The organism is Fusibacillus kribbianus (assembly GCF_030053595.1).
GTDB classification, from domain to species: Bacteria; Bacillota; Clostridia; order Lachnospirales; family Lachnospiraceae; genus Lientehia; species Lientehia kribbiana.
This window is the reverse complement of the sequence record NZ_JASGBQ010000001.1, coordinates 1-226,381: the sequence shown is the minus strand read 5'-3', so window position 1 is coordinate 226,381 and position 226,381 is coordinate 1. Positions and strand designations below refer to the sequence as shown.

At 49.6% G+C, this 226,381-nt stretch carries 220 protein-coding genes, 3 tRNA genes, 5 pseudogenes and 2 riboswitches; of the genes and pseudogenes, 186 read left to right on the top strand and 42 right to left on the bottom strand.

The annotated features are described in order from the left end of the window. Nucleotides 1–411: transposase (locus QJ036_RS01130; protein WP_283229584.1), on the top strand; the 411-nt coding region annotated here is incomplete at its 5' end. A 219-nt stretch (nt 412–630) separates the two neighbouring features. Here QJ036_RS01130 and QJ036_RS01125 read toward each other — a convergent pair. The 7 genes and pseudogenes from QJ036_RS01125 to QJ036_RS01095 form a co-directional block, all read right to left on the bottom strand. Continuing rightward, nucleotides 631–1,800: pseudogene (locus tag QJ036_RS01125) on the bottom strand (DNA polymerase family A protein); the annotation flags it as partial. A 57-nt stretch (nt 1,801–1,857) separates the two neighbouring features. Beyond that, on the bottom strand, nt 1,858–2,049 hold the full coding sequence (locus QJ036_RS01120; protein ID WP_283229583.1) for a hypothetical protein: 192 nt from the start codon (nt 2,047–2,049) through the stop codon (nt 1,858–1,860). Nucleotides 2,050–2,099: 50 nt separating this feature from the next. Next, on the bottom strand, nt 2,100–2,279 hold the full coding sequence (locus QJ036_RS01115; protein WP_283229582.1) for a hypothetical protein: 180 nt from the start codon (nt 2,277–2,279) through the stop codon (nt 2,100–2,102). 69 nt (nt 2,280–2,348) lie between these two features. Then, nucleotides 2,349–2,912, bottom strand: coding sequence for a DUF2815 family protein (locus QJ036_RS01110; protein ID WP_283229581.1), 564 nt, complete (start codon nt 2,910–2,912; stop codon nt 2,349–2,351). Between the two features lie 16 nt (nt 2,913–2,928). After that, nucleotides 2,929–4,062: a DUF2800 domain-containing protein gene (locus tag QJ036_RS01105; RefSeq protein ID WP_283229580.1), complete on the bottom strand. Its 1,134-nt coding sequence runs from the start codon at nt 4,060–4,062 to the stop codon at nt 2,929–2,931. After that, the gene (locus tag QJ036_RS01100) at nt 4,055–4,426 is read right to left on the bottom strand and encodes a DNA ligase (protein ID WP_283229579.1); all 372 of its coding nucleotides are present in this window, start codon (nt 4,424–4,426) and stop codon (nt 4,055–4,057) included. The genes QJ036_RS01105 and QJ036_RS01100 overlap by 8 nt, the downstream gene beginning before the upstream one ends. Beyond that, a complete protein-coding gene (locus tag QJ036_RS01095; protein ID WP_283229578.1) occupies nt 4,410–4,781 on the bottom strand; it encodes a hypothetical protein in 372 nt (123 codons plus the stop codon). Before QJ036_RS01095 ends, QJ036_RS01100 begins: the two co-directional genes overlap by 17 nt. Nucleotides 4,782–4,842: 61 nt before the next feature. On the opposite strand from QJ036_RS01095, the gene QJ036_RS01090 reads away from it, so the two are divergent. From QJ036_RS01090 to QJ036_RS00885, 42 genes are all read left to right on the top strand, one after another. Then, nucleotides 4,843–7,131 carry a phage/plasmid primase, P4 family gene (locus QJ036_RS01090; RefSeq protein ID WP_283229577.1) on the top strand — a complete coding sequence of 763 codons (2,289 nt, stop codon included), beginning with the start codon at nt 4,843–4,845 and terminating at the stop codon, nt 7,129–7,131. A gap of 204 nt (nt 7,132–7,335) precedes the next feature. Beyond that, a complete protein-coding gene (locus tag QJ036_RS01085; RefSeq protein ID WP_283229576.1) occupies nt 7,336–7,614 on the top strand; it encodes a VRR-NUC domain-containing protein in 279 nt (92 codons plus the stop codon). Then, the gene (locus QJ036_RS01080) at nt 7,595–8,983 is read left to right on the top strand and encodes a DEAD/DEAH box helicase (protein ID WP_283229575.1); all 1,389 of its coding nucleotides are present in this window, start codon (nt 7,595–7,597) and stop codon (nt 8,981–8,983) included. Before QJ036_RS01085 ends, QJ036_RS01080 begins: the two co-directional genes overlap by 20 nt. Before the next feature lie 51 nt (nt 8,984–9,034). After that, a complete protein-coding gene (locus tag QJ036_RS01075) occupies nt 9,035–9,454 on the top strand; it encodes a DUF1492 domain-containing protein (RefSeq protein ID WP_283229574.1) in 420 nt (139 codons plus the stop codon). Nucleotides 9,455–9,655: 201 nt separating this feature from the next. Beyond that, nucleotides 9,656–10,015 (top strand): HNH endonuclease, encoded by a 360-nt coding sequence (locus QJ036_RS01070; protein ID WP_283229573.1) that lies wholly within the window; start codon nt 9,656–9,658, stop codon nt 10,013–10,015. Between the two features lie 235 nt (nt 10,016–10,250). Then, nucleotides 10,251–10,838, top strand: coding sequence for a type IV toxin-antitoxin system AbiEi family antitoxin domain-containing protein (locus tag QJ036_RS01065; RefSeq protein ID WP_178855273.1), 588 nt, complete (start codon nt 10,251–10,253; stop codon nt 10,836–10,838). Then, on the top strand, nt 10,835–11,731 hold the full coding sequence (locus QJ036_RS01060) for a nucleotidyl transferase AbiEii/AbiGii toxin family protein (RefSeq protein WP_235249702.1): 897 nt from the start codon (nt 10,835–10,837) through the stop codon (nt 11,729–11,731). The genes QJ036_RS01065 and QJ036_RS01060 overlap by 4 nt, the downstream gene beginning before the upstream one ends. Before the next feature lie 81 nt (nt 11,732–11,812). Next, nucleotides 11,813–12,283 carry a phage terminase small subunit P27 family gene (locus QJ036_RS01055; protein ID WP_331487453.1) on the top strand — a complete coding sequence of 157 codons (471 nt, stop codon included), beginning with the start codon at nt 11,813–11,815 and terminating at the stop codon, nt 12,281–12,283. Further along, nucleotides 12,283–13,911: a terminase large subunit gene (locus QJ036_RS01050; RefSeq protein ID WP_283229572.1), complete on the top strand. Its 1,629-nt coding sequence runs from the start codon at nt 12,283–12,285 to the stop codon at nt 13,909–13,911. The genes QJ036_RS01055 and QJ036_RS01050 overlap by 1 nt, the downstream gene beginning before the upstream one ends. Before the next feature lie 24 nt (nt 13,912–13,935). Continuing rightward, a complete protein-coding gene (locus QJ036_RS01045) occupies nt 13,936–15,261 on the top strand; it encodes a phage portal protein (protein ID WP_283229571.1) in 1,326 nt (441 codons plus the stop codon). Next, a complete protein-coding gene (locus QJ036_RS01040; protein WP_283229570.1) occupies nt 15,261–16,007 on the top strand; it encodes a head maturation protease, ClpP-related in 747 nt (248 codons plus the stop codon). The genes QJ036_RS01045 and QJ036_RS01040 overlap by 1 nt, the downstream gene beginning before the upstream one ends. Nucleotides 16,008–16,047: 40 nt before the next feature. Then, the gene (locus QJ036_RS01035; RefSeq protein ID WP_283229569.1) at nt 16,048–17,280 is read left to right on the top strand and encodes a phage major capsid protein; all 1,233 of its coding nucleotides are present in this window, start codon (nt 16,048–16,050) and stop codon (nt 17,278–17,280) included. A 60-nt stretch (nt 17,281–17,340) separates the two neighbouring features. Next, nucleotides 17,341–17,616: a head-tail connector protein gene (locus QJ036_RS01030; RefSeq protein WP_283229568.1), complete on the top strand. Its 276-nt coding sequence runs from the start codon at nt 17,341–17,343 to the stop codon at nt 17,614–17,616. Between the two features lie 14 nt (nt 17,617–17,630). Next, complete coding sequence (locus tag QJ036_RS01025; protein ID WP_283229567.1) at nt 17,631–17,972, top strand: phage head closure protein; 342 nt, start codon at nt 17,631–17,633, stop codon at nt 17,970–17,972. 2 nt (nt 17,973–17,974) lie between these two features. Beyond that, nucleotides 17,975–18,355, top strand: a complete 381-nt coding sequence (locus QJ036_RS01020) for an HK97 gp10 family phage protein (protein WP_283229566.1) — start codon at nt 17,975–17,977, stop codon at nt 18,353–18,355. Then, nucleotides 18,352–18,687: a hypothetical protein gene (locus QJ036_RS01015; RefSeq protein WP_331487452.1), complete on the top strand. Its 336-nt coding sequence runs from the start codon at nt 18,352–18,354 to the stop codon at nt 18,685–18,687. Before QJ036_RS01020 ends, QJ036_RS01015 begins: the two co-directional genes overlap by 4 nt. After that, complete coding sequence (locus tag QJ036_RS01010) at nt 18,680–19,264, top strand: major tail protein (protein WP_283229565.1); 585 nt, start codon at nt 18,680–18,682, stop codon at nt 19,262–19,264. Before QJ036_RS01015 ends, QJ036_RS01010 begins: the two co-directional genes overlap by 8 nt. A 67-nt stretch (nt 19,265–19,331) precedes the next feature. Beyond that, nucleotides 19,332–19,709, top strand: coding sequence for a hypothetical protein (locus QJ036_RS01005; protein WP_283229564.1), 378 nt, complete (start codon nt 19,332–19,334; stop codon nt 19,707–19,709). Further along, nucleotides 19,706–19,879 carry a hypothetical protein gene (locus QJ036_RS01000; RefSeq protein WP_283229563.1) on the top strand — a complete coding sequence of 58 codons (174 nt, stop codon included), beginning with the start codon at nt 19,706–19,708 and terminating at the stop codon, nt 19,877–19,879. The genes QJ036_RS01005 and QJ036_RS01000 overlap by 4 nt, the downstream gene beginning before the upstream one ends. A 14-nt stretch (nt 19,880–19,893) precedes the next feature. Continuing rightward, entirely contained in the window at nt 19,894–22,725 is a 2,832-nt protein-coding gene (locus QJ036_RS00995; protein ID WP_283229562.1) for a phage tail tape measure protein, read from the top strand. A 3-nt stretch (nt 22,726–22,728) separates the two neighbouring features. After that, the gene (locus QJ036_RS00990; RefSeq protein ID WP_283229561.1) at nt 22,729–23,091 is read left to right on the top strand and encodes a hypothetical protein; all 363 of its coding nucleotides are present in this window, start codon (nt 22,729–22,731) and stop codon (nt 23,089–23,091) included. Nucleotides 23,092–23,159: 68 nt separating this feature from the next. Further along, nucleotides 23,160–24,200, top strand: coding sequence for a hypothetical protein (locus QJ036_RS00985; protein ID WP_283229560.1), 1,041 nt, complete (start codon nt 23,160–23,162; stop codon nt 24,198–24,200). Nucleotides 24,201–24,252: 52 nt separating this feature from the next. Further along, complete coding sequence (locus QJ036_RS00980; protein ID WP_283229559.1) at nt 24,253–26,199, top strand: hypothetical protein; 1,947 nt, start codon at nt 24,253–24,255, stop codon at nt 26,197–26,199. 6 nt (nt 26,200–26,205) lie between these two features. Continuing rightward, on the top strand, nt 26,206–27,606 hold the full coding sequence (locus tag QJ036_RS00975) for a hypothetical protein (RefSeq protein ID WP_283229558.1): 1,401 nt from the start codon (nt 26,206–26,208) through the stop codon (nt 27,604–27,606). An 84-nt stretch (nt 27,607–27,690) separates the two neighbouring features. Then, the gene (locus QJ036_RS00970; protein WP_283229557.1) at nt 27,691–28,113 is read left to right on the top strand and encodes a phage holin family protein; all 423 of its coding nucleotides are present in this window, start codon (nt 27,691–27,693) and stop codon (nt 28,111–28,113) included. A gap of 2 nt (nt 28,114–28,115) precedes the next feature. Next, nucleotides 28,116–29,621 (top strand): glucosaminidase domain-containing protein, encoded by a 1,506-nt coding sequence (locus tag QJ036_RS00965; RefSeq protein WP_283229556.1) that lies wholly within the window; start codon nt 28,116–28,118, stop codon nt 29,619–29,621. 296 nt (nt 29,622–29,917) lie between these two features. Beyond that, nucleotides 29,918–31,267, top strand: coding sequence for an ankyrin repeat domain-containing protein (locus tag QJ036_RS00960; RefSeq protein WP_283229555.1), 1,350 nt, complete (start codon nt 29,918–29,920; stop codon nt 31,265–31,267). Next, nucleotides 31,158–32,093 carry a radical SAM protein gene (locus QJ036_RS00955; RefSeq protein WP_283229554.1) on the top strand — a complete coding sequence of 312 codons (936 nt, stop codon included), beginning with the start codon at nt 31,158–31,160 and terminating at the stop codon, nt 32,091–32,093. Before QJ036_RS00960 ends, QJ036_RS00955 begins: the two co-directional genes overlap by 110 nt. Next, complete coding sequence (locus QJ036_RS00950) at nt 32,084–33,142, top strand: HAD hydrolase family protein (RefSeq protein ID WP_283229553.1); 1,059 nt, start codon at nt 32,084–32,086, stop codon at nt 33,140–33,142. Before QJ036_RS00955 ends, QJ036_RS00950 begins: the two co-directional genes overlap by 10 nt. Continuing rightward, nucleotides 33,135–33,638, top strand: coding sequence for a phosphoribosyltransferase (locus QJ036_RS00945; RefSeq protein WP_283229552.1), 504 nt, complete (start codon nt 33,135–33,137; stop codon nt 33,636–33,638). Before QJ036_RS00950 ends, QJ036_RS00945 begins: the two co-directional genes overlap by 8 nt. Before the next feature lie 345 nt (nt 33,639–33,983). Next, a complete protein-coding gene (locus QJ036_RS00940) occupies nt 33,984–35,063 on the top strand; it encodes a nuclease-related domain-containing protein (protein ID WP_283229551.1) in 1,080 nt (359 codons plus the stop codon). A gap of 2 nt (nt 35,064–35,065) precedes the next feature. Further along, nucleotides 35,066–35,215: a YkvA family protein gene (locus tag QJ036_RS00935; RefSeq protein ID WP_283229550.1), complete on the top strand. Its 150-nt coding sequence runs from the start codon at nt 35,066–35,068 to the stop codon at nt 35,213–35,215. A gap of 12 nt (nt 35,216–35,227) precedes the next feature. After that, nucleotides 35,228–35,443 (top strand): hypothetical protein, encoded by a 216-nt coding sequence (locus QJ036_RS00930; RefSeq protein WP_283229549.1) that lies wholly within the window; start codon nt 35,228–35,230, stop codon nt 35,441–35,443. A gap of 14 nt (nt 35,444–35,457) precedes the next feature. Then, nucleotides 35,458–35,652: a hypothetical protein gene (locus QJ036_RS00925; RefSeq protein ID WP_283229548.1), complete on the top strand. Its 195-nt coding sequence runs from the start codon at nt 35,458–35,460 to the stop codon at nt 35,650–35,652. A 5-nt stretch (nt 35,653–35,657) separates the two neighbouring features. Then, nucleotides 35,658–35,879 carry an HNH endonuclease gene (locus QJ036_RS00920; RefSeq protein WP_283229547.1) on the top strand — a complete coding sequence of 74 codons (222 nt, stop codon included), beginning with the start codon at nt 35,658–35,660 and terminating at the stop codon, nt 35,877–35,879. Nucleotides 35,880–35,907: 28 nt separating this feature from the next. Next, entirely contained in the window at nt 35,908–36,126 is a 219-nt protein-coding gene (locus QJ036_RS00915; RefSeq protein ID WP_283229546.1) for a hypothetical protein, read from the top strand. Between the two features lie 26 nt (nt 36,127–36,152). Further along, nucleotides 36,153–36,356 carry a hypothetical protein gene (locus QJ036_RS00910; protein ID WP_283229545.1) on the top strand — a complete coding sequence of 68 codons (204 nt, stop codon included), beginning with the start codon at nt 36,153–36,155 and terminating at the stop codon, nt 36,354–36,356. A 130-nt stretch (nt 36,357–36,486) separates the two neighbouring features. Further along, nucleotides 36,487–36,702 carry an excisionase gene (locus QJ036_RS00905; RefSeq protein ID WP_283229544.1) on the top strand — a complete coding sequence of 72 codons (216 nt, stop codon included), beginning with the start codon at nt 36,487–36,489 and terminating at the stop codon, nt 36,700–36,702. Nucleotides 36,703–36,843: 141 nt separating this feature from the next. Beyond that, entirely contained in the window at nt 36,844–38,121 is a 1,278-nt protein-coding gene (locus tag QJ036_RS00900) for a site-specific integrase (protein ID WP_283229543.1), read from the top strand. A 261-nt stretch (nt 38,122–38,382) separates the two neighbouring features. Next, nucleotides 38,383–38,856: a low molecular weight protein-tyrosine-phosphatase gene (locus QJ036_RS00895; protein WP_283229542.1), complete on the top strand. Its 474-nt coding sequence runs from the start codon at nt 38,383–38,385 to the stop codon at nt 38,854–38,856. Between the two features lie 267 nt (nt 38,857–39,123). Then, nucleotides 39,124–40,380, top strand: coding sequence for a glycosyltransferase family 2 protein (locus QJ036_RS00890; protein WP_283229541.1), 1,257 nt, complete (start codon nt 39,124–39,126; stop codon nt 40,378–40,380). Nucleotides 40,381–40,464: 84 nt separating this feature from the next. Further along, a complete protein-coding gene (locus QJ036_RS00885) occupies nt 40,465–41,238 on the top strand; it encodes a DUF134 domain-containing protein (RefSeq protein ID WP_283229540.1) in 774 nt (257 codons plus the stop codon). On the opposite strand, the gene QJ036_RS00880 is transcribed toward QJ036_RS00885, so the two are convergent. Further along, nucleotides 41,235–41,873 carry a flavodoxin family protein gene (locus QJ036_RS00880; protein ID WP_283229539.1) on the bottom strand — a complete coding sequence of 213 codons (639 nt, stop codon included), beginning with the start codon at nt 41,871–41,873 and terminating at the stop codon, nt 41,235–41,237. The genes QJ036_RS00885 and QJ036_RS00880 overlap by 4 nt on opposite strands. Before the next feature lie 309 nt (nt 41,874–42,182). Here QJ036_RS00880 and QJ036_RS00875 point away from each other — a divergent pair, with 309 nt between their 5' ends. The 16 genes from QJ036_RS00875 to QJ036_RS00800 all read left to right on the top strand — a co-directional run bounded on the left by QJ036_RS00875 (nt 42,183) and on the right by QJ036_RS00800 (nt 58,629). Beyond that, nucleotides 42,183–42,743 carry a manganese efflux pump MntP gene (locus QJ036_RS00875; protein WP_283229538.1) on the top strand — a complete coding sequence of 187 codons (561 nt, stop codon included), beginning with the start codon at nt 42,183–42,185 and terminating at the stop codon, nt 42,741–42,743. A 15-nt stretch (nt 42,744–42,758) separates the two neighbouring features. Further along, nucleotides 42,759–43,898 carry a leucine-rich repeat domain-containing protein gene (locus QJ036_RS00870; RefSeq protein ID WP_283229537.1) on the top strand — a complete coding sequence of 380 codons (1,140 nt, stop codon included), beginning with the start codon at nt 42,759–42,761 and terminating at the stop codon, nt 43,896–43,898. Between the two features lie 14 nt (nt 43,899–43,912). Continuing rightward, the gene (locus QJ036_RS00865) at nt 43,913–44,629 is read left to right on the top strand and encodes a DNA alkylation repair protein (RefSeq protein WP_283229536.1); all 717 of its coding nucleotides are present in this window, start codon (nt 43,913–43,915) and stop codon (nt 44,627–44,629) included. Nucleotides 44,630–44,675: 46 nt separating this feature from the next. Next, nucleotides 44,676–46,022, top strand: coding sequence for a vWA domain-containing protein (locus tag QJ036_RS00860; RefSeq protein ID WP_283229535.1), 1,347 nt, complete (start codon nt 44,676–44,678; stop codon nt 46,020–46,022). 43 nt (nt 46,023–46,065) lie between these two features. Beyond that, nucleotides 46,066–47,601, top strand: a complete 1,536-nt coding sequence (locus QJ036_RS00855; RefSeq protein WP_283229709.1) for an ATP-binding protein — start codon at nt 46,066–46,068, stop codon at nt 47,599–47,601. Nucleotides 47,602–47,647: 46 nt separating this feature from the next. Further along, on the top strand, nt 47,648–48,928 hold the full coding sequence (gene larC, locus QJ036_RS00850) for a nickel pincer cofactor biosynthesis protein LarC (protein WP_283229534.1): 1,281 nt from the start codon (nt 47,648–47,650) through the stop codon (nt 48,926–48,928). Nucleotides 48,929–48,962: 34 nt separating this feature from the next. Next, nucleotides 48,963–49,772: an ATP-dependent sacrificial sulfur transferase LarE gene (gene larE / locus QJ036_RS00845; protein WP_283229533.1), complete on the top strand. Its 810-nt coding sequence runs from the start codon at nt 48,963–48,965 to the stop codon at nt 49,770–49,772. A gap of 17 nt (nt 49,773–49,789) precedes the next feature. Then, nucleotides 49,790–50,542 (top strand): nickel pincer cofactor biosynthesis protein LarB, encoded by a 753-nt coding sequence (gene larB / locus QJ036_RS00840; protein ID WP_283229532.1) that lies wholly within the window; start codon nt 49,790–49,792, stop codon nt 50,540–50,542. A 17-nt stretch (nt 50,543–50,559) separates the two neighbouring features. Then, nucleotides 50,560–51,480 carry an AAA family ATPase gene (locus tag QJ036_RS00835; protein WP_283229531.1) on the top strand — a complete coding sequence of 307 codons (921 nt, stop codon included), beginning with the start codon at nt 50,560–50,562 and terminating at the stop codon, nt 51,478–51,480. A gap of 21 nt (nt 51,481–51,501) precedes the next feature. Further along, complete coding sequence (locus tag QJ036_RS00830) at nt 51,502–53,286, top strand: cobaltochelatase CobT-related protein (protein WP_283229530.1); 1,785 nt, start codon at nt 51,502–51,504, stop codon at nt 53,284–53,286. A 120-nt stretch (nt 53,287–53,406) separates the two neighbouring features. After that, entirely contained in the window at nt 53,407–54,003 is a 597-nt protein-coding gene (gene rbr / locus QJ036_RS00825) for a rubrerythrin (RefSeq protein WP_283229529.1), read from the top strand. Between the two features lie 86 nt (nt 54,004–54,089). Further along, entirely contained in the window at nt 54,090–56,018 is a 1,929-nt protein-coding gene (locus tag QJ036_RS00820; RefSeq protein WP_283229528.1) for an NAD(+) synthase, read from the top strand. Beyond that, entirely contained in the window at nt 56,019–56,201 is a 183-nt protein-coding gene (locus QJ036_RS00815) for a DUF6472 family protein (protein ID WP_283229527.1), read from the top strand. Nucleotides 56,202–56,218: 17 nt separating this feature from the next. After that, on the top strand, nt 56,219–56,848 hold the full coding sequence (upp, locus tag QJ036_RS00810; RefSeq protein WP_283229526.1) for a uracil phosphoribosyltransferase: 630 nt from the start codon (nt 56,219–56,221) through the stop codon (nt 56,846–56,848). 15 nt (nt 56,849–56,863) lie between these two features. Next, nucleotides 56,864–57,736 (top strand): amidohydrolase family protein, encoded by an 873-nt coding sequence (locus QJ036_RS00805; protein ID WP_283229525.1) that lies wholly within the window; start codon nt 56,864–56,866, stop codon nt 57,734–57,736. Nucleotides 57,737–57,813: 77 nt separating this feature from the next. Then, nucleotides 57,814–58,629: a sigma-70 domain-containing protein gene (locus QJ036_RS00800; RefSeq protein ID WP_283229524.1), complete on the top strand. Its 816-nt coding sequence runs from the start codon at nt 57,814–57,816 to the stop codon at nt 58,627–58,629. A gap of 30 nt (nt 58,630–58,659) precedes the next feature. Here QJ036_RS00800 and QJ036_RS00795 read toward each other — a convergent pair whose 3' ends face one another. Next, on the bottom strand, nt 58,660–59,463 hold the full coding sequence (locus QJ036_RS00795) for a CPBP family intramembrane glutamic endopeptidase (protein WP_283229523.1): 804 nt from the start codon (nt 59,461–59,463) through the stop codon (nt 58,660–58,662). Nucleotides 59,464–59,679: 216 nt separating this feature from the next. Here QJ036_RS00795 and QJ036_RS00790 point away from each other — a divergent pair, with 216 nt between their 5' ends. Then, the gene (locus QJ036_RS00790) at nt 59,680–60,399 is read left to right on the top strand and encodes an MBL fold metallo-hydrolase (RefSeq protein ID WP_283229522.1); all 720 of its coding nucleotides are present in this window, start codon (nt 59,680–59,682) and stop codon (nt 60,397–60,399) included. Nucleotides 60,400–60,453: 54 nt separating this feature from the next. Next, complete coding sequence (locus tag QJ036_RS00785) at nt 60,454–64,203, top strand: phosphoribosylformylglycinamidine synthase (RefSeq protein WP_283229521.1); 3,750 nt, start codon at nt 60,454–60,456, stop codon at nt 64,201–64,203. A 90-nt stretch (nt 64,204–64,293) separates the two neighbouring features. Here QJ036_RS00785 and QJ036_RS00780 read toward each other — a convergent pair whose 3' ends face one another. Continuing rightward, nucleotides 64,294–65,175 (bottom strand): alpha/beta hydrolase, encoded by an 882-nt coding sequence (locus tag QJ036_RS00780; protein ID WP_283229520.1) that lies wholly within the window; start codon nt 65,173–65,175, stop codon nt 64,294–64,296. Nucleotides 65,176–65,337: 162 nt separating this feature from the next. Here QJ036_RS00780 and QJ036_RS00775 point away from each other — a divergent pair, with 162 nt between their 5' ends. From QJ036_RS00775 to QJ036_RS00765, 3 genes are all read left to right on the top strand, one after another. Then, on the top strand, nt 65,338–67,902 hold the full coding sequence (locus QJ036_RS00775; RefSeq protein WP_331487451.1) for a cation-translocating P-type ATPase: 2,565 nt from the start codon (nt 65,338–65,340) through the stop codon (nt 67,900–67,902). A 112-nt stretch (nt 67,903–68,014) separates the two neighbouring features. Further along, nucleotides 68,015–68,953, top strand: coding sequence for a ketopantoate reductase family protein (locus QJ036_RS00770; protein WP_283229519.1), 939 nt, complete (start codon nt 68,015–68,017; stop codon nt 68,951–68,953). A gap of 16 nt (nt 68,954–68,969) precedes the next feature. Further along, on the top strand, nt 68,970–69,854 hold the full coding sequence (locus tag QJ036_RS00765; protein ID WP_283229518.1) for a 4Fe-4S dicluster domain-containing protein: 885 nt from the start codon (nt 68,970–68,972) through the stop codon (nt 69,852–69,854). A 64-nt stretch (nt 69,855–69,918) separates the two neighbouring features. On the opposite strand, the gene QJ036_RS00760 is transcribed toward QJ036_RS00765, so the two are convergent. Next, a tRNA-Val gene (locus QJ036_RS00760) sits at nt 69,919–69,991 on the bottom strand. Between the two features lie 144 nt (nt 69,992–70,135). On the opposite strand from QJ036_RS00760, the gene QJ036_RS00755 reads away from it, so the two are divergent. The 5 genes from QJ036_RS00755 to QJ036_RS00735 all read left to right on the top strand — a co-directional run bounded on the left by QJ036_RS00755 (nt 70,136) and on the right by QJ036_RS00735 (nt 77,160). Further along, nucleotides 70,136–70,972: a GGDEF domain-containing protein gene (locus QJ036_RS00755; RefSeq protein ID WP_283229517.1), complete on the top strand. Its 837-nt coding sequence runs from the start codon at nt 70,136–70,138 to the stop codon at nt 70,970–70,972. Nucleotides 70,973–71,179: 207 nt separating this feature from the next. Then, nucleotides 71,180–73,606, top strand: coding sequence for a 1,4-alpha-glucan branching protein GlgB (gene glgB, locus QJ036_RS00750; RefSeq protein ID WP_283229516.1), 2,427 nt, complete (start codon nt 71,180–71,182; stop codon nt 73,604–73,606). Nucleotides 73,607–73,609: 3 nt separating this feature from the next. Next, the gene (locus QJ036_RS00745; protein WP_283229515.1) at nt 73,610–74,503 is read left to right on the top strand and encodes a mechanosensitive ion channel family protein; all 894 of its coding nucleotides are present in this window, start codon (nt 73,610–73,612) and stop codon (nt 74,501–74,503) included. A 174-nt stretch (nt 74,504–74,677) separates the two neighbouring features. Then, nucleotides 74,678–76,507 (top strand): translational GTPase TypA, encoded by a 1,830-nt coding sequence (gene typA / locus QJ036_RS00740; RefSeq protein ID WP_283229514.1) that lies wholly within the window; start codon nt 74,678–74,680, stop codon nt 76,505–76,507. Nucleotides 76,508–76,536: 29 nt separating this feature from the next. Next, the gene (locus QJ036_RS00735) at nt 76,537–77,160 is read left to right on the top strand and encodes a flavodoxin family protein (RefSeq protein ID WP_283229513.1); all 624 of its coding nucleotides are present in this window, start codon (nt 76,537–76,539) and stop codon (nt 77,158–77,160) included. Between the two features lie 90 nt (nt 77,161–77,250). On the opposite strand, the gene QJ036_RS00730 is transcribed toward QJ036_RS00735, so the two are convergent. Beyond that, nucleotides 77,251–78,471, bottom strand: coding sequence for an argininosuccinate synthase (locus QJ036_RS00730; protein WP_283229512.1), 1,221 nt, complete (start codon nt 78,469–78,471; stop codon nt 77,251–77,253). Between the two features lie 247 nt (nt 78,472–78,718). On the opposite strand from QJ036_RS00730, the gene argC reads away from it, so the two are divergent. The 29 genes from argC (at nt 78,719) to holA (ending at nt 110,177) form a co-directional block, all read left to right on the top strand. Beyond that, nucleotides 78,719–79,759, top strand: coding sequence for an N-acetyl-gamma-glutamyl-phosphate reductase (argC, locus tag QJ036_RS00725; RefSeq protein ID WP_283229511.1), 1,041 nt, complete (start codon nt 78,719–78,721; stop codon nt 79,757–79,759). A 28-nt stretch (nt 79,760–79,787) separates the two neighbouring features. Further along, on the top strand, nt 79,788–81,011 hold the full coding sequence (gene argJ, locus QJ036_RS00720) for a bifunctional glutamate N-acetyltransferase/amino-acid acetyltransferase ArgJ (RefSeq protein ID WP_283229510.1): 1,224 nt from the start codon (nt 79,788–79,790) through the stop codon (nt 81,009–81,011). 62 nt (nt 81,012–81,073) lie between these two features. After that, nucleotides 81,074–82,444 (top strand): sodium-dependent transporter, encoded by a 1,371-nt coding sequence (locus QJ036_RS00715; RefSeq protein WP_283229509.1) that lies wholly within the window; start codon nt 81,074–81,076, stop codon nt 82,442–82,444. Between the two features lie 71 nt (nt 82,445–82,515). Continuing rightward, on the top strand, nt 82,516–83,412 hold the full coding sequence (gene argB, locus QJ036_RS00710) for an acetylglutamate kinase (protein WP_283229508.1): 897 nt from the start codon (nt 82,516–82,518) through the stop codon (nt 83,410–83,412). Further along, on the top strand, nt 83,402–84,592 hold the full coding sequence (locus tag QJ036_RS00705) for an aspartate aminotransferase family protein (RefSeq protein ID WP_283229507.1): 1,191 nt from the start codon (nt 83,402–83,404) through the stop codon (nt 84,590–84,592). Before argB ends, QJ036_RS00705 begins: the two co-directional genes overlap by 11 nt. A gap of 201 nt (nt 84,593–84,793) precedes the next feature. After that, nucleotides 84,794–85,615 (top strand): MurR/RpiR family transcriptional regulator, encoded by an 822-nt coding sequence (locus QJ036_RS00700; protein WP_283229506.1) that lies wholly within the window; start codon nt 84,794–84,796, stop codon nt 85,613–85,615. Between the two features lie 438 nt (nt 85,616–86,053). Continuing rightward, nucleotides 86,054–86,719, top strand: coding sequence for a MurR/RpiR family transcriptional regulator (locus QJ036_RS00695; protein ID WP_283229505.1), 666 nt, complete (start codon nt 86,054–86,056; stop codon nt 86,717–86,719). Between the two features lie 176 nt (nt 86,720–86,895). Next, nucleotides 86,896–87,864 (top strand): ROK family protein, encoded by a 969-nt coding sequence (locus QJ036_RS00690; protein WP_283229504.1) that lies wholly within the window; start codon nt 86,896–86,898, stop codon nt 87,862–87,864. Nucleotides 87,865–87,887: 23 nt separating this feature from the next. Then, the gene (locus tag QJ036_RS00685) at nt 87,888–89,171 is read left to right on the top strand and encodes a class II D-tagatose-bisphosphate aldolase, non-catalytic subunit (RefSeq protein ID WP_283229503.1); all 1,284 of its coding nucleotides are present in this window, start codon (nt 87,888–87,890) and stop codon (nt 89,169–89,171) included. A gap of 17 nt (nt 89,172–89,188) precedes the next feature. Continuing rightward, nucleotides 89,189–89,764: a phosphoheptose isomerase family protein gene (locus tag QJ036_RS00680; protein WP_283229502.1), complete on the top strand. Its 576-nt coding sequence runs from the start codon at nt 89,189–89,191 to the stop codon at nt 89,762–89,764. A 45-nt stretch (nt 89,765–89,809) separates the two neighbouring features. After that, the gene (locus QJ036_RS00675) at nt 89,810–91,315 is read left to right on the top strand and encodes a sugar ABC transporter ATP-binding protein (RefSeq protein ID WP_283229501.1); all 1,506 of its coding nucleotides are present in this window, start codon (nt 89,810–89,812) and stop codon (nt 91,313–91,315) included. A gap of 15 nt (nt 91,316–91,330) precedes the next feature. Next, nucleotides 91,331–92,308 (top strand): ABC transporter permease, encoded by a 978-nt coding sequence (locus QJ036_RS00670; RefSeq protein ID WP_283229500.1) that lies wholly within the window; start codon nt 91,331–91,333, stop codon nt 92,306–92,308. Between the two features lie 85 nt (nt 92,309–92,393). Beyond that, nucleotides 92,394–93,422, top strand: a complete 1,029-nt coding sequence (locus QJ036_RS00665; RefSeq protein WP_283229499.1) for a substrate-binding domain-containing protein — start codon at nt 92,394–92,396, stop codon at nt 93,420–93,422. A gap of 82 nt (nt 93,423–93,504) precedes the next feature. After that, on the top strand, nt 93,505–94,335 hold the full coding sequence (locus QJ036_RS00660) for a glucose-6-phosphate isomerase family protein (protein WP_283229498.1): 831 nt from the start codon (nt 93,505–93,507) through the stop codon (nt 94,333–94,335). Between the two features lie 24 nt (nt 94,336–94,359). Beyond that, complete coding sequence (gene hxlA / locus QJ036_RS00655) at nt 94,360–94,998, top strand: 3-hexulose-6-phosphate synthase (protein WP_283229497.1); 639 nt, start codon at nt 94,360–94,362, stop codon at nt 94,996–94,998. A 16-nt stretch (nt 94,999–95,014) separates the two neighbouring features. Further along, nucleotides 95,015–95,575, top strand: a complete 561-nt coding sequence (gene hxlB / locus QJ036_RS00650; protein WP_283229496.1) for a 6-phospho-3-hexuloisomerase — start codon at nt 95,015–95,017, stop codon at nt 95,573–95,575. A 24-nt stretch (nt 95,576–95,599) separates the two neighbouring features. Beyond that, entirely contained in the window at nt 95,600–96,466 is an 867-nt protein-coding gene (locus tag QJ036_RS00645; RefSeq protein ID WP_283229495.1) for a D-psicose 3-epimerase, read from the top strand. 10 nt (nt 96,467–96,476) lie between these two features. Next, nucleotides 96,477–97,418 (top strand): PfkB family carbohydrate kinase, encoded by a 942-nt coding sequence (locus QJ036_RS00640; RefSeq protein WP_283229494.1) that lies wholly within the window; start codon nt 96,477–96,479, stop codon nt 97,416–97,418. Then, a complete protein-coding gene (locus tag QJ036_RS00635; RefSeq protein WP_283229493.1) occupies nt 97,419–98,723 on the top strand; it encodes a class II D-tagatose-bisphosphate aldolase, non-catalytic subunit in 1,305 nt (434 codons plus the stop codon). Between the two features lie 124 nt (nt 98,724–98,847). After that, entirely contained in the window at nt 98,848–100,077 is a 1,230-nt protein-coding gene (locus QJ036_RS00630; RefSeq protein WP_283229492.1) for a 6-phosphofructokinase, read from the top strand. A gap of 65 nt (nt 100,078–100,142) precedes the next feature. Beyond that, nucleotides 100,143–100,571 carry a DMT family transporter gene (locus QJ036_RS00625; RefSeq protein ID WP_283229491.1) on the top strand — a complete coding sequence of 143 codons (429 nt, stop codon included), beginning with the start codon at nt 100,143–100,145 and terminating at the stop codon, nt 100,569–100,571. A 169-nt stretch (nt 100,572–100,740) separates the two neighbouring features. Further along, nucleotides 100,741–101,343: a ComEA family DNA-binding protein gene (locus QJ036_RS00620; RefSeq protein ID WP_283229707.1), complete on the top strand. Its 603-nt coding sequence runs from the start codon at nt 100,741–100,743 to the stop codon at nt 101,341–101,343. A gap of 32 nt (nt 101,344–101,375) precedes the next feature. Then, on the top strand, nt 101,376–102,065 hold the full coding sequence (locus tag QJ036_RS00615; RefSeq protein WP_283229490.1) for a response regulator transcription factor: 690 nt from the start codon (nt 101,376–101,378) through the stop codon (nt 102,063–102,065). 1 nt (nt 102,066) lies between these two features. Continuing rightward, nucleotides 102,067–103,494 carry a sensor histidine kinase gene (locus tag QJ036_RS00610; protein WP_283229489.1) on the top strand — a complete coding sequence of 476 codons (1,428 nt, stop codon included), beginning with the start codon at nt 102,067–102,069 and terminating at the stop codon, nt 103,492–103,494. A 14-nt stretch (nt 103,495–103,508) separates the two neighbouring features. Beyond that, complete coding sequence (locus QJ036_RS00605) at nt 103,509–104,474, top strand: GerMN domain-containing protein (protein ID WP_283229488.1); 966 nt, start codon at nt 103,509–103,511, stop codon at nt 104,472–104,474. Between the two features lie 14 nt (nt 104,475–104,488). Beyond that, nucleotides 104,489–107,041 (top strand): DNA internalization-related competence protein ComEC/Rec2, encoded by a 2,553-nt coding sequence (locus QJ036_RS00600; protein ID WP_283229487.1) that lies wholly within the window; start codon nt 104,489–104,491, stop codon nt 107,039–107,041. A gap of 33 nt (nt 107,042–107,074) precedes the next feature. Then, nucleotides 107,075–108,097: a helix-turn-helix domain-containing protein gene (locus QJ036_RS00595; RefSeq protein WP_283229486.1), complete on the top strand. Its 1,023-nt coding sequence runs from the start codon at nt 107,075–107,077 to the stop codon at nt 108,095–108,097. A 134-nt stretch (nt 108,098–108,231) separates the two neighbouring features. Further along, on the top strand, nt 108,232–109,200 hold the full coding sequence (locus QJ036_RS00590; RefSeq protein ID WP_283229485.1) for a carbohydrate kinase family protein: 969 nt from the start codon (nt 108,232–108,234) through the stop codon (nt 109,198–109,200). Then, nucleotides 109,197–110,177, top strand: coding sequence for a DNA polymerase III subunit delta (holA, locus tag QJ036_RS00585; RefSeq protein WP_283229484.1), 981 nt, complete (start codon nt 109,197–109,199; stop codon nt 110,175–110,177). Before QJ036_RS00590 ends, holA begins: the two co-directional genes overlap by 4 nt. Nucleotides 110,178–110,312: 135 nt before the next feature. Here the strand turns inward: holA and nhaC are convergent, their stop codons facing one another. The 5 genes from nhaC to rpsT all read right to left on the bottom strand — a co-directional run bounded on the left by nhaC (nt 110,313) and on the right by rpsT (nt 117,451). Further along, nucleotides 110,313–111,785, bottom strand: a complete 1,473-nt coding sequence (nhaC, locus tag QJ036_RS00580) for a Na+/H+ antiporter NhaC (RefSeq protein ID WP_283229483.1) — start codon at nt 111,783–111,785, stop codon at nt 110,313–110,315. Further along, nucleotides 111,782–113,452: a hydantoinase B/oxoprolinase family protein gene (locus tag QJ036_RS00575; RefSeq protein ID WP_283229482.1), complete on the bottom strand. Its 1,671-nt coding sequence runs from the start codon at nt 113,450–113,452 to the stop codon at nt 111,782–111,784. Before QJ036_RS00575 ends, nhaC begins: the two co-directional genes overlap by 4 nt. Further along, nucleotides 113,445–115,499, bottom strand: a complete 2,055-nt coding sequence (locus QJ036_RS00570; RefSeq protein ID WP_283229481.1) for a hydantoinase/oxoprolinase family protein — start codon at nt 115,497–115,499, stop codon at nt 113,445–113,447. Before QJ036_RS00570 ends, QJ036_RS00575 begins: the two co-directional genes overlap by 8 nt. 136 nt (nt 115,500–115,635) lie before the next feature. Beyond that, nucleotides 115,636–115,794: riboswitch (Lysine riboswitch) on the bottom strand. A gap of 89 nt (nt 115,795–115,883) precedes the next feature. Next, entirely contained in the window at nt 115,884–117,014 is a 1,131-nt protein-coding gene (locus QJ036_RS00565; protein WP_283229480.1) for an aldo/keto reductase, read from the bottom strand. 173 nt (nt 117,015–117,187) lie between these two features. Continuing rightward, nucleotides 117,188–117,451, bottom strand: coding sequence for a 30S ribosomal protein S20 (gene rpsT, locus QJ036_RS00560; RefSeq protein ID WP_283229479.1), 264 nt, complete (start codon nt 117,449–117,451; stop codon nt 117,188–117,190). A 247-nt stretch (nt 117,452–117,698) separates the two neighbouring features. Here rpsT and gpr point away from each other — a divergent pair, with 247 nt between their 5' ends. The 4 genes from gpr to QJ036_RS00540 all read left to right on the top strand — a co-directional run bounded on the left by gpr (nt 117,699) and on the right by QJ036_RS00540 (nt 121,906). Next, complete coding sequence (gpr, locus tag QJ036_RS00555) at nt 117,699–118,688, top strand: GPR endopeptidase (RefSeq protein WP_283229478.1); 990 nt, start codon at nt 117,699–117,701, stop codon at nt 118,686–118,688. A gap of 119 nt (nt 118,689–118,807) precedes the next feature. Next, nucleotides 118,808–120,073 (top strand): stage II sporulation protein P, encoded by a 1,266-nt coding sequence (locus QJ036_RS00550; protein WP_283229477.1) that lies wholly within the window; start codon nt 118,808–118,810, stop codon nt 120,071–120,073. Nucleotides 120,074–120,168: 95 nt separating this feature from the next. Beyond that, the gene (locus tag QJ036_RS00545) at nt 120,169–120,552 is read left to right on the top strand and encodes a BlaI/MecI/CopY family transcriptional regulator (RefSeq protein WP_283229476.1); all 384 of its coding nucleotides are present in this window, start codon (nt 120,169–120,171) and stop codon (nt 120,550–120,552) included. Beyond that, nucleotides 120,539–121,906: a M56 family metallopeptidase gene (locus QJ036_RS00540; protein WP_283229475.1), complete on the top strand. Its 1,368-nt coding sequence runs from the start codon at nt 120,539–120,541 to the stop codon at nt 121,904–121,906. Before QJ036_RS00545 ends, QJ036_RS00540 begins: the two co-directional genes overlap by 14 nt. Nucleotides 121,907–121,989: 83 nt before the next feature. Here QJ036_RS00540 and QJ036_RS00535 read toward each other — a convergent pair whose 3' ends face one another. Continuing rightward, the gene (locus tag QJ036_RS00535; RefSeq protein ID WP_283229474.1) at nt 121,990–123,198 is read right to left on the bottom strand and encodes a DUF4179 domain-containing protein; all 1,209 of its coding nucleotides are present in this window, start codon (nt 123,196–123,198) and stop codon (nt 121,990–121,992) included. Beyond that, on the bottom strand, nt 123,188–123,727 hold the full coding sequence (locus tag QJ036_RS00530; protein WP_283229473.1) for a sigma-70 family RNA polymerase sigma factor: 540 nt from the start codon (nt 123,725–123,727) through the stop codon (nt 123,188–123,190). The genes QJ036_RS00535 and QJ036_RS00530 overlap by 11 nt, the downstream gene beginning before the upstream one ends. A gap of 221 nt (nt 123,728–123,948) precedes the next feature. Here QJ036_RS00530 and QJ036_RS00525 point away from each other — a divergent pair, with 221 nt between their 5' ends. From QJ036_RS00525 to QJ036_RS00395, 27 genes are all read left to right on the top strand, one after another. Continuing rightward, complete coding sequence (locus QJ036_RS00525; protein WP_283229472.1) at nt 123,949–124,767, top strand: hypothetical protein; 819 nt, start codon at nt 123,949–123,951, stop codon at nt 124,765–124,767. A gap of 88 nt (nt 124,768–124,855) precedes the next feature. Then, the gene (lepA, locus tag QJ036_RS00520; RefSeq protein WP_283229471.1) at nt 124,856–126,667 is read left to right on the top strand and encodes a translation elongation factor 4; all 1,812 of its coding nucleotides are present in this window, start codon (nt 124,856–124,858) and stop codon (nt 126,665–126,667) included. Nucleotides 126,668–126,684: 17 nt separating this feature from the next. After that, the gene (gene hemW, locus QJ036_RS00515) at nt 126,685–127,914 is read left to right on the top strand and encodes a radical SAM family heme chaperone HemW (RefSeq protein ID WP_283229470.1); all 1,230 of its coding nucleotides are present in this window, start codon (nt 126,685–126,687) and stop codon (nt 127,912–127,914) included. Nucleotides 127,915–128,134: 220 nt separating this feature from the next. Then, the gene (gene hrcA / locus QJ036_RS00510) at nt 128,135–129,184 is read left to right on the top strand and encodes a heat-inducible transcriptional repressor HrcA (RefSeq protein ID WP_283229469.1); all 1,050 of its coding nucleotides are present in this window, start codon (nt 128,135–128,137) and stop codon (nt 129,182–129,184) included. Nucleotides 129,185–129,232: 48 nt separating this feature from the next. Then, entirely contained in the window at nt 129,233–129,883 is a 651-nt protein-coding gene (gene grpE / locus QJ036_RS00505; protein ID WP_283229706.1) for a nucleotide exchange factor GrpE, read from the top strand. A gap of 43 nt (nt 129,884–129,926) precedes the next feature. Then, on the top strand, nt 129,927–131,804 hold the full coding sequence (dnaK, locus tag QJ036_RS00500) for a molecular chaperone DnaK (protein WP_283229468.1): 1,878 nt from the start codon (nt 129,927–129,929) through the stop codon (nt 131,802–131,804). 105 nt (nt 131,805–131,909) lie between these two features. Next, on the top strand, nt 131,910–133,061 hold the full coding sequence (gene dnaJ / locus QJ036_RS00495; RefSeq protein WP_283229467.1) for a molecular chaperone DnaJ: 1,152 nt from the start codon (nt 131,910–131,912) through the stop codon (nt 133,059–133,061). Nucleotides 133,062–133,102: 41 nt separating this feature from the next. Continuing rightward, entirely contained in the window at nt 133,103–133,285 is a 183-nt protein-coding gene (locus QJ036_RS00490) for a hypothetical protein (RefSeq protein WP_283229466.1), read from the top strand. A gap of 116 nt (nt 133,286–133,401) precedes the next feature. After that, nucleotides 133,402–134,697: a Na+/H+ antiporter NhaC family protein gene (locus QJ036_RS00485; RefSeq protein ID WP_283229465.1), complete on the top strand. Its 1,296-nt coding sequence runs from the start codon at nt 133,402–133,404 to the stop codon at nt 134,695–134,697. Between the two features lie 151 nt (nt 134,698–134,848). Then, nucleotides 134,849–136,135 (top strand): dihydroorotase, encoded by a 1,287-nt coding sequence (locus QJ036_RS00480; protein WP_283229464.1) that lies wholly within the window; start codon nt 134,849–134,851, stop codon nt 136,133–136,135. A gap of 16 nt (nt 136,136–136,151) precedes the next feature. Continuing rightward, nucleotides 136,152–137,081 (top strand): orotidine-5'-phosphate decarboxylase, encoded by a 930-nt coding sequence (gene pyrF / locus QJ036_RS00475; protein WP_283229463.1) that lies wholly within the window; start codon nt 136,152–136,154, stop codon nt 137,079–137,081. 33 nt (nt 137,082–137,114) lie between these two features. Then, nucleotides 137,115–137,882, top strand: coding sequence for a dihydroorotate dehydrogenase electron transfer subunit (locus tag QJ036_RS00470; RefSeq protein ID WP_283229462.1), 768 nt, complete (start codon nt 137,115–137,117; stop codon nt 137,880–137,882). Next, nucleotides 137,882–138,784, top strand: coding sequence for a dihydroorotate dehydrogenase (locus QJ036_RS00465; RefSeq protein WP_283229705.1), 903 nt, complete (start codon nt 137,882–137,884; stop codon nt 138,782–138,784). Before QJ036_RS00470 ends, QJ036_RS00465 begins: the two co-directional genes overlap by 1 nt. Before the next feature lie 50 nt (nt 138,785–138,834). Then, nucleotides 138,835–139,509 (top strand): orotate phosphoribosyltransferase, encoded by a 675-nt coding sequence (gene pyrE / locus QJ036_RS00460; protein WP_283229461.1) that lies wholly within the window; start codon nt 138,835–138,837, stop codon nt 139,507–139,509. A 10-nt stretch (nt 139,510–139,519) separates the two neighbouring features. Further along, nucleotides 139,520–139,669, top strand: coding sequence for a hypothetical protein (locus tag QJ036_RS00455; RefSeq protein WP_283229460.1), 150 nt, complete (start codon nt 139,520–139,522; stop codon nt 139,667–139,669). Nucleotides 139,670–139,720: 51 nt separating this feature from the next. Continuing rightward, nucleotides 139,721–140,155, top strand: coding sequence for a VanZ family protein (locus tag QJ036_RS00450; protein ID WP_283229459.1), 435 nt, complete (start codon nt 139,721–139,723; stop codon nt 140,153–140,155). A gap of 28 nt (nt 140,156–140,183) precedes the next feature. After that, entirely contained in the window at nt 140,184–140,510 is a 327-nt protein-coding gene (locus tag QJ036_RS00445; protein ID WP_283229458.1) for a DUF6142 family protein, read from the top strand. 16 nt (nt 140,511–140,526) lie between these two features. Next, nucleotides 140,527–141,162: an HD domain-containing protein gene (locus tag QJ036_RS00440; RefSeq protein ID WP_283229457.1), complete on the top strand. Its 636-nt coding sequence runs from the start codon at nt 140,527–140,529 to the stop codon at nt 141,160–141,162. 53 nt (nt 141,163–141,215) lie between these two features. Beyond that, complete coding sequence (locus QJ036_RS00435) at nt 141,216–141,494, top strand: hypothetical protein (protein WP_283229456.1); 279 nt, start codon at nt 141,216–141,218, stop codon at nt 141,492–141,494. Between the two features lie 15 nt (nt 141,495–141,509). Then, nucleotides 141,510–143,591, top strand: coding sequence for an aminopeptidase (locus tag QJ036_RS00430; protein WP_283229455.1), 2,082 nt, complete (start codon nt 141,510–141,512; stop codon nt 143,589–143,591). A 110-nt stretch (nt 143,592–143,701) separates the two neighbouring features. Continuing rightward, nucleotides 143,702–144,214 (top strand): 5-(carboxyamino)imidazole ribonucleotide mutase, encoded by a 513-nt coding sequence (purE, locus tag QJ036_RS00425; protein ID WP_283229454.1) that lies wholly within the window; start codon nt 143,702–143,704, stop codon nt 144,212–144,214. Between the two features lie 53 nt (nt 144,215–144,267). Then, a complete protein-coding gene (gene purM, locus QJ036_RS00420) occupies nt 144,268–145,293 on the top strand; it encodes a phosphoribosylformylglycinamidine cyclo-ligase (RefSeq protein ID WP_283229453.1) in 1,026 nt (341 codons plus the stop codon). After that, on the top strand, nt 145,287–145,913 hold the full coding sequence (gene purN, locus QJ036_RS00415; RefSeq protein ID WP_283229452.1) for a phosphoribosylglycinamide formyltransferase: 627 nt from the start codon (nt 145,287–145,289) through the stop codon (nt 145,911–145,913). The genes purM and purN overlap by 7 nt, the downstream gene beginning before the upstream one ends. A 13-nt stretch (nt 145,914–145,926) precedes the next feature. Next, on the top strand, nt 145,927–147,204 hold the full coding sequence (gene purD / locus QJ036_RS00410) for a phosphoribosylamine--glycine ligase (protein ID WP_283229451.1): 1,278 nt from the start codon (nt 145,927–145,929) through the stop codon (nt 147,202–147,204). A gap of 57 nt (nt 147,205–147,261) precedes the next feature. After that, nucleotides 147,262–148,002 (top strand): tRNA pseudouridine(38-40) synthase TruA, encoded by a 741-nt coding sequence (gene truA, locus QJ036_RS00405; RefSeq protein ID WP_283229450.1) that lies wholly within the window; start codon nt 147,262–147,264, stop codon nt 148,000–148,002. 33 nt (nt 148,003–148,035) lie between these two features. Next, nucleotides 148,036–149,214, top strand: coding sequence for a cation diffusion facilitator family transporter (locus QJ036_RS00400; RefSeq protein WP_283229449.1), 1,179 nt, complete (start codon nt 148,036–148,038; stop codon nt 149,212–149,214). 115 nt (nt 149,215–149,329) lie between these two features. Beyond that, nucleotides 149,330–149,401 (top strand) — tRNA-Gln (locus QJ036_RS00395). Between the two features lie 75 nt (nt 149,402–149,476). On the opposite strand, the gene QJ036_RS00390 is transcribed toward QJ036_RS00395, so the two are convergent. Beyond that, the gene (locus tag QJ036_RS00390) at nt 149,477–150,262 is read right to left on the bottom strand and encodes an HAD family hydrolase (protein ID WP_283229448.1); all 786 of its coding nucleotides are present in this window, start codon (nt 150,260–150,262) and stop codon (nt 149,477–149,479) included. 150 nt (nt 150,263–150,412) lie between these two features. On the opposite strand from QJ036_RS00390, the gene QJ036_RS00385 reads away from it, so the two are divergent. The 7 genes from QJ036_RS00385 (at nt 150,413) to QJ036_RS00355 (ending at nt 155,846) form a co-directional block, all read left to right on the top strand. After that, the gene (locus QJ036_RS00385; protein ID WP_283229447.1) at nt 150,413–151,117 is read left to right on the top strand and encodes an acyl-[acyl-carrier-protein] thioesterase; all 705 of its coding nucleotides are present in this window, start codon (nt 150,413–150,415) and stop codon (nt 151,115–151,117) included. A 4-nt stretch (nt 151,118–151,121) separates the two neighbouring features. After that, complete coding sequence (locus tag QJ036_RS00380; protein WP_283229446.1) at nt 151,122–151,961, top strand: CvfB family protein; 840 nt, start codon at nt 151,122–151,124, stop codon at nt 151,959–151,961. Nucleotides 151,962–151,967: 6 nt separating this feature from the next. Then, nucleotides 151,968–152,342, top strand: a complete 375-nt coding sequence (locus tag QJ036_RS00375) for a RidA family protein (protein WP_283229445.1) — start codon at nt 151,968–151,970, stop codon at nt 152,340–152,342. Between the two features lie 108 nt (nt 152,343–152,450). Then, on the top strand, nt 152,451–153,584 hold the full coding sequence (mutY, locus tag QJ036_RS00370; protein ID WP_283229444.1) for an A/G-specific adenine glycosylase: 1,134 nt from the start codon (nt 152,451–152,453) through the stop codon (nt 153,582–153,584). Nucleotides 153,585–153,902: 318 nt separating this feature from the next. Then, nucleotides 153,903–154,718, top strand: coding sequence for a Cof-type HAD-IIB family hydrolase (locus QJ036_RS00365; protein ID WP_283229443.1), 816 nt, complete (start codon nt 153,903–153,905; stop codon nt 154,716–154,718). A gap of 2 nt (nt 154,719–154,720) precedes the next feature. Next, nucleotides 154,721–155,443 carry a phosphatase gene (locus tag QJ036_RS00360; protein ID WP_283229442.1) on the top strand — a complete coding sequence of 241 codons (723 nt, stop codon included), beginning with the start codon at nt 154,721–154,723 and terminating at the stop codon, nt 155,441–155,443. Nucleotides 155,444–155,552: 109 nt separating this feature from the next. After that, entirely contained in the window at nt 155,553–155,846 is a 294-nt protein-coding gene (locus QJ036_RS00355) for a YerC/YecD family TrpR-related protein (RefSeq protein WP_283229441.1), read from the top strand. Between the two features lie 52 nt (nt 155,847–155,898). Here the strand turns inward: QJ036_RS00355 and QJ036_RS00350 are convergent, their stop codons facing one another. Further along, nucleotides 155,899–156,516, bottom strand: coding sequence for a DUF1836 domain-containing protein (locus tag QJ036_RS00350; protein WP_283229440.1), 618 nt, complete (start codon nt 156,514–156,516; stop codon nt 155,899–155,901). A 220-nt stretch (nt 156,517–156,736) separates the two neighbouring features. Here QJ036_RS00350 and QJ036_RS00345 point away from each other — a divergent pair, with 220 nt between their 5' ends. Beyond that, the gene (locus QJ036_RS00345) at nt 156,737–159,076 is read left to right on the top strand and encodes an ATP-dependent helicase (RefSeq protein WP_283229439.1); all 2,340 of its coding nucleotides are present in this window, start codon (nt 156,737–156,739) and stop codon (nt 159,074–159,076) included. A gap of 92 nt (nt 159,077–159,168) precedes the next feature. On the opposite strand, the gene QJ036_RS00340 is transcribed toward QJ036_RS00345, so the two are convergent. Beyond that, a complete protein-coding gene (locus QJ036_RS00340; RefSeq protein ID WP_283229438.1) occupies nt 159,169–159,330 on the bottom strand; it encodes a hypothetical protein in 162 nt (53 codons plus the stop codon). Between the two features lie 351 nt (nt 159,331–159,681). Here QJ036_RS00340 and QJ036_RS00335 point away from each other — a divergent pair, with 351 nt between their 5' ends. From QJ036_RS00335 to QJ036_RS00325, 3 genes are all read left to right on the top strand, one after another. Beyond that, nucleotides 159,682–160,014, top strand: a complete 333-nt coding sequence (locus QJ036_RS00335) for a DUF4366 domain-containing protein (RefSeq protein WP_283229437.1) — start codon at nt 159,682–159,684, stop codon at nt 160,012–160,014. A gap of 92 nt (nt 160,015–160,106) precedes the next feature. Continuing rightward, a complete protein-coding gene (rlmD, locus tag QJ036_RS00330) occupies nt 160,107–161,774 on the top strand; it encodes a 23S rRNA (uracil(1939)-C(5))-methyltransferase RlmD (RefSeq protein WP_283229704.1) in 1,668 nt (555 codons plus the stop codon). Nucleotides 161,775–161,784: 10 nt separating this feature from the next. Further along, nucleotides 161,785–162,030: a DUF6061 family protein gene (locus tag QJ036_RS00325; protein ID WP_283229436.1), complete on the top strand. Its 246-nt coding sequence runs from the start codon at nt 161,785–161,787 to the stop codon at nt 162,028–162,030. Nucleotides 162,031–162,123: 93 nt separating this feature from the next. On the opposite strand, the gene QJ036_RS00320 is transcribed toward QJ036_RS00325, so the two are convergent. From QJ036_RS00320 to QJ036_RS00290, 7 genes are all read right to left on the bottom strand, one after another. Beyond that, entirely contained in the window at nt 162,124–167,370 is a 5,247-nt protein-coding gene (locus tag QJ036_RS00320) for a DEAD/DEAH box helicase (protein WP_283229435.1), read from the bottom strand. Next, the gene (locus QJ036_RS00315; RefSeq protein WP_283229434.1) at nt 167,370–168,380 is read right to left on the bottom strand and encodes a hypothetical protein; all 1,011 of its coding nucleotides are present in this window, start codon (nt 168,378–168,380) and stop codon (nt 167,370–167,372) included. Before QJ036_RS00315 ends, QJ036_RS00320 begins: the two co-directional genes overlap by 1 nt. Next, nucleotides 168,380–171,142 (bottom strand): coiled-coil domain-containing protein, encoded by a 2,763-nt coding sequence (locus QJ036_RS00310; RefSeq protein WP_283229433.1) that lies wholly within the window; start codon nt 171,140–171,142, stop codon nt 168,380–168,382. Before QJ036_RS00310 ends, QJ036_RS00315 begins: the two co-directional genes overlap by 1 nt. An 11-nt stretch (nt 171,143–171,153) precedes the next feature. Next, nucleotides 171,154–172,713: a hypothetical protein gene (locus QJ036_RS00305; RefSeq protein WP_283229432.1), complete on the bottom strand. Its 1,560-nt coding sequence runs from the start codon at nt 172,711–172,713 to the stop codon at nt 171,154–171,156. A gap of 596 nt (nt 172,714–173,309) precedes the next feature. Then, nucleotides 173,310–173,972 (bottom strand): sigma-70 family RNA polymerase sigma factor, encoded by a 663-nt coding sequence (locus QJ036_RS00300; RefSeq protein WP_283229431.1) that lies wholly within the window; start codon nt 173,970–173,972, stop codon nt 173,310–173,312. Beyond that, nucleotides 173,953–174,786 carry an XRE family transcriptional regulator gene (locus QJ036_RS00295; RefSeq protein WP_283229430.1) on the bottom strand — a complete coding sequence of 278 codons (834 nt, stop codon included), beginning with the start codon at nt 174,784–174,786 and terminating at the stop codon, nt 173,953–173,955. The genes QJ036_RS00300 and QJ036_RS00295 overlap by 20 nt, the downstream gene beginning before the upstream one ends. Beyond that, nucleotides 174,728–175,003 carry a helix-turn-helix domain-containing protein gene (locus tag QJ036_RS00290; RefSeq protein ID WP_331487448.1) on the bottom strand — a complete coding sequence of 92 codons (276 nt, stop codon included), beginning with the start codon at nt 175,001–175,003 and terminating at the stop codon, nt 174,728–174,730. Before QJ036_RS00290 ends, QJ036_RS00295 begins: the two co-directional genes overlap by 59 nt. Before the next feature lie 161 nt (nt 175,004–175,164). Between QJ036_RS00290 and QJ036_RS00285 the strand changes: the two genes are divergently transcribed. The 6 genes from QJ036_RS00285 to QJ036_RS00260 all read left to right on the top strand — a co-directional run bounded on the left by QJ036_RS00285 (nt 175,165) and on the right by QJ036_RS00260 (nt 179,156). Further along, nucleotides 175,165–175,794, top strand: a complete 630-nt coding sequence (locus tag QJ036_RS00285) for a CHC2 zinc finger domain-containing protein (RefSeq protein ID WP_283229429.1) — start codon at nt 175,165–175,167, stop codon at nt 175,792–175,794. Then, on the top strand, nt 175,791–176,237 hold the full coding sequence (locus QJ036_RS00280) for a hypothetical protein (protein ID WP_283229428.1): 447 nt from the start codon (nt 175,791–175,793) through the stop codon (nt 176,235–176,237). Before QJ036_RS00285 ends, QJ036_RS00280 begins: the two co-directional genes overlap by 4 nt. Before the next feature lie 31 nt (nt 176,238–176,268). Further along, nucleotides 176,269–176,592: a DNA polymerase beta superfamily protein gene (locus QJ036_RS00275; RefSeq protein WP_283229427.1), complete on the top strand. Its 324-nt coding sequence runs from the start codon at nt 176,269–176,271 to the stop codon at nt 176,590–176,592. A gap of 216 nt (nt 176,593–176,808) precedes the next feature. Next, nucleotides 176,809–177,573, top strand: a complete 765-nt coding sequence (locus QJ036_RS00270; protein WP_283229426.1) for an ABC transporter ATP-binding protein — start codon at nt 176,809–176,811, stop codon at nt 177,571–177,573. Continuing rightward, nucleotides 177,557–178,297 carry an ABC transporter permease gene (locus QJ036_RS00265; RefSeq protein ID WP_283229425.1) on the top strand — a complete coding sequence of 247 codons (741 nt, stop codon included), beginning with the start codon at nt 177,557–177,559 and terminating at the stop codon, nt 178,295–178,297. Before QJ036_RS00270 ends, QJ036_RS00265 begins: the two co-directional genes overlap by 17 nt. A 10-nt stretch (nt 178,298–178,307) precedes the next feature. Further along, nucleotides 178,308–179,156, top strand: coding sequence for a MerR family transcriptional regulator (locus QJ036_RS00260; RefSeq protein WP_283229424.1), 849 nt, complete (start codon nt 178,308–178,310; stop codon nt 179,154–179,156). A 49-nt stretch (nt 179,157–179,205) separates the two neighbouring features. On the opposite strand, the gene hcp is transcribed toward QJ036_RS00260, so the two are convergent. Continuing rightward, nucleotides 179,206–180,795, bottom strand: a complete 1,590-nt coding sequence (hcp, locus tag QJ036_RS00255) for a hydroxylamine reductase (protein WP_283229423.1) — start codon at nt 180,793–180,795, stop codon at nt 179,206–179,208. A gap of 84 nt (nt 180,796–180,879) precedes the next feature. Between hcp and QJ036_RS00250 the strand changes: the two genes are divergently transcribed. The 4 genes and pseudogenes from QJ036_RS00250 (at nt 180,880) to QJ036_RS14105 (ending at nt 182,679) form a co-directional block, all read left to right on the top strand. Beyond that, nucleotides 180,880–181,539: a Crp/Fnr family transcriptional regulator gene (locus QJ036_RS00250; RefSeq protein ID WP_283229422.1), complete on the top strand. Its 660-nt coding sequence runs from the start codon at nt 180,880–180,882 to the stop codon at nt 181,537–181,539. A gap of 61 nt (nt 181,540–181,600) precedes the next feature. Further along, nucleotides 181,601–181,812, top strand: a pseudogene (locus QJ036_RS14200) (GyrI-like domain-containing protein); the annotation flags it as partial. 94 nt (nt 181,813–181,906) lie between these two features. Next, nucleotides 181,907–182,392 (top strand): helix-turn-helix transcriptional regulator, encoded by a 486-nt coding sequence (locus QJ036_RS14110; protein WP_331487446.1) that lies wholly within the window; start codon nt 181,907–181,909, stop codon nt 182,390–182,392. Continuing rightward, complete coding sequence (locus QJ036_RS14105; protein WP_331487457.1) at nt 182,278–182,679, top strand: GyrI-like domain-containing protein; 402 nt, start codon at nt 182,278–182,280, stop codon at nt 182,677–182,679. The genes QJ036_RS14110 and QJ036_RS14105 overlap by 115 nt, the downstream gene beginning before the upstream one ends. 49 nt (nt 182,680–182,728) lie before the next feature. Here QJ036_RS14105 and QJ036_RS00235 read toward each other — a convergent pair whose 3' ends face one another. Then, nucleotides 182,729–182,899, bottom strand: a complete 171-nt coding sequence (locus QJ036_RS00235; RefSeq protein ID WP_283229421.1) for a hypothetical protein — start codon at nt 182,897–182,899, stop codon at nt 182,729–182,731. A gap of 142 nt (nt 182,900–183,041) precedes the next feature. Between QJ036_RS00235 and QJ036_RS00230 the strand changes: the two genes are divergently transcribed. Further along, nucleotides 183,042–183,425: a VOC family protein gene (locus tag QJ036_RS00230; RefSeq protein WP_283229420.1), complete on the top strand. Its 384-nt coding sequence runs from the start codon at nt 183,042–183,044 to the stop codon at nt 183,423–183,425. 152 nt (nt 183,426–183,577) lie between these two features. Here QJ036_RS00230 and QJ036_RS00225 read toward each other — a convergent pair whose 3' ends face one another. Then, nucleotides 183,578–183,751, bottom strand: coding sequence for a hypothetical protein (locus QJ036_RS00225; RefSeq protein WP_283229419.1), 174 nt, complete (start codon nt 183,749–183,751; stop codon nt 183,578–183,580). A gap of 14 nt (nt 183,752–183,765) precedes the next feature. Beyond that, a pseudogene (locus QJ036_RS00220) lies at nt 183,766–183,954 on the bottom strand (transposase); the annotation flags it as partial. Nucleotides 183,955–184,232: 278 nt separating this feature from the next. Between QJ036_RS00220 and QJ036_RS00215 the strand changes: the two are divergent. Together QJ036_RS00215 and QJ036_RS00210 are read left to right on the top strand one after the other, a co-directional pair. After that, nucleotides 184,233–184,508, top strand: a complete 276-nt coding sequence (locus QJ036_RS00215; RefSeq protein ID WP_283229418.1) for a phage holin family protein — start codon at nt 184,233–184,235, stop codon at nt 184,506–184,508. Next, nucleotides 184,501–185,259 (top strand): N-acetylmuramoyl-L-alanine amidase, encoded by a 759-nt coding sequence (locus tag QJ036_RS00210; protein ID WP_283229417.1) that lies wholly within the window; start codon nt 184,501–184,503, stop codon nt 185,257–185,259. The genes QJ036_RS00215 and QJ036_RS00210 overlap by 8 nt, the downstream gene beginning before the upstream one ends. 94 nt (nt 185,260–185,353) lie before the next feature. Here QJ036_RS00210 and QJ036_RS00205 read toward each other — a convergent pair. Further along, a tRNA-Leu gene (locus QJ036_RS00205) sits at nt 185,354–185,434 on the bottom strand. Between the two features lie 138 nt (nt 185,435–185,572). On the opposite strand from QJ036_RS00205, the gene QJ036_RS00200 reads away from it, so the two are divergent. Beyond that, nucleotides 185,573–186,928 carry an MATE family efflux transporter gene (locus tag QJ036_RS00200; RefSeq protein WP_283229702.1) on the top strand — a complete coding sequence of 452 codons (1,356 nt, stop codon included), beginning with the start codon at nt 185,573–185,575 and terminating at the stop codon, nt 186,926–186,928. 92 nt (nt 186,929–187,020) lie between these two features. Here the strand turns inward: QJ036_RS00200 and thiE are convergent, their stop codons facing one another. From thiE to thiC, 5 genes are all read right to left on the bottom strand, one after another. Continuing rightward, nucleotides 187,021–187,644, bottom strand: a complete 624-nt coding sequence (thiE, locus tag QJ036_RS00195; RefSeq protein ID WP_283229416.1) for a thiamine phosphate synthase — start codon at nt 187,642–187,644, stop codon at nt 187,021–187,023. Next, entirely contained in the window at nt 187,641–188,537 is an 897-nt protein-coding gene (locus QJ036_RS00190) for a hydroxyethylthiazole kinase (RefSeq protein WP_283229415.1), read from the bottom strand. The genes thiE and QJ036_RS00190 overlap by 4 nt, the downstream gene beginning before the upstream one ends. A 21-nt stretch (nt 188,538–188,558) precedes the next feature. Then, the gene (gene thiD, locus QJ036_RS00185; RefSeq protein ID WP_283229414.1) at nt 188,559–189,404 is read right to left on the bottom strand and encodes a bifunctional hydroxymethylpyrimidine kinase/phosphomethylpyrimidine kinase; all 846 of its coding nucleotides are present in this window, start codon (nt 189,402–189,404) and stop codon (nt 188,559–188,561) included. Next, nucleotides 189,401–189,916 (bottom strand): energy coupling factor transporter S component ThiW, encoded by a 516-nt coding sequence (gene thiW / locus QJ036_RS00180; RefSeq protein ID WP_283229413.1) that lies wholly within the window; start codon nt 189,914–189,916, stop codon nt 189,401–189,403. The genes thiD and thiW overlap by 4 nt, the downstream gene beginning before the upstream one ends. 91 nt (nt 189,917–190,007) lie before the next feature. Further along, the gene (gene thiC, locus QJ036_RS00175) at nt 190,008–191,315 is read right to left on the bottom strand and encodes a phosphomethylpyrimidine synthase ThiC (RefSeq protein WP_283229412.1); all 1,308 of its coding nucleotides are present in this window, start codon (nt 191,313–191,315) and stop codon (nt 190,008–190,010) included. 77 nt (nt 191,316–191,392) lie between these two features. Beyond that, nucleotides 191,393–191,498, bottom strand: a riboswitch (TPP riboswitch). 341 nt (nt 191,499–191,839) lie between these two features. Between thiC and QJ036_RS00170 the strand changes: the two genes are divergently transcribed. The 21 genes and pseudogenes from QJ036_RS00170 to QJ036_RS00070 all read left to right on the top strand — a co-directional run bounded on the left by QJ036_RS00170 (nt 191,840) and on the right by QJ036_RS00070 (nt 210,644). Continuing rightward, nucleotides 191,840–192,184, top strand: coding sequence for a sensory rhodopsin transducer (locus tag QJ036_RS00170; protein WP_283229411.1), 345 nt, complete (start codon nt 191,840–191,842; stop codon nt 192,182–192,184). A 17-nt stretch (nt 192,185–192,201) separates the two neighbouring features. Further along, on the top strand, nt 192,202–193,428 hold the full coding sequence (locus QJ036_RS00165) for an L-rhamnose isomerase (protein ID WP_283229410.1): 1,227 nt from the start codon (nt 192,202–192,204) through the stop codon (nt 193,426–193,428). A gap of 12 nt (nt 193,429–193,440) precedes the next feature. Next, entirely contained in the window at nt 193,441–194,397 is a 957-nt protein-coding gene (locus QJ036_RS00160) for an aldo/keto reductase (protein ID WP_283229409.1), read from the top strand. A 12-nt stretch (nt 194,398–194,409) separates the two neighbouring features. Then, on the top strand, nt 194,410–194,964 hold the full coding sequence (locus QJ036_RS00155; RefSeq protein ID WP_283229408.1) for a hypothetical protein: 555 nt from the start codon (nt 194,410–194,412) through the stop codon (nt 194,962–194,964). A 22-nt stretch (nt 194,965–194,986) separates the two neighbouring features. After that, complete coding sequence (locus tag QJ036_RS00150) at nt 194,987–196,060, top strand: LacI family DNA-binding transcriptional regulator (RefSeq protein ID WP_283229407.1); 1,074 nt, start codon at nt 194,987–194,989, stop codon at nt 196,058–196,060. 42 nt (nt 196,061–196,102) lie between these two features. Next, complete coding sequence (locus QJ036_RS00145; RefSeq protein WP_283229406.1) at nt 196,103–197,314, top strand: hypothetical protein; 1,212 nt, start codon at nt 196,103–196,105, stop codon at nt 197,312–197,314. A 17-nt stretch (nt 197,315–197,331) separates the two neighbouring features. Next, the gene (locus QJ036_RS00140; protein WP_283229405.1) at nt 197,332–198,864 is read left to right on the top strand and encodes an FGGY-family carbohydrate kinase; all 1,533 of its coding nucleotides are present in this window, start codon (nt 197,332–197,334) and stop codon (nt 198,862–198,864) included. Further along, the gene (locus QJ036_RS00135; protein ID WP_283229404.1) at nt 198,857–199,723 is read left to right on the top strand and encodes an L-ribulose-5-phosphate 3-epimerase; all 867 of its coding nucleotides are present in this window, start codon (nt 198,857–198,859) and stop codon (nt 199,721–199,723) included. Before QJ036_RS00140 ends, QJ036_RS00135 begins: the two co-directional genes overlap by 8 nt. Before the next feature lie 33 nt (nt 199,724–199,756). Further along, nucleotides 199,757–200,905, top strand: coding sequence for a lactaldehyde reductase (gene fucO, locus QJ036_RS00130; protein ID WP_283229403.1), 1,149 nt, complete (start codon nt 199,757–199,759; stop codon nt 200,903–200,905). Nucleotides 200,906–201,110: 205 nt separating this feature from the next. After that, a complete protein-coding gene (locus tag QJ036_RS00125; RefSeq protein ID WP_331487444.1) occupies nt 201,111–201,386 on the top strand; it encodes a response regulator in 276 nt (91 codons plus the stop codon). After that, nucleotides 201,376–201,528 carry a helix-turn-helix transcriptional regulator gene (locus QJ036_RS00120; RefSeq protein ID WP_283229401.1) on the top strand — a complete coding sequence of 51 codons (153 nt, stop codon included), beginning with the start codon at nt 201,376–201,378 and terminating at the stop codon, nt 201,526–201,528. Before QJ036_RS00125 ends, QJ036_RS00120 begins: the two co-directional genes overlap by 11 nt. A 116-nt stretch (nt 201,529–201,644) precedes the next feature. Continuing rightward, a complete protein-coding gene (locus QJ036_RS00115; protein ID WP_283229400.1) occupies nt 201,645–202,730 on the top strand; it encodes a TFIIB-type zinc ribbon-containing protein in 1,086 nt (361 codons plus the stop codon). Nucleotides 202,731–202,742: 12 nt separating this feature from the next. After that, the gene (locus QJ036_RS00110) at nt 202,743–203,528 is read left to right on the top strand and encodes a TPM domain-containing protein (RefSeq protein WP_283229399.1); all 786 of its coding nucleotides are present in this window, start codon (nt 202,743–202,745) and stop codon (nt 203,526–203,528) included. Nucleotides 203,529–203,663: 135 nt separating this feature from the next. After that, nucleotides 203,664–204,085: pseudogene (locus QJ036_RS00105) on the top strand (DUF6935 domain-containing protein). Nucleotides 204,086–204,252: 167 nt separating this feature from the next. Further along, on the top strand, nt 204,253–204,516 hold the full coding sequence (locus QJ036_RS00100) for a hypothetical protein (RefSeq protein ID WP_283229397.1): 264 nt from the start codon (nt 204,253–204,255) through the stop codon (nt 204,514–204,516). Nucleotides 204,517–204,526: 10 nt separating this feature from the next. Continuing rightward, entirely contained in the window at nt 204,527–204,685 is a 159-nt protein-coding gene (locus QJ036_RS00095; protein WP_283229396.1) for a hypothetical protein, read from the top strand. A gap of 114 nt (nt 204,686–204,799) precedes the next feature. Further along, entirely contained in the window at nt 204,800–207,169 is a 2,370-nt protein-coding gene (gene feoB / locus QJ036_RS00090; RefSeq protein ID WP_283229395.1) for a ferrous iron transport protein B, read from the top strand. After that, a complete protein-coding gene (locus tag QJ036_RS00085; protein WP_283229394.1) occupies nt 207,162–207,755 on the top strand; it encodes a 3-dehydroquinate synthase II domain-containing protein in 594 nt (197 codons plus the stop codon). Before feoB ends, QJ036_RS00085 begins: the two co-directional genes overlap by 8 nt. Before the next feature lie 13 nt (nt 207,756–207,768). After that, nucleotides 207,769–208,140, top strand: a complete 372-nt coding sequence (locus QJ036_RS00080; RefSeq protein ID WP_283229393.1) for a VOC family protein — start codon at nt 207,769–207,771, stop codon at nt 208,138–208,140. Between the two features lie 12 nt (nt 208,141–208,152). Next, complete coding sequence (locus QJ036_RS00075) at nt 208,153–209,613, top strand: Mur ligase family protein (RefSeq protein WP_283229392.1); 1,461 nt, start codon at nt 208,153–208,155, stop codon at nt 209,611–209,613. Continuing rightward, on the top strand, nt 209,592–210,644 hold the full coding sequence (locus tag QJ036_RS00070; RefSeq protein WP_283229391.1) for a transglutaminase domain-containing protein: 1,053 nt from the start codon (nt 209,592–209,594) through the stop codon (nt 210,642–210,644). Before QJ036_RS00075 ends, QJ036_RS00070 begins: the two co-directional genes overlap by 22 nt. Before the next feature lie 65 nt (nt 210,645–210,709). On the opposite strand, the gene QJ036_RS00065 is transcribed toward QJ036_RS00070, so the two are convergent. Beyond that, complete coding sequence (locus tag QJ036_RS00065; protein ID WP_283229390.1) at nt 210,710–211,735, bottom strand: glycosyltransferase family 2 protein; 1,026 nt, start codon at nt 211,733–211,735, stop codon at nt 210,710–210,712. Between the two features lie 255 nt (nt 211,736–211,990). On the opposite strand from QJ036_RS00065, the gene QJ036_RS00060 reads away from it, so the two are divergent. The 9 genes from QJ036_RS00060 (at nt 211,991) to QJ036_RS00020 (ending at nt 223,212) form a co-directional block, all read left to right on the top strand. After that, nucleotides 211,991–212,854 carry a DMT family transporter gene (locus QJ036_RS00060; protein ID WP_283229389.1) on the top strand — a complete coding sequence of 288 codons (864 nt, stop codon included), beginning with the start codon at nt 211,991–211,993 and terminating at the stop codon, nt 212,852–212,854. A 149-nt stretch (nt 212,855–213,003) separates the two neighbouring features. After that, nucleotides 213,004–213,840, top strand: coding sequence for a transketolase (locus QJ036_RS00055; RefSeq protein ID WP_283229388.1), 837 nt, complete (start codon nt 213,004–213,006; stop codon nt 213,838–213,840). Next, nucleotides 213,828–214,769, top strand: coding sequence for a transketolase family protein (locus tag QJ036_RS00050; protein WP_283229387.1), 942 nt, complete (start codon nt 213,828–213,830; stop codon nt 214,767–214,769). Before QJ036_RS00055 ends, QJ036_RS00050 begins: the two co-directional genes overlap by 13 nt. Before the next feature lie 125 nt (nt 214,770–214,894). Continuing rightward, nucleotides 214,895–218,440, top strand: coding sequence for a pyruvate:ferredoxin (flavodoxin) oxidoreductase (nifJ, locus tag QJ036_RS00045; protein WP_283229386.1), 3,546 nt, complete (start codon nt 214,895–214,897; stop codon nt 218,438–218,440). A 499-nt stretch (nt 218,441–218,939) separates the two neighbouring features. Next, nucleotides 218,940–220,145 (top strand): ROK family protein, encoded by a 1,206-nt coding sequence (locus QJ036_RS00040; RefSeq protein WP_283229385.1) that lies wholly within the window; start codon nt 218,940–218,942, stop codon nt 220,143–220,145. Between the two features lie 15 nt (nt 220,146–220,160). Continuing rightward, nucleotides 220,161–220,994, top strand: a complete 834-nt coding sequence (locus tag QJ036_RS00035; protein WP_283229384.1) for a glucose-6-phosphate isomerase family protein — start codon at nt 220,161–220,163, stop codon at nt 220,992–220,994. Nucleotides 220,995–221,011: 17 nt separating this feature from the next. Further along, nucleotides 221,012–221,653 carry a 3-hexulose-6-phosphate synthase gene (gene hxlA / locus QJ036_RS00030; protein ID WP_283229383.1) on the top strand — a complete coding sequence of 214 codons (642 nt, stop codon included), beginning with the start codon at nt 221,012–221,014 and terminating at the stop codon, nt 221,651–221,653. Between the two features lie 12 nt (nt 221,654–221,665). Next, nucleotides 221,666–222,226 carry a 6-phospho-3-hexuloisomerase gene (hxlB, locus tag QJ036_RS00025; RefSeq protein ID WP_283229382.1) on the top strand — a complete coding sequence of 187 codons (561 nt, stop codon included), beginning with the start codon at nt 221,666–221,668 and terminating at the stop codon, nt 222,224–222,226. A gap of 29 nt (nt 222,227–222,255) precedes the next feature. Beyond that, the gene (locus QJ036_RS00020) at nt 222,256–223,212 is read left to right on the top strand and encodes a Gfo/Idh/MocA family protein (protein ID WP_283229381.1); all 957 of its coding nucleotides are present in this window, start codon (nt 222,256–222,258) and stop codon (nt 223,210–223,212) included. A 155-nt stretch (nt 223,213–223,367) separates the two neighbouring features. Here QJ036_RS00020 and QJ036_RS14300 read toward each other — a convergent pair whose 3' ends face one another. Continuing rightward, complete coding sequence (locus QJ036_RS14300; RefSeq protein WP_416388532.1) at nt 223,368–223,508, bottom strand: LacI family DNA-binding transcriptional regulator; 141 nt, start codon at nt 223,506–223,508, stop codon at nt 223,368–223,370. Nucleotides 223,509–223,746: 238 nt separating this feature from the next. Between QJ036_RS14300 and QJ036_RS00015 the strand changes: the two genes are divergently transcribed. Then, nucleotides 223,747–225,321: a PTS sugar transporter subunit IIC gene (locus QJ036_RS00015; protein WP_283229380.1), complete on the top strand. Its 1,575-nt coding sequence runs from the start codon at nt 223,747–223,749 to the stop codon at nt 225,319–225,321. A 73-nt stretch (nt 225,322–225,394) separates the two neighbouring features. Here QJ036_RS00015 and QJ036_RS00010 read toward each other — a convergent pair whose 3' ends face one another. Beyond that, nucleotides 225,395–225,964 carry a biotin transporter BioY gene (locus QJ036_RS00010; RefSeq protein WP_283229379.1) on the bottom strand — a complete coding sequence of 190 codons (570 nt, stop codon included), beginning with the start codon at nt 225,962–225,964 and terminating at the stop codon, nt 225,395–225,397. 183 nt (nt 225,965–226,147) lie between these two features. Between QJ036_RS00010 and QJ036_RS00005 the strand changes: the two are divergent. Beyond that, a pseudogene (locus QJ036_RS00005) lies at nt 226,148–226,381 on the top strand (Rpn family recombination-promoting nuclease/putative transposase); the annotation flags it as partial.

Below are 226,381 nucleotides of genomic sequence, written 5' to 3'. Positions count from 1 at the left end.
AAGGATTTAAAAAAACTGATGGCAGATCTTAAACTGGTTTATGCTGCGCCTGATGAACCGGTTGCATTGGAATATCTGGATGAGTTTGCTGCAAAATGGGATTCTAAATATCCCAAGATTTCCAAGTCCTGGAAAGAAAATTGGGCAAATCTGTCGACATATTTCAAGTACCCGGAAGCGGTCCGCCGCATCATTTATACAACCAATACCATCGAAGGTTTCAACCGGCAGCTCCGAAAAGTAACCAAAGCCAAAACGGTGTTCCCTTCAGACGAGAGTCTTCTGAAAATGCTCTATCTGGCCATGATCGATATCACCAAGAAATGGACCGGGCATCGTCAGGACTGGGGGCAGATTCATTCTCAGTTAGAGATTTTCTTTGAAGAACGTCTGGAAGGACATAAATACTAAGACGCACCATATAAATGTTGCTGTTTACAGCTGCATTTATATGGGCGTAACGCAGGGGATCCGGGGGAGCGCAGCCCCCGTTTCAGGATCTCCCTCTTGACATGTAAAAATCCTGGTTTATCATACAGGTAAGGATTCAGTTGCCTGATCAGGCCCTGAATTCATGTTTCTATTATCAAATCTTATGTCAGTTTTTTGAGTTTACACAGACTTTGAAACGGTCTCGATTAGCTGGCTTAAGGTATCAGGGATATCATCATAAAGCATATCCAGGGTATCATAGTCACCGGTGCGAACCAGCTCACGAGCCTCAGCAAGGTCAGACATATGATTTTGAGGAAGATTCTGCAACTGGATCAAACGACCAGCCCATCTTCCTGAGCGGTTGGCTCCATAAAACTGGAACATACCGTGAGCACGACCATCTTTACAGACGGCATTCTGCATTGCCTGATATTTCTTTACAGAGGATTTTGCAAGCTGAAGTCTGAGTTTGAGGGCTTCTGCAATGTTACCATTGGTTTCTTTTATCAGTCCGGCAACATCCTTCTTACCAAGGGATTCTGTCTCCACGCCATTGTCAGAGAGCCATTGTTTCATCTGGACGACACTGTTGGGATTGTCAAGGTTCGTGATATTCTGCATTGCAATCATGAGCTCTGTTTTTGATTTTTCATCAAATGCGATTGCATTCTTCACCACATCCATATCCAGCATAATTCCCCGGTCATTAATTTCCTGATCGATGTGATACTCATTCCATATAGAATCCGGAACCGGGAATTTAGATAATCTCTGTTTGATGGAAAGTTCTACCTCAACATCTCTGCGATTGTAAGATTTGAAGCTTTCCCATTTATCCGGTGCATGTTCCGGCAGATTTCTGGTTCTGCCACCATTCGCCTTGGTAGGTTTGCAAGGGCAGCAGAAGTATTTGATTAAGTCCTTGCCTTCCTTCATTTTCTGATCCTGAAGCTTCAGGACTGTACCAACAGCTTCCAGCGAGAGTGGTAAGCCCATATAGGCAGACCAAATCATAGTGCATTTCCAGGAGGATGGATTCAAATAGTTGTGTACTGGATCATCCTCTGAATTGTAAGATTTGAAATATTTGGGATGATGCTTCCGGAGCCAGTTGGACAAACAGACTCTTTCGAAAGAGGCGTTAAAAGCCCATTTTGTTATTGTTTCATCAGATAGTGCGGCTAAGATTTCTGTCGGAATCTCATCACCGGCAGTAAGGTCATAGACTATTACAGGTCCATTATCAACAGAAACACCGAAGAGCAGTATCTCAAAATGATCAGACTCAGCGTACTTGTATGCTCCGCACTTGGAGATATCAACATCGCTATAGGTCTCTAAATCTATTGACAATTCTTTTATCATAAAATCATTCCTTTACAAAAATGGCAGCGGCACTTTGGAGGTACCGCCGCCTGGTGATTAGTTCTTGTCAGTTTCTTCAGTTTTGGGCTTGAACCATTTTGGATTAAGCCAGTGAAGAAATCGTTTAACGATACCGAGGAACCAACGCCATACCGCTATTACAATCATCATCCAGAAGCAAAAGCAGATGCCGAAAAGAGTTCCATCAATAAGTGCATTCATAAATTCATTCAATAATTCTTTTGTCATAGGTTGTCACCTGGCCCTTTCTTAAATAGTGAGATAGAAATGTTCAAAAGTTAGTCGTTCTGCTTGTCAGGCAAGCTTTTCATGCGTTTCGCATGATATTCCAGGTCGCGCTTTTCACGCTTCTTTTCATAGATTATTCCCTGGATAGTAGAGAGGAGTAAGGATATTCCTGTGCTTCCCCAAATAATAAGAAGTGCGATTGCCAGAATTAGTTCCATAGCTGTTTTCATAGTTTTTCACCATACCTTTCTTTGAATTGGGGGCAGGCTTGTCCTACCGCCTTAATTGTCATTTAGCTCTTAGGCGAGGAAATCTTCTTCATCCTCAGATGCGAAGTCATCTTCGGCACGAGACTTACCGCCGAGAGGTTCACCGTCGCGAATCTTCTGAAGATTGTTGAGTCCGCAGGCAATTCCTTTATTTCCATTGCTGTTGAAGGCATAGAAATTGATGCTGGCTCTGCCATATACGCCGGAATAGACTTCGGATCTTTCCAGAATCGGCTGACGGTCGGCATCTACAATGCCGGGTGCGGAAGCGCTGTTGGCGTTGATGAAGTATGCGTTTGCATAAGCCGGATCATCCGGTCTTTCCAGATCACCGTCGCGAAGGGGTGTCTTAAGAACAGAGAGGGCAGGAACGGTCTTGCCATTGCCTTTGAGTTTACTCTGACCTTCCTCATAGGCTGCTTCGATAGCCGCCTTAATCTTGTTTACAGTTACGGTGTCGGATTTGGGAATGATGAGGGAAACGCTGTACTTCGGTGCACCTCCGTTGATGCTCTTGGCATCCCATACATTCGCATAGCTCCAACGTGTGTTTACTCCTGTGATTACCTTTGTAGGGTTCTGAATTTTTGCCATAATATTGGTCCTCCTTTTACTCATTAAAGTCTTCTATTGCTGTATTCATTGCCGGTCTCTTATCTGATTCCGGTACCAATGCGGGTTTACCGGGTGGCTTGTAGATAAGCCCACCTAAAAGCTCTTCGAATTTCTTCTTTCCGAGCAGTGTACTCATGGCGGTTACGCCAAGAAGCTTCTTTTCATACGGATCAAAACCTGCGTCCTTTACCGCAAAGGCAACAGCGGCTTCATCTGTATATTTTCTGTTGGATCTTCCTTCTACGACCTTCCAGCCTTCGAAGTGAACTCCGGACTGTGCCTGCTGAAGGGCATATTCCTTGATGTCATTTCCCCAGGAAATCATTTCATCCACCTTTTCAAGGATGGCAGCGATTTCTGTATCATCCAGTGTGGCAGGCATTTCGAAATCATATTTTGCAAGCTCCAGATTGTATTCTGCACGCTTGCGGCAGGTTGCCTTTACCTTGCAAAACTGGCAGTGGTCACCGGCTTTGAATTCGCCTTCTCCTACATATGCAAGCTGGGCAGTCGGTGCCAGAACTTCGTTGGCCCATTTCAGAAGGTTGTCTCTGCTGATGGTGTAGGTGCTGATGTTTTCGCGTCTCGGTTGGAAGATGGTCATCTTAATCTGATTGATATCGTAGATGTCTCCGAATACTTCCAAAGCACCTAAGGCGTAGCACATCATCTGGCTGTTGCCACCATGCTCATCATCACCGGCGCTTACGAGAACTCCAAGACCATGCTTGTAATCGATAATCTGTAGTACTTCATCAGCAATGATTACACAGTCACCGGTTCCGAAGCCGTTTTCAACCCAGCGGGAGAAATCCAGTCTCTGTTCAATCATGACCTGCGGATCCTTACAGAATTCCTTTGCTGCTTCAATCTGTTCTAAGACATAGTTCCGATATTCCTCAGCACAGTTCTGCATTTCAGCATCGTAGTAGGTAAGATTATCAGTCGGATCGATTACCTCTCTGCCAAGAGCTTTTTCTATCAGATAGGCACAAAGCTCATGGCAATCGGTTCCCTGCTGTGCATATTCGGATACTTGATCCTGAATGTTGGCACAGAGCTTTGCACTTGGCGGACAGGCTAACCATCTATGGCTGGCAGAGGCGGAAAGGTATGCGTGTTTAGGCATTTCCAATCACCTCTGCTTCCTTAAGAAGAGCTGCATAATCCTTAGGATCAATCTGCTTTAACTGCTGGGCTCCGAATTTCTCCAGAAGCTCTTTGACTTCCTTCTTAAAGCCTGCAGCTGATTTTGAAGCAAGTACTCCGCGAACATCTTCCTTTGTATAGGTAGGAGCGGGTTCGGCTTTTGCTGCTTCAGGTTCTGCGGCATCCTGCTTGGTTGCCTTCTTAGCTGTCTTTATCTCAGTCTTTGCCGGAGCTTCTTCTGTAGAAGAGAAGATGTCTTTTAATGTATTTGCGGCTTTGATCATTCCTTCACCGCAGGCAATCATTTCATCCAGCACCTGAGATAATTCACTCATTTTGCTCATTTTTAGTTCCTCCGTTTTCTTTATTCTGTTGTCTTAGATTGGCTGCCAGTCGTTTGGCTACTACGCTGATTGCGATGAGAGTATCAATGAGCTCTTCCTCAATCTGTGGTGTGGCCTGCTGGCTATTATCAATCGTTTCTGTCTGCATCTGCAGCACCTCACTTTCCGAATGGCTTTGTTGCCTTTCTATCTTCCTAAGCGCATCTGGAAATGGTTTTTCCGGTCGGGGGAGAATTTTTTTGAAAAAAGTTTTGTAAATAGCCAGGGCATTTTTCGCTTTATAAAAGGAAGCGATTCTGCTCTGGCTGATTTTTTGCAAATTATTTTTAGCTTTGACCGGAAAAGTGTAGGTCAAACCCGCTTAGGAAGTTAGGAGAACTTGTAAGTTCTTACTTTATAGAAACGAGGTTTGAAATATGCAGGTAACTATTTGTACAGCAAACTGCGTCGGTCAAGCCGGGAACTGTAGCTATCCCAATAAGGTGACAGTAGTCACGCCGGAGCAGCTGCAGGAAGCGGTGAAGAAGGACCATGTTTGTGCAGAGTTCAAAGGGAATTATCGAAGCATTGAGAATTTCATCAGATCAGATGTGATTGTCATGGATATCGATAATGACCACACAGAAGCACCGGCTGAGTGGATCACGCCTGAAAAGCTGGAAGAGCTGTTTCCAAATGTGGAGTACTTGCTAGCACCGAGCCGCCACCACCTTTTGGATAAGGAAGGTAAGTCGGCGAGACCAAGGTATCACATGTATTTTCCTATATCAGAGGAAACGGATGCTGCTAGATACGCCAATTTGAAGAAAGCAATTCAGGGTGCCTATTCCTTCTTTGATGGAAATGCGTTAGATGCTGCAAGATTCATATTTGGTGCTGAATGTGATGAGGTGATTTTCCATGAAGGCTGGATGACAGTGGACGAAGAGGTAGAGATTTCTGATACCGAAGAGGATGAGTTTGATTCTGATATGTCAGGCGGCAAGAGTACCGGTCCTATTTTGGAAGGAAGCCGTAATAACACCATGAGCCGATTTGCAGGACGCATCTTAAAGAAGTATGGCGATACGGATAAAGCCCATGAAGCTTTTCTGGAGCATGCAAGAAAATGTGATCCGCCGCTTCCTGATTCTGAGCTTAAGACTATCTGGAACAGTGCGGTGAAGTTCTTCAGAAAGAGCATTGTGACACAGGACGGATATGTGCCGCCGGATGAATACAATGCAGATTTCGAATGTGCCTCCTTAAAGCCAGAGGATTATTCAGATATTGGCCAGGCAAAGGTTCTTGTGCGTGAGTATGGCGATGAACTGAAGTACACAAGTGCAACGGATTTCCTTAGATTTGATGGGGATTGCTGGAGAGAGGATAAACAGCTGGCGATTGGTGCAGTTGAGGAATTCTTAGATCTGCAGCTTCAGGATGCTCTGGATGAGGTTGCCAGAGTAGAGAAGGCACTAGAGGATGCTGGTGTTCCAAAGGCTTCTATACAAGCAGGTCCGAAGGAGCTTCTTAAGGAAGTGGACGGTCAGCTGGCACCGCTGGTTTATATGCTCATGGGTGCACAGACATATCTGAAGTTTGTGCAGAAGAGACGTGATTATAAGTACATCGTATCCGCTGCCAATACTGCAAAGCCGATGATTGCGATTTCAGTCAGTGATCTGGATAAGGATGAAAATCTCATCAATACACCTTATGCAACCTTTGATTTGAGGAAAGGGCTTGCGGGAGAACAGCCTCACAATCCTGAGGATTTAATTACGAAGATTACAGCCTGTTCACCGGGCGAAGAAGGAAAGCAGATATGGCTAGATGCATTGAATCTTTTCTTTTGTAAGGATCAGAAGCTCATCGATTATGTGCAGGAGACAGTTGGTATGGCTGCAATCGGTAAGGTGTATCAGGAGCATATGATTATTGCATACGGCGGTGGTGCCAATGGTAAGAGTACTTTCTGGAATACCATTTTCAGAGTCCTTGGTAATTATGCAGGTAAGCTTTCAGCGGAAGCACTCACGATGAACTGTAAGAGAAATGTGAAACCGGAGATGGCTGAGCTTAAAGGAAAAAGGCTCATTATTTCTTCTGAAATGGAAGAGGGTATGCGGCTCAATACGGCTGTGGTGAAGCAGCTTTGCTCTACGGATGAAATCCAGGCTGAAAAGAAGTACAAGGATCCCTTTTCCTTTGTTCCGTCACATACGCTGGTGCTTTATACAAATCATCTTCCGAAGGTGGGAGCTAATGATGATGGTATCTGGCGCAGGCTGATTGTTATTCCATTTAACGCAAAGATTACCGGTAAGAGCGACATCAAGAATTATGCAGATTACCTTTTCGAGCATGCTGGTCCTGCCATTATGAGCTGGATTATCGAAGGTGCGAAGAAGTCTATTGATAAGGATTTTCATACAGACCTTCCGGATGTAGTGGAAGCAGCGATTCAGTCATACCGTGAGGATAATGATTGGCTAGGCCAGTTCTTAGAGGAATGCTGTGAGATTGATCCGTCATATAAAGAAAAATCAGGCGAGCTGTACCAGGCTTATCGAGCCCATTGCATGCAAAACGGCGAATATATCCGCAGCACCACAGATTTCTATTCTGCAATGGACAAGGCTGGCTATAACCGAATTCGCAAGAATACCGGAGTGCAGGTCGTGGGACTTAAGCTTAAGGAAGGTCAGGATTTTCTGGGGTGATTGTGAAGGTCGCTGTGGCTGTATTCGCATTTGTAATCTGGAATATGGCTACACGACATACACTTTTAATCCTTTTTGTGTAGGTCGTTAACCTCTCTACATAAAAGTCTCTATAGAGAGAAATTTAATAAAAATCTGCTAAAGGGAGTTTTACGGAACGAGGTACTCGACCTGCACACCTTTTAAGAATGATGGAGGCGTGCGATGCGTGAGAAATATATGGAACAGAAATTAGTTCGAGAGGTAAAGAAGCGAGGTGGCTTGTGTGAGAAATGGAATTCCGGTTCTTCAGGATGGCCCGACCGAATTGTTTTATTAACTGATGGGAAAATCGGGTTCGTGGAGGTGAAGGCTCCCGGAGAGAAACCAAGAAAGCTTCAGGTTCACAGACATAATCAGCTTCGTGCTCTTGGATATAAAGTATTCGTCCTGGATGACCTGGGACAGATTGGAGGAATTATAGATGCAATACAAACCGCATGATTATCAGCAGTATGCAATCAATTATATATTGGAACATCCGATAGCAGCCGTAATACTTGGAATGGGACTTGGCAAGACCAGTATTACGTTGACAGCCATCGAGCAGCTTATGTATGACAGTTTTGAGGTAAGTAAGGTTCTGGTGGTGGCTCCACTTCGAGTAGCAAGAAATACCTGGAGTGATGAGATCCATAAATGGGAGCATCTGAAGCACTTAAGGTATTCGATCGTTTTAGGAACGGCGGCAGATAGGAAGAAGGCTCTGGCAGCAGATGCAGATATCTATGTGATTAACAGAGAAAATCTGCAATGGCTTGTAGAACAGAGTGGAGTTCCCTTTGATTTCGATATGGTGGTGCTGGATGAGCTTTCATCCTTTAAAAACTGGAATAGTAAACGATTTAAGGCTTTCATGAAGGTAAGACCAAAGGTGAAGAGAGTAATCGGTTTGACCGGTACACCTTCTTCCAATGGTTTGATGGATCTTTTTGCTGAATTCAAATGCCTTGATATGGGAGAGAGGCTTGGAAGATTTATCAGTCAGTATAGGGTGAATTATTTTGTGCCGGATCAGATGAATGGTCAGATTGTTTATTCCTACAGATTGAGAAAAGGTGCAGAGGAACAGATTTATGACAAGATATCGGATATTACGATTTCCATGAAGGCCTTGGATCATTTGAAGATGCCGGAGCTTATCAGTAATGAATATCCGGTTTATATGAGTGAGGCTGAGGAAGAACTGTATTCGAATATGGCAGAGGATTTGTTCTTGCCTTTGAAGGGCGGAGAAGTGACAGCGGCAAATGCGGCGGCACTATCCGGTAAGCTGATGCAGATGGCAAATGGTGCAGTGTATTCCGATGATGGAGATGAGATTCAGATACATGATCAGAAGCTGGATGCTTTGGAGGATTTGATTGAGGCTGCAAATGGGAAACCGGTAATGGTTGCGTATTGGTTCAAACATGATTTGGCCAGAATTATGAGAAGGTTATCTGAGAGGAAGATTCCTTTTGAAAAGCTTGATTCAGAGGAGAGTATCCGCAAATGGAATCGGGGAGAGCTTCCTGTAGCACTTATTCATCCTGCATCTGCAGGTCATGGGCTTAATCTTCAGGCAGGTGGAAATATGCTTATCTGGTTCGGGCTTACCTGGAGTCTTGAGCTATATCAGCAGACGGTAGCGAGATTATGGAGACAGGGACAGTCTGCAGAGACTGTTGTGGTACAGCATATCATTACTGCAGGTACTATTGATGAGCAGGTTATGAAGGTCTTGGAATCAAAGGATCGTACACAGTCAGCTTTGATCAATGCGGTAAAGGCTGAGATCAGGCGTTCGGCAGGTAGAAGAAAATCAGAGTAAATAAACGGTAATCAGAGTCAATCCGAGGGAGTATATTTTTCGGAGGTGCTTATGACAGCAAAAGAATATTTGAGTCAGGCGTACAAGATTGATAACGATATCAACAGTAAGCTGGAGCAGGTAGCTTCTCTTCGTGATTTGGCAACCAAAGCAACAAGTACCATATCAGATATGCCTGGAAGTCCAAACAGAAATATCCATAAGATGGAGGATGCCATTGTGAAGATCATTGCACTGGAGGATGAAATCAATTCCGATATTCATGAACTGATTTCTCTGAAGGCTGATATCACACATATGATAAAGCGGGTAGCAAACAGAGCAGAGAGAACAATTCTTGAGAAGAGATATTTGTGTTTTGATACCTGGGAGCAGATATCCGTGGATATGGGTTACAGTATCCAGCATACCTTTAGGCTTCATGACAAGGCTTTGAAAGAAATTGATGGATTTCTGAAAGTGGAGAGCTGATGTGATAGAATGAGAGTCCATAGATATGATATTGTTATAATGCGGAAAGCATCCAAGGAAGATAGCTTCCTTGGATGAACGTTGGCTTTCAAATGTCTGCTCGTGCAAGCACGGCAGCCGCTTGAAAGCTTATCGCGCAAATAGAGAAGAGCCTTGGGGAAGAAATTCTTCAGGGCTCTGGCTATGCATGGAGGTGTAACAGTGCCAAGCAAACCAAAGAAACCGTGTGCTTATCCAGGCTGCCCTGCATTAGTAACCGGACGGTACTGTGAGGAGCATGCAAGAAAAACAAACAGCGATTATGAAAAATTCAGCAGAGATAAGCAGACCAAACGCCGTTATGGACGTGCGTGGAAAAGAATCCGTGACAAGTACGCTGCAGAGCATCCATTCTGTGAGAAGTGTTATGAGCATGGATTTCTGGTTCCGGTAGAAGAGGTCCACCACAAGCTTCCTTTGAGTGAAGGTGGCACACATAATCGGAGTAATCTGATTGCGTTGTGCAAGTCGTGTCATTCACAGATTCATGCAAAGAGAGGAGACCGTTGGCATAACCACTGATGTGTATAGGGGTAGGGGCGATTCAAATCTCTACAGATCCATCTCCTATAGAACGGCGGGTGGGTGTTGCGTGTGCAGTCGCGAAATGGAATATGGGGGTAGCTCACTGAAAATCCATTGACAAAACGTGAAATGATTATTATAATTTAAATGAAATTCGGCAAAATGATAAAATGCCGAAAAATATTTAAATAATCATCACGAATTTGGATATACTGGAATTGAGGTGAGAAAGATGACAAAGACTGCACAGATTTCCAATGACCAAATGATTTTTTCAGTTCAAGAGCTGAAAGATAAAGGGTTTTCCTATTATAAAATCAATCAGATGGTTGACCAGGGGATCCTGATAAAACTGAATAAAAAGTATTATGAAAATGCAAATTTTGATGGTGAGGGATCGGATTTCTACTATGCCTATGCATTTGTACCAGACGGAGTAGTTTGTCTGCTGAGTGCAGCTGTGTATTATAATCTGTCTACTTATCGCCCGGATGCCATTGATGTAGCAATTCCGAGAAAAGCAAAGGTATCAACTCTACCGGATTGGCCGGAACTGAATGTATGCTATTTTACAGATGACCGATTTGATGTTGGTATCGAGACCGTAGAGGATGGAAATAACAGATTTCGTATATATGATATTGAGAAAACTGTTGTTGATATCGTTTTCTACAGGGAAAAAATCGGAATTGAAGAAACGAAAGAAGTTCTTACAACCTATCTGCATCGGAGTGACCGTAATCTGAATAGGCTAATCAGATATGCCGAGATGCTCAAATGTGGGGATGTAATGAAAATGTATCTGGAGGTGCTGGTATGACAAACGCTATATCCGTAAAGGACAGATTAAAGAAACAGGCGATAGAAGATGGAAAGACTATGCAGGATAAGCTGGTCACATATGGTTTGGAGAGAACAATATATAGATTATCTGTTTCAAATTATGTGGAGAGATTTACACTAAAGGGCGGTATTTTTTTGTATGCATTATTTAATGGAGAGTATGCTCGTGCAACAATGGATATTGATCTTTTGGCACAGCGTATTCCAAATGATGCTGAAGAAATGAAGAAAGTATTTAATGATATTTTTTCTATAGAGTGCGATGATGCGTTGAGATTTGATTTGAATACGCTTGAGGTTATCAATATAACTGAATTCAAGGAGTATCACGGAGTAAATGTATCTATTATGGGATATCTGGATAGAACCAAGGTCCCGGTATCAATAGATATTGGTTTTGGTGATGTGGTGTATCCAGAAAGAGTGAAAATGGAGTTCCCGGTTCTGCTGGATATGGAGGTTCCGCAAGTATATGCCTATTCTATTTACTCCGTCATAGCAGAAAAGTTTGAGGCTTTTGTTTCTCTGGGCCTTGCAAATGGTAGATATAAGGATTTCTATGATATCTATGTTTTGGCTGACAGATATAATCTTAATGGTGTGGAATTAAAGAATGCGATTGTAGAGACCTTTACCCATCGAGGGACCGGTTTTGATGATATTGCAGCTTTTGATGATGATTTTACCAAGGATGAGACAAGGCAGAGAAGATGGAGAGCCTTTATCAAAAAGAAGAAAGCACTGGTGAAAGTAGAATTTGAAGAAACTATGCAACTACTAAAAGAATTATTGCTGCCCATCGTGGATTCAATTCATAACGATAATTCCTTTGAGCATACATGGAGTAAAGAAACAAAAAGCTGGATGTAATTACATAAAATTAGTAATAGGGATCGTGCAGAAATGTATGGTCCTTTTATTATGCAAAAAAAAGAGGAAGGAGGGATTCCGATGGCTGGAAGAAAGCCAAAGCCTACGGCAGTAAAGAAATTGGAAGGCAATCCGGGTAAAAGAAAACTGAATAGCAAAGAACCGGTTCCGGCAAAGGGAATACCTGCTTGTCCTGACTGGTTAATGCCGGAAGCAAAGAAGGAATGGGAACGCTTGGCTGTGCTAATGAATCAGATGGGTATTCTTACAGAAGTGGATATTGCAGCGTTTGCTGCATATTGTCAGTCTTATGCAAGATGGAAGGAAGCACAGGAGCATATTACCTCAGGTGGATCTACTTTTGAGACTGACAAAGGATATCAGCAGCAGACACCCTGGGTTGGAATTGCAAATACCAATCAGAAGCTGATGTTGCAGGCGGCATCAGAGTTTGGTCTTACGCCATCTTCACGAAGCAGAATTATTGCAGGTAATAGTAAAGGGCAGGAGCCAGAAGATGAGATGGAGGCTTTACTTGGGGGTGATTCTTAATGGCAAAGGAAACAAGGCCTAAGGATTACCCAAAGCTGAAGAACTATCAGCCGACTAGATTTATGCTTCCTACATCCCATTATGATAAGGCGAAAGCAGACAGGGCAGTTACTTTCATTGAGAATCTGTGTCATACGAAGGGTAAATGGGCGGGAAAGAGATTCTGGTTGTTACCGTGGCAGGAGCAGTTAATAAGAGATATCTTTGGAATTGTAAAGCATGATGGGAACAGACAGTTCCGTACAGCTTTTGTTGAAATATGTAAGAAGGTAGGCAAGAGCGAACTGGCAGCAGCTATTGCTCTTTATTTATTGTACGCGGATAATGAGCCGAGTGCTGAGGTGTATGGTGCAGCTGCAGACAGGCAGCAGGCATCCATTGTATTTGATGTTGCTCGTCAGATGGTTGAGATGTCACCTGCTCTGATGAAGAGAAGTAAGCTGATGTCTGCGACAAAAAGAATTGTCAATTATGGCAATGCGGGGTTTTATCAGGTGCTTTCAGCTGAGGTTGGAAGTAAGCATGGATTTTCGATTTCGGGACTTGTGTTCGATGAAATTCATACACAGCCGAATCGCCAGTTATATGATGTATTAACCAAGTACAGTTCTGATGCCCGTCAGAATCCGCTTCATTTTATTATCACTACTGCAGGTAATGACAGACATTCGATTGCGTTTGAATTACATACGAAGGCTATTGATATTCTGGAAGGTAGGCGCGTGGATCCGACATTTTATCCGGTGGTCTATGGACTGAAGGATGATGAGGACTGGGAAGATGAAGCAAACTGGTATAAGGTAAATCCGTCACTTGGATATACGGTTGATATTGAAAGACTGAGGGATGCTTACCGTGAGGCAAAGCAGAACCCGGCAGATGAGATAACCTTCAAATGGCTGAGAATGAACATGTGGGTTAGCTCCACAACATCCTGGATACCTGATGCAATCTTTATGAAGGGCAATGAGCCTATTGATATGAGATTGTTGGAGGGAAGAGATTGTTATGCAGGACTTGACCTTTCAAGTACAGGAGATATTACTGCACTGGTTCTTATATTTCCACCGAGAAATACGGATGAGAAATATATTCTGGTGCCGTACTTCTGGGTGCCGGAGGAAACCATTCCGCAGAGGGTAAAGTCGAATTCGGTTCCTTATGATGTGTGGGAGAAGCAGGGTGATCTGTTGGCGACAGAAGGGAATGTGATTCACTATGATTTCATTGAGAAATTTATCTGTGATCTGGCTGAGAAGTATCATATCCTGGAAATTGCAGTGGACAGATGGAATGCGACTCATATGATTCAGAATCTGGAAGATGCCGGATTTACAATGGTGCCGTTTGGACAGGGCTTCGCAAGTATGAGCACGCCAACCAAGGAGTTCTACAGACTTCTGATGGAAGGTCAGATTGTTCATGCAGGACATCCGGTACTTCGATGGATGGCTGGAAATGTGGTGATTGAGACGGATGCTGCGGAAAATATTAAGGTTACCAAGGCAAAGTCAAAAGAGAAGATTGATGGAATTGTTGCTTCCATTATGGCTCTGGACAGATGCCTGAGAAACCAGGGCGAGCCACAGGGAAGTGTTTATGATGAGAGAGGATTATTGGTGTTTTAACATCAGATAAGGAGATAGTGAGATATGGGATTATTCAATAGCATAAGCAGCATATTTCGGGGCAGGGATGCTCCCACTGATAGAACTTCCGGTAGTGCATATTCATTCTTTATGGGTGGAAGCACTTCGGGAAAAAGAGTAAATGAAAGAACGGCTATGCAGATGACGGCGGTGTACTCATGCGTGAGGATATTGTCGGAGGCGGTTGCCGGACTTCCATTACAGTTTTACAGATATACAGCAGATGGTGGTAAAGAAAAGGCGGTGGATCATCCGCTTTATTTTTTGCTCCATGATGAACCAAATCCGGAAATGACTTCGTTTGTGTTTCGTGAGACTTTGATGACGCATTTACTCCTGTGGGGAAATGCATACAGTCAGATTATCCGAAATGCGAGGGGCGAGATTATTGCTTTGTATCCGCTGATGCCGGATAGGATGACGGTGAATCGTGATGGGGATGGACAGCTTTATTATGAGTACAACATGAGTACGGATGATGCACATACTTTGAAGGGGGCTACGGTGAGACTGCAGCCACACGATGTTCTTCATATTCCGGGATTGGGATTTGATGGCTTGGTTGGATATTCACCTATAGCAATGGCAAAGAATGCCATTGGCATGGCGATTGCCTGTGAAGAGTATGGAGCGAAGTTCTTTGCCAATGGTGCTGCACCGTCTGGTGTGCTGGAGCATCCGGGAACTATTAAGGATCCTTCCAGAGTGCGTGAGAGCTGGCAGTCAACCTTTGGAGGCTCTGTCAATGCCAATAAGGTTGCGGTGTTGGAAGAAGGTATGAAGTATACACCAATTTCCATTAGCCCGAATGAAGCACAGTTTTTGGAAACAAGAAAATTTCAGATTGATGAGATAGCTCGAATCTTTAGGGTACCGCCTCACATGGTCGGTGACTTGGAGAAGTCGAGCTTTTCTAATATTGAGCAGCAGTCACTTGAATTTGTGAAATATACTTTGGATCCATGGGTGGCAAGATGGGAGCAAGCTATGGTCAGAGCCCTTCTTACGCCGGAAGAGAAAAAGACTTACTTCTTTAAGTTCAACGTGGACGGACTTTTAAGGGGTGACTACCAGAGCCGAATGAATGGTTATGCGACCGCAAGACAGAACGGCTGGATGTCTGCAAATGATATCCGAGAGCTGGAAAATCTTGACCGCATTCCGGAAGAGGCCGGTGGTGATTTGTATCTCATCAATGGAAATATGACAAAGCTGGAGGATGCGGGGATATTTGCTGCAGGTGCATCTGAATCCACTGCCTCAGAGCCGGAGGATACCGGACAGAGCAGGGATAAGCCACCTGAGCAGAGAAAGAGAGGATACAGTTAATGAAGAGAAAATTTTGGAATTGGATAAAGAATCAGAATGAGAGCGGCTCTGAAATGAGAACGCTCTTTTTGAATGGGGAGATTTCAGATGAAACCTGGTATGGGGATGAAGTTACTCCAAAGACTTTCAAGGATGAGCTGAACATGGGTAAAGGTCCGATTTCAGTCTGGATCAATTCGCCCGGCGGTGATGTATTTGCTGCGGCTCAGATTTACAACATGCTGATGGATTATCCATACGATGTGACAGTCAAGATTGATGGTCTTGCGGCTTCAGCTGCTTCTGTTATCGCAATGGCCGGAACAACGGTTGAGATGAGTCCTGTGGCAATGATGATGATTCACAATCCTGCGACCATCGCAATCGGAGATTCTGAGGAAATGAAGAAAGCGGTGAAGATGCTGGATGAAGTGAAGGAATCCATTATGAATGCTTATGAGATCAAGACAGGTCTTGCAAGAGACAAGATTTCAAAGCTCATGGATGCAGAGAGCTGGTTCAATGCGAAGAAGGCAGTGGAGCTTGGCTTTGCAGATAAAATCCTGTTCGCTGACGGGCAGGGTGATGTAACTGATGATGCTGGCGAGGGGATGGCAGTTAGTGATGAGATGAGTGCTCCTGTGATGTTTTCCAGACAGGCGGTTATGAATTCCATGCTTTCCAAACTGATTCCACCTAAGAAGCCAGTGGAGAAACGTACTCCGGTAGATCAGCTGGAGAAGAGACTTAGCTTGTTATCGCATTGATAGCAGGCTTTTTTAGTACAGAAAATGGAGGATTTTCAAGATGAGCAAGATTTTAGAGCTTAGAGAAAAAAGAGCAAAGGCTTGGGATGCTGCAAAGCAGTTCCTTGATGCCAAGAGAGGTGCAGACGGTATGCTCTCCGAGGAAGACACTGCAACCTACGACAAGATGGAACAGGATGTTATGAATTTAGGTAAGGAAATCGAGAGACTTGAGAGACAGGCTGCGATTGATGCAGAGCTTTCTAAGGCTACAAGTACTCCACTTACCGGAAAGCCGGGTGCAAAGATGGGTAAAGATGAAACTGAAAAGACAGGACGTGCTTCTGATGAGTACAAGGGTTCGTTCTGGAATGCGATGAGAGTTAAGGCTCCTATGCCTTCTGTGCTTAATGCACTTCAGGAAGGTACCGATTCAGAGGGTGGTTATTTAGTGCCTGATGAATTCGAGAGAACACTTGTGGAAGCACTTGAGGAAGAGAACGTATTCCGTACTCTTGCACATGTAATTAAGACTTCCAGCGGTGATCGTAAGATTCCGGTTGTAGCTTCTAAGGGTACTGCAAGCTGGGTTGATGAGGAAGGTGCTTACACCGAATCTGATGATGCATTCAGCCAGGTATCTATCGGTGCTTACAAGCTTGGAACTATGATTAAGGTTTCCGAGGAACTTCTTGCTGATAGCGTGTTTGACCTTGAAGCATATATTTCCAAGGAGTTTGCAAGACGTATCGGTGCAAGAGAGGAAGAGTCCTTCTTCAATGGCGATGGTAAAGGCAAGCCTCTTGGTATTCTTGCTGCAAAGGACGGTGCTGAGGTTGGTGTAACTGCAGCTTCTGCAACAGCAATTACAGCTGATGAGGTGATTGATCTCTTCTACAGTCTTAAGGCTCCTTACCGTAAGAATGCGGTTTGGGTACTTAATGATGCAACTGTAAAGCAGATCCGTAAGCTTAAGGATTCTACCGGTCAGTACTTATGGCAGCCTTCTTTAGTTGCTGGTACACCTGACACTATCCTTGGCAGACCTGTGAAGACTTCTGCATTTATGCCAACTGCAGCTGCAGGAGCAAAGACTATCGCATTCGGTGATTTCAAGTATTACTGGATTGCTGATCGTCAGGGCAGAACCTTCAAGAAGCTTTCCGAGCTTTATGCAGCAAACGGTCAGGTCGGATTCATGGGAACTCAGAGAGTCGATGGTAAGCTTATTCTTCCTGAGGCTATCAAGGTTCTTCAGATGAAGGCCGGTACTTCTTCTGGATCTGCATCTTAAGAGTAACTGAGACTAAGGGCGGTGCTGTAATGGCATCGCCTGATTTTATGAGGTGATGTGATGGTAGTGACATTAGAAGAAATGAAGAATTATCTGAGGGTGGACTTCGATGACGATGATGTACTGCTTGAAGGCATCATTGCACAAAGTCAGCAGATATGTATGGATGTAGCGAGGTTTACAGACCTTGAAGAGTTTGAAAAACAGCCTGTGAGTAAGATTGCGGTTATGTATGCGGTGGCTTATCTGTATGAACACCGTGAGGATGCAGACCATAGAGCACTTACTGTTGGACTTAGGGCGTTGCTGTTTGGAATTAGAACTCCGGGATTTTGATGGGAGGGATTGCTTTGAATGTGTCTTTGATGAATGAAAAAGTAACCTTCCAGAAGAATACTGTGATTACAGATTCTATCGGAAATCATAAGAACGGTTGGGAAGATTTCTATACTTGTCACGCCACGATTGGTGGTGAGGGTATGGCAAGCTCAAAGGAAAAGGAAGAGGCTGGAACTATTGTTGAGGATGTGGGTATGACGGTAACAATCAGATACTGTCAGAAGGCATCTGAGATTAGTTCTACTACTCACAGGGTTATTTTTAAGGATGAGATTTATGATATCACGAATGTGGATCATATGAATTTCAGGAAAAAGTGTCTGAAATTCAGCTGTAGGAAAGTGAGGCGGTAAGCATGGCAACGGATAGATGCAAAGTGGATCAGATGGCTCATGTCATTATGGAAGGTTTGCAGGAATACGCTGACCTTGCAACAGAGGATATGAAGGCCGCTGTGAAGAAAGCAGGCAATAAAGCCAAAAGTGATGTACAGGCAGGAGCTCCTGTAAGAACAGGAAAATATAAAAAGAGTTGGGCGGTTAAGACTACAAAGGAAAATGCAAATGCGATGGAAGTCACAGTGCATTCCAAGAATAGATATCAGCTGGCTCACCTGCTTGAATTTGGACATGCCAAGCGTGGTGGTGGCAGAACGAGAGCCTTTCCGCATATCGCGACCGCAGAAGAGGCTGCAGCTGAGCTTTTGGTAAGAGAAGTGGAGGCGGCATTGAAATGACAATAGAAAACTTAGTGGAGATGTTGCAGGAGTTAAAGATTCCTTTTGCATATGACCACTTTGCAGAGGGAGAAAGTCCTGAACCGCCATTCATTTGTTATCTGATTCCTGGTAGTGATAACTTCGCCGCTGATGGAAGGGTGTATTTCAAATTGAATGAGGTCAGGATTGAGATGTACACCGATTTCAAGGATGTTGCCTTGGAGTCGAGACTGGAGGATGTCTTGGACAGACACGAGATTTTTTATAACAAGTCGGAAACATGGATCCAGAGCGAGAAGCTTTATGAGGTCATGTACAGTTTTGATATGGAGGGTTTGAATAATGGCTAAGAATAAGGTCAAATATAATCTTAAGAATGCACACTACGCAATGCTTAAGGTGGATGAAGAGGGTGTGGTTTCCTTCGATAAGCCTGTGGCATTGCCCGGTGCAGTTTCGATTTCTCTGGATGCCAATGGAGAACCGGAGAATTTCTATGCAGATGGTACTGCGTATTATGTCATCAATAACAACATGGGTTATGATGGCGATTTGGAGCTTGCAATGATTCCGGAGGATTTCAGAGTGTCTGCTTTGAATGAGACCTTGGATGACAACAAGGTTCTGATTGAGGATGCGAATTCTGAATTGAACAGATTTGCACTTCTTTTCGAGTTTGATGGAGATGTGAAGCACATCCGTCATGTGCTTTATAACTGTTCTGCTTCTAGACCCGGTATTGAGGGCAAGACAAATGAAGAAAGCAGAGAGGTACAGACAGAAACTCTTACCATCAAGGCGACACCGCTTGCAAGTGGTGTGGTTAAAGCCAAGACTGGTAATGAGACAGACAGTACCGTTTATGCCGATTGGTACAAGGCAGTGTATATGCCTACTATTACCGGTGTGAATACAGATGCAGAATAAGAAGTGGTGAGCTGGGGCAGAAATGTCCTGGCTCTTTTGCTTAATGTGGAAAGAGAGGACTTATTTTATGAGCATGATTAAGAATATCGAAATTGACGGAAAGCAGGTGCCTTTCAGAGCAAGTGCTGCGATTCCGAGAATATACAGGATGAAGTTCCAACGAGATATCTACAAGGATCTGGCTTCTTTGGAGAAGGCGATTGACAGCAACAGCGAAGAGGTGAGCAACCTGGATTTGTTCTCTCTGGAGATGTTTGAAAACATTGCCTATGTTATGGCGAAGCATGCGGATCCGAATATTCCTGATACACCGGAAGAGTGGCTGGATGCTTTTAATACGTTCAGTATTTATCAGGTGCTTCCAAAGATTATTGAGCTTTGGGGATTAAATGTCAGATCGGATGCTGAGGCTAAAAAAAACTTCGTGCAACAGACCGCCAGATGACAACACCGCTGTTTCTGCTCCGATGCGTTCAGCTGGGAATCTCGATTCGGGATTTGGATCTTTTGACCATCGGAATGGTGAATGACATGTATGTGGAGAGCGGAAATGACCAGGATGCGGACAGGAAGTACAGTGTGATTGCTACACAGGCTGATTTTGACCGGTTTTAGAAGGGAGGTTCGGTATGGCTGCATCGAGAATTAAAGGTATCACCATTGAAATCGGCGGCGATACCACGAAACTTCAAACAGCATTAAAGGGCGTTAATACCGAAATCAGGAATACGCAGGCACAGCTTAAGGATGTGGAAAAGCTTCTTAAGCTGGATCCTGGTAATACGGAACTTTTGGCTCAGAAGCATAAGCTGCTTGGGGATGCGGTTAAGGAAACGAAGGAGAAGCTGGAGACTTTAAAGACTGCAGCGGAGCAGGCAGAAAAGGCTCTGAATGATGGAACGATTTCCAAGGATCAGTATGATGCTCTGCAAAGAGAGATTATTGAAACTGAGAATGAGTTAAAGAGACTGGAGGAGCAGGCGAACCAGTCAGCTACGGCATTACAGAAGATTTCTGCCACTGGTGAGAAGTTAAAGGATGTGGGTAGTAACATTGAAGGGGCGGGAAAGAAACTTCTTCCGGTTACTGCGACAGTAACGGCTCTTGGTACGGCATCGGTTAAGACTGCGGCAGATTTTGAAGCTGCCATGAGTAAGGTGGCGGCGGTATCGGGAGCTACCGGTAGTGATTTGGAGGCTCTTACAAAGAAAGCCAGGGAGATGGGAAGCAAGACGAAGTTCTCTGCATCGGAAGCGGCTGAGGCTATGAACTACATGGCAATGGCTGGCTGGAAGACAGAGGACATGCTTTCCGGTATCGAAGGAGTTATGAACCTGGCGGCTGCTTCGGGAGAAGATTTGGCGACCACTTCTGATATCGTAACGGATGCACTTACCGCCTTTGGCTTGTCAGCTCAGGATTCGGGGCATTTTGCAGATGTATTGGCGGCGGCTTCAAGTAATGCCAATACAAATGTATCGATGATGGGTGAGACCTTTAAGTACTGTGCGCCGATTGCAGGCGCTTTGGGGTTTTCAGTTGAAGATACTGCTGAAGCGATTGGTCTGATGGCGAATGCGGGAATCAAGTCCACTCAGGCAGGTACTTCCCTTCGAACTATTATGACAAATCTTTCCGGAGAGGTTAAGATTTGTGGGGAAAATATTGGTGAGGTAACAGTTGCCACCACCAATGCAGATGGTTCCATGAGGGATTTGTCGGATATTCTGGCTGACTGTAGAACAGCATTTAGTGGTTTGTCAGAATCGGAGAAGGCTGCGGCTGCAGAAAGTCTGGTTGGAAAGAATGCTATGTCAGGTTTCCTTGCACTTATGAATGCAGGAGAAGGGGACATTGCGAAGCTCTCAGGAGCGATAGATAACTGTAACGGTGCTGCACAGAGTATGGCAGACACCATGAATAATAACCTGGAAGGTCAGCTCACTATACTGAAATCTCAGTTGCAGGAGCTGGCCATTTCTTTTGGCGAGATTCTGTTACCGGCGGTGAAAAAGATTGTTGGATGGGTGCAGGGTTTTATTGATGTACTAAACAGTATGCCGGACGGTGTGAAGGAAACCATTGTGACGGTTGCACTGATTGCGGCGGCGCTGGGCCCGGTACTGATTATCATTGGCAAAATCATTACGGCAGTGGGTACGATTATGACCATTGTGCCAAAGGTGGTGGGTGTGATTAAGGCAGTGAAGACTGCATTTCTGGCACTGAATGCCACCATGCTTGCCAATCCGATTGTTCTGATTATTGCTGCTATTGTGGCCTTGGTGGCGGCGTTTATCTATCTTTGGAATAACTGTGATGAGTTCCGGCAGTTCTGGATTGATTTGTGGGAAAGCATCAAGGAGATTGCGGTTGCAGTCTGGGAAGCCTTGAAGGAATTCTTTGCGGCGGCATGGGAGTTTATCAAGACTACAGCGGAAACGGTTTGGAATGGCTTGGCTTCTTTCTTTACCGGGCTTTGGGAAGGAATCAAGAATACCTTTACTACCGTTGTAAATGCAATCAGTAACTTCCTTAGTACGATGTGGAATACAATTAAGTCTGTGGCTGAGACAATCTGGAATGCGATTTCCACCTTCTTTACGACCATCTGGAATGGAATCAAGACCGTGGTGACTACGGTTGTTAAGGCAATCAGTACATTCCTTACTACTGCATGGAATACTATTAAGACAGCAATTATGGCTGTGCTGAATGCCATTAAGACGGTATTTTCTACAGTGTGGAATGCCATCAAAAATGTGGTTACCACAGTGGTTAATGGCATCAAGAATACCATCACGACAGTTTGGAACGGCATTAAGAACACGGTGACTACCGTTGTGAATGCCATTAAGACGGCGGTGTCCACTGCTTTCAGTGCGATGTGGAATGGGATTAAGAATACCATTTCGGGTATCTATAACACCATCAAGAATGGATTTACAAATGCGGTGAATTTCATTAAGAATCTGGCTTCTTCGGCGTTCAGCTGGGGTGCTGATATCATCAATGGCATTGTGAATGGTATCAAGTCCTGCATCGGAAAGGTGAAGGATGCGGTTTGCAGTGTGGCTGACGCAATCAAATCCTTCCTGCATTTCTCCGTACCGGATGAAGGACCTCTGACGGAATACGAGAGCTGGATGCCTGACTTTATGTCTGGACTGGCTAAGGGTATTGAGAAGAGCAAGGGCATGGTAAAGGATGCGGTCAGTGGACTTGCGGCAGATATGGTGGTGAATCCTCAGGTGAATGCAGGTCAGATGGCAATGGCAGGTGGTGGTTCTGTATCAAGTGCAGATATGGGAAGTTTTGTATCAGCAATTAAGGATGCAGTTTCATCTGTTAGTGGTGGCAATGGAGATATAGTCATTCCTGTGTACCTTGGCGGTACGATGCTGGATGAAGTGATTGTGAATGCCCAGCAGAGAGCAAATCTAAGAAGTGGAGGGAGATAAGCGATGGCATTTTTTCAATATTTGAATTTTGATGGCGTGGATCTTCCTCTGCCGGATAGTTATGAAGTGGATATGGCAGATAAGGAAGCAGACAGTGGTGGAGAAACAGAAGCAGGAACCGTGCAGAGGGATGTGGTGAGAACTGGTGTTGTGACTATTTCTGTTTCCTTCTCTGTTACCCAGAAGTGGATGAGATTACTTACCGGGTATAAACAGCAGGAGAAGATTCGGGTTGGGTTCTTTGATCCGGAAACTGCAAGTGTGAGGCAGACGGAAATGTATGTGGAAGGATTCAAGGCAAAGCTTAAGAAGGATACGAGCTATAAGGGACTGTGGATTGTGAGTTTCACGCTGAAAGAGATGTAAAATAAGTTTGAAATCACAACCATATATAGTAATATAGATATAAATTGTATTAAATCGGAGTTGGTATTATGGGATTCAAAGATGAGGTCAATGAACTTAAAAATATAGTTTTGGCTTTACAAAAGAATGAAGAGAAGGAAACAGTATCTGATAAAGATGCTGCGAAATGTTTGGTTCTTTTGAATTATGTACATTATGAAAAGGTTCCGGATGCATTTTTGGGATGCGCCGCGTTGAACTTGTTGAATACATATGTAAAACAAAATGAAGCAAAATTGGGTTACAGATTTAGAAGGCATCTATATAATCTGTTAAAAGGTATAGAGGATATAAATCAGCCCAAAACAATAGATGTATTTTATGATGAGGGTAAATCGAATGGAATATTGATGATTGTATTCTGGGGATTTCAGTTCAGTTTTCATGGAGAGAAGAATACTGTTGAGATAAAGAAACTTCAAAGAAAGAACAATGTTGAATGGGATGGTATTAGAAAGCAGCTTTGCTCAAAAACCATTTTTGATTTTGTTTTTAATTCTTCATGTATCTCAAATAAAACACAAAATGGAAGAGATTTAAGGCTTTTTCTTGACAATGAAATGCTTCAATACGACGCTGGTTCTTACAGATTTCATAAAGGAGAATTAATAAAAACAATAGATGTAGAATATGGAGAACAAAAAGACGACAAGTATCTTAAGAATTACGTCAGAGAAGAATTAGAAAAGTGTCAAGGAAGACCTGTCATCTTGACAGGAAAGTATAAGAAGAGTTGGGATAAGCATGTGACTTTCACGACAATTCGCCCCTATATTCAAGGCTGTCGTACATTAACTATTTGCGATCACATAAATATATATCGTCCGGATATAGAAAAGGTTGTTGATGTCAATAGTTTGGAGAGAAATAAAAAGTACTATATTATTGGATTTTGTGAACCATATAAATATAAAGACCGTATGGGTGTTAAACTTGCAATTGGGTATGATTTCTGTCCTATAATTAAGGCTTCAGACTTTGAAAAAGCACCTCCGGAAGTATTTAGTGTTTGTCATAGATTTAGCATTGAACAGTATCTAAGGTCTAATCAAAAACATTTAATTATGTGATAGTTAAGGCATTTGCAAGTATGCAGATGCCTATTTTATTGGAGGTGGTCTTTTGTATCCGGTTAGTGAAGCGTTCCTGCAAGCGGTGCAGGAGAACACAAGAAGATATTATTGGTCAGGAAGGATTACGACAACGAAGGGTACCATACATGAGTTTGGTGCTGATGATATCGTAAAGGGAAGTGGCTACATTTCAAGTCAGTGCTGCGGCTCTACGGAGATTGAGCTTGGTACGGTGTATGCAGTGGAGATGGGGATTACGTTATTATCTGACATTGATAGATATACTTTGGAAGATGCTCTGGTGGAATTGTTCTATCATCTGAAGTTACCGGATGGCTCTTATGAAGGGGTTCCAATGGGAATCTTTGAGGTGTCGGAGGCTAACCGAAATATCAAGACGTTGGAGCTGAAAGCCTATGATTTTATGCTTCGGTTTGATAAAAGCTTCAATGGCTTTGAAACCATCGGCACGGTGTATGATTTTGTGAGCCTGTGCTGCAAGGCCTGTAAGGTAGAGATGGCACAGAGCCAGGCAGACTATGAAGCGATGCCCAATGGAACAGAGCTGCTTTCCATTTATACGGAGAATGATATTGAGACCTACCGGGATGTGCTCTACTATGTGGGGCAGGTTCTTGGTGGGTTTTTCTGTATCAACAGAGAGGGTAAGCTGGAGCTGAGGAAGTATGGTAATGAGCCGGTGATGGAACTGGAAACAAAGCACCGCTTTACAAGCAGCTTTTCCGATTTTATCACAAGATACACAGCGGTTTCTTCTACCAACATGAAAACGGAAACGGCAGAGTATTATCATCTTGAACCGGATGATGGGCTGACAATGAATCTTGGAGTGAATCCGCTGTTGCAGTTTGGCTTGAAAGAGACCAGAGAGCAGCTGTGCATGAATATCTTAAATGACCTGGCTGTTGTGGATTATGTTCCCTTTGATTCAGACACTATTGGAAATCCCGCTTTAGACTTGGGAGATGTGATCCGGTTTAAGGGTGGACAGGCAGACGAAAACAGGATATCTGCTATCACTTCCATGCAGTGTAAGATTGGTGGGAAGCACACACTGAAGGGTGTGGGTAAGAATCCGAGACTGGCACATGCTAAGTCCAAGAATGATAAGAACATCAGCGGTCTGTTGAATCAGATCATAGATAATAAGGAAGCTGGCAAGATTGGTATTCATACCTTTACCAATGCCAGCTCTTTTACGGTAGGTGAGAGTGATGTGAAGATCATATCCATCGAGTTTGCACCGAATGAAGCGGTTATGGCGCAGTTCTTTGGGTCTGTGATTGTGGTAGTGAATGCAGACCAGGTGGAAAGGTCTGTGGTTGCAAGAGGGGATGTGGTGATTCCTTCGGTGGAAGTTACAGAGAAAGTTGAAGAGGCGCTGCCTGAGGAAGAAAATGGTACAGAAAGTGAGGTTACCGGCTCTGAAGATGGTGGTGTCGCTACGGGGGATGCGTCAGAGGGAGATATATCTGAGGAGCCTAAGGTGATTGGCAAGACAAAAGAGCAGACGCTGTCTGTGGAACTGCCTGTAGTCTGGAAGGAAGACGGTCAGGTGGTGGTTCATTTTACCTTTGAGTTTAATGATAACATCATCGAGATTCATCAGCCGGAAGAAACCTGGCATTCCGGAAAGCATTCCATCATGCTGTATTATCCGATTGAGAATCTGGTGGCGAATTACAGAAATATTTTCAATGTGTATGCAAGGGCAACGGGTGGAACGGTTACGGTGGATACCGGAGACTGTCTTGCCGCGATTATGGGTCAGTCTATGGGTGCCGGGGAAGCCTGGGATGGTGAGATTAAGATAGAGGAAACCATTAAGAAAGTAAAAGTCGGTGGTGTGCTTCAGATGACCGCTGTTGATGAGAATATCACCTGGAAGATTGATGAGCTTGTGAAGAGAACCTACAGGGATGTGGTTCATGGAAGAATTGGAATCGGCGCGTTTGCTATGCCGGTGGAAAGGTAGGTAAGGATGAAGCTGAAAGGAAATATGGTCATCGAGATGATTGACGATGCCACCGGGGAAGTGGTGGAAAGAGTACAGGAAGAGAATATGGTGACGAATGCGGTAAATCATATCCTGGGTTTGAATCCTATGGGTATTTTTTATTCTGTGGCAGGGGAGTATGATACGCATCTGCTCTGGAATAATAATCTGATTCCCATCTGCCCTAACATGATTGGGGGCATACTGCTTTATTCGGAAGCTTTGACAGAGGATGCGGACAATATTTATCCATCCACTGCAAAGCTCCCGGTGGCATATGCCTCCAACGATGTCAATGCCACTGCAGACGTGGCAAGGGGAAGTATGAATCTGACAGAGAGTAAGCCACTTGATAACGGTTACCGGTTTGTGTGGGAGTTTACACCAAGTCAGGGAAATGGAACCATTGCAGCGGTGGCACTGACTTCCAAACAGGGCGGTGTGGCTGCTTATGGCAGTATGGAGAATTCCAAAGCTGCCTTTTATCAGATCATGGAAACAAGACTTGAGACGCAGACCGTGGAGGAGCTTGCAGAGCTGTTCAGTGCGGTGGAGGTGGATTTTGAGAACAATATCCTAATCAGCATGCGGTTCCAGGACAGCTCTGTGATTATCCATAAGAGAAGGCTTCCGGTGTTTACTCTGGGACTGAATGACAGGCTGAATGATACGACCAATGACCTGCTGGAAGAGAAGGTCATTCCCTGCAGTACCTTTAAGTTTATCGGAAGCTATACACCTTATGGAGATTTTCTGGACGGGCATGACGGGTACTGGTATGGGTTTGCCAATCAGGCGAATTCTTCCGGAGATGCCAAGATGTACTGGGTGAAGATTAAAAAGGATGATTACACCATGACAGAAGGTATATGGACCTTATCCAACTGTTATTTGAAGGCGATTGGGTATTTCAAGGTTGATACTTATGCTCAGCGTGGTGTGAGAGGTGTTATCCGTAATGGTTATCTGTATCTGACAGCTTATGACGATGCAGGCATTTATAAAATCAATCTCAGTAATTCCACGGATGTGACATTGATTCCTTTTGGATTTACTTCTGCCGGGAAGTCTCAGACCGGTTCCGGAACCTGTGCGAATTATCTGTTTATGGTAAATGACCTGATTATCGGATGGGATTATCAAATTAAGCCGGATGATACGGTAGTGCAGACGGTTGGAAGTACAAGGCTTCTGAATCTGGGTACGCCGCTTTTTCAGTACAAGGAATTCTGCTTTGGCTGGGGCGGTAATTATGGCTCAGATTACAGGATGTGCTTTTTGCTGACACCGTATCTGGCCAGTATCAACAATCTGAGTACTGCCGTGGTGAAGACTACGGATAAGACGATGAAGATTACCTATGAGCTGACGGAAGAGGACAGCTGATAGGGATGGAATTTTGGGATGAGGCAGTTGCTCTAAGAGGGGCAGCTGCTTCTTCTATATACATTTTAAGGAGGATGAGAGGATATGAAAGAGTTTTGGAGTATGGTGCAGCTTGTGTTTACCGGGATTGGGGGCTGGCTTGGCTATTTCCTGGGAGGATGTGACGGTTTGATTCTGGCATTACTTTTATTTGTGGTGGCGGATTACATCACGGGAATTATGTGTGCGATTTCCGATAAGAAGCTTTCTTCCGAGGTTGGCTTCAAGGGAATCTGCAGGAAGGTGTTAATCTTTATGTTGGTAGGAATTGCAAATGTGTTGGATGTGCAGGTCATCGGAAATGGTTCTATTTTAAGAACGGCGGTGATCTTTTTCTATCTCAGCAATGAGGGGATTTCATTGCTGGAGAATGCGGCACATTTGGGGTTGCCGATTCCGGAGAAACTCAAGAAGGTGCTGGAGCAGCTGCATGATCGCAGTGAAGAGGACAAAAAGGATGGTGAGTGATTATGGGGTATACGAATAGTCCTTTGGTGGCGTTTACGCTGCTTAGTCCGAATCATTCCGGACAGAGAACAAAGAGAATTGACAGAATATCGCCGCACTGTGTTGTAGGACAGTGTACAGCAGAAGGCTTGGGGGATTGGTTTTACAGACCATCCACCCAGGCCTCTTCTAATTATGGTATTGATAAGGATGGCAGGGTTGGACTGTATGTGGAAGAAAAGAATCGTTCCTGGTGTACTTCCAGCAATGAGAATGACCAGAGAGCAGTTACCATTGAGTGCGCTTCCGGCAAGGTGGAACCGTATGCTATGAATGAGGTGGTCTATGACAGGCTGATTGACTTGTGCGTGGATATCTGCCAGAGAAATGAAAAGAAGAAGCTGCTTTGGTTTGGGGATAAGAAGAAGTCTTTGGACTATCAGCCGAAGGAGGATGAAATGCTCATTACCGTGCATCGTTGGTTTGCCAATAAGAGCTGTCCGGGGAACTGGCTTTATGCAAGACTGGGGGATTTGGCTGCGAAGGTTACAGCGAGACTTAGCGGTGGAGAAACAGAAGCGATTCCATCCGGGATGCAGGCAAGAGAGTTTCAGAATCTGACTGAGGGACAGGTGATTGCAAAGGTTGGGCCTTTGTTTACGGCAGATCAGAAGAAGTCAGGGATTTTGGCATCCGTGTCTATGGCGCAGTTTATTCTGGAGAGTGGTTATGGAAAATCAGAACTGGCGCAGGGGGCGAATAACTGTTTTGGAATGAAGAAATCACTTTCGGGCAATACCTGGGGCGGTTCTACTTGGGATGGCAGCTCTGTTTATACCAAGAAGACACAGGAGCAGAAGGCAGATGGAAGCTATGTGACTATTACGGCTGATTTCCGAAGATATGGTTGTGTGGAGGATTCCATTGCAGACCACAGTGCTTATCTGCTTGGAGCCAAGAATGGCAGTAAGCTTAGATATGATGGGCTTAAGGGTTGTCTTGATTACAAGAAGGCGGCACAGATCATCAAGGATGGCGGGTACGCGACTTCGCTGACCTATGTAGAAAAAATTTGCAGCATCATTGAGAAGTGGAAACTGACTCAGTACGATGTTACTGGTGAGGCTTCTGATGTGGTGAAATATTACCGTGTAAGAAAGAGTTGGGAGGATGCTGCTTCTCAGCTTGGGGCATATACAGTGCTTACTAATGCGAAGACTATGGCTGATAAGCATCCGGGGTATAAAGTTTATGACTGGAATAGAAAGCAGGTTTATCCTGAGGTGGATGAAGGTGGATATGGAGATGGCATGGGTAATGTGGATTGTCCGTTTTTGGTGAAGGTAAGTATTCCGGATTTGAATATCAGGAAAGGTGCTGGAACCAATACAGCGAAGACAGGACAGTACACTGGAATAGGTGTATTCACTATCGTTGAAGTTAGAGAGGGTAAAGGATCTGATAAGGGATGGGGTAGATTGAAGTCTGGTGCTGGATGGATTAGCCTGGATTACTGCCAGGGAGTATAAGTGAATACGGAAACAGAGGTGAGCCTGCAGGTGTTGGGATGTATGTTCTGATGCTCGCAGGCTTTTTTGTTGCATTTATCATTGGTAGGTTGCATTTTTTTATCTTATTCGAGTGTTGGTTGCGTAAGTGTATATTTGGTTGCAAAAACACCGAATAAAAGGCGGGATGTTGAAATTATTTAAAAATAGTTGCAATATCGTGAAAAATATTGAAAGAAATGCAACTTAATGCTATTATCAAATCAGGTCCGTAAGGGGCTAGCGAACGATTATTTCCAAACGGAGGGTTTGATTTTATGAACGAACAGGCAAAATGTGATTTCTTAAGGAAAAGAATGATTGAGCTTAGAGAGAAAAACGGAAAATCTCAAGCTGAAATGGCAGAACTTATCGGATGCAATAAATCAACATTATCCAGAGCAGAAAAGATTGGTGGAGACACCGGATACAAGACTGTTCGTGGTTTCGCAGAGGATTATTGTGATAAATTAGGCCTGACTCCCGAACAGAAAGCTTTATTCTTACGCGGAGAGAAAATAGTAGTCATCGACACGTCGGCTCTATTAAAAAATCCTCAGTTAATTGATGAACTTAGTAAAGAATATAGTCGAGTTATCATTCCTAAGATTGTTGTTGATGAATTAGATAATATAAAGGATCATAACACAAATGGCTTGGCTTCAAAGGCATGGCAGTTGCTTAAGAGCATTGGTGGTAATGAAAACGTAATAACAATGGATTATACCGGAGAAGAAACCGACGATAATAATGACTGCAAGATAATTGGTGTTGCGGAACAAGCAGCAGAGGAATTTAGCTGTGAAGCAGATCTTATCACATATGATGCTGGTTTTGCCGCTCGATTAAGTGGTCATGAGACTGTTAGGGCTTTATTCTTGGAAGAATACATGATTACAAAGCAGAATCTTATGGACATCAATAGTCTTAAGAAGCTGAATGATTACTATGCAGATTCATATGACGATGTTGAGCGTATTCTCAAAATCAAGATACCAAATGCTGATGATATAAATGCATACCTTCCAGATGGTAATACACTGATTATCTCCGTAGTAAGAAATAAGAGAATGCCAATGAATCAGCGTCAGGAAAAGATTAAATGGTTAATTGCACATGGAGCTGATGTTAATAGAAGAGATTGCGGAAAGTATTATTTTCCGCCATTGTCACATTCTATTCAGAACTGGGATTTTGAGATGTTTAAATTCCTGTTACATGAGTGTAAAGCAAATCCAAATGTGGGTAGTCGTAATCCTCATGATGCTGGAAAAATCAGACAGAAGAACGACGGTAATATGCCTCTCATGATTGCAGCCTGGGATAATAAGTTGGAGTATGTCAGGGAATTGATTGCTGACGAACGAACAAGTCTTAACCAGCAGGATGGAAATGGATTTACTGCATTGATTAAGGCATGCTATTGGGGGTGGCTTGAGTGCAGAGATTTGTTAATTGAGGCTGGTGCAGATACCAAAATTGTTGATCGTGACGGATATACTGCAGAAGGAAGATATCATGAATTCCTTGAGACAGGAAGACGTAAAGGAGATAACTTCAGAAAAGGCGATAATAATAGAAAGAAATTTAATAACAATGGAGGAGGTAGACGAAGATACAATGGTTGATAGAATTTGTATATCTATAAATAATCGTTGTAATCTTGCCTGCAAATATTGCCATTTTCATGAAAAGAAATCAAGTATCGATGTTCAGAATATGGATGTTTTAAAAATACTGGATAATGTAATGGACAGTATTGAAAAGAACAATATCCCTATATTCAAAATAGGATTTGTAGGCAACGGGGAGCCGTTGCTTGATTTTGAACTTCTAAAAGAATATCTGTTGTATATTGCAGAATATCTTGAAAACGGAAAGATTGCAGCGTATACCATATCGAATGGAATTTTACTTAACGAAGATATGTTGCTTTTTTTCAAGAAATATCATGTGAATGTTGGGTTTTCTATCGATGGAATAAAGTCAATTCACGATAAATACCGTTGTGGAACGCATGACAAGGTCATGGAGAAGATTATGCTGTATAAAGAAGTTTATGGAAAGTACCCGTCCATGAACTGCACAGTTGGTGAGGATGTTTTGCAACATGCTGAAGAGACTATAGAATTCTTCAGGCAGTTTGACAATCGGATTACATTTTCAAGAATGATTGGACAATATGGCATTCCGCTTGATGATTTTAATGTCTTTTTGAAAAAGGCAGCGGAACATCTGAATGTCAGGACCGGTGGATATGATTGTACGATGTATGGAGGAATGTGCGGAGCAGGAATGAACAATTTCTTCTATGCGAATGGAAATGTATACATATGCGGCAATTGTATTGATATGGCACCGCTTGGAAAAAGTGACATGCCATTCTCACAATTGGAAACACTGAATTTTGATTTTGATAGAAATCATTGCTATAAGGAGAGTTTATGCGAATAGGATTATATGGATTACCTACAGCTGGCAAATCTTATATTCTTAGTGCGGTAAGAAACCTGGAGGTTCTTTCTGGAAGTTCCCGGCTAAAGGAACTTGCTCCTAATTTCCACGATCTTACAGATGCTCAGAAAGAAGCAGTAAGACAAGAGCTGGCATTACAGTTAAGACAAAAAGACAGATTCATAATGGACGGCCATTACTCTTTTGGAGACACTGTTGTCTTTACAGCAGCAGACGGGCAGTTGTATGACACGTTTCTCTATCTATATGTGGATCCCAAGATTATTTCTGAAAGAATGTCCGATTCAATAAGAAATAACAAATATCTTCAATATGATATAGAACAATGGCAGAAGTTCGAGGTGGAGTCCTTGCGTGCATATTGCCATGAAAACAATAAAGACTTTTATATTATTGACAATCCAGGGAAAGGATTCTTTCCGGATATTAGTATTATATTAGAGTTTATAGATAGTATTGTTGCTGGGTATAGCTGCGTAAATTTTGCAAAAGAAATTACGGCTGAGATTGTCAAGGCTGATGTTGTTTCTCTAATTGATGGAGATAAGACATTCATAAAAGAAGATACTAGCGCGCTTCTTGGTTATAAAACACATTTGTTTGATGGCAATTTTTATTCGGGTTTCCAGGCATGGAGGCATAACCGTGAATTATCAGATTATCTTAGATTCATTGATTATTCAATTCAGCCAATCGAAACCATGAATATAACGCTAAATGAAAATATACAGGATAAGATAAACGGAAATCCTGTAATTCTCACAACAGGACATTATGGTTCGTGGAAACAGATAGCGGATAAATATAACATTCCGTTATTTTACGGACATAAGATGTGCTCTGATACAAAATATTTCATAGCTAAGTTCTTACAAGAGCGAGGAAGCAAAGTAATAGCCTTTGGCGATAGCATGAACGATTATTTCATGCTTAAGCAGGCTGATGTTTCATATCTTGTATTGAAAAAAGATGGTTCTGTAAGTTCGTCACTTAGTGGAAGAGATCTGGAGGGGTTGGTGCTTGTTTGAAATCGAAAAGAATAGTAGGGTAAATGAACTGATAGCTATAACTAAATCTAATTCTGGTATATCTGGTCCATCTCTGGCCAAAGCACATATGGAATTGGGTGAACTATTAGCAGAAAAATTCCTGGAGTTAGATCCTGAGGATACTACAATAGTTGCAATGCTAAGAGGCGGTTTGTTTTTTGCTGAAGGAATGTATTTTAAGTTAGGGTGTAAGTTTCAAACATATGATCCTAAGAAGGATACTTTTGTAAGACCAAAAACAAAGAATGTTATTTTGGTGGATTCTGTTATAAATACCGGGAAAACCATAATGGCAATACTGGAACCAGATATGATGGTCGCCTCATGTGTGATTAATCAAAAGGCGGTGTCTTTATTTGATAAGCAGTTATACACAATAAGGGTTTCAGAGAACTCATTCGTTGGCGCCGAGGTGTTGCAACAGAAGGGCGATAAGGGTCCTGATACAACGATGCGGTTGTTTAATTTAATATAAATGTTGCAATTAGTTGCAATTTTTCAAGGAGATCAGGTGTAAAAACCTGGTCTTTTTGTTGTTTATGGAGCTTATTTGTGTTCTATGGGATAGAAATCGTTGCAATTAGGGGTGAAAAGTTGCAAAACCGTATCCTTGGTACAGGTGAGTTGCGTTTACATATATGTAGTTGCAATAGATGGGTAAAATACCTTGTTTGGTGCAACATAATGCGATGCGTTGCGATAACTGACAGAACTATTGATTAAAATGCAACGCTCGATATAATGAAATTACAAAGCAACGGAACAGTAAGTTAAGACAAAAACAGAACATAAAAAATAACCAATCAAGGAGGAAGCAAAAATGAAGACACAGAGAATCGAGGAACTTATGACAGCAATGAAATCTTTTGGAAAGGAGAGCTATCACAAGAGTGAACTTCTTAATGAGATGTTTGCACTCCAGCAGGAAATCGTAGAGCTTACTTTTAGTGGTGAGCATGCTGCAACGGCAGAGCTGAAGATCTGGGACGTAGAAAGACATCTGGAACAGCTTAATGCAGACTGTGGCGATATCGCAGATGAAGAACTTGCAAAGTTTAAGGAAGGATGCAAGGTACTCTGCAATCTTATCAAGGCAGAGATTTCAGGAAACAGGGGAGAGTATAAAGCATTCAAGACACTTGAGTATTTGAAATCCCAGAACAGGGTTCTCAGAAATGTAGAACTTAGCGACGGAGAAGTTCACACAGAGTTAGATGCAGTGGTAATCACGCCTAAGTGCGTAACCATCGTAGAGGTAAAGAATACATCAAAGAATATCTTCATTGACGAAGAAGGAAACTACTATAGAACCGGTGAGTTCCTTAAGTGGGATAGCAACATTGCTGAGAAGATGTCCGTAAAGGAAGGTCTCCTTAGAAAGGCTTTGGAAGCTGCAGGTTATGGACATATTCAGATAAGAAGCATTGTTGTTTTTACTAACAACAGAATTGAGGTTCAGAACAAGTATCGTCATATTCGAACCAGCTTTGTAAGCCAGCTTGCATACATTATCGATGGTTATAGATTAGACGACATCATGACAGTTGATGAGATGGATAACCTTCAGATGATCATCAAAGATGCAGAGTATAAAGAAGCGTATCCGTTTGAATTTGATGTAAATCAGTATAAAGCTGATTTCGCCAATCTCATGGCAACTCTTGAATTTGCTAAGAACCAGGAAACTGAAGTTGAAATTGAAGAGGAACCTGTGATTGAAGTTGTGAAGACAACTAAGAAGCAGCCGGTAGAGAACAAGAAGCTTACATTCACTTCTGTAATGAAAGCACTCTTCACATCGAAGCAGTTTAAATATGCCGGAAGTACTGCAGCAGCTGTAGTGATTAGTGTGGTTTCAGGTGTTATTGCAGCAAATACAATCGGAAAGGGAGGTTTTTAATTATGAATGGAGTGGCAAAGGGAATGATTCTTGTGTTGGTGATTTTGTATATAGTATCACCGATTGATGCATGTCCGGGTCCTGTGGATGACATCATTGTATTACTACTTGGTATTGCAGCAACAAAGGGCAGAGAAGCCCTGGAAGATTAAGGAGGTATTCAGATGATGAAGATTGGAGTCTTAAGAAAAGGTGATCAGGTACTCAACGTGACACCAGAGTTTATTGCAGTTCAGAGAAAAAATGGAGAGGTGGATATCATACCTTTAGCCAAGGATGAGATGGGACTACGGGTTGATATTGAACACATTGTCACCATCGGCTATGGAAATAACACAGTACAGGCTGCCACTGATGAAATTGTGGTTACTACATTTTAAGGAGGGGATGAATTATGGCAGGAAAAAAAGACAAATCAGTGGTAGCAGTAATCTCTGGATTAACAGATAGCCAGGCTGCAAGAATATCAGCGGATATTATGAAGTCGAAGCAGAGAAATGCACCTTCTGGAAGAGGAACAATTACTTCTGGATTCACATCAAGCGTAGGTTCTCTTCTACAGAAGGGAACCAAAAGGATTGGAGGTTGATCATTATGGGAAGAAACAGATCATCAGCACACACTAAAGCTCAGAGAGCTGGTAGGGAGCGAGATAGAAATCGTTGCCAGGTATGCGGTTCAAAGGATCACGTTGAAGGACATCACATTGTTGATCATCAGTTTGGAGGAGCTGCTAGTGTAGACAATATTATTGCTCTCTGTCACAAGCATCATAACGATGTACATAACGGAAGATTAGATATTTTTAAAATATAATTTCAATTGAAGCGAAAGGAGTAGGCGCATGACTATTTACACTACTAATGAATGGAAGGGTTACGGCAAACAGAATTACTATTGGAACGAGTACAGACTTGAAGGTGACCAGGTTGTTAAGTACAAGTGCCACAGACAGAAATTCTTTGATGGAGACGAAAGTAACTGGGAAGAGGATGAACATGAAGAGGAATCATGGGCTCTTGATGATCCTAATATGCCTGAATGGCTAAGACAGTACATTTAATAGAAGAAAGATTGGAGGACATTACGATGGCAAGATTCAAAATTATTTTTGATGGTGAGGAACAAGACGAGGTATTTGCAACTGAGGAAGAGGCTGAAGATTACGCTTTGTATCTTTGTTCTTGCTGCAGAACGGGTGCTGAGACATTGCATTGGTCAAATCCGGGAGACTACGATTACGATGAGGATGAGTTTGAAGATCCTGAGTATGAGATAGTTGAAGAAGATTGAGATGATATTTATTGATTCAAGTTGACCTGTGGGTAGAAATACCTGCAGGTCTTATTTTTTGTCTTTTTTCGGCTTTTACCGGAATTATCTCGTCAAAAGGCGCTTAGGAAGGTAGAGAGGAGGGCCTGAGATGAACGGTAGCGAAAAAAGAGAACTGCCCTGGTGGCAAAAGTACACTTTAACATTGAATGAGGCATCGGAGTATTTCGGGATTGGCTACAAGAAACTGAAGATGTTTGTTCAGGAGCATTCGGATGAGGATTTTATCCTCTGGAACGGAAACAGAGCACTGATCAAGCGTGAGCAATTTGAAAAGTATATGGACAGTCAGATGAATGTGATTTAGTTCATAAAAATTTTTCAATTTTCTTGTGGAAAAGGAGCCGTGTATGTGATAGTATATTGATACATAGTCGGATACATACTATGGACTATGTTAAATAAATATTATAGCATGGCTCCCTCAATCGAAAGGAGACGATGTTCAATGAGCGAAAAGAGACGCGATAGTAAGAATCGCATTCTTCGCACAGGAGAGAGCCAGGAAGCGGATGGACGCTATAAGTATAGATACATTGATGCCAATGGTAAGCGCAAGACAGTTTACAGTTGGAGATTGGTGGCTACTGATAGTATTCCAGCCGGCAAAAAAGATAATGCGCCTTTAAGAGATCAGGAGAAGGCAATCAACAAGGATTTAGATGATATGATTGTTCCTGATGGCGGCGGCTTGACGGTTCTTCAGCTTGTGAAGAAGTATATAGCAACTAAGACCGGAGTTAAGCATACAACCAGAGCAGGTTACGGAACTGTAATCAATCTGCTGGAAAAGGAACCATTCGGAGCAACGAGAATCGACAAGGTCAGATTATCCGATGCGAAGGAATGGCTCATCAAATTACAGCAGGAGGATAAAAAGAGTTTCTCAGCAATTCATTCTATCAGAGGTGTTGTGAGACCTGCATTTCAGATGGCAGTTGATGACGATATATTAAGGAAGAATCCCTTTGAGTTTCAGCTTGCTACTGTACTGGTAAATGACGCAGTCACTCGTGAGGCCATTACAAGGAAACAGGAAAGAACTTTCCTCGAATTTATAAAAAACGATGCGCACTACTGCAAGTATTATGACGGTATGTACATTCTGTTTAAGACAGGGATGCGTATTTCGGAGTTTACAGGTTTGACGCTGAAGGATCTGGACATGGAGAACAGAACCATCAATATTGACCATCAGCTTCAGAAGACCGGGACGTTGGTTTACATCGATACTACGAAAACCTACGCCGGTACCAGAGTCATTCCGATGCAGGACGATGTGTATGAATGCTTTCAGAATATCATCAAGGCAAGACCTAAGCTTAAGGTGGAGCCGATGATTGATGGTTACTCAGGATTCCTTTGCTTCGATAAGGACGGGAAACCGATGGTGGCGATGCACTGGGAGAAGTACTTCCAGCACGCTGTTGATAAGTATAACAGCATTTATCGCATTCAGCTTCCGAAGATTACACCTCATGTATGCAGACACACGTACTGCTCTAATATGGCAAAGTCCGGAATGAATCCTAAGGTGCTTCAGTATCTGATGGGGCATTCGGATATCAGCGTCACTCTCAACACCTATACTCATCTTAAGCTGGATGATGCGAGAGAAGAGGTTGAGAAGCTTGCTAAGAAGCAGGCAGAGGCTGATGCAGAGTTGAAGCAGCTTGGTATGAAGGAAGATTCACATCAGGTGATTAAGCTTGGTAAGAGTGGTTGATAGACCAGAGAATACAATGGCTTTTATAAAAAATCAGCCATTGGTGAACGGCAAATATCAGCAAAAAAGCCGATGGTCTAAACTTGAAAAAACAGTCCAATTTAGACCAATTTTTAGACCATTTGATGGAATAAACATACCGAGATAAGCCGAAAAAAGCCGAGAAATGGGAAAATGGTCGATAGACTGAAAAAGTGCGCAAATGCCCTAAAAATAAGGAAAAACCGAGATAATCCGAGTTAAGTTAGGAGTAAAAAATATATGATACGCGTACTATTCATCTGCCACGGCAACATCTGCCGTTCCCCCATGGCCCAGTACGTCTTCCAGCACATGGTCCACACCCAGGGCCTGGACGATTTATTTGAAATCGATTCGGCAGCCACCAGCTATGAGGAGATCGGGAATCCGGTCCATTACGGAACCAGGAACAAGCTTCACGCCTGTGGGATTCCGGTTGGAAATCATCGGGCCAGGAGGATGGAGAAAAAGGATTATGAGCATTTCGATTATCTGATCGGGATGGAGCAGAGGAATCTCTCCAATATGTATCGGATCCTCGGTGTGAAGCCGGAAGAGGAGGAGAGAACCTCCCATAAGGTGTGGAGGCTTCTGGATTTCGGAAAGCGGCCCAGGGATATTGCCGACCCGTGGTATACGGGAAACTTTGACGTGACCTATGACGACATCGTGGAGGGCTGTGAGGCCTTTCTGGAGTATGTCATGAAGAAATGAAAATGAGAATGAGGAACCGGTGGATGGGAAAGCCGGAACAATAAGGATTCCTGTGCGGTCTGGAACAGATCGCGTATGGAATCCTTATTTTATGGAAAACTATAGAAAGTTCATAAGAAACTATGGAAAATTTAAAGAAAGATTTAAGGCTTTGGACACATAAAGAACATAATTTTTTTTGTATACTGGGAAAGGCATGACAGGGGGACGCGAAGCGGTGTATGAAAACAACGGGGGGTTGGATGACAGGAAAGGAATTGACAGCGTATGCTTATATTGATTCGCAGCTTTAATTTTCTGATACTGGCACTGTTCGGTATTCTTTACTTTTATCAGGTTGTCTATGTGTTTATTCGGTGGTTTTCACGAAAGAGAACGTTTCGGGCCAAAAGGCTCTGTAAATATGCGGTGGTGATCTCAGCACGCAATGAGAGTGCAGTCATAGGTGAACTTCTGGAGAGTCTGCACAGGCAGAATTATCCGTCTGATTTGCTGGACATTTATGTGGTGGCGGATAATTGCACCGATAATACGGCTCAGGTGGCGAGAAATCACAGGGCAATTGTTTTTGAACGGTTTGACCGGGTGAAGGTGGGAAAAGGGTACGCCCTTAATTGGCTCTTCTCCCAGATCGAGACCCTGGTGGGGTTGGATACCTATGACGGTTATCTGGTCTTTGACGCGGACAATGTGCTCGATGAAAACTATGTGAGGGAGATGAATAAGGTCTTTTCCAACGGTTATCCCATTGTGACCAGCTACAGGAATTCGAAAAATTATGGCTCCAACTGGATCTCTGCCGGCTATGCCCTCTGGTTTTTGCGGGAATCCCAGTATCTCAATGGGGCCAGAATGCAGTGCGGCACCAGTTGTGCTATTTCCGGAACCGGGTTTCTGATGGCGAAGGAGATCGTGAAGGCGAATAATGGCTGGAAGCATCATCTTCTCACGGAGGATATCGAGTTTTCGGCGGACAATGTCATTCAGGGAAAGACCATCGGCTACTGCGAAAAGGCGGTCCTTTACGACGAGCAGCCGGTGAGCTTTCGAGAGTCCTGGTATCAGAGGCTCCGGTGGACCAAAGGCTTTTATCAGGTCTTCGCAAGGTATGGCGGGGAGCTTATGCGGGGAGTCGTGAAGAAACACAGCTTTCCCTGCTATGATATGATGATGACGATCGCGCCGGCCACTCTTCTGACTATAACGGCCTTGGTGTGCAATGGGAGTTTTGCTGTGGCAGGGCTTTTGACCGGACATCTGATGTGGACGAAGGTGACGCTGGAGGCCATTTTCGGAAATCTGATCGGAATCTATCTGTCCCTGTTCTTCTTTGGGCTGGTCACGACCATTACGGAATGGAAGCAGATCCACTGTACGGCGGGGCAGAAGGTTCGTTATCTGTTTACGTTTCCGATTTTTATATTTACCTATATTCCCATTGCCGTGGCGGCGCTTTTTAAGAAGGTGACGTGGATACCCATTCGCCATACTATTGTCAAAAGTGTGCAGGAGATCCGGGATTAGAGAAAAATATTATTGACATATGCTTATAATGAGCGTAGAATATTTATTAGCATATGACAATAATAAAAGAAAGGAAGCTTTCTCATGCCGAGACCGAACAAATGCAAATGCATCAGCAGGATGCCACGTTTTCTGAGCTTTGAGCCGAAGGGAAAACCGGATGCGGACGGGAGCAGGATCATTCTGAATGTGGAAGAGTATGAAGTGATCCGGCTTTTGGATTATGAAGGCCTGACTCAGGAGGAATGCGCGCTGCGTATGGATGTGGGCCGTGCTACGGTGCAGGCTCTTTACGCGGAGGCGAGGAAGAAGATGGCCAGATTTCTGGTGGAAGGTGCGGCTCTCAGGATCGAGGGCGGAAGCTATCGTCTGGCGGAGCCGGAGGTGGGAAGGTTTATAGGGGAAAAAACCATGAAAATTGCAGTTACTTATTCAAATGGCCAGATTTTCGGACATTTTGGCCATACGGAACAGTTTAAGATCTATGAGGCAGAAAATGGAAAGATCGTATCCTCTGAGATCGTGGATACCAATGGTACCGGTCATGGAGCACTGGCCGGATTTTTGAAGGAGCGGGGCGTGGAGATCCTGATCTGCGGAAATATTGGCGGCGGTGCCAGAAATGCACTGGCAGAGGCGGGGATCCGTCTGTTCCCCGGAGCAGCGGGAGATGCAGATGTGCAGGTGGAGTCCTTCCTTGCGGGTTCCCTGAACTATGATCCCGATGCCATGTGCAATCATCACGGGGCAGGCCATGTCTGCGGCGGTCACGGCCATGGAGAGCACAGCTGCGGCGGCCACGGTCACGACGGCCATGGTCATGGAGAACATGGCCATCATGGCTGCGGGAATCATTAATCGCGGATAAAGTTGGTGAAAATGGCAGGCTCGGTTTCCGGCAGCGGAACGCCTGCCTTTTTTCCTGCCTCCTGGCATTTGAGAAAATAGGCCATGTTGCGGCCGAGGACCCGCATGACCTGCATGCCCTCCAGGTCCTTCTTCACATCCTCCGGTTTGGAGCCGTGGACCATCCCCCAGTAACGGGAGTTGATGATGGGCATCTGGAGAAGGCCGAAGTACTTGTTCACCTGATCCCAGGTGGCTGTGGTGCCGGCACGGCGGGCGGACATGACGGCTGCAGCCGGCTTTAAATAAAACCGCTTTCCTCCATTGCCGCAGAAATCGGCATAAAAAACCCGGTCCAAAAAGGAGGTCAGCGCGCCGGAGGCGCCAGCCCAGTGGACAGGCGTGCCGAAGACGAAGCCGTCATATTCCCCGGCCAGGCTCAGAAACTCATTGACCTTGTCATCGATGGCGCACCGGCCGGTTGAGACGCAGGTCTTGCAGGCAATGCAGCCGGACAGAGGCTTATGTCCGATATGGAAAAAGTCGGCTTCGATACCGTTTTCCTGCAAAGCCTCAGCGACAGCGTTTAAGGCAGTGTAGGTGCAGCCCTTTTCGTGAGGGCTGCCGTTTACCAGGAGAGTTTTCATGGTGGTTACCTCCGTTTACAAATTCTTTATTTTAAGAGTAACACGGGGCGGGGCAGAAGTAAAGAATGGGAGGTGGGATATGCTGTAAAAGTACGTTGACAAATGGCTCCTCTCCCAGTTATAATACACTGAGATAAGGGAGTAGTTGGCACCGGACGGTGTAGCGAAGTCAACATACTGATGAACGTGATTTGCGGCAATCTGGCTTTGTTTTAAATAATGAGACTTATCTGTACTTCTGGTGCAGATAGGTCTTTTTTTTACATATGATAAAGCATATGCCGGCGGAAGAAAAGGAGAGTAAGGATTATGGCGGTTTGGGAATTGTTCGTAATTGCAGTCGGACTGTCTATGGATGCTTTTGCGGTGTCGATCTGCAAAGGGCTTGCCATGAAGAAAATGAGCTGGAAAAATGCGGGACTGGCGGGACTTTATTTCGGCGGCTTCCAGATGTTGATGCCTCTGGTGGGATATCTTTTGGGAACCGGCTTCCGGGATAAGATTACCAGCATCGATCATTGGATCGCCTTTGTTCTGTTGGCCTTCATCGGGATCAATATGATCAAGGAAGCCTTCTCGGATGAGGAGGATGCGGACAGCTCCTTTGATGTGAAGACCATGCTGATTCTGGCGGTGGCCACAAGCATCGATGCACTGGCCGTGGGAGTTACCTTTGCCTTCCTGAATGTGCAGATCCTGCCGGCAGTTTCTCTGATCGGCGTGACGACCTTTGTTCTGTCGGCAGTCGGTGTCCGTGTGGGAAATGTATTTGGAAGCAGATATAAGTCGAAGGCGGAACTGGCAGGAGGAATTATCCTTGTTTTAATGGGAGTTAAAATCCTGCTGGAGCATCTGGGAATTCTGGGATAGAGGAAACAAAAAACAATGAAAACGGTTTGGGATTATATAAAAACAGAAAAGGGGATTCGGATTTTGAGAATGTGCGGAAACGATGGAAGGCCTGCGGTGCCGGAGGAGATCGACGGCTGTCCGGTGACGGAGATCGGGCCCTACGCCTTTTCCGCGGCCCGGCTTCCGCGTCGGTTTCAGGTGGAGCCGGACCAGGTGAGACACCATGTGACCGGGCAGAGTCTCTTTGAAGAAACGGCGGAATCTATGAACGGCAGCCGCCTGAAGGAGATACGCCTGCCTGCCTCTGTGACTGTCATTGGAGATTACGGTTTTTATGGCTGTGGAAATCTGGAAAAAATCGTGTTTACGGATCGGCTGAAACGGATCGGGAGTGGTGCGTTTATGGGCTGCAGCGGAGTCAGAAAACTGGAGATCCTGGAGAGCGGGACGGGAAGCAGCAGCCTGTATCAGATGCTTTCCGAGCTTCGCTACGCCCTGGAGGTACGGATGGTATGCGGGACGAAGGTGCGGGAGCTGGTCGTGCCCGAATACTACGAGGCGTCGGTGGAAAACATTCCCGCCCGGATCCTGGAGCTTCATTTTCAGGGGACGGGCTACCGGTACCGCCAATGCTTCCGGAGCGGAACCATTGCCTATCGGGATTACGATGAGCTTTTCCGACTGGCGGAGAGTCAGGAACCGGCCCAGGTGCTGGCAGAACTTGCTTATTTGCGGCTGAAATATCCGGACGAGCTGTCCGGGGAAGCCAGGACCGGTTATCTCAACTGGTTCAGCGCCCATGTGAAAGAGGCCGGCGAATATTTTCTTGAACGGGATGACGTGGAGGCAGTTCGTCTGATCGCGGAGGCGGGAGGCTTCGACGGTATGGAAAAACTGTCCGATAAATCGGCTGGTTATACGGAGACAAGGAAGGAAGTGGCCGACGGGGCCGGAGATTTTTACATGGCTTCTCTTGGAGAAAGCGTTCTGGGAGAGACGGAAGCTCCGGAGGAAGAACAGTTGGAGGCGGGAGTCGGACAGCCGAGACAGGCGCTGGAGGTCCTTCTGGAAATGGCCGGACGTATGGGACGCACCGAGATGGTCGGCTGCCTCATGGATTACCGCCACAGAAAAGCCGGCGGAGGGAAAAAGAAAAAAACATTTGATCTGTAAGGGGAGAGGACTTTATGGTTCAGGAGCTTAGAGAGCAGCTTTTTTTGCTGGCTGAGGAAAAATATAAGACCTTCAATGACAGCCTGATACCGGGAACCGGCGAAACCATAGGCGTGCGTGTCCCGAAGGTCCGGGAACTGGCGAAGAAGCTTGCAAAGGACAGCGGGAAAGAATTCCTTTCGGAAATGGAACAGGCGGACGGGAGCAGTCTTTATCAGGAAGAGCTGATGGTTCAGGGAATGGTCATTGGCTATGGGAAAATGCCTCTGGAGGAGCGGTTCCTTCATCTGGATGCGTGGGTGCCCAGGATCAACAGCTGGGCAGTCTGTGACTGCGGGACCAGCACCCTTAAGTTTCTGGGAAAATATCCGGAGGAGAGCTTTGCGTATATCTGCGGATATCTGGAGAGCCGGAGGGAGTACGAGCTTCGGTTTGCCGTGGTGGCTCTTATGGATTATTTTATCACGAAAACTTATATTGACCGGGTGCTGGAAATCTTAAGGCAGGTCCGCCATGAGGGTTACTACGTGAAAATGGCTGTGGCATGGGCACTTTCGGTCTGTTATGTAAAGTTTCCGAAACGTACCCTGGAGCTGTTTAAGAGGAATGAAGAGAACGGCGGCCTGGAGGACTGGACCCAGAATAAGGCCATTCAGAAGATCAGGGAATCTTACCGGGTCTCTGCCGAAGATAAAGAGATGCTGAAGGCCCTGAAACGGTCGAAGGCCTGAAAGTGAAAAAACGGGAGAAATGAGTCATAGATTGGAGTGAACGAGCGTGTCGCAGAAACTGTCCGAAAAATGGGATGATATTGGGAAGGAAATTCTGGGGACGGCCAGAAATGAACTGTATCTGAATATGCATTTTCTGGATCTTGCCCTCTGCAGCCTTGCCTATCAGATGGATACGGCGGTTAAAACGGCGGGAACAGACGGATATTATATATATTTTGAACCCTACAGTCTGGCGGATCTGTTCGGACAGGACAGGAAGTATCTGAACCGGCTGTATTTGCATATGGTGTTTCACTGTCTGTTCCGCCATCTGACCAGACGGGGGAAGAGGAGGGAGGATTACTGGAATCTGGCCTGCGATATTGCCATGGAATCGGTCATTGACGGGCTGGAGAAGCGGAGCGTTCGAAGAGCGGTGGCTCCGGAACGGAAAGAGGTTTACCGTATGCTTTCCGGGCGGCTGTCTGTCCTGACGGCGGAGGGGATCTATCAGGTCCTGATGGAGAAGCGGCTTTCTGAAGAAGCTTTTTCTAAGCTTTCGGAGCTTTTCCTGGTGGACGATCACGGCCGCTGGCCAAGGCCCGACGAGGAGGGAAATCCGCCGGAGCAGGCTGCGGAGCTGGAGAGGCGCTGGCAGGATATCTCAGAGCGGATGGAGACGGAGCTTGCTGCCTTCGGGGGAAATCAGTCGGAGGAGAACGGAGATCTTCTGGAGCAGGTGAAGGTCCAGAACAGGCGGAGGCAGGATTACCGGACGTTCCTCCGGAAATTTTCCATCTGGAGAGAGGAGATGCAGATCGATCCGGATTCCTTTGATTATGGCTTTTACAGTTATGGACTGCGTCTTTACGGCAATATGCCCCTTGTGGAGCCCCAGGAGTTTAAGGAGGTCAAAAAGATTCAGGAGTTCGTCATTGCAATCGACACCTCCATGTCCTGTTCCGGGGAGCTGGTGCGGGCGTTCCTTTCGGAAACCTGCGGTATTTTACTGGAATCGGAAAGCTTTTTTAAAAAGGTCAATATCCATATCCTTCAGTGCGACGAGGAGATTCAGGCGGATGCCTGCATTACAAGCAAAGAAGAACTGTTAAATTATATGGAGCAGTTTGAACTGAAGGGCGGCGGTGGGACTGATTTCCGGCCTGTTTTCGCCCATGTGGAAGCGCTTCGGGAGCAGGGCAGGTTAAAAAGACTCAGGGGTCTTTTGTATTTTACCGACGGAAAGGGGATCTATCCGAAAAAAAGGCCCGATTACGATGTGGCGTTTCTTTTTATGAAAGAGGATTATACAGATGTTTCGGTTCCCGCCTGGGCCATGAAGCTGATTCTAACGGCGGATGATCTTCCGGAGGAGGGGAAACGGCTGGACAAAGATATCAAGTTTGTATAAAATGGAAGAAGCAGCTTTGGAGCAGGAAGGAAGAGACAGGACAGTGAATATCAAGAGGGCAAAGGAAGAAATCAAGAATACCATAGAAGCCTATCTTCTGAAGGATTCCTTCGGAAATTATGTGATTCCGGCCATCAGACAGAGACCGGTGCTTCTGATGGGACCACCGGGAGTGGGGAAAACCCAGATCATGGAGCAGATCGCCAGGGAGTGCCGCATCGGTCTGGTGGCGTATACCATTACCCACCATACCAGGCAGAGTGCGGTGGGACTGCCCTTTATCCGCGAAAAGGAATACGACGGCAAGGTATATTCGGTGACGGAGTATACCATGAGCGAGATCATTGGGGCCATTCATGAGAAAATGGAGAAGACCGGGATCCGGGAGGGGATCCTGTTCATCGATGAGATCAACTGTGTATCGGAGACCATGGCGCCCATGATGCTTCAGTTTCTCCAGTGCAAGACCTTCGGAAATCAGCAGGTGCCGGAGGGCTGGGTGATCGTGGCAGCCGGAAATCCGCCGGAGTATAATAAATCTGTCCGGGATTTTGATGTGGTGACTCTGGACCGGGTTAAGCGTCTTGACGTGGAGGCCGATTACGGCGTCTGGAAGGAATATGCGTACCGGGAGCAGCTTCACGGTGCGGTGATCTCCTACTTGGACATCAGAAAGAATAATTTCTATCAGATCGAGACGACGGTGGACGGAACTCTGTTTGCCACTGCCAGAGGCTGGGAGGATCTGTCCCAGATCCTGTATGTATATGAAAAGCTGGGGAAACCGGTGGACGCCCAGGTGGTGGGCCAGTATATCCAGTTTCCAAGAATTGCCAGGGATTTTGCAAATTATCTTGAACTTTATTATAAATACCACAGAGATTATCAGATCGATGAGGTGCTGGCCGGAAATGTGCAGCCTTCTGCCATTTCCAAGCTTCATTTTGCGGACTTTGACGAGCGGCTCAGCGTGATGGGACTGCTTCTTTCCCGACTGGGGGAGGAGTTCCGCCTTTGTTATCTGAAGGATCTCATGGTGACAGGGCTGTTTGATCATCTGAAGGCGGTGCAGAGAAAACTCACCGGTGCGGCCGATCCGGAGAAAAAGACGGCTTTACTGGTAAAGGAGGAACGTCTGCAGGCGGAGGAACAGTTGAAAAAGGAGCTGGAGGCCGGACATCTGGACAAGGTTTCGGAGACGGCGAAGCGTCAGATCCTTATGTGGATGGAAGGGGCGGAAAAAGCCGGAGATTTTGAGGCGGTGCGCGCGTCCTTTGCGGCGGAGGCAGACGGGAGGCAGCAGCTTATCGATGAGACATCGGAAAAGCTGGAATATGCCTTTGATTTTCTGGAGGCAGCCTTTGGCCAGGGTCAGGAGCTGGTGCTTTTTGTGACGGAGCTGACAGCCGGATTTTTCAGCGCCTGGTTTATCCGTGAGAACGGATGTGACCGGTATTATAAATACAACAAGGGCCTTCTGTTTGCAGAACGGGGCCGTGCCATCAGCGATCGGATCGAGGAAGCAAAGGAGCTGATGACGGGAGCAGATCTTTCCATGGGCGATGGCAGGAGTATGTGAGAATCCGGTGCAGGCAGCGGATCAGGAAGAAGGATGGGGTAGTAAAATGTTATATTTGGAATGTTTATCCGGCATCAGCGGCGATATGACGGTGGCGGCGCTCCTGGATCTGGGAGCCAGCCGGGATCGGCTGCTGGAGGGACTTGCCAGTCTGGGATTAGATGGTTACGAGGTGAAGATCGGCCGCCGGGCAAAGTGCGGCGTGGAGGCCTGCAGCTTCGACGTGATCCTTGACGGGGAAGAGGACGGCGGCAGCCATGATTATACGGAGCAGCTTCATGACCATGACCATGATCACGATCATGAGCACAGCCACGAGCATACGCACACTCACGACCATGAGCACAGCCATGACCATAGACATCCCCATGTCCACAGAAATCTGGGGGATATCACGGAGATCATCAATCGGTCTGCCATGACGGAGCGGGCCAAAGCAACGGCCCTCCGTATTTTCGGGATCGTGGCGGAGGCGGAGGCCAGAGTACATGGAAACCCCATTGAAGAAGTCCATTTTCATGAGGTGGGGGCCGTGGATTCCATCGTGGATATCTGTGCCGCGGCGATTTGTCTGGACGATCTGGATATTACGGAGGCTGTGATCTCGGAGATTTCAGAGGGAAGCGGCCATGTCCATTGTCAGCACGGGATCCTGCCGGTTCCGGTGCCTGCGGTGACGGCCATTGCCGGAGAATACGGGCTGTACCTCAGACTGACGGATACAAGGGGAGAGATGGTAACACCCACCGGAGCGGCCATCGCCGCCGGGGTCCGGACAAGAGAGGCGCTGCCTGATTCCTTCCGGATCGTGAAGACGGGCATGGGAGCCGGAAAGAAGGATTTTCCTAAAGCAAATCTCCTTCGGGCTTACCTCATTGAGGAACGAAAGAAGAAGGAAGAGCTCTGGATGCTGGAGACCAATATCGACGATGCCACCGGGGAAGCCCTGGGCTATGTGATGGACCGGCTTTTCCGGGCAGGCGCCAGGGATGTGTGCTATCTGCCGGCCTTTATGAAAAAGAACCGTCCGGCCTGGCTTTTGAAGGTGGTCTGTGACGAGGACAGGAGAGAGGACCTGGAGGGTCTGATTTTCTGTCATACGACGACTATCGGGATCCGGAGATATCCGCTGGAACGGACCGCTTTGCCCAGGAAAATCCTGACGGTGAAGACGGAATGGGGAGAAGCGAGGGCAAAAGCGGTCTTCAGAGGGGAGCAGACCTTCTGTTATCCGGAATACGAGGATGTGGCCCGCCTGGCTGATGAAACGGGAAAGCCTTTTCAGGATATCTATGAGGAGATCAGACGGCTGGCAGCAGAAGTCTGAGGGCTCAGGCAGCCGAAGCAGCAGAGGTGATATAATGTACAGTTATTTGGATAAAAAAGAAAAGCTTGAGGAAATGATCCGCGATGCGGTAAAGCAGGGGGTATGTATTGCCTTTTCCGGCGGCGTGGACAGCAGTGTGCTGGTGGCGGCCGCCTGCCGGGAACAGAGAAGATCCGGGGGAACCGTATTTGCTGTTCTGTTTGATACCTTTCTTCATTCCAAGGGGGATGAGGCGGAGGCAAAACGGGTGGCTGTGGAATGCGGAGCCGATTTTGCCGTGATCCCGGTCAATGAGCTGGACAATCCGGCGATTCTGGATAATCCGGTGGACCGCTGTTATCAGTGCAAAAAGTTTCTGTTTACCAGATTAAAGAGATTTGCTGAGGAGCACCGGTGCGCTGTGGTGATGGACGGTACGAATTTTGACGACCTGAATGTGTACCGGCCGGGGATCCGGGCCCTTTCGGAGCTTGGTATCGTGAGTCCCTTAAAGGAAGCTGCCTTCACCAAGGCGGAAGTGCGGAAACTGGCGAAGGATTATGGCGTATCGACAGCCGAGAAGCCCTCCAATTCCTGCCTTGCCACCAGGCTTCCCTACGGGGAGCAGCTGGATCCTCAGGTGTTGGGAAGGATCGCGGACGGAGAGAGCTATCTGACGGATCTGGGATTTCAGCCGGTACGTTTAAGGCTCCACGGGCGGGTGGCCAGGATTGAGGTTTGGCCGGAGCAGTTTCCGCTTTTTCTGAACATGAGGGAGGATATTACAGCGCGGCTTAAGGAACTGGGCTTTACTTATATTACGCTGGATGCGGAGGGCTTCCGTTCCGGCAGTATGGATCTTTGAAGGGTTTGGTGTGTGGGATGGAATTAAAGGAATTGCTGAGCAGGGTGCGAAGCGGCGAGCTTGCCGTTGAGGAGGCGGAGATCATGCTGGGCGGCCAGGAATACGAGGATATCGGCTGTGCCAAGATCGATTTCCACCGGAGCGCCCGCCGGGGGTTTGGCGAGGTGATCTTCTGTCAGGGAAAAAAGACAGAACATCTGGTCCATATTTATGAAACCTTCCGGGACAGAGGAGTCAACGTCATGGGAACAAGGGCTACACCGGAACAGTTTGAGGCGGTGAAAAGGGCAGTTCCCCAGGCGGTTTACGACGAGGTTTCCCGGGTGTTAAAATATGAACCGGCTCCCGTTGAGAAAAAGGGGCTGGTGGCGGTCTGCACAGGCGGAACGGCGGATATTCCTGTGGCGGAGGAAGCGGCCCAGACAGCCGAATTCCATGGGAGTCAGGTGCTCCGTGTCTTTGATGTGGGAGTGGCCGGGATCCATCGGCTCTTTTCCAGGATCGAGGATATCAGAAAGGCCAACTGCATTGTGGCGGTGGCCGGAATGGAGGGGGCCCTCGGCGGGGTCATCACCGGGCTGGTGGACAAGCCGGTCATTGCGGTTCCCACCTCCATTGGCTATGGAGCCAGCTTCCAGGGAGTTGCGCCTCTTCTCAGCATGCTCAATTCCTGCGCCGAGGGGATGGCAGTGGTCAACATTGACAATGGTTTTGGCGCCGGCTATATGGGGGCGCAGATCAACCGGCTGATCCTGGCCGGGAATGAATGAACAGAGAGGACAGAGAGATGACAAAGATCATGGAAATGCTCAGAGACCAGGGGATCGATGAGGGGCTCATTGCCGATGTGGAGGCCTTCCGAAGCAGCTTTGAGGTGGAGGAAAGCGAACGGCGCCGGGTGACGGAGCCGATGATCCCTTTTTACGGAAAGGAAATACTGGAGCAGGCTATAGCCGGGCTCCTTCAGGGAGAAAATCTGCTGCTTTCCGGCTCCAAGGCAACCGGGAAAAACGTGCTGGCAGAAAATCTGGCCTGGGTATTCGGGCGGCCCTCCTACAATATTTCGTTTCATGTCAATACAGATTCCAGCTCGCTGATCGGAACGGACACCTTTGTCAACAATGAGGTGACCCTTAGGAAGGGGCCGGTGTATCAGTGCGCCCAGTACGGCGGCTTCGGAATCCTGGATGAGATCAATATGGCGAAGAACGATGCGGTGTCGGTGCTTCACGCGACGCTGGACCACCGCCGGATCATCGATGTGCCGGGCTACGATAAAATCACGCTGCATCCGGCGGCCAGATTCATCGGTACCATGAATTACGGCTACGCGGGGACAAAGGAGCTCAATGAGGCCCTCGTATCCAGATTCCTTGTCATTGATATGCCTCCGGTGGATGAGGAGACTCTGATGAAAATCTTCAGAGTGACCTTCCCCGGTGCCAAAGATAAGGCCCTTGAGCAGTTTGCAGGGCTTTTCCTGGATCTGCAGCTGAAGGCCTTCAACGGGGAGATCACCACGAGACCTCTGGATCTGAGGGGACTTCTGGCTGCCATGAAAACCATGAAGGGAGGGCTTAGACCTTCTCTTGCGGTAAAAATGGGAATTACAAATAAAACCTTTGACATATTCGAAAAGAAAATCATAAACGACGTGGTCATGACCAGAATTCCGGAGAGCTGGACAGCCGGGGATGTATTTGCGTAACGATTCGCAGACAGGAGAGCCATGGGAGAGTATCTGGAAAACGAATATCAGATGGAAATAGAAAACCGTGTCCGCAATTTAATGTGGACCGTCAGCGGCGATTACAGTCTGGATGTGGAGCTGGATGTGGATTCTTTTCAGAAATCCAGATATATTTCGCTGTATGATGCCATTAAGCAGGGGGCCTTTGCCAGGTATTTTGACAAGGACGCCCTGGCTCTTTATGTGGTGAAAAAGTCCTTTCTCGGGGCCGATCAGATGAATCTGATGAATCTGGCCCAGATCTGCGTCGACGCGGCTGTTCACAAACGGGTGGAGGCGGAACGGAGCGGAGTGGCGGATATTCGGAAAAAAGCGTTCTCGGATCTGATCGAATTTGATTATCGGAGGCTTTCGGAATCTCTGACGGGAATGCTTAAGCTGGCCTTTTTCAAGAGGGCCCTTGACCCCGGTTACCGGACCACGAAAAAGCTCTCGGAGGCACTTTCGGCAGTGGAGGAGCTGGAGGGGGCAGCGGAGACCATGGAGCTTATACGGACCGTTGACCGGCTGTACAACAGCCTGCTGGACCAGACCTTTGAGGAACGGCAGGGGAGCCTGGAGGAGGTCCTCTCTGTGACTCTCGAGGAGCTGGCAGAGTACGGCTGGAAGGATTTTCTGAAGGAAAATGCCGAAACGGAGAGCTTCGACGATTATATGAGACGCCTTACCCAGTCGATGCTCCGGACGGAGTCCGGGGAGGAAGCAGGGCAGGAGGAGAAGGAAGAGAAGGAGCCCGGAGCGCCCCATGTGGTTCAGGTGACGGAGGAGGATCTGAAAAAGGTCTATTCCTATGTGGAGCTGAATTTCGGGAAATCCTATCTGAGCCCGCTGGAGAGCCGGCGGATGGATTACCGGCTCTGCCGGGGAGCCCACGGGGACTGCAGCCTTTATTTCACAGAGGGAATTCTGAAGAATTCCGTGAAAAACAATTACCAGTATCAGTATGCCTTAAGGCAGGCGGAGCAGAACCGGCGGGTGTATGCACAGAACCATAATCTGGCCAGGAAAAATATCACGATCCTGACGGATGTGCTGCGGCAGGCCCTTGTCCGCCGAAGCGAGACGGAATATGTGCGGGACGACCATGGCCATGTGGTTCCGAAGCTTCTGTGGAAGGTGGGAAGGACAAATGACAGGCGGCTTTTTACCAGGACCCTGAACAGAAATGCGGCGGATTTTGTGGTGGATGTGCTCATTGACGCCAGTGGGTCCCAGCGTGTCAGACAGCCCAAGGTGGCCCTTCAGGGCTACATCATCAGCCGGGCCCTGAGTAATGTGGGGATCCCTCACCGGGTCATGAGTTTCTGCAGCTTCTGGGATTATACGGTTCTTCACCGGTTCCGCGATTATGATGAGGACCGGTCGGCAGATAAAAATATCATGGAATATACCACCTCGTCCAACAACCGGGACGGTCTGGCGATCCGGGCAGCTGCGGACGGGCTTCTGAAAAGGCAGGAGGAAAACAAGGTCCTCATTGTGCTCAGTGACGGAAGGCCAAATGACATCATCGTAAACCGGCCCAACAGCAAAAATCCCAGGTCCTATGGCGGGGACTATGCGGTTAAGGATACGGCCAGGGAGGTGCGTCACGCCAGAAATATGGGGATCTCTGTACTGGGGGTTTTTGCGGGAAAAGAGATAGATCTCAATGCGGAGAAGAAAATATTCGGGAAGGATTTCGCCTATATCCGGGATATTGCAAATTTCTCCAATGTGGTGGGCACGTATCTGAAGCGGCAGCTGGATGCGGATAATCTCTGATAGCATGCAGTACGGCACAGGAAAAAAGAAGTATAATCTGCTTTTACTGGTGCATACTGGAAATGAACGAACTTTAACCCGCCGGCAGGCGGAAGACATTTATTTCCAGGAGGTTTTGTGATGGCAAAAATGAATCTTAAGGACAGTGAGACGAAGAAAAACCTGCTTCGGGCCTTTGCCGGGGAAAGCCAGGCAAGAAACCGTTATACCATTGCGGCCGGTAAGGCGAAGGAGCAGAAGCTGTATGTGGTCCAGCAGGTCTTTCTTTTTACGGCGGAACAGGAACGGGAGCACGCGGAGGTCTTTTATAAGCATCTGAAGGAACTGACCGGAGAAAATCTGGAAATCGACGGGACTTATCCCATTGAAGGCTATGACGATACTCTGAGCCTTCTCAAGGCGGCGAAGCATGATGAATATGAGGAGTATGGAACGGTATATCCGGTTTTTGCGAAGACCGCCGAGGAGGAAGGCTTCCTTTCTGTGGCGGCCAGCTTCCGGAATATTGCGGAGATTGAAAAAATCCATGGGGATCGGTTTGATCAGTTTGCCGTGCTGATGGAGAGAAACCAGCTGTTTGAGACCTCCAGGGAGATCAGCTATATGTGTTTAAGCTGCGGCTATATTTATACCGGGACCAGGGTGCCGGAAAAATGTCCCGTCTGCAGCCATGACAAGGGATATTTTGTCAGACTGGAGATGGCGCCATTTCTTTGACGGTTCTGTTTGCTTTTTGCATAAGGGTATTCTATAATGGACTGAGGTAATACGATTCATACGGAATTGATAAGGGAGAATAAGGTATGGAGCAGGGATTTATTCGAGTTGCAGCCGCCACACCGAACATTCGGGTTGCGGATCCGGAGTACAACAGAAATCAGATCGAGGAGCTTTGCCGGGCGGCGGCGGCCAGACAGGTGAAGGTCCTTGTATTTCCGGAGCTTTGTCTGACCGGTTATACCTGCAGCGATCTGTTTCTGCAGGATACGCTGCTGGCCGCGGCGAGGCGGGAGCTTTCCGTGCTGGCGGATCATACGAAGGACTGGGACATGCTGATCTTTGTGGGGCTGCCCTGGATGCGGGCCGGTCAGCTTTACAACGTGATGGCAGCGTTGAAGGACGGTCAGATCCTGGGGCTTGTTCCCAAAACGGCCATCCCCAATTATTCGGAATTTTATGAGGCAAGACATTTCAAAAGCGGAAATGAGAGCCCTGTCATGGAAAAGGTGGAGCTGGCAAGCGGAATGGTTGACTTTATTCCCATGGGCACAAAGCTTCTGTTCACCTGCATGAATATGGAGGAGCTGATCATCGGTGCGGAGGTCTGTGAGGATGTGTGGATCCCCAATCCGCCCAGCAACCGTCACGCGCTGGCAGGAGCCACGCTGATTGTCAACTCCTCGGCCAGTGATGAGACCACGGGCAAAGACATTTACCGGAGGAGTCTCATCGGCAATCAGTCGGCCAGACTGGTGTGCGGATATATCTATGCGGACGCCGGCGAGGGGGAATCCTCCACAGACCTGGTGTTTGCGGCCCATAATCTGATCTATGAGGACGGAACTCTTCTCGGAGAGTCGGCGCGGTTTAAAGGCGGTCTTCTCTGTGCTGATATGGATCTGGAAAGGATCCGCAATGAGAGACGCCGACAGACCACCTTCGGTCCCATGGATGATACAGGCTATATGAAGGTCTCCTTTGCTCTCGGAAAGGAGCCTCTGAAGCTGGAGCGTTTTGTGGACCCGGCTCCCTTTGTGCCGGGGAATAAGGAGGATCGGGACAGGCGCTGCGAGGAGATCCTTTCCATCCAGGCTATGGGCTTGAAAAAGCGTCTTGCCCACACAGGCTGCAAAAATGCGGTGGTGGGAATTTCCGGCGGCCTCGATTCCACGCTGGCTCTTCTGGTAACAGCCAGGGCCTTTGATCTTCTGGATCTTCCCAGAAGCTGTATCACGGCGGTGACCATGCCCTGCTTCGGAACCACGGACAGGACCTACACCAATGCCTGCCAGCTGACCAGGATCCTGGGGGCAAAGCTGAGAGAGGTGGATATCCGCCGGGCGGTGACCGTTCATTTTGAGGATATCGGCCATGATCCGGCTGATCATTCGGTCACCTATGAAAACAGCCAGGCCAGAGAGCGGACCCAGGTCCTTATGGATATCGCCAACAAGGGCGGCGGTATGGTGATCGGTACCGGCGACATGTCGGAGCTGGCTCTCGGATGGGCCACCTACAACGGCGATCACATGTCCATGTACGGGGTGAATGCCTCCGTCCCCAAGACGCTGGTGCGCCATCTGGTACGCTATTATGCGGATACCTGCGGGGATGAGGTCCTTAAGGGGATCCTTCTCGATATTCTGGATACCCCGGTGAGCCCGGAGCTTCTGCCGCCGGAGGACGGAAAGATTTCTCAGAAAACAGAGGATATTGTGGGGCCTTATGAGCTTCATGATTTCTTCCTTTATTACATTCTTCGGTTCGGCTACCGGCCGGCGAAGATTTACCGGCTGGCAAAGATCGCCTTCGAAGGTATTTATGAGAAGGATACCATCTTAAAATGGCTGAATACCTTCTACCGGAGATTCTTTTCCCAGCAGTTCAAGCGCTCCTGTCTGCCTGACGGGCCGAAGGTGGGAAGCGTGGCGGTTTCTCCCAGAGGAGATCTGCGGATGCCCAGTGATGCCTGTGCCAGACTGTGGCTTTCGGAAGTGGAGGCATTACAATAAATGGGCCGGATATCAAATTGTGAAAGCTGTGCAAACTATATATACGATGAGGATTATGGCTATTACGTCTGTGAGGCCAATCTGGACGAGGACGAGATGGAACGGTTTTTAAGGAGCAGCTTTTCCGACTGCCCTTACTACCAGCTGGACGACGAGTATCAGATTGTGCGGAAACAGATGTGAGCCGGAAAGGGGTACATATGGAAAACGTATTTATTATGGATCACCCGCTGATTCAGCACAAGATCTCCATGCTGAGGGATTACCAGACAGGAACCAATGAGTTCCGTAAGCTGGTGGAAGAGATCGCAGTTCTGATGGGCTATGAGGCCTTTCGGGATCTGCCCATGGAGGAGGTGGAGGTGACGACTCCCATCGAGACCTGTAAAACGCCGATGATCTCCGGAAAGAAGCTGGCGGTGGTTCCGATCCTCCGCGCCGGCCTTGGCATGGTCAACGGAATTCTGACTCTTGTGCCGTCGGCAAAGGTGGGCCATATCGGACTTTACAGAGATCCGGAGACCCATGAGCCCAGAGAGTATTACTGCAAGCTGCCGGAGTCCATCGGACAGCGTCTTGTGACGGTGGTGGATCCCATGCTGGCAACGGGCGGCTCTGCGGTGGCGGCCATTGACTTTATCAAGGAGCGGGGCGGAAAGCAGATCAAATTCCTCTGCATTATCGGCGCTCCCGAGGGAATCAAACGGCTGAGAGAGGCCCATCCCGATGTGCAGATCTACTGCGGACATGTGGACAGAGAGCTCAATGCAAATGCGTATATCTGTCCCGGTCTGGGCGATGCCGGAGACCGGATTTTCGGAACCAAGTAGGAAGGAAGTATTGCAATGTTCGGAGAATGCCACGGACATATTTTTATGAACGGCGTCAATTATAAAGAAGCTGTGGCTCGCCACAAAAACGGAGTTGACAAGGAGGTGGTACAAAACCGCCTTGCGGCTTATCGGGATGCTGGGATCACCTTCTTCAGAGAGGGCGGCGATTATCTGGGAGTGGCATCTTATGCAGCAGGGATTGCCGGGGAGTATGGGATCGATTACCGCTCCCCGGTATTTGCCATTCACAAAAAAGGCCATTACGGCAGCATTGTCGGACTGGAATATGAGACACTGCCGGAGTTTGCCGCTTTGGTGAAAAAGGCGGCGAAGGCCGGGGCGGATTTTATCAAGATCATGTTTTCGGGACTCCTGGATTTTAATACATACGGAAGGATCACGGGGACAGGTCTTCCCGGCACGGAAATGAAGGAGCTGGTTCACATTTGTCATGAAGAAGGCTTCGCGGTCATGGTTCATGTGAACCGGGCGGAAACGATCCGTGATGCCATTTTAAGCGGAGTGGACAGCATTGAACACGGCGCCTATATGGGAGAGGAGGAGCTTTCCCTTCTGGCAGAGCGGGATACGGTCTGGATCCCCACGATTTCCCCGGTGGGAAATCTGGCTGGAAAGGGGCTGTTTGATGAAACCGTGATCGCTAAGATCGTGGCAATGCAGACAGATAACGTGCGAAAGGCATTTGCCATGGGAGTCCATGTGGGCCTGGGAAGCGATGCAGGGGCTGTGACGGTTCCCCATGTGGAGGGACTTTTCAGCGAGTATGAATACCTTCTTGCCGCAGCAGACGGGGATAAACCGCGCCTCGACGGAATTCTGGAGACTTCCGAGGCGATTATCAAGGAAAAATTCCGCCGGCATTAGAAGATACGGCGTTTCAGTGACGACAGGAGCAGCAGAGGGCTGCTTAAGTGTGGAAAGAAAGCAGGAAAGGACAGATTATGGAACAGCAGGCAGCATTTAAGGAGGCTTTGGGTGAGCTTCTTCTCCTGGCAAAGGGCTCCGGACTTAAGGTGACCGAGCAGGAGATCAGAGAGTGTTTTTCGGGATGGGAGCTTTCGGAGGATCAATGGAATCTGATCTACAGTTACCTGGAACTGAATCAGATCTCGGTAGATGGGCATGACAGCGACAAGGAAAGTATTTCCTATCTGAAGGGCGGAAAGGAAGAGCGGGAAAAGGAGGCTCCTGCGAAAAAACTGACCGGTGAGGATTCCAGATGCTATCAGATGTATCTGGAGGAGCTTGCTGCCATCGAGGAGATCCGGGAGCAGGAGCTGGATATGCTTCTCGGGGCGCTGGCATCCGGCGACCGGGCGGCAAGGAACCGTCTGGCAGAGGGCCATCTTGCCCGGGTGGTGGAGCTGGCAAAGGAATACGCCGGCCGGGGCGTACTCATGGCAGACCTGGTGCAGGAGGGAAACATGGCCCTTCTCATGGCCATGGAATCCTTTGACGGCGGAGATTTCGGCGTCCATATCACAAGGGAGATCTGCAGCGCCATGGAGGCTGTCCTCGCGGAGCAGACCGGCCAGGCTGACACAGGAAGCTATCTGGCCGCCCAGGCCAATGCCATCATGAAGGCGACGGAGGAGCTTGTGGAGGAACTGGGACGGGAGGCGACTCTCGCCGAGGTGGCGAAAAAAATGAACCTCAGTGAAGATATGACGAAGGATATCATGAAGATCTCCATGGATGCCCTGTCCGTGGTGGAGGCCAACGGGACGGGCGAGTCCTTCGGGGAAGAGAAAGAATAACCATTATCCACGGAAGCTGAAAGGGGCTCTTTATGAAATGGGCTCTCCTTTTAATCCTCTCACCCGGTAATACAGCCACACGCAGGCGATTCCGGAAAGACCCAGGATGGGCAGAGAGTACATGAGCGTCTGCTCGGCGGGGCGTCCGAGAAAGGAAAAGGATACCACATTGGCGGACCAGTGAAAGAGAAAGAGGGAAAACAGGTTCTGGCAGGATTCGGCCGTATGAGCCAGCAGGATCCCCATGCAGAAGCCGTAAAGGGTCTGAGGGGCATTGCCGTGGAAGATGCCGAAGGCCAGGGCAGTGAGAAGGGCCGAGGTCAGATAGCTGAACTGCCTGCGCAGGTGAAAGAAGCCCAGTCCGCGGAAGCAGAGCTCCTCGGTGACGGGAATGATCAGGCAGACCACCAGAAAATAGATCATGGGATGGGAAGCCTCTGTGACTGTCCGGATGGTCTCAGTGGTGGGAAAAAGCTCGGGAAGCCTGGAAAGCTCCAGCAGGAGATTGAAGAAGATGGCCCCTGCGGCTCCGAGAAAAATCACATAGAAATATCCATAGACCGGAAAGGTCCGCGCAGAAGACGGAACTCCGGTCTGTTTTTTAAAGCTCAGATAAAGAAAGCCCAGGATCAGGGCGGCGAGGGAAGCACCGATACCGGAATACAGAAGGGGCAGATTCCTGTTGAGGAACAGGGCGGCAGCAGAATCTGCCTCCAGGGAAAGAAGCAGGACCTTAAAAAGACCGGCTATGAAAAACACGATCAGCTCATAGAGCAGAACGGGACAAACAAGAAAACAGAGTATGGTGAGCAGCTTTTTAAGAATCGTGTTCATGAGCTTCCTCCGAAGGCGTGATGGTTCTATCATATCGGAGAGGGAAGCGGCTGTCAACGGATGGTTTTTTGTGAAATGGCCGAATTTCTCCGATTTGCCCTGAATTTGCGACTGGGAAATTGACTTTCCGCAGAAAATGAAATATGATAGGAACGGACAACTGCCAAAATAAAATGACAAGAAAGTATGGCAGGTGTATAATGGAAAGGAGACGACATGGAGCTGTTTTCCTGTACGAAGATCAGTGATCGGGTCTGGCAGATCGAAGAGGACCACGGAGTTTTCTGTACGCTTGTGAGAGGCAGCGAACTGGCAGCGCTCATCGATACCGGGTACGGGAATCGAAATCTGCGGGCGTTTGTGGAGGCACATGTTTCCACCCCCTATCTGGTGATCAACAGTCACGGGCATCCGGATCATATCGGAGGCAACCACTGGTTTGATGTGGTGTATGCCCGGAAGGATGAGTGGGATGTCATAGAACACTTCGAGGAGCATGAAGAACGGACCTGTGAGCTTAGGGACATACAGGTGGGGAGCAGTCTTTCCCTGGGAGATGTCCATCTGGAGGTCATCTCGCTGGCAGGACACACGAAGGGCTCCATCGGGCTTCTTCTGAAGGAGGAGAAACTTCTGATCGCAGGGGATGCCCTCAATGAAGAACTATGGCTTTTCAATTACGGTGCGCTGTCCATGAGGGAGCTTTATGAGACACTGAAGGAGACCATGCAGGTGGATTTTTCCTGGTATCTCTGCGGCCACAGCAGCCGGAAGTATCCGAAGGAAAAGATAGAAGCGCATATCCGCAATATCGAAAATCTGAAGGTGGATGAGGGGACAAAGGCAGATACCATAGGCTTTGAGACTTATCGGAGCAGCTTTGAGGATGGCTGCGGGAAATCGGAGCTTGTATTCACCGCAGACCGGCTTTTGTAAGAAACAGTTTTTAATCATACATTTTATAAAACACAGGAAGGCATGGAGGTACTTATGAGCGTAAGACGTATCTATGTGGAGAAGAAAAAGCCTTTTGCCGTTCAGGCGAAGGAGCTTAAGGAGGAGATCGGCAGCTATCTGGGGATCAGCACAGTGAAAAATGTGCGTGTCCTGATCCGCTACGATGTGGAGAATCTGTCCGAGGATACTTATGAGAGATCCAGGGGAACGATTTTTTCCGAACCGCCGGTGGACATCCTTTATGAGGGCGATTTTGAGAGAAAGCCGGAGGATACGGTGTTTTCCGTAGAATATCTGCCGGGACAGTTTGACCAGCGGGCAGACTCTGCGGAGCAGTGTGTGAAGCTTTTGAATGAAAATGAGGAGCCCGTTATCCGAAGTGCAACTACCTATGTCATCGAGGGAATCCTGACGGAGGCCGAGAAGGAGGCGATCAAGGAGCACTGCATCAACCCGGTGGACAGCCGTGAGGCTTCCGAGGAGGTGCCGGAGACTCTCATTGCGAAGTTTGACGAGCCTGCTGACGTGAAGATTTTTGAGGGCTTTGCCGAGATGGAGGAGAAGGAATTCAAGGAGCTTTACGATTCCCTGAATCTGGCCATGACCTTCAAGGACTTCCTTCATATCCAGAATTATTTTAAAAATGAGGAGAAGAGAGAGCCGTCCATGACGGAGATCCGTGTGCTGGACACCTATTGGTCCGACCACTGCCGTCATACCACCTTCCAGACGGAGCTTAAGAATGTGACCTTTGGCGAGGGCGATTACAGAAAGCCCATGGAGGCCACCTATGACAGATATATGGCTGACCGGGCCGAGATCTTTAAGGGGCGGGACGACAAGTTTGTCTGCCTGATGGATCTGGCGCTGATGGCCATGAGAAAGCTGAAAAAAGAAGGCAAGCTTGCTGATCAGGAGGAATCCGACGAGATCAACGCCTGCAGTATTGTGGTGCCTGTGGAGATCGACGGTGTCACCGAGGAATGGCTGGTGAACTTCAAGAATGAGACTCACAATCATCCCACTGAGATCGAGCCCTTCGGCGGAGCTGCCACCTGCCTGGGCGGAGCCATCCGTGATCCCCTGTCTGGCCGTACCTATGTGTACCAGGCCATGCGTGTGACCGGCGCCGCCGATCCCACAGTGCCTGTTTCCCAGACCATGAAGGGCAAGCTTCCCCAGAAAAAGCTGGTCCGCGGAGCGGCCCACGGCTACAGCTCCTACGGAAACCAGATCGGTCTGGCAACCGGTTATGTAAAAGAAATCTATCATCCCAATTATGCCGCCAAGAGAATGGAGATCGGCGCAGTGATGGGGGCAGCTCCCAGACGTGCAGTGATCCGCGAGACCTCCGATCCGGGCGATATCATCATCCTGCTGGGCGGCCGTACCGGCCGTGACGGCTGCGGCGGTGCCACCGGATCCTCCAAGGTCCACACAGAAAAGTCCATTGAGACCTGCGGCGCTGAGGTACAGAAAGGAAATGCACCTACTGAGCGTAAGATCCAGAGACTGTTCCGCAGGGAAGAGGTCAGCCGGATCATCAAGAAATGCAACGATTTCGGTGCTGGCGGCGTGTCCGTAGCCATCGGCGAGCTGGCAGACGGCCTTGTCATCGATCTGGATAAGGTACCGAAGAAATACGCCGGTCTGGACGGCACGGAGATCGCCATTTCCGAGTCCCAGGAGCGTATGGCTGTGGTTGTTGACAAAAAGGATGTGGACAGGTTCCTGGCCTTTGCCAATGAGGAAAATCTGGAGGCCATTCCGGTGGCTGAGGTGACCGAGTCTCCCCGCCTTGTGATGTCCTGGAGAGGAAAGACCATTGTTGATCTGAGCAGAGCCTTCCTGGATACCAACGGTGCTCATCAGGAGACGGATGTGACTGTGAAGGTTCCCTGCAGAGCCGGAAATCCCTTTGACAAGGAACCGGTTTCCGATGTGGAAGCAAAATGGATGGAGACCATGAAGGATCTCAATGTCTGCTCCCAGAAGGGTCTGGTGGAAATGTTCGACAGCTCCATCGGCGCAGGCTCCGTATATATGCCCTACGGCGGAAAATATCAGATGACTGAGACACAGTCCATGGTGGCCAAGCTGCCGGTTCTCAAAGGAAAGACGGATACTGTTACCATGATGAGCTACGGCTTTGATCCTTACCTTTCCTCCTGGAGCCCTTACCACGGTGCTATTTATGCGGTGGTATCCTCTGTGGCGAAGATCGTGGCGGCAGGCGGCGATTACGGAAAGATCCGCTTTACCTTCCAGGAGTATTTCCGCAGAATGACAGAGGATCCGGAGCGCTGGGGCGAGCCCTTCTCCGCACTCCTCGGTGCCTACGATGCACAGCTTGGCTTCGGCCTTCCTTCCATCGGCGGCAAGGACAGTATGTCCGGTTCCTTCAACGAGCTGGATGTTCCGCCCACTCTGGTGTCCTTCGCAGTGGATGTGGCCAGCGATAAGACTGTCATCACTCCTGAGCTTAAAGAGGCAGGAAACAAGCTGGTACTCTTTACCATTGACAGAGATGAATTCGATATGCCTGTATATGGCCAGGTCATGGACCAGTACGGCAGGATCTTTGAAGATATCAAGGCCGGTAAGATCATATCCGCCTATGAGGTGGAGCGTCACGGCGTAGCTGAGGCTGTGACAAAGATGGCCTTCGGAAACCGCATGGGTGTGAAGATCGAGCACAATGTAGCTCCTGAGGATCTGTTTGCAGCAGGCTGGGGCAACATCGTGGCCGAGGTTCCTGCGGACAAGGTATCTCAGCTGTCCGGGCGCTACACCGTCATCGGTGAGGTCACTGACCGGGCTGCCATCGAATACTGCACCATGAGCATTGCTCTTGCGGATGCGCAGAAGGCCTGGGAAGCACCTCTGGAAAAGGTATTCCCCACCGTTTCCGGAGTGGAGCAGACTGAGGTAAAGAACAGCCTTTACAAAGCAGACAGCGTATATGTATGTAAGAATAAAGTGGCTAAGCCTACGGTATTTATTCCGGTATTCCCCGGCACCAACTGCGAGTATGACAGCACCAAGGCCTTTGAGCGGGCCGGCGCCAACGTGGTCACCAGGGTTCTGAAGAATATTACGGCGGAGGATATCCGCGATTCTGTGGAGATCTTTGAAAAAGCCATCTCCCAGGCGCAGATCGTTATGTTCCCCGGCGGCTTCTCTGCAGGCGATGAGCCGGAGGGCTCCGCAAAATTCTTTGCGACGGCGTTCCGGAATGCCCGCATCACCGAGGCAGTTCAGAAGCTGCTCAATGAGAGAGACGGTCTGATGCTCGGTATCTGCAACGGCTTCCAGGCACTGATCAAGCTGGGACTTGTGCCTTACGGTGAGATCCGTCAGCAGAAGGCAGATTCTCCGACCCTGACCTACAATACCATCGGACGCCACATTTCCAAGATGGTCTACACCAAGGTGGTTTCCAACAAGTCTCCCTGGCTGAGACAGGCAGAGCTTGGCGGTGTATACTGCACGCCGGCTTCCCACGGAGAGGGACGCTTTGTTGCCAACGACGAGTGGCTTGCAAAGCTCTTCGAGAACGGCCAGGTAGCCACTCAGTATGTCAATGAGTTCGGCGAGCCTACCATGGATGAGGCATGGAATCCCAACGGTTCCTACCAGGCTATCGAGGGTATTACCAGCCCCGACGGAAGGATTTACGGCAAGATGGCTCACATCGAGCGCCGGGATGATTCCGTTGCCATCAACATTTACGGAGAACAGGATCTGAAGGTCTTTGAATCCGGTGTGGAATATTTCAAATAGAAAAAGTCAGATAAAAATCGGCCGGAGGGATCGCCTCCGGCCGGTTTTGTAAATGGGAGAGTTCAGATGTTTTTTGTGAGGCCGTCCCGCTCAGCGCTCTTGAATGGTGCGGATGATCTGACGCAGGGCAGTACGGGACTCGGGAAGCAGGTCAAGCATCCAGTCGTGGACCATGCAGGGATAGGTGTACATGTGATAGGGGGCGCGTGCCTCCTTCAGGCGTTCCTTCAACAGAAGAGCATCTGCATACAGGATGTCATTGTCACCGGTCCATATGATCACTTCCGGAAGAACTTCCATGGAACCGAAGACCGGACTGATGAGCGGATCTTCCAGGGAACGGCTGCCGGCATAGAGAAGAGCTGCTTCCCGGATGCTGTCTGTCTCCAGCACCGGATCTCTGGGAGTCAGGACATTTTTGATGGAATTGCTGCCGCTGGCATCCAGGAAGGGGGAGAGCAGCAGAAGCTTTTTGGGCTTCGCAAGCCCTTTCCTTTCGGCCTGCTGGGCAAGGACCATGCAGAGATTTGCTCCGGCGGAATCCCCCATGAGAATGATGCCGTGTGGGCATCGGGACAGCAGGGTTTTATAGGTCTCCAGACAGAAGGCAAGGATCTGTCTGTGAGTGTTTTCGGGAATCAGGGGATAATCCGCCACAGCCATGGGATATCCCGAACCGGAAAGCACAGAGCTTATAAAACGCCAGTGCTTTTTCTGGAGGCCGGTGAGAAAGGCACCTCCGTGAAGATACAGAACGCAGGGCAGCTCTCCGGCTTTTTCAAAATTCATATAATAGACAGGGCGGCCGAAGCAGGCGTCTGCCTGGATCCGGTGCTTTCTTTTCATGATCTCCGGCGGTGTCATCTGGTGAAGGGAACCGTGGCTCAGGGAAGAAAGCTGTTTTTTTAAATCATTGCGGGCGTTGGTCCGCTTTTTATATTGATACGAAATGGTACTGATAATGCTGGGCATAGAAACTCCTTTCCTGCCATATGAGATTCTTTATTTATAAGCATCATAACACATATTTTTCCGCCTGTCCTCATATTTTTTGATAGCAGCGTCGGTTAACAGAGCGTATCGGCACCTGTTCACCGATACTGCGGGTCCATTTGGAAATTGGGAGGAAAACAGGTGTCGGAGAAGAAAAGAAAGACGTCCGGATACAGACGGGGAATGAATGTGCTGGAGGAAGAGAAAAAGCCCAGGCTGGCGGGACGGTTCCTGGAACAGCTGAACAGTCCTCTGATCTATATTCTGATGGTGGCTGCGGCTGTTTCCGCTCTCCTTAGAGAGTACGGGGACATGATGATCATTTTGACAGTCATCTGCCTCAATTCCTTTATCGGGGTGCTGCAGGAGGGGAAGGCAGAACGGGCACTGGAAGCGCTTAAAAAATTGTCCAGTCCCAGAGCACTTTTAAAGGAGCAGGGACGGATCATGGAGGTTCCGGCGGCAAGCCTGATTCCCGGAGATATTGTTTGTCTTGAGGCAGGAAGGCAGGTCCCGGCAGACCTGCTTTTAAAATCAGCGGTAAATCTGAAGATCGAGGAATCAGCCCTGACCGGGGAATCGGTTCCGGTGGAGAAGGATACGGGGAAGCATAACAGAGCCTACATGTCCACAAACGTCACCTACGGACGGGGAGAAGGAATGGTGACGGCCATTGGCATGGACACGGAGATCGGGAAGATCGCCGGCATGCTGAAAAACACCAGGCAGGAGAAAACGCCTCTTCAGAAGCGGCTGGCAGATCTGGGGAAAATTTTGAGTGTCGTGTCCGTGATCCTCTGCGTGGTCCTGTTCCTGATCGCAGTGCTGCAGAGGAGGAATGTCCCGGAAATGCTGATCACGGCCATTTCCCTGGCGGTGGCAGCGGTGCCGGAAGGACTTCCGGCCATTGTTACTATGGTGCTGGCCCTCAGCGTTTCACGGATGGTCCGGGTCAACACCATTGTCAAACGGCTTCCCAGCGTGGAAACGCTGGGCTGTGTCAGTGTGGTATGCTCCGATAAGACCGGTACACTGACGCAGAACAGGATGACAGTGGTTAAGTGCTTCACGGAAGGCAGAATCTGCAGGCCGGAGGTTCTGGATCCAAAGAAGAACAGCCATTTTATGAGAGGCTTTGTCCTCTGCAATGACGGGGAGCTTACCAGAGGCGGAAAAGCAAAGGAGGCGGTCCGCCTCGGGGACCCGACGGAGCTGGCCCTTCTTGACATGGCTGCAGCCCACGGGATATATCGCCATGAGCTGGAACGGAGCATGCCGAGAAGAGGGGAGATTCCCTTTGAATCGTCCAGGAAAATGATGACGACCTTTCATTCCTGCCAGGGAAGCCAGATCTCCTACACAAAGGGGTCTCCCGATGAGGTGCTGGAGCGGTGCCGGTTTCTTCTGAAAGAGGGAAGGCAGATGCCTTTGGAGCAGCGGGAGAAGAAGAAGATCCGCCGTGTTCTGGAATTGTTTTCCGGGGAGGCGCTTCGGGTCCTGGCTGTGGCCATGTATCCCGATGCGGACCGGACCAGGGAACAGGAGCTGACCTTTGTGGGACTGGCGGGAATGGCGGATCCGGTCCGCCCGGAGGCAAGGGCGGCAGTGGAGGAATTCCGGGAAGCCGGGGTGAAAACCGTCATGGTTACCGGCGACCGGGAGGATACCGCCTTTGCTATTGCAAGGGAGCTTGGCATTGCAAAAAAGGCGGAGGAGTGTATGACCGGAGAGGAGCTTTCCGGGCTGTCGGAGGAAGTTTTGAAAAAACGTCTTCCCCAGATCCGCGTATTTGCTCATGTGGCACCGGAGCACAAGGTGAGGATCGTGTCGGCATACCGGAAGGCAGGGGAGATCGTTGCCATGACAGGGGACGGAGTCAACGATGCTCCTTCTCTGAAGGCGGCTGACGTGGGGGTCGCCATGGGGTTAAACGGGACGGATGTGGCAAAAAATGCGTCGGATCTGGTGCTGACCGACGATAATTTTGCGACCATAGCAAAGGCCATTGCACTGGGAAGGGGAATCTACGAGAATATAAAAAAATCTGTGCTCTTTCTCCTGTCCTCCAATTTCGGAGAGATCATTACCATGCTGGCGGCCATTGCTCTGGGGATTCCCTCTCCTTTGAAGCCCAGCCATATCCTGTGGATCAATCTGATCACCGATTCCCTGCCGGCACTGGCTCTGGGGGTGGACCCGTCCGGAAACAGGAATTATATGAAACGGCCGCCCAGATCCAGGGAGGAAAGTCTCTTTGCCCACGGCGGCCTTGGCTGCACGGTACTGTACGGTCTGTTGATCGCGTTTATCAGCACAACGGCCTTCCTTCAGCTTCCCATCGGGCAGCTTCTCAGGGAGGGAAGTCCGGTCACGTTGCGTAATCTGGAAGGGCTGATGGCAGACCGTGTTTTACTTGGCCGTTGTCAGACCTACGCCTTTACGGTTCTGGGAATTTCCCAGCTGTTCCATGCCGTCGGCATGCGGGATGTGGAGACTTCTGTTTTCCGGATGAAGCATTTCAACAACAGGCTGATGCTGCTGGCCTTTTTTGTGGGATTTTCCCTTCAGCTTCTGGTGACGGAGATTCCGTATTTTATCGGCATTTTCGGAACCTGTCACCTGGAGCTTTCTGAATGGCTGATGCTCACTGTTCTCTCGGCCATGCCTCTGTTTGCCCACGAGCTTCTGGTCCTCTTTGAAAGGTGACGAAACCGGACAGTTCGTTTTTATGCTTCTCAATTTATGCTTGAAATGAATAAGTGAAAAGGGTATGATTAATTGTGTGCGAAAGAAATTACAGTACAAATGGAGGCAGGATATGGAGATACGGTATGCGGCTCTGATCGGTCTGGGGGCCATGGGCTCCTTCTTTGCACCGAGGATGGAGGCAAAACTCGGCCGGGATCATTTTCGGGTGGTGGCGTCGGGGGCAAGAAAGGAACGTCTGGAGACGAAGGGTGTCACCATCAACGGCGTGAATTATAAGTTTTCTGTCCGGACACCGGAGGAGGAAGGGCCAAAGGCAGATCTGATCATTATGGCCATGAAGGATATGGGACTTTTGCAGGCGATCGAGGATATCCGGAACTTGGTCGGAGAGCATACACAGATCCTCTGTGTGATGAACGGTATCGAAAGTGAGGAGAAGGTGGCCGCCGCCTATGGCTGGGATCATGTGCTCTATTCCTATATGCGGATGTCCATTGTGATGAAGGATGGGGTGGCCGATTTTGACCCCAACTGGGGAACCGTGCACTTCGGCGAGGCGAAAAACGAGACGCTGACCGCAAGGACACAGATGGTGCGGGACTTTTTTGAGGCCTGCGGTATTCCTTACGTGATCGATGAGGATATGAAGCGGGGGATCTGGTTCAAGTTCATGTGCAACGTGGGAGAAAATATGACCTGCGCTCTTCTGGGAATCCCTTTCGGAGCCTTCCGCACCAGCGATTCTGCCAACGAGCTGCGCCGGGCAGCTATGCGGGAGGTCATGGCCATTGCCAATCGGCTGGGGGTTGACCTGAGTGAACAGGATATCGAGGCTCAGGAAAAGACTGTGAAGAACATTCCTTATGGGAATAAGCCTTCGACCCTCCAGGATCTGGAAGCGAAAAAGAAGACCGAGGTGGAGCTTTTTGCCGGCACCGTAGTGCGGCTGGGAAAGAAGCTGGGGATTCCGACACCTCTTTGTTACGTGTTTTATCATGGCATCCGCGTGTACGAGGAAAAAAATACCGGGGAATTTGATCCCCGATGAAAACAGGAGGAGAAAAATGGCTTGTCTGACAGTCAGTAAAGAAGATGAGAGACGAGTGAAGGCGCTGGGGTTTCTGAGCAATAAGGGTACCGATGATTTTTCAGGCCGTGTGATCACGGTCAATGGAAAAATTACTGCGGCTCAGACGAAATGCATCGCCGAGGCGGCGGAAAAATTCGGCAATGGTAATGTGACCTTTACTACCCGTATGACCGTGGAGGTCCAGGGAATCCCCTATGAAAAAATCGAAGAGTTTCGTGCTTATATAGCACGGGAGGGACTGGTGACCGGCGGTACGGGAGCAAAGGTTCGCCCTGTCGTATCCTGCAAGGGAACCACCTGCCAGTACGGACTCATCGATACCTTCGCCCTTTCGGAGGAGATCCATCACCGGTTCTTTGAGGGCTATGGCGATGTGAAGCTTCCTCACAAATTCAAGATCGCTGTGGGCGGATGCCCCAACAACTGTGTAAAGCCAAATCTGAATGACGTGGGAATCATCGGTCAGTGCGTCCCTGCGTTTGATGAAGAGAAGTGCAAGGGCTGTAAAAAGTGTGCTGTGGCAGCAGTATGTCCGGTAAAGGCCTGTGAAGTGGTGGACGGAAAGCTGAAGATCGATGAGGAAGCCTGTATCCATTGCGGACGGTGCAGGGACAAGTGCTATTTTGGCGCAACGACGGAAGGCGTGCGTGGTTATAAGATTTATATCGGCGGCAGATGGGGAAAGAAGATTTCTCACGGCAGGGCGCTGGGCAAGGTGTTCACCAGCAAAGAGGAAGCTCTGGATGTGATGGAAAAAGCGATGCTTCTTTTCCGTGATAAGGGAAATCCAGGCGAGCGTTTTGCAGAGACCATCGACCGGCTCGGCTTTGAAAATGTGGAGAAAGAGCTGATCGGATAACAGAAAACCCCTGATTCTGTCAGATCCTTCGGTGATCCGGACAATATCAGGGGCTTTTCCATCCTGGAGACAACAGGGCTCGAACCTGCGACCTTCTACACGTCAAGCAGACGCTCTCCCAGCTGAGCTATGTCTCCGTTACTAAGAGTATAGCGGAAAACAGACAAAAAAGCAAGCACTAAAAAGGTTGTGTTTTCCAATAAAAAACAGTATACTGGATGAAACAAAGGGAATCAACAAAGGACGGAAAATAAGAAGCTTCATGTGGAAGGTGAGAAGGCATGACCAGAAAAGAAATTGTTGTGTTGATGGATCAGCTGAAAACAGTGTTTGATGTGGTGCGTCTGGTCGACGCGGATGTGACAGCACAGATAACCTTTGATGAGGAGGGAAATCCGGTATCGGCTCCCTATCAATGCTATGCTTATTGGAACAGGGAAAGGCGCTGCGCCAACTGTATCTCTGCGAAAGCCCTTTTGAAAAAAGGCAAGGTGATGAAATTTGAATTCATCGGCCAGGAGGTCTATTATGTCATCGGCATGTATATGGAGGTGGACGGCACACCGTATGTGCTGGAACTGCTGTCGAAGATCATGGATGACACCATACTGGGGAAGATGGATAAACAGGAGCTGACAGAGACCCTTGCCAATTTCAACGAACGGCTTTATATGGACTCGCTGACACGGGCCTATAACCGAAGATACTATGAGGAGCAGCTGCGCGGTCTGGATTACGATGCCATTGCCATGCTGGACATGGATGATTTCAAGAAGATCAATGATACTTACGGACATCAGACAGGAGACGCGGTGCTTCGCATGGTGGTGGATACCATCCTTTCCTGCGTACGGGGGACCGATGCGGTGGTGCGTTACGGCGGAGATGAGTTTGTGGTGGTGTTCTGGAATATTCCGAAGGAAGTGTTTGCTATGAGACTGGAGGTGATCCGGTCTGCGGTGGAACGGCTTCGCCTGCCGGATCATCCCGATGCCCGGCTTTCCGTCAGCATCGGCGGGGTATACTGTATGGATGAGGGCAGCGAAGACGCTCTGTTGGAAGCGGACCGGCTACTGTATGTCGCAAAGCATGAAAAGAACAGTGTTCAGATAAAATGACAGTCTTGTAAATAACTCTTGTTCCCGGCGGTTTGGGATACTTCGGTGTCCCATTACCGCCGGGATTGTCTATATACTCAAATCCAGCGGGATTTCACAGGCTCCGTTGGCGGTATTTTCCCAATGTTCTCTTTCCTATTTTTTTCTTTCCCGGCCCTTGTACAGAAGGGGGCCAGATGGTAAAATGAAAACAAGGAGGATGTGCCGATGAACGAAATTTTATATCGATTGATGGACTGGCCGGAGATTGAGGCTGTCGTGTATTCTGAATGTCAGGAGCCGGCGGCGATACTCGGCCCGCATATGACAGATGATGGGGTTCTGATCCAGACGTTTCTGCCCACAGCTGAGGCGGTTACGGTGGTCTTGAATGGAACAGGAAAAACATATGATATGGAACAGGTGGACGAGGAGGGCTTTTTCGCTGCGCTGGTTCCGGGGAAAAAGCTGCCGGACTATGTACTGGATGTGACCTGGGACAACGGCGTGAAGCAGAGGCTGGAGGATCCTTACCGGTTCCCGTCGACCTTTACGGAATCGGATTTTAAACGGTTTGCAGCCGGGATCCATTATGAGATTTATGAAAAGCTGGGAGCGCATCCCACCGTTCTGAACGGAGTGCCCGGAGTGGTCTTTGCCGTATGGGCGCCCAATGCCATTCGGGTCAGCGTAGTCGGCGATTTCAATCTCTGGGACGGCAGGCGTCATCAGATGCAGAGGCTGGGAGATTCCGGGATCTACGAGCTTTTTATTCCGGAGCTTTCCTGCGGAGAATTATATAAGTATGAAGTGAAATTCAAAGGGGGAAATACCTGCCTGAAGGCAGACCCCTATGGAAGCTATGCAGAGCTCCGTCCGGCGACGGCCTCGGTCGTGTTCGACCTGGGGCAGTATGTCTGGAACGATGAAGCCTGGATGGCAGAAAAACAAAAGCAGCTTGCAGACGGCGCTCTGACCGGAGGACCCATGAATATTTACGAGGTCCATCTCGGCTCCTGGAAGCGTCCGGAAGCGGAGCAGGAAGAGGCCGCTGCTGAGAACAAAGAGGACGCAGCCGGGACAGAAGGGGAAGCAAACGAGGAAAGCAAAGAAGGCGGACAGAAGGAGCTTAAGAATCCTTTCTGCAGCTACCGGGAGATTGCGCCTCAGCTGGCGGCTTACGCAAAAGAGATGGGATATACCCATGTGGAGCTGATGCCTGTGATGGAGCATCCGCTGGATGAATCCTGGGGCTATCAGGTGACCGGTTATTATGCTCCCACCAGCCGCTACGGCACACCGGATGATTTCCGCTTTTTCATGGATACCATGCATCAGGCAGGAATCGGCGTGATCCTTGACTGGGTGCCCGCCCACTTCCCGAGAGATACCTTCGGCCTGGCAAACTTTGACGGGACAGGCCTTTATGAGCACCGGGATCCCAGACAGGGAGCCCATCCCCACTGGGGGACTCTGATCTTCAATTACGGAAGACCGCAGGTGTCCAATTTCCTCATTGCCAATGCTCTTTACTGGGCGAAGGAATTCCATGCCGACGGTATCCGCATGGATGCAGTGGCTTCCATGCTCTATCTGGATTACGGAAAGAACGACGGGGAATGGATCCCCAACATGTACGGCGGCAATGAGAATCTGGAAGCGCTGGAGATGCTTCGCCATCTGAATTCTATTTTCAAGAAGAAGGCGGTTCCCACTGTGCTCATCGCAGAGGAGTCCACCGCATGGCCCAGAATCACCGGAAACGTGGAGGACGGTGCCGTCGGCTTCGATTACAAATGGAATATGGGATGGATGAATGACTTCCTGGGCTATATGCAGTGCGACCCGCTGTATCGGACCTATCATTATGGGGAAATGACCTTCAGCATGATCTATGCCTACAGCGAACGGTTTATCCTGGTGCTGTCCCACGACGAGGTCGTTCACGGCAAGGGCTCCATGGTAGGCAAGATGCCGGGAGAAACCTTTGAGCTTAAATTTGCCAATGTCCGGGCTGCCTACGGCTTTATGATGCTCCATCCGGGCAGAAAGCTTCTGTTCATGGGGCAGGAATTCGGCCAGATGGATGAGTGGAACGAAAAGGAAGGACTGCAGTGGTATCTGCTGGAGTATAAGATCCATAAGGAGCTTCAGAATTATGTGAAGGATCTCAACCGGCTTTATCTGGAAAGTCCTGCACTCTGGGCGCTGGATGATGAGCCGGAGGGCTTTGAGTGGATCGATTGTACCAATGCAAAAGAAAACATTGCTGTATTTTTGAGAAAGGGAGAGAAGCCGGAGGATACCCTTCTTGTGGTCTGCAACTTTGTTCCGGTGGCCCATGAGGAATATCAGGTGGGCGTTCCCTTCCCGGGCAAGTATAAAGAGATCTTAAACAGTGACGCGGAAGCTTACGGCGGCACGGGCTTCGTGAATCCCAGGGTGAAGCAGTCCAGGGCGGCAGAGTGCGATGAGCGGGAGAATTCGATCATCATGCGGGTGGCGCCCCTCGGCATCCAGGTGTTCAAATACATTCCGGTTCTGGAAAAGGTAAAGGGAAATGCAGCCGCAAAGAAAAAACCCCGGGCAAAAAAATCCAGGGGAAAGACGGCCGGAGTGGAAAAAGTCAGAAAAGCAATGATGGAGGAATCGTAACCTATGTTGATGTTGCATGAGGAGGAGACTGTTGCCGATGTGGCGGAGGCGGTGAAGCAGATACAGAGCACCTACCAGAGCCAGTTTCAGGAGTTCCTGGACGGCCTTCCGGTGAAAGCGCTGGTCTTTGGCATCAAGGCTTTAACTGCACTTTTGCTGTTTTTGATCGGCAGAAAGCTGATCCGGATACTCACCAGACTGACCGAGCGGTCCATGGAACGGGCCGGGGCGGAGATCACCGTGAGAAAGTTCGTCAAATACCTGGTGCGGGCTGTCGGTTATGTTTTCCTGGCTATTGTGATCCTGGGCATTGCAGGGGTGCAGCCTACGGCGTTTGCCACAGTGGCAAGCTCGGTTACGGTGGCGCTTGGCCTTGCTCTGCAGGGAAGTCTGGCGAATTTCGCCGGAGGTCTTCTGATCCTTATGATGAAGCCCTTTAAGGTGGGAGATTATATCATTGAGGACAGCCACAAAAATGAAGGTACGGTCAAGAGTATCGGACTCGTTTATACAGAGATCGTGACTCTGGACAACCGCATGGTGGTGATCCCCAACGGAACGCTGGCCAACAGCAGCATGACAAATGTGACCGCTCAGGAGCAGCGGTTTCTGGAACTGAAGGTGGGGATCTCTTACGAAGCAGATCTGAAAAAGGCCAAGGAGATCCTGAAAACGCTCATGGAGGAGGAGCCCCTTGTGCTTCACGAGAAGGAGCATTTTGTGTTTGTCTCCAGCCTGGATGACAGCGCGGTGACCCTGGGCTGCCGTCTTTGGGTGAAAACTCCGGATTACTGGAAATGTAAATGGAATCTGACGGAGCAGATCAAGCTGGCCTTTGACGAGGCGGGGGTGGAGATCCCCTACGGCCAGCTGGATGTGCATATCCGTCAGGAATAACAGGGAGGGAGCACCTTCTTTGCGGATAATGGAAATCTGTGGAGAGGGGGCTCCTTTCTGCGTGCAAAATCTGCTTGCAAACACCGGCAGGAGTGTGCTAATATAGGGAAATGTGAAAATGCAGTGAATGTTCTGCAAATGAATGACAGAGAAGAAGAGAAAGCAGGAAAAAGCATGAAGACAACCAGAGAAGATGTAAGAAACATTGCAATCATTGCCCATGTCGATCATGGCAAGACTACGCTGGTGGACGAGCTTTTAAAACAGAGCGGCGTATTCCGGGCAAATCAGGAGGTTGTGGAGCGTGTCATGGACTCCAACGACATTGAGCGGGAGAGAGGCATCACGATCCTGTCCAAGAATACGGCGGTCACCTATAAAGGAACGAAGATCAACATCATTGACACCCCCGGCCATGCCGATTTCGGCGGCGAGGTGGAGCGTGTCCTCAAGATGGTCAACGGTGTGATCCTGGTGGTGGATGCCTTTGAGGGAGCCATGCCCCAGACAAAGTTTGTACTGCAGAAAGCTCTGGAGCTGGATCTTTCTGTGATCGTCTGCATTAATAAGATCGACAGACCGGAGGCCAGACCGGATGAGGTCATCGACGAGGTACTGGAGCTTCTTCTGGAGCTGGATGCCTCCGATGAGCAGCTTGACTGCCCGTTTATTTTTGCGTCGGCCAAGGGCGGCTATGCGGTGAAAAATCTGGATGATGAAAAGAAGGATATGAAGCCGCTGTTTGATACGATACTGGAACACATTCCGGCGCCTGAGGGAGATCCGGATGCAGATACCCAGATTCTCATCAGCACCATTGATTATAATGAATATGTGGGCCGGATCGGTGTGGGAAAGGTGGACAACGGCTCCATCCGGGTCAACCAGGAGGTTGTCCTTGTGAACCACCATGATCCGGACAAGTTCAAGAAGGTGAAGGTCAGCCGTCTTTATGAATTCGACGGCCTTGAAAAGGTGGAAGTGGCTGAGGCCGGCATCGGCTCCATCGTGGCAATTTCCGGTATTGCCGATCTGCACATCGGCGACACGCTGTGTTCTCCGGAGAACCCGCAGCCCATTCCTTTCCAGAAGATTTCCGAGCCCACCATTGCCATGCATTTTATGGTAAATGACAGTCCCCTTGCAGGAACTGAGGGCAAATATGTGACCTCCCGCCACATCCGTGACAGGCTGTTTAAGGAGCTGAACACCGATGTCAGCCTCCGGGTGGAGGAGACAGAGGATGCCGACCGGTTCAAGGTTTCCGGCAGAGGCGAGCTGCATCTCTCCGTTTTGATCGAGAATATGCGCCGGGAAGGCTATGAATTTGCGGTAAGCAAGGCAGAGGTTATTTACAAGCAGGATGAGAAGGGCAGAAAGCTGGAGCCCATGGAGCTGGTATATATTGACGTTCCCGATGAATTTTCCGGTACGGTCATTCAGAAGCTTTCTCTCCGAAAGGGCGAGCTCCAGGGAATGTCCCCTTCCGGAACCGGCTATACCCGTATGGAATTTTCCATTCCGTCCAGAGGACTGATCGGTTACCGGGGTGATTTCCTGACGGATACCAAGGGCAACGGAGTTATGAATCAGCTGTTTGACGGCTATGCGCCCTATAAGGGGGATATTCAGTACCGCCGCCAGGGCTCTCTCATTGCCTTTGAGGACGGAGAAAGCGTCACTTACGGTCTGTTCAATGCACAGGAGAGAGGAAATCTCTTTATCGGACCCGGCGAAAAGGTTTACGCCGGTATGGTGGTCGGCTCCAGTCCCAAGACGGAGGATATCGAGGTCAATGTCTGCAAGACAAAGCATCTGACCAATACCCGTTCCTCCGGTTCCGATGATGCGCTGAAGCTGGTGCCTCCTGTGATCATGAGCCTGGAGCAGGCTCTGGACTTTATCGATGCCGATGAGCTTCTGGAGGTGACTCCGGAGCACCTGCGTCTGAGAAAGAAGATTCTGGATTCCAGAATGAGAAAGCGTGCATCCATTAATAAATAATTGAGCATGTTTGTGTGGGAGGTATAAAAATGAAGGTACTTTTGATCAACGGAAGTCCTCATGAGCAGGGCACAACTTATACGGCATTAAAGAAAGCAGCCGATACGCTGGAAGGCCTCGGTATTGAGGCCGAGATCTTCCATGTGGGAAAACTGGAAACCACCTGCATCGACTGCCGTGTCTGCAAGAAGAAGGGGAATAACCGCTGTGTCTTTGATGATGCAGTGAACCGGGCACTGGAAAAGGCGGAGACTGCTGACGGCTTTATCTTCGGCACGCCGGTCCATTATGCTTCAGCCTCCGGCCTGATGACCGCCTTTATGGACAGAGCCTTCTACGCAGGAAGCGAGCTGTTCCGTTATAAACCGGCAGCGGCTGTGGCATGTGCAAGAAGAGCAGGAACTACGGTTACCGTGGATCAGCTGAATAAGTACATGACGATCACCTGTATGCCCATCGTGGCGTCCCAGTATTGGAACATGGTTCACGGAAACGGAGCCGAGGATGCGGTGAAGGATGAGGAGGGAATGCAGATCATGGAGACCCTCGCAAAGAATATGGCATGGCTGCTTCGCTGTATTGAGGCAGGAAAACAGGTGGGCATCAATCCTCCGCCTATGGAGCCTCAGAAGCGGACAAATTTCATTCGTTGAGTAATAATAAGAAGGCCACGGTATTTTGCATCAGAGTAGGGCTTGTAAGCTTCTCTGAGCCAGATACCGTGGCCGGTTTTTGTGAAAGAATTATTTGTTTTCGTTCTTTGCAATCTCTTCCATTTTCATGGCGCGAACCATGGTGGAGAGGCCGTACAGGTTGATAAAGCCTTCTGCATCGTGGTGATCGTAGAGATCTCCGGTGGTGAAGGAAGCAATGCTCTCATTGTACATGGAGTAGGGAGAGGTGGTTCCCTGCTTGATGATGTTGCCCTTGTAGAGCTTCATCCTGCACTCGCCGGTCACATAGGTCTGAGTGGATTCCACAAAAGCCTGGCAGGCTTCCCGAAGAGGGGAGAACCATTTTGCAGAATAAACCAGATCTGCAAATTTATTGCCCACATCCTTCTTCATGGCCAGAGTTTCCTTGTCGAGGATCAGCTCCTCCAGCTGATCATGAGCTGCCATCAGGATGGTTCCTCCGGGAGTCTCATAGACACCGCGGGATTTCATGCCCACCATACGGTTCTCCACGATATCGACGATGCCGATGCCGTGCTTGCCGCCCAGGGCATTCAATTCGGTGATGATCTCGGACAGCTTCATTTCCTTGCCGTTCAGTGCAACGGGAGTACCTGCCTGGAAGGTGATGGAAACGGTTTCGCCCTCATCGGGAGCTTTCTCCGGAGTCTGGCCGAGAACCAGCATATGATCGTAGTTGGGAGCGCAGGCGGGATCTTCAAGCTCCAGGCCCTCGTGGCTGATATGCCACAGGTTGCGGTCGCGGCTGTAGCTGTTGTCAGCCTTGAAGGGGAGCTTGATGCCGTGCTCTTCACAGTAACGCAGCTCATCCTCACGGGATTTCATATCCCAGATTCGCCAGGGAGCAATGATCTTCAGATGGGGAGCAAGTGCCTTGATGCCCAGCTCGAAACGAACCTGATCGTTGCCCTTTCCGGTAGCACCGTGGCAGATGGCAACAGCGCCTTCCTTCTTGGCAATGTCCACCAGGATCTTGGCGATCAGAGGACGTGCCATGGCAGTGCCCAGCATGTATTTGTGCTCGTATACAGCGCCTGCCTTGATGCAGGGAAGAATGTAGTCATCACAGAATTCATCCACCACATGCTCGATATAAAGCTTGGAAGCGCCGGTGGAAAGAGCACGCTCCTCCAGACCGTCCAGCTCATTGCCCTGCCCTACGTCGATGCATACGCAGATCACTTCATAATCATAGTTTTCCTTCAGCCAGGGAATCAGCACCGATGTATCCAGACCGCCGGAATATGCAAGAATAACTTTTTCTTTCATGATAATATCCTCCTCGTAACGCTTATATGTTTTCTTTTCAGTTATACACGCTCTCGCTGTGTCGCAGGAATAAATATACAACAGATTGTAAAAAAATGCAACCCCAAATTTAAAAAATAAAAAAGTTGTTGCATATTATACAATGATAATGTATAATTATAAATTGTTACCGGCGGAATGAGGAATAGCCGGAACCAGAGAAATTTACGCGGAGGACCGCATAAAAATAACAGAAAGGAATACAGAAATGATTAAAGCAGGAATTATCGGCTCGACCGGATATGCCGGTGCAGAGCTGGCGAGACTCCTTCTGGGACACCCGGAGGCAGAAATCGTATGGTATGGCTCCAGAAGCTATGTGGGACAGGAGTATTCGTCCATATACAGAAACATGTTTCGGATGGTGGATGCCCAGTGCCTCGATGATAATATGGAAGAGCTGGCAAAGGAGGCCGACGTGATCTTTACGGCGACTCCCCAGGGCTTATGTGCTTCCCTTGTCAATGACGGGATCCTGTCTGAGACAAAGATCGTGGATCTGAGCGCGGATTTTCGGATCAAGGATGTGGCGGTATATGAAAAGTGGTACGGTCTGGAGCATAAAAGTCCCCAGTACATTCCGGAAGCGGTTTACGGGCTCTGTGAGATCAACCGGGAGGACGTGAAGAAAGCAAGACTGGTGGCCAATCCCGGCTGCTACACCACCTGCTCGATCCTGACTCTTTACCCGCTGGTAAAAGAGGGACTGGTGGATGTTTCTTCTATTATAATTGATGCAAAGTCCGGAACCTCCGGCGCAGGAAGAGGAGCTAAGGTTCCGAACCTGTTCTGTGAGGTCAATGAAAGCATGAAGGCTTACGGCGTGGCAAGCCACAGACATACGCCGGAGATCGAAGAGCAGCTTGGCTATGCCTGCGGACAGCCAGTGCTTTTGAACTTTACTCCGCACCTGGTTCCCATGAACCGCGGAATTCTGGCAACCACCTATGCAAATCTGAAAACGCATGTGACCTGGGAAGAGGTTAAGGCAGCTTATGATAAGTATTATGAGAATGAGTTCTTTGTGAGAGTGCTGCCGGAGGGTGTTTATCCGGAGACCAGATGGGTTGAGGGCAGCAACTTTGTGGATATCGGCTTCAAGATCGATGAGCGGACAGGGCGGATCATTGCCATCGGTGCACTGGATAACCTGGTAAAGGGGGCAGCAGGACAGGCAGTACAGAACATGAACCTGCTGTTTGGATTAAAAGAGAATATGGGACTGACACAGGTTCCCATGTTCCCGTAACGCAGAATCAAAAGGAGGATCATACAGTATGAAGAAAATTGACGGCGGCGTGACAGCGCCGAAGGGATTTAAAGCGGCCGGTCTTTATGCCGGGATCAAAAAAGGCGGTAAGAAGGACATGGCCATGGTATACAGCGAGGTTCCCTGCAGGGCGGCCGGTGTGTTTACCACGAATGTGGTGAAGGCAGCTCCCGTAAAATGGGATCATGAGGTGGTATATGAAAGTGAGTTTGCACAGGCCGTTGTGGTCAACAGCGGTGTGGCAAACGCCTGCACGGGAATCGAGGGATACAACTGCTGTAAGGAGATGGCGGCAGAGGCCGGAAAGGTTCTCGGTGTGCCCGGCGATGCGGTTCTGGTGGCTTCCACCGGAGTTATCGGTGCGCAGCTTCCCATGGATATCATAGGGAGCGGAATCGGAAAGCTGGCTCCGCTCCTCGGAAGCAGCAGAGAGGATGCCCATCTGGCGGCAGAGGCCATTATGACCACGGATACGAAGCCAAAGGAAGTGGCTTTTGAGACGGTGCTGGGCGGAAAAACGGTGACTGTGGCCGGCATGTGCAAGGGCTCCGGCATGATCCATCCCAATATGGCAACCATGCTCTGCTTCGTCATGACAGACGCAGCCATTTCCCATGACATGCTCCAGAAGGCACTGAGCGATGATGTGGAGGATACCTTCAACATGATTTCCGTGGACGGAGATACTTCTACCAATGACAGTGTGCTCTTAATGGCAAACGGCCTGGCCGGAAATAAAGAGATCACCGAAGCAGACGAGGATTACAGGGAGTTCTGTGCGGTACTCCATGAGGTTATGACGGAGCTTTCCAAGAAGATCGCCGGAGACGGTGAGGGTGCGACCTGCCTCTTTGAGGTTAAGGTACTGGGTGCCGATACAAAGGAAAATGCAAAGATCCTTGCCAAGTCGGTGGTAACCTCCAGTCTGACGAAGGCAGCTATTTACGGTCATGATGCAAACTGGGGACGGATCCTCTGTGCACTGGGCTACTCCGGTGTGAAGTTTGACCCGGAGAAGGTAGATATCTGGTTCGAGAGCGCTGCCGGAAAGCTGAAGATCGTGGAGAACGGCGTTTCTACCGGATACAGTGAGGAGGAGGCCACAAAGATCCTTTCTGAGGAAGCGGTTACAGCCATTGCCGATATGAAGATGGGCAGTGCCGGAGCCACGGCATGGGGCTGCGATCTGACCTATGATTATGTAAAGATCAACGCGGATTATCGTTCCTGATAGACAAAACGAAGCCCTTTGTGTTATACTGTTGGACAGTATTTTGAAAGGGGTTTGTAAGTATGAACCGAGAAAAATTTTCTTCAAGACTGGGATTTATCCTGATCTCCGCAGGCTGTGCCATCGGCCTGGGAAATGTATGGAGATTTCCCTACATCACCGGAAAATATGGCGGAGCGGCCTTTGTTCTGTTCTATATTTTCTTCCTGCTGATCCTGGGAATGCCCATCATGGTGGCAGAGCTGGCGGTCGGCCGGGCAAGCCAGAAAAGTCTGGCGAGGTCCTTTGACACACTGGAGCCGAAGGGCTCCAAATGGCATGTATATAAGTGGTTCGGAATCGCAGGAAACTATCTGCTGATGATGTTCTACACCACCATCGCCGGCTGGATGCTGTATTATATGGTAAAAATGGCAGCAGGAAAGTTCAACGGTCTTAATGCAGAAGAGATTGGAACGGCTTTCGGTGCCATGACCCAGAATCCCGGCGTGATGACCCTGTTTATGGTGATCGTGGTGGTACTGTGCTTCGGTGTCTGCGCCATGGGACTTCAGAAGGGCGTGGAGCGGATCACAAAGGTCATGATGATCTGCCTGCTGTTTATGATGCTGATTCTGGCAGTCAATTCGGTTGCCTTAAAGGGAGCCGGCGAGGGTCTGAAATTTTATCTGCTTCCTGATTTTTCCAAGGTACAGGAAAACGGGATCTGGAATGTGCTGTATGCGGCCATGGGTCAGTCATTCTTTACGCTGAGCCTGGGAATCGGAGCCCTTGCGATCTTTGGAAGCTATATTGGAAAAGAGCGCAGACTGACCGGTGAGGCAGTGAGCATCATGGCACTGGATACCTTTGTGGCACTGGTTGCCGGACTGATTATCTTCCCGGCCTGCTTTGCCTACGGTGTGGATCCGGGAGAAGGCCCCAGCTTGATCTTTGTGACCCTGCCTAATGTATTTAACGCCATGCCTTTGGGACAGCTCTGGGGCACACTCTTCTTTGTTTTCATGTTTTTTGCCGCAGCCTCCACGGTCATTGCGGTATTTGAAAATATTATTTCATTTGCGGTGGATCTGACGGGATGCACGAGAAAGAAGGCAGTTCTTGTAAATATGATCGCCATCATCGTGCTGTCCGTGCCCTGCGTGCTGGGCTTCAACCTCTGGAGCGGCTTTATGCCCCTGGGAGCCGGCAGCAACGTGCTGGATCTGGAGGATTTTATCGTAAGCAACAATCTTCTGCCTCTGGGCAGCCTGGTGTATCTGCTGTTCTGCGTGACCAGATACGGCTGGGGCTGGAAAAAGTTCCAGGCAGAAGCAAACGAAGGAATAGGAATCAAGTTCCCCGGCTGGCTGCGGGTGTACTGTAAGTATATCCTGCCGCTGATCGTACTCTTCATCTTTGTGTGGGGATATCTTGCAAAGTTTGTACTGTAAAGCACGGAGCCGCCGGCTTTACAGGAAAGAGAAAAGAAAACGCCGGGAACGACCGGAAAGGATAAAAAGAAATGGAAATGGATTCACTGATCATGCACAAGGCGGAGGTGCTTATCGAGGCACTTCCTTATATCCAGCGGTTTAACCGCAAGATCATCGTTGTCAAGTACGGCGGAAGCGCTATGGTGGATGAAAAACTGAAGATGAATGTCATCAAGGATGTGGTTCTGTTAAAGCTGGTCGGCTTTAAGCCCATCATCGTTCACGGCGGCGGCAAGGAGATTAGCTCCTGGGTCAAGAAGATCGGCATGGAGCCGAGATTTGTCAACGGACTCCGCGTAACAGATGAGCCGACCATGGAGCTGGCGGAGATGGTTTTAAACCGTGTAAATAAGAGCCTGGTGCAGCTGGTTCAGGAGCTTGGTGTGAAGGCGGTCGGAATCAGCGGCAAGGATGGCGGCCTGCTGAACGTGGAGAAGAAGCTTTCCGACGGACAGGATATCGGCTATGTGGGAAACATTAAAAAGGTGAATCCGGAGCTTTTATTTGATCTTCTGGAGAAGGATTTCCTTCCCATTGTGTGTCCCATCGGATATGATGATAATTTTGACAGCTATAATATCAATGCCGATGATGCGGCCTGTGCCATTGCCAAGGCGGTCAAGGCCGAGAAGCTGGCGTTCTTAACGGATGTGGAGGGCGTTTACCGGGACTTCAATGACAAGTCCAGCCTGATTTCGGAGCTGACATTGGAGGACGCGGAGAAGTTTATTGCCGAAGGCAATGCCGGCGGCGGTATGCTTCCCAAGCTGAAGAACTGCATTGATGCGCTGCAGGAGGGAGTTTCCAGAGTCCATATCCTGGACGGACGGATTCCACACTGCCTGCTTCTGGAAATCTTTACCAACAAGGGTATCGGAACAGCGATTTTAAAGAGCGGAGAGGAGCGTTATTATCATGAAGTCTAAGGAATATATAGACCGTGGCGAACAGGTACTTTTACATACCTACAACCGGACACCGATCGTGTTTGATCATGGCGAGGGTGTTTACCTCTATGATGTGGAGGGAAAGAAATATCTGGATTTTGCGGCAGGAATCGCCGTATTCGGCCTGGGCTATCATAACGAGAAGTTTGACAATGCCGTGAAGGCACAGGTGGACAAGCTGGTCCACACATCCAACCTGTATTATAACGTTCCTGCCATTGAGGCAGCAGAAAAGCTGGTGAAGGCAACCGGACTGAACCGGGTATTCTTTACCAACAGCGGTACCGAGGCCATTGAGGGCGCTATCAAGACCGCCAGAAAATATGCCATTAAAAAAGACGGGAAAACGGATCATGAGATCATTGCCATGAACCATTCATTCCACGGACGGAGCATGGGCGCCCTTTCCGTGACGGGAAATCCCCATTATCAGGAGGATTTCCGTCCACTGATCGGCGGAATCAAGTTTGCTGATTACAACGATCTGGACAGTGTGAAGGCACTGATCAATGAGAAGACCTGCGCCATTATTCTGGAGCCGATCCAGGGCGAGGGCGGGATTTATCCGGCCGATCCGAAGTTCTTAAAGGGTGTACGGGCCCTTTGCGACGAGCATGACATGCTCCTGATCTTCGATGAAATCCAGTGCGGCATGGGCCGCAGCGGCAAGATGTTCGCCAGTGAATATGCAGGCGTAAAGCCTGATGTGATGACTGTGGCAAAGGCGCTCGGAAACGGACTTCCCATCGGAGCCTTTGTGACAAATGAGAAGGCCGCAGTTCTGGTTCCCGGCGATCATGGCAGCACCTACGGCGGAAATCCGCTGGTATGTGCGGCAGCCAGCAAGGTGTTTGATCTTTTTGAGGAGGAACATATTCTGGAAAATGTCAATGAGATGGGCACTTATCTCTGGGAACGTCTGGAAGAAGTAAAGGCAAACTATTCAATGGTGAAGGATCACCGCGGAAAGGGCCTGATCCAGGGCCTGGAGTTTACGGAAAATCCGGCCGCCATTGCCAAGGCAGTGATCAGCAGGGGCGTGATCCTGATCACCGCTGAAAACAATGTGATCCGGTTTGTCCCTCCGCTGGTGATCAAAAAAGAGCATGTGGATGAGATGATCAAGGCGCTGGAAGAAAGCCTGGATGAAGTGAAGTAAAATAGATAAAACATGAAAAAGGCTGCTGAGTTGTTGAGAGAGATCCTGACAGCTCAGCAGTTTTTGACGTTTTAGACAAATATGGGATAATCGGACTGGGAAAAACAGAAAAAATGATGAGTGAGAAAGAATCAGATTGCATAACAGGACAAAGACTATTATAATTTTAAGTATTAAGTGTGATGTGCAGTGGGAGGCTCTATGGCAATTGATAAAATCAGGCAGTTTTATAATGAAATGTTTCAGGCAGAGAAAAAGGTCGCTGATTATGTGCTGGAGAACCAGGGACAGGCAGTGAATATGAGCATTGCGGAGCTGGCGAAAGCCAGCGGGACCAGCGATGCTACGATCATCCGAATGTGTCGTCATATCGGCTACAGCGGATTTTACCAGATGAAGATCAGCCTGGCTTCGGATCTGGGAAAGGTTTCGGCCAGAGATGAGGTAAATGGAGAACGTGGGCCGCAGGATTCGGTGAGCTTTTTTAATATGCTGTCCAAGAATATTGCAGATGTATCGCGGAGCATCGATACGGAAAGCTTGCTGACTTGTGCAAGGCTGATTACGAAGGCCAATACGGTGTATATGTCGGCGTGGGGCAATACGGGAGAGATTGCAGCAGATTTTGCCCACCGTCTTGCGAGAAGCGGGATTAAAAGCTTTATGTCGGATATGCCAGAGTATGCAATGCGGAGCCTGGGACTTGGAGACAGTGCTGATGTACTTGTGGCGATCAGCCATTCGGGAAGCTCAATCCATGTGATCCAGGCTATGAAGCTGGCAAAAGAGCTAGGCATTCCGACGATCCTGATCACCAATACGCCGCAGTCGGAAGCTGAAAAGCTGGCAGATCATCTGCTTTGTACCTCCGTAAAGGAACAGCCATTTCATGACTTCGGTGGTGACTCCCATCTGCTGGAGCTGGCCGTAGTAGATGCGCTTCTGTATTTTGCCGGACGGAAAGGCGGAAAGTCTGGAAAGGGAGACAAAACAGAGATGTTGATGTCGGATTCAAAGCTGTAAAAAAGAAGGGCCGGAAGAAGACGGAAAGAAATTATAAATAACAAAGAGGTGGAGACCGTTTGTAGGGAATGAGTCAGATTCCCTGCAGACGGTCTTTTTGCTTCGTAGGAAAGTGAGTCCTATGAAACCAAAACACTCCGCGGGGATCTCGCTACAGCGGACAGCGGATAAATAAAATATGATACAAAGTATTACTTTATGCTCGGGGGGGGGGGTAAAAAGAAAAACTCCACTCATGGAGCTGGAAATAAAGTTTTGCTTCATAAATGCTTGACAAACTCCATGACAAAGTGTACAATGAAACCATCAAAAAAAGATAAAAAACATAAAAACTCACAAAAATGTAATAAAAACAAAATAATACGTGAAGTTGAAGAAGTGAGACTTCGCGAATGAAGAAAAACTTCGTGAAGTTTAGCTTCTTAAAAGGAGGAAAACTTGACACTGGATACAATCAGAAGCTGTTACAGTGAAATGTTTCAGGCAGAGAAAAAGGTTGCTGATTATATCCTGAAGCATCCGGAGGAGGTTGTTGAATTGAATATTGCGGAGCTGGCAAAACGAAGTGAGACCAGCGATGCAACCGTAATTCGGATGTGCCGTCATGTGGGCTACAGCGGATTTTACCAGATGAAGATCAGCTTGGCTTCGGAACTTTTGGGAAAACAGAAGAAGGATGTACAGAGCGAGCAGGGGAGCCTGAAAGAATTTTTTGATAAGGTTTCCAGGGACATTCGGGAAGCTGCGGAAAAGATGGATCAGGACATTGTGAAACGATGTGTGAATCTTCTTGCGGAAGCAGAAACCGTATATCTGATTGCATGGGGGAATACTGGAGAGATTGCCGCAGATTTTGCACATCGACTTACAAGACTGGGAATCAAGAGTTTTGTGTCTGATGTGCCGGAATACGCAATCCGAAGTGTCGGTCTTTCCGGAAAACGTGATGTCATGGTGGCAATCAGCCATTCTGGGGAAGCGATTCATGTGATACAGGCGTTGAGACTGGCACGGGAGATTGGAATGGAGACAATCCTGATTACAGATACCAGACAATCAGATGCCGCACGAGAAGCAGGCTATGTCCTTTGTACAGAATCATGAGATCATCCATTCCAGGATCTGGGAGGAGCTTCCCATGTGATGGAACTTCTGGTAGTCGATGCGCTGCTGTATTTACTGAAGGATAAGGAAACAATGAAGGACAAGGGAGACAGGACGGAGTTTCTGCTCTCAAGATATAAACAGTAGAAGAAACGGAGAGAAAGGAGAATCCGCTGATGGAGGGATATTTCATTGGAATTGACGTTGGAGGGACCAATGTAAAACTGATGATCATGGACGAAGAAAAACAGGTGGTTGCGAAAACACAAATTCCGACAAAGGCGGAACGCGGATATGAAGCAGTCAGCGATGATATGATCGAAACCCTTGACCGGATGTTTGAAAAAAATGGGATCCGAGAGCCGAAAATTCAAGCACTGGCCATGGGACTGCCGGGAACGGTAGACCGTAAGGCCGGTGAAACCGTCTATCTGGCAAAACTCCGCTGGGATGGATTCAATCCGGCCAAAAAGCTGGGAGAATATTACCGGGCACCGTATTTCATAGAAAATGACGCGAATATCAATGCGCTCGGCGAATATGCCTTCGGAGAAAGCGGAAAAGAAAATCTGCTGCTTCTGACGCTTGGAACCGGAGTCGGAGGCGGAATTATTATCAACGGAAAGATCTTTGGCGGGGCAGAAAACATGGCCGGAGAGTTCGGACATATGATGGTCCAGACCGAGGGTGGAGATATCTGCCTCTGCGGAAGAAGGGGACATCTGGAGGCCTACTGTTCCGGAACAGCAATGATGAGAGATGCCCTGGAGATGATGAAGAACCGGAGGAAGACGATCCTTCATCAGTATGTAAAAGAGAATGAGGGAGTTTATGACAACAGTATGGTAACGAGAGGCGCGAAGGAAGGAGATGCAACCTGCAGGGAAATCCTGAATCGGTTTATTTCTTATCTGGCGGCGGGAATATCAACGCTGATGATGTTGTTTAATCCGGAGGTCGTGTTGATCGGAGGAGGTGTTTCCAATGCGGGAGATCTTCTGATCGAACCGTTAAACCAGAAATGCAGAGAGATGGTTCTTTCGGAACGGTCTTACTGTCCAGTGATCCGGACAAGTCTCGGATCGGAGGCAGGAATGTACGGTGCATGTGCACTGGCAATGCAGGCAGTGAAGGAAGGCGTCTGAAGCAGAGAGGAAGAGGTGGAGCTATGAATCCGATTAAAGAGGTCCTGAAAAGACAAAGAGGGATTGCTTCCTACTGTACTTCCAATGAATTGGTATTGGAAGCGTGTATGGAGGAAGCCGGAAAGGATGGATATGTACTGGTGGAGGCAACGGCCAATCAGGTTAATCAGTTCGGCGGCTATACCGGAATGAATGCAGCTGACTTTGTAAAATATGCCGAGCGGATCGCGGAGCGGAGTAACCTTCCGAAGGGAAAGCTGCTTCTGGGGGGGGACCATCTGGGACCGCTTGTATGGAGCAGCGAACCAGAGGAAACGGCTATGGAAAAGGCAGAACAGCTTGTTCGGGAATTTGTTCAGGCCGGTTTTCAGAAAATTCATCTGGATACAAGCATGAGACTGGGAGATGATGATTCGTCCAAGCCGCTTTCTACGGAGACTATTGCAAAACGGGGTGTCCGGTTATACCGGGCAGCTATGGATGGCTTTGAGGAACGGAAGCGGCAGGATCCGAAAGCAGAGCTGCCAGTGTTCATTATCGGAAGTGAGGTGCCGATTCCGGGCGGAAGCCAGGAAGCAGAGGAATCGGTGCAGGTAACGAAACCGGAGGCTTTTGAGGAAACCGTAGAGGTTTATAAGCGGGTATTTGATAAGGCCGGTTTTACGGATGCGTTTGAACATATTATTGCAGTGGTGGTTCAGCCTGGTGTGGAGTTTGGAGACAGTAGCGTCTGTGAGTATGATCGGGGAAAAGCCGAAAAGCTGACAAAAGCTCTTCAGAACCATCCAGGATTCATCTTTGAAGGTCATTCGACTGATTATCAGAAAGAAACATCTCTTCGGGAAATGGCGGAAGATGGAATTGCTATTCTGAAGGTTGGACCGGCCTTGACCTTTGCACTTAGGGAGGGATTATTCCAGCTTGAGGCAATGGAAAAGGAGCTGTATCCGGAGTATCAGTGTTCTCATTTTTCGATGATCCTGGAGCAGGTTATGCTGGAGCAGCCCGGAAACTGGAAAAAACATTATAACGGAACCGAGGAAGAAAAGCATCTGGCGAGAAAGTACAGCTATTCCGATCGGTGCAGATATTATATTGGAGATGAACGGGTCGGACAGGCAATGGAGCATCTGTTCCGAAATCTGGATAATAAGACACCGTCCGATTCCATGCTCCACCAGTATATGCCGGAGCAGTACCGCATGGTACGGGATGGCACACTACCCAGAGAAGCGAAGGCGCTGGCGAAGGCGGCAGTGCGCCAGGTGGTCGCGGAGTATCAGAAAAGTGTGGGGGCACGGAATTAGAAAACAGGAGGAGAAGGATGGAACTGGAAAAACGGTATAAGGAGCTGACAGAGGCGATTGCAGAAGAACACAGAAGAGTGTTTGAACTGTTGGATATGAACGAACTTCGGGCGGCCATGGAAGCAATCGAAAAGGCAAAAAACATTTTCGTTTTTGCAGCCGGGCGGGAAGGAATTTCCCTTCGAGGATTTGCCATGAGACTGGCACATCTCGGAAAAAATGTTCACTGGGTGTTTGATGATACAACGGTCGGGATCCGGCCGGGAGATTTATACATTACCTCTGAGGGCTTCGGAGAAGTCGGATCGTTTACCTATTATCTTCAGAAAGTGAAAGCAGCTGGAGGAAGAATCCTTACCTTTAACGGAAATCCGGACGGAAAGCATATTAAAGAGTATGCCGATATTTCTGTGTTCGTGCGGGCAACAGCATATCTGGCCGGAAGAACCGATGTGATTCCTACTGTTCAGATGATGGGAAATCAGTACGAACAGCATTTATATATGTTGTGTGATGTGATCATTATGCTTCTGGTGGAGGATCTTGGCCTTACTTATGACGATCTGGAAGCAAGACACAGAAATGTGGAGTAGGAAGGGTGCAGCAAGGCAATAAGAGAAAGTGGGAGAGGTGAAAAAATGGCGGGAGAACATTACATTCTGGAATGTAAGGGTATTTCCAAGGCATTCGGCGGTACGCAGGCACTGAAGAATGTCGAACTTCATCTGAAGGCTGGAGAGGTTCATGCGCTGCTGGGCGAAAATGGAGCCGGAAAGTCGACACTGATGAAATGTATTATCGGTCTTTATAAGCCGGATGAAGGTTCCATCACCTTTGATGGAAAGCCGTATTCCGCAAGAGGACCGGCGGATGCGATTAACAAAGGAATTTCCATGATCCATCAGGAATTGAATCCGGAGCCTCATCTGTCAATCGCAGAAAGTATTTTCTTAAACAGAGAGGATACAAGAGGCCCGTTTCTGAATAAGAAGCTGACCAATCAGAAAACGGAAGAAATCCTGAAAGAATTTGATTTTCGCGAGGCGCCTACAACCCTGATGGAGGATCTGACTCTGGCACAGGCTCAGATGGTAGAAATTATCCGAGCCGTGTCCTGTAACGCAAGAGTTATCATCATGGATGAGCCAACTTCTTCCCTGGACAGTGAGGAAACCGAGCATTTGTTCCGAACCATCCGAGATCTGAAGAAAAAGGGCGTTGCAATCATCTACATATCTCATCGAATGGAAGAAATTTTCGAGATCTGTGATGCGGTTTCTGTATTCCGGGACGGAACATATGTGGGAAGTCGAAGCATGGAAGGCGTAACAAGAGAAGAACTGATCTCCATGATGGTGGGAAGAAAGGTTGACAGTATTTTCCCGAAAGTGGATTGTAAGATCGGCGATGTACTTTTTAAAGTAGAAGGTCTTACAGGAAAAGGTTTTTCGGATATCAGTTTTGAGGTTCATGCGGGAGAAATTCTTGGACTTTCAGGTCTGGTAGGATCAGGACGAAGCGAAACAATGAGAGCGATTTTTGGACTGGATCCGCTGGAAAGTGGAAGAATGTGGCTGGAGGGAAAGGAAATCCATATTAAGGATCCATATGAAGCGGTAAAACTTGGAATCGCCATGGTCAATGAGGATCGGAAGAATTATGGTCTTTGTCTGAATCGATCCATCAGAGAAAACATTTCTCTTCCGAATTTGCCGAAAAAGCAGAAGGGCTTCCTGTTGAATCAGAGAAGAGAAAAACAGGAGGTGGAGGAAGTCTCCAAACAGTTGACAGTAAAAGCAGCAAGCATTGAGGATGAGGCATATTCCCTTTCCGGAGGCAATCAGCAGAAGGTGGTTCTGTCCAAGTGGATTATGGCCAATCCGAAGGTTCTGATCCTGGATGAGCCAACCAGAGGTGTTGATGTCGGTGCAAAATCGGAAATTCATACGCTGATGTGCAAGTTTGCTGCACAGGGAATGGCTATCATTATGATCTCCTCGGAGCTTCCGGAGGTTATGGGAATGAGTGACAGGCTTTTAGTTTATCACGAAGGAAAGACTAACGGTGAAATCAGCCGGGAAGAGATCCTGAATGGTGAGGCAACCCAAGAGGTTGTTCTGGCAAAGGAATTTGGAGAGAAATAAGGAGGGCTTCCGGATATGGAGAAAGCAGCAAAAAAACAGAAAATGATTTTTGGAATGAACCGAAGTGTGTTCATGAAGAAATATGGAATCTTTATTGTTCTGCTGATTATGATCGCGTTTATGTGTGTGGCATCCCCAACCTTCCGAACGTGGGGAAATGTGGTCAGCATCTTACAGCAGGTATCGGTTAACGGTGTTCTTGCACTTGGTATGGTATTCGTAATCACAGCCGGCGGCATCGACCTTTCCATCGGCTCCATGCTGGCACTGACCAGTGTTATCATCGGAAAATCCTTTGAATTTTCCGACAGCATCTGGCTTGCGATTATTCTTTCGGTAGTAGTTTGTGCGGCCTTCGGCTTCATCAACGGTGCACTGATCGCAAAGTTCAACATGTTTCCTTTTGTTGTAACACTGTCTACCCAGCTGGTAATCAGAGGAATCGGCTACATCATCTGCGACGGTGAGACAAAGACGCTGGCCAACAAGGCATTTCGCCAGATTGGTTTAGGTAAGTTGGGAGGATTTCTTCCTTACTCGATTCTGATTCTTTTGGTGGTGGCTGTAGTTGCTTATATCCTGCTCCACTGGACCAAGTTCGGCCGTCATATTTATGCAGTTGGCGGAAACATGAATGCAGCGATTGCTTCCGGCGTTAAGGTATTCTGGACAAGAACTCTTTCCTTTGTATGGATGGGTATCTGTACCGCAATCGGCGGTGTGATCCTGACCAGCCGAATCAATGCAGCACAGCCGAATATTGGTGTTGGTTATGAAACAGACGCGATTGCAGCCTGTGTAATCGGCGGAACTTCATTTGCCGGTGGTGTGGCAACTATTCCCGGAACCATGATTGGTATTGCCATCATTGGTGTTATCTATAACGGAATGAACCTTCTGCGGATTAGTTCCTACTGGCAGACCGTGACCAAGGGCCTTTTGGTAATCGGTGCAGTTATGCTCGATATGTTCATCAATAAGAAGAGAAATTAAACACTTTGGTATAAAGCAAACGTGAACTTAATCCGCACAGCGGTTTAAGAAAATAAAAACAACAAAATGTATAGGAGGACAAAGAATGAAAAAAGCAGTAGCAATTTTTATGGCGGTGGCAATGACTCTCGGTATGGCAGCATGCGGAAGTAAGAAGGAGGAGACAAAGGCTCCCGAGACAAGCAAGGCAGCGGCAGACACGGAGAAGGCTGACGACACAAGCAAGGCAGACGAAGGCGGAAGCGACAAGCCCGTAAAGATCGGCTGGCTTCAGAAGAACCAGAGCAACGCCTTTGAGCTGGTTATCAACGGCGGCGGAGAAGCAGTTCTGGAGCAGGCAAAGGCAGATGGCATCGTAGAAGAGTACTATCTTCTTGACGGACAGACTGATCCTTCTACTCAGGTTTCCCAGGCAAACGATCTTGTAAACCTCGGCGTTGATGCCGTGATCATGCAGCCCGCAGAGATGGACGGCAGCGCACCGGTTGTGGATATCCTTCATGAAGCAGGAATCCCTGTAGTACTTGTAAACTCTCTGACCAGCAATGCAGATGATTGTGAAGGAATTTCTGCTTCCAACGACGTAGAAGCAGGTGAGATCCTTGCTCAGTTTGTGCTCGACAAGCTGGGAAGCACCGGTAAGTATGTTCATCTTCAGGGAATTATTGGTAACACTGCATCAATCCAGAGAACCGAAGGTATTCACAATATTATGGATAAGGAATCTGGATGGGAAATGTTAGATGAGCAGTCTGCAGAGTGGCAGGGAGACAAAGCTTCCAAGTTTGCTCAGGACTGGATCAGCTTATACGGTGATGATCTTAATGCAATCCTTTGTGATAACGATGATATGGCAGTTGCAGCAAGACTGGCATGCATTGAGGCAGGACGTGAAGATATTGTTGTAATCGGTGTTGATGCGACAGAAGCGGCTCTGGCTATGGTAGCTGATGGTGAGTTAGAGGGAAGTGTTCGCCAGGATGGTACAACTCAGGGTGCTGAGGCTGTTAACAAGGCAATCGCACTGGCTCAGGGTAAGAAGGTTGAAAAAGAAACCTGGATTCCGTTCACTCTTGTAACAAAGGATAACGTTTCTGAATTCTACAAGAAGTAAATTATGAAAACAGGGAGCCCATGCGTTGGGCATGGGCTCCAGCTTCTTGAAAATTCTTGGATACGGCAAAAGGAGAAGGATCATGTTAGAACTGAAAAACAGCGGACTTCCGCTTTACATTGACGAGAAAAATCATGTAATGGCATTAAGTGCTTTACTGAAATATGATGGATTTGGAAGAAAAACAGTGGAAAAGATGCAGGGCCTTCTGGCAGATGAACATGATCTGCCCCTGGATGAGCTGGTTTACGATGTATACCGTGGTATTGCTTATCCAGAGGACGAAGAATTATTAAAGAAAGACGATTATCGGTATGATATTACGATCATTATGCCGGGACAGGTAAATGGCGAATGCAAGAAAACCTCCGGCCATTATCACGGATGGAATCCGGAGAAAACAAACACCTATGCAGAGGTATATGAGGTTATCAAAGGAACCGCACTTTATATTCTTCAGAAATCGGATAACTTTGACGCAGAGGACCCTGCGGATGTCCGTGTCGATGATCTGATCTTCGCGACGGTTCATGAAGGTGAAACCATTTTAATTCCTCCGAACTATGGACACTGCTCCGTGAATATCGGGGATGGCCCGCTGGTATTCTCCAATTTGGCTTATGTACCTTGTCCGGTTCATTACGGTCCGGTGAAACAGTTTCATGGAATGAGCTTTTATGTGATGGTGGAGAACGGCGAAGTAAAACTGAAAGCAAACGACAGATATGTGGATGTTCCAAAGGCGAAGTTCGCAACGGTGAAGGAGAACCCTCATCTGGGAATCCAGTTTGGTCTGCCGGTTTACGAAAGCTATAAAAAGAATCCCGAGGCATTTGAATTCCTTGGAAAGCCAGATGGATTTGTGGATGAGATTATGTCCATGCTGGTATACCACGATGAGCTTGTGAAATAAGGAATCACGGAAAGGAGAAGGATTATGAAATTATTACAGGTAGCATTAGATTTATTCAGTACAGAGGAGGCTCTGAAGGTTCTGGATCAGGTAGGACAGTATGTGGATATCATCGAGCTGGGAACACCGCTTATGATCGCGGAGGGTGCCAGAGTGGTAAAGACTGTAAAGGAAAAATACCCCGATAAGATCGTTTTCGCAGATATCAAGGTTATGGATGGCGGCGGAGTCGTTCCCAAGGTATGCTTTGAGGCAGGTGCAGATATGGTATCGGTTCTGGCAGCGGCAGATGACCATACGATCAAAGCAGCTATCGATCTGGCAAAGGAATATAAGGGTAAGGTTTTGGTGGATATGTGCTCTGTAAAGGATATTCCAAGCAGAGGAAAAGAGGTAGAGGCAATGGGACCGGATTATGTATGTGTCCATGTAGGATATGATATCCAGGCAACCGGTGTAGACCCCATTGAAGAACTGAGAAAGCTGGATCAGGTAAAGTGCCATAAGGCAATCGCAGGAGGTATTAAGCTGTCAACCTTTGAGGCCGCTGTACAGAGCCCGGCAGATGTGATCATCAGTGGTGGCGGAATCTACAATCAGCCAAACATGGGAGAGGTTGCAAAGCAGATGAGAGAGATCCTTGACAAGTACAACAATCAGTAATCGACAGGAGGATTTTATGAAGGTGACAGAAACAGCAGCTGCGGCAGCAGTGGAGCTTTCCAATACATTAAAGAAAATCGATGAAGCACAGGTGGATGTACTGATGGAAGCCATCTGTAAGGCAAAAAAGATTTATGTAGCAGGTGCAGGAAGATCTCTTCTGATGCTCCGCTGCCTGGCAATGCGTCTTATGCATCTTGGGTTCGAGAGTTATGTAGTAGGGGACACCACAACACCGGCCTTTGAAAAGGAGGATCTTCTGATCGCCGGTTCTGGATCCGGCGAAACAAAGGGTCTGGTAAATGTAGTGGAGAAGGCTAAGAAGATTGGCGGAACCGTTGCAGTTATGACGATCAAAAAGGATTCTACCCTTGGAAAGATGAGCGATGTGTTGGTTGAGATCCCTGCGTATACCGATAAGGTAGAGTATCAGGATATGGAGCGTCCGATCCTTCCGGGAGGAAGTTTGTTTGAGCAGAGTATGCTGGTACTGGGGGATGCCATGGTGATCCCGCTGGGAGAGAAGGCTGGAATTCCTACAGACCGTGCATTCTCGCGACATGCAAATCTGGAGTAAAGAAAAAGAAAAGGAGGCGGCAGGATGAGATTCGGAAGTTTATATTCCTATTGGGGAACTGAGTGGAAATGTGATTATCTGAAAACGCTGAAGAAAATGAAGGAAGCGGGCTGTGATGTGCTGGAAATGGGAGCCGGCCATGTACTGGAAATGGAGCTTGGGGAGCTGGAAGCGATTCGGGCGGCAGCCAAGGAATACGATATGGAACTGACCCTGAACATTGGGCCGCCGAAGGATAAGGATATTGCATCCAGAGTACCGGAGATCCGGAGAGCCGGAATTGATTATCTCTGCAATATTATCCACAGAATGAAGTACCTGGATGCAAAAACCTTTATCGGGGCTATGTATTCCTACTGGCCCTGCGATTTTACTGATACGGATAAGCCCGGAAACTGGGGAAGATCGGTGGAAAGCATGAAGGAGATCGCCAAGGTGGCTGAGGATGAAGGAGTTACCCTCTGTATGGAGATCTTAAATCGCTTTGAATCCTATCTGATCAACGACTGTACGGAAGGACTTCAGTATCTGGAGGATGTGGGAAGCGACAGCGTCAAGCTGCTCATAGATACCTTCCATGCCAATATCGAGGAGGATGATATTGTGGCATCTTTCTATCAGGCGGGAGATAAGCTTGGCCATGTTCATGTAGGAGAAGCCAACCGGAAGCTTCCCGGAATGGGAAGGGATATTCCCTGGGACAGAATCGGGCAGGCGCTGAAGGATATCCATTATGATGGTGCCGTTGTCATGGAACCGTTCCTGCTGACGGGAGGTTCGGTCGGTGCAGATGTGAAGGTTTGGAGAGATCTGAGCAATGGTGCCGATGAAAAACAGATGGATCTGTATCTGAAGGATGCAGTTCAGTTCTTGAGGAAGAAGTTCCTGTAAGGAGGTCAGTATGGCTGAAGTATGGATCATGGGAGAAATGCTGGTGGAGATCATGCGTCCGGAGTCTGGGACTGATATGGATGTAACGGGAACCTTCCGTGGTCCATACCCAAGCGGAGCACCGGCAATCTGCATAGATACGGTGGCACGTCTTGGACACAGCGCCGGTATAATCGGCGGGATCGGAAAGGATGGGTTCGGAACCTGTCTTATGAAACGTCTGAAGGCGGATGGCGTAGACTGCCGGTTTGTAAACGAAAGTGAGACGTTGTCCACAGGGACTGCGTTTGTGACTTATTTTGAGGACGGGTCAAGAAAATACATTTTCCATATGGGAAACTCGGCGGCAGTACAGTGTAAGGCTCCTGAGATTGAAGAACTTGGAGATGTAAAATATTTTCACATTATGGGATGCTCGCTGATGGCAGAAAAACAGTTTGCGGGAGAAATCCTGAAGGTGATGGACGGAGTTATGAAGAAAGGCGGAAAGATTTCGTTTGATCCCAATATCCGTAAAGAGCTTCTTCATGATCCTGAGGTATTTAAAACGGTACAGAGAGTGGCAGCGAATGCCAACGTATTTTTGCCAGGAGAAGAGGAACTTCTTCTGATCACAGAAGAAAAAAGCATTGAAGAAGCTGTGAAAAAAGCATTTCAGAATCCGGCGCTGGAGATCTTGGCGTTAAAGAAGGGATCGCGAGGATGTACCGTATATACAAAGGATGCTTCTTATGACATGGGTATCTACCGGGTGGATCCGGTGGACGCAACCGGAGCCGGAGACAGCTATGATGGAGCCTTTTTATGCGGACTTCTGGAAGGAAAATCCATCGAAGAGACCATGAAGATGGCGGCTGCGGCAGGAGCACTGAATACGGCTGCGTTCGGGCCTATGGAAGGAAAGATTTCCCGGGAAACCATTGAGGCTATGATCGAGAAGGGAGAGTTGTAAATGGAGAATCCCTTAAAAGAACTGACAAAAACAGCCTGTTTTTCGGTAACGGGCTCCGATCCCGTTGTTCTGAAGGCTTGTATGAAATATGCGCAGAAGGAAAATAGCTATTTTATCTGTGAGGCGACGGTAAATCAGGTCAACCAATTTGGCGGATATACCGGAATGAAGCCGAAGGATTACGTTTCCATGGTCTGCAGGTTTGCGGATGAGATCGGCTTTCCGAGGGAAAAACTGATCCTCAGCGGAGACCATTTGGGACCGTTTGTGTGGAGAAATCTTCCAGAGCAGGAAGCAATGGCACGGTCGGAGGAGCTGGTTCGCCAGTATGTGGCAGCTGGTTTTCGAAAGATCCATCTGGATCCGACGATGCCGCTTCTGGGAGAGGATCCGAGGCAGTTCGGCGACAGACAGATCGCAGAACGTGCAGCAAGACTGGCAAAGATTTCGGAAGAGACCTATGAACAGACAAAAAATGATACAATCTGGAATTATCGTCCGGTTTATGTGATCGGCAGTGAAGTTCCCGTTCCGGGAGGAACCGAGGAACTGGAAAGTATGCAGGTCACCACGCCAGAGGCACTGAATCAGACTCTGTCCTGCTTTCAGAATGCTTTTCTGGATCACGGCCTTCCGCAGGTCTGGGAGGACACTCTTGCCATTGTGGCACAGATCGGGCTGGAGTTTTCGGAGGATCATGTGTATGACTTTAAAGATGAGGCCGCCCGGCCGCTTGCCAACCTTTTAAAAACACGCCCTCCTTTTGTGTTTGAAAGTCATTCCTCCGATTACCAGACGCCCGAGTGTCTGCAGCAGATGGTAAACGACGGAGTGGGAATTTTAAAGGTGGGTCCCGAGCTTACCTTTGCTCACAGAGAAGCCCTTTTTTCACTTTCTATCATAGAACGGGAACTGGCTCCGGCCTGGGGCCTTGTTCCCTCCCATTTCATGGAGGTTTTGGAGCAGTCGATGGTTCAGAATCCAGCTGACTGGGAACATTATTACCATGGAAATGAAGGAGAACTGAAGCTGAAGCGTCGGTACAGCTATTCGGACCGGGCAAGATACTATTTCGCCCGCCCGGAGGTTCTGGAAGCGAAAAGGCAGCTTCTCGAAAATCTGGGGAAAAAACCGATTCCGTTGTATCTGATCAGCCAGTATCTGCCGGTGCAGTATGAGAAGATCAGAGAAGGAAAGCTGGAGGCTTCACCGGAAGTTATGATAGAGGATAAGATCCAGTCGGTTATGGAACGGTATTATCAGAATATGAAGATTGCCGTTCAGAACAGAGATAAAGGCGTATAAAAGGAACAGCCCCCTGATATCAGCTCCGGTATCAGGGGATTTATGGTATAAAAAAATGAAATATATCTTGAAGTATGGCGTGAACCATGATAAAAAATAAAGGGTAGATAAAGGAGATATGCATATGAATAAGAAAAATGTTATTGTCGGTCAGTCCGGCGGTCCCACATCCGCGATCAATTCCAGTCTTTACGGTGTCGTTACGGGATTTCTGGGATCTGAGAAAATCGATAAGATTTATGGTATGGTCAATGGAATTGAAGGCTTTCTTGCCGGAAAAACGACCGTTCTATCGGATCTGACAAAGGAGGAGATGGAGATCCTCAAGACAACGCCTGCGTCATATTTGAAGTCCTGCCGATTTAAGCTGCCGGAGGATTTAAATGATGAGGTTTATCCAACGCTGTTAAAGAAATTTGAGGAAATGAATATCGGATACTTCTTCTACATCGGAGGAAATGATTCGATGGATACAGTTTCCAAGCTGTCCCGCTACGGAGAGAAGGTTGGAAGCGATATGATCTTCATGGGAGTTCCCAAGACCATTGATAACGACCTGATTGTAACGGATCATACGCCCGGATACGGCAGTGCGGCAAAATACGTTGCAACCGTGATCCGACAGTCGGCTATGGATGCCGGTGTTTATGCTGCGCCCTGTGTAACGGTAGTTGAGGTTATGGGACGCCACGCCGGCTGGCTGGCTGCCTCCTCGGTGCTGGCAAGGAAGTTTGAAGGAGATGCCCCCCAGTTGATCTATCTGCCGGAGGTGGCTTTTGATCTGGACAAATGTCTGGAGGATGTAAAGAAGTGCCTGGGAAAGACGAACAATGTGATCGTATGCGTTTCTGAGGGTATTGCGGATAAAAACGGAACCTTTATTTGTGAGTATGCCGGCGCATCGGATAAGGTTGACAGCTTCGGTCATAAAACACTGGTTGGAAGCGGCAGATACCTTTCTGAGGTTATTGGTGAGAAGCTTGGTGTAAGAACCCGAGCACTGGAATTGGGAATTGCACAGCGAGCTGGTGCGACGCTGGCTTCCGCTACGGATATTGAAGAAGCGGCAATGGCCGGATCAATTGCCGCTGAGGCCGCTTTGAAGGGAAAGAGCGGTATGATGGTAGCGTTTATTCGTGAGCCCGGTGAGGACTATAAGATCACCTATCAGCTCACTGACGTCAACGAAGTGTGCAATAAGGAAAAGAAGTTCCCGGCAGAGTGGATCACTGACAATGGAACCAATATCGGAGAAGGATATATCAAATATGCCCTTCCACTGATCCAGGGAACAGCTCCGGTTAAGATGAAAGACGGACTTCCGGTGTTCCTGGATCTGGCACAGCACAGATAAATACAGCCTTTGGCATACTACCTCCGTTTTTCGGGTATACTATCCGTAAAAACGGAGGATTTTTTATGCTTGGAATTATTCTGGCGCTGATTTCCGGTGCACTGATGAGTATTCAGGGAGTGTTTAATACGGCAGTAACAAAGGCAAGCAGTGTGTGGGTGGCGGCCGGCTTTGTACAGCTGACGGCGTTTTTAACCTGTATTGCGGCCTGGTTTTTTACCGGAAGGGAGCCGATCCTGGCGTTCTGGCAGGCAGAGCCGAAGTATATGCTGCTGGGCGGTGTGATGGGGGCATTTATTACCTTTACGGTCATTCGCGCCATGGAGGGACTGGGACCGGCGAGAGCTGCCATGCTGATCGTTGTGGCTCAGGTGGCGGTGGCCTATGTCATCGAGCTGTTTGGCCTGTTCGGCATGGAAAAAGAGCCCTTTTCCTGGAGGCGGCTTCTGGGACTGGCTGTTTCGGTGGCAGGGATCCTGATCTGTAAATGGTAGCGGTGTTCTGTTACAGAATGCAATTTCCGCTGAAAGAAAAGGGACGGAAGCCCCGGACTGGCACTTGTCATAAAATCTGGTTTCTGATAGAATAGGAGCATATGAGAGTGGGCTCCGCCGGAAGGAGGAGCTTATGAAATAAATCAGAAACAACGTGATCATAACCGTGATGAGCCTGGCACTCGGACTGAGCCTGATGGCCTGCGGCGAACAGGTGCGGCTGGAGACCGGGAAGGAGACAGCCAGACAGGAAGAACAAAAGACAGAGACGGGAGAAACGACCGGGGAAAGCGAAGCTGCGTCACAGACAGAAGCGCAGATTGTTGTTCATGTCTGTGGTGCGGTGGCAAATCCCGGAGTTTACCGGCTTTCGGCGGGAAGCCGGGCGGAGGACGCGGTACAGCTGGCCGGTGGAATGACCGGAGAGGCGGCGGCGGATTACCTGAATCTGGCAGGAATTCTGACAGATGGAGAAAAGCTGGTGGTTCCGTATCGTTCGGAGATCCCGGATGGCGGACAGTACGGTGAAGATGGATTTGGACAGGCGGGAAGCGCAGGTGTATCCGGCGAGGCGGATACCAGAGTGGATTTAAACCATGCAGATCAGGCCGCGCTTATGACCCTGCCCGGGATCGGCGAAGCCCGGGCGGCGGCAATTCTTGCTTATCGGGAAAGCCATGGGCCGTTTCAGAGCCCGGAGGAGATCATGAATGTTTCCGGGATCAAACAGGCTGCGTATGAAAAACTGAAGGATCAGATTGTGATCAGATGAGAAAGCCCGGAACGGGGCAGGGGAGAGCAGACATGGCGAATAAGATTTTGGTGGTTGATGATGAAAAGCTGATCGTAAAAGGACTGCGGTTCAGTCTGGAGCAGGACGGCATGGAAGTGGACTGCGCCTATGACGGAGGAGAGGCTGTCGAGCTGGCAAAGCAGAAGGAGTACGATGTAGTGCTTCTTGATGTGATGCTTCCGGTCTATGACGGATTTGAGGTCTGCCAGCAGATCCGTGAATTTTCCGATATGCCGATCATCATGCTGACGGCAAAAGGAAACGATATGGATAAGATCCTTGGCCTTGATATGGGGGCAGACGATTACATCACCAAGCCCTTCAATATTCTTGAGGTAAAGGCGAGGATCAAGGCCATTATCCGGAGAAATTCCAGAAAGTCCAGGGACAGCGAGCCGAAGAACGTCCTGAAGGTGAAGGAGCTGACCATGGATAAGGAGAGCCGCCGTGTATTTATCGGGGACCGGGAGATCAATCTGACGGCCAAGGAGTTTGATCTTCTGGAGCTCCTCATCACCAATCCCGGCAAGGTATACAGCAGGGAGAAGCTTCTGAATCTTGTGTGGGGCTATGAATATCCCGGCGATGTCCGGACGGTGGATGTACATGTGAGAAGACTGCGTGAGAAGGTGGAGGCAAACCCCAGCGATCCGCAGTATGTATATACGAAATGGGGCGTTGGCTATTTTTTCAAGGGATAAAATGAAAACGGAAAAAAAGACGAGGCGGTTCAAAAGCCTGAGGCTGATCTGGTTCATTATGCTGGTGCTTGTGGGAACGGTGCCGGTCATTGTAATCAACCGGATCGTCCTTGCCACGTCGGCGGCCAACGAGGTCCAGTCCAGAATCGCGAGGATCCAGAATCAGTGGCTGATCGTGGTGAATCAGGTATCCAAAAGCGGATATATTGAGAATCCGAAAAATGAGGTCATTGACTCGGAGCTGGTTCAGATGGCCAATCTGCAGGACGGCCGCGTCATTGTGGTAAACAAAAGCTTCAAGACCATCAAGGATACATATGAGATCGATACCGGGAAATACAATATTTCGGAGGCGGTGCTCCAGTGCTTTTCCGGTGAGGCAAAGGTTAATTACAGGCAGGGCGATCAGTATATCGATTTCGCCCAGCCTGTTTATGGTGCAGATAATACGGAGGTCATCGGCGTGATGCTCCTGTCTTCCTCCACAAGATCCCTGGATGAACTGGCTGATAAGCTGGAAAGCAGGATCCTGCTGCTGGAGATCGTTGAGTTTGTGCTGGTGGTCATTCTGGCTGCGGTGCTTTCCTCTCTTATGGTAAAGCCCTTTAAGAAGATCACCGATTCCCTGAATCATGCGACGGAAAATCCTCTCGGCGAGGAGATCAAGGTCAATGATTTCGTAGAGACAAAAAGTGTCTCCGATGCCTATAATAAGACGCTGAAGCGTTTGAGACAGCTGGATGATTCAAGACAGCAGTTTGTGTCCAATGTGTCTCATGAGCTGAAGACCCCCATCACCTCCATCCGGGTGCTGGCTGACTCTCTGATGAGTCAGGAGGATGTGCCGGTAGAGCTTTACCGGGAATTTATGGGAGATATTTCTGAGGAGATCGACAGAGAAAGCCAGATCATAGAGGATCTGCTGACCCTTGTCCGTATGGATAAGTCCTCCACGGAGCTCAATGTGACCCAGATCAATGTCAATGACCTGCTGGAGGCGACACTGAAGCGTCTCCGCCCCATTGCGCAGCAGAAAAATGTGGAGCTGGTGCTGGAGAGCTTCCGGCCGGTGCTGGCCGAGCTGGACAAGACAAAATTTACTCTGGCCATCAGCAACCTGGTGGAGAATGCCATCAAATATAATAATCAGGACGGCTGGGTAAAGGTGAGCCTTAACGCAGATCACAAATTCTTCTATGTGAAGGTGGCTGACAACGGAATCGGTATTCCGGAAGAGGCGCAGGAGCACGTGTTTGAACGGTTCTACCGGGTGGATAAGGCCCGATCCAGAGCGGCGGGCGGTACCGGACTGGGTCTTGCCATTACCAGAAGCATTGTTTATTCCCACCACGGGGCCATTAAGCTGTACAGCAGAGAAAACGAAGGAACTACCTTTACAGTGCGGATTCCGCTGATCTATATTGCATGACAGGAGGGGAAGCCATGAAACGAATGAAATATCTGGTCCTTCTCCTGGCGATCGTCTGCGGACTTTCCGCCTGTGGGAAGAAAGAGAATAAACCGGTTGAACTGTCTGAGGGAGAATATTTCCTCTATTATACCAATCAGAGCCTGACAAAGCTGGGAACAGAGATCTATCAGTCGGAAAAAACAGAAACGGACGGAGTGGTATCTCTGGCCGAAGAGCTTGTGGAGGCGCTCCGGCAGCCGCCGAAGAATATGGAGCTTCTGTCTGCCATTCCCGAGGAGGTCAAGGTCACAAAAATGCAGACTAATGACAGCGGTCAGCTGTTTGTCTATTTCAATGCTGCTTATAACGGGATGAATTCCATACGCGAGATCATGTGCCGGGCGGCGGTGGTAAAGACGCTGACGCAGATCGACGGCGTGGAGTTTGTCGGCTTTTATATTAACGACCAGCCTCTGACAGATGTGGCCAACAATGCCATTACTCTGATGTCAGCCTCCTCCTTTGTGGAGAGCTCCGGGGACAGTACGGCAGAACTGCAGCGGGTACAGCTGACCTTGTATTTTGCCGATGAGAGCGGAACCAGTCTCCTGGAGACAGAGCGGACGGTGGTGGGAAGCGCCGGCATTTCCAAGGAACAGCTGGTCATTGAACAGCTGCTTGCAGGGCCTACGGAAGAGGGGCGTTATGCGACGCTGCCGGATACGGCGACGGCTCTTTCCGTGTCGGTGCGGAAGGGAATCTGTTATGTGAATTTTGATTCGGCGTTTCTGAATGATGCGCTGAATGTGAACGATTATATTCCCATTTATTCCATTGTCGATTCCCTGACGGAGCTTCCCAATGTGAATAAGGTGCAGATCTCCGTGGAGGGCGTCAGCAATATCCGGTTCCGGGACAGCATTTCACTGGAAAAGCCTCTGGAGAGGAATCTGGAATATATGGAGAAGCAGGAGACCGGAACGAAAAGCGGAAAATAGAGAGGAATGAAGATTTGAAACGACCATTGCTGTGGTATGCGGGAGCATATGCGCTTGGAGAGGTGCTGATCCTGCAGGGCTTTGGGTCGGGAGGTCTGCCGGGGATTGCCGGCGGCCTTCTGGCGGCGTTTTTTGCGGCAGCGGGGATGGCGGTGGTTTTTTACGGAAAAAAGAAAAGCGGGCAGAGCAGGCTTTTATGGCTTGCTTTGCCCTTGTTTTTTGTGCTGGGGTATTTCAGATGCAGTGCGGTATATCATTCATCCGATCTGGAAAAACTGGAGAAACGGCTGGCAGAATCCGGAATGGAACAGGCACCGGCGGTGGTGTCTGGAACCGTGGAGAGGATCGAACTTCGTAATATTTCTTATCAGTCCGGCAGAAAGCGGGAGGAATTCCGCCTGTGGCTTCGGGGCTGTGAGATCAGGCTGACAGATGGGACATATCCGGCCGATGGCGTTTTGGTGTTTGGAGAGAATCTGGAGGATGGAGTCCTTGAGGGGAGAAACGTCACCATGGAGGCATCGGTTTCTGCTCTGGAGGAACCGGGAAATCCGGGGCAGTTTGACAGCAAAAGCTATTACAGGAGCCGGAAGATCTCCTGCCTTGCCGAGGCGGGACAGATTCTGGAGGTGTCGGGAAGGATCGATTATCTGAAGCGGGGAATGCGCCTTTTGCGGCAGGCCTTTGGAAGAAATCTGGAAAAGGCGGCGGGGGAGGAAACGGCCGGCCTTTTTCGGGCCATGGTTCTGGGAGAAAAATGGGCGGCGGAGAAAGAAACGGTTTCCCTGTATGAGGATTGCGGGATCGGCCATCTGCTGGCCATCAGCGGTCTGCATATTTCACTGGTCGGAATGGGAGTCTACCGTCTGTTTCGCCGAAGACGAAAGGGCGCCTATCGGACAGCAGCCCTGGCAGGGGCTGCGGCCGCATTCTGTTACTATCTTCTCAGCGGAGAGGGGACGAGTGCGGCAAGGGCTTTTCTGATGCTTTCGGTGTACGGGGCAGGACAGGCCATGGGGCGGCAGTATGATATGGCATCGGCAGCCGCTTTTTCCGCCCTCCTGCTCCTGATCTCCAGCCCGCTTCTGCTGCTTCAGAGCGGATTTCTGCTGTCCTTTGGGGCAGTGCTCGGATTGGGACTTCTGCATCCGCTTTTAAGAAAGGCAGAGCTTCCCGGCTTTCTCCGCCCTGTCCTTCCGGGGCTTTCCATTCAGCTTATGACCCTGCCGGTCCAGGCGTACTTCTTTTATCAGATTCCTGTTTACAGTCTGGGCTTAAATCTGCTGGTGCTTCCGCTCTTTACGGTCGTTGCGGCATCCGGCATGGCGGGAGCACTGCTTGGAGGCTGGCTCCCGGGGGCAATGTCAGGAGTCCTGTTTCCGGCGGGACTGCTGTTGCGCCTTTATCAATACCTGGGGGAAAAAAGTCTGCTCCTTCCGATTGCGATCTGGCGGACCGGAAGGCCGGAGGGCTGGCAGCTGGCGGGGTATGCCTGTTTGCTTTTGATCCTTTGCAGCACGGTTAAGAGACGGGCTGTAGAAAAAAAGGGCGTTTGGAGAGGACTGTCTCTGGTCTGTCTCACCGGATTGCTTCTGTGTCTGATGCCCTTTCCCGATAGAAAACTGGAAATGACCTTTTTGGATGTGGGACAGGGCGACTGCTGCTTTGTGCGAATCCCGGAAGGAATCACCTTTCTCATTGACGGAGGAAGCAGTGATGAAAAACAGGTGGGACCCTACCTTCTGGAACCCTTTCTGGACTGCAGGGCTGTGGGAAGGGTGGATTTTGCACTGATCAGCCATGGCGATTCCGACCATACGAACGGGATCTGCCAGCTTATGGAATTGGGGCGCATCGGTACCCTGATTCTGCCGGCGGGACAGGGGGAGCAGCAGGGGCTTGCTGCCATGGAGGAGCAGGCGGAGTCCCTTGGAATACCGGTTTTGTACCTGGAAGCAGGGGAGCGGCTTCGGGTTGGGGAGGCAGCCTTTACCTGTCTCTGGCCGGAGGATGGGACGGAAAAGACCTGTGAGGGGGAAGGAGATGGAAATGGGAATTCTATGGTACTGTGGTTTTCCTGGCGGCAGTTTGATGTGCTGTTTACCGGAGACCTGGAGGGAGAGGGGCAGCAGAGGGTGACAGAAAAACTGGCAGCTCTGGTGAAGGACGGAAAAGGGATCGAAGTTCTGAAGGTTCCCCATCACGGGTCGAAAAATTCTGCTTTAAAGGAGTTTTATGAGGTGCTCCGACCGCGCACAGCTGTGATTTCCGTGGGAAACGATAACCGATACGGGCATCCGCATAAGGAAACGCTGGAGTGTCTTTTGAATATGGGGACGGAGGTGTTTCGCACCGATGAACTGGGCGCCGTTCAAATAAAGGCTCTGAATAGAAAGCTTGTTGTGACAGGTCAGAAAAACGGGAAGTGGATTTTTCAAAAGGATGCGCGTTCTGGAAAAACAGTTACGATTGGGGATGCATTCGATGAAGTTTCCCGGGTGCAACCGATAGTTGACAAAATTCCGTGGGCAATTGGTAGTTGTCAACCGGATTTTTTGCTAAAATAGGGACAGAAAATTACGGAGAAAGGATGAAATCATATGATTCTCGCAGAAAAGATTGCACTGCTGAGAAAGCAGTGCGGGTGGTCCCAGGAGGGGCTGGCAGAGCAGCTTGGGGTGTCCAGACAGTCAGTATCAAAATGGGAACTCGGTTCATCGATCCCGGATCTGGATAAAATTATCCGGATGAGTGAGTTATTCGGGGTCACAACCGATTATCTTCTGAAGGAACAGGCCTGTACGGATGAGGGCAGAAGGCCGGAGGATCCGGAGAGCAGGACGGCGGAGGTGCTGCCAGAGAAAACGGAACGCATTGTTTCGGCTGATGAGGCAGATGCTTTTATGGAAGTGACAGGAAAGGAATCCAGATGGATCGCCGGAGCCGTTTCCATGTGTATTCTGTCTCCCATCTGTCTGGTGGTACTGGGCGGACTGTCTGAATACCGGTCCCATCTCATCGGAGAAAATGCAGCCGGAGGAATCGGTGTGATCGTTTTGCTTGTCATGATAGCGGCGGCGGTGGCTTTACTGATCCTTCATGGCATGAAGCTTTCGAAATATGAATATCTGGAAAAGGAGCCGCTGCGGCTGGAGGAGGGGCTCCGGGAATATGTTGAGAAAAAGAAGGAAGCCTTTGCCCCTGCATTCCGGATGGGAATTGCAGCCGGTGTGGTGCTCTGCATCGGTAGTGTGATCCCCATCATGGCGGCACTGGTCCTGGGAGGAGAAGAAAACGAACTCTTACTTGTTTACGGGGTAGGACTTCTTCTGTTTTTGGTTGCCTGTGGAGTCTATTCCTTTATAAGGGTGGGGATGATCAACGGAAGCTATCAGAAGCTCCTTCAGGAGGAGGAGTATACCAGGGAAAACAAGGAGATCACCAGACGGACCTCTGCTTTTGCGACGGCTTACTGGTGTACGGTGACGGCTGTTTTTCTGATCGTGATCTTTGTTACAGACAATTATCGGATGGCAGGGCTGATCTGGCCGGTGGCCGGAGTATTGTTTGCGGCTCTTTATGCGGTCGTGAGGGCAGTGGCCAGAGGAAAAGAGGGCCGGTAGGCGTCGGTACCCGGAATATAAAATGAAGGCGGATTTTGAAAACTGAGTGACATGACAATGAGAATATGATAAAATGGGATTCAGATACAGGCTGAAGGAAGCCTGCAAAAAGGACGAATATTCAGGAGGATATTATGAAGAGACTGATTTCCATCGGAGAGGCGCTCATTGATTTTGTACCTCATCAGATCGGCTGTGAACTCAAGGAAGTTAAGGATTTTAAAGGCGTTGTAGGCGGTGCTCCCGCCAATGTGGGCGGCGCTTATATCAAGCTTGGCGGCCCGGCAGCCATGATCACCCAGCTGGGACAGGATGCTTTCGGTGACAGGATCGTGGATGAGTTTGTCGGCCACGGCATTGATGTGAGCCATGTGCTTCGCACCGATGAGGCAAATACCTGTCTGGCCTTTGTGTCCTTAAAAGAGGATGGAAACCGCGATTTCTCCTTCTACAGAAAGCCCAGCGCCGACATGCTGATGAGTGCGGATGTGGTGGAAAAATCCTGGTTTGAGGATGCCTATGCCCTCCATTTCTGCTCTCTGTGCCTGGGTGATTTCCCCATGAAGGAGGCACACAGAAAAGCCATTACCTACGCACTGGAATGCGGTGACATGATCAGCTTTGATCCTAACATCCGCCTGCCTCTGTGGAAGGATTACGATGAGCTTCGCCGGGCGATCCTGGAATTCATTCCCTATGCCCATGTGCTGAAGATCTCCGATGAGGAGCTGGAGTTTATTACCGGCAAGACGAAGGTGGAGGATGCAAAGGATGTTCTGTTCCAGGGCAATGTTCAGCTGGTGATCTATACCAAGGGTTCTGACGGAGCGGAGGCTTACACCAGGACAGCCTGTGCCGAGGCACCTTCCAGAAAGGTGAAGGCCATCGATACCACCGGCGCAGGGGATGCCTTCTGCGGTTCCTTCCTGTATCAGCTTTCCAGGGATGGCGTGACCGTGGATACCCTGAAGGATCTGACGTCGGAGAAGCTGGCGGAGTATCTGCTGTTCTCCAACCGGTACTGTGAATACAGTGTTCAGGGCAACGGAGCCATTGCCTCCTATGCGACGGCAGAGCAGTTTGAGGAATATCTCAGGAAATGAAAATTCTGAATCAAGATATCAAAAACCGAACCTTTAAGAAGGTTTACTGTCTGTATGGCGAGGAGGCCTTTTTAAAAAAGAGCTATAAAAATCAGATTCGGGAGGCGATTCTGGGAGACGATGCCATGAACTTCCAGAGCTTTTACGGGAAAGAAACGGATGTGAGCGAGGTGATCAGCCTGGCGGACACCATGCCCTTCTTTGCCGAAAAGAGGCTGATCCTCATTGAGAACAGCGGTCTGTTCAAAAAAGATGCGGAGCCGCTGGCCTCCTATCTGCCCGGCATGCCGGACAGCACGGTGCTCCTGTTTGTGGAGGAGCAGGTGGACAAGCGCAATAAGCTCTACAAGAAGGTGAAGGAGCTTGGCTATGTGACGGAGCTTTCCCGCCAGCCGGAGGCGCAGCTGAAGGCCTGGATTCTGCGGCTTCTGAAGCAGGAAAACAGACAGATCTCCCAGGCGGCCATGGAGCTTTTCCTGAGCTCTGTGGGGGATGATATGGAGCATATCCGGACGGAGCTGGATAAGCTTCTGGCGTACACGGAGGGGCGGGAGGGGATCCTTCCGGCCGATGTGGAGGCCATCTGTTCCGTACAGATCACGGGTCGGATTTTTGATATGATCACGGATCTTGCATCCGGGCGGCAGAAGGCTGCCCTCGATAAATACTATGATCTGATGGCTCTGAAGGAGCCGCCTATGCGCATCCTTTTTCTCATTGCACGGCAGTTTAACCAGCTTCTTGTGGTGAAGGAGCTGGCAGCTTCGGGAAAGGGAAAGGAGGAGATCGCCAAAAAAGCAGGCATTCAGCCTTTTGTGGCGGCAAAAGCCATGGCTCAGGCAAGGGGCTACCGGCTTTCGGAGCTCAGAGCCTGTGTGGAAAAATGTGTGGAGGCGGAGGAGGCGGTCAAAACAGGACGTCTGGCCGACACGCTGGCGGTGGAGCTTCTGATCACGGAGCTTTCCGAAAAACGATGAGTCTTGTAACGTATGCAGTGTGTATTATGAAAATCCGTCGTATATTTATGAATGTTACAGGGAAAATAAAATGCTTTAGAAAAAATCCTCCGTATGATCTGACTCATACGGAGGATAAATTATTTTACGGATATCTTATTTCTTCTGTGCAGCCAGCTTGGCCTTCTTATTGAACCAAAGGCCTTTGCCCTTTACAGGGGAGCCGTCGGTCTTAAATACTGCAAATCCGGTAGCCGCATAGATGATCGCGAAGATCGGGCAGAGCATCGGCAGGAAGGCGTAGGGCAGGTAAGCAGTGGTGGAGACCTCTAACGTGGAAGATACATAGAGGGCTGCTGCGGACCAGGGTACCAGATAGGAGAAGATGGTACCGCCGTCCTCCAGGGTTCTGGAGAGAACATAAGGGGCAACGTCTGCTTTCTTGTAGGAATCCTGGAAGATCTCGCCGGGAAGCAGGATCGCCACGTACTGGCTGGCAGTCAGGATCACGGTCATCAGGCAGGAAACCAGAGTGGTGATCACGAGAGAACCGGGTTTCTTTACCAGAGAACCAAGCTTGTCCAGGATGGCGGAAAGCACACCCATTCTGGTGATCAGTTCACCGAAGGCCAGGCAGAGAAGCGTCAGGGAAACGGTGGTCATCATGCTGGAAACACCGCCGCGGTTAAAGAGTCTTGCCACCATAGCGTTCTCAAACTCACCGCTGAAGCCGGAAGCCATGGAATTTAAGATGGCGCCGGGGGCGAACTGAGGCTGAGCGATGAAGGCGATCACAAGTCCCATGAGGGCGCCTGCCAGCAGTGCCAGGAAGGCGGGAACCTTTTTGATAACAAGAACGATCGTCAGCACAGGAACCAGGATCAGGAACGGATTCACATTGAAGGCTCCGGTAATCCCTTCGGTGATGGCTGTCACGTTAGCCACATCGATGCTGGAAGAGCTGTACCGCAGACCAAGGATGAAGTACAGAACAGCCGCGATCACCGTGGCGGGAACGGTCGTATACAGCATGGATTTGATATGCAGGAAAATGTCGGTGCCTGCAACGGCAGGAGCCAGGTTGGTGGTATCGGAGAACGGAGACATCTTATCACCGAAGATGGAACCGGAGATAACCATACCTGCAGTCAGGCCGGCGCCTACGCCGAGGCCGGAGCCGATGCCCATGAATGCAACACCGAGGGTTGCCACAGCAGTGTAGCAGCTGCCGGTGAAAAAGGATACGATGCAGCAGATCAAAAAGCCTACCAGCAGGAATACGGACGGATGAAGGATCTTCAGTCCGTAGTAGATGATGGAAGGAATGACGCCGGAAACGATCCAGGTTCCGACCACCATGCCGACGGTCAGCAGGATCAGGACAACAAGGATGGCTTTTTTACAGCCGTCCACCAGTGCTGTCTGGATGTCGTTCATTTTAAAACCGGCACAGAGGGCAACGATCACCATGGCCAGAAGAACCAAGATAAATACAGTTACAGTGGCAAGGGAGCTTCCCCAGATCCACTTGGAGATCAGGAATCCGAAGGCCATGATGGCAACCATGATCACCAGGGTGAGAATGGCCACCGGAAAGCTGACGCGCTTTGCCTCTTTTTCATTACTCATTGATTTTCCTCCTTTATTGCAGCCGGATAACATGCTTTGATCGTATCCAGACTGATTTTCCCTTCTTCATAATCCCTTTTTACGCTTTCTATGCTGCGCTCGGAAGGGGCTCCGTAGCCGCCGCCTCCTGCAGATACCAAAGTGACGGTGTCGCCGGTTTCCAGAGGGACGTTTCGGACCTTATTCTGGTCGTTGATCTTTTCGCCTTCCCGGCGGATATCCAGATATGAGGTGGCGCCGCCTAGGCCGCCCATAAGGCCCCAGGGCTTTGTACGGCTTCTCTCGGTGGAAGCGGCCGCCAGAACCGTGTTTTTGCTGTCCTCCAGAATCTTGATGCCTCTTCGGATGGCAAGGCCGCCCCTGTACTTTCCGGGACCACCGGAATCCTCCTCCAGAGCGTATTCCTCAACCATGAGCGGATACTCCATCTCCAGAGATTCGATGGGCAGGTTGGAGGAATTGGTCATATGTACCTGAACCGCATCCAGACCGTCCTTGTTGAACCGGGCGCCGTTGCCGCCGCCGATGGTCTCCACATAGACATAGGGCTTTCCAGAACGGGCGTCCTGTCCGGCGATGCTGAAAAAGGTCACGGCGCCGCAGCCTGCGGCAGTGACATTCTTCGGGTCGATTTTGGCGAAGGCGCCGAAGATCACGTCGGCTAACCGCTGGGTGGTGGTTTCCCGGTCAAAGGTGGGAGCAGGCTCCGAGGCACAGACGATGGTGCCGGGCTCAGCCTTCACCTCAATGCTGTCAAAGAAACCGGAGTTGGCCGGAATGGTCTTGTCCAGCAGGCATTTGACCGAATAGTAGACGGTGGCCAGAAGGGCGCTCCGCACGCAGTTATAAGGGCCGGTGACCTGGGGATGGCTTCCGGAGAAGTCAAACAGGATATGGTCATCGTTGATGCACAGCTTCACCCGGATCTGCAGGTTTTCGTTGCCCTGTCCGTCGTCGTCCAGGATATCTTCAAATTCATATTCGCCGTCGGGCAGGCTTTTGATGGCTGCCCGGGCCTTCTTTTCTCCGTATTTGAGCCATTCCCGGCAGAAGTCAAAATACGTTTCCAGTCCGATCTTTTTGCACAGCTCAATGACCTTTTCCGCACCAAACTGGTTGGTGATCAGCTGCGCCTGAATGTCACCGCGGCGCTCTTCCTTTAACTGGAAGTTTAAAAGGATCAGATCGTAAATGTCCTTGTTGAGCTTTCCTTTTTCATAAAGCTTCACCACCGGGATCCGAAGACCTTCGTCGTAGATGGTGGGGCCTCGTCTGGATCGGTCCGCGTGGTGCCCGTTGTTGACCACGAAGGCGATGAGCTTTCCCTCATAAAAGACCGGCTTCACCAGAGCGATGTCCGGCAGATGAGAGCCACCGCCGGTGTAGGGATCGTTGGCGATGAACACGTCGCCGTCGTAGATCTCCGATTTGTCCCAGCGCTTTAAGGCCTCCTCCACGGCTCCGAAGAGGGAGCTGAAATGGATGGGAATGTGCTGAGCCAGAGAGAGAACCTTTCCGTCAGCGTCGAAAATGGCCACCGACAGGTCCTTTCTCTCCTTGATATTCGTACTGTATGCCGTTTTGGTCAGGATGACGCCCATCTGCTCCGCAATGGAGAGAAGGCCGTTTGAGATGACCTCCAGGGTAATGGAATTGATGTTACTCACCGAAAGCGCCTCCTGTTCTTGTAATGATCATGTTAAAGTATTCGTCCACCACAGCCTTCTGGTTTTTCAGGATGATGGTGGTGGAATCCATCTGTTCCACGATGGCCGGTCCGGCAATGATGTTGCCGCAGTGAAGCTTTTCCCTGTCGTAGAGGAGATATTTCTCACGGGTACCGTCCTCCATGAGCACCATGCGGCTGCCCATGACAGCGCCGGAAGCATCCTCGCCGACGAAATCCTCCCGCTCGATCTGGGGCTTGCTGATATGGCCGATGGCAGAGAGTCCGAAGTTGACGATCTGGATCTCGTCGCTGGAGGAGTAGGAGTAGAGACGCAGGTAGGTCTCCGTAAACCGCTCAGTCAGCTTCTCCATGGAATCAATGGAATTGTCGAAGGAGACGGCGATCTCATAATTCTGTCCCTTATAGCGCATATCCAGATAGTATTCCAGCTGACGGTTTTCGGGGAGGATCTGCTCCTTGTCAAACCAGACGGCAGCATCCCGTTTCAGCCTGTCATACATATCGGTAATGACGGAAAATTCAATGTGGTTCAGATCCAGCACGTTGGTCTGAACAAAATCCCGCCGCATATCCTCGGTAAGCAGGCCATAGGCAGCCAGAAGACCGGGGGTCTTGGGAATGATGGCTGTGGACATGTTGAGCTCCTCGATGAGCTCCGCCGCATGGAGGGGACCGGCGCCGCCGAAGGCCACCAGGGCAAAATCGGTGGGATTGTAGCCCTTCTCTACGGTAACATTTTTGATCTCCTTGACGATGTTGGAATTTCCGACGGTAATGATACCGCGGGCAGTTTCCTCCACATTCATGCCGATCTTTTCGGAAAGCTTCTCCACCGCCCGGAAGGAAAGGGTTGCGTCAATGGGAAGCTGGCCGTTTAAAAGTTCCTTGTTGTTCAGATGTCCCAGCACGACGCGGGCATCGGTGATGGCAGCCTCTGTGCCGCCGCGGGCGTAGCAGGCAGGACCGGGCTCTGCTCCGGCACTCTGGGGACCTACCTTCAGGATCCCGCCGGAATCCACCCAGGCAATGCTGCCGCCGCCGGCACCGATGGTGGAAATATCAATGGAGGGGATCCGCACGGGATAACCGCTGATATTTTTGTCCTTGGAGCTCTCAATATTGCCGTCCACAATCATGCTGATGTCGGTGCTGGTGCCGCCCACATCGATGGTAATGACATTTTTCACGTTGATCAGGTTCATCAGATACTGGACACCGATCACACCGGCAGCCGGGCCGGAAAGGCCTGTCTTGATGGGGTAGGCTGCCGCCTCCCGGATGGACATGAGGCCGCCGTTGGAATGGTTGATATAAACCTTCCGGATGCCGATCTGTTCCAGGGTTTTCTGCAGATTGTCCAGATATTTCTTCACCTCAGGGCCGACGAAGGAGTTGAGTACCGTACCGCAGAGCCGCTCAAATTCGCGGAACTGGTTGGAGATCTCACTGGAGGTGGAGATGTAGATGCCGGGCAGATGCTCTTCTATGAGGGCACGGACTCTGGCTTCATTTTCCGGATTCAGGTAGGCGTTCAAAAAGAGAACGGCCACAGCCTCGGCCTTGCTCTCCTTTAATTTTTCAATGAGCTCGAGGATCTCCTCATCCCTGAGCGCATCCAGGATCTCGCCCTTGTAATTCATTCGCTCGGAAAGCTCGAACCGCAGGTTTCTGGGGACCAGGACAGGAGCCTTGTCCATCTGCAGATCATAGAGATCGGGACGCTTCTGCCGTCCGATCTCCAGAAGATCCCGGAAACCCTTGGTGGTGATCAGAGCGGTGCGTGCCCCTCTTGTCTCGAGAATTGCATTGGTTGCCACGGTGGTGCCGTGGATGAAACGGTCCACATCCTCATAGCTGAGGCCGTATTTCTCAACGATCTTCCGGACACCGCCCACAACTGCCTGGGACTGGTCCTTTAAGGAGGACGGGAGCTTGTAGACCATCAGCTCGCCGGTCGCCTCATCGATTGCGCAGATGTCGGTGTTGGTTCCGCCCACATCGACGCCGATTCTGATTTTTTTCACAGTAGTTCCTCTCCTTTGTTTTGTACATGGAAGCAGTTTTGCCGGCAAAAAAACAGCCATGCGCGTACAGTGTGCACATGGCTGCTCCTTTGCATCATTTACTGTCATATTCCGAAAATAGGAAGAGTTCCTGCCTCCGATATATGGTGCTCTTTTGAAGCTTGGCAGGCTTCAAAAACAGTCTTGCACCTGTTCGATGCAAGCCCAAGCGAAAATGTAACGCTTTCGGCGGATTTCCCTTTCCCGGCAGGCTCCCGCCTGCAGTACTGATGAGCTCCGCGCCCCCATGTATACCATGGGAAACATTATAGCGAATCAAAGTGTTAAAGTCAAGAAGAGCCCATACGAATTTTAGGAAAAACTGCAGTTTTCAGGAGAAAATGCTTATTTTTTCTCGAAAATAGAAGCAATTTCCTTCAAATGCTCCGTGATCTTGATATGCTGGGGACAATGACCCTCGCAGCTGTGGCATTCGATACAGTCGGATGCGGCTCCGTGGCCCTGTGCCTGGCGGTTGTAATGCATCTGCGGGAAGTTGTTGGTTCCGTACTGCTTCATCAGGTTGTAAACGGAGAAGTAGCCGGGAATATTGATGTTCATGGGACATTCATCCACGCAGTATTTGCAGCTGGTGCAGGGAATGGCGGAGGACTGACGGAGAATCTCCACCACCTTGTCGAGAACGGCAAGCTCTTCTGCGGAAAGGGGACGGAACTCCTTCATATAAGAAGTATTGTCCGCAAGCTGGTCGGGAGCGGACATACCGGAAAGTACCATCATGACTCCCTCCTGGGAGGCGGCAAAACGGATGGCCCAGGAAGCAATGGATGCCTCGGGATCGTGATCCTTCAGAAGCTTCGCGGCCTCCTCCGGCAGGTTTACAAGTCCGCCGCCCTTGATGGGTTCCATGACGATCACCGGCTTGCCGTGCTTTCTGGCGACCTCCAGACAGTTTTTGGACTGGATGATGTTGCTCTCCCAGTCGATGTAATTGAGCTGGATCTGGACAAATTCCATTTCCGGATGGGCGGTGAGGATCGCATCCAGAACCTCCGGCTTATCGTGGAAGGAGAAGCCGATGTGGCGTGCCTTACCCTCGGCCTTCAGCTTTTTCATAAACTCAAAGCCGCCGTACCGGGTGGTCTCTTCAAAACGGTCCTTTCCCATATTATGTAACAGATAATAATCAAAGTACTCCACCTGGCAGCGCTCAAGCTGTGTGGCAAAGAAGCGCTCGTAGTCCTCGGGCCCCTTCACCAGGAAGGTGGGCATCTTGTCTGCCAGCAGATAGGAATCTCTGGGATACCGTTTCACCAGTGCCTCACAGACGGCCTCCTCTGAGTGCTCCTTGTGATAGGGGTACGCGGTGTCAATATAATTGAAGCCCTGTTCCAGATAGGAATCGATCATCCGGGAAAAGGTTTCAACGTCGATGGAAGACGGATCGTCGGGGTTCAGAAGCGGAAGCCGCATTGCACCGAAGCCCAGTCTCATTTTGGGGTTAAGCTCAGCCATGATAAATCCTCCTTTTAATGTGAATCTGCAGGCCCCTGGGGCCTCCGGAAATGAATGTCAGTGTGCAGAAGCCCGTGTTGCCCCCTGTTCACCGACGCTATATTCAGTATAACACAAAAAATCCTGTCAGCACACCATTCTGACAGGATTTTATAAATTGGGTCAAATTCTATTTATGCAATGCCGTTTACAGCCTTGGTCAAACGTGCAACTTTTCTGGAAGCAGTGTTCTTGTGGTAAACACCCTTGGAAGCAGCCTTGTCGATCTCGCTGATCGCAACTACTAAGCTCGCCTGTGCAGCAGCCTTGTCACCGGCAGCGATAGCAGCTTCTACCTTCTTGATCATGGTCTTAACCTTGGAACGGATTGCTTTATTTCTGGCAGTCTTTGTCTCAGTTACCAGAACTCTCTTCTTTGCGGATTTGATATTTGCCAATTTGTGCACCTCCAAATCAAATAAAATAGTTTGTTTTTATCTGGTTTGCATTAAAGCCGGACACGGACAGTCTAATGTAAACATACCATTGTATTTTATCGGAAAAACTCCGGCCTGTCAATACATATTTTGGAAAGATTTCCGGTGCGGAGAATATTTTTTCCGGAAGCTTCAAAAACTAGGAAAAGACCGGTAAAAAAGGGTCTTCTGATATGTTTGACGAAGGATCGGAAGGAGGAAAAGGAAAATGGAGGAGCTGGAGCGGATGCAGGATATGCAGGTCCACACGGACCTGGCACTGGAGGCCAGAGAGTCGGTCACCGAGGGGCGGGAGGGGATCCTGGGAGTAAGCATTGAGGAGGAGTTCCACAAGGATTCCGGCGTCCGGGTGACCCGGGTGGAGGTCCTGGATGAGCGGGGCGAGCAGGCCATCGGAAAGCCCCGGGGAGTTTATATCACCCTGGAGGCGGAGCAGATGGCAGTCCACGATGAAGGCTGCCACCGTGAGATCTCCCGGGCGCTGGCAGAATACATCCGGGAGCTCCTGAAAGGCTTTGGGTCACCAACATCGGTGCTGGCGGTGGGACTGGGCAATCAGGAGGTGACCTCCGATTCCCTGGGCCCCCAGGTGCTTAACAATCTGATGATCACGAGGCATCTTACAGGGGAGCAGAAGGAAGAAGCTCCCGGGACTTTTTCAGTCAGCGGCATTGTGCCCGGCGTCATGGCGCAGACCGGCATGGAAACGGCGGAGATCATCCGGGGAATCGTGGAGGAGACAAAGCCGGAGGCCCTTTTAGTGGTGGACGCCCTGGCGGCAAGGAGTGTGAGCCGTCTGGGAACCACCATCCAGCTCAGCAATACGGGGATCAGCCCCGGCTCCGGCGTGGGAAATCACCGGCACAGCCTGACAGAGGAGAGTCTGGGTGTCCCGGTGATCGCCATCGGAGTGCCGACCGTGGTGGCGGCTGCGGCCATCGTTTACGATACGGTGGATGCTCTGGCAGAGCTTCTGGAGGCTGCCGGGGCATCAGGAGCTGCCGAGGCAGTGGACGGGATGGAGCTTTCAGAACGGTATCAGATGGTGAAGGAACTGATCGAACCCCGCCTGGGACCCATGTACGTGACACCGGGAAATATCGACGAGCGGGTGAAGCTTCTTGGCTATATCATTTCAGAGGGGATCAATCAGGTTTTCGGAAATAAACTCCCTCCCCATACGGAGGAACAGGCATAAGGGCCTTACGCGGGGAATACTATATAGAAAAGCAGGCTTTGACCTCCGGGCGGGTGCGGACTTTCTCATTCCGGAAGAAGTCAGACAAGCAGGGAAACAGGGAGGAGACGGATTTGGGCATGGGAAACAGGAAAGGATCGATGGGAGGAAGCGGGACAGCGATTTTGATCCTGCTGGCGGCGGGCATCTTTTTTCTGCAGGACGGGCCGGCACGGCTGACGGCTCTTGCAGCCCGGCCGTCCATGGTCTCCTTTGTAAACAGCAGGGATGAGGCGGCAGATCCGGTGACCGGTATCTTAAAGGCCGCATCGGGGCTGCAGACACTTTCTTCCTTTATAAAGGATCAGGCTCCGGTGCCTACCCAGGCGGATCCGGCCTATGCGGCGGCGGTGCGGGAGGAGACCGGTTCAGGAGAAGGCACCGGAGGCTGGACGATGGGAATGAATGGGCCGGAGGAGACAGTGGGAGAAGGTGAGACTGATCCGGCCATGGAGAACGAAAATGCCGAAATCGAAATAGCTGCCGGAAGTCTAGGCGGAACGGAAGAAACCGGAAATCCGGAGGCGGCAGGTACAGCCGGGGAAACCTCGTCCGACACGGGAGAGACTTCCGGGCTTCCGGCCATGGCCGCCACCGAGATCCGGGGAACAGTCTATACAAAGGAACAGCTCAGTGATTTTGAATTTGTGAAAAAGAGTTTTTTTTATGTACATAAATCCACGACGGTCTATCCGGAACAGTTAAATGCGGAGGTCCTTTTGGGAAAGAATATGACGATCCCGGACAGTGAGGAACCACAGATCCTTCTGTTTCACACCCATGGAAGCGAGGCGTATTCCGATTCTGTGGAGGGGGACGCTTCCATGACGGTGGTGGGGGTGGGGGATTATCTGGCACAGCTTCTCACCGACCAGTACGGGATCCGGGTGCTCCATGTCACCGAGGTTTACCCCTACTCCGACTCCTATTCCATGGCCCTCGATATGCTGGAGCATACCCTGGCGGAGAACCCCAGTATTCAGGTTACCATCGATCTTCACCGGGATTCGGGCGGCCATGATGTGGTGGACATCAACGGAAAGCCCACGGCTCCTGTCATGTTTTTCAACGGTATGTGCCAGACGCCCGAGGGGCCTCTGGAGGATGTGGAGAATCCTTATCTTCTGGATAATTTGGCCTTCAACTTCCAGCTGAAGCTGAAGGCGGAGGCCTATTATCCTGGCTTTACCCTGCGCACTTTTTTAAAGGCCTACCGTTATAATCAGCATGTGCTTCCCAGGGCGACCCTGGTGGAGGTGGGGACGGAAAACAACACCTTTGAGGAGGCGAGGAACGCCATGGAACCACTGGCAGATCTATTATTCAAAGTATTAAAAGGAAAGTAAGTAAAAATTTTTACTTGTAAGGTTGCGTTTTTGGCAGAATGTGGTATGCTTAAAGAGGAAAGAAAAACACAGATGAGAAAGGGCAGGGTGAACTCATGAGAATAAGCAATCGTATGACGGAACGGGAACTGACGGTGATGAAGGCAATCTGGGATATCGGTGACGGGGCCACCACTGCCAAGATCGTGAAGAAGCTCCAGGAGTGGTACGGCGAGAAGCTGACGCCTCAGGCCATCGGAGTTTACATTGACAAGCTGAAGAAAAAGAATTTCATCCGGATCACAAAGCCGGACAATTATTATAAGGTATATGAGCCGCTGGTCAGCAAGGAAGAGTTCATGAAACATCAGGTTCAGTCCATTGCAAAATTCTGGGATCAGAGCACGGCCCAGTACGGGATCATGGCTCTCAGCGGAGAGAAAAAGCTGACAAAAGAGGAAGCAGATGATTTGAGGAGACTTCTGGATGATCTTGATTGACATCTTTCTGATGATCTTCCTGACCTCGGTCACCGGCAGCGTGATCCTGGCCTTCTGGAAACCGGTGAGTCTGGTGCTGGACCGGTTCGGGGAGATCCGACTGATTCGCAGGTTGCTTTGGGTGGTGATCGCGTTCCATTTGATACCGGTGGTATTTCTGTGGTTCTTGACAGCGACAGTTGGCAGTAGAAAGGCGGGCAGGCTGTTTTCCATAACACCTTTCTTTCTGAATGCCTTCAAGGTCATTGCAGTCCTGTGGCTGGCAGGATTTCTGTGGAAGATCTTTAAATATCTGGAGCATCTGTACAGTCAGTGGCTGCTTCTCAGACTGAGCTATCCCGGCGGAGCGCAGATCCGGAAAAAGGTGGATGAGATCCGGGGACGGTTGGGGATCCGGAAAGAGATCTCCGTCTGGGAATCGGAGGAAGTTCCTTCACCGTTCATCTCCGGTTTCCTCAAGTATCGCATTTTTATCCCGAAGCAGGTGGAGGATGAGGAAGAACTGGATATCATTCTGGAGCATGAGCTCTGCCATTTCCGTCAGGGAGATCTGCATCTCAAGAAACTGTGCATGTGGATCGTCCGGATCCAGTGGTTCAATCCCTTTGTGTACCTTCTGAGAAATGAGGTGGACCGGTGGGGCGAGAGCCTTTGCGATTATGAGATGTGCTACGGCCGGGAACACTCCTGGAAAATGAAGAAGTATTTCGATGTGGTGATCAAATACTGTGAGGAAACGGATGAAGACAATCCCTATGCGATCATGTATCTGGGGAATGATTATAAAGAAATCAAGAGGAGGATTGAACGTATGAAAAAGATGACAACAAGAAAGACACTGAAACGGGCATCGGCGGTTCTGCTGATCCTGTGCTTTGCCCTGGCTTCGGCGGTGACGTCCATGGCAGCGGGAAAGGGCGTGGAGACCCTCTATGGGATGGGCTATGATCTGACAATGGTGAGAACTTTTGAGAACAGAGCGGATGAACCAGAGATGGAGGAGTTTACCCGGGTTAAGACTGCCGGTATGGATATTGTTCAGACGGATGAGCCGGTATATCTGGATGAGAGAGGGCTTAACAGCTATACCTGGACATTGGATCCGGGCGAGATATATGAGACGGGGCTGTTTTATGCGTCAAATGGAGATACGATAGAAGTGAATGTCAGTTCGTCACCGAAGAGTTCGAATGTGGGAGTTGGCCTTGATCAGCCCAATGGAATATTGAGGGGTGTTTCCGGTACTTGTCCATATGCTCATACCTTTACGGTTAATCAAAACGGATTTCATCGGGTCTATGCCGAAAATCTGATGAGCAGTAAGATTACAGTTGTTGTGACGGTTTCAAGATAAATAATGCTTTGAAATACATACAGCCTGCCGCATCCACGGCAGGCTGCAGTTTTTTTCTGGATTGCCTGGAGCTTCCGGCAGCGTTACCAGTGAAGCTCCAGGGTGTAGGAGTTGACGGCCTGATCCTTTGCAGTCTCCGTATCCCAGGTCTTCATGGCAGTTATCCACGCATCCATCAGATAGATCTGGACAGAGGAGGGGCGGCTTCCGTTCAGGCTGTGGGAGGAAATGCCGTAGGTCTGGGTGGAATTGGCGCTTTCGAGCAGTTTGCCGTCCTGATCGAAGACAGCCACACCGCCGTCGGGATCACCAGGTCCGTCTTCTACGCCCACATATCTGGTCATGATCTGGTAGGGAGAAACGTACACGTCTGTGACCCGGCAGGGGCTTTCGGAAGTGTCCAGATTCTCATATACCTGCAGCTGGCTTGTATCGGAATGGAAGGGCAGCTTCAGTTCCCAGGTTCCCCTGACACAGTAGGAGGTATCTCCGGGATTGTTGGAATCGATAATAGGATACCCGTTTTCATCACAGAAATCTGCGAGGATCCTGGTCAGGGAGATGGAGATCTGGTGGGAGCCGGCTTTTCCGAGCAGCTCTGACGGAAGATCCGTTTTGATCATGCCGTTGAAGTGGTGTTCATCCAGCTGCTCCACATGGAAATCTGTGCTGCCGAATTCGGTGACTTCCATACCGTCGATACCGGCGCTGCCTACCAGATAGACGGTGGCCGGTTCCGTGATCGGGTTCCCGGCTTCATCCCGTGCGATCTCGCCGTCAGAATTCCATTGGTAATTGTAACCGAGAGGCTCCTCAGAATAAAACTGCATGGACAGAAATACAGAAAGGCCGTCGCAGTAGATCTCCGAGGCGGTCAGGGTGACGCCACAGTCTGAGACTGTGTATAAACCCTCCGGTGTTTCGGCGGTTTCGGCTGCGTTTGATTCGGCATGATCGACAGCTCTCTCAGATTCCGATTCGCTGGCGGGGGCTTCGACGACAGTCTCCGTGGGAGTCAGTACTTCAGCCCGATCAGAATAATCACCGGCAAAGGCAAAGTCATCTTCAAGACCGGCAAAGAGGCTTCCGATGACGGGAAGCTTAGCGGCAAGTGCAGGATTACTGACACAAAAAAGGACAGTAACGGCGAAGGCGGCGGCAGCGGAACCGCAGCCGATCCAGAGCTTTTTCCGCTTTTTTCTGCGCTGCCCGCTTTTTATCTGTTCCAGACTGGTTTTTACTGTTTCGTTCAGCCGTTTCGAAACGGGTATTTCATCAAATTTAATTTGCATAAAGATAATCCTCCTTTAAGCAGGCCCGAAGCTCTTTGCGGGCCCGGCTGAGATAAGCTTTTACAGAGCCTTCCGGAATATTCATGGCATAAGCGATCTCACTGACCGTCATATCGCTGAAATACTTGAGAATGATGACCGTGCGGTATTTTTCCGGCAGCACATCAATGGCGTCGTAGAGATCCCATTTTTCCTCAGAAGAAATGGATGATTCCGGTGCTGCCGCCTGAATGGTGTCCATGGGAGCCACCGGCATCATCTGGCGGAAAAGGTCGACCGCGCAGCGAATGAGGATCCTTGTCAGCCAGGTCTTAAAATACTCCGGCTTTTTTAATGTGTGTATGGACTGAAACCCCTGCAGGATACATTCGCTGACCGCATCCAGTGCCAGATCCTCATTTTTGACATATAAAAATGCGATCCGGTACAGATAATCCTGGCAGCGGGTGATCAGCGTACCGTAGGCATTGACATTTCCATGTATGGCCTTTTTTACCAGAAGCAGGTTGTCCTTATCGCAGGAATCCATGGCCGTCCCTCCTTTTTCTTATATCTTTGATGGTCCATCTATCTCTTAGTCTATACCTTGCCGCACGAAGTGCGCCTGCCCGCAGGGCTTGCATTGATGAGTGCCCTTGGGTATAATTTCTGGAAAAAGGTTACAATTTATTTAACAGTTTTTTTGAGACTTTTTTTCGGGTGCTTTTTCATGTGTTTCCGACGGAGCTTCTGTCGAATTTTGGATAGACTTTGCAGGAAAATTATGCTACACTTATAGCACCACAAAGAAAGGAGGAACAGAAGCTGACTGACAATGAACTATTGCTGGCCATGTCCAATCTTATGGACATGAAACTCAAACCAATCGATGAACGGCTGTCGAGACTCGAGACTCGGATGGGAAATCTGGAGGGCCGGATGGACAAACTGGAAGGCCGGATGGACAAACTGGAAGACCGGATGACCAGGCTCGAGGAAGATGTCAAGGAACTGAAGACGGACGTCGCAGAACTGAAGAGTGACGTCGCAGTACTGAAAACGGACGTCGCAGAGCTGAAGAGTGACGTAGCAGAACTGAAGACGGACGTCGCAGAGCTGAAGAGTGACGTAGCAGTACTGAAGACGGACGTCGCAGAACTGAAAGTCAAAGTGGCAGATCTGACGGAAGACGTTACTGTGCTGAAGACGGATGTCGCAGAGCTGAAAGTCAAAGTGGCAGATCTGACGGAAGACGTTACTGTGTTGAAGTCAGATGTCGCAGTGCTGAATGTCAAAGTAACAGAGCTGACGGCAGATGTCACCATCCTCAAGGGCAATGTGACAGAGCTGAGGACGGATGTCAACGAGCTTGCTGCCAACACAGCCGGAATGAACGAACAAATGATAAAGACAAAGGAAATGCTGGAGCTTCGGGTAGTGCCGAGGCTGGATACTATTGAGTCGTGCTATACTTCTACCTACCGCCGCTATGCGGAAAAGACAGAGCAGATGGATGCTCTCCGGACGGATATGGACATTGTGAAGAAGGTAGTGACGGAACACAGTGTGAAGCTGCATAAGCTGGCATAGCCTTTACATATACAGAAGAGGAGCGGTGTGAAGTCCGGCAGGATTGGATTTTACACCGCTTTTAAACAGAAATTGCAGGAGGAAACGAATGGCAGCGGATCAGAGTAAAATCAGGAATTTTTGCATCATTGCGCATATCGATCATGGGAAATCCACCCTGGCAGACCGGATCATTGAAATGACCGGGCTTCTTACCAGCCGGGAGATGCAGGCACAGGTGCTGGACAATATGGACCTGGAACGGGAACGGGGGATCACCATCAAATCCCAGGCAGTCCGCACGGTGTACCGGGCAAAGGATGGGGAAGAATATATTTTTAATCTGATCGATACTCCCGGACATGTGGATTTTAATTATGAGGTGTCCAGAAGCCTGGCAGCCTGTGACGGCGCGGTGCTGGTGGTGGATGCGGCTCAGGGAATCGAGGCGCAGACCATGGCCAATGTGTATCTGGCGCTGGATCATGATCTGGAGGTATTTCCTGTCATTAATAAGATCGATCTTCCCAGTGCCGATCCCCAGCGCGTGATCGACGAGATCGAGGATGTCATCGGAATTGAAGCCCAGGACGCACCGCAGATCTCTGCGAAAGCAGGGATCAATATCGAAGAGGTTCTGGAGCAGATCGTACAGAAGATCCCGGCACCGTCGGGTGACCCGGCGGCTCCCCTTCAGGCACTTATTTTTGATTCGGTTTACGACTCCTACCGGGGCGTGATCGTGTTCTGCAGAATCAAAGAGGGAACGGTGAAAAAAGGAACGAGGATCCGTTTCATGGCCACCGGGGCGGAATTTGAGACGGTCGAGGTGGGATACTTCGGCGCCGGCCAGTTTATTCCATGCGAGGAGCTTTCTGCGGGCATGGTCGGCTATGTGACCGCCAGCATCAAAAATGTCCGTGATACCAGAGTCGGTGATACGGTGACGGATGCGGACAATCCCTGCGACAAGCCGTTGCCGGGGTATAAGAAAGTAACTCCCATGGTTTACTGTGGTATGTATCCGGCGGACGGAGCCAAGTACAACGATCTCAGAGACGCCCTTGAGAAGCTGCAGTTAAACGATGCGTCCCTTCAGTTTGAGCCGGAGACCTCCGTGGCTCTGGGCTTTGGCTTCCGATGCGGTTTTCTGGGCCTTCTCCATCTGGAGATCATCCAGGAACGGCTGGAGCGGGAATACAATCTGGATCTGGTGACAACTGCCCCCGGCGTTGTATATAAGGTGCACAAGACAAACGGAGAGGTCATGGAGCTTACGAATCCTTCCAACCTGCCTGATCCTTCCGAGATCGAATATATGGAGGAGCCGGTGGTGAAGGCGGAGATCATGGTGACCACCGAATTTATCGGCGCGATCATGGGCCTTTGCCAGGAACGGCGCGGCGTCTATATCGGAACGGAGTACATGGAGGATACGCGGGCGCTTCTCCGGTATGAGCTGCCCTTGAATGAGATCATTTATGACTTTTTCGATGCGCTCAAATCCCGGTCCAGAGGCTATGCATCCTTTGATTATGAACTCAAGGGTTATGAACGGTCTGAGCTTGTGAAGCTGGATATCCTTATTAATAAGGAAACGGTGGATGCGCTGTCCTTTATCGTTCACGCCGATACGGCCTACGAGCGCGGCAGGAAAATGTGTGAAAAGCTGAAGGAGGAGATCCCGAGACATCTGTTTGAGATTCCCATTCAGGCAGCCATCGGAAACCGGATCATTGCCAGAGAGACGGTGAAGGCCATGAGGAAGGATGTGCTGGCAAAATGCTACGGAGGCGATATCAGCCGAAAGAGAAAGCTCCTGGAAAAACAGAAGGAAGGAAAGAAGCGGATGCGCCAGGTGGGCAATGTGGAAATCCCGCAGAAGGCCTTCATGAGTGTGTTGAAGCTGGATGATAAATAAATGCGGAGGAAGGTAAGATGGCGCTTGAGCTGTATGTCCACATTCCGTTTTGTGTAAAAAAATGCGGATACTGCGATTTTGTTTCTGCTCCAGCGGCCGATGCAGTGCAGGATGCCTATGTGAAAGCGCTTTTGCAGGAGATCCGGTCAGCCGGGCAAAAGGATCAGGTATCGTCCATTTTTATCGGAGGCGGAACTCCTTCTATTATTAAGGCGGAGCATATTGAGGCGATCCTTTCCTGTATCCGGCAGGAGTTTGCGGTGGAGGAGGATGCAGAGGTGACTCTGGAAGCGAACCCGGGGACGCTGACGGCTGAAAAGCTGGCTGTTTACCGGAGGGCGGGGATCAACCGTCTCAGTATCGGGCTTCAGTCGGCCAATGATGAGGAGCTGGCCCTTCTCGGACGGATCCATACCTTCCGGGAATTTCAGGAGAGCTATCGTCTGGCGAGGGAGGCGGGCTTTCAGAATATCAATGTGGATCTGATGGCGGCGCTGCCCTACCAGACGGAGGAAAGCTTTGAGAGGAGCCTTCGGGCCGTGACGGAGCTTGCCCCCGCACCGCCGGAGCACATTTCGGTGTACAGTCTTATCATCGAAGAGGGTACAACCTTTTATGAGAAATATCACAGTCAGGCTGAGGCAAGGGAGGCAGGTTCGGAGGATACGGCGCCCCTTCCCACCGAGGAGGAGGAGCGGACCATGTACAGGCGGACGCGGGAGCTTCTGGAGGGCTGCGGTTATGAACGGTATGAGATCTCCAATTATGCCAGACCGGGCTTTGTCTGCCGCCATAATGTGGGGTATTGGACCGGCGTACCGTATCTGGGCTTTGGAATCTCTTCGTCCTCTTATATCGGGGGAAAGCGGTTTTCCAATGGCAGGAGCCTGAAGGAGTATCTGACAGCGATGAAAGAGGCGAGACCTCTTGAAACGATCCGGGTAGACGAGGAGGTCGTGGAAGAAGAGCGGGCCATGGAGGAATTCATGTTTCTGGGACTCCGTTTGATGCGGGGAGTTTCCGAAAAGGAATTTAAAAGGCGGTTCGGAAGATCGATGGAGGAGGTATACGGAACCGTTCTGGAGACGATGGAAAAAAGAGGTCTTATGGAGATGACTGCCCCGGCGACCCGGGAAAAACGGGAAGAGAGGATCGACGGAGATGCTTCACAGAAGGACAGGCTCTGGCGTCTGACCGAGGAAGGAATTGACGTAAGCAATTATGTCATGGCAGAGTTTCTGCTGTAAGATCAGACTTAAAAACAAAATGTGCAGCTTCTGGATCCGGCGGGAACAGAGGAGCACATTTTTTGTTTATCAATGTTCACGGATGTTTTCTTTACTTTGTGAAGAAAATATGAAAATGCAAAAAAATATTGACAAAGACGTAAGGCAGTGCTATCTTATTGTTATGAATGTTAGCACTCTATAAGGTTGAGTGCTAATAAAGGAAAGGGAGGCGTGAGAAGTGGAACTGGATGAACGGAAGAAAAAAATCTTGAATGCGATTATCCGCAATTACCAGGAGACCGGGGAACCGGTTGGCTCACGAACTATTTCCAAATATTCCGACCTGCAGCTTTCCTCCGCGACCATCCGCAATGAGATGGCGGATCTGGAGGAAATGGGATTGATCGTACAGCCCCATACCTCGGCGGGCAGGATTCCCACAGATAAGGGCTATCGCCTTTATGTGGATCAGATGCTGAAAGAGGCAGATCAGGACCGGGAGCACCGGGAGGTACCACAGACCGGAGATTTTCTGGTGGAGCGGATGGACCGCATGGAGCGGGTGCTGATGCAGATGGCGAAGCTTCTGGCAGCCAATACCAATTATGCGTCCATGATTTCCGCACCGCGGTACAATCGGAACAAGCTGAAATTCATTCAGCTCTCCAGAGTGGATGAGAGGAAGCTTCTGGCCGTTGTGGTGGTGGAAGGAAATATCATTAAAAACTCCATCTTCGAGGTGGAGGAGCGGCTGAGCGAAGAAGATATTCTTTCCCTGAACCTGATGCTCAACACCAATCTGAACGGACTGACGATCGAAGAGATTAATCTGGAGATCATTGCGAAGCTGAAGGAGCAGGCGGGAAATCATACAGACGTGATAGGTAAAGTCCTCGATGCCGTGGCGGATGCCATTCGCAGCGACGAAGAGGACCTTCAGATATATACCAGCGGAGCAACCAATATCTTCAAGTATCCGGAGCTTTCCGACAGCAGCAAGGCGAAGGAGATCATTCAGGTATTTGAGGAAAAGGAGCAGCTGACCAATCTCCTCACGGATAAGCTGGGTGAGGAAGGACAGCAGGGCATTCAGGTCTACATTGGCAATGAGACACCGGTGCAGAGCATGAAGGACTGCAGCGTTGTGACAGCAACCTATGATCTGGGCGGCGGCCTGCAGGGAACCATCGGTATTGTGGGCCCGAAGCGTATGGATTATGAAAAGGTAGTTTCCACGCTTCAGACGGTCATGGGACAGCTGGATACCATATTTAAGAAAGAGGAATAGAAAGGCGGATCAGACGTGGCAGATACAGAAAAGGATGTAACAGAGGAAATGAAGGAAGAGCTGGCAGAGGACGCGGCAGAGAACACTGTGGAAGAGGAAATTCCTGCGGACGAAGGCCAGGAGGAAGCCGGGAAAGAGGATGCCGGAAGCGGTGAAACCCAGGCAGGCGAAGAAAACAGCCAGCCGGAGGAGGAAGCAGTCCAGCCGGAGACGGCAAAGGAAACCGAAAAGAAAGGCTTCTTTAAAAAGAAAGATAAGAAAGACAAAAAGGACCTTCAGATCGAGGATCTGACCGACAAGCTGAAGCGTTCCATGGCAGAGTTCGAAAATTTCCGTAAGAGAACGGAAAAGGAGAAGGCAGCCATGTATGAAGTGGGAGCCAAAAGTGTCATTGAAAAAATCCTCCCGGTGGTGGATAATTTTGAACGTGGCATGGCAACCTTAAGTGAAGAGGAAGCCCATTCTCCCTTTGCAGAGGGGATGGATAAAATATATAAGCAGCTTCTTACGACCCTGGAGGGGATGGATGTGAAGGCCATTGAAGCCGTGGGTCAGGAATTCAATCCCGATTTTCACAATGCGGTCATGCATGTGGAGGACGAGAGTGTCGGCGAGAACATCGTCGTGGAGGAGTTCCAGAAGGGCTATCTTTACCGGGAAAGCGTGGTGCGCCACAGCATGGTAAAGGTTGCAAATTAACAGGCATTACAACAAAATCTGATAATACAGGAGGAAATTAATCATGGGAAAAATCATAGGCATTGACTTGGGTACAACAAATTCATGCGTAGCAGTTATGGAAGGCGGAAAGCCTGTAGTTATCGCCAATACAGAGGGTGTCAGAACAACTCCTTCCGTAGTGGCATTCACAAAGAACGGTGAGAGACTGGTTGGCGAGCCTGCAAAGCGTCAGGCAGTTACCAACTCCGAGAGAACCATCTCTTCCATCAAGAGACATATGGGTTCCGATTATAAGGTGGATATCGACGGAAAGAAATATTCTCCTCAGGAGATTTCCGCCATGATCCTTCAGAAGCTGAAGGCAGATGCTGAGAGCTATCTCGGTGAGAAGGTAACGGAGGCTGTTATTACAGTTCCCGCTTACTTCAACGACGCACAGCGTCAGGCTACCAAGGACGCAGGCAAGATCGCCGGTCTGGATGTCAAGAGAATCATCAACGAGCCTACGGCAGCGGCCCTGGCTTACGGTCTTGACAATGAGAAGGAGCAGAAGATCCTGGTTTACGACCTGGGCGGCGGTACCTTCGATGTTTCCATCATCGAGATCGGTGACGGTGTCATCGAGGTTCTGGCTACCAACGGCGATACCCATCTGGGCGGCGATGATTTCGATGCAAAGCTGACCGATTATATGATCGCTGAGTTCAAGCGCGCAGAGGGCGTGGATCTTTCCAACGACAAGATGGCTCTTCAGAGACTGAAGGAAGCCGCTGAGAAGGCAAAGAAGGAGCTGTCCTCCGCAACGACCACAAATATCAACCTTCCGTTCATCACTGCAACCAGCGAGGGACCGAAGCATTTTGATATGAACCTGACCAGAGCAAAATTTGATGAGTTGACTCATGACCTGGTAGAGAGAACCGCAGTTCCGGTTCAGAACGCTCTGAGAGATGCCGGATTAACGGCAGCTGAGATCGGCAAGGTCCTTTTAGTAGGCGGTTCTACCCGTGTACCTGCTGTACAGGAAAAGGTAAAACAGCTGACCGGAAAAGAGCCTTCCAAGAATCTGAATCCCGATGAGTGCGTGGCAATCGGTGCATCCATCCAGGGCGGCAAGCTGGCCGGCGATGCAGGCGCAGGCGACATCCTTCTTCTGGATGTAACTCCTCTGTCCCTGTCCATCGAGACTATGGGAGGCATTGCCACAAGACTGATCGAGAGAAATACGACGATCCCCACCAAGCACAGCCAGGTATTCTCCACCGCAGCCGACAATCAGACTGCCGTAGATATCAACGTGCTTCAGGGCGAGAGACAGTTTGCAAAGGATAACAAGAGTCTCGGACAGTTCCGTCTTGACGGTATTCCGCCTGCAAGAAGAGGCGTTCCTCAGATCGAGGTTACCTTCGATATCGATGCCAACGGCATTGTAAACGTATCCGCCAAGGATCTGGGAACCGGCAAGGAGCAGCACATCACCATCACAGCCGGCTCCAATATGTCCGAAGCTGATATCGATAAGGCAGTGAAGGAAGCTGCTGAGTTTGAGGCTCAGGATAAGAAGCGTAAGGAAGGCATTGATGCAAGAAACGATGCAGACTCCATGGTATTCCAGACCGAGAAGGCTCTGGAGGAGGCCGGAGACAAGATCGATCCTGCACAGAAGGCTGCAGTTGAGGAGGACATCAAGTCCCTGAAGGCAGTTGTGGATGCAACCGCCAACGGCGAGATTTCCGACGCACAGCTGGATGAGCTGAAGGCAGGAAAAGAAAAACTGATGAACAGCGCACAGGCACTTTTCTCCAAGCTTTATGAGCAGGCTCAGAGTGCAGCAGGCGCCCAGGGAGCAGGCCCCGACATGGGAGCAGGCCCCGACATGGGAGCAGGCCAGAGCCAGGCAGACGATGATGTCGTAGATGCTGATTATAAAGAGGTTTAATCATTTTTACCCCTCTTTCCATCTGATTCAGGGCGGCCCCTTCAGGGGGCCAGCCCCTGAATCTTTTGTGGCGTTTAGGGGAAATATGCGGAGAGGTGAGTGAAAGTGGCTGAAAGCAAAAGAGACTATTACGAGGTACTTGGTGTACCGAGGGATGCCGATGAAGCGGCATTAAAAAAGGCATACCGTGTACTTGCGAAGAAATATCATCCCGATACCAACCAGGGAAATCCGGAGGCGGAAGCGAAATTCAAGGAGGCTTCCGAGGCTTATGCAGTTCTGAGCGACCCGGAAAAGAGACGCCAGTACGATCAGTTCGGCCATGCGGCCTTTGAAAACGGAGGCGCCGGAGCAGGCGGCTTCGGTGGTTTTGATTTCAGCGGCGCGGACATGGGCGACATTTTCGGCGATATTTTCGGCAATCTGTTCGGCGGCGGCAGGAGCCGCGGCCGTGCAAACAATGGTCCCATGAGGGGAGCAAATCTCCGGACCGGCGTGCGGATCACCTTTGAGGAGGCACTCTTTGGCTGCGAGAAGGAAATTGAGCTGACTACCAGAGACGAGTGCCCGGATTGCCACGGCACCGGCGCCAAGCCGGGAACCCAGCCGGAAACCTGCCCCAAGTGCAACGGCAAGGGACAGGTGGTATATACCCAGCAGTCTATGTTTGGTATGGTACGGAATGTGCAGACCTGTCCGGACTGCGGCGGAACAGGAAAGATCATTAAGGAGAAGTGCAGTTCCTGCCGGGGGACCGGCTACACCAGCTCCAGGAAACGGATCGCTGTCTCTATTCCTGCCGGTATTGACAACGGGCAGAGCGTTCGTATCCGCGGAAAGGGTGAGCTTGGTACCAATGGCGGAGAGCGGGGAGATCTTCTTGTAGAGGTAACGGTTTCCAACCATCCGATCTTCAAGAGACAGGATACCAGCATTTATTCCACCGTTCCCATTTCCTTCGGAACAGCGGCTCTGGGCGGTGATATCCGGATCAAGACGGTGGACGGCGAGGTGGTTTACACTGTTGCGCCCGGTACTCAAACTGATACAAGGATCCGGCTGAAAGGAAAGGGTGTGCCTTATCTGCGGAATAAAGATGTCCGCGGCGATCACTATGTGACACTGGTGGTGAAGGTTCCGGAGCGGCTCAGTAAGGAGCAGAAGGAAGCCCTTCAGAAGTTCCGGGAGACCATGGGAGAGGTCCCGGCTCAGGAAACTTCCGAGGAAAAGCATAAAAAGAAGGGCTTTTTCAAATAAATCATGAAGTCCGGTGGTTTTCTTTTTGAGAAAAGTGTGGTATGATAAACAGAGCAGCAGATGAAATTTGCGGATTGAGAGAGGACGACATGGACGGATTTCTTTTATATTTTCTGATTGGATTAATTGCCTTTGTTGTGATTATCAGTGCAGTTGTCGCTGTAGTCAGCGCAGTCACCTCCGCATCGGCGGCCATTGCCGAGGAAGAGGAAGAGGACGACTGATCAATCGGGACAGCGGAAGAGACATGAAACGAACGGACTAAGGGAGCTGCCGTAAAATATTTATGATTTTGCGGCAGCTCTTTTTCTATCTTTATCAAAAAATGAGGGGGATTAAAATGGAACAGAAGAGAGAAAAGGGGAACGTGTGGGGATTGCTTCCCATCGGAGTATTTTTGGTTTTATTTCTGGGGGTCGGTCTGGTTTCCGGGGATTTTTATGCCATGCCGGCCATTGTGGCCTTTCTGATCGCACTGATGGTGGCTTTTTTTCAGAACAGAAGGTTGTCCTTTGGGGAGAAGCTTAAAGTCATTGCCGAGGGCGTGGGTGATGAGAATATTATTACCATGTGCCTTATTTTCCTGGCAGCAGGAGCCTTCTCCGGAAGTGTGAAGGCGGCGGGCGGTGCCGACAGCACAGTGGCCCTGGGCCTTTCCATTCTGCCGCCCGGGATTGCAGTGGCAGGGTTGATGCTGATCGGCTGTTTCATGTCGATCTCCATGGGAACCAGCATGGGAACCATAGGAGCGCTGGCTCCCATTGCCGTGGGAATCAGTGAAAAGACCGGTTTTTCCATGGCGATCTGCATCGGTGCGGTGGTCAGCGGAGCCATGTTCGGCGACAATCTTTCGATGATCTCCGATACGACCATTGCGGCGGTCCGGACCCAGGGCTGTGAGATGAGGGATAAATTCAAGGAGAACTTCTTCCTGGTGCTTCCGGCGGCAATCATTTCCCTGGTGATCTATGTGCTCATCAGCCGGAATACCTCCTTCCAGGTGACGCTGGAGGGTGGTTATAATCTCTGGCAGGTACTGCCCTACCTGGTGGTGCTGGTGGGTGCCCTGGCCGGTCTCAATGTATTCCTGGTGCTGATCGGCGGTACAGTGCTTTCCATCCTGGCCGGTCTTGGAACCGGGACCATTGCGGTCGCTGATATCTTCCGGGTCATGGGCGAGGGCGTTACCTCCATGTATGATATCACGGTAATTTCTATCATTGTGGCCTGTATCGTATCGCTTGTGAAGAAAAACGGCGGTATTACCTGCATTTTAAATCTGATACACAAAAAGATCCGCGGCAGGAAGGGCGGCGAGCTGGGCGTGGCGCTTTTAGCGGTGCTGGTGGATATGGCTACGGCAAACAATACGGTGGCCATTGTCATTGCGGGCCCGATCGCAAAGGAGATCAGCAGCGATTATGGGATTTCGCCCAGAAGGACGGCATCCCTTCTCGATATCTTTGCATCGGTGACCCAGGGACTGATCCCCTATGGAGCCCAGCTTCTTCTGGCAGCGGGGCAGACGGGCCTTTCCCCTCTGCAGATCATTCCCTATACCTTTTATCCGGTACTGATGGGAGTGACAGTAGTGATATTCATTCTGCTGAAAAAGCAGAAGCCTGAAAAAGTATAATAGAAACGGAAGCGGCTTTGTGACAGTCAAAAACAAAGTCCGCTTCCTTTTTTATAACTGGACGAACCTACATCCTTATGCTAGAATAGGTATGATAGGCAGATTGTGTAAAAATGCAGGACCAAAATCCAAAATGGAAAGGTGCGAATACATGAAACTACTGATTCAAAACGGACATGTGATTGACCCGGATACCGGAAAAGACGGGATCTATGATGTGCTTGTGGCGGAGGGAAGGATCCTTCGGGTGGACCGGCACATTGACGAGGAAGCAGACCGGACGGTCAATGCGGAGGGGCTTTATGTGATGCCCGGCATTATTGACCTGCATGTGCATCTCAGGGATCCCGGCCTGGAATATAAAGAAACCCTTCAAACAGGAGCTCTGGCAGCGGCGAAGGGCGGCGTGACTACCATGTGTGCCATGCCCAACACGAAGCCGGTGACTGACAGCCCGGAGATGATCCGCAGTCAGAGGGAACGGGCCAGGAAGGAGTGCGCTGTTCATGTTTCCTTTGTGGGAGCCGTGACAAAGGGACAGGAGGGGAAGGAGCTCACTGATATTGCAGCCATGAAAAAAGAAGGCATGCTCTGCATCAGCGAGGACGGAAAGTCTGTGATGGATGCAGGCCTTTACAGGGAGGCCATGAAAATTGCCGCCAGAGAAAATGTGCTTGTTCTGGCCCACTGCGAGGATAAAAACATGGTGGCCGGCGGTGTTATGAATGCCTGTAAAAAGGCGGAGGAGCTGGGGCTCCCCGGCATTACCAATGGTGTGGAGGACGTGATCGCGGCAAGGGATATTCTGTTGGCAAAGGAGACAGGTGCAAGGCTTCATCTGTGCCACTGCTCGACAAAGGACAGCGTGGAGCTTGTCCGTCTTGCCAAGGAGGCAGGCCTTCCGGTCAGCGCCGAGGTATGCCCCCACCATTTCACTCTTACCAGTGAAGACATTCCCTGCGATGATGCCAATTATAAGATGAATCCGCCCCTCAGAGAGAGGGAGGATGTGGATGCTCTTATTGATGGATTAAAAAAAGGAATTATTGATGTGATTTCCACGGACCATGCACCTCACGGGGAAGAGGAAAAGTCCAGAGGCTTTGCGAATTCCCCTTTTGGAATCGTGGGTCTTGAGACCTCGGTGGGTGTGACGATGACGGAGCTTGTCCACACGGGAATCCTTACGCCGATGGAGATGGCGGACCGCATGAGCTTCCGCCCTGCGAAGCTTCTGGGAATCGATAAGGGAAGCCTGGCCGAAGGAAAATGTGCCGACGTGGTCCTCATTGATCCCGACAAAGAGTGGACGGTCCGCAGGGAGGAGCTGGTCTCCAAGGGAAAAAATACGCCCTTTGACGGCCGGAAGCTTCGGGGCGCGGTGGTTATGACCATCGTGGACGGCGAGATCGTATATACAGATATGGAAGAGAAATAACCGGAGGAATAGAATAATGATCAACGTACTGTGTGAAAAAATCAAAAAACTGAACGCTCCCATTGTGGTGGGACTGGATCCCATGCTCTCCTACGTGCCGGAGCATGTGGTAAAGAAATCCTTTGAGGCATACGGCGAGACACTGGAGGGAGCAGCCGATGCCATCTGGCAGTTCAACAAGGAGATCGTGGATTCTGTTTATGATCTGATTCCGGCTGTGAAGCCCCAGGTGGCCATGTACGAGCAGTTCGGCGTGGAGGGCATGAAGGCCTATAAGAAAACGGTGGATTACTGCCATGAAAAAGGGCTGGTGGTCATCGGCGACGTGAAGAGAGGAGATATCGGCTCCACCTCCGCCGCTTATGCAGTGGGGCATCTTGGAAAGGTACAGGTGGGAAGCCGGACCTTAAGCGCTTTCAATGAGGACTTTGCCACGGTGAATCCTTATCTGGGAACGGACGGCATCAAGCCCTTTGTGGATGTGTGCAGGGAGGAAAAGAAGGGACTCTTTATTCTGGTAAAGACCTCCAATCCTTCCAGCGGTGAATTCCAGGACAGGATTATCGACGGCCGCCCGCTGTATGAGTGGGTGGGAGAAAAGGTAGCGGAGTGGGGCGCCGACTGTATGGGAGATTCCTACAGCTACATCGGTGCCGTGGTAGGTGCCACCTATCCGGAGATGGGAAAGGTCCTGAGAAAGGTGATGCCCAAATCCTTCATTCTGGTGCCCGGCTATGGAGCTCAGGGAGGAAAGGCTTCTGATCTGGTCCATTATTTCAACGAGGACGGTCTCGGAGCCATTGTAAATTCCTCCAGAGGCATTATTGCAGCTTATAAAAAGGAGCCCTATGCGAAGTTCGGACCGGAGCATTTCGGCGAAGCTTCCAGACAGGCAGTTCTTGATATGATCGCTGACATCGACGGAGCTCTTCAGGCAGCAAAATAAAGACGATAAAATCATTCAGGAGATGAATTTGTCATGGGGAAGAAAAAGGAAACCGCACGGGTGATCTCCCAGGAGTGCCTGGCACCCGGCATTTACAGCATGTGGATCGAAACGGGACTGGCAAGGGAAGCCGTGCCGGGACAGTTTATTTCCATTTATACAAAGGATGGCGCGAGGCTCTTACCGCGTCCCATCAGCATCTGTGAGATCGGGGACAGCTGCCTGCGGGTGGTATACCGGGTGGCCGGAAAGGGAACGGATGAGTTCTCCGGTTATCAGGCGGGAGATCCCATTGATATTCTGGGACCTCTCGGCAACGGGTTTCCTCTGGAGGCTGCCAGAGGGAAAAAGGTGTTCCTGATCGGCGGAGGGATCGGCGTGCCGCCCATGCTGGAGCTGGCCAAGCAGCTGTCAGGAGAAAAGCAGCTGATCATGGGCTATCGGGACAGCCGGATGTTTTTGAAAAAGGAATTTGAAGAAAACGGTACGCTTTATGTGGCGACGGAGGACGGAAGCTATGGCACAAAAGGCAATGTGCTGGATGCGATCCGGGAGAATGGACTTTCTGCCGACGTGCTGTTTGCCTGCGGGCCCACACCGATGCTGCGGGCACTGAAGGCCTACGCATCGGAACACGGAATTGAAGCGTGGATCTCTCTGGAGGAGAAGATGGCCTGCGGTGTGGGCGCCTGTCTGGCCTGTGTCTGCAAATCCAGGGATGTGGACAGCCACAGCCACGTGCACAATAAGCGGATCTGTAAGGATGGGCCGGTATTTCTGGCAGAGGAGGTGGAGCTTTGATGAATCTTTCTGTGGAGCTTGCCGGTGTTACTCTGAAAAATCCGGTGATGACAGCCTCCGGGACCTTTGGCTCCGGAGCAGAATACAGTGAATTTGTAGATCTTGGCCGTCTTGGTGCAGTGGTCACCAAGGGCGTGGCGAACGTGCCCTGGCCGGGAAATCCGACACCGAGGATCGCGGAGACCCATGGCGGAATGATCAATGCCATCGGACTTCAGAATCCGGGAATTGATGTGTTTATCAAGCGGGATATTCCGTTCCTGAAACAATATGATACGAAGATCATCGTCAATGTCTGCGGGAAAACCACCGAGGATTATGTGGAGGTGGTGGAACGCCTGTCTGAGCAGCCGGTGGACATGCTGGAGATCAATATTTCCTGTCCCAATGTGAAGGAGGGCGGCATCGCCTTCGGACAGAATGCGAAGGCGGCGGAAGCCATCACAAAGGCGGTGAAGGAAAAGGCACGGAAGCCTGTCATCATGAAGCTTTCCCCCAATGTGACCGATATTGCCGAGATGGCGAGGGCTGTGGAGGCGGGAGGAGCCGACGCGGTTTCCCTGATCAACACTCTGACCGGCATGAAGATCGACGTTCACAGGAGAACCTTTGCAGTGGCCAACAGGACCGGCGGTCTGTCCGGCCCTGCGGTGAAGCCTGTGGCAGTGCGGATGGTCTATCAGGTGGCACGGGCGGTGAAGCTTCCTATTATCGGTATGGGCGGCATTATGTGTGCGGAGGATGCTCTGGAGTTTATTCTGGCCGGCGCCACGGCGGTGTCTGTGGGCACGGCGAATTTCCATAACCCTTACACCACGGTGGAGGTCGTGGACGGGATCCGCGCTTACATGGAACGATACGGAGTGAAGGATATCAACGAACTAATCGGTGCAGTGAGATAAGACCGCGGCCGGAAGCAAATATAGTCAGATGCAGAGAGGAGAACATGGTCATGGAGCAGTATAAGCAGGAGTTTATCGAGTTTATGGTGGACTGCAAGGTCCTTAAGTTTGGAGATTTTGTTACAAAGAGCGGGAGGAAAACCCCGTTTTTCATCAACACGGGCTTTTACCGTACAGGTGAACAGCTGAAGAGACTGGGCGGTTATTACGCAAAGGCTATCAAGGACAAATTCGGCACGGATTTTGATGTGCTGTTTGGACCTGCCTACAAGGGGATTCCCCTGAGCGTGGCAGCTTCCATCGCTCTGTCGGAGGAGGGAGCGGATATCCGCTACTGCTCCAACAGAAAGGAGATCAAGGATCACGGTGATAAGGGGATCCTTCTGGGAAGTCCCATCGGCGATGGCGACCGGGTGGTGATTATTGAGGATGTGACGACGGCCGGAACCTCCATCGGAGAGACTCTGCCCATTATCAAAGCCCAGGGAGATGTGAAGGTCCTCGGTCTTGTAGTCTCCGTGGACCGGATGGAGCGCGGACAGGGAAGCAAGTCTGCCCTGAAGGAGATTCATGAGAAATACGGCCTGGAAACGACCGCCATTGTGACCATGGCCGATGTGGTGGAGCATCTTTACAATAAGCCTTATAAGGGAGAAATCATTATCGATGATACATTAAAGGCTGCAATCGACGCATATTATGAACAGTACGGAGCAGAGGAATAAGGAGAAAGCAATGGAAAGAGTTTATAAGACCATGAAAAATGCAGGCGCCTTTTCGATCGCAATGGGAATCGTTGCTGCCCTGATCGGCATCGTAGTGGGAGTCGGCAGTATTGTCAGCGGCGCCTTTTTGCTGAAGCGCAAATCGGATATTACTTTTTGATGAAGGTGGATATGATTGAAATCTCATGTTAAAACGGAGAAGGTCCGGACGGTGGGTTGGATTCTGTTCGTTCTTTATCTGGCCGGCCTCGTTTATTTCATGTTTTTTTCTGAGTCCCTGGGCCGGACAGAGGTATCGAAAGGGTACCGGTACAATCTGGAGCCTTTTCTGGAGATCAAACGGTGTATCCGTCATTGGCAGGTCCTGGGGCCTGTAAATGCCGGTATGAACCTCCTGGGAAATGTGGCAGCGTTTGTACCTTTTGGATTTATTCTGCCTATGCTAAAGCGTTCCAACCGAAAATGGTATGTGGTGGTTCTGTTCAGTCTGCTTTTCAGTCTCTGCATTGAAGCTGTGCAGCTTGTCACCAGGCGCGGAAGCTTTGATGTGGATGATCTGATGCTCAATACCCTCGGCGGGTTCCTGGGTTATCTTTTGTTCCTTTTGATGGCTGGGATGCGAATGCGGCGGCATAGGGCGGATTGATCCGTTTCAGACAAAAAGGAGTTTACCATTGAGCAAAAAGAAAACAAAGCTTTTTAAAATAAAATTCTCCAGGGCGGGAATGATTTCTATTCTGATTTTTTTAGGGGCGGTCCTGTTTCTTCTGGCGGCGTTTATGATCGCCTTCCGCACCTATGGACACGGAGATACGACGGTGGCGGCGCTGGGGTTTCTGGCGCTGTTCTTAAGCATTCTGGGGCTGATCCTTCCGATCCGTGATGGGAGACGCCGGGCCAAGGAGGAGAGCTTCCCCCTGCTTTCCAAGGTAGCTGTCGTTTTAAACACACTGGCGATCCTTGGAATTCTGGCCATTTATATCATAGGAATCGTCATTTAGGGACGGAGGCAGATAGATGGAAGAACCGTTTGATGAAAACAGGACGAAGGAGCAATCCGGAGAAAACAGACTGGAAAAACAGCTTCGGTTTATCCTGGAGGCGGACAAGAGTAAGCAGGTGTTCCGGCAGACGTATCTTTCTGACGGAACGCGAAAGGAAAATGATGCGGAGCACTCCTGGCATCTGGCTCTGATGTGTGCCCTGCTTTCGGAATATGCCAATGAGCCCATTGATGTGGCAAAGACCATGATCATGGTGCTGATACATGATCTGATTGAAATTGATGCGGGAGATACCTATGCCTACGATGAAGCGGGAAATGCGACGAAGCGGGAGCGTGAGCTTAAGGCAGCTGACCGGATCTTTAAACTTCTTCCTGATGATCAATCGGCGTGGCTGCGGGGACTGTGGGAGGAATTTGAGGAGGCTGAGACACCGGAGGCCAGATTTGCCCTGGCCCTCGACAAGGTACAGCCGGTGCTCTTAAATGATGCCACCGACGGACGGGCCTGGAAGGAACATGAGGTCAGAGTCTCTCAGATCCTGAATCGGAATGAACGGACACCGGCGGGATCCCGGGTTCTCTGGAATCATGTGGAAGGTCTCATTGAGAAAAATACAGCCCTTGGAAGAATCAGGGACGACAGATAGAAAGAAGGAAATGAAAAATGTTTGGCGATAATATGATGTTCTGGAGCCTTATTATGGCGGCAATTTTTGTGTTCGGTGGTGTTCAGGTGCGAAGCGGCAAGACCGATTTTTTGGGAAAGGATATGGACAAGGATATCAGGCCGGAGCTTAAAAAGGCTTATTGCAGAGAAATGAGCATTCCCATGTTTGTCCTGGCGGCGGTGGAGCTGATCGATGTGATTCTTCAGCTGACCATTGATTTTACCCAGTGGTCCCTTCTGATTCTGGGAACCGGTATTCTTGTGGGAATCGGCTGGATCGTTATGATACAGAGAAAGTACAGCAAAATGTAAAAGAGGTCGGAAAAATTGGAGTATTCAGTGTTGGAGGAGCGGTATCAGCTTTCCATTGGAAGAATCGAAGGAATCAAGGAAGAATGCGCTGCCGGAAGGACACAGGCAGCGGAATATTTTGAAAAACAGGCGGAATTCGTTCTGTATCTGGATGAAGTGCGCCGACAGCTTGCAGAGGAGAAAGAGAAAGGAGAGATTCCCTCTCTTGAGGTTCTGCAGGAGAGAAACCGGAGACTTTACGAGGATATTTCCGGGGAGTCCTACGAAAAAAGCTTTGCCAATCCTTCTGTGACGGTTCGTGCTTTTGGGGAGGAAGCAGGCAGAATTCTTTCCTTTCTGGCGGCAGAGCTTCGGGGCGGAATCGCATATGTCTACGAAACGCGCATGGAGGAATGGGTTCCCTGCCTCGAGGTGTTTATTGAGATATATAACTTATTTGAAGCAAAAGAAATAAATGAGTTTACTGAAGAAACTTTTATGTGCGAAGTCAAAGAGGCCTTGTATTATTATGTCAGCGATTACTGTGATGTGACGGTGCCGAGGAGAGTGCGGGAGCAGGTGGATCCTTCCCTGGATTTTGCAGTCCGTATTATTACGGAAAGCGATCTGTCGGATCTTCGCTATCTCTACCTGTTCGGAGAATACATTACGGACAGCGAGCGCCGGATCGCAGAGTTTTTAAACGGCCTTCCGGAAGATACGGTGGAGCAGATGGCTTCAGTCTACACGGAGGGATACCGCCGCGGTTTTGCGCTGGCCGGGATCGATCTGTCAAAAAAGAAAACCGTGGAGATTCGGTATAATATCGGCTTTGAACGGATCGTGAGGGCGGCCATCCGCCAGTTTGCAGCCATGGGCCTTTCGCCGGTTCTGTTCCGGGCAGCTGTGGGTGCGGCCAATAAGCGTCAGCACCTGAAAATCGGATATTACGGAGCCTATGCCAATAAACAGTATGAATACGATCATCGCTTTGATAATGCCCTGTTTTTGGATAAGGCCTTTAAGGAGCGGAAGCTTTCCGTGCTCCGGGTGGCCTATGAGGAGCTTAAGGATCTGGCTGCGGTCTATGCAGGTCCGGCGGTGATGGAAACCTTTGGGGAGCTGCCTTTTTCCTACGAGGATAAGCCGGAGGCCTGGACGCTCAGTGAAAAGCAGAAACGGCTCTCTGTGGAGCTTTCTGCCCAGTCTGCCCAGATCGTGAATCAGTATATCCGCGGAGAAGAGCGGAGCTTTACGATCATTTCGTGGCCGATTCCCGAGATCGGAAGTCGGTTTCCGGAGATCTTTCAGGAGACGATCCGGCTTAATACGCTGGATTACGAAAAATATAAAGCGATTCAGGAAACACTTATCCGTGCGCTGGATGAAGGCTGTTATGGTGAGATCAAAGGCCGGAACGGAAACAGAACCAGTCTGCGTGTGGCTTTCCATGAGCTTTCAGACAGGACAGCAGAGACAAATTTTGAGAACTGCCTGGCCGATGTGAATATTCCTCTCGGTGAGGTGTTTACTTCTCCGAAACTTGCGGGGACAGAGGGAATCCTTCATGTTTCCCAGATCTATATTAATGAAGTGGAATATAAGGATCTGGAGATCTGTTTTGAAAATGGCATGACTGTTTCCTGGTCCTGTAAGAATTATGAGGATGAGGAGGCCAACCGGCGTCTCATTGAGGAGAATCTTCTATATAATCATAAGGCTCTCCCCATGGGGGAGTTTGCCATCGGAACCAACACGGCAGCCTATGCCATGGCGAAGCGGTATGGCATTTTAAACAGGCTGAAGATCCTGATCATTGAAAAAATGGGTCCCCACTTTGCCATCGGCGATACCTGCTACAGTCATTCGGAGGACGTCAAGGTCTATAATCCCGACGGCAAGGAGATCGTGGCGAGAGACAACGAATGCTCCATCCGAAGGAAGGAGAAACCGGAGGAGGCGTATTTCAACTGCCATACGGATATCACGATCCCTTATGATGAGCTTGCTGAGATCGCCGTCGTCGGAAAGGACGGCCGGAGGGCAGTCCTTATAAAGGACGGACGCTTTGTGCTTCCGGGAACGGAAGCCCTCAACGAGGCCATGGAGGACATTTAGAGGAAAGAATTTTATTGCGGGGCTTGTATCCGGCGAGGGGTTTATGATAGAATATCATCGGTAAAAAATGACAGAAGCTGTCATGAAATATAGAAAAGAGGAGAATAGACATGGCAAAAGTAGGAATTATTATGGGTAGTGATTCCGATCTGGCAGTTATGAGCAAGGCAGCAGATGTGCTCGACAAGCTGGGAGTGGAGTATGAAATGACTATCATTTCTGCCCACAGGGAGCCCGATGTATTTTTTGAATATGCAAAATCTGCAGAGGAGAGAGGCCTCAAGGTGATCATTGCAGGTGCGGGCATGGCAGCACATCTTCCCGGAATGTGCGCAGCGATTTTCCCCATGCCGGTCATCGGTGTTCCGATGCACACCACATCCCTGGGAGGAAGAGATTCCCTTTACTCCATCGTTCAGATGCCCTCCGGTATTCCGGTGGCTACGGTTGCCATCAACGGCGGAGCCAATGCAGGCATTCTGGCGGCCAAGATCCTGGCAGTTTCAGATGAGGCGCTTCTGGGAAGACTGAAGGAGTATTCTGAGGATCTTAAGAATCAGGTGGTTGCCAAGGCAGATAAATTGAATGAGATCGGATATAAGGAATATCTGAAGCAGAAATAAAGGTTGCCGGATACGGGAATCAAAAATACAGGACAATCTATGGGAGGAAAGATATGGATTACAAAAAAGCAGGTGTGGATATTGAAGCCGGTTACAAGGCTGTGGAGCTGATGAAAAAGCATGTGCAGGGAACTATGCGTCCCGAGGTGCTGGGAGGAATCGGCGGTTTCTCCGGAGCCTTTTCCATGGATGCCTACAAGAAAATGGAGCATCCTACCCTGGTGTCCGGCACTGACGGTGTCGGCACAAAGTTAAAGCTGGCTTTTGCCCTGGATAAGCATGACACCATCGGAATCGACTGTGTTGCCATGTGCGTCAACGACATTGCATGTGCAGGCGGAGAGCCTCTGTTTTTCCTTGATTATATTGCATGCGGCAAGAATGAGCCTGAAAAGATCGCTACAATCGTGAGCGGTGTGGCAGAGGGCTGCCGCCAGGCAGGAGCCGCTCTTATCGGCGGTGAAACTGCTGAGATGCCCGGCTTCTATCCTGTGGACGAATACGATCTGGCCGGATTTGCCGTTGGCATTGTGGACAGAAAGGATCTTGTTTCAGGAGCAGATCTGAAGGCAGGAGATGTTCTGGTGGGTATGGCTTCCTCCGGTATCCATTCCAACGGCTATTCTCTGGTGCGCAAGGTGTTTTCCATGTCTGAGAGCAGCCTGAATACGTACTGTGAATCTCTGGGAGCCACCCTTGGACAGACCCTTCTTGTGCCTACCAAGATCTATGTGAAGGCTCTGAAGGCAGTCCGCGAGGCCGGTGTGAAGGTTAAGGCCTGCAGCCACATTACCGGCGGCGGCTTCTACGAGAATGTGCCCCGTATGCTCATTGACGGAACGAGGGCAGTCATCGAAAAGAACAGCTATCCGGTTCCTCCGATCTTTGATATGCTGGCAAAGGACGGCGATATCGAGGAGCAGATGATGTACAATACCTTCAATATGGGTATCGGCATGATCGTGGCTGTGGATAAGAACGATGTGGATAAGACCATGGCGGCCATCAAAGAGGCCGGCGAGGCTCCTTATGTGATCGGAACCATTGAGGCTGGAGAAAAGGGAGTAACCTTATGCTGAGGATAGGCGTATGCGTGTCCGGCGGGGGAACCAATCTCCAGGCGATCATTGATAAAGTGGAAAGCGGAGTGATCACCAACACGGAGATCGCTGTGGTGGTCAGCAACAATGCCGGAGCCTATGCCCTGGAGCGGGCAAAGGCCCACGGGATTCCTTCCATCTGCATTTCTCCCAAAGCTTATGAGAACCGGGAGGACTTTAACGAGGCATTTGTTAACGCCATTGACAGTTATGACCTGGATCTCATTGTGCTGGCCGGGTTCCTTGTGGTGATCCCTCCGGCGCTGGTTGAAAAATACAGGAACAGGATCATCAACATTCATCCTTCCCTGATCCCTTCCTTCTGCGGCACGGGCAATTACGGACTTACCGTCCATGAGAATGCCCTGAAGCGCGGGGTGAAGGTGACCGGAGCAACGGTGCATTTTGTTGACGAGGGAACCGATACGGGTCCCATTATCCTTCAAAAGGCGGTTGCAGTGGAGGATGACGATACGCCGAAAAGCCTCCAGCTTCGTGTCATGGAGCAGGCGGAATGGGAGATCCTTCCGAAGGCCATTGATTTGATCGCAAACGATAAAATTCAGGTAGTGGACGGACGTGTGATCCGCCGGAAATAAACAGGAGGAAGTCATGAACGTATTGATAGTAGGAAGCGGCGGCAGAGAGCATGCCCTGGCATGGAAGATCTCCAAGAGCAGCCGTGTGGATAAAATTTACTGTGCACCGGGCAATGCGGGAATTGAGGAATATGCAGAATGTGTTCCCATCGGTGTGCTCGATTTTCCTGCGCTGACCGCATTTGCAAAGGAAAAGAAGATCGATCTGACCGTCATCGGCATGGACGATCCGCTGGTGGCAGGCGTGGTGGATGCCTTTGAGGCAGAGGGCCTTCGGGTATTTGGCCCCAGCAGGGCGGCTGCCATCCTGGAGGGGTCCAAAGCCTTTTCCAAGGATCTGATGAAGAAGTACAACATTCCCACGGCGGCATATGAGAATTTTGATGACGCCGACAAGGCACTGGCTTATCTGGAAACCGTGGATTTCCCCATTGTGCTGAAGGCTGATGGTCTGGCTCTCGGTAAGGGTGTGCTGATCTGCAATACTCTTGAGGAGGCGCAGGCAGGTGTGAAGGAGATCATGCTGGACAAGAAATTCGGTACAGCCGGAAATCAGATGGTTATTGAAGAATTCCTTACAGGCCGCGAGGTGTCCGTGCTCTCCTTCGTGGATGGCAATACGGTACGGATCATGACCTCCGCCCAGGATCACAAGAGAGCGGGAGACGGAGATACCGGTCTGAATACCGGCGGTATGGGTACCTTCTCTCCCAGTCCCTTCTATACAAAAGAGGTGGATGAGTTCTGCCAGAAATATATCTATCAGGCAACGGTGGACGCCATGCGCGCCGAGGGCCGTACCTTCAAGGGCATCATTTTCTTTGGTCTGATGCTGACGGAAAAGGGACCCCGGGTGCTGGAATACAACGCCCGCTTCGGCGATCCGGAGGCACAGGTGGTCATTCCCAGAATGAAGAATGACATTGTGGATGTGATGGAGGCCTGCATCGACGGAAGGCTTTCCGATATCCGGCTGGAGTTTGAGGACAATGCGGCGGTATGCGTAGTTCTGGCTTCTGACGGCTATCCGGTAAAATATGAGAAGGGCTTTGTGATAAACGGCCTGGATACCGTAAAGGCAAAGGAGGACGAGGGCTATTACGTGTTCCATGCGGGCACGAAACGCACCGATGCCGGAATTGTGACAAACGGAGGCCGTGTGCTGGGGGTGACGGCAAAGGGACCTGATCTGAAGACAGCCCGCGCCAACGCCTACAAGGCAACAGAATGGGTAAGCTTCGACAACAAATATATGCGTCACGACATTGGAAAGGCCATTGACGAGGCGTAAGGGAATAAACACCGGCTCCTGTCCAACAGGAGCCGTTTATTACAGGACTAAGGTGCGATGGTTAAAAATTATAAGATCATTGTCAGCTATGACGGTACCAGATACAATGGCTGGCAGAAGCAGAAGAATGTGGAATCTACCATACAGGGAAAGCTGGAAGCTCTGCTGACCCGGCTGGCGGGGAAGGAGGTCACCGTGCAGGGTTCCGGACGCACCGATGCCGGGGTGCATGCTCTGGGACAGGTGGCCAATTTCCGCATGGACACGGAGCTTTCCGAGGGGGAGCTTTTTCAGGCTATGAATCAGTATCTCCCCGAGGATATAGCGGTTCTGGAGCTTAAGACGGCCTCAGACCGGTTTCACAGCCGCCTGAGTGCAGTGGGAAAAACCTACTGCTACCGGATCTACACAGGAAAGGCAAAGCCTGTCTTTGACAGAAAATATGTGTGGCAGCTTCCGGAGAGGCCGGATGTGAGCCGGATGCGTAAGGCCGCAGCTTTTCTTCCGGGGCAGCATGATTTTCGCAGCTTCTGCGGGAATAAACATATGAATAAGTCCACCATCCGCCGTCTGGACCGGATCGAAATTGTGGAAGACGGGGAGGAGCTTCGCCTGGTTTTTGAGGGAAACGGCTTCCTCCAGAATATGGTTCGGATTCTGACCGGTACGCTGGTGGAATGCGGACTTGGAGAACGGAGTCCGGAAGAGATGAAGGAGATTCTGGAAGCGCGGGACAGGAGTGCTTCCGGACAGATGGCTCCCGCCAGGGGGCTTACTCTGGTGGAGGTCCGATATTAAGAGTTTCAGCGCGAAGAGTTTGGAGGCATGGATATGACGGATTTTCTTGTCCGAAAATTTGTAAAGGATTATGAGCAGACGAAAAAGGCCAGTGTACGGACTGCATATGGAGTGCTGTCCAGTGCGGTGGGAATCTGCTGCAATGTGTTTCTTTTTTTGGTGAAGATCGCCATCGGACTGTTGTTAAACAGTATTTCAGTCCTTTCGGACGCTTTTAACAACCTTTCCGACGCGGCTTCTTCCATTATCAGCTTTGTGGGAGTAAAGATGGCGGAACGGCCGGCCGACAGGGATCATCCCTTTGGCCATGGCCGGATCGAATATATCGCTGCCCTGATCGTGTCCTTTCTCGTTATTGAGGTGGGCTGGACCTTTATGAAGACCTCCTTCGGAAAAATCAGGGAGCCGGAGGAACTGAGCTTTCAGCTTGTCTCTCTGATTATTCTGGTGCTTTCCATCGGTGTCAAGCTGTGGATGGCCATGTTCAACAGGCGTCTTGGCAAACGGATCGGCTCCCGGGTTATGGAGGCCACGGCAGCGGATTCCCTGGGAGACGTGCTGGTGACATCCGCCACCATTTTTTCTGTTGCCCTTTACGGGATCTTTGGCATCAATATCGACGGTTTCATCGGTATCGCCGTGTCAGTGGCTGTTATCCTGGCCGGTATCGGGATCGCAAAGGACACTCTGAAGCCGCTTATCGGGGAGGCCATCGACCCATCTGTTTACCGCAGCATCAAGGAGTTTGTGGAAAGCTATGATGGGATCCGCGGGACACATGATCTTCTGGTGCACAGCTATGGACCCTCTACCAGCATGGCATCCATCCATGCGGAGGTGGACAGCCACAGTAACATCGAGGAGATCCATGAGACCATTGACCGGATCGAGCGGGAGGCAAAGGAGCAGCTGGGAGTGCTTCTGGTGATCCATATGGATCCGGTGGATACGGACGATCCTCTTCTGGAGGAACGGAGGCAGGCGGTGCTGGATATTCTGGATCAGCTGGATGGCCGCATCACCCTTCACGATTTCCGTATGTCGGGCGGACGGTGGCAGATTCATCTGTTTTTTGACATTGTAGTTCCCTATGAGATGGGGGATGATCAGATCGGAACAGTCATTCATATTCTCCAGGAACGGATGAAGGCTTATGATAAACGGATCGAGTGCGTGATCACGGTCGACAGGAGTTATACCGGAGAACAATAAGAGACCCTTTGAGAAGCTGTGTAAAAAAAATAAAAAAAATAAAAAAAATGAAAATAGGGCTTGCCAAATGGAGGAGTTTCATGTATAATACATTTTGTTGCAGCAATAAGGACATTGGGCTGTCGCCAAATGGTAAGGCACTGGACTCTGACTCCAGCATTTCAAGGTTCGAATCCTTGCAGCCCAGCGAGAGAATGTCGCAGGAGCATCTGTTAGATGACCTTGCGGCATTTCGTTTTGTCAGAAATAATTCAGGGCTCCCTTAAACGGGGGCCCTGAGAAATTTTTCCAGTACATCTTCCACATAATCACAGATGTGGCGGCAGGCTGCGATCACCTCCGGTTTTGCCGTGGAGACCGCATAGCTTTCCGCTGCGCAGGAAAGAAGCTCCAGATCATTGTAATTGTCGCCAAAGGCCATGATCTCATCAGAGGAAATATGAAGCGCTTCCATCAGCGCTTTCATGGCATGGCCCTTGTGGATACCGGGCGGAATGAAATCGATCCAGTGGTCGCAGGTGGAGGCCAGTGTGAAGGCGCTGCCCCATTTTTCCTGAAACCGTTCCAGATACTCTTCTGTTTTGTCTCCGTGGACAAAGGCAGAGATCTTGATGTATTCTTCGGAGGTGGAGAAAATGTCATCCACCTCAGTGATGTCATTTTTCAGAACATAGCGAAGGTGATGAGTGTAGGCAGGATCCTTTGCCTGAATATAAGCCGTATGGATGCCGGAAAGCTGGATCTCACAGTTTTCTGTGGACCAGATGTCCCGCATCAGCTCCTGGCCCAGGGCCCGGTCCATGACAGCCTTGTATATGATCTCTCCGTTGTGGACAGCAAAGGCACCGTTTTCACAGATATAATCGGCGTAAGGGGCCATCGGTCCCAGAAGCCTTAGCAGGTTGGCGTACTGGCGGCCGCTGGCAGCTACAAAGAGGATACCCCTTTCCTTAAGCTCCTCCAGTATGGAAAACATGCGGGGCGGCATGGATTGGGCATCATTTCTTAAAATCGTACCGTCCATATCGCTTGCGATAAGTCGAATCATAAAATCCTCCTGTACAGAAAAAAATAAGAGCAATTTATTGTCAAATATGATATAATAGGAACACTTGGCAGATGGGAGCGGACAGGAAAGCCCTCGTCTGCATTGCGATTATAATATCTTAATGAAGAATCGTCAAGAGACGGAGGAACCATGTATTCATTCGACAGCAGGGTAAGATACAGCGAAATCGGGGCTGATGGGCGGTTGAGTCTCTGTTCTGCCGTTCATTATATGCAGGACTGCAGCATTTTCCAGTCAGAGCTTCTGGGGGTAGGGATCCGGGCGCTGGAGGAGAGGCAGTTGGCCTGGCTTCTTTCCTCCTGGCAGATCGAGATCAGAAGAAGGCCAAAGCTGGGAGAAGAGATCACCGTTGGGACCTGGGCCAGCGGGTTTAAGGCCATGTATGGTTACCGGAATTTTGTGATCCTTGACGGAAGAGGTGAGTGGGCAGTTCGTGCCAACTCCATCTGGATCTATATGAATACAGGGACAGGGCGGCCTGAAAAGGTGGATGAGGAGACGGTATCCCTGTACTGTCCGGAAAAGCCCCTGGATATGGAGGAGGTCGGAAGAAAGATCCCGATTCCCGACGGACTTACGGAATATCCGGCTTTTTCTGTGAGAAAGAATCAGATCGACACCAACGGTCATGTCAATAACGGACAGTATCTTGAAATGGCGGAGGAATGGCTGCCGGAGGCGTCCAGGATCCGGAAGCTCCGGGTTTCCTACCGACAGGCGGCCAGGTATGGGGACACGATTGTGCCCTTTGCGAGGGCGGAAGCAGACAGGACCACGGTAGTGCTTGGCGCTCCCGATGGGCTGGTTTATGCGGTGATAGAAGCAAGAGGATAAATTTATGATAGAATTGGGAACGAAGCAGACACTGAAGGTGCTGAGAAAAAGAGAAAACGGAATCTATCTGGGAGAGGGCCGCGGCCAGGAGCAGGGTGTGCTTCTGCCGAGACGTCAGGTGCCGGAGGGCATCGGGATCGGCGATGAACTGGAAGTGTTCCTCTATAAGGATTCGGAGGACAGACTGATCGCTACGGTCAACGAACCGCTTCTTAAGCTGGGAGAGCTGGGACTCCTCACCGTGGCGGAGGCGGGAAAGATCGGAGCCTTTTTGAAGTGGGGGCTGGAACGCGATCTGTTCCTTCCTTTCCGGGAACAGAAATGGAAGGTGAGAAAGGGAGAACAGGTTTTTGTGGCCCTTTATCTGGACAAAAGCAGGCGGCTCTGCGCCACCATGAAGGTGGATGCGTATCTCAGGGGGGATTCTCCCTATAAAAAGGATGATTCCGTCACCGGGATCCTCTATGAGATCAACCGGGAGCTGGGCGGTTTTGTGGCCGTGGACGGGATCTATTTCGGAATGATCCCGGCATCGGAGCTTCATCGGGATATGAAGCCGGGAACCCAGGTGGAGGCCAGGGTGGCCAGAGTCCGTGACGACGGCAAGCTGGTCCTCAGTGCCAGAAAAAAGGCATATAAACAGATGAACATTGACGCGGAGGCAGTGTATGCACTCATTGAGGAGTATGAGGGAGTGCTGCCCTTTACCGACAAGTCGGACCCGGAGCTTATCAAACTGGAGACGGGCCTCAGCAAAAACGCTTTTAAACGGGCGGTGGGGCATCTTCTCAGGGAAGGTAAGATTCAGATAAAAACAGATACTATAGAATTGATCAGGAGGTAACGTATCATGAAAAAAGTAATTTCCACAGACAAGGCTCCCGCAGCGATCGGACCTTATTCTCAGGCAATCGAGGCCAATGGCTTTGTGTTTGCATCCGGCCAGATTCCGGTCAATCCGGCAACCGGAGAGATCCCGGAGGGCATTGAAGCTCAGGCCAGACAGTCTTTGGAGAATGTGGTAAATCTGCTGGCAGCAGCAGGCGTAAAGCCTGAGGATGTGGTAAAGACCACCGTATTCATCAAGGACATGAATGATTTTGCAAAGGTCAACGCTGTGTATGCCGAGTATTTCAAGACGGACTGCCCTGCCAGAGCATGTGTGGAGGTTGCAAGACTTCCCAAGGATGTGCTGGTGGAGATCGAGGCCATTGCGGCAAAATAATCAAAGAAAAGAGAAATAAGCTGAAAGCCGCTTGATATTGATTCGGGCGGCTTTCACTTAAGAAAAGGAGACAGAGGCAGGAACCGTCTTTCGGCAGGAGGAATGCAGATGAGCACAGAACAGAGAGCCGGATGGCTTTATGCGGATATGGAGATCGTGGAAAAGGAGGACGCGCTTCTTTCGCCGGAGGAGAGAATGGCGGAGGCGGTGGAGCCTCTTCTTTTCTGGTTTCAGAAAAATGCAAGGATTCTTCCCTGGCGGGAGGAACCGACACCTTACCATGTGTGGATCTCGGAGATCATGCTGCAGCAGACCAGGGTGGAGGCGGTGAAGGATTACTACAGACGTTTTCTGGAAGCGCTTCCCGACATTCAGGCGCTGGCGCAGGTCCCGGAGGAACGGCTGCTCAAGCTGTGGGAGGGGTTAGGCTACTACAATCGGGCACGGAATCTTAAAAAGGCGGCAGAGGAGACGGTCAACCGGTACGGAGGAGAGCTTCCGGCCTCCTATGAGGAACTGGTTTCCCTTCCGGGGATCGGTTCTTATACGGCGGGGGCCATTGCTTCCATTGCCTTCGGAATTCCGGTTCCTGCCGTCGATGGAAATGTACTTCGTGTGACGGCAAGACTGATGGCAGATACGGACGATATTCTGAAGCAGTCGGTGAAGCGAAGGACAGAAGCACTGCTTCAGAAGATCATGCCCAGGGACGAGGCAGGAGCCTTTAATCAGGCTCTGATGGAGATCGGTGCCCTTGTATGCGTGCCCAATGGAGCGCCCCACTGTAGCCGGTGCCCGCTCGAGGGCCTTTGTCTGGCCTGCCGGTATGGAAAAACAGATGTGATCCCGGTAAAAACGCCGAAGAAGGCCAGGACCATTGAAGAGCGGACCATATTTGCCGTGGCCCGGGGAAGTGAAGTTCTGCTGCGCAAAAGACCGGAAAAGGGACTTTTAGCCGGTCTGTATGAACTGCCGGGAGCGTCAGGATATCTGACGGAGCAGGAGGCCCTTGATTTTCTGGGACTGGAAGAGAAAGATGCAGTCGTTCTGGAAAAGCTGCCGGAAGCCAGGCACATTTTTTCCCATGTGGAATGGAGAATGCAGGGGTATTATATCAGCCTCAGAGATGAGGCGCAGACAAAGGCCGGATTTTTTGCGGAGAGGGAAACGGCAAGGGAAGCATATGCCCTGCCGGGAGCCTTTCGGGCCTATGCGGCATATCTGTTTGACCGGAAATCTTAGCCGACAGTAAAATTGCACAGATGAAAACCCGACAGAAAGCCCGGTTTTTGAAAATGTAACAAATCGTATTTATATGCAAAAAAATCACTTGATTTCTAAAAAACACCATGCTATATTCAGGGTACAGACAACTTAGCGGACATCATGGCGGACATCTTAGCGGACAGCAGTGGAGACATCTCAGGAGACAGACAGTTAAGGACAACAGTCGAAAGACAGGACGAAAAACACAAAAAGGCAGGGCGGTTTGTAGAAGCTGTCCTGTCTTTTTGGCTGACAGGAATCATGCCTGCAAAGGCGCCTGCGAACGGAGGATTTATGAAATACAGACTTCTTGCATCGGATCTGGACGGAACGCTGGTGACGGATGACAAACGGGTCACCGGGAGAACAAAAAGAGCAGTGGAGGCCATGACAGCGAAGGGCGGGATCATGGTGCTTTCCTCGGGAAGGCCCAGCTACGGTGTATGGCATGTGGCAAGAGAGCTTTCTCTCGACCGGGAAGGCGGATATATTCTGGCCTACAACGGCGGTGAGCTTCTGGACTGCCGGACCGGGGAAGTGAAATTTTCGGTTACGATCCCGAAGGACCGGATTCCTGAGATCATCGGGCTTTCCAGACAGTACAAAACCGCGATCCTTACCTATGAGGGAGAGTATATCATTACCGAAAGCGGGGACGATATCTATGTGGCCGGAGAGGCCAGAAATGTGCGGATGAAGATCAAAGAGGTTCCGGATATGATCTCTTATCTGACGTTCCCCATTGTGAAGCTTATGATGGTCGGCTCAGAGGAACAGATCCTGAAAATGGAGCCGGTCATGCGTGAAGCTCTCGGACCGGAGTTTTCCGTATTCCGTTCAGAGGCTTATCATCTGGAGATCCTTCCGGCGGGCATTGACAAGGGAAGCGGTCTTTTAAAGACCTTGGATTATCTGGGGATACCCCGGGAGGAAGCCATTTCCTGCGGAGATTATGACAATGATATTCCGATGAATGAGGCTGCGGGCCTGGGCGTCGCCATGGCCAACGGATGCCCGGAGATCAAAGAAAAGGCCGACTATATCACCCTGTCCAACGAGCAGGACGGTGTGGCTTTGGTCATAGAAAAATTTATGCTCGAGGAGGAATAGCGATGGATCAGTTTTTGTTGGATACCCACACCCATACGGTTGCCAGCGGCCATGCCTACGGAACGGTCATGGAGATGGCGAAAGCAGCGGGAGAGGCCGGCCTTAAGCTCCTTGCCATTACGGATCATGCGCCTAAGCTTCCCGGAGGACCCCACGAAATGTATTTTCGGAATTTCAAGGTCATTGACCATGAGCTTTTCGGCGTCGAGATTTTAATGGGGGTCGAGTTAAACATCATTGATTATAAAGGGAACGTTGACCTGGAGGAGCTGCTTCTCAAAAAGATGGCAGTTTGCATCGCCAGCCTCCATACAGTCTGCCTGACACCGGGCACAAAGGCGGAAAACACCAGAGCTCTTCTCGGTGCGATGGAAAATCCACATGTACACATCATCGGGCATCCCGATGACGGACGTTATCCCATCGATTATGAGGCCATGGTGAAGGGGGCGAAGGAGCAAGGTGTGCTGATCGAGCTCAACAACAGCTCACTGGTACCGGGAGGAAGCAGGATCGGCGCCGTTCCCAATCTGACAGAGATCCTGAAGCTCTGTGAAAAGTATGATCAGGAGATCATTGTCAATACAGATTCGCACTTTCCGACTTCGGTGGGTCGCTTTTCGGAGGCAGAAGCGCTTCTTCGGCAAGTGTCCTTCCCGGAGGAGCTGATCGTCAATACGGATGTGAACCGGTTTAAAAAATATCTGACCAGGGGAAAGGCATAATCATAAAAATTTCAAAAAATTCTGGAACAGGCTGGACTTTAAAGTGTTAAAATGCTAAAATAAAATAGTGTCTGCGTGAGGCATCAATAAGCATCGAAGGAGAACTGCCATGAATAAGAAATTGAAGACAGAGGCTGTTGACCATCTGTTCCAGGCCATCCTGACTTTGAAGGATGTGAATGAATGCTATACATTTTTTGAGGATGTTTGTACTATCAATGAGCTTTTGTCCATATCACAGCGTTATGAAGTGGCGAAGATGCTGCGGGGCGGAAAGACCTATCTGGAGATCGCAGAGAAGACCGGCGCCTCCACAGCCACCATCAGCCGGGTGAATCGTTCCTTGAATTATGGAAACGATGGTTACGATATGGTATTTGCAAGGCTCGATGAAAAACAATAAGATAAAAGGGGATGCTTCCTGTCAGGAGGCATCCCTTTTTCAATACTGTATGTTATTTTTTGTCTTTCTCAGGAGCCTTTTCTTTCTTTTCTTCCCGCATCTCGTCAATGATCTGTTCGATCATCTGCTTTTTCAGGTACACGTCAAAACTGAGCATGCAGACAAAGGAGAACAGCTGAAGATACTCCCTTTCGTCCTCCGGCGCATTCTTGAAAGCCCGCTTGGAAAGCTCCTCTCTGGATTCCACTTCTTTGCAAAGCTCAAGAAGCTGTAGCTTTTCAATCTTCACGATCTCATTATAAATGTGGTCCAGCTTGTCATGGTCTTCGGTAAAGTATTTCTCGGAAAGGGGAGCCAGAAGGACCTGAATATCCCCAATGGATAAAAAGCCCTTGAAATAATAAATGAAGGCCAGAAGGATCAGATGATCTCTGGAATATTTCTTTTTCACAGGCGGGGGAAGCAGGTCGTTTTTTGCATAATTATTGATCATGGTTTTGGTGAGCACCTTGTCTTCGTCGTGACGCTTGCCGCCGGACAGATGCTGATCCATGAAGGTAGTGACCTGATCCATGTATAATTCAATATTGGGAATATCCCTGGTGTGGATATAATTTAATTTTTTCAGTCGTTCCAGAAGCTCCTGGACTAATTCGTCGTTGGTTTTCATAACTTCACCCCTGTTGTTATTATATAGTAATTAAAACCATATGACAAGCTGTAAATAACGGAATAATCAGATTCCTTCCGGAGTAAATCGTTTTGACAAGGTGGTTGGAATGACTTATAATGAAGAACAGGATCGGAAAGTGCAATGCACACAGGAGTCTTGCTTCTTCCGGTTCATGGAAAGGGAAGAGTCCCTTTCACTGAAGATTGAGAGGATATCCATGAATAATTACGATACACTGAATCCCATGCAGCGTTTGGCTGTGGAGACAACAGAGGGACCTGTGCTTGTGCTGGCCGGAGCCGGTTCGGGAAAAACAAGGGCACTGACCCACAGGATCGCCTATCTCATTGAGGAATGCGGAGTAAATCCGTGGAATATCATGGCTCTGACCTTTACCAATAAGGCGGCGGGGGAGATGCGGGAGCGGGTCGACAATCTGGTGGAATTCGGAGCAGACAGCATTTGGGTCTCCACCTTTCATTCAACCTGCGTGCGGATCTTAAGACGCCATATTGAATGCCTTGGCTATTCGACGAATTTTACCATTTATGACAGCGATGACCAGAAGACCATGATGCGTCAGGTCCTGAAGAAGCTGGATTTCGATCCCAAACAGTATAAGGAAAGAAGTATTCTGGCAACCATTTCCTCCCTGAAGGACGAACTGATCTCGGCGGAGGATTTTTCAGCGCGTTCGGCGGGGGATTTCCGTCAGAGCAGGATCGCAGAGGCTTACCTGGAATACCAGGCCCAGCTTCGGAAGAACAATGCGCTGGATTTTGACGATCTGATCATGAAAACGGTGGAGCTTTTCCGGGTAAATCCGGAGGTCCTTGATTATTATCAGGAAAGGTTCCGTTATATTATGGTGGACGAGTATCAGGACACCAACACGGCCCAGTTCCGTCTGATTGAGCTTTTATCGGCCAAATACAAAAATCTGTGTGTGGTCGGGGACGACGATCAGTCCATTTATAAATTCCGCGGGGCGAACATTGAAAATATCCTGGAATTTGAAAGTGCCTTTCCCGGGGCGAAGGTGATCCGCCTGGAACAGAATTATCGTTCAACCGGCAATATTCTGAACGCTGCCAATGGAGTCATCAAAAATAACGCGGGCAGAAAGGATAAGACCCTCTGGACGGAAAATGAGGAGGGAATTCCCGTTGTCTTCCGGCAGTATGACACGGCCTATGAGGAAGCAGATGCCATTGCTGTTGACATCCGGGACCGGGTGGACAGCGGAGCCGCCTATTCTGATTTTGCAGTCCTTTACCGGACCAATGCCCAGTCCCGTCTGTTGGAAGAAAAATGTGTGAACCGGGGGATCCCCTACCGGCTGGTGGGCGGCGTCAATTTCTATCAGAGGAAGGAGATCAAGGATATTCTTTCTTATCTGAAGACCATTGACAACGGCCTTGACGATCTGGCGGCCCAGCGCATTATCAATGTGCCGAAGCGGGGGATCGGAGCGACAACGATCGGTAGGATCATGGTTTATGCTGAAGCCAATGACATGAGCTTTTACGAGGCGTGCAAGGCGGCGGACAGGATCCCTTCCCTTGGAAAGGCTGCAGGAAAGATCCGGGGATTTGTGACTCAGATCCAGTCCTTCCGAAGCAAGCTGGCTTATTATTCCATCGGAGATCTGATCGAGGATATCGTGACGGAGACCGGCTATGGAGAGGAGCTTTCTGCTGACGATGAGGTGGCAGCAGAGACCAGACTTGAAAATATCGAGGAGCTGAAAAACAAGGCTGTAGCCTATGAGGAAAGTCTGGAGGATGGAGAGGAGGCTCCGACTCTTTCCGGCTTTCTGGAGGAGGTGGCTCTTGTGGCAGATGTGGACAGCATGGAGGATTCGGAGAACCGGGTGGTACTCATGACACTTCACAGTGCCAAAGGCCTGGAGTTTCCCAGAGTGTATCTGGCCGGCATGGAGGACGGGCTCTTTCCGGGAATGATGTCCATAAATTCCGATGATCCCGATGAACTGGAGGAGGAGCGGAGACTCTGCTATGTGGGGATCACCAGGGCACAGAAGGAACTGATCCTTACCTGTGCGAGACAGCGGATGGTCAACGGGGAAACGCGGTTTCAGAAGCCGTCCCGGTTTGTGGGTGAGATACCGCCGATGTATCTTCACAGACAGGAGACACCGTCGATGTTCTCCTTCGGCGGCGTACCGGTCAAACCTATGTCCACGGGCGGCGGATCGGGCTTCCGTACCTTTGGCAGACCTGCACAGGAGGCGTTTGAGCTTCCAAAAAAAGAAAAGGAACCGTACCGGCCCTGGACAGCACCTGCTGCCCGGTATGGAAAGGCCATATCGGGAGATTCGGGCCTTAAGGAAACCTATATAGGCAAGCAGTTTTCTGTTTCAAAGGCGACTTCTCTTTCCTACGGGGTGGGAGACCGGGTCAGCCACGTGAAGTTTGGCGAGGGAACGGTTGTGGATATCACGGAGCAGAAGAAAGATTTTGAGGTGACTGTTGATTTCGATAAAGCCGGACGAAAGCGGATGTATGCCACCTTTGCCAAGCTTAAACGGTGTTAAGGGGATGATCCGTGATCGATCGGGTTGGTCTTATTTTCAATGAAAAAGCGGTTTTCCTGCTGAATCAGAAGGAAAACCGCTGTCAGTTTTAATTAAGCTGCATAGCTGGTATGGTTATGAGATACCACATAAGGCTTTTGGGAAATCTGAACCTTCTCCTTGTGAGAACGATACAGCTCTACGACAGCGCCCACTGCGAAAGAAATAGCTACATCTGCTGCAACTGCAATTGCTGTGAATAATACGGTTACCATAATTAAGTCCTCCCTGTGATGATGTCTGGTAATAACAGAAATGTTTCGGAATCGATATCCGAAGGGTTTCTTTTTTTACTGTTTCTATTATAACAGATTACAAAACATAATTTTGTGGAAATCAACAAAATTCTTTCTCCTTTTTTTTGCGAAACCATGAAGGAACGTATTCGGACGGATACAGGAGATGGCACATATCAAAAAAATGAGAAAAAATTCCAGGCAATTTTGCCAAAAGAAAATGATAAAAAAATTAAATTTTTGAATTTGGGAAAGTTTCGATAGTAAAATAATGGAATTGGTGATATAATAACGAAAAGAGAAAGCGTATTGCGGAAAGGACGTGTGGATATGAATAAAAAGCTGGAGGAAGTTTTAAGCGCAAGCAAATTAAATGAGCTGATTCGCAAGAATGAGAAGCAGGAAGAAAAGAAGAGCAAGGTGCTTTGGGTGCTGGCTATTATCGGCGCTGTGGCAGCTGTAGCGGGAATCGCTTACGCAGTGTACCGTTTCTTTACGCCGGATTATCTGGAAGATTTTGAAGATGACTTCGATGATGATTTTGATGACGATTTCTTTGATGATGATGAGGAAGCCACCGAAGAAGCTTTTGAGGCTGAGGAAGCCGACGGCATGACAAAAGCTTCGGAAGATGCATTTGAAGAAGCATCCGAAGAGGAATAATGGAACGCTTGATTCAGTGAAGGAGAGGGCTGCCGAAGGGCGGCCCTCTTTGTGTGAGAGGATCATAATAAAACAAGGAGCTTATGGACAGGATGAAAAAGGGCGAAGTATTGGAAGGAATTGTGGAACGGCTGGATTTTCCCAATAAAGGAATTTTGCGCATAGACGATGAGACCGTCATGGTAAAAAATGTGCTGCCGGGTCAGCGGATCCAGGCGGCAGTCGGAAAACGAAGAAAGGGAAAGACGGAGGGCCGTCTTCTTAAGGTGCTGGAACCTTCGCCCCTTGAGATGGAAAAGGAACCCTGCCGCCATTTCGGTATCTGCGGCGGCTGCAGCTATCAGACGATTTCCTATGAAAAGCAGCTGGAGCTTAAGGCAGATATGGTAAAGAAGCTCATTGGGGAAAGCTGCCCGGAGGAAGTCTTCGAGGGAATCAAGGGAAGCCCGCTCCAGTTTGGCTACAGAAACAAAATGGAATACTCCTTTGGAGATGAGATAAAGGACGGTCCTCTGATGCTTGGGATGCACAGGAGAGGAAGCTTTCACGATATTGTGACGGTTGACGACTGCCGAATTGCGGACGACGATTTCCGTCTGGTACTCGGGGAAACTCTGAAGCTCTGCAGAGAGGCAGCTCTTCCGTTTTATCGGAAAATGAAGCACGAGGGATATCTTCGCCATCTCCTTGTCCGCAAGGCCTGGAAAACAGGGGAGCTTCTGGCAGCGCTGGTCACCAGCGGGCAGACGGAAGCAGCCTTCGGACAGAACGGCGCGGAGAAGGAACAGAAATTTCTGGCAGCCTTTGCCGACAGCCTTCAGGCGCTTCCTCTTGGAGGAAAGCTCATTGGTGTGCTGCACATGAGAAATGACAGCCAGGCTGATGTGGTGAAGAGCGACAAAACCACCGTTTTGTACGGACAGGATTACTTTTATGAGGAGCTTTTGGGGCTCCGTTTTAAGATCACGCCCTTTTCCTTTTTCCAGACAAATTCTGCGGGGGCGGAGGTCCTTTACAGCACAGCGCGGGAATACATCGGAGATACGAAGGACCGGCTGGTTTATGATCTGTACAGCGGGACGGGAACCATTGCCCAGGTGCTGGCTCCGGTGGCAGGAAAGGTCATCGGTGTGGAGATCGTGGAGGAGGCTGTGGAGGCCGCCAGGGAAAATGCGGCTTTAAACGGTCTTTCCAACTGCGAATTTCTGGCCGGAGATGTGCTGAAGGTGCTGGATACCATCGTCGAAAAGCCGGATCTGATCGTTCTGGATCCGCCCCGTGACGGGATCCATCCGAAGGCTTTGCCGAAGATCATCGATTACGGAGTGGAGCGGATCGTATACATCAGCTGCAAGCCCACCTCGCTGGCCAGAGATCTGAAGGTGTTTACGGCGGCAGGCTATCGGGTGGAGCGGGCGTGCTGCGTTGATATGTTCCCGGGGACGGCGAATGTGGAGACGGTATGTTTATTGTCCAAACTTCAAGCGAAGCAACATATCGAGATTGACTTGAACATGGACGAGCTTGATTTGACCGATGCGGAGAAGAAAGCTACCTACCAAGAAATCAAAGACTATGTACTGGAGCATAGCGGCTTGAAAGTCAGCAGCTTGTATATCGCACAGGTAAAACAGAAGTGCGGTATCATTGAGCGGGAGAATTATAACAAGCCGAAGTCTGAGGATACCAGGCAGCCACAATGTCCGCCGGAGAAGGAAAAGGCAATTATGGAAGCATTGAAGCACTTCGGGATGATTTGAGGTGGCGAATATGGAGCGCTTGCTTTCCTGTGAGTTCAATATGGATGCTGCCTGTGTTGAACTGAAATTTGTCGATGGCAGCATGATTTCCATTGACACGATTGCCGTTGAGAACGAGATTGCCGACAATATGTATCAGCGGTCAGAGCTGGACTGGCTAATCTATAATAAACCTCTGGAGTATGCGCAGCTGGTTCTTGACGGCAACTTGGAACGGTATGTGAAAGGCACACCGGCGCATCGGTTGATTGATTGAGAATAAGTGTGACAGAGCCCACCGGTCAACAATGATCGGTGAGCTCTGTATTATTCCAGTTCGCAACCAGGAGTTTCAAGACGACAGTCTGTTTCAAATGTTGTCGAGAATCTTTTGGACGGCATATGGCTTGGCATATTTGATATAAGCATCGCTCACGAAAATGGTGTTTGTCGCATGTGGTTCAACCCACATTGCCGGGTAGATAACAACCTTCTTTTTGCTTCTTCGTCCAGCTGCGGTAATTTCACTATCAGCAGTGATTTCGCAGCCTGATTGCTTAAGGATATTCGCTAAAGGCATGATCATGTTAATCTGTGTCTCTGGTTTGATAGGAGATGCTTTTATGCCATCAACACCCCATTCAAGGAGCTGAAGTGCAGCAAAGCGGTCAAGCATGCCATGTACATATTGGTTCCTGTAATGCTTTAGGCATTTGGAACACGCAGATCCACAATCACAGGAACTCAACAGCTCTTTCATATCGGATAGTAGTTCGGCAATTGCATCGGCTACACTGACAGCATAACCAGCGCCGCTCGATAGACTATCGTAAAGATAGATATCGACATAGGAGGCTTCAGCCCCAGTCCTGAGACGATAACCGGTGACAAGTTCGGTGAATTCAACATCGAGTTTTTTGCTTGCTACCAGTCGCAGCGCTTCAGCTAAGGATTGAGCTGCACGGCTAAGCCATGGATTATCATTACGGCGTGCATCAATAACCTTGTCGTCAATTGTGAATTCAAGGACCAACATATCAGTTATGAAGTCATAGCCAAGATTCACATTAAAGGAATTACCGTGACGGCATCTGCTTCGAGCATACTTTGACTTGTATGGCCTGTTAACGTCATTCAGAACAGAAATATCGTCGCCTGGCATAGCAGCGCCACAATCTTTGCAGACCATAAAGCCCTTGTCATCCGATCCTTTATTCAGCATGATGATTCGCTGATTTGTTCGCGAAGCAATTCGTATGTTCTTGCAACCTGGGGCAAGTTTCATTTCTTCTGCATCTGGTAGAGTTGAATATAGAGGCTGCTGTACGGCGGTATACTCTTCTGATAGCTGAACATCCGGTATTGCTTCAGCATTTCTTGGTGCAAAGCCCCATGGACGCATCATTTCACGAGTGATTTTGAGATCATCGTTCCCACAGAATGGGCACTGTTTTGTGTTTTCCTCCATCAAACCAAACCAGCCGCACTCAGGACAAGAGATAATCTGCTTCACATAATTTGGGTCTTCTGCGTAGGCACGTGCCGGGGTTAGTGATTGACCGTGATGACGTTCACTTCCAGGATAGTAGAATCCGCCAATCTGATAGGTTTGCTTATCAACCACAATTGCTCTGCCAGGAGCATATTCGCCAATAGCTACATCAAGTCCACGTTCAACCTCGTAAAGGATTTTCCCGTGCATATCTGGTATATAAGTACTGACGACGTTCTTCGGGAACGAATATGTTGGGATGATACCTTCTTCATAAAGAGCATCCAAGAGAACTTTTGCATCGCCTTCCTTGGCACCTTCATCTACACCAAAAAGCTCGGGATGAGCATGGCATTTTTCTTTAAGTGTATCAAGGGCCTCTTTGAGTTCATCCGCAAACTCTGAATAATGAAATACCACTCCAATAGGCAAAAGGAGCTTGTCCTTATCAACACTGTAGGAAGCAAGATAGTTCTTGAAACTGTCAAGGAAATCTTCGAGAAAAACGGCCGCGGGAACTGTATCAAGGCTCATATGTTTTTCTGCGAGAAATTCCTGTAAGACAACCATAGCCAGATGGCGCTGGAGGAGTTTCTCGCTTCGCACATCGATCCACGGCCTGCGGGGATCGCCACGGAACATGGGAATCGGGTCATTGAAGTACAATGTATCATGAGGACCATCTTCACAGAAGGTAACGATTGTAGATAAACTAGATCCACGTCGGCCCGCACGGCCAGCTCTCTGTTGATAGTTTTCACGCATTGGAGGAATGTTTCGCAGACCAACTGCAACTAGGGAGCCAATATCAATACCAACTTCCATGGTGGTTGTGCTGCTGAGAATATCAACAGGCGTTTCACCATCTTGAATCAAGTCCTGGAAGCGTAACTCATATTGTTCGGTCTTACTCCAAAGGTCGTCACGCTGGTCTTTATGTGAGAGCTGAGCAGTATGCTCCTCTGTGTCGATCACATGGATTGGCTCACCTTGAACCGCGTCAGCAACCGGCCTTCTCCAGAAACTAAGTGCTTCGTATTCGTCGGATTCCATCTTGTGGATATGAGTAGAACCGCAGCTTGGGCATCTGCCTTTTAGGAAGAAAGGTGTCAACTCAGAGCACTGCTCACACTTGTACCATACATGCGTAGCATCATAACGTGTCTTTACTCTGGAAAGATCAATATATAGTTTGCCGTTATCAGGTTGCGCTGAGTCAAGGAATGCTTCTTTCAATACTCGTTTCCAAGCCATCTCAGTTTCATTTCCGTCACTCCAACCCATGATCTCTCGGATGACTTTCGAAAACTCCCAATCTTTATCAAGTCCATAACCACCTCGCTTTGGGCGAACCTTTAACCGAACCGTATCATTGATGGTATGGCCAAGAGCAGTAGACATATCACAGATCGATAGAATCCAAGCATTGAAGAGATTGATAAACTCCTCATCGGTGACCGTCACATGGTTTTCCTCGAGAGCATCGACAGCATCAAAAAGTGCCTGATCGGTAGGTTCAATCCAGCTCGTAGCGGAGTCGTACAAAGTGTTATAACCTCCAGCGAACAGTCGAAGAAGGTATTCTTGCATCTGTACAGGCGCATTCGCAATCGTAAATCGCGGAGCGTAGTCTCTTCCCCGTTTTACGCATCGATTGTAATTATTCAGCGCGGAAGCACAATCTTCAGCGAATTTTGTGCGTTCATCGGCATGGAACATCTGCACATGACGCTGACCAGCTGCAAGGCAGAAATAATCGTACAGCGTATTCATGGATTGCTCGACTGCTTGCTCTTCCATTGTTTTGATCGCTATTGCAAATAACTGCCTTGCAGCAGAAATGTCCGAAGCATCAGACATATCTCTAGCCAGTTTTGCTGCACGTTGACGGCTATCAGAGAAAAGCAAAACCTTGCGTCCCTCGTTAGGAAAACGAACAGGATCACTCTCCTTTCCTGGTACAGTAGGTTGCAGTTGGAACTGCGATTTAATCAAGTTGAAGAAAGACTGATTACCTCGAGTGCTGAATGAGGTAAGCTGCGATGTAGAAAGTTGATGCCTGCAATGCGGGCAGGTCGGGAAGGTAATGATCTGCGGCCTGCCTTTTGCAGAGTAGTTGCAGTAGTATAGCTTTCTAATCCATGACTTACCAGCGGAAGAGTCATCCGTAAAGTTGATAAACCCGCTCTTCACATCAAGATAACAGGGTTTGATGGCGTTTTTACCCTGTTTTGCAGGTAGCTCAAAATCGTCAGTTGGAATAAACAGATGTACTTCTTTCATCCTGTGATCCATTAACTGACCGGGGTAGCGCCACAGGTATACATTTCCATGAAGTTCCGAGTCATCTTCAAGGACATAGCCCTTGAAGAATAGCGCACCACAGCGTCTGTCATTATAAAGCTCATAGACCACACTGCCACAATGGGGGCAAATCAAATTACCATCAGACAAATAGACCTCACCTAAAGTGAGACCTCCTTCCGAATGAGAACGGCTGCAATTCGCATTGGCACAGGCATAAACTCCAGAAATGCCTTTGAAAAGCATATGCATGCGTGCAGGGAAAAGGACAGAACCCTTGGCGTTTTTTGCAAGTGGTGCAATTGCCAGAAGGACACTGACCGCTTTTAAAGCATTTTCCTGACTGAGATCCGGGAAGATACCGTAAGACAACTCTCCCAGGGATACTGCATTCCCACGACAATACTTGATGAGTTCATGGAACGGGCGATAATAGACAAGATTGTCGTACATCCAGTTGCAGATCGCTTCCAAGGAGTTGATATTCTGGTCAAAGCCTTCTAATTGACGCCAGAACGACAAGAGCGCAGAAAGCTTTAAGTCATCCTTGTCCTCAAATTGGCTAGGATCTGAGCTTAAGAGAAGCTCAGCGGGTATGTCATATTTCAACTGACCATCAATGACTTCTCTTTCGCCGGTGAGATAGCAAAACCGGGTTGCTTTGTCGGAGGCAGTAAGCTCATTTGCAAACTTCATTACTGAATCAACGTCTTGCTGATTCTTGTTGGGCATACTTGCGGTTGTAAGTATAAATTGCACGCGGTCACGGCTAATACCAAGTTTATGGAAAAGTCTGCGAATCAGCAACGCAACTTCACCGCCTGATGAACCACGGTACATGTGTGCTTCATCAATAACAAACAGCAATTTGTTCTCGTTGTTCGAAGCAAGCCACTCGCGAGTATCATCCCAGATTTTCTGTTCTCTAGGGCGCAGCAACATATATTCCAGCATAGAATAGTTTGTGATGAGAATGTCTGGGCAAAATTGCTGCATTTCAAAGCGGGTTATTAGCTCTGCGTCCTCATCGTTTGGAATATGCCTACTCTCATGAAGTCCTTGCAGAAACTGATGCATATCTGCCTTTGCGGGGATCTTTCCCTCTTTGAGAAGGTGATTGAAGTATTCTTGTTCAGAATCACTTTGCGGGAAAGACATTCTGGCCAAAGTTTTTTCAAGTTTTCTGTCCTGTTCTGTAGAAGGCTGCGCTCCAGGGTATGGGGTTCGACCAGTATACATACCAAATTGGGGACGGCGAACTTCGTCACCGCAGGTGTTTCTGAATATCTTGATAAACTTCTTATCAGGATCTCCAATCATCCTTCTGAGTCGGCTAACCTGATCTGAAACCAGAGCGTTCATGGGATACATGACAATTGTGCGAACACCTCGTTTTGCCCATGATTCTTTGGAGTTTCTCGCTTCATCAGCCATCTTCGCAAGAAGCGGCCACATAAAACACTCCGTTTTACCAGAACCAGTACCCGTTGACACAAACAGGTTTTCACCTCTGGTTGCTGCTTCAAGCGCAGATATCTGGTGAGCAAATGGAGATGGGAAAACACCGATACCCGCTTCTGCCAACTGTAAAAAATAATCTTTCAGCCAAGGTTCTATGGATGCTGTTTCAATGCCGTTTCGGACAGTAACGTATGCCGGAGATGACTCAATAAAGGGTTTCTGGTAAAGCAGTCCCTCATCATCAATATGATCGCTTAAGGCAGAGAGCAGGAGGGGAGACTTTCCGAAATACTGTGATTTAATATAGTCTTCCAACTCCGTTCGCAACTGCTTATGAACAGAATTCGCTCCGTTTGGCATCAGATTGTCCCTCCTTTAAATTCATATCCCTCATCAGATAGAACATTTTTAATGGCTGTAAAGACTTCTATTGAGAGTTTCCGCCTAAAATTGCACGGGAGTGATGTGCATATCTCAGGCCAGCTATAGAGTTTTAAAAACTCAAGTTCACGTGGTGGGAGCAAATAATTCATATGTACATGGACTAATGCTCCATCCTCGAAATACTCTATTGGCGGCAATGTTCCATAGGTTGAGAGACAAGCACATGCAAGCGATCTGTAATTGTAGGACTCTACCTGCCACTGTGGGAGCGGGCTGACTTCTATCGTAGTACCAGAATAGCGGTAAAGATAGTACAACTGTGAACCTTTCATTCCGGTTCGAAGGATCGAAACAGTACCAGTCGTATCCGGCTTGTTTACCCAGTACCCTTGAGAGAAGGGTTGTTTTAAGCGAAGGTACTCTGTATTTTGCTCAAACGACAGATTGGATTTCCACGAAGCAGAAGATAGCGTTATACGCCACAATGCTTGTAAATTCTCTTGTTCGAGACCGAACATTGCCTTTGTCCTATCTGGATTTTTTGCTCCATACTGTTTTGAATAAAACCCAATACCGGATACGCAGGAAATACTATCCAGAGCAATGCCTCTTTGAAATAAGATATCACCAAACGGTTCTTCGTGCTTCATTGATGGAGCTATTCGGTTGGGGCGGTGATAAACCACTCCCGTACTTAAGAATTGGTCTACAATCTCATCTTCGAGTTCCTCGGAAACATATGGTAAGCTGCCAGAAAGCTCCGGGTACATTGATTTGTAATTTGCAAGCATACTGCGGACTTTTCTTTTTAAGTGCACAATGGAAATGGGGTCTTCTTCCGAGTCGTCCCAGAGCGAAGCATAAGCCATCATTCCACAGATACTATACACCAGACGAGTTTTCCATTCGTTCTCTGTTTCTCGTGCTCCTTTGAAGATATGATACTTGTGCGCCACTGACGAAAGCAGCCCATTATACTTGTTCATTAGAATTCTCCTAAAACATACTGCAGATCACGCTTGAGGCCTTCAGAAATTGCGATACCCTTTTGAGGATCAGCAATCGCCTCTGTGAGTTCATTAATTTCCAGTGAAGCATAAGCAATAGGAAGGACAGCATATAAGAAGTCCTCATCCGTTGTTGTTGCAGAGTAAATGCCGTGCATCGTAGCAACAAGTCTGTTGATTCGGTTCCTGACTAACGAACTTATCTTTAATTTTGAAAGGACCCTTAAATCTTTACGTGTACCCTTTGGCGTTGAGTAGGCTTTGAAGTCCTCAGCAAAATAACCTCCACAGTATTTTCCAGTAGCTTTTTCATCCACAAAAAACTCTGTAAACAGCGGTAGCATAAATCCGTACAGGCTCTTTGGCTCAACTTGGATATCTTCTGCATATGGATGGGTGGCAACATAGAAAATATCTTTTTGAGAAAGAATCTCCGGGAGTCTGTTCATCCAGCCACTTGCAAGAAGATTGTTGATTATCACGATGTCTTCGCCATCGGTGCCAATTTCAGTGATTACCTGATTGCAATAACCGCCCTCACAGCAGAGCATTCCATATTTATAACCTGTTACGGCTGCGCTGAATGCTTGAACAATGTCAATTGCATTAGGGCCAACAAGAAAAATTGGCTGTTTTTCGATATAGGCAGCGCAGAGGAACACGGCTAGGCCGCTTCTGTATTTTTCTGCTACACCGGCCTCTCCGAGTTCAAATGCAGCTGTATTAATGACATCTGCCCAAGAGTGATGAACTTCGAGATCATTGAGGTCCTCGAATGCTGAAAAAGTGTGATATGGGGTAATAACAGGTTTGGGCAAAACTTCAACTGAGGCAGGAGCCTTTGTGGCTGCAACTTGAATTGGTTGTCCACCAATGAATGCCATATTTGCAATGAAATCTGCCGCGTTTTCGCGCGCCTTTTGGATTCTTTCAGCAACTGCAACTTCAACATCCTCAGCCAGTTTTTCCTTTTCAGCTATGATACCGGCAAGACGTTCTTCTTCCAATTTAGTTTTATTAAATGCTTCTTGCGCTTCGATTAAACTAACAGTAGCAGATTTTAACTGGGCATCAAGTGAATCGAGTTTCTTCTGGGCTTCAGCTAATAAACTCTTATTCTCTGCTTCCCAATCCGTACGAATGAGTGCTTTTATTCTTTCCTGAAGTTCAGTACTTGCAGAAATAGCAGAGAGGATTATTTCGTCTTCTAAACTATCTTCATCAACGTATTTCCAGACCACATTTAGGAATTCATCCAGCAATTCTTTAGCAGCGGAATTGGAGCAACGGCACGCAGTCTCAATCTTGCACGTTATGTCGTCAACTGGAATTGCACCGAGAAAATCCTTGAAGGTTCTATACTCGGCACGAGTCAACCCTCTTGTTTTATATGTACCCCAAGAAATTGAAGAGAAAACGATATTCTTTACAATATCAAGGGGACTTTTCAATTGATAAAGCTTACTTGGAAGACCAGCAAACGCATTTCTATAGAAAGAGAGCCCATTATCCAAACGCAAAATGTTGCCACCGGTAAATTCATATACTGGTACTTCAATGCAATCTTCAGCAAAGGCAGTTTTTCCATTAACCGTGTTGAGTTCTTGGGTGTTGCACAGAATGCCCATGTACTGTCCTTTGGATGCATAAAAGGCGAACATGACTCTATGACTATGAGGTTGGTATTCGATTCCGTTTTTTAGCAGATTGATCAGGTTGTCAAGGTTTGATGCTTCTGAAATGGTAACGACTTCAATGGCATCAAGGTCCATGTTGTACCGGGATAATATATAATCCCTGGAAGGGTCCTTCTCATTCGGAGTTGCGGACCAAGCCCAAATGCCATAAAAACCGTCATTGGAAGGGCCGTCCTTATAGAAAATCTTGTCTCTATTTGTGAAGTACGGCGGAACATCTTCACTTTTGCGGAAAATGTGATAGTGCCCATTATGACTCAAATCAGCATAACGAATAAGCCATTTCTGCCCATTGTAATCTGAGATAACACCACATAAAGAAACGATTTCATCGCTACCAACAGAGGGCAGAACAGAAGTATCTGTATCGTCAAACTGTGCGAGATAATCGGCATCGTCACTTTTAGCAGCGGTAGGAGCAGTCTGCAACTCCGTAATTCTCTCTTGCGCCTCAGCTAACAAGGATTCCAATGTGTCTTTATCCTGTTCAATCTCTTGTATTTTCCGTTTGTATTCTGCCTTTATAGTATTAACACTCTGCTGAGCAGCAATTTGATCGAGTAGATGGCGTTTTTCTTCTTCCAAAACCTTAATACGGTCAGCCACCTCCGCATTCCTTGCACGCTCAGATTTGATGCTCTCCATTCTTTCATGAAGTTTAGAGCGGGCATCCGCATCCATAGTTTTTCCTGCAAGTTTGAGGTATAAATCAACATTATTGGCAAAGACGGAGTCAAGCATAGTCGATGCCAGGGCAATGTCATGCGTTGAACCCTCCTCTTCAAGTTCCTCAATGTTTTCCTGAATTTCCTTAAGCCAGATATCTACCCTTGTATTGACCCACATTGCAATAAAGGGCTTATCAACATTGACTATAGCAATCGAAAGCGCTTGCTGCTCTGTCAATGATTTGGCTCTGAATCCTTTTCGTATTTTCGAGAATTCCTGTTCGTTTCTTTTAAAGAGTTCTTTGAAATCTCTACCAGTGATGATTCTGCAGAGGATTGGTTTTTCTTCCTGAGTAAGAAGATCAATGTAATTCATAATGCATCTCCTTATCTATTCGTATTCATGCTGCGATAGGCCTCTTGCAATCTGCGGTATGATTGCTCATTAATAGTGCCATTTTTAATACATTTTCGTATCCACTGACATACCTGCGGATAGCAATTCATACCAGCTAACATATTTCGCAAAGAGTGCGGAGCCGGGATTGTTGCCCCTGATACATTAGTAATTCGCTTCAGCATTTCAATTTCGTCATTTACAACGATGGGCTGTTGCTTCTTGAAATCGATTTGCCAGATGACATCAAGGCCAATGACAACTTGAACGCCTAAACCGTAGGATAGTCCGTTCAACTCTATATATTTGTCAGCGGATAATTTCCGCTTATCTACAACACGGTTATTGTTGAAGATAATTAGCTCTCCATCAAATGTTGATTTGAAGCGCAATGTTTTGTCGTGCGGTAGAGTATCGGTCTCGCCAGGATCAACCTCAGCACCTGCAATATCGGTTACTGAAACTTCTGGATGCAAGCCCACCTGGTCAAGAGGCTCTTTCCAAAGGTATGTGTATTGTAAGGCTTGAGTGCGGCCAGCAGATATTAACTGCTGTCTGCCGGAACAAAACACCTCATATAGTTTTGACTGAGATGAATTGTAATTTAGCTGACGAACTGTCACAGAAGGAAATGTTTTAACTGCGGCTACATTACCTTCGATAAGCATATACATACTGTTTTGATTGTGCTTAACAATATAATTTCCTTCGACAAATAACGGCCATACCGGTTGCAATGAAACAGGGTGATCTGTCAGCCGACAATGGAACTCGAGATAGAATCGGGCTGCATCTTCATTAAATGCAGATGCAGAAACCACATAGAGACTCCAAGTTTCCCACCCGATTCGTTTTTGCATGATTTCTTGAATTCGCACGCTGCTGAATGACTTCCTATAGATGTAGCCACGTTTTAGCAGGTAGTATTCTTTACCAATCTCAACATCGGCATCATATGAGAGTTTTTTACCGGAAACTTTTTCAAACAACGTACCTTCCGGCTCAATGCCTTTAATCTCTGCCGGCCAGAATTCACGTAATTTATCGCTTCCATTTTGGAAACTGAGAGTGTATTTTTCAAATGGCCTTTCACCGATAGGAAGATATGTAATACTGTCGTAGTTCAGTCGTTCTTTGGTGAACACATAGGATACATCAAATGCTCCCTTTGGTTTGATTTCTATACGGAAATCCTTGTTGAGAGAACTTATTGGAGCACGAATCAAGCCGACTTCAAAGCTGAAAGAAGATGAGGATACGCTTGTAATACGGATTGGTAAATCGTGTTCCTGAGAACCGTAAGAGATTGAATAGCCAGCTCCGAATGTACGCTCAGGACAACCTTTGCTTTTTTCATAGGCACTGTGTTTGAAGTAACGTATCCTAATGTCGCCATCGGTAAGAATGACATACTGGCCACAGAGTTCACACATAAACAGACCGCTATGAGCAGATACAGTCCCACCTGGATGCAATCGGGCGGCTTGTTCTGCTGTGATACGCTTCCAGCCGTTTTCTGACCACATACAGACATGTGTTAGTGAAGCCATATGCATTCCTCCTTATGTAGTTTCCTCTTTTTTATTTTCCTTAAGTATTTTTTTGTTTTTGCCTTTTTGAGTTTAAGGCCCTCTCTCTGAGTAACTAAGAATAAATCTGTCTACAGCAGACACATGGGAAATTGCAAACACAAGGCAATTGCTGATGTAGGAAAATCTGAAAAATCACTGATACAGATCAAAGAGAGTTTTCAGATTTGTCATTTTCTTCGTGCCGGTTCCAAACTGAGTTTTTACAGTTTGGGTACCATTGTGTGAAGAAAATTGCAGGTGTCCAGAGGGGGGCAATCCCTTTGGCTCTGGGTTTCCAATAGGGGCGAGTAGCAGCCCTGTTGGCACACGATTTTCCGTAGGAAAGTCTAGTGTGTTATACCTTTGCTTCCGGCTGACGCTGGAAAGGGGCTGGCTGCGGCATCTGCGACATAGGCAGATTGAAGCGGACAGACGCTTTTCGGCGGCAGTAGGGCAGGCGGATTTTGTGACAACGGTGTTGACACAAATGCAGAATTTTTGAGAAACAAAATCCGACTGACCGGAGAAGGAAGCAGAGGTATATATAAGCCCCCGTCCCTCCGCAGCGACACGCACTAAAACCACCACGGCAACTCTAACCAGAGGTTGTCCATAGCCTGTTCCTCGGTTTTCTTGGCTCGGCTTTCGCTCAGATTAAAGTGGATTGCTGCTCCAATCGTCGTATGCTCTATATCGTCTGTGAAGCCATAACGGTACAGCAGATAGGCTTGCTCTCGCCTTCCAATCCTATCGAGTCCTGCATACAGTTCACGCAATATTTCTTGTTCCACATAAATCTGCTCCGGTGATTTGGCAATCGGGTCAGCAATTGCTTCGATATGCAGCATCCGTTCCTCACCGGGGACAACTTCATCCAGACGGATTTTCTGAAAAGCAAGCCCGTCTTTGGTATCAACCATCCGCTGTTCGTACCGAGAAAACGCATCCCGTATCAGATTGGTCATGGCATTTCGGATAGATGGTGCTGCATAGGTCAGAAACTTAGTGCCTTTGCTGCTGTCAAAGCGAGGGATGGCGTCCAATAAGCCGATACAGCCCTCCTGCTCCAGGTCGTCTTTGTCGATACTGAGTTCGCTTTCGCCCAGATTCATACCGAAATAAATCTCGTTGGCGGTTTTGCGGATAAAACCGAAATTGTTTTCCAGAAGCAGGTCACGGGCGTTCGTATTCCCCTTCTGTGCCAGAGCGCAGAGCTGCTCATTGCTCCGGTTTTTCATCGTCTTTCTCCTGTTTTGCCGCCTGATCTAAGGTGGTCTGCATAAAGGCGGTCAACGCCTGACTGAGCTTGTCCAGTGCTTCTTGGTTGACCCCATCCATACCGGCAACGCTGTCGATAATCAGTTCGGTCACTTGCTCCGGTGTGACCTTGGGGTTTTCCATATCCTGACCTTTTGTAAGCTCTGTAAACATTCGCTCGGCGGCTTCTTTGGTGAGGGCCTGCTGTACTGTAAAATCGTGACCGATCTCTTTCTTCACTTCTTTGACTGCCGCCATAAATTGAGCTTCAATGGTGGCGAGATCTGCCTGATATGCCGGTGTCCGTAAACGGCTAATGTCCTTGTCAGCTTCTTTTGCTGCATCGGTTTGTACGGTACTTCTTGTCAGATTGGCGAGGGTAGCGTAAAGCTGATTCTGAGCTGCAAAGCCGGATGCGATAGTGTCATTGAAATACTGCTCCAATATGTAGGTTAGTTCAGCAAAGCGGGGACTTTCCAAGAGCCGATTGACCACTTGTGCATTAACCTTGCCGGTGTAGAGGTTTCGTGCCGCCTGGGCTGACAAGCCCAGCTCGTCAATCTCATAATTTTTTCTATCGGGAACATTGGTCACGCCTAAAAGAAAGTCGGTGGACACATTGAATACTCTGGCAATCCGGATGATGTTTTCGTCACCGATCTTGTCCGTCTTTCCGGTTAGGAAACGGCTGAGCAAGCTGTCTGACAGTACCGGGCAAAAATGTATTCTCCACTCGTTATGTCCCCCCTTCCTTATTTTTTGCTTTGATATATTTGCCGCTTTTGATTCTGGCATCAGCAGGCTTCTCTGCATCTTCTGGGATAATCCAACGGCTTCCTGCTTGCTGTGCGCCGGGGATGCGGTTTTGGCTACAGAGAACACCCACACGACGCGGAGAAATCCCCCATTTCTCTGCCACCTCAAAAGTTGATAAATAGCGCATCCTCAACACCCCTTTTCGTCTAAATCTAACAATATTATATTCTATTTGCAGAACAATATCAAGATGCATATTGTGAACATTCGCCGCCCTGTGTATTTTGCATTTTTGCAAAAATTCAGGGCGGCGATTTCTTTTTTTGCAGAAGTGCCGGATTTTTCGGTTGACAGCTGTTTTCTCCGTATATTCAGGTGACAAGCAAGAATTGTCAAATTAATTATGGAGGTATGCGTATGAATTTATTTGAAACCATCAAGGCGGCAGTTCCCGTAAGACAAGCCGCCGAACACTACGGGCTGAAGGTGAGCCGCTACGGTATGGCTTGCTGCCCGTTCCACAACGACAGGCATCCGAGCTTGGAGCTGAACGAGGACTATTTCTTCTGCTTCGGCTGCGGAGCCAAGGGGGATGTGATCAACTTCGTGGCAAGGCTGTTCGATCTGAGCAGTTATGAAGCAGCGCAGAAGCTGACAGCGGATTTCGGGCTTGACCAGAAACCGCCTACTGCCGCAGTTTTACCCAAGTCGAAGCATCCCTGTATCCGTCAGTTCCGGGAGGACGAAATGCTGTGCTTCCGGGCGCTGACGGATTATCTGCATCTTCTGGAAGATTGGAAAGTACGGTATGCACCCAAGACACCGGACGATGCTCTGGATGACCGTTTTGTGGAAGCCTGCCAGATGCTTGATTATATCGAATATCTGGCAGACATTTTGACAGTGGGCGATCTGGAAGAACGGGTTGCCGTGGTGGACGAGCTGATGAAAGGCAGCAAGATCACTTTTCTGAAAGAGTACACCGCAAGTAAGAAAAAGGAGGATGTGCGCCATGAGCGAGGAAATGATGCAGACCACACACGTTGAAAATCCTGCGTGGTTTGACGGGAAGAAAATCAATGAAACCATGTTCTGTGAAGAATTTCTACGGGACTATCGGACCTGGGGCGGCAGATGATGCGGCATCCTATTTATTTCTTTGGTGGGAAATGATTCCAACTCCGAAAGAAGAGGAAAAAGCACTTCGACGGATTGGGGCAGAGAAAAATCGAATGTTGCTGAATGGAGAATATATCTGCAGGAAGTATTGCCTGAATAATATAGAGCAGGTGAAGGTTCTGGAGAATCGTTTGCAGGAAATGAAAAATGGGCTGAAAGAGAAAGAACTGGACCTGGGAGAAAGTGAGGAAGTTCAATCAAAGAGGATGAAGATTCGCGGCAGGATGCGGGCGCTTGAGATGCATCAAAAAGAAATGGCTGCTGCAAGAAAGTATCTGTTGGAAAAATTGGAAGAGAAAAATAAATCATAACGTATAGTATCTGTATGAGAGGTATAAGATTGTGAAGGATGCTATTTTGGCGGAATTAAAGAAAAGCTTGCCGGAATTTTTCTCGATAAAGAAAAGTCTGTTTCACTATTGGCACATGGCAGAAACACACTATCGTGAGTATTTAAAAGATGAAAAAATACGCCTGAAAAAATATTTTTATGCATTAAGACCATTATTGGCAGCTAAATGGATAAAAGGGGCAAAGGTTCAGGTGCTTAATGAATATATTGAAAGAGCATTACCTGAAATTAAAAGTATTGCGGAAGGACAAGAAGATACAAGTGGCTCTTGGGATTTGTTAAATACGTTATTTTTGAGTATGGTTCAAAGGTGAATTTATATATTTGAGATTTCCTGATTTTCTAAGGATCAGCAAAATCGAGACAGTTATTCTGCTGCCGCTCAATAATGAGAAATGATTATGGAAAAATCTTTTGAAATGGATAACGGTGCGGCTCAGAAATTTGCCAAAATTGAATTTTTCCCCTTGACTCTCCCCTTTAGGGGAGGGTGTAAGATCCTTCTTGAGAAAGACAAGGAGGATTTTTTTATGGACAAAACCTGTATTGATGTGAAGAATGCAGCAAAGGAGTATGACGGGCGAAGGGTGGTGGATGGTCTGTCTTTTACCGTTTGCAGTGGAGAAGTCTTTGGGCTTCTGGGGCATAACGGGGCAGGAAAAACCACCACCATTGAAATGATTTTGGGGCTTAAGAAGCCGGATTTTGGAGAGCTTGAGCTGTTTGGCCTGGAGGCCGCAAAGCACAGGAAGGAGATATTTGAGAAGGTCGGAGTACAGTTCCAATCCTCCTCCTATCAGGCGGCAATACGGGTGGGAGAGGTCTGTGAGGAATATGCGTCTCTGTATCGAAAGCCGGCGGATTATCAGAGCCTTCTGAAGCAGTTTGGTCTTGAAAAACTGACAAAAAGCCCGGTGATGAAGCTTTCGGGAGGGGAGCGGCAGAGGCTGTCGGTGGTACTGGCCCTGATCGGAAATCCGGAGGTGATTTTTCTTGATGAACTGACGACCGGACTTGATGTGGCGGCGAGACGGGAAGTGTGGAGAACGTTAAAAAAGCTTAAGAAACAGGGGCTTACCATTTTCCTGACGACCCATTATATGGAGGAGGCCGAAGCTCTGTGTGACAGGATCTGTATCCTGAAGAAAGGCAAAAAAGTGATCGAAGGAACCGTCGGAGAGATCCTTCAATCGTCTCCCTACAGGACACTGGAGGAAGCATATCTCTGGTACATGGGAGAAACCGTTGAGGATTCGGAAAAAGAGGAGGCAGACAACAATGAAGCAATTCTTTAAACTGTATAAAATCGAACAGAAGCTGTTTTTCCGCTCAGTGGATGTCTTTATCTTCAATTTATGTATGCCGGTGATTACACTGTTTCTTATTGGACTGATCGTCGGGTCAAAGATGGCGGGAGACAGCGGACTGACCTATCTGGAAAGCTCCTTTGCGGCAATCTCAACAGTTGGGATCTGCTGCAGCGCATTTATGAGCATTCCCATTGTGATGGTGGATTACAGGGATAAGAAAATACTGAAGCATTTTTACTGCAGTCCCTGTTCCCCTGCGCGTCTGCTTTTCGTCGATATGCTTTGCAGCGGAGTGATGGCAGCGCTCTCCGCAATATGCGTCACCATCACAGCCTGTGCAGGATTTGGTTACAGAATGAGCGGAAATGTGATAATATACATAGGAGCCTGGCTGCTTACCATGATCTCCATGTTTTCCATAGGACTTCTTGTTGCTGCACTTTGTAAGACGGTAAAAAGCATGAATGTGGCAGCCTCGCTGCTGTATTTCCCCATGCTTTTGTTCTCCGGAGCAACGATTCCTGTGGAGCTTTTTCCGAAGAGTCTGCAGCTTGTGGCCGGATATCTGCCGCTGGGCGTGGGGATCCGGCTGATGAAAGGCGTTTCGGCGGGAATTCCGGTTGCTGCAATGGGGAGGGAGATCCTGATTTTAACATTGATCGCAGCAGTTTGCATCACGACAGCAGTCAAAACCTTCAGATGGGAGTAAGAGAATGCAGATGAAAGAAAAACATGAGCCATGCAGGATACGGACAGAAAACCATCTGTATCGGATCGGCATGTTTGCCCAGATGAATCATATTACGGTTAAAACGCTCCGCTTTTATGAGGAGCAGGGGCTGTTAAGCCCTGTCTATGTGGAGGAAGAAAACGGATACCGTTATTATACCCTTGACCAGATGGCAGGGATCCACCAGATCACAGCCTTAAAGCAGGCGGGATTTACCCTGGATGAAATCAAACAGATCCATTCGGGGGAAGCCAAGGAGACGCTGCTGCAGAAAAAGAAATCCAGACTTCTGTCCCGGATCGCTGAGCTGACAAGGCAGATCGCAGTGATCGATTCTTATCTGCTCGATGAATCCGCATCACTGCACGCGCCGGTGCTGGTGAAAACCCTGCCGGCATGTATCATTGTATCCAGCAGGAAGACCATCGATTCCTATGATGCGCTCTTTGATCTCATGCCTGAAATGGGGGCGGAAATGGAGCGGCTCGGATGCGAATGTGCACTTCCGGAGTATTGCTTTACCCAGTATCTGGATCCGGGCTTTAAAGAAACAGAGCTCAATGTGGAGATCTGTGAGGCGGTGACGGAGCTTAAAGAAGATACGGAAAATCTGAGATTTTATGCTGTGGAGGAGGTCACGGCGGCGTGCATCTTCCACAAAGGATCTTATGCAGAGTTTCCCAGGTCCTATGCGGTTTTGCTTCAGTTTATTGAGGATCATGGATATGAAATTGCAGGAAACATCAGAGAATCTTATATTGATGGTGTCTGGAATAAGGATTCCGAGGAGGAATGGCTGTCTGAGATCCAGATCCCGGTGAGGGAAAAGAACCATTGATAAAACACGGCTGTCGGAGGTTTTCCGACAGCCGCTTTTTCAGCCTGGATCAGGAATTTAGCATCTGTGCCAGATCTGCTTCCGGTGTGGTGGTGGGATGAATGTGATAGTTTTTCACCAGAAAATCCAGTACACCGGGGGAAACAAAGGCCGGCAGGGTGGGTCCCAGATAAATGTTTTTCATACCAAGATGCAAAAGAGTCAGCAGGATGCAGACTGCTTTCTGCTCGTACCAGGAAAGCACCAGGGTCAGCGGCAGATCGTTGATCCCGCAGCCGAAAGCTTCCGCCAGGGCAGCAGCCACCTGGATCGCACTGTAGGCGTCGCTGCACTGTCCCATATCCATGATGCGGGGAAGACCGCCGATAGTCCCGAGATCAAGGTCATTGAAGCGGTATTTGCCGCAGGCAAGGGTGAGGACAGCGGTATCCGCAGGAGTCTGCTTTACAAATTCTGTATAGTAGCTGCGGCCGGAACGGGCACCGTCGCATCCGCCGACAAGGAAAATGTGTTTTAAAGCACCGGTTTTCACTGCATCAATGACGGTATCAGCAACTGCCAATACTGCATCGTGGGCAAATCCTGTTGTAACAGCTTTTCCGCCGTTGATTCCGGTAAATTCCCGATCTTCTGAATATCCGCCCAGCTCCAGGGCCTTTCTGATCACCGGTGTAAAATCTTTTTCTTCTCCGATATGGGTGATTCCCGGATAGGAAACCACCTCTGTTGTGAAGACCCGGTCAGCATAGCTGGCCTTCGGCGGCATCAGGCAGTTGGTCGTAAAGAGGATCGGAGCCGGAATGTCTGCGAATTCTTTCTGCTGATTATGCCATGCAGTTCCGAAATTTCCCTTGAGATGGGGATAGGCTTTCAGTTTGGGATAAGCATGGGACGGCAGCATTTCTCCGTTTGTATAGATATTGATCCCCATTCCGTCGGTCTGCTCCAGAAGAAGCTTGAGATCCTTCAGGTCATGGCCGCTGATGACAATAAAAGGGCCTTTTTCCACTCTGAGGGGAACTGTCGTCGGCACCGGAGCGCCGTAGGTTTCCGTGTTTGCCTTGTCTAAAAGAGCCATGCAGCGGAGGTTGACCTCACCGACCTTCAGGACAACGGGCAGAAGCTTCTCCATACCCCAGTCCTCGCCGACAGCAGACAGGCCCTCATAAAAGAATGCATTCACGGCGTCATCGGTATATCCGAGCATCCGTGCATGGTAAGCGTAGGCGGCCATTCCCCGCAGGCCGAACAGGATCAGGGATTTCAGGGAGCGGATATCCTCCTGGGCATTCCAGAGCTCCTGCATGTTATACCGGAGCGCAGGATTTGCTTCATGTCCTGCGGATGAACCGATCAGTGCGCTTGTTTCTTCTATTACGTTTTCCAGCTGTTTCCGAATGGTTTCTTCGTTGAAATTTACATTGGTGACAGTGGTGAAAAGACCTTCCAGCATCGCTCTGTGGGCAGAGTCAGTGGGTTGTTTTCCCCTGGATGCCCGTGCAAGGCCGATCAGCGCTCCGGTTAACTCATCCTGCAATGTAGCAATATCGGATCTCTTACCGCATACGCCTGTCTGGCCGGTGCAGCCTGCGCAGCCGGCGGTCTGTTCACATTGAAAGCAAAACATTTTATGTTCCATTTATATGGCCTCCTTGACTTTATGACCTGATTATACTATGATAAACAAAACAATTCAGTTGTATTTACAACAAAAAGGGACAAAATGAAAGAATATCTGAAACTGTTAAAACGAACAAAATTGTTTTATGGCATTACGGAGAGCGAGATGGAAGCTATGCTGGAATGTTTGTCTGCAGTCACCCATTCTTATAAAAAGGGAGAGCTTGTGTTTCGCAGAGGAGAGCAGATCACTGCCGTAGCAATGCTGCTGGAAGGGTGTGTTCATATCCAAAAGGAAGATTATTGGGGGAATTTAAGCATCCTCAGTGAAATTGCAGAGGGGGAATTGTTTGGGGAGGTGTATGCCTGTCTGGGGAATGATGAGATCCTGAACAATGCAGTGGCAGTGAAACAGAGCGTGGTGCTTTTTCTGGAGATCAATCGGGTGCTTACCATGTGTCCGTCATCCTGTCGTTTCCATGGGAGACTCATCCGGAATCTTCTGTCTGCCGTTGCATTAAAGAATAAGATGCTTACGCAGAAGCTGGAACATATCTCTCAGCGGACCACCCGTGAAAAACTGCTGTCTTATCTGTCAGAACAGTCTCTGAAGGCGGGGTGTTCTTCTTTTGATATTCCCTTTAACCGGCAGCAGCTTGCAGATTTTCTGTCGGTGGACCGGAGCGCCATGTCCAATGAGCTTTGCAAAATGCGGGATGAAGGGATCCTGTCGTTTGAAAGAAATCATTTTATTCTGAAATAGAGCGCAAGGGTTCCAGGCCCTGTATGGCTGCCGATGTGAAATAATTGTATCAGACTGTTTTGTTCCGGATTTTGTGACAAAGGCAGACTTTGAATGGGCAATTGCAGAGGCGGAAACTGTGGAAAGGATGGATCAGTATCTTCAGGAAAACGGATACGAGAACGATTTTTCCGACGGACGGCTTCATCATGAGATCTATTTGTCAGATGCCAGGCGGTGGCACCGGAAAAATGGAGGACTGTGATTCGGCATCCGGTGAAGAAAAAGCGGTAATCCTTTCCTGCATACGGACAAAAGCAGACAGAAAAAATCGGGAAACGTGAGCTTATCGGCGATAAACTGTGAGTACAGAGAAGGGGGATCACAGATGATGGGATGGATGGAAGCAGTGGGAACGGCGATCCAGTATGTGGAGGAGCATATCACGGAGGATCTGTCTGCGGAGGAGATCGCAAAGCAGGTGAATCTTTCACCCTTTTATTTTCAGAAAGGGTTTGCAATGCTCTGCGGTTTTACCCTCGCTGAATATATCCGAAACCGCCGCCTGGCTCTGGCCGGCGGTGAGCTTGCGGCAGGGAGCGAAAAGGTGATCGATATTGCCTTAAAGTACGGGTATGATTCACCGGACAGCTTTACGAAGGCATTTACAAGATTTCATGGAGTTACTCCATCCCAGGTGAGGAAAGAGCAGGTGATGCTCAAATCCGAAAGGTTTTTCCTTACGAAGGCGCGAAGGAGCTGGTTCCCCAGTTCTGGCAGCAGCACTATAAGGAAGGCAGAGGAAAAACGGTTATGGGGACATACGGCATCAATATCGACGAGAAAATGGGACAGGACACTTTTGAATATCTGATCGCCGATCCCTATGATCCGGCCGGAGAGGTTCCGGAAGGGTTTGTCGTGAGGACGATTCCGGCTTTTACCTGGGCGGTATTTCCCTGCAGAGGCGCCATGCCGGATGCTTTGCAGGATGTGAATAAAAAGATCTTTTCGGAATGGCTGCCGTCGCTGAAGGAATATGAGTTTGCAGCGGGATATTGCGTGGAATACTATGACGATTCCGCAAAATATGCTGGCGGTACGATGGATGAGAACTATTACTGTGAAATCTGGATCCCGGTAAAAAAGCAGAGTAAATAGGAAAAAACGATGAGGAGCCGCCGGAGCGGCTCCCTTATCATATCGCTGTTTAATAGCGGTCTCTGCGGTCATCCCTTCGATCATCTCTGCGGTCATCCCTGCGGTCGTCTCTGCGGTCGTCACGCCGGTCATCTCTCCGGTCGCGGCCGCAGCGGCAGGGGGGACAGGGAGGGCAGCTGCGTCTGCGCCAGTCAAAGATCTGATTAAAATTATCAGGCATGAAATTTTCTCCTTTTTCTTTACTATATGCCAAATGAAATCATATGGTTTGAAAACAGGGGGATTTTTGAGGAATATGTTGACATTTGGACAGGACCTGACTACAATGAAAAAAACTGGTGGAGAGAGGGGAAAGCAAAACGATGAAGATTGAACATGTTGCGATATATGTAAAGGATCTGGAGGCGGCCCGGGCATTTTTTATGAAGTATTTTGATGCGGTATCCAATGAGGTCTATCATAACGAAAAAACAGGTTTTCGCTCGTATTTCCTGAACTTTGAGGGCGGTTCGCGGCTGGAGCTCATGTCTGCCCCCGGGATGGATGACCAGAAAAAGGCTTTGAAGAGGACCGGTTACATCCATATGGCCTTCAGTGTGGGAAGTGAGGCCCGTGTGGATGAGCTGACTGCAAGAATGAAGGCGGATGGATTTGAGGTGATCAGCGGCCCGCGCCGGACCGGTGACGGCTACTATGAGAGCTGTGTGCTGGATATGGAAGGGAATCAGATCGAGATCACGGTTTGATGATTTTGAGCATTGATATAGAGAGAAACACAAATCGAGAGGGGCATCCGGCGGATGCCTTTTTTCATTTTATAGGAAAGGCCTCCTGCGGCGCTCTCTTGAATTGAAAAGGGCCCGCCCGGAGGCGGGAACAACAAAAAACGAATGCTGGTTTAGAAGATATAAAAACCTTCTTCACCAAAATCGTCATCAAGTTCGTCATCATTTAAGAAATAGTCCATATCCAGAAGTTCTTCCTCGCTCATAAGGCGAATGTCCTTGGAAGTCATACCTTCTGGAGGATTATCCATGTATTTTTTGCGTAATTCCTCGATGTTTGGTTTCATAGTAGTTCATCCTCCTTCCAGAGGATCATAGGTGGAACTGCATTTCGTCCGTTATCCAGACAATATTTATCAAGCAGTTCATCATAAATAAAGCTAAAATCAACCAATTCTTTTATCTTTCGAAGAAGATTATCTTTCGGGATTACTAATTCATATAATTCCATGTATGGACTTAACACCAATTTCTGCTGTTGTTCGATCATAAAAACACCGCCTGTATTTGATATATACATTGTACCAAATACAGGCGGTATTATCTACTTTTTCAGTGCCCTCGATTGAGGGGCAGGGGAGTTGAATAGGCGAAGCCTATTTTTTATGCATAAAATAAAATGTACAACGTCTCACGGAAAGGAAAAAACGTGACAGAAGCAATTATTGTGGCAATCTAATCTCTTGTCGGTACTCTGGCAGGAAGAAAATGGAAGGTTGAAGGCGGCAAACCACCGGATCGATGATCTGGAGAAAGAGAGGGTATCACATGGAATTTGGAACAATCGGAAGTGTAGTAGGCATTACTGTGATCTGTTATTTGGCTGCTCTGGCCGTAAAGGCTACACCGCTGGACAATAAGTGGATCCCGGTGATCTGCGGAGTCCTGGGAGGTATTCTGGGCTTTGCTGGCATGTTCCTGATGGCGGACTTTCCGGCTGGCGATTATATCACAGCCATTGCAGTCGGCATCGTATCAGGACTGGCGGCCACAGGCAGCAATCAGGTATACAAGCAGCTTATGAAGGAGGAAAGAAATGAGTAAGAAGATTCTGCTGGTGTCCGGCCACACCTCCGGATACAATTACAGCGAAGCAACCGGCGTAAATGAGGGCGATTTAAACATCGACATGGTCAAGCGGACCGCTCCCCTCTTGTCGTCGTATACGGATGTGACGCTTTATCCGATCGAGAGAGACATGTACAAAGACAATGCCAACGGCTGCCTGCAGGTAAACCTCAGAGCCTTTGACTACATCTTTGAGTGGCACCACAACGCGTCCAATGGCCAGGCACGCGGGACCAGCGTGCAGCTGCACACCAACTACCGTGGTGGGATCTCGGTGGAGCAGACCATTGCAAATAACCTGGCCGCCATCGGATTTAAAAAGCGCGGTACAAATGGTATCGTGAGACGGTCGGATCTCCTCAACATGCGGACCTGTCTGGCCATCGGTGTGGATTATGCGCTGCTGGAGACCTGTTTTTACGACAACGCAGCCGACATGGCCATCTACAACGCCAACAAGCAGCGGATCGCTGAGGCGGTGGCAAACGGGATCATTTCCGCCTTTGGCCTGTCCGGCGGTGGAGTGACCGGTGCAAGGGCGGCAACTGTAGTCGGATGTACCGCGCTCAATGTCCGGGAGACTCCAAACGGAACCATCATGGGCTCCGTAAGGGGCGGGTCCAATGTGTATATTGTCGGATTCGGAAAGGATTCCGACGGAGATACCTGGCACAAGGTCCAGGCGGGATCCATGGTGGGCTATGTCTGGCCAAAATACATCGGGTAACAAAAACGGCCGGGGAGATTACTCCCCGGCCAAACACCCTTGATTTTACTGGACTTTTCGCCAATCCGCGTAAAATCAAGGGTATATAAAAAACTGCGGATAACAGGACTTGAACCTGCACGTCATGGACACCAGAACCTAAATCTGGCGCGTCTGCCAATTCCGCCATATCCGCGAAGTGACAATGCGGTATTATCGTATCATTTTCAGTGAGGAAAGTCAAGAATTCCTAAAAGGGTTGTAAATTTGGAGGGGTGGTGTTACAATCGTAACGGATTTGATAAAAGATTATGAAGGGCAGATCAGTTTTATGTTGTTTTCCAAACGTGATTTGAGAAAGCTGCTGGTGCCGCTCATCATTGAGCAGTTTCTTGCAGTTTTGGTAGGAATGGTGGATGTTGTTATGGTGGCGGAAGTCGGCGAGGCGGCTGTTTCCGGTGTGTCACTGGTGGATGCCATCAATCTGCTTCTGATTCAGCTTCTGGCGGCAATGGCGACCGGAGGTGCTGTGGTGGCGGGACAGCTTCTCGGCTGCAGAAATGAGGGACGGGCCTGTCATGCGGCCAATCAGCTTTTGCTGGTGACGACGGTGTTTTCCGTAATGATTATGGCCATTTCCCTGCTGGGAAACGGGTTGATCCTCCGTGTGCTGTTCGGAAAGATCGAAGCGGATGTCATGTCCAATGCGCGGCTTTATTTTTATATCACAGCCCTGTCCTTCCCCTTCCTCGCCATCTATAATTCCTGTGCCGCCCTTTACCGGGTCATGGGGAACTCCAGGGTTTCCATGGAGACCTCTCTGGTGATGAACGGCCTGAATATTGGAGGAAATGCCATTGGCGTGTACGTTCTGCGGGTAGGCGTGGCCGGTGTGGCGGTTCCCACTCTGATCTCCCGAATGATAGCAGCGGGAATCATGTTGTTTATCATCCGAAGCGAGAAAAATCCGGTCCATGTGGACAGGCAGCTGAGGCTGGGCTATGAGCCGGATATGATCAGGCAGATCCTGCGGATCGGAATTCCCAGCGGAATGGAAAACGGAATGTTTCAGTTGGGGAAGATCATGGTACAGAGTCTTGTCTCCACTATGGGGACTGCAGCGATTGCAGGTTTTGCGGTGGCCGGCAATCTGGCCAGTCTGGAGTATCTGCCGGGGATGGCTCTTGGCATGGGGCTTTTGACGGTAGCCTCCCAGTGTGTGGGGGCAAAGGAATTCGGACAGGTGAAGGCCTATGTGAAAACCTTCCTGAAGCTGAATTATTGTATTCTGGCCGTTATCGTCGTCGTTCTGGATCTGTTCTGTATACCGATTATCGGGATTTATAATCTGTCACCCGAGGCCGCTTCCATTGCCCGGGGATTGATCGTGTTCCATGGGTTTGCCATGATTTTATGGCCGCCGGCCTTTTTGCTTCCCCATGCGCTGCGGGCAGCTTCCGATGTAACCTTTACCATGATCATCGCGGTTTCTTCCATGTGGGTATTCCGTATTGGCTTAGCCTATTTGCTGGTCAAGGTTTTCCGTTTTCCTGTTATTGGCGTATGGATCGCCATGAGTATTGACTGGATTTTCCGGGCGATCGTCTTTTTGTGGCGGCTGGCCAGCGGAAAGTGGCAGAAGCACGGCTCCGATGAACAGCTGGTGAAAAAGGAAAAAACAGAATCATAACATAAAAACGAGGGTTGTTGCAAAAGTGGATTAATGTAATCTGCAGAGCATCAGCCCTTTTCTGGTCTGCACCCGTATGGTTCAGCGAAGGACTACCGATGCAGCATCCCGAGTTTTTTGCGGAAGGCGGAAACGGCCTCAGCAATGTGTTCCGATTTCATGATCCCGGCGGAAATGGCCAGACCGTCTGCGCCGAGGGAAAGGGGCAGGTCACAGTTGTCGACGGTGATGCCGCCCACAGCCACGTCGGGGATGGTGATGGAGTTCAGGATCTCCCGATAGAGCTCCGGTGCAAGGGGAACAGCGTCAGATTTTGTGGCGGTTTCGAAGAAGGCTCCGCTGCCCAGATAGTCGGCTCCGCTTCGCTGTGCGGCGATGGCACCCTCCACAGTTTTTGCCGTAGCACCAATGATGGCAGCTTCTCCGAGCAGACGTCTTGCATCTGACACCGGGACATCGTCGGCTCCCAGATGAACACCGTCGGCACCGGAGAGGAGGGCAATGTCGATCCGGTCATTGACAATGAAGGGGGTGTGGTATTTTTCACAGAGAGACTTCACCGCTCTTGCAAGCTCCAGGTATCTGGCCGAGGTCAGATCCTTTTCCCGAAGCTGCAGATAATCGACACCGGCCCGAAGAGCCTCCTCGATGGGGGCAAGGCCTGCCTTGCAGTCGGCGATCAAATATAAAATTTTCTGAGTGTTTTTTAATTTCATGTGGTTTCTCCTGTAATGATGATGAGGTGCTGTTCCAACCAGTTTTGGAATACGCTGCAGTCACCTTCGCTGAAAGCATTGAGAACCAGCTCCTTGAAGGTGCCGTATCCCATTGAAGGAGATTTCGAGGCAGAAGCCCGGGCAAAGCAGTCAGCAGCCTGAGATTGGGCGAAGGCGGACAGGGAAAGGGCTGTCAGAGCGGCCAGAAACCTGTCGTCTGTGACGGCGGCAAAGCATGCACAGAGGGCGCCTGCCGCGCAGCCGGTACCTACGATGGTGTACGGGTTCTTTTCGGCGTGGACAAGACGGGCTTCCAGTATATGGGCCGGGTCAGAGTCTGTCTGCCTGCGGCAGAGAATCCGGTCCACAGAGCCGGTGACCGCGATCACACGATCGGCAGGGCCATACAGGAGGCCGTTCGTCGGGAGGGCAAGAGCCTCGGCGGAAAAGCCGGCAGAGTCCACGCCCTGGTGGACCAGACTTCCGGTGAGCAGCGTGTGGAGCTCGGCGGCATTGCCTTTGATGATTCCCGTCCAGGGAATGGCGACAAGCTTTTGGGCGGTACAGCGCCGATATTCGGACGCGCCTGCGCCTACCGGGTCGAAGACTGCGGGAAGCCCCTGTTCGGCTGCGGCAGAGAGGGAAGCAAAAAGCGCCTTCTCCTTTTCCTCAGAGGGCTGGCCCATGTTGGCGGCCAGGGCCGCCGCATGGGAGGTGATCTCTGCTGCCTCCAGCGGAGAAGAGGCCATGATGGGCCGTGCCCCGGCAGCGGACATCACATCGGCACAGAAAGCGGCGGAGACTCCGTTGGGAATCATATGAACCAAAGGACGCTCCCTGGGAAGCGTCCGGGTAAGAGATAAAATATCATCAATAAAAACAGTCTGTGTCATAACGAAGACTCCTGTAGACGATCAGCTGAGTGGTTTGATTCGGAAACAATGGTCCAGAGGTCCGTTGCCTTTCCCCAGATCAAGGCCGGCGGCCAGTGCACCGGAAAGGTAGGTCTTGGCTTCGGCGACGGCATCGGGAAGCGAAAGACCGCCTGCCAGGCAGGAAGCAATGGCCGATGACAGGGTACAGCCGGTTCCATGGCTGTTGGTTGTCTGAATGAGCGGCGTCCGGTACCAACGGACACCGTCCGGGGTCCTGAGAAGGTCGGAACAGTCAACCGGGGCCGCCTCACGGAAACTGCCTTCCGGAGAATCTTGGGGTGAGAAGGTCATATGGCCGCCCTTCAACAGCACCGGCTGCTTCGTCTGACGGTGAAGCATGAGGGAGGCCAGGATCATATCTTCTCTGGAACGGATGGGCTGTCCGGTGAGAGCCTCACACTCAGGAAGATTGGGAGTGGAAAGGCCGGCAAGGGGCAGGAGTCCGTGGATCAGCGTATCCACCGCATCCTTTGAGAGGAGCCGCCGTCCGCTGGTGGAGATCATGACCGGATCCAGAACGATATGCTCCGCTCTGTATTCCGTGAGCTTTTCGATGAGGACCTCGATGGTCTCCCGGCAGACAGCCATTCCGATTTTTACCGCATTGGGACGGATATCAGAGAAAACGGCGTCCAGCTGGGCCGCTACCAGGTCGGGAGCCATGGCCTCCACTCCGGTGACGCCCATGGTATTTTGTACGGTGACTGCCGTAATGACACTCATTCCGTAGCAGCCAAAGGCGGTTATGGTTTTTAAATCTGCCTGGATTCCGGCTCCTCCGCTGGGGTCGGATCCGGCAATGGTGAGAACCACCGGCCGCTTCATGCGGCGTTTCCTTCCAGGGAACGCCGGAGCATTTCCAGCACTCCGCCCTTATAGAGCGCGCCGATGACCACAATGGCGATGCAGGTGCCGGCGGCAGAACTCATAAAGAAAGGGAGGACAAAGGCGAAGACGGCGACGGCCTTTCCCATCAGCAGGGTGGCTATGGGGAAGCAGAGCAGACCGCCCAGAACGGCGGTGCCGAAAAGCTCTCCGGCATAGGCCAGGGTCAGTTTGCGGCTCTTCTCATAGAGAAGGGCAGCTAAAAATGCACCCACCATACTTCCGGGGAAGGCTAACAGGCTTCCGGTGCCCATCAGGTTGCGGATCAGGGACGAAGCAAAGGCAGAGGCCACCCCGTAAAAGGGACCCAGAAATACAGCACACAGGATGTTGCAAAGATGTTGAATGGGATAACATTTCGAGGCGCCGACGGGAATATAAAACCAGGACAGGGCCACGGTCAGAGCAGTCAGCATTCCCGCCGCTGCCAGCTTCCTTATATTGATTTTCATGGAAAAACCTCTTTTCTGCTGTCAGCGTCCGCGTGCAGGGGACATAGCCCTCTGTACACGAACGGTCACAATGATTGTTACGTATCGGAGATCATTCGTCGTAGATGCTGACGATCTCTCCGTCCAGAATCCGGTTCATGTTCTTAACAGCGCAGAAATTTCCGCACATGGAGCAGGTGTCTTCCTTCTCCGGCTTGGCGGAGGCACGATAGCGGCGGGCCTTCTCCGGATCAATGGCCAGATCAAACATGGCTTCCCAATCCAGCTTCTTTCTGGCGGTGCTCATGGCATAATCCCAGTCGGCTGCACCCTTGACGCCCTTTGCGATGTCAGCGGCGTGGGCTGCGATCTTGGAGGCAATGATTCCTTCCTTCACATCGTCCACGTCAGGCAGGCGAAGATGCTCGGCAGGGGTGACATAGCAGAGGAAGGCCGCACCGTAGGTGGCGGCAATGGCGCCGCCGATGGCTGCCGTAATATGGTCGTAACCGGGAGCGATATCGGTGACCAGCGGCCCGAGAACATAGAAGGGAGCGCCCTTGCAGATAGTTTTCTGGATCCGCATATTGGCCTCGATCTGATCCAGAGGCATATGGCCGGGGCCCTCGATCATGACCTGGACATTTTTCTCCCAGGCACGTCTTGTCAGCTCGCCAAGGGTGATGAGCTCCTCGATCTGAGAAATATCGGAGGCGTCGGCAATGCAGCCGGGACGGCAGGCATCGCCCAGACTCAGGGTAATGTCATACTTCTGGCAGATGTCCAGGATCTCATCGAAATGCTCGAAATAGGGGTTTTCCTTTCCTGTCATTTCCATCCAGGCGAAGATGATGGAACCGCCGCGGGAAACGATGTTGGTAAGACGCTTGTTTTCCTTGAAGCGTCCGGCAGTGTTTTTATTGATTCCGCAGTGAATGGTCATGAAATCCACGCCGTCTTCGGCATGCATGCGGACGATGTCCAGCCATTCCTCGGTGGTGATCTCCTTCAGGGGCTTGTGGTAGTAGACGACGGCGTCGTAAATGGGTACGGTTCCGATGATAGCGGGGCACTCATGGGTCAGCTTTCTTCTGAACTCCTGGGTCTTTCCGAAGGAGCTTAAGTCCATGATGGCTTCCGCACCCATCTTCACTGCATCGTTAACCTTTTCCAGTTCCTTATTCAGATCCACGCAGTCTCTGGAGGTTCCCAGATTTACGTTGATCTTTGTTTTCAGCATGGAGCCGATGCCGTTGGGCTCGATGCAGGTGTGAAGCTTGTTGGCGGGAATGATGATTTTTCCCTCGGCCATCAGCTTCATTAACTCCGAAAGCTCCATCTGCTCTTTTTTTGCGACAATTTCCATTTCTTTGGTGACGATTCCGCGTCTTGCGGCATCCATCTGTGTGGTGTATTCCATAATTCCTCCGTTCTGCCATCCGGTATGGCGATAGAATAAAAAATAAGGGCCCGCCAGTAAAGACAAGCCCCAGATTGTTCTGGTGCGGAACATCTTCCTACGACGGCATTATCCGTATCAGGTCATGGGTCGGAGCCGGACTCCCTCTCAGCCTCTTTAGCAGAAGCTCCCCAGAATCATTCCTGCATATGAAGTTTGTACAGATTGATTATAGTAGCAGATATGGAAAAAGTCAACAAAAATACAGCCGCGCAGAAGCGGAAAACGTTTTTCTCTGGAGAGTGAAAGAGAAGCTCTAAAAATTATATAATATGTACAAAAAAACAGGGAGAAACATATGCAGAAAAAGCAAAACGAAAAACTATTGACAAGCCTGGGACAGACCAGTATCATGGAGGTAGAGTAATGCGGTCGGAAGAGAAAACGTTTTCGGAATTTTCCGACCTTAGCGCAGGGTAACAGGGGACAATACACCTCTGTTCACCGGCGCTGCAGAAAACTGATAAAAGGAAAGGAAAAAAGAGATGAACAAATGGTACATTCCTGACTGCTATTATCCCAGCAGCAAAAACGGAGAATACGTGAGCCATGAAGCCATCTGCTTTCTCAATGTGGGAGCAGAGGATGCCAACGCAAGGATGACGCTCTATTTTGAGAACAGAGAAAAGCTCGGCGGCTTTTCCGTGACGATTCCGGCGGAGCGGACGATCCATTGCCGGATGGACCAGATCAGGAGCTGTGACGGGGAGTCAGTTCCCACCGATACCCCTTATGCAGTCCTGGTGGAAAGTGAAGCAGAGCTTCATGTCCAGTATACAAGAGTAGATACCACGCAGGCACAGCTTGCCATAGCGACAACCATTATATAAGGAAACAAGGAGGAATTATGAGCGTAGAGAGTAATTATCAGGTAGCAAAGGAATTGTATGCACAGTATGGGATCGACACCGATGCAGTGCTGGAGAAGCTGTCAGAGATCCCCGTTTCGGTTCACTGCTGGCAGATCGACGATCTGACCGGTTTTGAGGATTTCAATGCAAAGCTTTCCGGAGGTCTGGCAGCAACAGGAAATGCAGGAGGAAAGCCCAAGAGTGTGCCGGAGTATTTTGAAAATCTGACAAAGGCCCTGAAGCTGATCCCCGGAAAGAAGAAGGTGGCTGCCCATGCCATTTATCTGGACAATGGCGGCGTCAACAATATCGACCGGAATGCCATTGAGCCGAAGCATTTCACCCATTGGGTGGAGTATGCAAAGGAAATGGGCATCGGCCTGGATTTTAATCCCACCTACTTTAATCACGCCAAGGCAGAGGATGGATTTACTCTTTCCAGCTACGATGAGGGAATCCGTCAATTCTGGGTCGAGCACGGAAAGCGCTGCAGAAAGATCGGAGAATACTTTGGAAAAGAGATGGGACAGGTCTGCTACACCAATCACTGGATCCCCGACGGCTACAAGGATATCACCGTGGATAAGATGGGCCCCAGAGAGGTTCTGATCCGGTCCCTGGATGAGATCTTTGCAGAGAAGATCGACCCTGCTTACAATGTGGATTCTGTGGAGAGCAAGCTGTTCGGCCTCGGAAGCGAAGCCTACGTGACCGGCTCCCATGAATTCTACACCAACTATGTGGCCAACAGGAAAAACTGCATCATCTGTCTGGATGCGGGACATTATCATCCCACTGAGGTGATCTCCGCCAAGTTGAGCTCCTACCTTGTTTTCGGACAGGAGATCATGCTCCATGTGAGCCGTCCGATGAGATGGGACAGCGACCATGTGACGATCCTTGATGACGAGACCATGGCTATCATGGAAGAGATCGCAAGATACGACGCATTTGATAAAGTACATATCGGACTGGATTTCTTCGATGCCAGCATCGACCGCATTGCGGCTACGGCCATCGGCGGACGGACGGCCAAGAAGGCCATCCTGAAGGCACTTCTTCAGCCCACTGCAGAGCTTCAGAAGGCAGAGCATGAAGGCAACCTCACCAAACGTCTTGCCCTTCTTGAGGAGGTTAAGGGTCTTCCCTTCGGCCTTGTATGGGCAAAATACTGCGAGATGTGCGGCTGCGAGCAGGACAGCTGGATCCGCAGATATGAATAATGGAGGAACAGCATGAAAATGATTCAGATTCCCGACACGGATCTTACGATGAGCGGTGTGGGCTTTGGTACGGTCAATGCGGGACTTAAATGGGACGGAGACGATGCGGCCAGGATGCTGGAGGGCTATCTTGCCGGCGGCGGCAACGTCATTGACACTGCCCACGTGTACTCTGACTGGGTTCCCGGAGAAATCGCCCGCTCTGAGCGGGTAGTCGGAGAATGGATCCATGGACGGGGACACCGGGAGGATTTTATCCTGATGACCAAGGGCGGACACCCCCGCTTTGAATCCATGACCACCAGCCGGCTTTCCAAAGAGGAGATGACCTCTGATCTGGATTCCAGTCTGGAAAAGCTCCAGGTGGATTATGTGGATATTTATTTCTACCACAGGGACGATGAGAACAGGACGGTGGAAGAACTGATCGAGACCATGGAGGATTTCAGACGTGCCGGCAAGATCCGTTACTACGCCTGCTCCAACTGGTCCACAGCCAGAATGAAGGAGGCGGACGCCTATTGTGAAAAAATGGGCTACCGTGGCTTCGTTGCAAATCAGGCCATGTACAACATCGGTGTAAAGTATATGGGAACCTATCCCGATGCAACCATGGTGATCTGTGATGACGAAATGCTGGATTATCACAGAAATTCAAAGAATCTGCTTGTTCCCTACATGGGGATCGCAGGCGGCTTTTTCCACGCCCTTCAGAAAAAGGGAAAAGAGGCCATGAAGGACAACTGCTTCTGCACCGAAGGCAATCTGAAAATCGCTGAAGGCCTGGAAGCGCTCTGCCGGGAAAAGGGCTGGTGCCTGACCCAGGCCCTTCTGGGATTCATTGCCGTACAGGATTTCCCTATGGTTCCGCTGGCTGCGGCATCAAGCGCTGCGCAGCTTAAGGATCTGACTGACACACTGTCGACAGAGTTTTCTGCCGCTGATTATACATTTTTAAAAGCGTTATAAAGGAGAACAGCAATGGTAAAGGAATACAGCAAGGATCAGAATGAAGCTTACAACAAGAAAGAAACATACACCTACGAAGAGGTGAGAGCCATGGTGGAGTCCTGTATGGAGGACAGAGCCAGGTATCTTGCATTTTTCTATAAGGTAATGCCGAAGGAATTGTTTGATCTGTATGCAAAGAAGGCTCTTTATGCTTACGGTGAGTACAAGGCAAACGGTCTGGGCTTCGGCAAGGGTCATGAGGGAGATCCCGCAGGCCTGGCACAGTTCTTGGTGGATGTAAACGGTGTAGCCAATACTCTGGCTGTCGGAAACAAGATCCTGGAAAAGAACGAGGAGTATACCACCGTGCGGATGGAGGGCAAGTGTGCACTCGTCCAGGGATGGGAAAAAATGGGACTTTCTCCCGAAGAAGTCGGCTATCTCTGTGATATCGCAAGCTACGGCGACTTCGGCCATGCAAATGCCCTTGGCCTGACCGGAACCTGGCTGTGTGCCAGCGCACATGCCGGCTGCGATTACTGTGATTTCAAGATCGAGAAAATGAAAGAAAAAATGATCGTATAACATACGTTCATGAGGTTGCAGGATGAAAAAAGGCGTGCCAAATATCAAAGATGTTGCTGCAGCGGCAGGAGTCAGTATTTCCACGGTTTCCCGGGTGCTTAATCATTCGGGAAATGTGGATGACGTCCTTGCGGACCGGGTAATCAGAGCGGTGCAGGAGACAGGCTACAGTGCGAATCCCATTGCAAGCAGTTTAAAGAGCACCAGGCGCAATCAGATCGCCATTGTGATTCCCACCCTGCGCAGAAATTATTACACCGATATCATCAAGGGCATCAGTGAGTTTTTCTACAAAAAGAATATTACTCCTGTGATCCTGGAGAGCGACGGTATTCTGGAAAAGGAAAAGGAACTGATCCGGTCCCTGGAAAAGCTCTGGATCGACGGGATCATTCTTATTCCCGGCCAGCGTCAGGAGGACAGGGAGTATGCGGAATACGAAAAATCCTTAAGCCAGTTAAAAAAAAGCGGCACGAGGATTCCGGTGGTGCTTTTGGAGTCCCATGATATGAATAGGGAACTGGATCTTGTGCGTGTGGATCACGAGGCAGCGTTTTATGCTATGACGGAGCATCTTTTGGAGATCGGCAGGCATGAGATCGCCTATCTGGGCAATGCCGAGGACGCACCTCTGCATCATCTGGCCCTCTGCGGAGTGGAACGGGCCATGATGGATTACGGGCTCTGCCTGGACAGGAAGCTGATCCGGAACAATAATTACACGGTTCTTGACGGCTACCATTCCATGATGGATCTTCTGGCCTGCGGGAAACGGCCCGATGGTATTGTCTGTGTCAATGACCAGGTAGCGTCGGGAGCCCTTGCCGCCTGCAGGGAGCAGGAAATCGCTGTACCCCAGGAGGCTGCTTTGGTCGGCTTCGAGGGAACAGCCCTCTCTATTATCACTTCGCCGTCCATCACGACGATGATCGCTCCCAGGTATGAGATGGGGGCGGAAGCAGCCAGGCTTTTATTCGAACGCATGGAGGGAGCGGAAGAGGAGCCGAAACGGATCTTTATGCGGGTTCACATGGCGGTCCGCGACTCGACGATGAATTCGGCGACCAAACGCCTTGATGTGATGTTTGATGAGTAGTTACAGAAGCTATATGAAAATAAAATAGGAGGATTGAAAATTATGGCAGACAAAGCATTGATTAAGAAAACTTTTGAAGAAGGCAAAGGCGTATTCCGTCTGATGCCGACCTTCGTACCGAGACGATTCGGAAAAGCAGGACACAGACTGAAACTTCATCCCGATGATTACTATGCGCTGGGAATCGAGCGCGGATCCATCAAGGAGCGCTGGTTCTCCTCCACCATTGCAGCCAACAACGGCCCTTTGGCAGCTCCTGATGAAGGCATGAGCTATGTGGCAGTATCTCCGGATTCCGATGAGAAATTCACTCTGAAGGAAGCAATCGATACGCTGGGCGCTGAGGTGGTCGGCGAGGAGCTCATGGAGAAATACGGCGGCTGGCCCATGTATTCCAAATTCTTTGATTTTGAGAATCCTCTGTTCCATCACGTACATCTGACCTTTGAGGCAGCAGCAAGGGTAGGCAAGCTCGGAAAGCCCGAGTCCTATTACTTCCCGAAGCAGCTCAACAATTATTCCGGTGAGTGCAACGCTACTTATTTTGGATTTGATCCCGATACGGATCCTGAGGAAGTTAAGGAGCGTCTGAGACATTACAGCGACGGTGATACCAGAATTACGGAGCTCTCCAGAGCTTACAGAGTAGAGCTTGGCACCGGCTGGTATACTCCTGCAGGCGTGATCCATGCACCGGCTTCTTATCTGACCTATGAGCCTCAGTGGAATTCTGATGTAAACTCCGTACAGGAGAACGTGGTTTCCGGTGAGATCTATCCCCGCGACATGCTGGTGGAGGAGTGCCCTGAGGACAAGAAGGATGATATCGATTATATTTTCGGACTTCTCGACTGGGAAAAGAATGTGGATCCCCACTATAAGAAGACCTATTTCCGTCCGCCTGTTGTACACAGAGAGACGGAGCAGTACGTGGAGAAATGGGTTTCCTATGCCAACGGCTACGTGTGCGCCAAGGAGCTGACGGTATATCCCGGACAGACCGTGACCATCTCCGATCCGGCTGCTTACGGCTGCATTTTCGTTCAGGGCCATGGACGCTTCGGCGAATTTGATGCGGAGACTGCTACCATGCTGCGGTTCGGTCAGCAGAGCGCTGATGAGTATTTCGTATCCGAGCAGGCTGCAAAGGCAGGCATTGTCATCGAGAACAAGAGTAAGTTTGAGCCCATCGTGATCCTGAAGCATTTTGGACCCAACAACCCGGACGATCCTAAAACTGTTCCTGAAGTATAATAGAAGGAGATAACACATTGAAGTACTTAATTGGAATTGACAACGGCGGAACCTTCGTGAAGGCAGGTCTCGTCGATGAAAATGGTTCCCTGGCCGCAGTGGCCAGGGAACCCATCCAGAACAAGACCCCCCAGCCCGGTTTTACGGAGCGTGATATGGATGCTCTCTGGGAGCAGAATGCCAAGGTGGTAAAGGCGGCAGTGGAAAAGAGCGGTGTGGATCCTGCTGATATCGTGGGTGTATCCTTCTCGGGACACGGCAAGGGCCTTTACATGGTGGGAGAGGACGGACGTCCTTCTTATCCCGGCATCCTTTCTACAGATACAAGAGCCTGGGCTTATCCCAGGCAGTGGAAAGAAGACGGTACGGCGAAAAAAGTCTATGAAAAGACGTTTCAGGATATTCTGGCCTGCCAGCCAGTGAGCCTTCTTGCCTGGATCCGGGATCATGAGGACGGTGTACTGGAAAAAACAAAATACATCTTTTCCGTCAATGATTATATCCGCTACTGCCTGACCGGCGTGGCCAATGGGGAATATACCAATTTTTCCGGCGCCAACCTGGTGAATCTCAAGACAGCTGCCTACGACAAGGAGCTTCTTGAATATTTCGGCCTGGAGATGGTGTATGACAAGCTTCCGCCGCTTAAGTTTTCGGCGGACATCTGCGGCTCTGTGACGGAGGATGCGGCAAAGCTGACAGGTCTTCTTCCCGGAACTCCTGTGATGGCCGGCATGTTCGATGTGGATGCCTGCGGAATCGCCTCCGGTATTTACGATGAAGCGCCCATGTGCATGATCGCGGGCACCTGGAGTATCAATGAATATATTACAAAGGCACCCATCACCAATGGGACAGTGGCTCTTAATTCCATGTTCTGTATTCCCGGATATTTCCTGATCGAGGAGAGCAGTCCTACCTCAGCTGGAAATATGCAGTGGTTCATTGATGAGCTTCTTGCTGAGAAGAAGGCGGAGCTCAAAGCAGAAGGAAAGAGCATTTATGACTTTACCAACGAGGCAGTTGCTTCTGTGGAGCCGGGAGACAGCAATGTGATCTTCCTGCCTTTCTTAAACGGATCCAACGAGGATGCGCTGGCAAGAGGAAGCTTTGTCGGTCTTACCGATTTCCACGACAGACGCCATATGCTTCGTGCTGTTTATGAAGGAATCGTATTTTCTCATCTGACCCACGTGAAGAGGCTTCTTGCCAACAGGGAAGCACCGGAGGCCATTCGTCTGGCAGGCGGTGCAGCCAATTCCGATGTATGGGTACAGATCTTTGCCGATGCCCTCCAGATCCCCATTGAGACGGTGGAGTGTGAGGAACAGGGCATCATGGGAGCAGCCATGGCAGCAGGAATCGGCGCCGGTGTTTATGAGAGCTATGAGGCAGCTGCGGCCAGACTGGTGCATGTATCGAAAAAGGTGATGCCCCGTCCGGAGTACGCTGACGTTTACGGACGCAAATACCAGATGTACCGGAAGGTGATCGATGCATTGTCCGGCGTTTGGGAAACCTTAAATAACGGAGGAGAGAGTGATGTTTAGTCTGCATAAAATCCCTCTGGGAATTTATGAGAAGGCTCTTCCCAACGCCTTTTCATGGAAGGAAAAAATGCTGGCCGCCAAGGCGGCAGGTTTTGATTTCATCGAGATCTCCGTGGACGAGTCCGATGAACGGCTGGCCCGCCTGGACTGGGATCAGAAGACGATCCGGGAAATGCGGGAGCTGATGGATGAGACCGGGATCACCTTCCCCAGCATGTGTCTGAGCGGTCACAGAAGATTTCCTTTTGGAAGTAAAAATCCTGAGACAAGAAAAAAAGCTTATGAGATCATGGAAAAGGGGATTCTTCTGGCTCAGAAGCTGGGAGTGACCTGCATCCAGCTGGCTACGTATGACGTGTACTATGAGGAATCCGATGAGGAAACAAAGGCACTGTTTTTACAGGGAATGAAAGATTCTGTGGACATGGCCGCCAAGGCAGGGATCATTCTCGCCATGGAGATCATGGATACTCCTTTTGTGGGAACCATTCTCCGGGCGACTCACTACCTGAGGGAGATCCCTTCTCCGTATTTCAAGATCTATCCCGATATGGGAAATCTGACTCAGTTTTCCGCTGACCCGGAGAATGAGTTTGAGCTGGGATTTCCGGATATTACAGCCATCCATGTGAAGGAGACAAAGCCCGGTGTGTTCAAATGCGTGCCCTTCGGTACCGGTACTGTGCGGTTTGCCGATCTGTTTAAGAAGCTTCATGACCTTGGCTATGCCGGAAGATTCATGGTGGAGATGTGGGCCGACAATACAAAGCCCTGCACCATGGAGGAGGCTGTGGCAGACCTTCGTGCGGCAAAGGAGTTTGTGGTTGATAAAATGAGACAGGGCGGTTATACTGTTTAATAGAAACTACATAGCAGTAAAGGAGAGGGTAACATGGGTGGAAGAATGATTTTAAACGAAACCTCTTATTTCGGCAGAGGCTCTGTGGCTGAAATCGGAACAGAGGTACAGAAGAGGGGATTTAAGAAGGCATTTGTGTGCTCCGGTCCTACGATCTTCAAGTACGGTGTCACAAAGAAGGTGACCGATGTGCTGGAGAAGGTGGGCTGCCCTTATGAGGTTTATACCAATATTAAGGAAAATCCTACCATCGAGAATGTACAGGGAGGCGTGGAAGCCTTTAAGGAATCCGGCGCAGACTTCATTGTGGCGGTAGGCGGCGGTTCTCCTATGGATACGTCCAAGGCCATCGGTATTATCATCAACAATCCTGAATTTGCGGATGTGAGGAGCCTGGAGGGTGTGGCGCCCACAAAGAACCCTTCCGTGCCCATCATTGCAGTGCCGACCACAGCGGGAACGGCTGCGGAGGTCACCATCAATTACGTGATCACCGATGTGGAAAACAGAAGAAAATTTGTATGTGTGGATACCCATGATATTCCCATTGTGGCAGTGGTGGATCCGGATATGATGGCTTCCATGCCCAAGGGGCTGACGGCAGCCACCGGCATGGATGCTCTTACCCACGCCATTGAGGGCTACATCACAAAGGCAGCCTGGGAGATGACGGATATGTTCCATCTGAAGGCCATCGAGCTCATTGCGAAATCTCTTCGCGGTGCCGTGGACAATACCGACGAGGGCCGTGACGGAATGGCCCTTGGACAGTACATCGCCGGCATGGGCTTCTCCAATGTGGGCCTCGGCATCGTTCATTCCATGGCACATGCCCTGGGTGCTGTTTATGACACACCTCACGGTGTGGCCAATGCAGTTCTCCTTCCAACCATCATGGAGTTCAATGCAGATGCCACGGGAGAAAAGTATCGGGAGATCGCCAGAGCCATGGGAGTGGAGGGTGTTGATTCCATGAGTCAGGAGGAATACCGGAAGGCCGCTGTGGATGCTGTGAAAAAGCTGGCGGCTGATGTGGGAATTCCCGCCGATTTAAAGGAGATTGCAAAGCCTGAGGATGTCCTCTTCCTTTCCGAAAGTGCCATCAAGGATGCCTGTACGCCCGGCAATCCCAAGGATGTGACCCTGGAGGAGATCGAGGCTCTGTACAGAAGTCTGCTGTAACTGCGCGGAAAGAAAGATAAAGAGAGAACGCTGCAAAATCCAATGTCAGTGTGCAAACGCATGGACAGTTGGTTTTGCGGCGTTTTCTTTTGGATTCATAAGCGATTGCCGTGTTTTCCAGGCCCCGGTTTTCATATAAATAGCAAAATGATAATAGAAATCCGGCGTCGGGTATGATAAGATAAAATCAGATCAGAAGCTGATCGTGGAAGATCAACGAATGATGCGTGAGACGATGGAAGGCTACATCAGGCAGAGTGAAGGGTATTGCCTGGTCGGGTCTGTTGCAAGGGCAAGCCTTGCGGAAAAGCTCTGTGCATCCGTTCAGACGGATCTGGTGCTGATGGATGTCTGTACGGAAAATGACGAAAGCGGATTTGAGGCGACCGGGGTTCTCAAGGCGCGTTTCCCGAAGCTCAAAGTTATTATTGTTACGTCCATGCTGGACCCTCCATCTGCTGGTGGAGGGTATGACCTATAAGGAGATGGCAGCTGTCCTCAATGTGTCGGTTGAGACAGTAAAAACCCATGTCAGCAATATGCTTTTGAAGACCGGCTATGCGTCCAAAACCAAGCTGGCTGCCATGGTCATGAGTAAGAGGCTCATTGTGAACGGTTTCTGAAAACAATGCGGAAAAAATTGCAGTTATCCCCCAAATGGGGGAAGTGCGATTGAAAAAAACTATATAATGAAATGTAAAGGAACAGGAGCAAGTCCTATTGGAAAGGAGTGAGCAGTTTGGCAGATTTGCAGGAGTATAAATGCCCGTGCTGCGGAGGCCCGATGGCTTTTGACAGTACCATACAGAAAGTGAAATGTCCGTTTTGCGATACGGAATTTGAGATGGATACTCTGGCTGCCTATGATGAGCGCCTGAAGAATGAACCGGAAGATGAAATGGCATGGGATGATTCGGCAGGAGGCGCCTGGCAGGAGGGAGAGACCGAAGGGCTGCGTATCTTTATCTGTAAGTCCTGCGGAGGAGAAATTGTAGGAGACGAGAATACGGGAGCCACATCCTGTCCGTTTTGCGGAAATCCGGTGGTCATGATGAGACAGTTTTCCGGAGATCTCAGGCCAGATTATGTGATTCCGTTTAAAGTGGACAAAAAGGCCGCGAAGGCAGCCCTGCTCAAGCATTACAGCGGGAAGAGGCTGCTGCCGAAGGTCTTCCGGGATCAGAATCACATTGACGAGATCAAGGGGATTTATGTGCCCTTCTGGCTGTTCGATGCAGATGCAGATGCGGATATCCGTTATAAGGCGACCCGTGTCCGCCAGTGGTCCGACAGCAGATACCGTTACACCGAGACCAGCTTCTATTCGGTGAACCGGGGCGGCAGCATCGGGTTCAACCATGTTCCGGTGGACGGCTCTTCCAAAATGGCAGATGATCTGATGGAATCCATAGAACCCTTTGATTTTGCAGAAGCGGTGGATTTTAAGACGGCCTATCTGGCCGGATATCTGGCGGATAAATACGATGTGGATGCAGGACAGAGTGTGGAGCGGGCCAATGCGAGAATAAAAAGGAGTACGGAGGATGCCTTTGCTTCCACCGTGCAGGGATATATGACCGTCACCCCGGAATCTTCCACGATCCGTCTTCACAACGGGACTGCAAAGTATGCGCTGTATCCTGTGTGGATCCTGAACACCTCATGGAATGGACAGAAATACACCTTTGCCATGAACGGGCAGACCGGAAAGTTTGTGGGAGATCTGCCGGTGGATAAGGGCGCCTATAAAAAATGGCTGTTTGGACTGACCGGCGGGATCGGTGCCGTGATTTTTGCGGCATCTTATCTGTTGTGGCTGCTGTAGGAGGTGCGTAGAATGAAGAAGAAACTGTTTGCAATGCTTTTTACTCTGCTTCTGTGCGTCTCTTTGGTGCTGCCGGCTTTTGCGGAAGAAAGCCTGCCTAGGCTGGTGGATGATGCAGATCTTTTGTCAGCCTCGGAAGAAGCAGATGTTCTGAAAAAACTGGATAAGATCAAAGCTACATATGGAATGGATGCTGTGATTGTAACTGTGGACAGCACCGAAGGGCTGCCTCCCATGGCCTTTGCGGATGATTTCTATGATTATGGCGGCTATGGAAAGGACGGAGTTTTGCTCCTTGTCAGCATGGAAGACCGGGACTGGTGGATTTCCACCTCCGGTTATGGAATTACCGCTTTTACCGATGCCGGTCTGGAATACCTGTCTGAGCAGTTTCTGGATGATCTGTCTGATGGGGAGTATGCAAAGGCGTTCCATACCTTTGCCGATCAGTGCCGGGACTTTATTGAGCAGGCCAGGACAGGGAAGCCTTATAACAGCGGCAACCTGCCGAAAAAACCTTTCGGGGTCGTCAAGCATCTGCTGATCGCTCTGGCCGGTGGCTTGATTGTGGCTCTTATTATTACCGGCAGTATGAGGAGTAAGCTGAAAACTGTCCGCAGGCAGCCAAAGGCTACAAGCTATGTGGTGCCGGGGAGTATGCAGGTGACAAGAAGCAGTGATATGTTTTTATATCGGCACGTTGACCGTACGGAAAAGGAGGAAAAGAGATCCGGCTCCAGTACAACGCACACCTCCTCTTCCGGAAATACCCACGGGGGAAGCGGCGGCAAGTTTTAGAACCATGCGGGAGGAACGCTTTTAGACAGGAAAATTCGGAAAAAAATAGAAGGGAGAGTATCCTATGAGTATATTTGATCAGTTGAAAAACAAGACACAGGCCACTCACTGTCCGTTCAGTTGCAGGAAGCATCCATGGATACTCCCTTTAAAACTGCAGAGCTGACTGTCTGTGCGCTCTGTGCCTATGCAGCACAGCTGGACATCGGCATTGAGCAGCTGAATTTCCTTCGTGGCCCCAGACCTTTGAACGGACAGGATCTTTCCTTTTTGAAAGACCGTTTTCGCGGGAACCGCACATATCTGCCTTTTTCTTACTTCACAGGTGCAACGCCGGATAATAACTACACGCCGACGGAGCCGTTCAGTGTGACGGTCACATCGGATGCCCATTCTTATGATGAGCAGGGCTATGCCCGGCTGTATATTGGAAGTGGCGGCGCAGACAGCCCCGCCCCATAAAGCTGCGCAGAAAAGGCGACGGACAGTGGTGCCTTTGGGAGCAGTATCTGCTGACGGATATCCGGCAGCCGAAGGCAAATGATCCGTGGGCGTGAAAAAAGAAAACTAAATCAGAGCTGAACAAAGGGAAAGGGACATCAAACGGGAGGGAACGGCCGTCAATACCTCCGGTCAGCTGGATAATCAGGTCCTTGACGAGATAGAGCCCTTTGACTGGTCAAAAGCCCGTCCGTTTGAGTATGGATACGTCGCGGGGCATCATGTGAAGCTGTCGGATATTTCGGGTGCGGAGACAGACCGCAGAATCAGGGAGGAGGCTGCAGAAGATTTTCTTCCGGAGGTGGAAAGAGTCATGCAGTCAAGCGGCGTCAGCGTACTGACAGAAACGGGAAATATGAACGCAATCCCTGCTCTGCTTCCGGTTTATTTTATAAAATACGGAAAACTGACTGCGGTTATGAATGGTCAGACAGGACAGATCACGGTGACAAAGGAACGGGAAAAAAAGGCTGATCGGCAGACGTGACGACCGGAAGGTGGGGATCTTTTCCCTGTTTGGTGTCGGACGGGCGGAGAGTGACGGAAAAAAGCTTACCCTGTTTCGGCTGATAAAATCGCTGGGAAGAATCGGAATCGTTCTGGCGGCGGTAATGCTGTTCACATTGTTCGGCAGTATCGCTGCCATCTTGGGCTGACATAAAAAGAGTCAAACGGATTGAATCATAAATAAGTTGACATCTTTCTCCGGTCGGAGTATACCTTATATAGTAAGGCTAGACTTACCGATGAGAAAAAGGAGGCATTATGTCATGACAATCAGAGACTTGGAAATTGGACAGTCAGCCATTGTAAAGAGTGTCGGCGGCTCCGGCTCGCTGCGGCAGCATTTTCTGGATATGGGGGTGATTCCCGGAGCGAGGGTCACCCTTATTAAGTATGCTCCCATGGGTGATCCGATGGAGCTTCGCATCCACGGCTATGAGCTGACTCTGCGGATCGCAGACGCGGAGCAGATCGAGATAGAGAAAACGGAAGAAAGGGAATCCTCCAACAGGGATAAATCCGGCAGAGCGATTCTGACCAGGGTTTCCAGCAGAGAGCATCCGGGCCTTGGCGAGGGCGGACGCTACCATGTGAAGGCGGAGGAGCACCCGCTTCCCAAGGATACCTGTCTGACCTTTGCTCTGGCCGGAAATCAGAACTGTGGAAAAACGACCCTGTTTAATCAGCTGACCGGCTCCAATCAGCATGTAGGAAATTTTCCCGGTGTCACGGTGGACAGAAAAAGCGGTTCCATCAAGGGCCACGACAACACGCTGGTGACGGATCTTCCCGGCATCTATTCTCTGTCCCCCTATACCAGCGAGGAGATCGTGTCCAGAAGATTTATTCTTGAGGAAAAGCCCACCGGCATCATCAATATTGTGGATGCCACCAATATTGAACGGAATCTGTACCTGACCATGCAGCTTATGGAACTGAATGTTCCCATGGTTCTGGCTCTCAATATGATGGATGAGGTACGTGGAAACGGCGGGGCTATACATATCAACGAAATGGAAGCCATGCTGGGAATCCCGGTGGTTCCCATTTCTGCGGCAAAAAATGAAGGAATTGAGGAGCTTGTCAATCATGCTCTCCATGTGTCCCAGTATCAGGAGAAGCCCGGTCGTATGGATTTCTGCGGCCAGGACGATGAGGGAGGAGCGGTCCACCGCTGCCTTCACGGTATCATTCATCTGATTACAGACCATGCGGAGGCAGTGGGAATTCCTGTCCGCTTTGCGGCAACCAAGCTGGTGGAGGGGGATCCGCGGATCCTTGAAGCCCTGAATCTTTCCCAAAATGAGAAGGAAATGCTGGAGCATATCATCTGTCAGATGGAAGAGGAGCGGGGACTGGACCGGGCAGCGGCCATTGCCGATATGAGATTTTCCTTTATCCAGCGTCTGGTGGAAAAAACGGTGGTGAAGCCAAGAGAGAGTAAGGAGCGGGAGAGAAGCGAAAAGGTCGACCGGTTCCTGACCGGAAAATATACGGCCATCCCTGCCTTTGTGGCGATCATGGGGCTGGTGTTTTTCCTGACCTTCAACGTGATCGGTGCCTGGTTCCAGGGCCTTCTGGAAATGGGAATTGACTGGCTGGGAGGTGTTGTTGATGCAGCTCTTACCTCATGGAATGTGAATGCAGTCCTTCATTCCCTGATTATTGACGGTATCTTTAACGGGGTCGGAAGTGTCCTCAGCTTCCTTCCCATTATCGTGACGCTATTTTTCTTCCTGTCTCTTCTGGAGGATACCGGCTACATGGCCAGGGTCGCCTTTGTCATGGATAAGCTTCTGAGGAAGATCGGTCTTTCGGGACGGAGCATCGTTCCCATGCTCATCGGCTTTGGATGTACGGTGCCGGGAGTGATGGCAAGCAGAACGCTGCCGTCTGAGCGGGACAGAAAAATGACGATCCTTCTGACGCCGTTCATGAGCTGTACGGCGAAGCTTCCGATCTATGGATTTTTTACGGCAGTCTTTTTCCCGAAATACAGCGGTCTCATTATGATCGGTCTGTATTTCCTTGGAATTGTTGTGGGGATTTTGATGGCGCTTATTTTCAAGGGAAGCATGTTTAAGGGGGAGGCAGTTCCCTTTGTGATGGAGCTTCCTAATTACCGGATGCCCGGATTAAAAAATGTGGCCCAGCTTCTGTGGGAAAAGGCAAAGGATTTCCTGCAGCGGGCCTTCACGGTCATTTTTGTGGCGACGATCGTGATCTGGTTCTTACAGACCTTTGATGTCCGCCTCAATGTGGTGACAGATTCCCAGAACAGCATGCTGGCTGTGCTGGCCGGTCTGATCGCCCCTGTATTTGCACCTCTTGGCTTTGGCGACTGGAGGATCTCTACCGCGTTGATCGCAGGCTTTATGGCAAAGGAGAGCGTGGTTTCTACCCTGTCTGTGCTTTTCGGAACTACAGCGGGACTGGCGGCCGTGATCACTCCGCTGGCGGCGGCTTCTCTTCTGGTGTTCTGTCTGCTTTATACCCCCTGCGTGGCGGCTGTAGCGTCCGTCAAACGGGAGCTGGGAGGCAAGTGGGCTGCATACGTGGTGATCGGACAGTGTGTTATTGCATGGATCTGTGCATTTTTTGTGAAACTGATCGGAATGGCGGCAGGACTTGCGTGAGGAAACTGCCCTGTGTTATACTGAGCATATGGAAAAGAAAAAGGAAGAAGGGCTGCAGACTGTGCAGCCATCAGAAATCGTCAGGCTTTCAAAGCTCGGGGAGGGAATCCGGGTGGAACTGGATTTTATTGATGCCCTGTCTGAGGAGGAAGGGATTTTGATCGGAAATACCTGCCTGGGTTTTGTGAAGGCCATGTCGGAAAATCGGCAGGTGGAGACGTATCCCCGCCGGGTTTTTCGGGTCAATGCAGGTGCTCTTCATCAGTATGTTTATACCGTCGGCGGTGCTGTGAAGTATCTGGCCGAGGTGGAGCCGGGAGATCTGATCTCGGTGTTTTCTGAGAGCGGTGTGAGAAGTGTCTGTGTGGGCCGGGTCAAAAAGGAACAGCGTCCCCTGTGGCGTCTGGAGCTGGAAAACGGCATCTCGGCTACGGTGCAGGAGGCGGACAGCGTTTATCTTGCAGGAGAAGAGGAAGCGGCAGCTTTTGTCGGTTTGAAGGAGGGGGACGTACTGGTCTCTTATCCTCAGGAGCCCTGTGGGCGCCATAAGGGCGAGGCCGTGGAGGAATTTATTGAAGAGCTGTAAGGAGGAACAGGATATGAACTTCAAATTTGCCCATAACAATCTCAACGTTTATGATCTTCAGAGATCTCTGAATTTTTATAAGGAAGCCCTTGGTCTTAAAGAGGTACGCAGAAAGGAAAAGGAGGACGGAAGCTTTATCCTCGTTTACCTGGGAGACGGACAGACTCCTCACCAGCTGGAGCTGACCTGGCTGCGGGATATGGACAGGCCTTATGAGCTGGGAGATAATGAGATCCATCTTGCCTTCACGGTGGATGATTACGACGCGGCTCACGCAAAGCATGCCGCCATGGACTGCATCTGTTTTGAAAATCCTTCTATGGGCATCTATTTTATTTCAGATCCGGACGGCTACTGGCTGGAAATTATACCGGAGCGGAGATAAGGGAGCTGGCATATGAAGGGAACGATCGGAGAATTGACAGCATTGCTGGAAGAGGAGGGACTCCTTCTGATGGCTTCCGATGGCATTGGAAGCCTGGCGCCCGCCTCCTTTACCACCAATTCCAGGGAGGCTTCGGAAGGAGCCTTCTTTGTGTGCAAAGGCTATACTTTTAAAAAGGAATATCTGGAAATGGCAGCCGAGAAGGGAGCCATGCTCTATATGGCGGAGATGGATTTCGGCGTGGAGCTTCCCCATATTCTGGTGACGGATATCAGAAAGGCAGCTTCCGTGGCGGCCCGGTGGTTTTACGGATATCCAGGTGAGAAGATGTATGTGACGGGTATTACCGGAACAAAAGGAAAGACCACGACGGCCTATATCCTCAAATCCATACTGGATGCAGCACGGCCGGGAAAGACTGCGATATTTTCCACCATGGAGATCAATACCGGAAGGGAATCCAGGATCAGCCATCTGACGACGCCGGAGCCTGCTGAGCTCCAGTCCTATTTTCGGGAGGCGGTAGACAACGGCTGCGATCATGTGGTGATGGAGGTGTCCTCCCAGGCCATGAAGCTGTCCCGCGTTTACGGAGAGCGGTTTCCCATCGGGATCTTCCTCAATGTGGATGAGGATCATATCGGAGGCAAGGAGCATGCCACCCTGGAGGAGTATGTGGGCTGTAAGATCTCCTTCCTTGCCCAGTGCGATACGGTCATTGTAAACCGGGAAACCCGTTTTTTTGAACAGGTCATGGCGGGGTGTGCCGGAAAAAAGGTACTTCTTTACGGCCATGATGAGACCTGCGACGGGGTGATCCGAAGCATTGAGCCTTCTGCGTCCGGCAGCCGGTTTGAGGTGGGCTGGCAGGGGAAATGGTATGCCTTTGAGACCAGCCTGGTGGGCCGGTTCAATGTGGAGAATCTGACGGCGGCTATTCTGGCGGCTTTTGTCATGGGGATCGATCCCGGTACCATCCAGGAGGGAATCCGTTATATCCATATTCCGGGACGGATGATGCTCATGGAGCACAGGGGGATCCATATCGTGGTGGATTATGCCCACAATTATCTGAGTTTTTTGAATGTTTATAAGGCAGTGCTGGAGACCTTTGCCCCGAAGCATGTTCATTCCGTATTCGGAAGCGCCGGAGAGCGGTCGGCGGTGCGGCGCCGGGATATGGGAGAGCTGGCAGAGAAATACGCCGATTATGTGTATCTGACGGCGGATGATCCCGGTTATGAAAATGTGGTGGATATCTGTAAAGAGATCAAATGCCATATCACAAAGCCCTGCAGGATCATTCCCGACAGGGAGGAGGCCATCGGGGCGGCTCTGGATGCGGCAAAGCCGGGAGATGTGGTGATCCTGGCGGGAAAGGGAGCTGAGGTGACCCAGCGGATCCGCGGTGAATTTGTACCCTATATTTCGGATGCAAAGGCAGTGCAGAGATGGATAAAAGAAAATTCATGAAAAACCGGAAAAAGAGAGTTTTGGCAGCGGTGCTTTTGTGCTGCCTTTTTGTCGTTTCCTTTGGCTTGTCCGGCTGCGGACGATCCGGCAATCGGGAGTCCGGTGCTGCAGGAGAAATGCAGAAGACGACACAGACCGTACCGGAAGCGGAGGCGCAGAAGCCTTACCCGTATGTGTTCCAGCCGCATGTGATGTCGGCGGAGTATAAGGATAAATACGGAGAGGAGATCGAACAGATCTTTTACGATTTCTGCGACGCAGCTCTGGCCGGGGAGGAGAGCTTTCCCTGCCCGGATGCGATATCCTATTATGCCGTCTTTGACATTGCCAGATCCTGCCTTCCGGTGGCATCCGCTTACACCGTCATAGAGGAAAATCAGCCTCAGAACGGGATCGGAAAGATCACCTACACGGTTCCTTTGGAGGAGTATAAAGAGCGGGTACAGGAGTTTAAGGACAGGATCAGCTGGTGGATCACAGGCTGTCTTAAGGAGGGAGATGTCCCTTTTGAACGGGTGGTTTCTCTTTACACGGCGTTGACAAATAACCTGTGTTATGATTATGAGGCACTTGAATCATCCATCGATCTGTCGCCTTACCGGGCGCTCATGGAAGACAGGGCCATCTGTCAGGAGATCGCAGGGGCTTATGTGTATCTGCTCCTTCAGACAGACGTCAATGCCTGTCTGTGCGGGGCGCTTTCCCGGGATATGAGCAATGCCCATGAATGGGTGATGGTGGTTCTCGACGGGCAGTATTATCATATGGATCCTACCTTTGAGCTGGATACGTTCGTAGGGCTTCGCTATTTCGGAATGACGGATGAAAAGCGACAGCAGGAGGGGGATTATCCGATTTCTTATTTTAACGTGGCAGAGGTGAATGGACTCGATCAGCCGGAATACGCGGCGGTCGACCAGCGCTTTGCGCCGCTCTGGAATACGGCCTGGTATGAGCTAGACCGGGAACGGAAGGTGCTTTTGTATTATCCTGTCAACAATATGGATGAGGCGCTGGAGTTTTATTATTGATAAAGAAAAGAAACCGGCCGTGTCTGCAGGAAACAGATGCGGCCGGTTTTATATAATTCGATTCTTTAATTGAAGCCGTAGATCTTCTGGGTGATATTGTAAGCAATCACAGAAATTTTTCGGCCAGGCTTTCCGGGCAGATTCATGAAAATGCCCAGCAGGGTCCGGTAACGAAGCTTTCGGTAAAGGGAACTGTTGGATTCTTTCAGATACTCCCAAAGCTCCTTTTTCCAGCGGAGATGTTCCTCCGTGCCTGATTTGATGGACATAATAGAGGAGACCGTTGTGATGATATTCAAATAAGAGCACATATTTTTGCAGAGGGTGGAGCTGTCAAAGTGAAGACCGGAATTCAACAGGATATCGATCATACGGTAATTGACACGATACTGCTGATCAAGCCGGGATATCATGACGGATTCGTTGACGGACTGATCCTCTCTGCCGATGAAATATCGATAAAAATCCACATCTATGTAGTAGATGCTCTTTGCCCAGGGCATGGGCTGGAAAACAAACAGGCTGTCCACATAAAATGTCTTCTTGGGAAGATCCAGATGAGAAGCTCGAAGAACTTCTGTCCGATAGATCACCGAGTGCATCAGAATATAGGTGGTGGGTGGCAGAGGCTTTACCTCATCCCAGGTAAAATAGGTATCCGTGGGGAAGTATTTGCGGTACTGCATGATCTTCTTGTGGGCGACGCCCTGCTTTTCATATACATAATTGGAAAGCACAAGGTCCGGCAGCCGGTTTTCGCTGACTGCTTTCCTGAGAAAGGTCATGATTTTTTCGTAAGCGGAAGCATCCACCCAGTCGTCGCTGTCCACGACCTTGAAAAACAGTCCGGTGGCATGCTTAAGACCGGTATTCACAGCGCCGCCGTGTCCGGCGTTTTCCTGATGGATGGCCCGGACAATACCGGGATGGGAAGCCTCCAGACGGTCGGCAATGGCAGCCGTATTATCTTTGGAGCCGTCGTCGACAATGAGAATTTCCACGTCGTCTCCGCCGGGAAGAAGAGACTCCACACAGTGTTCCATGTAATCCTGCGAATTGTAGCAGGGTACGGCAATGGATAATAATTTCATAAAGCAGCTCCTTATAATAATTTGAATGCCAATCTATGGCAGCATCGGTGAACAGGTGACCATGCTGCCCTCTGCTCACCGACGCTAAATCTAAGTATACTCTTTTTTCATAAAAGTTGCAACTTTTCTTAATCGAGTTATAATAATAATAATAAGATGCCCGCGGCAGCTCCGGTTTTGGAGGTTAAGCCCGGGCTTCCCGTTCGATTAAAAGAACAGGAGACAAAAGAATAAGAAACAGGGGGAAACTTGATCATGTCCAATAAAACAAAGGGAATTTTGTGTATCATGACGTCCGCTTTTTCCTGGGCGGCCATGGGAATTTTCGTGAGACTGGCCGGTGATGTGCCGTCCTTTCAGAAAAGTGTATTCCGAAACCTGGTGGCAATGCTGGCAGCCGGGATCTATCTGCTGGCATCCCACACGAAGGTGAAGCTCAAAAAGGGGGATATGCCCTGGCTTTTGTTCCGGGCCACGGCGGGGACCATCGGTCTTCTGGCCAATTTTTACTGCCTGGACCGGATGATGGTGGCCGATGCAACGATTTTAAATAAGCTGGCTCCGTTCTTTACGGTACTGGTCTCTGTCCTTCTTCTGAAGGAAAAGATCCGCCTGCCCCAGGCCGCCTGTATCATAGTGGCTTTTCTGGGAGCCCTTCTGGTGGTGAAGCCCGGCATGTCCGGAATGCCGGTGGGACCGGCTCTCATCGGTGTACTGGGCGGCGCAGGAGCGGGAACGGCCTACTGCATTGTAAGACTTCTCCAGAAGAGGGGAGTTCCGGGACCGTTCATCGTATTCTTTTTCTCGGCCTTTTCCTGCGTGGTGGTCCTTCCCTATGTGATCCCCAACTATTATCCCATGGAATGGTGGCAGCTTGCCTGCCTTCTGGTGGCCGGCGCCTTTGCGGCAGCGGGGCAGTTTGCCATCACGGCTGCTTACCGGTTCGCACCGGCCAGGGAGATCTCTGTATACGATTATTCCCAGGTGGTGTTCTCCGCTATTCTCGGCTTTCTCTTCCTCCATCAGACGCCGGATCTTATGAGCATTCTCGGTTACGGCGTGATCATAGCAGCATCTGTAGCCATGTTTCTGTACAACAGAAAGCATACGGCTGCCTAGAGGCTGTGCCGGCAGCCGGGGGTGGTAAAAAGACGCCGGAAAAGAACAGATATCACAATGGAAAAGAGCAGGAAAACAGGTGGACATAAAAGCGTTAAAATGATATAATTTTTAATAGGTATGGTTAGATATTACAAGGAGGAAATGCAATGAATACGTTGGAACTCAAAAAAATGGCCAACGAGGTCCGCAAGGGCATCGTTTCAGCCGTGCACAGCGCAAAAGCTGGCCATCCCGGCGGATCCCTTTCCGCAGCAGATATTTTTACTTATCTGTATTTTGAAGAAATGAATGTTGACCCGAAGAATCCGGATGCACCGGACAGAGACCGTTTCGTACTGTCCAAGGGCCATACAGCTCCCGGATACTACGCAGCACTGGCTCACAAGGGATTTTTCCCGGTGGAGGATCTTCTGACCCTTCGTCATCTGGGCTCCTATTTACAGGGGCATCCCTGCATGCAGCATATTCCCGGTGTGGATATGTCCAGCGGTTCTCTGGGACAGGGCATTTCTGCAGCAGTAGGTATGGCGATCGCAGGAAAGCTTGACAATGCCGATTATCGTGTATATACGCTTCTTGGCGACGGCGAGATCCAGGAGGGGCAGGTCTGGGAGGCTTCCATGCTGGCAGCTCACAGAAAGCTGGACAACCTGGTAGTGATCGTGGACAACAACGGTCTTCAGATCGACGGAAATATTGCTGACGTAAACTCCCCTTATCCCATTGATAAGAAGTTCGAGGCCTTCAATTTCCATGTGATCAACATCGACGGTCATGACTTTGATCAGATCAGAGCCGCCTTTGAAGAGGCAAAGACTGTTAAGGGTCAGCCCACCGCTATCATTGCAAAAACTGTTAAGGGCAAGGGCGTATCCTTCATGGAGAATCAGGCAGCATGGCACGGTACTGCACCCAACGACGAGCAGTATGCAGTCGCAATGGCAGATTTGGAGAAAGTAGGTGAAGCATTATGTCAGAAGTAAAGAAGATCGCTACAAGAGAGAGCTATGGAAATGCGCTGGCAGAATGCGGTGCAAAATATGAAAACCTGGTAGTTCTGGATGCCGATCTGGCAGGCGCTACCAAGACCGGTACCTTCAAGAAGGTATTTCCTGAGCGTCATATCGACTGCGGTATCGCAGAAGGCAATATGATGACTGTGGCAGCAGGCCTTGCTACTGCAGGAAAGATCCCCTTTGCCAGCTCCTTTGCCATGTTTGCAGCAGGCAGAGCCTTCGAGCAGGTGAGAAACTCCATCGGTTATCCCCATCTGAATGTGAAGATCGGCGCGACTCATGCCGGTATTTCTGTAGGTGAGGACGGTGCGACCCATCAGTGCAATGAGGATATCGCTCTTATGAGAACTATCCCCGGCATGGTAGTCATCAGCCCTGCAGACGATGTGGAGGCAAAGGCTGCTGTTCGCGCTGCCATTGAGCATGTAGGCCCTGTTTACCTGAGATTCGGACGTCTGGCAGTTCCGGTGATCCATGATGAGGCTACTTATAAATTCGAAATTGGCAAGGGTATTGTTGAGAGAGAAGGCAAGGACGTGACCATCGTCACCACCGGCCTTTGCGTAAGCGAGTCTCTGGCAGCAGCTGAGAAGCTGGCAGCTGAGGGCATCGATGCCAAAGTCATCAACATCCACACCATCAAGCCCATCGATGAGGAGCTTGTTGTAGCAGCAGCAAAGGAAACCGGCAAGGTCGTGACTGTGGAGGAACATTCCATCATCGGCGGTCTGGGCGGCGCAGTATGTGAGGTGCTTTCCGAGAAGGCTCCTACTCCCGTTTTGAGAATCGGTATCAACGATACCTTCGGCGAATCCGGTCCGGCCAAGGCCCTGATCGCAAAATACGGTCTTGACGGTGACAGCATCGCAGAAAAGGTAAAGGCTTTTGTAAAATAACGGCGAACCGTGTATTTTTTAAGATACTTGTTTGACATTCCTGTCACAGGAATTGTATAATGGGAAAGATGATTTGTTTAAAATTATTAATATTTCATCTATATATTTAGAGGAGGAAATTACCTATGGGAAGAAAAATGAAAACCATGGATGGTAACCATGCAGCGGCATATGCTTCTTATGCTTATACTGACGTGGCTGCCATCTACCCCATTACCCCTTCATCCCCCATGGCAGAAGCCACGGATGAGTGGGCAACTCAGGGCAAGCTGAACATCTTCGGCCAGACTGTAAAGATGGCTGAGATGCAGTCTGAGGCTGGTGCAGCAGGTGCTGTTCACGGCTCTCTGGCAGCAGGTGCTCTGACTACTACTTACACCGCATCTCAGGGCTTACTGCTGATGATCCCCAACCTGTACAAGGTTGCTGGTGAGCTGCTTCCCGGCGTATTCAACGTTTCCGCACGTGCGCTGGCCAGCCATGCTCTGTCCATCTTCGGTGACCATTCCGATATCTACGCTTGCCGTCAGACCGGTGTGGCTATGCTCTGCGAAGGCAGCGTACAGGAAGTTATGGACCTGACCCCCGTTGCTCACTGCGCAGCAATCAAGGGCCGCGTTCCTTTCATCAACTTCTTCGACGGCTTCCGTACTTCTCATGAGTATCAGAAGATCGAAGTTTGGGATGATGAGGATCTGAAGGATATGGTAGATATGGATGCCATCGACGCATTCAGACGTCACGCTCTGAACCCTGAGCATCCCTGCCAGAGAGGTTCCGCACAGAACCCCGATATCTTCTTCCAGGCAAGAGAGGCCTGCAACTCCTACTACAATGCACTTCCTGCAATCGTAGAAGAGAAGATGGCTCTTGTTAATGAGAAGCTTGGTACAAACTATCAGTTATTCAATTACTATGGTGCTCCCGATGCTGAGCAGGTTATCATCGCTATGGGTTCCGTATGTGAGACCATCGAGGAGACTATTGACTACCTGAACGCTCAGGGCCAGAAGGTTGGTCTCGTGATCGTACGTCTTTACAGACCTTTCTGCGCTGAGAAGCTGGTAGCTGCTATTCCTGAAACCGTTAAGAAGATCTCCGTACTTGACAGAACAAAAGAGCCCGGTGCTCAGGGTGAGCCTCTGTATCTGGATGTAGTTGCAGCTCTTCGTGACACCAAGTTCCACAATGTTCCTATCTACAGCGGACGTTACGGCCTTGGTTCCAAGGATACCACTCCTGCTCAGATCGTTGCTGTTTACAACAACACTGAGAAGAAGGTATTCACCATCGGTATCGTTGATGATGTGACCAACCTGTCCCTGCCTGTAGGCGAGGAGATCGCAGTTGCTCCCGAGGGAACCATCAGCTGCAAGTTCTGGGGCCTTGGTGCAGACGGTACTGTAGGTGCCAACAAGAACTCCATTAAGATCATCGGTGACAACACTGATATGTATGCACAGGCATACTTTGATTATGACTCCAAGAAGTCCGGCGGCGTTACCATTTCCCATCTGAGATTTGGTAAGGATCCCATCAAGTCCACCTACCTGATCAGCAAGGCTGATTTCGTAGCATGCCACAATCCTGCATACCTGAGAAAGTACAACATGGTACAGGATCTGAAGGACGGCGGAACCTTCCTGCTCAACTGCCCTTGGGATATGGCCGACCTTGAGAAGCATATGCCCGGACAGGCTAAGAAGTATATCGCTGATCACAACATCAAGATGTATGTCATCGACGGTGTGAAGATCGGTATCGAGACCGGTATGGGTGCAACCCGTATCAACACCATCCTTCAGTCCGCATTCTTCAAGCTGGCTGCCATCATTCCCGAGGCTGAGGCCATCGATCTGATGAAGGCTGCTGCAAAGGCTACATACGGACGCAAGGGCGACGATGTCGTTATGAAGAACTGGGCAGCCATCGAAGAAGGCGCTAAGCAGGTTCATCAGGTTGAAGTACCTGAGAGCTGGAAGAACGCTGAGTACGAGGATCTGTCTGCAGAGGTTCCCGCAGGCGACAGAGAAGACGTTGTTAAATTCGTTAAGAACATTCAGCAGAGCGTTTCCGCACAGGAAGGCAACAAGCTGCCTGTATCCGCTTTCGTTGACTATGTAGACGGTTCCACTCCTTCCGGTGCTGCTGCATTCGAGAAGAGAGGCGTTGCCGTAACCGTTCCTGTATGGAACCCTGAGAATTGTATCCAGTGTAACTTCTGCTCTTATGTATGTCCTCATGCAGCGATCCGTCCTGTTGCCATGACAGAGGAAGAGGCTGCTGCAGCACCTGCAGAGATGAAGAAGAACAACATGACCGGTATGCCCGGAATGCTCTTCTCCATGACCGTAGACGTTCTGGACTGCTTAGGCTGCGGTTCCTGTGCTACTGTTTGTCCCGGAAAGAAGGGCGCAAAGGCTCTTACCATGGAGCCTCTGGAAGCAAATCTGGATCAGCAGAAGGGCTTCGAGTATGGCCTGAAGCTGCCTAAGAAGCCTGAAGTTCTTGCCAAGTTCAAAGAGAACACCGTAAAGGGCAGCCAGTTCAAGCAGCCCCTGCTCGAGTTCTCCGGCGCTTGCGCAGGCTGCGGCGAGACTCCTTACGCTAAGCTGATCACTCAGCTGTTTGGTGACAGAATGTACATTGCAAATGCTACAGGCTGCTCCTCCATCTGGGGCAACTCTTCACCGAGCACTCCTTACACCGTAACTCCTGAGGGCAAGGGTCCGGCTTGGTCCAACTCCCTGTTCGAGGATGCTGCTGAGTTTGGTTATGGTATGAGCCTGGCTCAGAACGCCATGAGAGAGACTCTGAAGGCTAAGGTTGAGGATGTTGTAGCTAACGGCAAGAATGAAGCTGTTGTTGCAGCCGGTAAGGAATGGCTGGATACCTTCAGTGTAGGCGCACTGAACGGTGCAGCAACCGACAAGCTGGTAGCTGCTCTGGAAGCCTGCGGATGCGAGAAGGCTCAGGATATTCTGAAGGATAAGGACTTCCTGGCTAAGAAGTCTCAGTGGATCTTCGGCGGCGACGGCTGGGCATACGACATCGGCTTCGGCGGTGTTGACCATGTACTGGCCAGCGGCAGAGACATCAACATCATGGTATTCGATACCGAGGTTTACTCCAACACCGGCGGACAGTCCTCCAAGGCTACACCTACCGGCGCTATCGCCAAGTTCGCAGCAGGCGGCAAGGATGTTAAGAAGAAAGACCTTGCAGCAATCGCTATGAGCTACGGCTATGTATACGTTGCACAGATCGCTATGGGCGCTGATATGAATCAGTGTGTAAAGGCTCTGGCAGAAGCTGAAGCTTATCCCGGACCTTCCCTGGTAATCGCATACGCTCCTTGTATCAACCATGGTATCAAGGCTGGTATGGCAAAGGCTCAGCTTGAGGAGAAGGCTGCTGTTGAGGCAGGTTACTGGTTCAACTTCCGCTACAATCCTGAACTGGCTGCAGAAGGCAAGGCTGCATTCAGCCTGGACAGCAAGGCTCCTACCGGAGACTACAAGGCATTCCTGAACGGCGAAGTACGTTACAACTCCTTAGTACGTGCTAACCCTGAAAGAGCTGCCGAGCTGTTCGACGCTGCTGAGGCACAGTCCAAGGCTAAGTATGCTCACCTGCAGAAGCTGGTTAAGCTGTACGGCGTAGAAGACTGATCGCGAAAGCTTTGAGTAAAGTGAACGCATAAATAAATAGGAAACCCTGGTCGACGGCAAGTTTACTTGCCAAAGACCGGGGTTTTCTATTTATATGCGGGCATTCTACGAATGCCCGCGTGCGGACCGGCTTTGCCGGGCCGCTTATGCGTGAGCGAACATCGTGAGCAAACATGGAGCGCTTAGCGAGCGCGAGCGGCAGCGAAGCGTGAGGCTACCCTGAGCTGTACGGCGACAGAACAGAAGAAAATCTCGTTTGGTACATTCCATAGTCAAAAATACTCATATAAAGCAAAACTTCAAAAACTCATTTCCTGATTATAAAAATCCCCAATAGAAACTCTGAATCCCAAAAAAAGAAGTAAAACTTCGAAACTATCTTGACGTGAAGATAATCTTCATTTATAATTCAATCAAACAGAAGCAAATCAAGAGAAAAGTAGCAAAACTTCAAAATTCAACCGGCTTAAAAGAAGTAAAACTTCAGAAAGGAGGGCTTATGGCAATCGAGAATATCAGACAGTTTTACGATGAAATGTCGAAGGCTGAGAAGCGGGTTGCCGATTTCATGATAGAACATCCGGAGGAGACTCTGGATCTCAGCATCGCAGAGCTGGCGAAAAAAAGTGAGACCAGTGATGCAACGGTGATCCGGATGTGCCGCCATATTGGATACTCCGGCTTTGCCCAGATGAAGCTGGGACTGGCCGGCAGTCTGGCAGCCGAGCTGAAACGACCGGTGTCAGGATATCTGATCGGGATCGATGTGGGCGGTACCAATACCAAGCTTATGATCATGAACGAGCAGCAGGAGGTGATCGCCAAAAGGCAGATTGCTACCCGAGGAGAAGAGGGCTATGAAACAGCCGGCGATGCCATGATCCAGGCCATTGATTTTATGTTCACAGAAGCCGGCATTGAGGAGCCGAATGTTCTGGCGGTGGCGATGGGGCTTCCCGGAACGGTGGATAAAGAAAAAAATCAAACCGTCTGGCTTTCAAAGCTCCATTGGGATGGATTCAACCCGGCGGAAAAGATCGGAGCATATTATAACGCACCTTCCTTTATTGATAATGACGCAAATATCAATGCCCTTGGCGAATATGCCTTTGGCAGCAACGGAAAAAATGATAACATGGTGCTTATTACCCTTGGAACGGGAGTGGGATGCGGTGTTATTATCAACGGAAAAATTTACGGAGGAGCTTCCAATATGGCGGCAGAACTGGGGCATATGATCGTGGATGCCTACGATGGGGATATCTGCCTCTGCGGTAGAAGGGGCCATCTGGAAGCCTACTGTTCCGGAAGCGCTCTGAAGCGGGATGCCGTTTTTATGATGGGAACTTGTCCGGACACCGTTCTGCATGAATATATGAAGGAGGCCGGCGGAGTCTTTGAAAACCAGATGGTTACCCGGGGCGCGATGGCAGGCGATCAGGTATGCCTCAGGCTGTTGGATCGGTATATCCATTATCTTGCGGTGGGGGTTACCAATGTGATGATGATGTATAATCCGTCCATCATTGTCATTGGAGGCGGGCTTTCCAATGCAGGAGAGCTGCTTTTAAAGCCTCTCAATGAGAAAACAAAAGAGATGGTTGCCCAGGAACGCTCCTGGTGCCCGGTGGTGCAGGCAACGCTGGGCTCAGAGGCCGGCATGTACGGAGCCTGTACCCTGGCGGGGCAGTCCATCGGTTTATAGACAAGGAGGAACAGAATGCTCGAACTGAAAAACAGCGGACTTCCGCTTTATCTCGATGAGGAAAACCATGTGATGGCTCTCAGCGCCCTTCTTACCTACGGAGGCTTTGGAAGAAAGCCTGCGGCGAAGATGCAGGGGCTTCTGGCTGATGAGACCAATCTTCCCATGGAGGAAAATGTTTACGACGTATACAGAAAAATTGCGTTTCCGGAGGATGAAGAGCTCCTTAAGAAGAATGATTTCTGCTACGATATCACCATTATCATGCCCGGACAGATCAACGGGGAATGCAAAAAGACCTCCGGTCATTACCACGGCTGGAATCCGGAGCACACCAATACATACGGTGAGGTATATGAGGTGATCAAGGGAACAGCGCTTTACATCCTGCAGCGCTCCGACAACTTTGATGCGGAAGATCCGGAGGATGTGAAGGTGGATGACCTGATCCTGACTACGGTGCATGAAGGGGAGACCATCATCGTGCCCCCCAATTACGGACACTGCTCGGTCAATATCGGGGAGGGACCGCTGGTCTTTTCCAACCTGGCCTATGTGCCCTGCACGGTTAATTACGGACCGGTGAAGCATTACCACGGTATGAGCTGCTACGTGTTTAAGGAAAACGGAGAGATCCGGGTAAAGCTCAACGACCGCTATCATCAGGTACCGAAGCTGAAATTTGCCACGGTAAAGGAAAATCCGGCACTGGGAATCAAATTCGGTCTGCCGGTCTATAAGAGCTACAAGGAAAATCCGGAGGCATTTCGTTTCCTGGGATATCCTGACAACTATGTGGATGAGATCATGTCCATGCTCATTTATCACGATGAGCTGGTGACGAAATAAAGGAAGGGAGAAAAATTATGAAAAAAAAGCTGCAGGTGGCGTTGGATCTGTTTAAAACAGAGGATGCACTGGAGATTCTTGAAGAGGTTGCAGATTACGTGGATATTATCGAACTGGGAACTCCCCTTATTATTTCCGAGGGTGCGAGAGTTGTAAAGACGGTGAAGGATAAGTATCCGGATAAGATCGTTTTTGCCGATATTAAGGTCATGGACGGCGGAAATGTGGTTCCGAAGTCGGTGCTGGAGGCGGGAGCGGATATGATCTCTGTGCTGGCGGCCTCCGATGACAGTACCATTAAAGGGGCAATCCGCATTGCAAAGGAATACGGCGCAAAAGTGCTGGTGGATATGTGTTCGGTAAAAGACATTGCGGCAAGAGGAAAAGAGATCGAAGCCATGGAACCGGACTACATCTGTGTTCATGTGGGATATGATATTCAGGAGACAGGTGCGGATCCCATTGAGGAGCTTCGCAAGCTGGAAGGCGTAAGCTGTGCCAAGGCCATTGCCGGAGGAATCAAGCTTGACACCTTTGCGGAGGCGGTCGCAAGCCCGGCGGAGGTCATCATCAGCGGCGGCGGAATCTGCAATCAGAAAAACAGAAGGGAAACCGCTGCAAAGATGAGAGAAATCATGGACAGCTATTTACAGAAATAGGGGGCAGAGCATATGAATGTGACAGAGACGGCAGCGGCAGCAGCAGTGCAGCTTTCTGAGACACTGAAAAAGATCGACGAGGCACAGGTGGAAGCGTTTATGGACGCCATCTGCAGCGCAAAAAAAGTGTTTGTTTATGGGGCGGGACGTTCCATGCTGATGCTCCGGTGTATTGCCATGAGGCTGATGCACCTGGGATTCCAGAGCTATGTGGTAGGGGACACGACCACGCCGGCCTTTGAGGAGGGAGATCTTCTGATCCTCGGCTCCGGCTCCGGGGAGACCGGAAGCCTGGTGAACATCGCTGCCAAGGCGAAAAAGCTGGGCGGTAAAATTGCAGTCATGACCATCAACAGGGAATCGACCCTGGGGAAAATGAGCGATGTGATGGTGGAGATTCCCGCCTATACCGACAAGGTGGATATGACGGACAGAGAGATGCCGATCCTTCCGGGAGGAAGTATGTTTGAGCAGTGTATGCTGGTGCTGGGAGACGCCATGGTACTGCCTCTCGGGAAAAAAGCCGGGATCCCCACGGACCACTATTTCTCCAGACACGCGAATCTGGAGTGAGAAAAGCAGAATTGTAAGGAGGAGATTTTATGCTGCGGCTTGCAACCATTGGAAGCGGAAGTATTGTAGATTTGTTTCTTGATGCAGTATCCAGAACGGAGGGAATCGATCTTTCGGCGGTTTTCTCCAGGACAGAGAAACGGGCAGCCGAATTTGCCAAAAAGCATGGGGCTTTAAAATGGTATGTGGATCTGGACGCAATGCTGTCTGACCCGGAGATCGACTGTATTTATGTGGCTTCCCCCAACAGCCTTCATTACAGCTATGCAAAAAGGGCTCTTCTTGCGGGTAAGCATGTGATCTGTGAGAAACCCTTTGTTGGGAACAGAGAGGAAGCGGCGGAATTGTTTGCTCTGGCGGAGGAGCGGGGGCTGTATCTGATGGAGGCGATTACCGTTCTCCATATGCCGAATTTCCATGTCGTCAGGGGCTGGCTTGAAGAAATCGGTCCGATCCGTCTGGCGAATTTCAACTACAGCCAGTATTCCAGCCGTTACGACGCTTATCTGGAAGGCCGGATCACCAATGTGTTCAATCCGGAATACGCCGGCGGAGCTCTCATGGATATCAATGTGTATAATCTTCATGGAGCAGTGGGGCTGTTCGGCGCACCGAAGGAGGCAGAATATTTTGCCAACCGGGGCTTCAACGGCATTGACTGCTCCGGGACAGCAGTGCTTTCCTATGACGGTTTTGTGTGCAGCTGCATGGGGGCCAAGGACTGTGACGGTGTCAATACAGGACTCATCGAAGGGGAAAAGGGCTATATTCTTGTGAAGGAGGCCGGAAATACCTGGGGAAATGCAGAGCTTCACCTGCGTGGCGGCGAAACAAAAACTGCCTCATACGATCTTGCCACCAACCGGATGACCTTTGAAATCGCCGATTTTGTGAAGGCCGTCGAAGCGAGTGACCGGGAACGGTTCCTCGGCTGGCAGAAGGAAAGTCTGATGGTCATGGAGCTTTTGGACAGACTCAGAAGCTGAAAAACAGGAGACTGCAGAAGATAACAAAAAGGGCTGTTTTCGGACAGCCCTTTTGTTTTTCGGAGATTATTCTTCTGCTATGACTGTGATGGTCGTATAGACTGCTTCTGTGGTGGAGAGCAGAGTTCCATTTCCGTCATAATAGGCGTGGGAAGCTAAGGTATTGTCGGCGTTATAGGTCCGCTCTTTTCGGAAACGCTGCCGTAACCGCCGACGATCCGGCCCACTGTAAATCGAGAGACTCCGGCCAGGGCCGCTACGTCCTCTATGGTAACTGTATCTCTGCTTTTTTTCATTATGGCGTCACATCCTGTCGTATCCTATGTGAAACAGATAATGCTGAGAACGTTCTCCAAAATATAATGGATTGAGATACCGGATTTTCTGAGAGAGTATGAGTCACAGATAAAGAAAGTTCTTGCATCTCCGGAAAATTTATGTATAATAGGAATAGCGTGATTTAATGAGGTAAAGTGATACAATATTAACACATCATCAAAGGACAGAATGGACAAATAATACGAGGTGACGAGGATGAAAAAGCAGATCGCAGTGATCGGAAGCAGTGGGGGAAACCTGTATAATCAGGGCGGCAGCAATGTGGATGCACTTATGAAAGAGATTTTTACCCAGGCAGAGTCAGCCGGGATGGAGATCGCCTTCATACAGTTTATCGGAGCGTCAGGCTCCATGGATAACATATCAAAAGAAGCGCCGGCGGCTCTTTATACTCTTCAGAACGGAAGAGTGGCACCGGCCTTTGAGGGCCCTCTTACTGAGGTCAACGGAGCAGCTGCAAAGACGGATGCGGAGCTGGCAAAGGCCATACAGGATGGGAAGGTGGACGGCATTATGCTGATGAGTGCCGATCCGAAGGGGGTAAACCGTCAGGCTCTTACGGCAGCGGCAGAAAAGAAGCTTCCCATCGCAGGCACCGGCGGCTCCTCCATTGCAGACGCCAGAGATCTGGGCTGCAATGTGATCTCGGCTTCCGGAACGACAGGAACTACCAATCGGACAAGAGCGGTAGGGTTTACCATGGCTCTCGCAAAAGCGTGGAATATGAAATACATGCCGGTGATCGGCAATACCGGTGCTGCAGCTGCTGAGAAGGCACAGGGAAGCGTATGGAAACGGATCAATTTCCGGGGGATCATGATGACCTCCATGCCTGCCTTCATTGCCATGGCGATCTGCCTGGCTTTAAGCAAGATCCCCGGCCTGGCAGTGCTGGAGGATGTATTCAATACCCTGATCGGGGCACTTCCTGTAGTGGTGGCAGCCATTGCTTCCATGAAGGTGTCCGGCTTCAGCGAGGTTGGTGTCGTGGCTGGTGTCATGACCGGAGTTCTTTCCAAGGACGGCGGAATTCTGGGAGGTCTTGTGACAGGTCTCATCGCCGGTATTCTTGTATACTATATTATTACCTTCTGTTTTAAGCATAAGGTTCCCGGTACCACGGCGAATATTGCCGCCGGAGGACTTGCCGGTCTGATCGCCGGTCTGTTTGGACTCTATGTGATCTCTCCGGTTGCCCTCTGGATCGGTGACGGCATCCGTTATCTGATTGATTCCGCCATTGCCATAAGTCCCATTGCAGCAGGGGCGCTGGCAGGCCTTCTCATCTGGCCGGCTATCATCGGAGGTGTGTACCATGCAGCGATCCTTCCTATTGTACTTTTGGAGATCGAGGTGTCAGGCAGCAGCTTCCTGGGAGCGATCGATATGACAGGCCTTGTTATGGTATCGGCAGGCATTACCCTGGCAAATGTGGTATGTCCCAGACAGAAGGGGGATGCAGTGGTGGCTCTTCCCGGCTTTGCCATCAATGTAGGCTTCGGTACATTTGTGGAGGCAGCCTATCCGTTCATGTTTGCCCACAAGATGGTATTTGCGGGAGCACTGATCGCATCTACTGTATCCGGCGCCTTTGTGGGAATCTTTGATGTGAGAGGCACGGCCTATCTTCCCGCCTATGCTGCTCCCTTTGCAGCCAATGCGGGCAAGGGCTTTTACTTCTTCCTCTGCATGCTCATTGCCTTTGGAATCGCCTTTGTGATCACCGTCATGGCGAACCTGGCAGGACGGAAGAAAGCGGCACAGGCATAAGTTCTTTTGTAAAAAAGCTGGTGCGAAACAGAGAATTTCTGTTCCACACCAGCTTTTTTGATGAACAGGTTTTTTAATGATTTTTAAATTCGGAGACCGCCGTTCTGAGAACGGGGCCGAGGATCAGGGAAATGATGATCTTGGCTGCATCTCCCGGCAGGTAAGGAATCACGCCGGCCCAAAGACCTGCCACGAAACCGAGCTTCAGCTGGTAACAGAGCCAGAGGGTGCCGAACAGGTAGCATACTGCAGTTCCCAGCACCATACCAATGAAATGCAGATAATATTTTTTCGGAAATCTATCAATGAAAAATCCGGCAATCAGAGCTATAAAAATGAACCCGATCAGATAACCGCCTGTGGGGCCTGCCAGCTTGGCAGGGCCTCCGGTGAAGCCGGAGAATACCGGTGCGCCCACAAGTCCGATCAGCAGATATACAAGATAGCTGATAGTTCCGGGTTTCATGCCCAGCACATACACGGTGATGTATATAGCCAGGTTGGTAAAGGAAATGGGAACCGGACTGATGGGAAGCGGGACGGAAAGGGGGCCGAGTATGCAGGTGATGGCAGTCATCACACCGATGAGAGTCATGGTGACAACAGAGATTTCTGAGTGTTTTTGAACCGCATTCTTTTCCATAATGATGAACTCCTTCTTGAATGTAAACTTATATTTAAGAACAGTTGACATTATATACGGGATACGATGAAATGTCAACTGGACAAATGAAAAGGTTCACATACAAGAGTCGGAATCGATTGCAATTCGGTCACGGTCGTGCTATACTTTTCTTATAGAATTCCTCTGCGGAAACGGAGGAACATGAGTACAAGAAAAACACTTCAGGAGCTTACGCTTAAGGATGACTTTATGTTTGGCACAGTGATGGCGGAGGAAAAGAACTGCCGGGATTTTCTGGAGCTGGTTCTGGGATTCCCCATCGGGCGCATTGAAGTGATCCGGGAGAAAACCATGGCGTACCACCCGGAAAATCGGGGCGTGCGGCTGGATGTATATGCAAAAGATAATGAAGAAAAACGATACAACGTGGAGATG

What these genes read in the sequence shown, in the direction of transcription:
- QJ036_RS01120 (WP_283229583.1), bottom strand. Translation starts at nt 2,049, where the DNA reads ATGACAAAAGAATTATTGAATGAATTTATGAATGCACTTATTGATGGA.
- QJ036_RS01115 (WP_283229582.1), bottom strand. Translation starts at nt 2,279, where the DNA reads ATGAAAACAGCTATGGAACTAATTCTGGCAATCGCACTTCTTATTATT.
- QJ036_RS01110 (WP_283229581.1), bottom strand. Translation starts at nt 2,912, where the DNA reads ATGGCAAAAATTCAGAACCCTACAAAGGTAATCACAGGAGTAAACACA.
- QJ036_RS01105 (WP_283229580.1), bottom strand. Translation starts at nt 4,062, where the DNA reads ATGCCTAAACACGCATACCTTTCCGCCTCTGCCAGCCATAGATGGTTA.
- QJ036_RS01100 (WP_283229579.1), bottom strand. Translation starts at nt 4,426, where the DNA reads ATGAGCAAAATGAGTGAATTATCTCAGGTGCTGGATGAAATGATTGCC.
- QJ036_RS01090 (WP_283229577.1), top strand. Translation starts at nt 4,843, where the DNA reads ATGCAGGTAACTATTTGTACAGCAAACTGCGTCGGTCAAGCCGGGAAC.
- QJ036_RS01085 (WP_283229576.1), top strand. Translation starts at nt 7,336, where the DNA reads ATGCGTGAGAAATATATGGAACAGAAATTAGTTCGAGAGGTAAAGAAG.
- QJ036_RS01080 (WP_283229575.1), top strand. Translation starts at nt 7,595, where the DNA reads ATGCAATACAAACCGCATGATTATCAGCAGTATGCAATCAATTATATA.
- QJ036_RS01075 (WP_283229574.1), top strand. Translation starts at nt 9,035, where the DNA reads ATGACAGCAAAAGAATATTTGAGTCAGGCGTACAAGATTGATAACGAT.
- QJ036_RS01065 (WP_178855273.1), top strand. Translation starts at nt 10,251, where the DNA reads ATGACAAAGACTGCACAGATTTCCAATGACCAAATGATTTTTTCAGTT.
- QJ036_RS01060 (WP_235249702.1), top strand. Translation starts at nt 10,835, where the DNA reads ATGACAAACGCTATATCCGTAAAGGACAGATTAAAGAAACAGGCGATA.
- QJ036_RS01055 (WP_331487453.1), top strand. Translation starts at nt 11,813, where the DNA reads ATGGCTGGAAGAAAGCCAAAGCCTACGGCAGTAAAGAAATTGGAAGGC.
- QJ036_RS01050 (WP_283229572.1), top strand. Translation starts at nt 12,283, where the DNA reads ATGGCAAAGGAAACAAGGCCTAAGGATTACCCAAAGCTGAAGAACTAT.
- QJ036_RS01045 (WP_283229571.1), top strand. Translation starts at nt 13,936, where the DNA reads ATGGGATTATTCAATAGCATAAGCAGCATATTTCGGGGCAGGGATGCT.
- QJ036_RS01040 (WP_283229570.1), top strand. Translation starts at nt 15,261, where the DNA reads ATGAAGAGAAAATTTTGGAATTGGATAAAGAATCAGAATGAGAGCGGC.
- QJ036_RS01035 (WP_283229569.1), top strand. Translation starts at nt 16,048, where the DNA reads ATGAGCAAGATTTTAGAGCTTAGAGAAAAAAGAGCAAAGGCTTGGGAT.
- QJ036_RS01030 (WP_283229568.1), top strand. Translation starts at nt 17,341, where the DNA reads ATGGTAGTGACATTAGAAGAAATGAAGAATTATCTGAGGGTGGACTTC.
- QJ036_RS01020 (WP_283229566.1), top strand. Translation starts at nt 17,975, where the DNA reads ATGGCAACGGATAGATGCAAAGTGGATCAGATGGCTCATGTCATTATG.
- QJ036_RS01015 (WP_331487452.1), top strand. Translation starts at nt 18,352, where the DNA reads ATGACAATAGAAAACTTAGTGGAGATGTTGCAGGAGTTAAAGATTCCT.
- QJ036_RS01010 (WP_283229565.1), top strand. Translation starts at nt 18,680, where the DNA reads ATGGCTAAGAATAAGGTCAAATATAATCTTAAGAATGCACACTACGCA.
- QJ036_RS01005 (WP_283229564.1), top strand. Translation starts at nt 19,332, where the DNA reads ATGAGCATGATTAAGAATATCGAAATTGACGGAAAGCAGGTGCCTTTC.
- QJ036_RS01000 (WP_283229563.1), top strand. Translation starts at nt 19,706, where the DNA reads ATGACAACACCGCTGTTTCTGCTCCGATGCGTTCAGCTGGGAATCTCG.
- QJ036_RS00995 (WP_283229562.1), top strand. Translation starts at nt 19,894, where the DNA reads ATGGCTGCATCGAGAATTAAAGGTATCACCATTGAAATCGGCGGCGAT.
- QJ036_RS00990 (WP_283229561.1), top strand. Translation starts at nt 22,729, where the DNA reads ATGGCATTTTTTCAATATTTGAATTTTGATGGCGTGGATCTTCCTCTG.
- QJ036_RS00985 (WP_283229560.1), top strand. Translation starts at nt 23,160, where the DNA reads ATGGGATTCAAAGATGAGGTCAATGAACTTAAAAATATAGTTTTGGCT.
- QJ036_RS00975 (WP_283229558.1), top strand. Translation starts at nt 26,206, where the DNA reads ATGAAGCTGAAAGGAAATATGGTCATCGAGATGATTGACGATGCCACC.
- QJ036_RS00970 (WP_283229557.1), top strand. Translation starts at nt 27,691, where the DNA reads ATGAAAGAGTTTTGGAGTATGGTGCAGCTTGTGTTTACCGGGATTGGG.
- QJ036_RS00965 (WP_283229556.1), top strand. Translation starts at nt 28,116, where the DNA reads ATGGGGTATACGAATAGTCCTTTGGTGGCGTTTACGCTGCTTAGTCCG.
- QJ036_RS00960 (WP_283229555.1), top strand. Translation starts at nt 29,918, where the DNA reads ATGAACGAACAGGCAAAATGTGATTTCTTAAGGAAAAGAATGATTGAG.
- QJ036_RS00955 (WP_283229554.1), top strand. Translation starts at nt 31,158, where the DNA reads ATGAATTCCTTGAGACAGGAAGACGTAAAGGAGATAACTTCAGAAAAG.
- QJ036_RS00950 (WP_283229553.1), top strand. Translation starts at nt 32,084, where the DNA reads ATGCGAATAGGATTATATGGATTACCTACAGCTGGCAAATCTTATATT.
- QJ036_RS00940 (WP_283229551.1), top strand. Translation starts at nt 33,984, where the DNA reads ATGAAGACACAGAGAATCGAGGAACTTATGACAGCAATGAAATCTTTT.
- QJ036_RS00935 (WP_283229550.1), top strand. Translation starts at nt 35,066, where the DNA reads ATGAATGGAGTGGCAAAGGGAATGATTCTTGTGTTGGTGATTTTGTAT.
- QJ036_RS00930 (WP_283229549.1), top strand. Translation starts at nt 35,228, where the DNA reads ATGATGAAGATTGGAGTCTTAAGAAAAGGTGATCAGGTACTCAACGTG.
- QJ036_RS00925 (WP_283229548.1), top strand. Translation starts at nt 35,458, where the DNA reads ATGGCAGGAAAAAAAGACAAATCAGTGGTAGCAGTAATCTCTGGATTA.
- QJ036_RS00920 (WP_283229547.1), top strand. Translation starts at nt 35,658, where the DNA reads ATGGGAAGAAACAGATCATCAGCACACACTAAAGCTCAGAGAGCTGGT.
- QJ036_RS00915 (WP_283229546.1), top strand. Translation starts at nt 35,908, where the DNA reads ATGACTATTTACACTACTAATGAATGGAAGGGTTACGGCAAACAGAAT.
- QJ036_RS00910 (WP_283229545.1), top strand. Translation starts at nt 36,153, where the DNA reads ATGGCAAGATTCAAAATTATTTTTGATGGTGAGGAACAAGACGAGGTA.
- QJ036_RS00905 (WP_283229544.1), top strand. Translation starts at nt 36,487, where the DNA reads ATGAACGGTAGCGAAAAAAGAGAACTGCCCTGGTGGCAAAAGTACACT.
- QJ036_RS00900 (WP_283229543.1), top strand. Translation starts at nt 36,844, where the DNA reads ATGAGCGAAAAGAGACGCGATAGTAAGAATCGCATTCTTCGCACAGGA.
- QJ036_RS00895 (WP_283229542.1), top strand. Translation starts at nt 38,383, where the DNA reads ATGATACGCGTACTATTCATCTGCCACGGCAACATCTGCCGTTCCCCC.
- QJ036_RS00890 (WP_283229541.1), top strand. Translation starts at nt 39,124, where the DNA reads ATGCTTATATTGATTCGCAGCTTTAATTTTCTGATACTGGCACTGTTC.
- QJ036_RS00885 (WP_283229540.1), top strand. Translation starts at nt 40,465, where the DNA reads ATGCCGAGACCGAACAAATGCAAATGCATCAGCAGGATGCCACGTTTT.
- QJ036_RS00880 (WP_283229539.1), bottom strand. Translation starts at nt 41,873, where the DNA reads ATGAAAACTCTCCTGGTAAACGGCAGCCCTCACGAAAAGGGCTGCACC.
- QJ036_RS00875 (WP_283229538.1), top strand. Translation starts at nt 42,183, where the DNA reads ATGGCGGTTTGGGAATTGTTCGTAATTGCAGTCGGACTGTCTATGGAT.
- QJ036_RS00870 (WP_283229537.1), top strand. Translation starts at nt 42,759, where the DNA reads ATGAAAACGGTTTGGGATTATATAAAAACAGAAAAGGGGATTCGGATT.
- QJ036_RS00865 (WP_283229536.1), top strand. Translation starts at nt 43,913, where the DNA reads ATGGTTCAGGAGCTTAGAGAGCAGCTTTTTTTGCTGGCTGAGGAAAAA.
- larC (WP_283229534.1), top strand. Translation starts at nt 47,648, where the DNA reads ATGTTATATTTGGAATGTTTATCCGGCATCAGCGGCGATATGACGGTG.
- larE (WP_283229533.1), top strand. Translation starts at nt 48,963, where the DNA reads ATGTACAGTTATTTGGATAAAAAAGAAAAGCTTGAGGAAATGATCCGC.
- larB (WP_283229532.1), top strand. Translation starts at nt 49,790, where the DNA reads ATGGAATTAAAGGAATTGCTGAGCAGGGTGCGAAGCGGCGAGCTTGCC.
- QJ036_RS00835 (WP_283229531.1), top strand. Translation starts at nt 50,560, where the DNA reads ATGACAAAGATCATGGAAATGCTCAGAGACCAGGGGATCGATGAGGGG.
- QJ036_RS00830 (WP_283229530.1), top strand. Translation starts at nt 51,502, where the DNA reads ATGGGAGAGTATCTGGAAAACGAATATCAGATGGAAATAGAAAACCGT.
- rbr (WP_283229529.1), top strand. Translation starts at nt 53,407, where the DNA reads ATGGCAAAAATGAATCTTAAGGACAGTGAGACGAAGAAAAACCTGCTT.
- QJ036_RS00820 (WP_283229528.1), top strand. Translation starts at nt 54,090, where the DNA reads ATGGAGCAGGGATTTATTCGAGTTGCAGCCGCCACACCGAACATTCGG.
- QJ036_RS00815 (WP_283229527.1), top strand. Translation starts at nt 56,019, where the DNA reads ATGGGCCGGATATCAAATTGTGAAAGCTGTGCAAACTATATATACGAT.
- upp (WP_283229526.1), top strand. Translation starts at nt 56,219, where the DNA reads ATGGAAAACGTATTTATTATGGATCACCCGCTGATTCAGCACAAGATC.
- QJ036_RS00805 (WP_283229525.1), top strand. Translation starts at nt 56,864, where the DNA reads ATGTTCGGAGAATGCCACGGACATATTTTTATGAACGGCGTCAATTAT.
- QJ036_RS00800 (WP_283229524.1), top strand. Translation starts at nt 57,814, where the DNA reads ATGGAACAGCAGGCAGCATTTAAGGAGGCTTTGGGTGAGCTTCTTCTC.
- QJ036_RS00795 (WP_283229523.1), bottom strand. Translation starts at nt 59,463, where the DNA reads ATGAACACGATTCTTAAAAAGCTGCTCACCATACTCTGTTTTCTTGTT.
- QJ036_RS00790 (WP_283229522.1), top strand. Translation starts at nt 59,680, where the DNA reads ATGGAGCTGTTTTCCTGTACGAAGATCAGTGATCGGGTCTGGCAGATC.
- QJ036_RS00785 (WP_283229521.1), top strand. Translation starts at nt 60,454, where the DNA reads ATGAGCGTAAGACGTATCTATGTGGAGAAGAAAAAGCCTTTTGCCGTT.
- QJ036_RS00780 (WP_283229520.1), bottom strand. Translation starts at nt 65,175, where the DNA reads ATGCCCAGCATTATCAGTACCATTTCGTATCAATATAAAAAGCGGACC.
- QJ036_RS00770 (WP_283229519.1), top strand. Translation starts at nt 68,015, where the DNA reads ATGGAGATACGGTATGCGGCTCTGATCGGTCTGGGGGCCATGGGCTCC.
- QJ036_RS00765 (WP_283229518.1), top strand. Translation starts at nt 68,970, where the DNA reads ATGGCTTGTCTGACAGTCAGTAAAGAAGATGAGAGACGAGTGAAGGCG.
- QJ036_RS00755 (WP_283229517.1), top strand. Translation starts at nt 70,136, where the DNA reads ATGACCAGAAAAGAAATTGTTGTGTTGATGGATCAGCTGAAAACAGTG.
- glgB (WP_283229516.1), top strand. Translation starts at nt 71,180, where the DNA reads ATGAACGAAATTTTATATCGATTGATGGACTGGCCGGAGATTGAGGCT.
- QJ036_RS00745 (WP_283229515.1), top strand. Translation starts at nt 73,610, where the DNA reads ATGTTGATGTTGCATGAGGAGGAGACTGTTGCCGATGTGGCGGAGGCG.
- typA (WP_283229514.1), top strand. Translation starts at nt 74,678, where the DNA reads ATGAAGACAACCAGAGAAGATGTAAGAAACATTGCAATCATTGCCCAT.
- QJ036_RS00735 (WP_283229513.1), top strand. Translation starts at nt 76,537, where the DNA reads ATGAAGGTACTTTTGATCAACGGAAGTCCTCATGAGCAGGGCACAACT.
- QJ036_RS00730 (WP_283229512.1), bottom strand. Translation starts at nt 78,471, where the DNA reads ATGAAAGAAAAAGTTATTCTTGCATATTCCGGCGGTCTGGATACATCG.
- argC (WP_283229511.1), top strand. Translation starts at nt 78,719, where the DNA reads ATGATTAAAGCAGGAATTATCGGCTCGACCGGATATGCCGGTGCAGAG.
- argJ (WP_283229510.1), top strand. Translation starts at nt 79,788, where the DNA reads ATGAAGAAAATTGACGGCGGCGTGACAGCGCCGAAGGGATTTAAAGCG.
- QJ036_RS00715 (WP_283229509.1), top strand. Translation starts at nt 81,074, where the DNA reads ATGAACCGAGAAAAATTTTCTTCAAGACTGGGATTTATCCTGATCTCC.
- argB (WP_283229508.1), top strand. Translation starts at nt 82,516, where the DNA reads ATGGAAATGGATTCACTGATCATGCACAAGGCGGAGGTGCTTATCGAG.
- QJ036_RS00705 (WP_283229507.1), top strand. Translation starts at nt 83,402, where the DNA reads ATGAAGTCTAAGGAATATATAGACCGTGGCGAACAGGTACTTTTACAT.
- QJ036_RS00700 (WP_283229506.1), top strand. Translation starts at nt 84,794, where the DNA reads ATGGCAATTGATAAAATCAGGCAGTTTTATAATGAAATGTTTCAGGCA.
- QJ036_RS00690 (WP_283229504.1), top strand. Translation starts at nt 86,896, where the DNA reads ATGGAGGGATATTTCATTGGAATTGACGTTGGAGGGACCAATGTAAAA.
- QJ036_RS00685 (WP_283229503.1), top strand. Translation starts at nt 87,888, where the DNA reads ATGAATCCGATTAAAGAGGTCCTGAAAAGACAAAGAGGGATTGCTTCC.
- QJ036_RS00680 (WP_283229502.1), top strand. Translation starts at nt 89,189, where the DNA reads ATGGAACTGGAAAAACGGTATAAGGAGCTGACAGAGGCGATTGCAGAA.
- QJ036_RS00675 (WP_283229501.1), top strand. Translation starts at nt 89,810, where the DNA reads ATGGCGGGAGAACATTACATTCTGGAATGTAAGGGTATTTCCAAGGCA.
- QJ036_RS00670 (WP_283229500.1), top strand. Translation starts at nt 91,331, where the DNA reads ATGGAGAAAGCAGCAAAAAAACAGAAAATGATTTTTGGAATGAACCGA.
- QJ036_RS00665 (WP_283229499.1), top strand. Translation starts at nt 92,394, where the DNA reads ATGAAAAAAGCAGTAGCAATTTTTATGGCGGTGGCAATGACTCTCGGT.
- QJ036_RS00660 (WP_283229498.1), top strand. Translation starts at nt 93,505, where the DNA reads ATGTTAGAACTGAAAAACAGCGGACTTCCGCTTTACATTGACGAGAAA.
- hxlA (WP_283229497.1), top strand. Translation starts at nt 94,360, where the DNA reads ATGAAATTATTACAGGTAGCATTAGATTTATTCAGTACAGAGGAGGCT.
- hxlB (WP_283229496.1), top strand. Translation starts at nt 95,015, where the DNA reads ATGAAGGTGACAGAAACAGCAGCTGCGGCAGCAGTGGAGCTTTCCAAT.
- QJ036_RS00645 (WP_283229495.1), top strand. Translation starts at nt 95,600, where the DNA reads ATGAGATTCGGAAGTTTATATTCCTATTGGGGAACTGAGTGGAAATGT.
- QJ036_RS00640 (WP_283229494.1), top strand. Translation starts at nt 96,477, where the DNA reads ATGGCTGAAGTATGGATCATGGGAGAAATGCTGGTGGAGATCATGCGT.
- QJ036_RS00635 (WP_283229493.1), top strand. Translation starts at nt 97,419, where the DNA reads ATGGAGAATCCCTTAAAAGAACTGACAAAAACAGCCTGTTTTTCGGTA.
- QJ036_RS00630 (WP_283229492.1), top strand. Translation starts at nt 98,848, where the DNA reads ATGAATAAGAAAAATGTTATTGTCGGTCAGTCCGGCGGTCCCACATCC.
- QJ036_RS00625 (WP_283229491.1), top strand. Translation starts at nt 100,143, where the DNA reads ATGCTTGGAATTATTCTGGCGCTGATTTCCGGTGCACTGATGAGTATT.
- QJ036_RS00620 (WP_283229707.1), top strand. Translation starts at nt 100,741, where the DNA reads ATGAGCCTGGCACTCGGACTGAGCCTGATGGCCTGCGGCGAACAGGTG.
- QJ036_RS00615 (WP_283229490.1), top strand. Translation starts at nt 101,376, where the DNA reads ATGGCGAATAAGATTTTGGTGGTTGATGATGAAAAGCTGATCGTAAAA.
- QJ036_RS00610 (WP_283229489.1), top strand. Translation starts at nt 102,067, where the DNA reads ATGAAAACGGAAAAAAAGACGAGGCGGTTCAAAAGCCTGAGGCTGATC.
- QJ036_RS00605 (WP_283229488.1), top strand. Translation starts at nt 103,509, where the DNA reads ATGAAACGAATGAAATATCTGGTCCTTCTCCTGGCGATCGTCTGCGGA.
- QJ036_RS00595 (WP_283229486.1), top strand. Translation starts at nt 107,075, where the DNA reads ATGATTCTCGCAGAAAAGATTGCACTGCTGAGAAAGCAGTGCGGGTGG.
- QJ036_RS00590 (WP_283229485.1), top strand. Translation starts at nt 108,232, where the DNA reads ATGAAGAGACTGATTTCCATCGGAGAGGCGCTCATTGATTTTGTACCT.
- holA (WP_283229484.1), top strand. Translation starts at nt 109,197, where the DNA reads ATGAAAATTCTGAATCAAGATATCAAAAACCGAACCTTTAAGAAGGTT.
- nhaC (WP_283229483.1), bottom strand. Translation starts at nt 111,785, where the DNA reads ATGAGTAATGAAAAAGAGGCAAAGCGCGTCAGCTTTCCGGTGGCCATT.
- QJ036_RS00565 (WP_283229480.1), bottom strand. Translation starts at nt 117,014, where the DNA reads ATGGCTGAGCTTAACCCCAAAATGAGACTGGGCTTCGGTGCAATGCGG.
- gpr (WP_283229478.1), top strand. Translation starts at nt 117,699, where the DNA reads ATGGAGGAGCTGGAGCGGATGCAGGATATGCAGGTCCACACGGACCTG.
- QJ036_RS00550 (WP_283229477.1), top strand. Translation starts at nt 118,808, where the DNA reads ATGGGAAACAGGAAAGGATCGATGGGAGGAAGCGGGACAGCGATTTTG.
- QJ036_RS00545 (WP_283229476.1), top strand. Translation starts at nt 120,169, where the DNA reads ATGAGAATAAGCAATCGTATGACGGAACGGGAACTGACGGTGATGAAG.
- QJ036_RS00540 (WP_283229475.1), top strand. Translation starts at nt 120,539, where the DNA reads ATGATCTTGATTGACATCTTTCTGATGATCTTCCTGACCTCGGTCACC.
- QJ036_RS00535 (WP_283229474.1), bottom strand. Translation starts at nt 123,198, where the DNA reads ATGCAAATTAAATTTGATGAAATACCCGTTTCGAAACGGCTGAACGAA.
- QJ036_RS00530 (WP_283229473.1), bottom strand. Translation starts at nt 123,727, where the DNA reads ATGGATTCCTGCGATAAGGACAACCTGCTTCTGGTAAAAAAGGCCATA.
- lepA (WP_283229471.1), top strand. Translation starts at nt 124,856, where the DNA reads ATGGCAGCGGATCAGAGTAAAATCAGGAATTTTTGCATCATTGCGCAT.
- hemW (WP_283229470.1), top strand. Translation starts at nt 126,685, where the DNA reads ATGGCGCTTGAGCTGTATGTCCACATTCCGTTTTGTGTAAAAAAATGC.
- grpE (WP_283229706.1), top strand. Translation starts at nt 129,233, where the DNA reads ATGAAGGAAGAGCTGGCAGAGGACGCGGCAGAGAACACTGTGGAAGAG.
- dnaK (WP_283229468.1), top strand. Translation starts at nt 129,927, where the DNA reads ATGGGAAAAATCATAGGCATTGACTTGGGTACAACAAATTCATGCGTA.
- QJ036_RS00490 (WP_283229466.1), top strand. Translation starts at nt 133,103, where the DNA reads ATGATAAACAGAGCAGCAGATGAAATTTGCGGATTGAGAGAGGACGAC.
- QJ036_RS00485 (WP_283229465.1), top strand. Translation starts at nt 133,402, where the DNA reads ATGGAACAGAAGAGAGAAAAGGGGAACGTGTGGGGATTGCTTCCCATC.
- QJ036_RS00480 (WP_283229464.1), top strand. Translation starts at nt 134,849, where the DNA reads ATGAAACTACTGATTCAAAACGGACATGTGATTGACCCGGATACCGGA.
- pyrF (WP_283229463.1), top strand. Translation starts at nt 136,152, where the DNA reads ATGATCAACGTACTGTGTGAAAAAATCAAAAAACTGAACGCTCCCATT.
- QJ036_RS00470 (WP_283229462.1), top strand. Translation starts at nt 137,115, where the DNA reads ATGGGGAAGAAAAAGGAAACCGCACGGGTGATCTCCCAGGAGTGCCTG.
- QJ036_RS00465 (WP_283229705.1), top strand. Translation starts at nt 137,882, where the DNA reads ATGAATCTTTCTGTGGAGCTTGCCGGTGTTACTCTGAAAAATCCGGTG.
- pyrE (WP_283229461.1), top strand. Translation starts at nt 138,835, where the DNA reads ATGGAGCAGTATAAGCAGGAGTTTATCGAGTTTATGGTGGACTGCAAG.
- QJ036_RS00455 (WP_283229460.1), top strand. Translation starts at nt 139,520, where the DNA reads ATGGAAAGAGTTTATAAGACCATGAAAAATGCAGGCGCCTTTTCGATC.
- QJ036_RS00440 (WP_283229457.1), top strand. Translation starts at nt 140,527, where the DNA reads ATGGAAGAACCGTTTGATGAAAACAGGACGAAGGAGCAATCCGGAGAA.
- QJ036_RS00435 (WP_283229456.1), top strand. Translation starts at nt 141,216, where the DNA reads ATGGCGGCAATTTTTGTGTTCGGTGGTGTTCAGGTGCGAAGCGGCAAG.
- purE (WP_283229454.1), top strand. Translation starts at nt 143,702, where the DNA reads ATGGCAAAAGTAGGAATTATTATGGGTAGTGATTCCGATCTGGCAGTT.
- purM (WP_283229453.1), top strand. Translation starts at nt 144,268, where the DNA reads ATGGATTACAAAAAAGCAGGTGTGGATATTGAAGCCGGTTACAAGGCT.
- purN (WP_283229452.1), top strand. Translation starts at nt 145,287, where the DNA reads ATGCTGAGGATAGGCGTATGCGTGTCCGGCGGGGGAACCAATCTCCAG.
- purD (WP_283229451.1), top strand. Translation starts at nt 145,927, where the DNA reads ATGAACGTATTGATAGTAGGAAGCGGCGGCAGAGAGCATGCCCTGGCA.
- truA (WP_283229450.1), top strand. Translation starts at nt 147,262, where the DNA reads ATGGTTAAAAATTATAAGATCATTGTCAGCTATGACGGTACCAGATAC.
- QJ036_RS00400 (WP_283229449.1), top strand. Translation starts at nt 148,036, where the DNA reads ATGACGGATTTTCTTGTCCGAAAATTTGTAAAGGATTATGAGCAGACG.
- QJ036_RS00390 (WP_283229448.1), bottom strand. Translation starts at nt 150,262, where the DNA reads ATGATTCGACTTATCGCAAGCGATATGGACGGTACGATTTTAAGAAAT.
- QJ036_RS00385 (WP_283229447.1), top strand. Translation starts at nt 150,413, where the DNA reads ATGTATTCATTCGACAGCAGGGTAAGATACAGCGAAATCGGGGCTGAT.
- QJ036_RS00380 (WP_283229446.1), top strand. Translation starts at nt 151,122, where the DNA reads ATGATAGAATTGGGAACGAAGCAGACACTGAAGGTGCTGAGAAAAAGA.
- QJ036_RS00375 (WP_283229445.1), top strand. Translation starts at nt 151,968, where the DNA reads ATGAAAAAAGTAATTTCCACAGACAAGGCTCCCGCAGCGATCGGACCT.
- mutY (WP_283229444.1), top strand. Translation starts at nt 152,451, where the DNA reads ATGAGCACAGAACAGAGAGCCGGATGGCTTTATGCGGATATGGAGATC.
- QJ036_RS00365 (WP_283229443.1), top strand. Translation starts at nt 153,903, where the DNA reads ATGAAATACAGACTTCTTGCATCGGATCTGGACGGAACGCTGGTGACG.
- QJ036_RS00360 (WP_283229442.1), top strand. Translation starts at nt 154,721, where the DNA reads ATGGATCAGTTTTTGTTGGATACCCACACCCATACGGTTGCCAGCGGC.
- QJ036_RS00355 (WP_283229441.1), top strand. Translation starts at nt 155,553, where the DNA reads ATGAATAAGAAATTGAAGACAGAGGCTGTTGACCATCTGTTCCAGGCC.
- QJ036_RS00350 (WP_283229440.1), bottom strand. Translation starts at nt 156,516, where the DNA reads ATGAAAACCAACGACGAATTAGTCCAGGAGCTTCTGGAACGACTGAAA.
- QJ036_RS00345 (WP_283229439.1), top strand. Translation starts at nt 156,737, where the DNA reads ATGAATAATTACGATACACTGAATCCCATGCAGCGTTTGGCTGTGGAG.
- QJ036_RS00340 (WP_283229438.1), bottom strand. Translation starts at nt 159,330, where the DNA reads ATGGTAACCGTATTATTCACAGCAATTGCAGTTGCAGCAGATGTAGCT.
- QJ036_RS00335 (WP_283229437.1), top strand. Translation starts at nt 159,682, where the DNA reads ATGAATAAAAAGCTGGAGGAAGTTTTAAGCGCAAGCAAATTAAATGAG.
- rlmD (WP_283229704.1), top strand. Translation starts at nt 160,107, where the DNA reads ATGAAAAAGGGCGAAGTATTGGAAGGAATTGTGGAACGGCTGGATTTT.
- QJ036_RS00325 (WP_283229436.1), top strand. Translation starts at nt 161,785, where the DNA reads ATGGAGCGCTTGCTTTCCTGTGAGTTCAATATGGATGCTGCCTGTGTT.
- QJ036_RS00320 (WP_283229435.1), bottom strand. Translation starts at nt 167,370, where the DNA reads ATGCCAAACGGAGCGAATTCTGTTCATAAGCAGTTGCGAACGGAGTTG.
- QJ036_RS00315 (WP_283229434.1), bottom strand. Translation starts at nt 168,380, where the DNA reads ATGAACAAGTATAATGGGCTGCTTTCGTCAGTGGCGCACAAGTATCAT.
- QJ036_RS00310 (WP_283229433.1), bottom strand. Translation starts at nt 171,142, where the DNA reads ATGAATTACATTGATCTTCTTACTCAGGAAGAAAAACCAATCCTCTGC.
- QJ036_RS00305 (WP_283229432.1), bottom strand. Translation starts at nt 172,713, where the DNA reads ATGGCTTCACTAACACATGTCTGTATGTGGTCAGAAAACGGCTGGAAG.
- QJ036_RS00300 (WP_283229431.1), bottom strand. Translation starts at nt 173,972, where the DNA reads ATGAAAAACCGGAGCAATGAGCAGCTCTGCGCTCTGGCACAGAAGGGG.
- QJ036_RS00295 (WP_283229430.1), bottom strand. Translation starts at nt 174,786, where the DNA reads ATGCCAGAATCAAAAGCGGCAAATATATCAAAGCAAAAAATAAGGAAG.
- QJ036_RS00290 (WP_331487448.1), bottom strand. Translation starts at nt 175,003, where the DNA reads ATGCATCTTGATATTGTTCTGCAAATAGAATATAATATTGTTAGATTT.
- QJ036_RS00285 (WP_283229429.1), top strand. Translation starts at nt 175,165, where the DNA reads ATGAATTTATTTGAAACCATCAAGGCGGCAGTTCCCGTAAGACAAGCC.
- QJ036_RS00270 (WP_283229426.1), top strand. Translation starts at nt 176,809, where the DNA reads ATGGACAAAACCTGTATTGATGTGAAGAATGCAGCAAAGGAGTATGAC.
- QJ036_RS00265 (WP_283229425.1), top strand. Translation starts at nt 177,557, where the DNA reads ATGAAGCAATTCTTTAAACTGTATAAAATCGAACAGAAGCTGTTTTTC.
- QJ036_RS00260 (WP_283229424.1), top strand. Translation starts at nt 178,308, where the DNA reads ATGAAAGAAAAACATGAGCCATGCAGGATACGGACAGAAAACCATCTG.
- hcp (WP_283229423.1), bottom strand. Translation starts at nt 180,795, where the DNA reads ATGGAACATAAAATGTTTTGCTTTCAATGTGAACAGACCGCCGGCTGC.
- QJ036_RS00250 (WP_283229422.1), top strand. Translation starts at nt 180,880, where the DNA reads ATGAAAGAATATCTGAAACTGTTAAAACGAACAAAATTGTTTTATGGC.
- QJ036_RS14110 (WP_331487446.1), top strand. Translation starts at nt 181,907, where the DNA reads ATGATGGGATGGATGGAAGCAGTGGGAACGGCGATCCAGTATGTGGAG.
- QJ036_RS00235 (WP_283229421.1), bottom strand. Translation starts at nt 182,899, where the DNA reads ATGCCTGATAATTTTAATCAGATCTTTGACTGGCGCAGACGCAGCTGC.
- QJ036_RS00230 (WP_283229420.1), top strand. Translation starts at nt 183,042, where the DNA reads ATGAAGATTGAACATGTTGCGATATATGTAAAGGATCTGGAGGCGGCC.
- QJ036_RS00225 (WP_283229419.1), bottom strand. Translation starts at nt 183,751, where the DNA reads ATGAAACCAAACATCGAGGAATTACGCAAAAAATACATGGATAATCCT.
- QJ036_RS00215 (WP_283229418.1), top strand. Translation starts at nt 184,233, where the DNA reads ATGGAATTTGGAACAATCGGAAGTGTAGTAGGCATTACTGTGATCTGT.
- QJ036_RS00210 (WP_283229417.1), top strand. Translation starts at nt 184,501, where the DNA reads ATGAGTAAGAAGATTCTGCTGGTGTCCGGCCACACCTCCGGATACAAT.
- thiE (WP_283229416.1), bottom strand. Translation starts at nt 187,644, where the DNA reads ATGAAATTAAAAAACACTCAGAAAATTTTATATTTGATCGCCGACTGC.
- QJ036_RS00190 (WP_283229415.1), bottom strand. Translation starts at nt 188,537, where the DNA reads ATGACACAGACTGTTTTTATTGATGATATTTTATCTCTTACCCGGACG.
- thiD (WP_283229414.1), bottom strand. Translation starts at nt 189,404, where the DNA reads ATGAAGCGGCCGGTGGTTCTCACCATTGCCGGATCCGACCCCAGCGGA.
- thiW (WP_283229413.1), bottom strand. Translation starts at nt 189,916, where the DNA reads ATGAAAATCAATATAAGGAAGCTGGCAGCGGCGGGAATGCTGACTGCT.
- thiC (WP_283229412.1), bottom strand. Translation starts at nt 191,315, where the DNA reads ATGGAATACACCACACAGATGGATGCCGCAAGACGCGGAATCGTCACC.
- QJ036_RS00170 (WP_283229411.1), top strand. Translation starts at nt 191,840, where the DNA reads ATGAACAAATGGTACATTCCTGACTGCTATTATCCCAGCAGCAAAAAC.
- QJ036_RS00165 (WP_283229410.1), top strand. Translation starts at nt 192,202, where the DNA reads ATGAGCGTAGAGAGTAATTATCAGGTAGCAAAGGAATTGTATGCACAG.
- QJ036_RS00160 (WP_283229409.1), top strand. Translation starts at nt 193,441, where the DNA reads ATGAAAATGATTCAGATTCCCGACACGGATCTTACGATGAGCGGTGTG.
- QJ036_RS00155 (WP_283229408.1), top strand. Translation starts at nt 194,410, where the DNA reads ATGGTAAAGGAATACAGCAAGGATCAGAATGAAGCTTACAACAAGAAA.
- QJ036_RS00150 (WP_283229407.1), top strand. Translation starts at nt 194,987, where the DNA reads ATGAAAAAAGGCGTGCCAAATATCAAAGATGTTGCTGCAGCGGCAGGA.
- QJ036_RS00145 (WP_283229406.1), top strand. Translation starts at nt 196,103, where the DNA reads ATGGCAGACAAAGCATTGATTAAGAAAACTTTTGAAGAAGGCAAAGGC.
- QJ036_RS00135 (WP_283229404.1), top strand. Translation starts at nt 198,857, where the DNA reads ATGTTTAGTCTGCATAAAATCCCTCTGGGAATTTATGAGAAGGCTCTT.
- fucO (WP_283229403.1), top strand. Translation starts at nt 199,757, where the DNA reads ATGGGTGGAAGAATGATTTTAAACGAAACCTCTTATTTCGGCAGAGGC.
- QJ036_RS00120 (WP_283229401.1), top strand. Translation starts at nt 201,376, where the DNA reads ATGACCTATAAGGAGATGGCAGCTGTCCTCAATGTGTCGGTTGAGACA.
- QJ036_RS00110 (WP_283229399.1), top strand. Translation starts at nt 202,743, where the DNA reads ATGAAGAAGAAACTGTTTGCAATGCTTTTTACTCTGCTTCTGTGCGTC.
- feoB (WP_283229395.1), top strand. Translation starts at nt 204,800, where the DNA reads ATGACAATCAGAGACTTGGAAATTGGACAGTCAGCCATTGTAAAGAGT.
- QJ036_RS00080 (WP_283229393.1), top strand. Translation starts at nt 207,769, where the DNA reads ATGAACTTCAAATTTGCCCATAACAATCTCAACGTTTATGATCTTCAG.
- QJ036_RS00075 (WP_283229392.1), top strand. Translation starts at nt 208,153, where the DNA reads ATGAAGGGAACGATCGGAGAATTGACAGCATTGCTGGAAGAGGAGGGA.
- QJ036_RS00070 (WP_283229391.1), top strand. Translation starts at nt 209,592, where the DNA reads ATGGATAAAAGAAAATTCATGAAAAACCGGAAAAAGAGAGTTTTGGCA.
- QJ036_RS00065 (WP_283229390.1), bottom strand. Translation starts at nt 211,735, where the DNA reads ATGAAATTATTATCCATTGCCGTACCCTGCTACAATTCGCAGGATTAC.
- QJ036_RS00060 (WP_283229389.1), top strand. Translation starts at nt 211,991, where the DNA reads ATGTCCAATAAAACAAAGGGAATTTTGTGTATCATGACGTCCGCTTTT.
- QJ036_RS00055 (WP_283229388.1), top strand. Translation starts at nt 213,004, where the DNA reads ATGAATACGTTGGAACTCAAAAAAATGGCCAACGAGGTCCGCAAGGGC.
- QJ036_RS00050 (WP_283229387.1), top strand. Translation starts at nt 213,828, where the DNA reads ATGTCAGAAGTAAAGAAGATCGCTACAAGAGAGAGCTATGGAAATGCG.
- nifJ (WP_283229386.1), top strand. Translation starts at nt 214,895, where the DNA reads ATGGGAAGAAAAATGAAAACCATGGATGGTAACCATGCAGCGGCATAT.
- QJ036_RS00040 (WP_283229385.1), top strand. Translation starts at nt 218,940, where the DNA reads ATGGCAATCGAGAATATCAGACAGTTTTACGATGAAATGTCGAAGGCT.
- QJ036_RS00035 (WP_283229384.1), top strand. Translation starts at nt 220,161, where the DNA reads ATGCTCGAACTGAAAAACAGCGGACTTCCGCTTTATCTCGATGAGGAA.
- hxlA (WP_283229383.1), top strand. Translation starts at nt 221,012, where the DNA reads ATGAAAAAAAAGCTGCAGGTGGCGTTGGATCTGTTTAAAACAGAGGAT.
- hxlB (WP_283229382.1), top strand. Translation starts at nt 221,666, where the DNA reads ATGAATGTGACAGAGACGGCAGCGGCAGCAGCAGTGCAGCTTTCTGAG.
- QJ036_RS00020 (WP_283229381.1), top strand. Translation starts at nt 222,256, where the DNA reads ATGCTGCGGCTTGCAACCATTGGAAGCGGAAGTATTGTAGATTTGTTT.
- QJ036_RS14300 (WP_416388532.1), bottom strand. Translation starts at nt 223,508, where the DNA reads ATGAAAAAAAGCAGAGATACAGTTACCATAGAGGACGTAGCGGCCCTG.
- QJ036_RS00015 (WP_283229380.1), top strand. Translation starts at nt 223,747, where the DNA reads ATGAAAAAGCAGATCGCAGTGATCGGAAGCAGTGGGGGAAACCTGTAT.
- QJ036_RS00010 (WP_283229379.1), bottom strand. Translation starts at nt 225,964, where the DNA reads ATGGAAAAGAATGCGGTTCAAAAACACTCAGAAATCTCTGTTGTCACC.